The sequence below is a fragment of the Shewanella sp. SM73 genome, assembly GCF_025653795.1.
In the GTDB taxonomy this organism is placed as follows: Bacteria; Pseudomonadota; Gammaproteobacteria; order Enterobacterales; family Shewanellaceae; genus Shewanella; species Shewanella oncorhynchi.
Genome location: NZ_JAKKRY010000013.1, coordinates 1 through 193,491, shown reverse-complemented (window position 1 = coordinate 193,491; position 193,491 = coordinate 1). Strand labels below are relative to the sequence as shown.

Below are 193,491 nucleotides of genomic sequence, written 5' to 3'. Positions count from 1 at the left end.
TTACAACCCGAAGGCCTTCTTCACACACGCGGCATGGCTGCATCAGGGTTTCCCCCATTGTGCAATATTCCCCACTGCTGCCTCCCGTAGGAGTCTGGGCCGTGTCTCAGTCCCAGTGTGGCTGATCATCCTCTCAGAACAGCTAGGGATCGTCGCCTTGGTGAGCCATTACCTCACCAACTAGCTAATCCCACCTAGGTTCATCCAATCGCGGAAGGCCCGAAGGTCCCCTCCTTTCCCCCGTAGGGCRTATGCGGTATTAGCAGTCGTTTCCAACTGTTATCCCCCTCGACTGGGCAGATCCCTAGGCATTACTCACCCGTCCGCCGCTCGCCACCTCAGAAGTAAACTCCCTTGTGCTGCCGCTCGACTTGCATGTGTTAGGCCTGCCGCCAGCGTTCAATCTGAGCCATGATCAAACTCTTCAATTAAAGTTTTGTTGTTTGACTGACGTCAAACGGCTCAATGAATTCTACTGTTTTGATTCGCTTTGCTCACTAAGAAGCATTGCGTTTCAATTCATACATTACTGTATGTACATATTACTATGAACACTCAATCATGCTTCCCGTTAAGGAGAATGACTTGAAAACATTGATTTAAATTTTTGACTACTAACCCGAAGGCTAAGCAGTTTCGATTAACTCAACACCTGTGAGTGTCCACACAGATTTGCTTGATAAATTGTTAAAGAGCATGGTTAGCAGCTTATTCAGCGTTTAACCCTTGACCCCGCTGGGTCAGTGGATGCGCATTATAGGGATGTCAGATTTTACCGCAACCCCTTTGGCGCGAATAATTACGAAAAACGATTCAAGCGCACACTTTTTAAACTAAAAGTGTGTTTTAACGCCAATTTTATCGAATTTGTGCTGGATTAAGGTAAAAGATGAGGTTAACCCAGCGCTAGAAATGACAAGAGCCAACCTATTGGTTAGCTCTTTATGCCATGTTAGATCGCTTTTAACGCAAGCTTCCATTCAACAAGAGCAATAACCCACGCTACTGGCTACTGTGATAGTAGCTACTTGAGATGAACTTATAAGCAAATGTTTATCTGCTTATAAGTAGTAGCGTAGCGACTAGCCTAGGCTTTTTAAGTAAGACGGCACATCGGCAATACTGTCGAGTACCACAGTGGCATCACTGTCATCAGCAATAACCTTACCGCTGCGCACTAATATACGAGTAGTCACACCCGCCGCTTTCGCTGCCTGCATATCTTCGGCTTTGTCGCCAACCATGACTGAGTGCGCTAAGTCGATTTTTAAGAATTGCGCCGCATCATTAAGCATACCCGGCTTAGGTTTGCGGCAATCACAATCGACCTTATATTCCCCTATGCCTTTCTCGGCATGATGCGGGCAATAGTAAATACCATCGAGCTCGACCCCTTTGTCGGCAAAGTTCCAATCCATCCACTCCGTTAAGCTGTGGAATTGGTCTTCAGTATACATGCCACGGGCAATACCGGATTGATTAGTGACGACAACTAACTTGTAGCCCATTTCCTTCAAAGAGAGGCAAGATTCAAACACACCTTCGATATATTCGAAGTCATCCACTAGGTGGACATAACCATGGTCTTTGTTAATCACGCCATCACGGTCTAAAAATACTGCTCGACTCACTGTAATACTCCCAAATCGCCTAAGGCGTTATCGCGCTATTATTCCATTCATTATCAGAAATTGCACCGCGAAGTTATGCTTTTAGCGCTAAATTGCGCGTTAGTGATATTTCGTGGCTGTACAGGCAAATCTCTATGCACAGCTTGTGTCTATGCGAGATAGCAATTGTCCCACCAAATTAGAGTCCAAAAAAATCCAGCAGTGAAATGTGTAATTACACTGTTTTAATCAAAATACTCAATCGAAGAAGCTGAACAGCGTTTTTACAAATAATTGCCACCGTTGCCATCGAAGCCGCTCGCAAGGAATGCGCTTCAAATCGTAAGAGAAAACCACAAAAAACCCCGTCTTTTGGGCATTGTTAGTCTCTGAGATGCTGCACTCAATCAAGCATTTCCCTTTATTTGTGGTGTTTTTAACGGTAATCTTGGGCAAATAACGAGAAAATACCCGAAATAGACGGAAATAATGAGTCGAACTACGCCTATCGTTCACAAAACCCGCACCCAGTTAGTTGTGGAAGTGCTCAGAGAGAGAATTCTTTCAGGTGACATAGCCGCAGGAGAACCCCTCAGACAAAGTGCCTTGGCTGAAGCGTTAAATGTCAGCCGTATTCCGGTGAGAGAAGCATTATTGCAACTCGAAGCCGAAGGACTCGTTAAGTTTGAGCCCCATAAAGGTGCGACTGCGACCGTGTTATCCGTCGAACAAGTCACCGAACTTTTTGAATTACGTGCAATGATCGAAACCGATCTGCTTGCGAAAGCGATCCCACGACTTCAAGAGGCTGATTTAGAAAAAGCAGAACGTGTACTCGAGCAATTGGAGTCGGCCTTCAAACATGAAGATGCCGTCGCCAGTTGGAGCGAGTTGAATACGCAATTTCACACTTGCTTATATCAGGCGGCTAATCGCCCACACACCCTTGAGGTTGTTCACGGCCTCAATACTAATTGTGATAGATACATTCGTTTGCAGTTATTGCTCGCGGGGGGAATTCCTGCCGCAGAGCATGAGCACAGGGCTTTGCTCAACCACTGCAAACTGAGAGAAACAGAAAAAGCGACGGCGCTACTGCGTCATCATATTCTGCATGCCGCAATGACAATTCGAGATCTCGTCGCCAAACAGGTGGTCTAGATCACGGACGGCCATTAGAGTTGCCGATAAGCTTTGTTGTCGATTCAAGGCAGCGCTCAGGTTCTGCCTTTTTTATTTGAGAGAAACCACCATGCAGTACGCCACTATCACAGGTTGGGGCAAATGTGTTCCACCAGCCACGCTGACCAACGATGATCTTGCTACCTTTATCGAGACATCCGACGAATGGATCAAATCTCGCACAGGGATCAGCCAGCGCCATATCAGTCATGTAAATACCTCTGAACTTGCTTCAGTTGCAGCACAACGTGCGCTCGCAGCAGCAGGTATTGATGGCAGTGAAATCGACATGATCATTCTGGCCAGTGCCAGCCCAGACACTTTGATCCCAAATATTGCATCCACTGTACAAGCTAATATTGGCGCCAGTTGTGCCGCATTCGATATCAATGCTGCCTGCAGTGGCTTCTTATATGGCTTAGGTTTAGCCAGCTCACAAATCAAGAGTGGCCAGAGCAAGAAAGTATTAGTCATTGGTGCTGAACGTTTATCTTTCTATTTAGATTGGTCGCGCCGCGAAACCGCAGTGCTATTTGGTGATGGTGCGGGTGCCGTTGTGGTTGAAGCGACAGATGTTGCCGGTGGCGTGCTTGGTTATGAGCTGAATAACGATCCTGAAGGTCGTGATATTCTGAAAGCAGGCTTTGGCACGGCGATGGACAGATTCTCAGCCGACTCATTGGACTTTTTCATTGAATTCGATGGCCAAGAAATCTTCAAGCGTGCAATTAACGGAATGAATAAATTGAGCACTAAAGTGCTTGAAAAATGTGGTGTTGATAAGGATGAAGTGGATCTCGTGATCCCGCATCAAGCCAACGAACGTATTATTGATACCTTAGTTAGCCGAATGAAAATCCCGAAAGAAAAAGCCTTCGTGAACATCGCTAATTATGGCAATACCTCGGCGGCGACGATTCCAATTGCGATTTGTGATGCGTTAGAACAAGGCATTATCAAGCCGAATCAAACCATACTCTCTTGTGCCTTTGGCGCAGGCTTAACCTCTGCCGCACTCTTGCTGCAATGGGGAAATCGCGTCACACCTATCAATATCAGTGATGCCGAGTTACCGCCTTGTGATAAAACAGGCATAGAGTTAGTCAAACGCGCTGTAGATTATTTTTGTAAGCCGTAAACGGTTTCTGCAAAACGATTACATAGGTGTTTCACTAAAACATAAAAGCCATCTTAAGCGATGGCTTTTTTAGTTTATGACTACAGAACTTATTCATTCAGCTTGCTAATGATCATCTCATCCCAATAGATAGCTTGATTAAAATGTTCGGCGAGTTTTTGATTTAACTCATTAAAGCCTTTAATCACGCCTTCGCTGCCACTAATACAAGACCAAACAAATCGATGGCAATTGTTGTCGAATAAATCATATTCCCGATACTGATAAATCGCCTGTTCAGCGCGGGGCAACACAGAGTCGGCAATAAGAGGCTGATGTTGGTGATTACAGGCAAGATAGATTTGGCTGCCAGTCCGTCCCGCTAAAAAACGCTTTACCGATACAGCCCGCACCAGCCCTGAGCCATGTAACTCTACGAGGCAATCATCACCAAGCCAAATACCAGTATGCTCAATCACACCAAAAACATAACAACAGACGATACTGCCAGGAATTGGCGACACTTGTTTTAATCCCTTTTGCCATTGACTCGGCGGTGCCACCATAGCGCGATTGGCAACGGGGTACTTAGGGGCCTTACCGAGTAATCTGTCACGCTCAAGCTGTTGACGCTGCTGGCGCTCATCGGCCAGCAAAACCGCACCGATTACGGCACCACCCACCCAAAGTAAAGGTAACGGCATCATATTCTCCTACACACTCAACTTAGTAGAGTGAAGTACAAGTTGGTTGGATTGCCAAGTTAACGGCAGGTTGAATTCGAACAGAGGATTAAATGTAAACTGAGTTTAGCCTGTCAGTGATTAACCTAAGATGAAATCCAGATGAAACCAATCCATCTCAAATGAATTCACTCACCACAAATAGTGATTTCTGTTAGCACTGACTAAGTCGATTTTTGCAGTAAATCAGCCACGGTAAGCTTTGCCGCACCGCCCATAGCAGCCATTTGCGCAAGTAATAATTCCCCACAAGCTAAGGCATCGGTCAGCGCGCTATGGGCCGTATAAATGGGTAAACCGTAACGCTCGCGACAAGCGCCAAGGCGCAAACTCCCCTCTTTAATCACTGAGTGCTCCCGTAGTAAACGGTGCTTTTCAACCATTAAAGTATCGATTGCAGGTAAAACAAGGGCTTGATGATAAATCGTCAATAAATCCTGCTGTAAAAAACGACAATCTAAAGGGGCATGATGTGCCACCAGCACGCGTCCATAGGTTTGATTGATAAACCAGCCCATGGCTTCCTCAATGGTGACGGCTTGTACCAAATGATTATCAAGAATGCCGTGGATCGTCGCACTTTGGCCTACACTACCGCGAATTTGCACTAACTTTTGCTCGGCGCGTGCCAACGGGATCTCACCGCGCTCAATCGGCACCAATCCAATGCTGAGAATTTGATCTTGCTGTGGATTGAGCCCTGTCATCTCCAAATCCATCGCCGTTAACGGCGCTTCGGATAACGGCATTGCCAGTAGAGGCAACAGCGACTGATAATAGCCTTTAAATAAATGATGTTGGCAACGCAGCGCCCGCCAATTGAGCTGAGTTTTCAGCAACAATGTATTCATATCAAAAGCTTCGCATAAATTTCATCTTCATCCCCGCCTGCGCCTCATGTACGACTTTAAAAGCGTCACGTAACTGATGACGAACCAGCGAAGATAAATGCCCAGGCAGCAAATAATTACTCACCTCTACCCCTTGATTATGTTGATAACCTTGGTTCGATAACCGCATATGGGCGATAAACTCGTGGGCATCAGCCAAATTGAGCGCATCTTGTCGATTGAGAATATTCGCATCCATCAAGGCACGAATACGTTTTGCAGTATTCACTTCTTTAATGCCCGCAGACAAGGCATAAACACGGGCAATATCGTTGATCAAAGCATTGCCCTTATGCTTCAAATCTATGCCTTTAACTTCGCTACCATCCCGCTCGAGTACAAATTTGCGGAAAAATCCAAGCGGCGGCGACTCCACCAGCGAATTGCCTGTCATACCCGCGAGGAAAATATCGTTATCGCGGGTTTGAACCAAGACTTTATCCTGTAAGGCATCAAACAGGGTTTGTGGACCGTAAACCGATCGCATATCGAAGAAAATGCTGGCGTGCATTAACGCCTTAGGCTCAGGCGTTATGACCCATTTTTCAAATACCTGTTGCCACTGTTTAAGTGACATCCGCCATTGGGGATTTTGCGCCATAATATTGCCGGGACAAAATTCATAACCACATTGGTCAAGCCCTGCGCATACGGCATGGGTTAAGGCATCAAAGTAACCTTTAGCAAAATCATCCATCTCTTCTGCGACTAACAAGCCATTATCTTGATCTGAACACGCAGCCTGATCTTGTCGTCCCTGGGAGCCAAATGCCAACCAGCAAAAGGCCATCGGCGGTTCACCAAGCAATTGTTGATTGAGCAAGATTAATCGCCGCGTCAGTGCATCGGTGACAGAGGTTAACACTCGGCCAATTTCTTCAGCTCTGGCATCGGCACTAATAAGATTTTGCAGCAATAGGGGAATTTGCTTACTGACGCCAATTAAACTGGCAAGATCCTGCTGCCGTTCAATCTCACCAATCAACAGTAGCGGTTGTGAGCCCTGCCCACGCAAAATGTCAGTACTGGTCACCATACCGATAGCTTTATCTTGATCGATAATCGGTAAGTGATGAATGTTATGCTCACTCATCAGCAGCATGGCTTCAAAAATCAAGGCATTGGAGGAGATCGAGATAGGTGAAACCGTCATGGCTTGATGCACAGCAACGCTGCCATCAAGCCCTGCTGCTAACACGCGATTACGCAAATCCTTATCGGTTAAGATGCCAACCAATTTATGATTATCCGTCACCAATAAGGACGATACTCGGCGATTTCGCATCAAGAGTGCCGCCTGAGTCACGCTAGCTTGGGCATCAATAACGATGGGAGTGGAAGACATTAACGTGCTGATCCGACTTGTGGTCGTCAGATCCTTTGCCTTAAAGCGGGCCTCATGGCGTAAACGCTTTGCGAAGGCGCGGGTAAAAAACTTATCGAAGTGACGACTCTCAGTCCTAAGACTATCAAACAAGGCTTGGGGCAGATGATAAACTAGACCGTCTTCAAGAATAGCGACTTTATTAACGACTTTTTCCCCTGATAACAAAGTAGAAAAGCCAAAAAACTCACCCTCGCCCACTCTATCCACCAACACGCCGTCAGGATCGCGCACCTCAAAGGCGCCGCTACGCACCATATACAACTTAGGCGAATTCGCGTCGAAATTAACATAACCAGAGGCTTTGCTGTAATACCCAACAGTAACAGCCTTAGCGCAGCGCACGACTACATCCTCAGGCAGAGCATCAAAGGGCACAAGTCCCTGTAGAAATTGCACTACGGGTTGTAACTCACTGGCATTCATAGGCAACACCTTTTTTAGGCGAATTTTTACTGAGATGTCATCACTATAGCCTGCATTGTCGCTACGCTACATTCGACTAAAGTCAGCCGCAAGCATAATAAAGTGACGCCCCACAGAGTGATAAAGGCTGGCCAAAGAGCCATAAAAAAGAGCGCCGAAGCGCTCTCTTGTGTTGATACTCACCATTACGCAGTAAGGTTAGTGGCCGCTTGCTTCACCCGAACCTTTAGGGAAACGAATCGATTCAACCATCTCCTGAACATGCAGTGGTGTTGCCGCAGTGACTCGACTCACTATCGCTGCTACACCGAAGTTCACTAACATGCCTACCATACCAATACCTTCTGGTGAAATACCCAGGAACCAGTTAGCCGCGATGTTAGCCGTTGGATCAACAAACTTGAAGTAGATGATATAACCAGCAGTAAACAGTAGACCCGTTAACATACCGGCAATCGCACCTTCTTTATTCATTGTCTTAGAGAAAATACCCATAACAATGGCAGGGAACAGTGAGGAAGCCGCTAATCCGAAGGCGAATGCCACCACTGCCGCCACGAAACCAGGAGGGTTCACCCCAAAGTAACCCGCAATCACAATGCCAATACCTGCCGCCAAGCGAGCGTATAGCAGCTCTTTTTTATCGGAAAGGTTAGGCATTAAATTCTTTTTCAATAGGTCGTGTGAAACCGACGTTGAAATCACCAATAGCAAGCCTGCAGATGTTGATAACGCAGCTGCTAAACCACCCGCCGCCACAAGGGCGATAACCCAAGCTGGTAAATTAGCGATTTCTGGCGTAGCAAGTACGATAATATCGTTATCAATTTTCATTTCATTTTTGCTAGCGGGATCTTCAATCTTACCTGACGAATAGTAAATTTTACCGTCGCCATTTTTATCATCCCACTTAATCAAACCGGTTTTTTCCCAGTTCTTAATCCAATCTGGTGCAGACTCATAAGCCACACCTTTAGAATCGGGACCGTTAATAGTTTCAATCATGTTCACACGGGAGAACGCTGCTAACGCAGGCACTGTGGTGTACATAATCGCAATAAAAACAAGCGACCATCCTGCAGTGATACGTGCATCCTTCACTTTAGGTACAGTGAAGAAACGTACGATAACATGGGGTAAACCCGCAGTACCCACCATCAAGGCACCCGTAATACAGAACACATCTATCATGCTCTTAGAACCGTCGGTGTAAGGTGCAAAGCCAAGCTCAACCGAAACGTTATTGAGTTTTTCTAACAAATACACACCGCTATTATTGCCTGCGGCATCCAGTAACTCAGCACCAAAACCAATTTGCGGTACTAAGTGGCCCGTCATCATCACTGAAAGGAAAATAGCCGGAACCATAAAAGCGAAAATCAGTACGCAGTATTGGGCAACCTGAGTGTAGGTAATCCCTTTCATACCACCGAGTACCGCGTAGAAGAACACAACCGCCATACCGATATATACGCCCGTATCCACATCCACTTCAAGGAAACGCGAGAACACAACACCCACGCCACGCATTTGCCCTGCAATATACGTAAAGCAAATAAAGATAGCGCAGATAACCGCGACTGTGCGTGCCGCCTGTGAGTAATAACGCTCACCGACGAAATCTGGCACAGTAAACTTACCAAATTTACGTAAATACGGTGCCATACAAAGGGCAAGCAATACGTAACCGCCCGTCCAGCCCATCAAGTACACGCTACCATCGTAACCGACGAAAGACACAATACCCGCTAACGAAATAAATGACGCCGCTGACATCCAATCTGCCGCCGTTGCCATACCGTTCACCACAGGGTGAACACCGCCGCCAGCAACATAGAACTCTTTGGTTGAACCCGCACGGGTCCAGATTGCAATCCCAATGTAGAGCGCAAATGAGAGCCCTACGATAATATATGTGAGTGTTTGAACATCCATCTCAAAGCTCCTTAGTCTTCTTGTACGTTATATTTTTTATCTAAGGCGTTGGCTTTTGCCGCGTAGACAAAGATAAGCGCAACGAATACATACATAGATCCCTGTTGTGCAAACCAGAAACCTAATTTGAATCCCATGAAATGGACTTCATTGAGTACATCAACCAATAAAATGCCGCATCCAAAAGAAACTGCCGCCCAAATGGCTAATAAGCTCAGTACGAGACGAATATTCTCGCGCCAATAACCCTTTGCCTTGTCGTTGTTTTCAAAACCCATAGTGACTCCCCTGTGCTGTTTTAATTTTAAGTCATGTTTAATCTAGCAACAGCTGGTGTGAGCACAATCACGACTTTCGTCTAACCCGTGATTCAAAACACTGTCTGCAAATAGCGAATAGAAACAAATTCAAAGAGTTAACAATGATATTACATTTCGATACGGTTTTAACTTTTTTAACAGGTTAGACCAATGTCGAACATGAATGAGTGGGATGCGAATGGAGAAAGAGGATTTTCAACCCATAAATAGAAATAACTTATTGTCTGAACTAGGGAAATTAGAAATTTAAATGACCTTTAATACAGCTCTAGACTGGCTAAAAATCAGATGACTTGAGGTTTTTAGCCTAGCTTATCGAGAGTTTTAATCATGAGTTTCTCAATCAATTAGAGACGTTAAATCTTTCATCAAACCTAGGTCAGCCCAATTGCTTACCGTTTCATTTCATCATGTTATTTCGTCAAAATGTTAGGGTTTGACTCACAGTCACCTTGCAGGTTAACAACAAAAAATAACCCAGCCTATGCTGGGTTACTCAATCTACCTTGAGGAAACGTGACTAAGCGTTACTCGCAAAAAGCTACTTTCATCGCATGATACATCGCGTGCCGTCCGTCTATAAAATGCCGTTACTTCGCAGCTAAAAACTTCACTAACGCCGCCAATTCTTCTGCGGTATGTGCGGTTGAGGTCAGCATATAACGGCCATTAACCAGTAATGACGGTACCCCCTTGATCCCAGCAAGCTCAGCTTGAGAGTCATAATTCATTAGGGTGAATTTAGCATCGACGGAATTCATCGCGGCATCGACATCATCCACCCTAGCGCCTTGGGCAATGAAAAAGGCTTTTACTTGCTCAAGGGTGGTAAATTGCTCACCTTTCTCATGAATTTGCTTAAAAATGGCACCATGGGTTTGCTTAGTCATCTTTAATTTTTGCGCCATATAATAGGCAAACTGGCTCAATTCCCAAGCGGGACGACCTGCACCAACGGGGGTACGCTCAAAGGCCACATCTTTGCCAAGCAGCTTTACTGTCGACTCAATGAGCGGTTCTTGCTTATAACAATGTGTACAGTTATAAGAAAAAAACTCCCGCAGCACTGGCTTTTGCGTTTCGGTAATGCCCGCCACAGTGACATAATCCTTGCCTTCTTCGAAACTTGCAGCCTGCAGGGCAAAACTGGCACTCAGCATTAATCCGCACGCAAATACTGCTATAGGTCGAACTCGATTAAACACGCCCATTATATTGTCTCTTTTTATTTGTCATTTTTTTAAATAAGAATTACACATTTGCTCAAGCAAATTTGGAACCCAAAGATAACCTAAAAGTTCGACTTTTACCTTTTACAGTAATGAACCTTTCTCAACATGCCGCTAGCATATCCAGCGGCGAAACATACTGATATCGAAAGCCTAAATCTGTGACAATCGCGTCAGCTTGGATGACTTTACTCGGCATAGATTGTTGATTAAATTCTGGCGCGACTAAACCTAGAGATTCGGCAGCAGCTTGATAAAACTCAGCTTTAGTCGGATGTGAAGGTGCGCAAAGATTATAAATCGGCGCCACTGATAATCCAGAATGAGTTGCCGCGAGAATTGCGCTAACGGCGCGCACACAGTCGCTAAGATGGACTAAATTTACCGCGACATTCGCTCCACTCACATCGGTTTTTCCAGCAAGAAAACGCCCAGGATGACGTTTAGGACCGACGAGTCCAGCAAAACGAACGATACAGGTATGGGGCAATGCTTGAAATAAAGCTTCAGCATCTAACAGCACTTGGCTATCGCTTGATTCTGCCATCGCATCGGCTTCTGTCATCAATTTATCTTGGGTCGGATATACGCCCGTAGTGCTGATAAACACAATCCGCTGATATTGCCAGCCTTGAGTTAATGAGATGAGTTGTTGTAATTCTTCAAGATAAGCAGCATTACCACGCTTTAGCCGTGGAGGAATATTGACCACCAGATAATCAGTCTGAAATAAACCGCTTAACGCCTGAGCATCGGGGGCAGATGATGCTTCGTGGCCCAATTGCAGCGGATAGGCTTCAATCCCGACTTCAGTTAATACCGATAATTCTTCGGCACTGCGCTTACAGCCAGTGACTCGATAGCCTTCATGGACAAGTTGCTTTGCCAAAGCAAAACCAAACCAACCACAACCGACCAAAGCAACACTGGATTTTACTGCGCTGTTTTCTGCTTTTACATTCGCCATATTAGCCCTAAGGGAATCACATCAGCGGATAGAATACGGAACTTAGCGCATAAGATTCAAGCTTGTAGCGAACTAAAATAAAAACTAATCCCTTTATCGACTTGTAAGGTACGAATAGCACCCTCGGACAACTCTTCCGCCTTGATGGCTTTTTGTACTGTCACGCCTTCATTACTTAAAAAACGCAGCGATGGCTCACTACCATCCTCTTTGCAGGCCCACACTTGGGGTTGACTCACATCTTTAGTCGTCATCATGACTTTTGCGATACAGCCATCGGAGAGTTTCACTATGGTTCCTGGTGGATAAATACCGAGAATTTTAACCAAAATAGCGATTAAAGATTCGGCATGTTTAGTGGCCCGATTCTTAAACAAATAACCTAAAGCGACTTGAGGGGAGGATATTTGTTGACCACTGAGCTGTTGATCGTAGTCATTTGCCAAACTCACGATCTGCGTAATGATAGGAATTTTATGATCAGTTAACCCATCAGGGAAACCTGAACCGTCAATAAACTCATGGTGGTGTAGCACAATGTGGAGTACTTCTTTAGGGAATAATCCGGAACGATTGAGCATGTCATAGGCGAAATTAGGGTGCATTTGCAGATAATTTGACTCATGAGGTGTTAAGGCTCCGCGCTTACGGCGAATAACATCAGGTACCTTAAGTTTTCCAATATCATGTAACAAACTACCAAGAGCAATATCACGCAGTTCCCTTGGGCTTAAATCCAGTGCATGACCCATCATCATTGCTAATACTGCCACAGAGACCCCGTGCTGGGTCACACTGACATCGTTATCATCCATTCCGACCAAAGTGAGGAAAGGTTTTTCAACTTCCTGCAAATGGCTTAGCAAGTCTTCTACCAATGACGCCGACAATCGATAGGCACCTTCGGGATCACTGGCTATCTTGCCAAATACATTTCGGCAGTTATTTACATTCTCAAGGAAACGCTTTTGGCTTAAACGTATCGCCTTACGGGTATCGGCCTTAAGATCTCGCTCAGGTGGAACTTCAATTTCATCTTCAACATCCTCATCTTCCCTAACAGTCTCCGATCCGGGATTCAATTCAGATAACAAAAAAACATAGGGAACGCCTAAGCCACGGATCATTTCGATTTGAGCGGCACTGCTAATATCAACACGGTTAAATAAAAAAGGGTGGTTCGTCCATGACAAAGGCAACTTGACTCTCATGCCAAGTTGAATTTCTGACAGTAACAACTTTTTTTGAGGTACTTTTGCCACGCAATATGACTCCTTTCAAATGTAATGTGGATATAAACAGATGGCCTCATCTGCGTATCCAACAGGGCACATTTAAGCTAAGTACATATAACTATAGATGATTCAAAGCATTCAATGGAGAAATAAGGTAAAAATCCTTATCAAACTGAGGGATAGAACACATCGTCATGCGCCCCACCGCTCAGATCTAAATAAAGTTATTATATAACAATACGATAAAAACTAAGGCTGAAGTTCTTTAGCTTCTTCTTTTGGCCAATCACGGAGGTAATAACTGAGTCGCTTCGATTTAATAAGATAAATACTCGACCAAAATAACATTAAAGCATCTAAAGCAAGACTCCAATGAAACAGAAATTGGCCATGGATTAACCGCTGACCCAACAAGACGCCATCAATAATCAACAGCAACCACAACCCCCATTTTAAATGCATAAAAATAGGTCTTAACCATTGAGGCGAACGGCGACGCTCAGCAATCACCACAAGATAAATCAAAACCGCGCCAAGTCCCGCCCCGAGTGCTAGCAAAAAATCTGACTTTTCAGGGTAAAAAATCCGCACTAACTCAGAACGATCACCCATCTGAGTCAGCGAGGCGATAAAAATACACCAACCACGCGCGAGATAAGCCAAAAGCGCATATAAAAAGATGGGCGGTTTAATGTGGCCTTTATCATCAAGCCAAGTGATGTGACTAAAATTCAAATAGGTTTCCAATCAGCAAAATCTAAAACAGCATATCAAGGAGATGGTGCCAATCGCGGTTAATTCAATAGCCAAAGCAGATAATCTTTCCGCACCTTGATTATTTTCAGACAAAAAAATAGCGCCTTGGGCCAGGCGCTATTTAATATCGGCTATTCAGCGGTATTCACCCCTTGATACAAGGCTGCAGCCGCTACAGCCAGCATTGAATCAACATCAAGCCAACGCTCTCTCAACTGACGCCAATCAAGCGTTCGCGGCGAGAAGGGCTAACAGCTCGTCTTCATCCATCACTTTAACACCAAGCTCCTGCGCTTTAGCCAGTTTTGAACCTGCCGCCTCTCCTGCCACTAAACAATCGGTATTTTTGGAGACACTGCCTGCCACTTTCGCCCCCAACGCCTGCAACTGCGCTTTAGCATCATTGCGATTGAGCTGATTTAAGGTGCCAGTCAATACCCAAGTTTGGCCTTTAAGCGGCTGTGCATCTGCACTAGGTGCTTGAATGGCGGGCCAATGCACACCTGCAGCAACTAAAGCATCAATAACTTCAAGGTTATGGGGCTGGGCAAAAAAATGGGCCACATGCTGGGCAACGACAGCACCAACATCTTCCACTTCAGTTAACTGCTCCACAGTTGCCACCCGCAGCGCATCTAGACTGGCAAAGTGCGCCGCCAGGTTTGCTGCCGTCGCCTCGCCCACTTCGCGAATACCTAAGCCATATAAGAAACGCGCGAGAGTGGTCGTTTTGGCCGCTTCAATCGCGGCAGCTAAATTGGTTGCCGACTTCATCCCCATGCGGTCAAGCATAGTCATCATGGAAGCAGTGAGCTTAAACAGATCCGCAGGACTTTGAACTAACTCTTTATCAATCAATTGCTCAACGACTTTGTCGCCCATGCCATCGATATCTAAAGCCTTGCGGGATGCAAAATGCTTAATCGCTTCTTTACGCTGCGCTTCGCAGAATAAACCACCGCTACAGCGAGCCACAGCCTCACCTTCTAGGCGCTCAACTAAACTGCCACATACAGGACAATTGTGCGGGAATACAATGTCAGTCGCCGTTTCAGGGCGTCTTTCGGGCACTATGGCAACAATTTGTGGGATCACATCGCCAGCGCGGCGGATGATCACTGTGTCACCGACTTTAATGCCTAAGCGGGCAATTTCATCGGCATTGTGCAGCGTTGCATTCGATACCGTCACGCCACCAACAAACACTGGCTTTAAGCGCGCCACTGGCGTGACAGCACCTGTGCGCCCAACTTGAAAATCAACGCCTTCAAGTTGAGTCATTTCTTCCTGCGCAGGGAACTTATAGGCAATCGCCCAGCGGGGAGATTTAGCCACAAAACCTAAACGTTGCTGCTGGGCAATATCGTTAACTTTCATCACTACCCCATCAATTTCAAAGGCTAAATCGCCGCGACGAGTAAGAATGTCTTTGTAGTAATCATAGACTTGACTTAATTCAGCGCAGACTTTGATTTCGCTACTAACGGGTAAACCCCACGACTTAAGCTGTTGCAACTGTTCAAAATGGGTTTTAGCTAACGGATGGGAATCCGGCTCAACAACACCAAGCGCATAGGCATAAAAAGCCAATGAACGGGCAGCAGTAATTTTACTGTCAAGTTGACGTAGGCTACCGGCTGCTGCGTTACGCGGATTAACAAAGAGTTTTTCATCCTTGGCGCGCGCCCTATCATTCAAAGCTTCAAAAGCGGCTTTTGGCATAAAAGCCTCGCCGCGCACTTCAACGAGCTCGGGAAAATCATGACCGCGTAATTTAAGCGGGATCGATTTAATGGTTTTAACATTTTCAGTGATGTCTTCACCCACTGAACCATCGCCGCGCGTCGCCGCACGCTCGAGCACACCATGGCGATACAAGATACTCACGGCAAGGCCATCAAGTTTAGGCTCACAACAAAAACTCACCTCACCCACTTTATCGGTGACACGCTTATGGAAAGCACTGAAATCCGCCTCATCGAAGGCATTATCTAGGCTCAACATAGGCTTAAGGTGCGTGATTTGCTCAAACTTAGCCAGTGCCAATCCGCCCACCCTTTGAGTCGGTGAATCAGCGACAATCAAATGGGGATACAAGGCTTCTAACTTGAGTAAACGCTGCATCAACCTGTCGTACTCAGAATCGGTAATGCTCGGAGCATCGTCCACATAGTAACGAATGTTGTGCTCGTTCAGCGATTGGCTGAGCGCCTGCATCACCTGCGATGCGTTTTCTGGGGTGACGTCTTTAGACAGAAGTGTATCGATTTGAATGTCTTGCATATTCTTTATCCAGAATTCTTTAGATCACAAAAAGTAGATCACAAAAAATGAGGCCGCAATCGCGGCCTCATCAATGTATTAACCGCCAAGTTGCGGCGTCGGCTTAAGCGTTAGCGCGAATGCGGTGTAAATAATCTTGCTTAGTGAACTCACCCCAAGGTTGGCGTTGTCCGTCAAGCACGACCGCATCGATATCATCCGCGAGTTGACGCGCCGAGTTAAGCATAATCGAGAAATTCATTAGGGCGTCACCGTAGCAAGGCAAAGTCATGAAAAACACCACACCTTGGGTACTGAACTGCTCCATATTATCCGGATCAAACACGCCAGGCTTTAGCATATTCGCTATCGAGAACAATACTTTACCATTGCCAGCATTATCCACATGGCGATGGAAAATATTCATATCGCCATATTTAAAATTCAAGGTTAAGAAACAAGGTAGCAATTCGGCTCCGTTAAGCTGTAGACCCTCTTTAGCGACCACGTGTAATACCAGTACGTCGCGTGGTTCACCTAACTCATCTTCAGCGGCTTGTTCGACAACCTCTTCTTGATAGCTATCTTCTTTATATTCATTTTCGTCAAACAAGGCCGTTTGCTGCGGAGCTGCACTACGTAAGGCATGTTCCTGCTCAGCCGCTTTTTGCGCGACGATAGCCGCATGAGATTGACCCATTGGCGGAGTTTGCGTGCTCACTTGAGTGTTCAAAACGGGCTCTTGACGCGAGACTTTCGGGCCACGGTGTTGCTCTTTTGCCACGGGTGGCTGCAAGCTAAAATCAGGCTGAGCTGTTACAGGCTCGTGTTTAGGGCCAACTTTCAACTCTGGTTTAAATTCTGCTGATTTAAACTCTTGTGGTTTAAATTCAGGCTTAGGTTCTAGCTTTACTTCCTGCTTCAAATAAGGATTGGTCGCAGGAGTTTCGTTGTTAGGTGCAAGTTCACCGGCTTTGCGCACGCGTACGGCGCCAATACCATCGGCATCAAACCCTTCTGAATCGATCCGCTTCGGACTCGGCTCACCTTTCTCAGCCTGTTTCTTATAAAAGTTGCTCATTGGGCTATCTTTCAATGACTTAGGCTGTTGTCTTCTGATAGACCAAAATCCATGCACCAGCACAGCAACTATGGCTATGGCGCCTAAAACGAACAATACTAGTTGCAAATCTTCCATTGGTTACCCTGTCTTTCTTCTAGTTATCCAGCGTCAGCCATCGCCACCGCTTGCTCTATGTCTACCGCAACTATACGAGACACACCGGGCTCGTGCATAGTCACGCCAATAAGTTGATCCGCCATTTCCATGGTTATTTTGTTATGGCTGATATAAATAAACTGTACGCTCTGTGACATTTCTTTTAGCAATCGACAGAAGCGTTCTACGTTGGCATCGTCTAATGGCGCATCCACTTCATCTAACATACAGAAGGGAGCAGGATTCAGCCTAAAAATGGCGAATACCAATGATAAAGCGGTTAATGCTTTTTCACCACCCGAAAGAAGATGGATTGTGCTGTTCTTCTTCCCCGGTGGTTGGGCCATGATAGTCACGCCCGTTTCTAGCAAATCGTCGTCAGTTAACGCTAAATAAGCTCGGCCGCCACCAAACACTTTCGGAAATAAGCGTCCGAGATCTTCGTTGACTGAGTCAAATGTCGTCTTAAAGCGGCTTCGGGTTTCCTTATCTATTTTACGGATCGCTTCCTCTAAGGTTGCAAGCCCTTTATTTAAATCGTCATCTTGATGATCAAGATAAGATTTTCGCTCACTTTGCTGTTCAAATTCTTCGATCGCCGCAAGGTTAATGGCACCTAAACGAACAATTTTCTGCCGTATTTGATCTAAATCACTCTGCCACTTGTCTGGCATCCCCTCTGCGGGCAAGTTTCCAAGGATTTCAGACAGAATGATTTGCTGTTCCTGCAAGGCTTCCAGCTGACTATTCGCTTGGCCTTTTATTCCTTCACGACGTAACTTTAACGTGCTCAGGCTTTGAGTCAAGTCCTCAAGCTTACCAAGCTCTTGTTTTTGCTTTATTCCTATACTGTTTAATGTGTCTGTGAGCACACTTTGCTGCTGACGAACCTCTTTTAAGCCCTGTTGTTGCTCATGTTGTTGCTTTAGTAACTGCGTTAACTGCTCAGTCAGCTGCACACTATTTTGCACCCCACTCAATTGGGCAACTTTGGCAAGTTCTGTTAACACAGACTCGCGGGAGTGGATGAGTTCATTGACACGCACTTGCTGTAATTCAATTTGCTCCGTGCTCACGGCCATGCGCATCGTCACGGCTTGCAAACCCGTCGCAGTGGCTGATAATTGACGTTCTACCTCAGTAATACGCCCTTTTAATGCTTGATGGCGCACACTATCAGCCTGTGTGTCTTGGATGAGTTGCCGCTGAATATCTTCACTAGCCTGCAGCGTCTCATCGAGCTCCATTTCTTGTTCTGCTAATAATTCGTATTGCTCGCTTAAGCGTTCAATATCAATCAAACTCGTACTTAAAGCCGCGTCGAGTTTACTTTGCTGTTCGACGCGCGCCTTCACTTGCTCGATTAAACCACTAAGCTGCATCGACTTAGTCGCTTTGTCTAACTGCCATTGATGTAATTTTTGCGCGCCATCGGTCAGTTGCAGTCTTTGTTGCTGCAAAATAGCCGCAAGATCTGTCATCTTGTCTTGCCGAATCTGCAGGGATTGTTGCAAATCGAGGATATTTTGCGCTAACTGAGCTTGCTCTTTACTGAGTTGCACCAGTGACTGGGCGCCCTCTGTTTTCGTGATTAAAAAACCTTGTCCCAGTAGATAACCGTCGGCGGTGACAATCCGTTGATCGGATGTTAGCTGTGGCAGCAGTTCTTTCGCTGCATGGATATCCTTTGCCCACTTAAGCCCCGCTAACCAAGGGGCGAGATTCACCTTAGCCTGTAAAAATTCACTTTGGCTTGATTGTGACGCTAACGCTTGAAACCCCATTTCAGTTTCAGTGACGCCAACGGGCAAGGTCAACAAGCCATTTAGGGCGAGTTCCGCCGCTGTTTCCCAACCATTTTCAACGGTTAAACTCTGCCATAACTGCGGTTTATCACTCTGCTGTTCTTGCTTAGTCAACCACTGTTCAACCAGCTCATGGCGCGCTTTAGTCGCGGTTAATTGCTGCTGAATGTGCTCAGCGCTATGACGGGCTTCATCTAAAGCTTGCGTACTTGCACTTACACTTTGTTCTTGCTGATGATTAATTTCATTTTGCAGTGTGAGCGCATCATCCAAAGACTCAATATCTTGCTGCAATGGTGTAATACTCGATGCGAGATCACCGTCCATTAACGCCGAAAGTTGCGCCTGCTGCTCACGACTTTGCTGCTGTTTGTGTTGCAGTAATTGCTGCTGATGCGCTAACTGGCTGCGACGTAGTTCAAGCTGCAACTTATGCTGAGAAACATCCGCTGCCTGTTGGCGCGCCACTTCGGCCTGCTGCTGACTGCGTTCTATGCTCATTTCCCATTGGGATTGCAGCTCATCCATGAGCTCTTGTTGCTCATCATGCTGTGGCCCAAGTTTGGCAAGCTCAAGCTCCAACGCGCTAAGACTCGCTTTATAGCCGTTAAGCTTGTCGGTATTTTGTTGGATATGCTCTTTGACTTGCGCCAACTGGGTTTCGAGCTGGGCGTCGCGCTGCTTTTGATTCTGTAGCTGTTGCTCTAACTTAGCGATTTCAGTACCAGTCAGATAATAGGCTTCAACGGCTCGCTGCTCTTGCTCCGCCAATTGCGCGAGTTGCACTTGCAGTTCAGTGGTTTGTAATTCATCTGTTTGCGCGAGTGACTGCGCCGCCGCTTGCTGTACTTCAATAGCACTTATCTGCTCAGATAGGCTCGCCATCTGAGCTTGCAACTCTTGATAGCGCATCACAAGGAGTTCAGCATGGGTCTTACGCTCGGCCTGTTTAAGCTCACGATATTGTTTAGCGGCTTTAGCCTGCTGCGCGAGTTTATCTAACTGCTTACCGAGTTCACTGCGAATATCGCCCAAACGCTCGAGGTTTTCGCGGGTATGGCGAATACGGTTTTCAGTTTCGCGCCGACGCTCTTTATAGCGGGAAATCCCAGCGGCTTCCTCAATAAAGGTGCGCAAATCTTGGGGTTTAGATTCAATCAGGCGGGAAATAGTGCCTTGCTCGATAATGGCATAACTGCGCGGGCCAAGACCTGTGCCCATAAACAAGTCGGTAATGTCTTTACGACGACACTTTTGACCATTGAGAAAATACCAAGACTCACCGTCGCGGCTCACCTGACGCTTAACGGCAATTTCTTCATAACTGGCATACTGACCCGCGAGGCGACCTTCTTTGTTTTCAAAAATAAGTTCAACACCCGCCACAGACACAGGTTTTCGCGCACTTGAACCGTTAAATATCACATCGGCCATAGAATCACCGCGTAGGTGCTTCGCCGAGCTTTCACCGAGCACCCAACGCACGGCATCGATCACGTTCGATTTACCGCAGCCATTTGGGCCAATAATGGCGGTTAATGCCTGTAAAAAAGGAATTTTCGTAGGATCGACAAACGACTTAAAGCCGGCAAGTTTTATCTGTTTTAATCTCATGGTGCCAGTTAGCGCGTCTCTGAAGTCTGGCCCGAAAATGAGCCAAGCGGTGCAAATGCATTCTGCTGGCAACTTTAACAAAGCAGGCAGCATTTTGTAACGCTTTTTATTGAATTCATGCGGCTTTTAGCTTGTCATCTGTCCATGAGTTGATCACAATCGCATATAGCTGTCGCTTAACTTTTTGGAAAAACGATATGACACAGAAAAAAACCTTGCCCTTCCCAGCCAAAAGCGGCGTTAATTATTTTCTCGATGGCTTTGGTTTAATCACACGTAAAGGCCTGCGCACTTTCGTATTTATTCCGTTAATGATTAACCTACTGCTGTTTGCTGGCGTCATTTATGTAGCCATAGGCCAGTTAGATACGCTATTCACTTGGATGAATGCCCAGCTCCCTGACTACTTAAGCTGGTTAAACTTTTTGCTTTGGCCCCTCGCCGTCACCACTATGCTGGTGATGCTTGCTTTTGTATTTAGCTCCGTCATGAACTGGCTCGCTGCCCCCTTTAATGGTCTGTTGGCTGAAAAAGTCGAGCAGTTGTTAACTGGTAAGCAGCTGAATACCGGTTCTGGTATTGATTTAATCAAAGACTTACCGCGTATCCTTGGGCGTGAGTGGATCAAACTCAAATACTATCTGCCCCGCGCACTGGTATTTTTGTTATTGTTTTTAGTGCCTATGGTAGGCCAGACGCTGGCGCCGATTTTATGGTTTCTATTCAGCGCTTGGATGATGGCGATTCAGTACTGCGATTATCCCTTCGATAACCACAAGGTCAGTTTTAAAGATATGCGCTTTGCCTTGAATCAAACCCGTGGCACCAGTTTTAGCTTTGGCGCCACTGTGACGCTATTTTCGATGATCCCCATAGTCAACTTTATCGTCATGCCAGTGGCGATTTGTGGCGCGACGGCCATGTGGGTCGATAAGTATCGTGAAGCGTATCGCAACCATGCCATCGCACCCGAGTAGTAACACCAGCAGTGCTGAGTCATGGCTCAGCACTGCGCCCCAACTTTTTAGACCCAATAACCGCCTAATCTCATCATGTTTCTCCCCCGTTAAAACCAACGCAAACCTTGTAACAATTACTCGCTATTGTTAACTTCACGTTTTCTGGCAAAATGCGCGCCACGAATGTGTTATTTGAGTCTTTTTTGTTGAAATCAATCTTAGCCATCATCTTATCTAGTCTTGCTTTTCTACCTGTAACTTGTATTGCTGGCTATGCCAGCCAATTTCAGTTAGCCATTCCAACACTTAACAGTGCTGCCAATATCGACGGTGAGTTGGACGATGCCATTTGGCAACAAGCCGCAGTCACAGAGCTCTAATACGAAACCCAACCAGGGGAAAACATTGCCGCATTAGTGAAAACCGAGGCGCGAGTCTATGCGACTAAAACCAGTCTTTTTGTGGCATTTACTGCCAAAGATATTAATCCCAAACTCATTCGGGCAACCCTCAAGGACAGAGACAAGCTGTGGAGTGATGATTTAGTCGGAATTAAACTCGATACTTTTAATAATGCCCGTTTAGCATACCAATTTTTTATTAATCCCCTTGGCGTGCAATTAGACTCAATTGAAAACGAACTAACGGGTGAAGAAAGCGAAGCATGGGATGGTATTTGGAAATCTGCAGGCAAGATCACCGCCGATGGCTATCAGGTCGAAGTCGAATTACCACTGAGACTGTTCAACTTTGACGACAAGAAAAGCCTGCAAGAATGGGGCTTTGAGTTAATTCGTTATTATCCACGCAATGAAAAACATCGCCTATCGACCCATAAGATTGACCGCAATACGAGTTGTCAACTTTGTCAGTTAGGTGTGGCTTCTGGCTTGGCGGGGGCAGAACAAGGACAGGATGTACAAATCACCCCGACTTTTATCGCCAACCGTAACGAACATAAACAGGCGGATGGCTGGGAAGCTGATAACAATCTCGAACCAGGTGTAGACTTACGCTGGGGCATTAATTCCAGCACCTTACTCAATGCCACCATTAATCCCGATTTTTCCCAAGTGGAATCCGATGCAGGCCAGCTCGATGTGAACAGCACTTTCTCCTTGTTCTATGATGAGAAACGGCCGTTCTTTTTGGATAATAAAGACTATTTCGACACACAGGTTAATCTGCTGCACACCCGCAATATTGTTGCACCAGACTATGGTATCAAACTGACAAGTAAGAGCGATGATCACACCTTAGCTCTGCTAGCGAGTAACGATAGCCAAACCACGTTTTTGGTACCGGGAAATTTAAGCTCAGAGGTTGCCTCGCTTGATCAAGAAAGTTTGAACCTTGCGGGACGTTATCGTTTCGACATGAGCAAAACTTTCTCCATCGGCGGGTTACTTACCGCGAAAACGAGCAGTGACAACACTCACAATGGTACAGTAAATAACCCCCACAATGAGATCAACAGCCAACCCGATTACCACAACTATGTCATTAGTCTGGATGCGAAATATCAACCAACACCACAGGACAGTTTCACTGCACAAGTGGCCCAATCGGATACTCAATACCCCACGGGAGTCTATCGTCAATTTTGTACTGATACTGAAAATGACCCTAGTAATGGTTTGCCCTGTGGCCAATCTCAGCTTGATTGCGAACTCGGTCACTGCCAACTCAACGAACAAGTATTACGTAGCCAATCTGATAGCCGCTTTGGCGGCAATTTATATCAGTTAACCTTTAAGCACGAAGAGCGAAATTGGTTTGCATACAGTGAATACAACGCAGTTGATCCCGATTTTCGTGCCGATTTAGGCTTTGTCGAAAAAATCGATTACCGCACCTTTGAGGCTGGTGCGGGTTTGATTTGGTATCCTACGGGCACCTTTAACAAGGTGGAATTAGCTGGAGATTGGGATATCACTCATAACCAAGCAGGCGAACGACTTGAAGAAGAGTATGAAGCCTACATCGAAATCCTCGGCGCATTACAAAGCGAAATCACCTTTGGTGTAGAAACCCGTGAACGTGTGGGCCCTCGCCGCAATGCTTCACTGCTCACTATCGCCGGAAATAGTCAACTATATGATGAAACCCAAGTGTGGTTTTATGGCGCAGTAACCCCGTTATCGCCCCTGAGTATGGAGCTTGAAATGTACTACGGCGATGAAATTGATTTTATCAATGATAGGCTGGGCACTAAAACGCAAATGAACCCGAGTATCAATTGGAAAATTGCTAATGGACTTTCTATCGATATCTCCCATGTTTATCAGCAAATGGATGTGGAACAAGATGCGCTTTTTACCGCTAATCTGAGCGATGTACGCCTCAACTGGCAATTCAGTCTACACAGTTTTATTCGCCTTTCTAGCATTTACACCCGGATAAATCGCAATGTGGCGCAGTATTTATATTCAGCGCCGCAGAGTGAGGAAGCGCATTTAGGCAATGAGCTCCTCTACGGTTATAAACTCAATCCGCAGAGTGTGTTCTACCTCGGATACTCTGATAGTTTACAGGCTAATGATGAGTTAAGCCGCCTGACGCGGGACGAGAAAACCTACTTTATGAAGTTAAGTTACGCATGGCTGCTATAAACAATCATTGCCTTAAACAGAAAGCAACTTAGGCAAACAACTGACATAAAAAAGCCCACATCTTCCTCGATGTGGGCTTTTTATTATGACGGTGAGAATCTTAGACCTTCTGCAGAATAACACTACCAATAGAATATCCTGCGCCAAACGAACTCAATAAACCTAAATCGCCAGTCTTAAAGTCACCGGAAAACTTATGAAATGCAATCACAGAACCCGCGGAAGCCGTATTGGCGTATTCATCTAGTACCACGGGCGCTTGTTCCGCTGACACATCATCCCCAAGCAACTTTCTCACCACAAACTGATTCATGTTGATGTTCGCTTGATGTAACCACAAACGTTTGAAGGACTGTGGCGTTAACGCTTGTTCGGCCAGATGTTCATCCAAATGTTGGTAAATCATCGGCAACAGCTCTTTAAATACCTTGCGCCCTTGTTGGTGGAATAACTTATCGGCTTGATGGGCCGCACTCGGATCGCAGCGGTTCAAGAAACCGAAATTACTGCGAATATTGTTCGAGTAATCGGTAAAACAGCGGCTCGAGAGGATCTTAAACACATGGTCAGACGGGGCTAAGCTTTGTTCTTCCAGTACCAGAGCCGTCGCCACATCACCGAAGATAAAATGGCTGTCACGGTCGCGATAATTCACCTGTGCCGAGCAAATCTCAGGGTTGATCACTAACACTCTTGAGGCAGAACCCGTAGCAATGGCATTAGCCGCGGCGACAATTGCAAACGTCGCCGATGAACACGCTACCTGCATGTCGTAACCATAACCCCGCGTACCTAGTGCACGTTGAATTTCAATCGCCATAGCAGGATACGCACGCTGAGTATAAGCACAGGCAACAATCACTAAGTCAATTTGTTCAGCCTTGAGATTAGCATTCTTTAGTGCCATCAAGGCAGCTTCAAGGCCAATCTCAGCCTGCATAGATAATTCGTCACTGCTGCGCTCAGGAATCAACGGCATCATGACTTCGGGATCCAGAATGCCCTCTTTCACCATCACATATCTGTGCTTGATGCCGGAGGCTTTTTCAATAAACTCGCTCGATGAATAGGACAAAGCCGCAACATGGCCTTGCTCAATTAAGCCTGCATTTTCAAGATTGAAAATATCCACATAAGCATTGAAGCTCTCAACTAAGGCTTCATTGGAAATACTGTGGGGCGGCGTAAATAGGCCACTCCCCGAAATGACGACCTGTTTCATAAATGCTCCAAACGGGTACTGGTTGTAAGGTGAGCAGAGGATGCATCATCACTCGTAAGCACAGGTGCTAACTCATTTTGCCCCTGCGCTTGTTGCTCTAATCGTTGCTTTTTATGCATTTGCACTAAGTCTATCACGACTGTTGAAGATATTTTATCTTGGATCCCCTGCCGATTGGCATCCCAAAATATTTGCATAAAGCCAAGTAAGCCTGTGGTAAAGCCTGCGGCATAGCCACCATAACGGCCAAACGCGGCCCATAAACTGATGTTGGCACCATCGAGCTGGATCACCCGAATGCCCAGCATCTTCTTACCTAAGGTTTGACCATCAAATCGTGCAGTAAAGACGGTAAAGTAAAACGCTGCCCAACCAAAACCCAGCCCCATATCACTCAGAAAGCCTTTAACCCAAGCGACAACACTATGGCTTGTTGCTTCATCAACGGTTCTGAGGCGAGAATATTGCGAAGGGCTCACATTCACTGCATCAGCCACCGCACTTTGCGGCTGTACATCCGGCGAAATAGCTTGAATAGGCTGAAGTGGCTCAGGCGGAGAATCTGTTGTCGCCAACTCAACAGGAAGCGTAATAACAGGCCATAGGCTGCCATTAAGCACTTCCGCCTGTAACTTTTCACTGTCTATGGCAGGCAAACTACTGTTGGCTATGGTTGCTAGCACTATTTCACGTTGATCATTTTCTGTCATGCCCTTTGATCCTGAAGCGCTTTTTATCGCTTCATGTAGGGATTGAACTTGAGTTTTACCACAAGCATAATTATTGCACTGGCTCAACGACATCAATGCTGGTAGTGACGTAATGATTTGTTCACCTAATGCCAATTGTTGCTCTACTCCCTCACTGCTTTTAACGTCTGAGCCATTAAAATCAAACAGATTATTGGCGGTTGTCAGCAACATAAAAACCAACATCAGGGCATAAAGTCCCCACTTTAATAAACGACCAAACTTACGACTGCGCTTTTCAATCCAGATAATACTGACCACCAGCAAGACAAACATCCAATCCATCTGTTCAGCTAACACAGTGATCAGCAAACCATCAATCAGTATGGCTAACATCCGCTTCAACGGTGTCGCCAATGGGGTATATAACACGGCTGCTGCAATGGTAAATGCCTTTGGCGTTACCATCGTTTTTGGATCTTTACCCAGATCCATTTGTTGCTGCTTCATCTTTGCGCTTGTCCGATACGAGTGATAGGCTAGTTTTACGATTGAGACATCAAGAAGTTATCCCTGTTAATGCCACAATCTTTTTTATGTTAGCAAGAGGTTAACACAGTTAAACTGGCTGCCAATCAGGGTTTGCGAATAACAGCACACCCTTTAATAACCAAATCGAATAAAGAAGAACAAACAATCACTTCTAAAAGCGCCACAGCAGATTATGATTCAGTAGTGCCAACATAGGAGCAAGCAATCCATGAGCAAAATTTTCGAAGATAATTCATATACTATTGGTAATACACCACTAGTACGTTTAAACCGTGTTAGCCAAGGTAAAGTGCTGGCCAAAGTCGAAGCCCGTAACCCAAGTTTCAGTGTTAAATGCCGTATCGGTGCCAATATGATTTGGGATGCCGAGAAGAAAGGTCTATTAACAAAAAATCACGAGCTGATTGAGCCGACATCAGGCAACACAGGTATTGCATTAGCGTATGTTGCCGCGGCCCGTGGCTATAAACTGACCCTGACCATGCCAAATACCATGAGTTTAGAGCGTCGTAAGCTACTCAAAGCCCTAGGCGCAACTCTCGTGCTGACTGAAGGCGCGAAAGGCATGAAAGGTGCCATTGATAAAGCGGAAGAAATTCGCCAATCGGCTCCTGAAAAATACATTTTATTGCAGCAGTTTAATAACCCTGCTAACCCAGAAATCCATGAAAAAACCACAGGTCCAGAAATCTGGAATGATACCGATGGTGAAGTGGATGTGTTTGTTGCCGGTGTAGGTACTGGCGGTACAATTACTGGGGTAAGCCGTTACTTGAAAAAAGTGGCCGGTAAAACCATCACCTCAGTTGCGGTTGAGCCAGCAGATTCTCCTGTTATAGCTCAAACCTTAGCGGGTTTACCTGTGCAACCAGGGCCGCATAAAATCCAAGGTATTGGTGCTGGCTTTATCCCAGGTAACTTAGATTTAGAATTGATTGACCGTGTTGAAGCTGTTACTAACGATGAAGCCATCGACATGGCCCGCCGCTTAATGCAAGAAGAAGGCATTTTAGTGGGTATTTCATCGGGTGCCGCCGTTGTCGCCGCCAACCGCATCGCTGAGTTGCCAGAGTTTGCAGGCAAAACCATTGTGGTGATTTTGCCATCGGCTGCCGAGCGTTACCTATCTTCAGTCTTGTTCCAAGGCCAATTCGGCGACGAAGAAAACGTTCAATAAACGACGTTTTATCGTCCTTAAAATACCCAGCTTTGGCTGGGTATTTTTATTTATGGCATTCCATTATTTAGATCTCGATTACAGAGCATAAACAAGTTACTGCTCAAGTTTGGATACAGCTCATAGTTCTTTGTATCTCAACTGGCTTTCACGGCTAACTTGGTTATAAAGAACGGACCCGCTCGCCAATTCATTCCTTTTTATGTCTTTTTACCGAACACCAAGTAACATCAGCGCCTTCAATGCAAAGTTTGAAGCTCAAAAAATTGCCTTTGGCCCCATTAGTTTCCAAGTCGCCCACTGCCTACTCAAATTCGATGTGCTAGCCCAAATAGATAAAGCGGCCGAACATGGGATCACTGCGGCCGAGTTAAGCCAATCCACCCCACTGAGTGAATATGCCTTGGGGGTATTGTTGGATATGGGGCTCAGTATGGGTCTCGTTTGGCAACATGAAAATGGCTATGTGCTCGACAAAACTGGGCACTTTTTACTCCATGACGACATGGCAGCCATCAACCTTAACTTTGTGCAGGATGTTTGCTATCAAGGCCTTTTTAACCTTGATACCGCGCTACTCGAAGGCAAGGCCGCAGGACTTAAGGTGTTCGGTGACTGGAATACCATCTATCCCGCCTTAAAAGATCTACCACCCAAAGCGAAACAGAGCTGGTTTGCCTTCGATCATTACTATTCGGATCATGCCTTTCCACAGCTTCTACCATTAGTGTTTGCCCATAAGCCAATCCATTTAGTGGATATAGGCGGCAATACCGGAAAATGGGCACTGAGCTGCTGTGATTATGACGCAAACGTTGAAGTTACGATTATGGATTTTCCGGGTCAACTAGAGGTAGCCACACAAAATGCACTCGCACGAGGTTTTGCAGCACGCGTGCATACCTTTGCCACCGATCTGCTGGACGACTCACTACCCTTTGTCGAAGGCGCCGATACTTACTGGATGAGTCAATTTCTGGATTGCTTCTCAAAAATCCAAATCCTGAGCATTTTACAACGCACGGCAAAGGCAATGACATCAAGCAGCCAACTCTTTATCGTCGAAACCTTTTGGGATAGACAGCCATCGGCCGCCTCCGCCTATTGCGTAAATGCCACTAGCCTCTATTTCAGCGCCATGGCCAATGGCAATAGCCGCATGTATCACTCTAAGGATTTATTGGCCCTGCTTCACCAAGCGGGACTGTATGTGGATGAAGACACAGACAATCTTGGCCTAGGGCACACGCTACTACGTTGTAAACTCAAACCTTAAGTTTAATAGCAACATCAAAGTAAACAAAACTTATGCAATGAATAAAATTAATCAAATTTATTTATCATTGATACCCGCAGTACACTAAATACATCAAAACAGCGCCCCAAAAAAGCGATGTTAAGCATTGTCAGTATTGAGAGGTATTCAAAATGACTTCAAAACGCAAACGCTGGACATCCCACGCAGCTAAACTTCCCAGCCCTATGGCTGGGTTGGCACTGGCAATTGCCAGCTTAGGTTGGACATGGGAGAACATGACACCTTCACTTAATGGCGCAGGACAACTCACAGGGGCCATCATAGCCTCTGTGTTACTGTTATTGCTCATGGGTAAATTCATGCTTCATCCTAATATTTTAAAGGACGAGCTAAGCCACCCACTGATTGGTAGTGTGATCCCCACCTTCGCCATGGGCTTGATGGTGGTGTCTAAATCACTCGGCGATTATTTCCCCCATGCAGGCTTAACTCTGTGGCTAGTCGCCATTGGTATCCATGTGATCTTCCTAAGCGCGTTTATCTATTATCGCGCCATTGATTTTAAACTCGAGCACATGGTTCCAAGCTGGTTTGTACCACCGATTGGCATTATCGTCGCGGCGGTGTCTTTCCCTGTGTCTGACTACCAATGGTTAGCAAATGCCATTTTGGTTTTTGGGATGTTGGCTTACTTAATCATGCTGCCTTTGATGCTCTATCGCCTCATTTTCTGTCAGGCGATACCCGATGCCGCTAAACCAACCATTGCCATTCTCGCGGCGCCCGCCAGTTTATCACTTGCAGGTTATCTGACCGTTTGCGAGCAGGCGTCGATTCCCTTAGTCGCCTTACTACTGAGCATCGCCATTCTGATGACCAGCATCATCTACTTGGCCTTCTTTCACCTACTAAAACTGCCCTTTAGCCCAGGCTACGCAGCCTTTACCTTCCCTATGGTGATCGGTGCAACCGCCCTCTTTAAAACCGCTGCTTGGTTAACGCAGTTCAATAACATGGGTGAGTTAGCGATATGGATAAAATACTTAGCAGAATTCGAACTGGTAATCGCCACCTTAGTGGTTGCCTATGTCGCCCTACGTTATTTAGGACACTACTTTCCACTGCAATTTAACGTGGTAGAGCACAAATCAGTTCTAAATAGCAAATAAACAGAACAGCTTTTTGTAAAAATAATTAACCATACAAATGAATTGTTCACTCAAAAAACTAAACAATAAACCGAAAGCGAAGTGAATAGATATTCACTTCGCTTTTATATTTAAACAGTCAAAATTAAATAATCAGAAATAGCATTTGATTAGTTTTTATTCTTTACAACATTTCATTCCATAATTTTACTTCTAGCTTACTGACGCGGTGTAAAAATATCACCATACAAAATTAAACCGCATGAAAACCCTTATTGATAACACTCCTCAATCATCCAATCTAAAATATATGGAATGACAAACCATATCGTTATTAATTTTTACTTTTTCACATAAAATAGTTTCAAACTATTATTGAAAACAACAAAATTAAAACACAATAAAATAAAACATTAGCAACAATAAAAAAACACAAAAAACCAATAATAAAAACAAAAAGCCAAATAAAAAACAAAACCCTCAGATTAAAACCTTATCTGCCACCGATTACACACACACCCTACTTATATCTGCATTTTAAAAAGAGAGTAAATAACAAATTTTAAACAAAACTCCAGCATGGCCAATGTTGCACTTGTTATTTTCTTGTGGTTATATCCTGAACTCAATTAAATGAGAGCTTAATTCTTTACATAAGTAACCATTTAAGAAAAATAAAAAATAAACATACAACATGTGTTAAGGGAGAATAAAATGCGTGCAAATTCTACATTAGCCAAAGCCGTTCGCTTTGCATTAATCAGCGGAGCAGCTACTGCCGCGTTAACCACTTCGATAGTATATGCAGCTGAAGATGGTGCCAAAGTTGAACGTATTGAAGTAACAGGTTCACGTATTAAGCGTACCGATATGGAAACCGCAACCCCAGTTACAGTACTAAGTGCTGATGATATGGCAAAACAAGGTTTTACTAATGTACAAGATGCATTGCAGAGCCTGACTTCAACAACAGGAGCAATGACAACTCAATCAGTACATGGTTTTACACCAGCTGCGTCATCAATCAGTTTACGTAATGCGGGTGCAAGCAGAACGCTAACATTGATTAACGGTAAACGTCTCAACCAATATCCTAAACCAGCAGGTGGTACAGACAACTTTGTTGATACCGCAAACTTACCAATGGAAGCTGTTGCTCGTATTGAGATATTACAATCTGGTGGTTCAGCAATTTATGGTGCAGATGCTGTTGGTGGCGTAGTAAACATTATTTTAAAAAGAGATTTTGATGGCGTCGCATTAAAATATCGACATGGTGATACTACTGAAGGCGGTGGTGGAAGCGATCGAATTGCGCTATCTCTGGGTTCATCTTCCGAACGTGGTAACGTCTCAACCTTCATCGAATTTACTGATACTGAGCGTTTGAATGCAACTGATAGAGCTGTTTTTGGATTAGATACAGACAAAGTACCTTATAGTAAATATTCACAATACAGCTCATATGGGGCTGGCATTACAGGTAAAAAACCTGCTGGTGGAACGACACCAAAAGGCCAACGTGTCCTAACTGCGAGTGAATGCGAAGCGGGCGGTTTTCTTTGGACAGGTAGCGCATGTGGCTTTGATCGCTCAAAGTGGCGCGATCTATCACCAGAAAGCACTCGTTTTATCAGTTCAACGAACTTTAACTATGAACTTGCAGATAATTTGAACTTTGTAGGACGTCTTGATTTTGCAGAAGCAAAATCAACAACACGTATCGAACCTATGGGTATCGATAACTACACAGTCAATGTTGCAGGAGACAAAGTAACTTTAGGTGTTGATTTAGATGATTCACTGACAAAAACATTCGACAAGAATACAGGTCTTGGTGGAGATTTTAAAAATGCCGAAAATGGTGACTACAACTATATTCGTCGTTTGCACGAATTCGGCAACCGCGCAGGAGAAACAAGTACCCGTAACTATTTCTTCACCGCGGGCTTGGAAGGCGTGATCGCTGATGATTATAGTTGGGATACATCCGTAAATTACGGCCGTACTAATGTGGATGTATTCAATAGTGGCTTTGCGACTGTGGGTGGATTATTTAATTATCTAGCTCAAGGTACTGACGGTAAATCACTGCTTGCGCCTATCAGCACAAATGATGTCAGCGGTATAGCGTACACTCCGTTTGAAAAAGCTCAATCAACTCAAAAAAATATTCAGGCAAATATCACAGGTCCAGCATTTGAACTGCCAGCAGGTTCAGCAGACTTTGCTTTTGGGGCGGAATATACCACTCAAGACTACTCATCAGAATCTGACTCAGAATCTGTTAAAGGCAATATTCTAAGCCGTGGTGGTTCATCAGGTGCTGGTGAGCGTTCATACTGGGCAACCTATATGGAATTAAAGCTTCCAGTTCTTGAGGACTTAACACTTGATGCGGCCTTACGTTATGACCGATATGATGATTTCGGTGGAAATTTGTCGCCGCAATTAACCGTAGAGTATCGTCCACTTGATGAATTATTAGTTCGTGGCTCTATCAGTAAAGTGTTCCGTGCACCAGATATGCATCGCGTATATGGAGATGCAACTAAAGCATATAGCAATATCATTGATTTTAAACAGTGCCAAGCTCTAGGTGGAACTCCATCTCAGAAAAATCCAGATCCAACACTGAACAAAATCTGTAATGAACTCAATATTGATATCACTACTGGTGCTAACAAAGATCTTAGCGCTGAAACAGGCTATACAGCCAACATAGGTGCTGTATATGGTGGCGATAGCTTAAATGCTTCACTCGATATTTGGGAGTGGAAACTGGATGACATGGTAAGTGACATCTCTGCAAGCAAAGCTGCTCGTGAATATGAAACTTATGCAAACATGATCACCCGTGACGCATTAGGTACTATTACTCACATTAATACCGTCGCACAAAACCTTGCTTATCAGAAAGTTCGTGGTATTGACTTAACCACTGGTTACGGATGGGATGTCGCTGACTTTGGTGAGTTAAAACTAAACTTTAATGGTACTTATATTCTTCTTTCTGAAGGACAAACAGATCCTACAGCTGCAATTGATGATGACATCGATGATGGTGGTTTACCGCAATATAAAGCCAATATCATTTTAGGTTGGTATATAAACGATTTTGAAACAACTTTAGGCGCTTACCACACAGCAAGAATGCATGGTGTTGGATATAAATCGTTTAAAAAAGCTGCATTAGATAAAGGTTTGGCATTCGATGAAAGTGCAAACGAAATTGCATCACAAACGAAGTGGAACTTAACATCGGCTTATAACATCACAGACGCAATTAAAGTGACTGGCGGTGTAATGAACTTATTTAATGTTGGACCAAACTTTGATCCAACAGATACAGCCTGGCCACACTATAACCGCTCATCATATGATGCGCGTGGTCGTGAATGGTTTATCGAAGGCGAAGTTAAATTCTAATATGGTGTTTATGAGTTAGAACCTAATCAAAAAACGGCATCTTCGGATGCCGTTTTTATTTACTTCATTATTTACACATCATAGTAAACCGACATAAAAATGCCCAGCTACCTGCTGGGCACTTTCACTTCAGACTGATAATTAAAGACGTTTTAGGAATGTTTAGTCAGCTTAATCTCACTCTGGTGCTGAGGTTTTTCAGTATGTGAATGTGGTGTAGAAAAGTGTTCATGATGAGCTTTGTGTGATTCAGCCAAGGTGACTTTACCCTGCTCTATCCACCAATAACCTAAACCAACAATCACACCGCCACCGACAATATTGCCTAAGGTTACAGGTATTAAATTATTGAATATAAAGTTTGCCACGGTTAAATCGGCAAATTGTGCTTGAGTAACCCCTAAAGACACGAAGAACTCTGGGCTGGCGATTGATTGGATCATCATGCCCATAGGCACCATAAACAGGTTAGCGATACTGTGTTCAAAGCCACTACTGACGAACATAGCCACAGGTAAAATTAACAGTAACGATTTAGTCAGCACATCACGGCTGGCAAAGGTCATCCACACACCTAAACACACCAACATGTTACATAAAATGCCTAAACTAAAGGCTTGGACCCAAGTATGGTGCAGTTTGTGCTGTGCCACTTTAAGGGCATTTAATCCCCAGTTACCACCATCGAGATCATACATACCTGCGGCAGTGATCAAGCAAACCATCAACAGAGCGCCGACAAAATTGCCGGCATACACGCGGCACCAACATTTGAGTAATTCAGCGCCAGTGACCTGTTTTTGTGCCCAGGCGACGGTACTGAGCACAGAACTGGTGAACAGTTCTCCACCGCAAACAACCACTAAAATTAAACCTAAACTAAAGGCTATTCCGCCAACGAAACGAACTAAACCCCAAGACGCATCGCCTGCGCCAGTGGTTACGGTTAAATAAAAAACAAAGGCTAAAGCGATAAATGCGCCAGCAAACACGGCTAAGCCAAAGGACTGCCAAGGTGCTTTAACCACTTTGCTTGTCCCGTAAATTTCAGCCTGATTGTAACAACTAAAATGAGCTGAAACCTGTGGCGCTTCATGTGCGCTGTTTGTCACAGTTGGAACTGATGACGATGGATTTGGGCTTTTCATTGCATAACTCCAACTTCAGATAAACAAACTTGAACGCGTAGCATAGGTATCTCCAGCAGCGCCATTGCGCAGATAACACGAATCAAAACCGAGATAATGATTTGCTTAAATGATGATTCACTAAAGTCTCGCTTTGTATCATACAACGCGCTTATGCTGTGAAGCAGATATTGCTAAAGCGTGATGCTATTCACACCCAAAATGTGAAAACTTTGAAGCCAAAAACACAAAAGGTTAATTGGTCTTACCATGACAGCCCGATTTTCATCGCGAGAATGTGGCTTAATTAAGATGGTATACAATGCATATCCTGCACGTTTCCATCTCATATTTAGCGAACTAACGCTTAAATTAATGCGCTATAGATTCAAGCAAACCTCAGCAATGACACATTAAATGACCAATAGCTTGATGCATGTATCTCGGTATTCATTAAATTGAACCCACTATAACCCATACTTTAGCATTTACAGTTTAGTCCAACAGCAAGTAACAAGTTGCCTGCATCATAGCAAACTACTGTATTTAGCCACTCTTTAACCCTTCCTGAATGATTTAAGCATTGCATGCTTTATTTGATGGCGTTATGACATGCCGTCTCCTAAATCGACACTAAGTTAGCAAATAAAAATAAATTAATACAAATAGCTAACATCAAACTTATTTTTAATATCATAACCACTGCGCCTACTGTGACAGCTCCCATTATCGAGCAGTGACTCCCACCAATCAAAATCAGCCTATACGAGGATAGATTTATCCTCGCTAAAGGTGGACAGTAAATGGGAACAATATAGGCAGGCTGATTTAAGAGATATGGGGTTCAGATGTCACACCAACTTAAAAAGCGTGCCGTATTCCCTATTGTGGTAAAAAAATGCTACCTAGCTAGCAAATTTGGGATTAACAGAGCATAAACCAAGCCGTTTAAGATGCGATAGCGACAGACCTATGTTAATATGCTTATGGACAATTGGTCTTACCAATTATAAAGATTTATCAGTAGCCGATAATCAAAGTAAGCGAATATTTGTCATCTTATCGGGTATCAATAGACAGACTTTTGGAGTGACGAGCGCTTCAAAATCCAGTTCCCATCATAGGGCGTCATCATGAAGGGAGCTTTATTTCAGGAATTAGCTATTGGCTTATACTCAGCATTGCTTAACGCTGATCGCCAATAACCTTTTATCTCAACCAGAAGGTATTAGTACGATGACCGACAAAACTGAACTGTTTGCCAACGCATGGGAAGGCTTTACTCCTGGCGATTGGAAATCTGAAGTCAATGTACGTGACTTTATCCAACAAAACTACGCGCCTTTTGAAGGCGACGAGTCCTTCCTCGCCGGTGCCACCGAAGCGACCACAAAATTGTGGGATAAAGTCATGGAAGGCATCAAACAGGAAAACCGTACCCACGCGCCTGTTGATTTCGACACTAAGATGGTTTCAACCATCACTTCCCACGACGCTGGCTATATCAACAAAGAATTAGAAACTATCGTTGGCTTACAAACAGACGCGCCGCTAAAACGCGCTATGTTGCCTAACGGTGGTATTCGTATGGTGGAAAGCTCATGCGCCGCCTACGATCGTGTACTGGATGAAGATGTTAAATACGTTTATTCAGAACTGCGTAAAACCCATAACCAAGGTGTGTTCGATGTTTACACCCCCGAAATTATGGCCTGTCGTAAATCAGGTATTTTAACGGGCTTACCCGATGCTTATGGCCGTGGCCGTATCATTGGTGACTATCGCCGTGTGGCACTTTACGGTATCGATTACCTGATGAAAGATAAGTTTGCCCAATTTAGCTCACTGCAAGCGCAGTTCGAAGCGGGTGAAGAGTTATCTAACGTTATCCAATTACGTGAAGAAATTGCCGAGCAACACCGTGCATTAGGCCAAATGAAGAAAATGGCTGCCAAGTATGGCTTCGATATTTCTCGTCCAGCGACCAATGCACAAGAAGCGATCCAATGGACTTACTTCGGCTATTTAGCTGCAGTGAAGAGCCAAAATGGCGCTGCCATGTCATTAGGTCGTACCTCTTCATTCCTCGACATCTATATTGAACGTGATCTGAAAAATGGCACCTTAACTGAGCAACAAGCTCAGGAAATGGTTGACCATTTCGTGATGAAATTGCGTATGGTGCGTTTCCTACGTACCCCTGAATACGACGAATTGTTCTCAGGCGACCCAATTTGGGCGACGGAGTCAATCGGCGGTATGGGCTTAGATGGCCGTACGTTAGTGACGAAATCAAGCTTCCGTTTCTTGAACACCCTTTACACTATGGGTCCAAGTCCAGAGCCAAACATCACAGTATTATGGTCAGATAAACTGCCAATCGGTTTCAAAAAATATTGCGCCAAAGTGTCTATCGACACTAGCTCAATCCAATACGAAAACGATGACTTAATGCGTCCAGATTTCCAATCAGACGACTATGCAATCGCCTGTTGCGTGAGCCCTATGGTTGTGGGTAAACACATGCAGTTCTTCGGTGCTCGCGCTAACTTAGCGAAAACCATGCTGTATGCGATTAACGGCGGCGTAGACGAAAAACTGAAAATCCAAATTGCCCCTAAAGCAGACATGATCACAGACGAAGTGCTCAACTTTGATGATGTGATGAATCGCTTAGACGGTTTAATGGATTGGTTAGCGACTCAATATGTCACTGCACTGAACTCAATCCACTACATGCACGATAAGTACTCTTACGAAGCCGCGCTTATGGCGCTGCACGACAGAGACGTACGTCGCACTATGGCTTGTGGTATTGCGGGTTTATCTATCGCAGCCGACTCACTGTCTGCCATCAAATACGCCACCGTAAAACCGGTTCGTGATGAAAACGGCATAGCAGTTGATTTCGATATCAGCGGTGATTATCCAAAATTTGGTAACAACGACCCACGTGTAGATGATATCGCCTGTGACTTAGTTGAACGTTTTATGGCGAAAATTCGTGACCGTAAAATGTATCGCAATGCGATCCCAACGCAGTCAATTCTGACCATCACCTCAAACGTGGTTTATGGTAAGAAAACCGGTAACACACCAGATGGTCGTCGTTCAGGTGCGCCATTTGCACCGGGTGCAAACCCTATGCATGGCCGTGATGAAAAAGGCGCAATCGCTTCATTAACCTCAGTGGCAAAACTCCCATTTGCCCACGCTCAAGACGGTATCTCTTATACCTTCTCAATCGTGCCAAATGCGCTGGGTAAAGATGATGATGCTCGCCGTACCAACTTAGCGGCATTGATGGACGGATACTTCGACCACAATGACAAAAAAGAAGGTGGCCAACACTTGAACGTCAACGTGATGAACCGCGAGATGCTCGAAGATGCCGTTAAGCATCCAGACAAGTATCCACAGCTGACCATCCGTGTTTCTGGCTATGCAGTGCGCTTCAACTCACTGACGCCAGAACAACAACAAGATGTGATCACGCGTACGTTCACAAAAGGTCTGTAAGCTAAATTAGTCAAGGCTGTAGTACACTGTGCTACAGCCTCACTTATTTTAACAGGAGTCACAATGGCAGTTATCGGTCGGATCCACTCGGTGGAATCCTTTGGCACAGTAGATGGTCCCGGCATACGGTTTATCACCTTTATGCAGGGCTGTTTAATGCGCTGCCAATATTGCCACAACCGTGACACTTGGGATCTTGATGGTGGAAAAGAAGTTCTGGTCGATGAGTTAATGAGCCAAATCATCAGCTATCGGCCTTTTCTCGATGCCAGCAATGGTGGTGTTACGGCCAGTGGTGGTGAAGCCATTTTACAGGCCGAATTTGTCGCCGAATTATTCACGGCTTGTCAGCAAGAAGGTATTCATACCTGTTTAGATACCAATGGTTTTGTACGTAAGTACACGCCAGTGATTGATGAGTTACTCGACCATACTGACTTGGTCCTGCTCGACATCAAGCACATGGACGATGAAAAACATATTGAGTTAACCAAAGTAAGCAACCATAGAACATTACAGTTTGCGCAGTATTTGGCAGAGCGTAATCAAGCGACATGGATACGTTATGTCGTAGTGGGCGGATTTACCGACGATGAAGCATCGGCATTACAACTGGCCGAGTTTATCAAGCCCATGAAAAACATTGAAAAGGTAGAGTTACTACCCTATCACGAATTAGGTAAACATAAGTGGGAAGCCATGGGCGAAAGCTATCAACTCGATGGGATATCCCCCCCGAGTCGAGAAACCATGGAAAAGATCAAAGCGGTATTTGTCCAGCAAGGGATTAACGCGATTTATTAATCCACAGTAACAAAAGAGCCAAAAGGGATAACCGCGGCAACGGCCTAAAGTTCTTCCCAATAACTGGCATCTAAACGCTCAAAGGCTATTTTTAAAATCAGTGCCATATCGAGGTAACAGGCTTTAGCGCCTAACGTGTGGCAATTGATACCCATGGATGACAACTTCGCACTCAACTGGTTAATCCAGTCGAACAGAGTTAACGGTAATGGATGGCGAGCTCGCCAGCCTAACCACAGCAGCCCCTGTAACGGTAAGCTGATGAAAAATAAACCGAGAGTGACAGCTTGGGGCAGAAATGCCCAACCGTGAATATACAGCTGGCTCATGCTCACAAAAATCGCCAGCACTGGCATCACCAGTATGGCGAGCTGAGTTGCTCGGACGACCCGATACTCAGGAAAATAAAAACCCAGTTGTCTAACCATAGGCCAAGTCTTCATATACTGATGACCATCACCTAAGGTTTTGAGGATCTTAATGCTCAATCTGAGACACCAACTACAATGGAATACTGCTCTTACCATAGCACAATCTGGCGAATCGCCCCAAGACTGATATGGTAAAAACACCGCAGTTCCTCATTATTTTGAATCGTTATATTAAACACAATGGCAAAGGGTTTACACATGTCAAATAAACTGGTTTTAGTTCTCAATTGCGGTAGCTCTTCTCTCAAATTTGCCGTCATTGACGCGCAAACAGGTGACGACCAAATTTCTGGCTTAGCCGAATGTTTTGGTTTAGAAGACTCTCGCATTAAATGGAAAATCAACGGCGAAAAACATGAAGCAGCCTTAGGTGCATTTACGGCTCACCGTGAAGCAGTTGAATACATTGTTAATAAAATTCTTGCGGAACAACCTGAATTAGCAGCAAAAATTCAAGCCGTTGGCCATCGTATCGTTCACGGTGGTGAGAAATTCACTCGCTCAGTGATCATCGATGAGAGCGTGATCAAAGGTATCGAAGATTGTGCTTCATTAGCCCCACTGCACAATCCTGCTCACCTTATCGGCATCCGCGCGGCAATGGCCTCTTTCCCTAAATTGCCACAGGTTGCTGTATTTGATACCGCTTTCCACCAAAGCATGCCAGACAGAGCTTATGTCTACGCCCTGCCTTACAAGTTATACCGTGAACACGGTATCCGTCGTTATGGCATGCATGGCACGAGTCATTTATTCGTTAGCCGTGAAGCGGCAAAAATGCTCAACAAGCCAATTGAAGAAACGAATGTAATCTGTGCTCACTTAGGCAACGGCGCGTCAGTCACCGCCATCAAAGGCGGCAAAAGTGTCGACACTTCTATGGGGTTAACCCCATTAGAAGGCTTAGTGATGGGCACTCGTTGTGGCGATATTGACCCTTCAATCATCTACCACTTAGTTCATCAACTGGGTTACACCTTAGAAGAAGTGAATAACCTGATGAACAAGCAAAGTGGTCTGCTGGGTATTTCCGAGCTGACCAACGATTGCCGTGGCATCGAAGAAGGTTACGCCGAGGGCCATAAAGGCGCGACCTTAGCCTTAGAAATCTTCTGCTACCGCTTAGCCAAGTACATCGCCTCATACACTGTGCCACTGGGCCGTTTAGATGCAGTCGTCTTCACCGGCGGCATTGGCGAAAACTCAGATTTAATCCGTGAAAAAGTGCTCAACATGCTGGAAATCTTCAATTTCCATGTCGATAGTGAGCGCAACAAAGCGGCGCGTTTCGGTAAGAAAGGTATCATCACCCAAGATAAAGGCACGATTGCCATGGTGATCCCAACGAACGAAGAATGGGTTATCGCCGAAGATTCCATTAAACTTATCAACAAATAAAAAGACCTAAGCCGTTTGCTCACCCAGACGGCTTTATACCTTACGTAGCCGTACTCACAAGCAAATTTGCAGAAACTATTCTGCCAAAAACCATCGAAACTAGAGGTTTTTATGTCTCGTAATATTATGTTAATCCCCATAGGTACCGGAGTCGGCCTGACCTCCTTAAGCCTTGGGATGGTGCGCGCACTGGAGCGCCACGGGGTTAAGGTTCAGTTCTTTAAGCCTATTTCTCAGCTTCGTCCAAACGATAATGGCCCAGAACGCTCGACCACTATTCTGAGCAAATCGCCAACAGTAAATCCCTTAGAGCCCTTCGACATGGCCCATGCCGAAGCCTTAATTCGCGCCGATCAAATCGACGTCTTAATGGAGCAAATCATCGCCCGTGCGGCCGATTGCGCTAGCAACACAGAGACCTTAATTGTCGAAGGTTTAGTGCCAACGCGTAATCATCCCTTCGCCGATGATGTGAACTATGCCATCGCTAAAGCCATGGATGCCGACGTAATTTTTATTGCCACACCAGGCAGTGATACGGCTACAGGGCTAATGAATCGCCTCGAAATCGCCTATAACTCTTGGGGCGGGAAAAAGAATAAACGCTTAATTGGCGCTGTGATTAACAAGATTGGAGCACCCGTGGACGACGAAGGTCGCGCGCGCCCTGATCTATCTGAAGTCTTTGATCACCAAGGTGTTCAACGCTCAGATGCGGCCAGCATGTTCCAACTGCCGGGTAAAAGCCCACTGCGTATTTTAGGCAGCGTGCCCTACAATCTTGATCTTGTTGCACCTCGTGCATCGGATTTAGCGAAACATTTAAGTGCACGCATTCTGAATGCTGGCGAAATGCATACCCGCCGTCTGCGTAAAGTAACGTTTTGTGCCCGCAGTATCCCGAACATGGTCACTCATATTAAGACTGATTCCTTGCTTGTAACCTCAGGCGACCGCTCAGATGTGATCGTATCAGCCTGTCTTGCGGCCATGAACGGCGTGAAAATTGGTGCCCTGTTGTTGACCGGTAGCTATGAGCCGGAGCCAGAAATTCTTAAGCTGTGTGAGCAGGCCTTTGAAACCGGTTTACCTGTGTTCTTGATCGACAGTAACACTTGGCAAACCTCGCTCAACATTCAACGTTTCGACCATGAAGTACCCGTCGATGACGCGGTTCGTATCGATCTGGTGCAGGATTATGTGGCCAGCCACATCGACCAAACGTGGATTGAAAGCGTGACTAAAAACTCACCCCGTGAGCATCGCCTGTCACCACCAGCTTTCCGTTACAAACTCACGGAATTGGCGCGCGCCGCCCACAAGACTGTGGTGCTGCCAGAAGGTGATGAGCCGCGTACCATTAAAGCAGCGGCCATTTGTGCCGAGCGCGGTATCGCGCGCTGTGTACTTTTAGGCAAAAAAGATGAAATCCTGCGTATTGCCGCACAACAAGATGTAGTGCTTGGCGAAGGCGTGATCATTATCGATCCTGAAGAGGTGCGCGACCGTTACGTAGAACCTATGTTGGAACTGCGTCGCAGCAAAGGCTTAACTGAAGTCGTTGCCCGTGAACAGTTAGAAGACAACATGGTGCTCGGCACTATGATGTTGGCGCAAAACGAAGTCGACGGTATCGTTTCTGGTGCGGTTAACACCACAGCCAATACCATTCGCCCACCACTGCAATTGATCAAAACAGCACCGGGCTCAAGCTTAGTTTCATCCATCTTCTTTATGCTGATGCCGGATCAAGTGCTTGTTTACGGTGACTGTGCGATTAACCCAGATCCCAATGCTGAGCAGTTAGCTGATATCGCCATCCAATCGGCAGAATCAGCAAAAGCCTTTGGTATCGAGCCAAGAGTGGCGATGATCAGCTACTCAACCGGCAACTCAGGTACAGGTTCTGATGTGGATAAAGTGCGTGAAGCAACCCGTATTGCCAAAGAAAAACGCCCAGATCTGATTATTGATGGTCCATTGCAATACGATGCGGCGGTTATGCCAAACGTTGCACGCTCTAAGGCACCTAATAGCCCTGTCGCTGGTCAAGCTACCGTTTTCGTGTTCCCAGACCTTAATACAGGCAACACGACTTACAAGGCCGTACAGCGAAGCGCCGATCTGATCAGTATTGGTCCTATGCTGCAAGGTATGCGCAAACCTGTGAACGACTTGTCTCGCGGCGCGTTAGTCGATGACATCGTCTACACTATCGCCCTAACGGCAATTCAAGCCGCACAGAACGACGCAGCTAAAGGCTAACAGCATTAAATCTGCATAGCGTTACGTACAAAAAAGCACTGGTTATTACCGGTGCTTTTTTTATGCTCAAATTTAGCGTAAACCATACCGTTGATCGCAAGAATCGCTTAATGGATGAGTCGAAATTGCAAAAGATAAAGAGAAAAACGAGAAATATCGAATTATGCAGTGTGAATAAGCTCGGCAAATTGCGAAAAATATCCACAAGTAGAAGTGGAACATAATGGAAAGCAGAAAAGCGTCACTTTTTAACCAGCAAATAAAGCAAGACAATATCAGTGACTTACAAAGTATCACTGAAGTCTTCAACATAGTTTTCCACAGTTTCTGTGGATAACCTTTTTATATGGCTCCTAACTATATGCCACACACATGAGGTTTGAGTCAATGCTTTTCACAATAGACTGCGAATCACGACAAGACTTGTACATTACAGCTAAAATCGCGATACTCGGAACAAATTCCAATAACTAAAACTTATGCGAACTCTATTATTTTTCTCCCTCCTGTTCCTCTTCGGTTGTGGCGATCCCTCAACGCAAGAGCAGCGCCAGTTATCACCGGAAGAAGTGAGCTTAGGCTTTTTTCAAGCGATTTATGTTGATCGTAATGTTGAACAAGCCAAGCAATACGTCGACGATCCCATTAAACAAGTGCTCACCCATTACCACATTGCCGCAGCCGTACAGCGTAATATGCTAGGCCTATCTATGACCAATGTTGAAATGGAAATTGATGATATCGATATCGACTTCTTCCGCAAATTTACCAAAGACGTCATTGTTGTGGTCAAAATGAAAGGTCTTAAAGGTGGTCAACCATGGATTGATGACAGGACCATACGCCTACACAAAATTGGTAGCCAATGGATTATCGTCGAACTTCTGCCTGAAAAGCGCAAAGTTAACGGTTAACCCCCTTTCTTGCCTGCTTTCACCGCGCATACCTTGTCATACAATCATTCTGCTTACTTTCAACCAAAAAAATAGCAACCCTAAGGTTGCTATTTTTTGTGCTTGTTCTGTTATTTCCGACTCATAAGTACCGTCAGTTTAATCGTTATCGATTAAGCTTGGATCACTTCTTCTTCGCTTTCAACAGGTAAAGACGTTAGTACATCGTCTTTCACTTGATAATAAGCATTTTCGTATTCATGAACTTCCATAACAACTCCTGCTTGATTGGGTAAGGTCGCAGAGGCTTGCCATTCTATGCTGACATTTTGCCTATGAGGAAAGGGATACATTCCGTGGGCGGGAGTATAACAAAGCAAAAGTTATAATTACAGAAAACTTTCAGTTTTGTACCACAAAGCATGGCATTTAAGGCTGATTGTCATTTAAATAGCTCAAAATCAGTGATTAAACATGAAAGACTTTCACTTTCTACGAGGATATTGAGGCCATGCTGACGCCATTTCATCATTCGCTTTATACACAAAAGCGATTAACAGAAATCGCTTACATAAAATGAATCTAGGGAATGCCATTAGATGTTCAGGGCAGGCTTTATGGTGAAATTTCTACCCTCAAACACTTAGACCAACATCAAGTCAGTAAAGTGATTGAAACCTATGGGCGATCGCAGCTATCTGAGCGATTAAGCTACTGAAGAATAAGTGCTGTGTAATAAGCGACAGTGTAGAAAGCTAAACACTCAACCTAAGCCGACAAAAAAGGCCAGTTAATACTGGCCAGTTAAGTTAAATCAGGCCTAGGCTTGAGTCGATAAGCGGTAGCGAAGCACCTTAAGTGACTTCTCTTCCGACACATCCATAAAGGCTAGCGGATTGGCTAAGCGCTCTATGTATTCGAGTGCAGGTGCAGCTTCCGCTACCTGTTGACGCAGGAAAACGGTATCGAGTTCAGGTGCATTTAGACACAGTAATACTTCGCCATTCTCGGCAAGCAACTCAGGTAAACGCCTAATTAAACGCACATAATCCTTAGTCGCGACAAAACTGCCCTTCTGATTGCTCGGTGGATCGGCAACAACAATGTCGTAGGGACCGAGCTTTTTCAGTTTGCCCCAAGATTTAAAAATATCATGGCCTAAAAAACGGGCTCCCGCGCTAAAGCCATTCAGCAAATGGTTCTGCTTACCTATGCCTAATGCGCCTTTGCTCATGTCCATATTCACAACTTCATCGGCGCCCCCTTGTAATGCCGCGACCGAGAAACCACAGGTATAAGCGAACAAATTAAGCACCTTTTTATAACGGGCGTTTGCTCTAACCCACTCACGACCATTAGCCATATCGAGGAAGAGTCCGTGGTTTTGTCCGCGCATTAGGTGCACCTGAAACCGTGCACCATTTTCGCTAACGATATGCGGCTCAGGCACTTCACCTTGCAATAATTGGGTAAACGTCTCCCCCGCACTACGGTATTGGTAGACTAAATTCAATTGGCTATCTGGCCTAATAGCTTGCCAGCGCGCTGCAATCGCCTGTTTGCAGAGGGTTAAATCCGTATCCTCCAAGGGAGTAAAGCTGGTCAGCAATAGTACGGGTGCAAACCAATCTAAACATAGGTGCTCACAACCCACGTAATGCCCACCGCGGCCGTGGAATAACCGCACCGCATCATCACCTAACTCAATTGTCGCTAGCGCTTGTATAAAACTTTGCATCTTCTACTACTTACTCTCAGTTGCACTTGTATTGGCTTCATCGCCATTGGGAATTGAATTTTCCGTGTTACTGGCCAAGAACTTATCTTCGATATCGTCCGATAATAAAATGGCTAACCAATTACCACTCTTACTCGATTCGAGGGCAATTTTAACCACCATAGTCAATGGCACTGACAGCAACATGCCCACAGAACCTAATAACCAGCCCCAGAAAATTAATGATAAAAATACCACTAAGGTCGATAACCCCAGGCCGCGCCCCATAAATTTAGGCTCAATGATATTGCCCATCACCATGTTGGCACCCACGTACAAAAGTGCAGTCCCCCCCGCAGCCGCAGGGCCAAGCTGAATAAAGGCCAACAACACCGCTGGAATGGCGGCAATGATAGAACCAATATTGGGAATGTAATTAAACAGGAAAGCAATCACCGCCCATAACATGGCGTAATCCACGCCGATGAAGGTCAACCCCACACCAACAATGATCCCAGTAGCCAAACTCACTAAAGTCTTGATCACCATGTACTGATTCACAGATTGTAAAAAACGGTCAATCTGCTTTAAGCGCATATCAGGATCGTCCAATGCCAGATGCAATTTCTTTGGCAGCGACTGAGCTTCAAACAGCATAAAGACGATAGTGAGGATGATCAGAAATAAATTCGCCATCACATTGCCGACACCCGATAGCATATTCGTGGTCATAGACAAGGCCATACCTGGGTCAAAATAGGCTAATACCTGATCCTTCGAAATCTGAATATTTAATGCCTGTAATTTATGGATAATCCACGAAAACTGCTCCACCAGCTGATCGCGATATTGGGGCAATTGTTTAGAAAACTCATTGACAGAACTGCCGACGACTGAGGCTAACCATAGGCCCATCAACACAATAAAACCCATCAAGAGAATTACTGCCAGCCATTTAGGCACACGGAACTTTGTCATCAAACCGATTGCAGGATTACAAATCACCGCAAGAAAACTGGACAGCACAAACGGCACCACAATCGGGCTCGCCGCCTTAATCCCTGCCAAAATAATCACTACAAAGGCCATAACCGCAAAGCCACGATAAGCAGCAGAGGGCGCATTAGGTCGAGTCATTTATTAAAAATCCTTCTTGATCTTAGATAAAATTGTTAGGCTAACCCTTGAAACCACTTAACCTCAGAAACTTTAGCTTAAGATAGCCATTTGTCATTATGAAACCAGAAACCGCGATTATACGCATTAAAAACTTAAGACTTCGTACTTTTATTGGCATTAAAGAAGATGAAATCCAAAATCGCCAAGACGTGATCATTAATGTCGTGATCCATTATTGTGCCGAACGTGCCCGCAACAGTGACAATGTCGAGGATGCGCTCAATTACCGCACAATCACCAAAAAGATCATTGAACTGATTGAGAATAACCGTTTCTCATTACTCGAAAATCTCACCAGCCAAACGCTGGCCATCGCCAGTGAGCATCCTTGGGTTGAATTTGCCAGTGTCGAAATCGACAAGCCCCATGCACTACGCTTTGCCGATTCAGTCTCGATGGAGTTATGTTATCAAAAATAATCTGGCTAAAAATACTCCGACTAAGTGATCGTTGCACACCGCATTTTGGTATATATCCGCAGAGCTTAACCAATTAAGAGAGGTTCCATGAATATACTGATCACCGGCGCAAGCGGCTTTATTGGTCGCCAATTAGTCGAACGACTGGCGCCATATCATCAACTGACGTTATTAACTCGCTCAGTGCAACAAACACAAAAAGTGCTCGGTAGTCAGCACCATTACCTCGAGAGTCTCGATGCGCTAAGCGACTTAAATCACATTGATGCCATTGTAAATCTTGCGGGTGAACCCATAGTCGCTAAACGTTGGAGTAAAAACCAGAAGCAGCGCATTTGTGATAGTCGCTGGAATATTACGGCAAGATTAACTCAGTTAATACAACAGAGTAGCACTCCTCCTCAGATCATGGTGAGTGGTTCGGCAGTAGGTTATTACGGGCGGCACGATGATAAATTACTCGATGAGTCTAGTGGCGCCCATGTTGAGTTTAGCCATGACATCTGTCGAAAATGGGAACAAGAGGCGCTAAATGCAACCTCAGAGCACACACGCGTCTGTATTATCCGTATTGGTATCGTGCTAGGCAAAGGTGGTGCCTTAGAGAAAATGTTACCGCCATTTAAACTCGGACTCGGTGGCCCAATTGGCCATGGACGCCAAGGTATGAGCTGGATCCATGTGCAGGATCTCATTTCCCTTATTGATTTTTTACTCACTCAACAACACTGTAAAGGCATATTTAATGCCACTGCACCCAATCCAGTGAGTAACGCTGTGTTTACCAAAGCGCTCGGAAAAGCACTTAATCGCCCAGCGTTAATCACGACCCCACCGCTTGCATTACGCTTAGCGATGGGCGAAATGTCGGAGCTGCTGACGGAAGGGCAATTTGTTTACCCCAAACGTGCCCTCGAAGCGGGTTTTCAGTTTCAATTCAGTGATCTTGATAACGCCTTAACAAACGTGTTAGCCAAATAGGCTAGCACGCTAGAGCCTAAACTCAGCTTAAATATGCTGATAAAATCAGTCGCTAATGCAGGCGGATCTTAGTACTCAAATCCGCTCAACAGCCAGGTATATTGTAACGTCAATCTTGCCATTATTTTAGCAACACTAGAAAAACAAGAATGTAACATCATGATTTATATTATGATTTATATTATGATTTAGCGACAATCCGTCCATTTTCTGCTAAACTCGCCTTCATTCGGTCATAGGAGGCACGCATTAATCGCCTCAGCCTTGACCACAGATAGACTCAGCAACACCTCATAAATAGACAGTTATTTATGCTCAGGAACAGGCTATTTAATCTGCTGTTCTTGGTCTGTAGACCATAAAACGATACACACTCGCGCCTACTCGTCCTTTAAATTTTTTATCGGATTGACACTGATCTGTCCTCGACATCAAGCGCTTAACATCCAGCATTAGCAGGTACTTAATAACAAGATGGGTTACTTCTCATTGGACATTGTGCCCAATGAAACGCCCGCACTAAGACAGTTTGTAAGGAATTTTCATGCACATGACCTATATGATTGGCGAGCTAGAATCATTTTTAATTGCCATTTTCGTGCTGTTTATCGGCCACTCTATCAATCGCCATGTACGTGTTTTCAGGCAATATAATATCCCCGAACCCATAGTGGGTGGCCTTGTTGTCGCCGCGGGAGTCACATTTCTTCACTTTCAAAATATCAGTCTCGACTTCAGCCTATCACTGCAAAATACCTTAATGCTGATGTTTTTTAGCACAATCGGCCTCTCGGCAAACTACAAACTATTGCTCAGCGGTGGTAAAAAAGTCTTCATCTTTTTAGGTGTGGCCTCAGTGTATATTGTGATTCAAAATGCCGTCGGCGTCAGTTTAGCCAGTCTATTGGGGCTCGATCCCATCATGGGACTTATCGCAGGATCAATTACCCTGTCGGGCGGGCATGGTACCGGCGTCGCTTGGTCACAAACCTTTGCTGAGCGCTACGGTATCAACACCTTAGAGTTTGCTATGGCTGCGGCAACCTTTGGTTTGATCATGGGTGGGATCATCGGTGGCCCCGTCGCGCAGCGATTAATCGGTAAGCATAATCTTGTTTCTCGCTATGGGGTTGGCCGCAAGCATCACAGTGAACATCCACATTTAGTCACTTATGATCACTTAGAAGAAGACCAAGTCACCGCCAAAACCATATTAGAAACTCTGTTTGTGCTGTTGTTGTGTGTTGCAGGATCAAAATGGCTCACGCTGTGGATCAGCCAATCGGGTATTGCATGGCTAAAGATGCCCGACTTTGTATATGCTCTTTTTCTTGGCGTGCTCATCGCTAATCTCACAGAACTCACCCGCGGTTACAAACCCCATACCGAAAGCATCGATGTGATAGGGACTGTCGCGCTGTCTCTCTTCCTCTCAATGGCCTTAATGACTTTAAAGTTATGGGAAATTTTTGATTTAGCGATCCCGCTACTGGTGATATTACTGGTACAAACCGCAGTGTTGGCCATTTTTGCCTATTTCGTGACGTTCAAAGTCATGGGCAGTAATTACGATGCTGCGGTGATCACCGGTGGCCACTGCGGCTTTGGTATGGGGGCAACCCCAACAGCGGTAATGAATATGGGCGCGCTAGTCTCACGCACAGGACCATCACCCCAAGCCTTTATGGTAGTACCTATCGTCGGTGCCTTCTTCATCGACATAGTTAACTTAATTGTCTTACAGGGCTATCTGAGCTTTATGAAGTAGTTGTTTATAACTCAATCACTTAAAAAATAGGGCGCCGACTTTGGCGCCCTATTTCATGGTTCAAAATAGTTAAGACTAGAATTCACGCATTAAGCGTTCAGGCCGAGGCAGGTAATAATCATCATAATCAAGGGAGAAAACGACTGAACTTGAACGGCCAACAATCTCATCACGGGGCACGAAGCCAATAACCCGAGAGTCAGCGCTGTTATCACGATTATCACCCAGGGCTAAATAATGCGCATCTGGCACTGTGACAGGTCCAAAATTGGCAAGCCTTGAGGGTACAGGGTTAAGGCGAATACTGTGGACCATACCAAGTAAATTTTCCTGCATTTCTGTCACATCAGCGGGAGCATAAGCACTCAATGCTTGGGATGTGTAGCTGAGCAGTTCGCCGTTTAAATACAAGCGATTATCCTGCATCATCACAGTATCGCCTGGCACAGCTATTACCCGCTTAATCAGCTTTTTATCGGCCTTTTTCGAGTCAAATACCACGATATCGCCGCGAACAGGATCTGCCAGTTTAACTAATGCGATATGCGTAAATGGCACCCTAAGATCATAAGCCATCTTATTAACAAGAATGCGATCCCCCTCGACGATAGTCGGCAGCATAGAACCCGATGGCACAGTATTCCAATCTGCCACAGCGCTCCTGAACACTAACATTAAGCTGATAAACAGAAAAAAGGAGCGATTATCCTTAAGCAGTTTTGTTATTCCTTTGAACATAATATTCCCTCTATGGCATATATAAGCTAGTCGCTGTTCTCAGTTAGATAGACCCATTGCGTTGCACTAAGTTCTGTTGCTACCTGCTTAAGCACAGATCAATTTGTAAGCCGATGTAAAAAGCATATTCAATTCAAGTGCAGCAGAATCAACCCCATAACAAAAAAGCACTGAGCTTATGTCGCATCAGTGCTTTTAATGTTAGCTCAGCTTGTTGTCTTAATAAGCTTTATGTTTTAGCCCATCAACAGAGTTCACAAACCGCCCTAGCTTCCAGCCTTTAATAGCTCAGAGCAAGATTGGCTGAGCAATTGTCGACAACGCCAAACCCCTAGTAAGGCGACGATTAAGGCTCCAGAAACAGGGGCAATACCCCACCAAGGCCAGTGCATGTATACATTAAGTTCAAATACTTGCGTCTTAAGTAGATATAACGCAAATTCGGCCACAATTACGGCTAACACACCCGCAATACCGCCAAGTAAGGCGAACTCTAAACCCGTTGCACTGCGCAATAACCATCCTGAAGCACCAAAGGTACGTAACACCGCCAGTTCACGTTGCCGAGTTGCCATGCCAGCCTCAGTCTGTGCAATCAAGACTAAGGCACTGGCTAATAACACTAAGGCCAGCACTAAAGACAACGACAGCGACACTTGCTCAATTATCTGCCGCAACTGCCCCACCATAGCGCCAACATCTATGATAGATATCGTCGGAAATTGCTGAATAAGCGCAAGGATCACTGCATCCTTAGGCGTACCATCGGCACTCAGCGCTTGGCCGTTTGTTGCGGGGTCATTTGTTGACTGGTCATTTAAATAAAAACTCGCCATCGAAGTATAAGCAAAAGGCGCGAGCGCTTCTTGAGTGAAAATCATAAAGAAGTTCGGTTGCAGCGTTTCCCAGTGTACGGCACGAATACTGGCAACTTTAACTGTGAGCTCTTGATTATCAATCACGTAAGTCAGCTTATCGCCAATACCAATACCTAGACGCTCCGCCACGCCGGACTCCACCGATACTTCATCAGCGGCTTGATTAAAATGCCCCTCTAACAGTTCGTTGTTAGCAGGCAGTGTATTGCGCCACGTTAGGTTTAACTCGCGCGAAATGCCCACTCTTCCCTTTTCACCCGCTTCGGACTGTTCATTCGAAATCAGCGGTTCACCGTTAATTTGGGTTAACCGGCCACGGATCACCGGATAAATGTCCGTCGCCACTATTCCCTTAGCCGTCATGAAATCATTCAAGGGCTTTGCATCATCAGGCGCAATATTGACAAGGAAATAATTAGGCGCATTTTCGGGCAACTGTTTTTGCCATTCGTTAAGTAAATCTTGTCTTAGCGCTAAAATCGTCAATAACAGTACCAGTGCGGCGCTAAAACCAACCAATTGCACCGCATTTTGCCGCGCACGACGCCTTAGCCCCGCCAGCGCTAATTGCAAAGGATTGGTAGTCTTCATACCAACACTGTGTCCTGCTCGTATCATCACAAATCCAAGCAGACTTAATAGCATAGCCAGCAATAGCACAGCCGCGACCACAGTCAGAGTCAAAGTCCAACTTTGGGAATACAAATAGCCCAGTAGCGCCATAGCCCCTAGACTCAGTAGCAAATGCAGCCACATACCAAGCTGTAAGCCTTCTAACTGACGCTGCAACACCCGCAGTGGCGGAATAGCCAGTAAACGCATCAATGGATAAGCCGAAAACATAAAGGCGCTGATGAGCCCAGTGCTGATACCGAGTAATAATGGCCGTGTGAGTGGCGGTGAATAGGCCGCAATTTCGGGTGGCAAGAGATAACTGATCCCAAAATCGAGTAACCCTCCCCCAATAAGGCCTAGACCAATTCCCAGTAGCGTTACCAACAATAAATGAGTACCAAACAACAGGCGAATTTGCTTTGCCGAGGCGCCAAAGGTTTTCAGCATGGCCACCACATCGTAATGACGCTGACAATAACGCTGGGCGGCAATACCTATCGCCGCGCAGGCCAATGCAATGCCCATCAAACTTGCCAGCAGTAAGAAGCGCTCCGCTCGCTTAACGGCTCCCGCAATAGGTGAGTCACCGGATTGCACATCGACCCAGCGCTGGGTGCTATTCAAAAGTGGTTTAACACTTTGTTCAAAGGCCGTAAGCGAGGCTTCATCGCCAGCAAATTGATACAGATAAGTCACGCGGCTGCCTGGTTGAATAACACCTGTTTTGGCGACATCTTCCATGCGCATCAATACCACAGGCGATGAAGCAAAAGGATTAAAACCTGCGTCGGGTAAGCGGCTGATCTCATTGCTGAGCACAAATTCGCTGTTACCTAGTTCGATGGATTTGGGATAACCCAAAAGTCCGCCTAAGCGAGTCTCAAACCAAATTTGATCCGCTTGAGGTAACGCCTTGGTTTTACCGCTGGTGAGTTCAATATCGCCCTTAAGCGGGTAACCCGACTCTACGGCGCGTACTGTGACTAACTGAAACTTATCTCCCGAATAGACCATGGAATTAAATTGCATGTTAGTCACATGCTTAAGCCCAAGCGCTTCGGCTTTGGATAAAATCGCCGCATCAATTTTAACCGGCGAATCGATAATACGGTCAGCAGCAATAAACTGTGACGCTTGACCACTAATTGCCACTTGCAGACGTTCACTCACCCGCGCTAAGCCACTCACAGACAAAACCGCGAGTGTAATAGCGAGGATAATCAATAACAATTGTCCTTGCTGTAACTCGCGTTTAAACAGGCGCCATGCCAGACTTAACTCCATTATTAAGCCTCCTTAACATCAGCTAGCAGTTCTGTTTGAGTGATATCTTCCTGTAAATGGCCGTTATCCATCACCAGTTGACGCTCACACCGCTTGGCCAGCAGCAGATCATGGGTAACAAGGACTAAGGTTGTATGGCTTTCTTGATTAAGCTCAAACAACATATCGGCAATCTTATGGCCGTTGACGCTGTCTAAATTGCCAGTTGGTTCATCGGCAAACAAAACTGTAGGCTCACAGATAAAAGCGCGGGCAATCGCCACCCTTTGCTGTTCACCACCCGAAAGCTGTTTGGGTAAATGGGTCAAGCGATGGGATAAACCAACACGCACCAACATGGCCTGCGCTTTTTCCTTGGCATTACTCACGCCCGCAAGCTCGGCGGGTAACATGACGTTCTCGAGCGCAGTTAAGGTATCAACTAACATAAAGGATTGAAAAATAAAGCTGACCTTCTGTTTACGCAGTGCCGCTTTTTGCTCTTCATTCAGTGGTGATAATGCCACACCATCGAGCCAAATCTCCCCCGACGTAGGCGTATCAAGCGCCGCAAGCAATCCCAATAAGGTGGATTTGCCCGAACCTGATGGGCCGAGAATGGCCACACTCTCACCTTGCTTGACATCTAAGTTAATGCCCTTGAGGATAGTGAGCGTTCCTTCCTGAGTAATCACTGATTTTTCGAGGTTAACAACATTAATGGCACTGTTTTTTAAGATGACGTTAGACATAGGATCCTTCTTATATAAATCGTTCTGGTATCAATCGCTAAGATTAAAATCAATGGCGAAGACCCTAGGGGCATTCATCCTACTGAGTGTACTCATGGTCACGCCCGCTCACGCGGCAAAGATATTGATCCTCGGCGATAGCTTAGGCGCTAGCTACGGCATGGCAGAACAGTCAGGCTGGGTAGCACTACTGCAAAAAAATCTGCCCGAACATCAGTTTACCAATGGCTCAATGAGCGGCGAAACCACAGCGGGCGGCCTACGCCGATTACCCGCCTTGCTCGATTCTGTTGCTCCCGACCTTGTGGTCGTTGAACTGGGAGGTAATGATGGTTTACGTGGATTCCCCCCAACGCAACTCGAAAATAATCTAATCCAAATCATTACCCTAGCCAAAGATAGCGGCGCAAAAGTGCTGCTGACCGAGATCATGGTACCGCCTAACTATGGCCCTCGCTATACCCAAAAGTTCACCCAAGTGTATCAAGACATATCTAAAACCCAAGATATAGTGTTGATCCCCTTCTTTATGCAGGATATCGCGCCCCATCCAGAATTAATGCAAAGGGATGGCATTCATCCCAACGAAAAGGCGCAAGCTCAGATTGCGGCTTGGATGCAACCATGGATAGAAAATGCGTTAACCCAATAAAATAGCTGCTATTTTAAGCTAACGAACCGCTTACTTAGCTAAACTCATGTTCAACGGATAAAAACGTGTTCTAACGCAAGATTCACCCTATAGATAAACAGTAAAATTCGTGTTAGCAAATGGTTAACTCAAACAAGGAGTCAATATGTCCCTTAGCCATCAGCAAAAAGTGTACATACCCAAGGAAGCCCGTACAAATCAATACATCACAGCCGAAATCAAGGTGACGGATGAACTACTCAATCAATATCCCGATTATCAAAGCTGTTATCAAACGTTAAGCCGTTTGATATTTAATTTGGCAGAACAACACGATCTCCGTAATGTTCACGTGATCACTAACGATAAACTGCCAGTAGTGCGTTACCATACCGAAGCATATTGCTTCCAAACCACTGAACAAATTCTATTTTTTTATAACCCAGCCTACCACGAAGCCCAAAACTTATTCTCGCAAGAAAACTATCGCGCCCGTAAACTGCGCATTGTGTTTCTCGCCACAGGTGACGATATTCGCAGTAATTCCGCCAGTTTCCATATCAAGGTGCGTGAGTTACTCACTGAATTAATGCCCTTAATGCCAATAAGCGATCTTAAGGTTAAGGTCCGCGACCATCAGCATTTATCCTATGATCTGTTCGCAAAAGCTAAGGGCTATAAAGAAACCTATGGTTATAAACTGCGCGCCATCGGCCCAAGATATAAAGCCAGAAAATGTGAGTTACCAGAAAACGTTAGCTCTCTTACCTATGTGACGGTGAGCTTGCCGCTGAGTCGCAAACTCAAACAGGGTTTATTACCTGACTCAGCCACTGACTTTACGCCTTTATATCAGCATCTTGAAGACTGCTTCCTCAAAGCGGCAGCTAATAGACAACTGACACGCCTTGCTATGATAGCGAACGGCTTAACACCACTTGTGCGTAACAGTAAGTTTGAAAAGCTTGACAGCAAAGCCGAAGTACAAATGATAGGGTTCGATCCTAATGCGACTGAACAACAAGTTATCCGTCGTTGGGATGCCGATAACTTAGTCGAAGCCGCGCACTTTACCATAGTGGCAGGTACTAAGGACTGTGACGATTCGGGTTTCGGTCGCTTTATGAACAATGTTGAAACGGCTCTGAAGGCCTTCGCAGCCGACATAGGTGTCGATCCGGAGCGTGAAGATCTCATCGTACGTTTCCATCAACATATCAGCTATCAAATCTAACCCACTTCGGTATTAGCCGCGAAAACTCAGCAAATAAAAAACGCCTGCAAATGCAGGCGTTTTTACTTTTATTCACCAATAAACAGAATTACATAGGACGATTTTTTTCTATGAGGCGATTAAAAATAGCGTTCACAGACAAAGAGGCACCGTGGGCAATTTTATCGGCAAGTTTCTTTCTCACCTGATAACGTATCTTGTACACAGTACGCTCTGTGGCGAGTGACATTATCACATCATCGCTGGTCGAAATCGCATCAACTAAACCTAATTCAATAGCTTGCTGACCGTACCAATGCTCGCCAGTAGCGACTTTCACTAAATCCAACTCAGGGCGATACTTACCAACAAACGCTTTAAATAAGACGTGGGTTTCTTCGAGTTCTTCTTGAAACTTCTGTCTTCCCTCATCGGAGTTTTCACCAAATACTGTCAAGGTGCGCTTAAAATTACCGGCCGTGTGTTGCTCATAATCAATTTCATGCTTTTTCAGCAGGCGATTAAAGTTAGGCAGTTGAGCAACAACACCAATAGAACCGACAATGGCAAAAGGTGCAGCATAAATTTTATTCGCTACACAGGCCATCATATAGCCACCACTGGCGGCGACTTTATCAACACAGACAGTCAATGGAATATCAGCTTGGCGTAAGCGATCTAACTGGCTGGAGGCTAAACCATAACCATGCACCATACCACCGCCACTCTCTACATTGACAACCACTTCATCGCCTTTTTCTGCGATAGCGATAATTGCACTGATTTCTTCACGCAGTGATGCGACCTCAGCGGCATCGATACTGCCCTTAAAATCAATCACGAACACTTTGCCCGTGCAGGCTTCATCTGCGGCCTTGTCTTTTGCCTTTTCGTCAGCTTTTAATTGCTTTTCATAGGCTTTGAATTGTTTCTTTGACAGAAGTTCTTCTTTTAAGCCATGCTTAAGTTCTTCTAACTCTTCAGACAAGTTAGTGATCCTCAGCTCGCCCTTATCTGACTTGTGTTTTACAGTGGAAGCCAACACCACAATAATAACGGCAACGATTGCGACCACTATTGTGACGGCTTTCGCCAAAAACATTCCATACTCGTATAAAAATTCCAAAGTGTTCTCCGTTAGGGCGTTACATCATTCAGTCAATTGCGCGCTATTCTAACAGCCTAAAGGCCCATAAAAAAACCCAGCAAAGGCTGGGTTTTTCCGATTAAGGCAAGATTAGTTAGGACAAGTCGCAATGACCTCACTGTTTGTCACTAAAATCGTCGCATCGCCCTTACCTGCAGTAGCTGCATAGGTTGCCACTTGAGTCTGCATTTCAACCGTGGCAGCCGCGGCCATACCATCCGTTGATTCCTTTTCTTTAGGATCAACAATCGAACTGTGGTGACCTTTAGCGAAGCGTACAACGCCATGACCTTTGCTCGTGCTATCGGCACAAGGTAGCCCGATGGCAGCGATCAGCGGCTCAGTGCCCGATAATGGGAAGTTATCGACGCGATTAGGCAGCACTTGGTCTGCTAAGTTACCGTTACCATCACCCGCCACTTCAATTAAGTGCACAGGTAAGCCAGTCGCTTTTAACATAGCAGCATGGTTAACAGGATCTGCAGAATCTACCGCTGTTTGAACCGCAAAGGCAAACGTCGGAATAAATTGGGCATACACCCCCTGCACCAGTGCCGCATATTCAGGGCTACCAGGCTCATAACCTGCTGTATTAGCCGCATCGACCTGTGCTTGGAAAGTTGCAGATGCCGTAATATTACTAAACAGCACTGGGCCAAAGGTTGCAGAACCTGCGAATGATCCTGCTAATCCACCTGCTGGCGCAACTAAGGATACAGCATTGATAGCATAAGCATTTGGCAAGGCATCGCCGGTTGCTGGATTCTTCATACCTGTGCTGGCATAGGTCGCAAAATCAGTGCCCACAATGGCGCCTAAACTCAGACCTTGAGCACTGATTTTAGTCACATCAAATACTTGCGGCTGACCTGCTTGTGCTAAGCCCTGTGCTAAGCCCGTAAGAGCAAGACGCACCCCTAAATGGTCCATCGTCGCTTGACGGAAGTTATCTCGCACCGACAAAGTGCTAGAAATATTCACAAACACCAACGGGTTACCATTTTTAAAGGCATCCGGTTTACCGACAACTGCACCGAAGGCAGGATCTGTCGCAGAGACTTCATAAATCCCATCACCGTTAGCATCGAATGAACGCGCACCGTGAAGTGGCATATCAATAGCAACAGTTGCAACCCCCATTGCCGCATACGTGCCGGCATAGGCCAATGACATTTCTTTACCGCCACCTAAACCGTGAAGGGCAATTGTTGTTGGCCAACCAGATGTAGGAGGAATAAACTCACGACCTTGCTGTTGATAAAAAGCGGCCAATTTCGTTGCATTGGGCATAGAAATCAGTACAGATACTGTTTCATAACCTTTGATTGCTGGAATAGGATTGAATTTAGTCAGATGTTTGGTTTTATCAACTGCCGTACCATCGTCTAAAACCCATGTTTTACCCGCCATTAACGAGGGATTGGCTAAAGCATCAGCAGGGTTAGCAATACCATTAGCCACCGCTTGCATACCAAAATTATTCTGGCTGAGTGTGCCCGCTTGCAGTGCTAGTAGCACAGATACAGGGCTATCACCTTGTGCTTTCCAATGACCATTAATTAATGGTTTACCTTCAGCGGATAAACAACCAACTGAAGAACAATCACCGTAAATAGGCAGTTTAATTTTTGCCGTATACACATCAGCCAAGTTTGCGGCAACATAGGCAGCTCCAGCAGCTGGTGTTAAGCCCGCCACTTGAGCCACAGTCAATCCAGTCGGTGTTGGCATCTGGGCAAAGCTTGGTGCATAGGGAACTCCCTTCGCCATCAGCAATTTGGTGGTTTCATAGACGTTAGCAACAGACTGAGTTGTAAATAAGCCAGAGTAACTGATGGTTAAAGGATCGACCTTATGGGCCGCAGCAATCCCTTTCTCATAACTGTTCACTAAGGTTTGCAGCATCAATTGGTCTGGCGTTTCTAAAGGTAACGTATTGATATCCAGCTTCAACAAACCATAGGTCGTTGAAGGAGCGATACTACGACCTTCAGAATCTTGAATAAGATTCGTTGTCGCATAAATATAAGATTGCCCAGCTTTGAGTGGCTTAAGCGGAATTATTACCACTTTTTTGCCCGAAGCGGTTGATATAAAGTCAACGCCAAACTGCAACTCAGCGCCCACTTTACAGGCTGAAACTGACGGTTTAGCCTTACATTCGGGATCAGACGATAATGCGCCGCCTACTGTAGCTTCAAACATTCTGACAGCACCCGGTTGTGCAACCGATGCCGCCATTAAGGTCAGCGGTGTACCGTCATGTTTTTTCGCCAAATCGATATCAATAGAAATCGGTGATGTCGTCGACCACCCATCTAACGCCCCAAGCGCTATTTGTGGATCAACATAATTGCCCGAACTTTCACCCGGAATTGATAATGTGCCATCTTTGGTGCCACTGAACAGCAAATCATTCGGTAATGGAACTTTTGAATTAGCAGGGTCGAACACCATGTGCGATTCAGGGATGAGCACTTCTGTCTTATCCTTGAGTTCATTAAAACTGTCCTCACCACATCCTGTGAGGCCCAGTGCAGATGCAATCGCAACACCCAAAATGAGTCTTTTCATCTTTTTTCCCCAAATCTTGTTGTAATAGTTTTGTTTTCCCCAAGAAATTAGTCACAATAGCTTTTAGATCTGTGACCAATAGGGCTTATGTTAGCCCCTAACTCATTTCAAGTTAACGTAAAAATATTGAGTTAGCCACAAGTTTGTCACAAAGATTTTAGCTATTGATAACAAAGTTTCATTCATTTGTTTGAAACATGCGTTTATCACTTCGGCGACTCTAGAAGTGGCGGGCATTCTCGCCAAGAGGAAAAAGAGACTCATGTTGGAATATCAAGCAGCAAAAGATTTACTCAAGGGCAAGACGATTTTAGTCACAGGCGCTGGTGCTGGCATAGGCCGTACCGCCGCCATTGAGTTTGCAAAACACGGCGCCACTGTGATTTTACTTGGTAAAACAGTGAAAAAATTGGAAGCAGTTTACGACGTAATAGAACAAGCCGGTTATCCCAAACCTGCCATAGTGCCATTGGATCTTAAGGGCGCAACGGAACAAAATTATCGCGATATGGCCGATACCATAGCCGAGCAATTCGATCATTTAGACGGCTTATTACATAACGCTAGCTTACTCGGTGCCTTAGGTCCGTTTGAACACATAGATATTCCATCACTCGAAGACGTGCTCAAAGTGAACGTCACGGCCCAAGTCATGCTAACTAAAGCATTACTACCTGTGATGCGCCAAGCACCCAGTGCATCGATTATCTTTACGTCGAGCAGTGTGGGTCGTCAAGGCCGAGCCTATTGGGGACCTTATGCTTTCTCTAAGTTTGCCACCGAAGGCATGATGCAAGTTCTCGCCCATGAATGCGATGGCACCTCAGTTCGAGTTAACAGCATCAATCCAGGAGCTACCCGCACTGAGATGCGCGCTAAAGCCTACCCTGCAGAGAATCCACTGGATCTCAAAACCGCTGAAGAGATCATGCCGACCTATCTATATTTGATGGGTCAAGATTCTAGTGCCGTCAACGGACAGCAGTTTAACGCACAGTAATCGAATCGCTTATTGAGTTTCTGTCGGTATGATTCGGCAATATTAAAGGGCCTATTTATGGCTCTTTATTATTTTAGATATTCTCAAAATGAAACCCAGAACTTTGTCGATGACATTAAGTACGACAAAGATAGCGCACCGCCAATCTTAGCTTAACTGAATTTTTGCAAAATAAATCATCGTTTTAGCTTTGGCGACTCTGTTTGATTCATCAAGCGAATTTTGCGTATCCAGCTGTGAGTCAGCTAACTCATGGCTGGAGTAATAACTTACCCACAACTCATTTCCATCAATAACAACGCCCGCATAACTAGTATCGCCCTTCGATGGCAGTGTCAGTAGTTCTTGAACCACGCCAGTATCTGGATGAATTTCAACTAAAGCCGTGCGAACTTGCTCATCGTATAAACGCACTACAGCCAACAAACGGGATTGATACATTAACATCACTGGCCCACCAATGCGCTTATCGAGTTCTTGCCATTGCCAATCAGTGAATGGCATTTGACTGCGGCCGAGTAAACCGACAAATTCTGGGCCCCATACGGGATCGCGCCTCAATAGACAAAAGCCGTTTTCTTGATGAAAAACAATGGCAGTTTCGTTGACATAACCTTGATTATTAAACACCTTTAACCAAGTCTCAAACTGCACCCCATCATCACTTTTATACAAGCGAGTATCGCCATCGGGCCCAGCGCGATAACCCACGCCATAGAGTGCATTTTGATGCTCGGTTAAGCGCCATAACCAATAGCCTTTATCAGCGACTTTTAACGCATCCGACCACGCTAGCCCATTGGCTGAGCGCCAAAGATGTGATTGTAAGCCGGACTTATCGTGTAAAGTCCCGCCGCCGAGTAAGAGTAATTCCCCTTGATACTCAATCAGTTTGCCATCGCGTAAATCCGCCTCATCCGAACGGATCAGCGCCACGCTCTGCCAAGTGTCGCCTAAATCCGCTGAGCGTAGAATTCGTAGCGCACCATCGGGTGACACATGGGCAGTCCCTTCACGGAAAACGCAAAACAGTGCCCCCTGAAACGTGATTAAATCGGTAAACGCATTATGGGCAGCGTGTTCCCAAATCCGTTTCACTGAAATTAGCTTCATCCATTCACTCCTCAATCCAACTGAGACTTGTTATAACATAGCTGCAAATAACAGAAAGCAAAAAGGCCGCTTAGCGGCCTTTTTCATTGGGATAAAACAACTTAGCTGCGCTGACGCGATGGCTTAGGTTTTCCCGATCCGGTTACTTTATGCTTACGTACGGCGCGGCGAATTTTAGCACTCTTCACCTGAGCACGGGCTACGCTGTGTTTATCAGCGGCGAGCATAGTACGAGTTTCGGGCTCAAGACCTGCCAGCTTACGCAAGTAGTTAACTTGCTCTACGGGCAATTCAACCCAGCCACCACGAGGCAGTGATTTTGGCAGTTCGACCATACCATAACGAATACGGATCAAACGGCTCACTTGCACTTCTTGGGATTCCCACAAACGGCGCACTTCACGGTTGCGACCTTCGCGTAAACACACATGCCACCACTGGTTCATGCCTTCGCCGCCCGCTGGTTTGATGCTATCAAACTGCGCAGGGCCGTCTTCTAACATGACGCCAGTACGTAAACGTTGCACTGTCGCCTCAGGGATTTCACCAAAGGTACGCACTGCGTATTCGCGGTCGACTTCGTTCGATGGATGCATTAAACGGTTCGCCAACTCACCATCTGACGTAAACAACAATAAGCCTGAGGTGTTAATGTCTAAACGACCAACCGCTACCCAGCGTGAATCACGCACTTTAGGTAAGCGATCGAATACCGTTGGACGGCCTTCAGGATCTTTACGACTACAAATTTCGCCTTCAGGTTTATGATATGCCAGCACACGGCAAATCACATCTTCGGCAGACTTTAACGAAATGGCTCTGCCATCGATACGCACTTTAGCATCAGCTTCAATACGATCCCCAAGGCTAGCAATTTCACCATCAATACTAACTCGGCCTGCAGCAATCCATGCCTCCATCTCACGACGGGAGCCATGGCCTGCACGGGCCAAGACTTTCTGCAATTTTTCACTCATTTAGTATTTTGCTCTTCTGACTGTTCTGGCGTTGATTTCAAACCTGAAAAAACCGCCTGCAATGACTCAGTATCCGACAACGGCGGTAAATCCGCTAAGGTATCTAAGCCAAAATATGCTAAAAATTCTAAGGTAGTGGCATATAACGCGGGTCGCCCCGGTACTTCTTTATGGCCAACTACTTTAATCCAATGTCTATCTGACAAACTTTTTATGATGTGACTACTAATGGCCACACCGCGCACCTGCTCAATATCGCCGCGAGTCACAGGTTGACGATAAGCAATCACCGCCAAGGTTTCTAATGTCGCACGCGAATATTTAGGCGCCTTTTCTTGCCACAGAGGCTGCAAAAAAGGACTCAAGACTTCTAAGGTCTGGAAGCGATAACCTCCAGCGACTTTCACAAGTTGCACACCTCTGTCTTGATAATCCTGCTGCAGCTCATCCAATGCAGCTTTTATTTTGTCTCTAGAAACCGTGAAATCCACCAATACAGTGTCTTTCAACATTTTCGCCGACAAGGGTTTCCCCAATACAAACAAACTCGCTTCAATAAGCTGTTTTAATTGAGTCGGATTTATCTGCATCAATTAATAGGCCTTAACGTAAATAGTTGAAAACGGCTCTGTTTGGTACAATTCGACCAATAATTCTTTGACTAATTCCATCAAAGCTAAGAAGGTGACTACCACGCCGGCACGGCCTTCTTCTAGGGTAAATAAACGTTCAAATGCCGTAAAATCTTCCGAGTTCAGCATGGCTAAAATCTGGCTCATGCGCTCACGGGTCGATAACTGTTCACGCTTAACGTGATGATCTTCATAGGCATCGATACGTTTGAGTACATCACCAAAGGCGCGGGCAATTTCAAACAACGAAACTTCTGGCGGGATCATTAACGGCTTAATGTCGGGTGCTGCCACTGCTTTGGCTTGAAATACATCCCGCTCGAGCCGCGGTAAATCATCGAGTTTTTGCGACGCTTCTTTAATCACTTCATAGGCTTTAAGCTGCCGAATAAGCTGTGCCCGTGGATCTTCCTCAACCTCATCTTCGGCCACCATACGCGGCAGCAGCAAACGGGATTTAATCTCGGCAAGCGTTGCCGCCATCACTAAATAATCAGCGGCAAGTTCGATTCGAGCCTGAGTCAGCAACGTAATATATTCTAAATACTGCGCGGTGATTTGCTGAATGGGTAAATCGACAACGTCTAATTTTTGCTTACGGATCAAATATAAAAGTAAATCCAATGGCCCTTCAAAGGACTCGAGGAACACTTCCAATGCCTCAGGCGGAATAAACAAATCCAGCGGCATTTCGGTCATTGCCTGACCACGAATAACGGCTAAGGGTAAACTTTGTTGCGTGCCCTGCATCCGCTATCTTGCTCCGTTAACACTGCGCTATCCAACCTAGGCTAACGCCAAACGCGCGATTATACCTGTAAATCTACGGCGATAAAACTGCCAAATGTTGACTACCACTATCCGAATCACTTACCCGCATCCATTAGCGATAAATCTAATGCGGCAAATTTAGAGGAACGGCGTGATATCACCCGCGCCTTCACGTAAAATCTCGGCGCCATCTTCAGACATATCAATCACAGTCGTTGGCTTTTCGCCTAAATAACCACCGTGGATAATCACATCCACTTGATGCTCGAGCAAATCACGAATTTGTTCAGGATCAGACTCGGCAAATTCTGCATTCGGCATCACTAAACTGGTCGACATCAGCGGCGCATCTAAGGCTTCAAGTAACGCCAGTGCGATCACATTGTCGGGCACACGAATACCTATGGTCTTTTTCTTGTCATTTTGTAAGCGACGCGGTACTTCTTTAGTCGCTTTGAAAATGAACGTATAAGGCCCAGGCGTGCAGCTTTTTAGGATGCGATACGCCTGATTATCCACTTTAGCGTAGGTCGCAAGCTCGGATAAATCACGGCACATCAAGGAAAAGTTATGATCGTTCTCAATTTGACGAATTCTCGCCATCCGCGTCATCGCGTCTTTCTCACCAATCAGGCAGCCTAAGGCATAGCCCGAATCGGTGGGATAAACAATTACACCGCCGCTTTTCAATACGGCAACCGCCTGACTTATAAGCCGCGTTTGCGGATTTACTTCATGTACATAAAAAAACTGACTCATGGTCGTTCCATCCAAGATTCCGATTGCCAGACCCAATCAATACCTTGGGGCTGATACAGATTTTTACCTAATTCTATCCAATTGCTCGGAAAGTGAAAATCACTCCCTATCGATGCAAGCAACTGGTTTTGGACACTCAGCGCCACAAGATTGGCCCTGTCGTCTAATGTTTGCTGGCCAAGCACCACTTCCATGGCATCTCCACCCGCTTCTTTAAATTCACGCACTAAGCGCTTAAGCCACTTAGCCGATAACTTATAACCACTGGGATGCGCCAACACGGCTAATCCACCTGCGTTATGGATGATATCAATGGCACTGGCCATATCACCCCAATTATTAGGCACATAACCGGTTTTACCGCGGGCAAGGTAGCGTTTAAAGACGCTGGGCATATCCACAGCATGACCATTTTCAGCCATCCAGCGAGCGTAATGTCCACGGCTCAATGCCGCATCACCCGCCAACGCCTTAGCACCTTCGTAGGCACCTTCAATGCCAGCTTTAGCTAATCTATGACCAATTTCTTGAGCACGTAATTCACGTAATTCACGCTGGTTTTCTAAAAATGCTAATAACGCTGGATTATCAGCATCGAAGTTAAGCGCCACTATGTGGATATCGTAACTGTTCCAGCGAGTAGAGATTTCCACGCCAGAAATCAATTTCAATGGAGTAGCTTGTGCCTGATTAAAGGCACGGGCTTCAGGTAAACCAGCCACTGTGTCGTGATCGGTAATGGCAAATAACTGCACCCCCTTTTCAAGGGCTCTTGCCACCAATTCAGACGGCGTTAACTGACCATCGGACGCGGTCGTGTGGCTATGTAGATCAGCCAATATGCTTTGAGTATTCATGGCGCTATTGTACGCGAACTTGTTAACAAATGCGCTGCTATCTCGTATTTTGTGGCTGAGTAACATCAATTTTATGCATCATTGCAGCGAATAAATCGCAGGAAGTGAAAAATATTCAATTGACATTCAGCTCCAGCTAAGGTTTTCTATACACCAATTACTGAATTAGCGAGACCCTTTTGAATGACACACATTAACGCTTCATTAAACATCATTTGGTGGTGGCACTTCCCAACGTAGCGGGTGGTGTGAAGCTCTGTGCTCATTTGAAAGTGACCAGAATCAACAAGAAGCCCGCAGAAATGCGGGCTTTTTTGTTAGGTGCGAAAAATGTCGGCAGACTCGGGTAAAAAAATTAAGAAAGCGAGATAACTCATGATGTTAAAGACATTTTATAAGGTAGCTGGAATATGAACATGCCCAAACAGACATTCGCACGCTCAAGCACACTCAAGGCGGCATTAACCTACCACAGCGATCCACTACGCTTATATCAGCACATCACCCAAGATGCGCCCCATACTATGTTGCTCGAATCGGCCGAAATCGACAGTAAAGATCACTTAAAAAGCATGGTAATGACCCATGCCGCCATGATGATCCGCTGTGACGGTTATCAGCTGACCTTCACCGCACTGACCGACAATGGCGCGAGCTTACTTGCTCCCATCGCGCTCTTTTTCAGTACTGCTGTCAATGTGGCCGGAGATAACTTGACCTTAGTGGTGACGCTGCAAAAAGACACTCAGCTGCAGGATGAAGATGCGCGCTTAAAATCGACCTCGCCACTCGATGGTCTGCGGATGTTTATCCAGCAGATTGATTGTGGCGCCCATACTGACAGCCAGACTAAACCCGCCTTTGAGGATCTGTTTTTAGGTGGCGTGCTGGCATACGACTTGATTGATACCGTCGAACCGCTGCCAGCCGTACCGAACCGCGATAACGATTGCCCTGATTACTTATTTTACCTCGCTGAAACCTTAATCCTTATTGACCATAAACTGAAACAAGCTGACATCATTACCCATAATTTTAGTGGCGATTCCGACCAGTATGCCGCCATTACCGCAGCGCTAAGCGAGCGAGTTCAGCAGTTAAGCACACAATGTAAAACTCTGGGTAATTCACCTGCCGATATACCGACACTGGTCGCCATCGACGCAACTGAGCAAGTCAATATTTCCGATGAGGTGTTTAAACAAACCATTATCGATTTGAAAGAACACATTATTGCGGGCGATATTTTCCAAGTGGTGCCATCCCGTAGCTTTAGTTTGCCTTGCCCGAATACTTTAGGGGCTTATCGTGCCCTGCGTCTGACTAACCCAAGCCCTTACATGTTTTATTTCAGAAGCCAAGATTTCACGCTTTTTGGTGCCTCACCAGAAAGTGCGCTCAAATTTGATGCCAGCAGTAATCAGGTGGAAGTCTACCCGATTGCAGGCACCCGCAAACGCGGTAAAACCGCCACGGGCGAGATTGATTTTGACTTAGACAGCCGTATTGAACTTGAACTGCGCTTAGATAAAAAAGAACTGTCGGAACACTTAATGCTGGTCGATTTAGCGCGCAACGATATCGCACGCATCAGCCAAAGCGGCAGCCGCAAAGTCGCCGAATTATTAAAAGTTGACCGTTATTCCCACGTGATGCACCTCGTCAGCCGCGTAACGGGTCAACTGCGCCAAGATTTAGATGCACTGCATGCTTATCAGGCCTGTATGAATATGGGCACATTAGTGGGCGCACCAAAAGTACGTGCATCACAACTGGTACGCCAAGCAGAAAAAGCCCGTCGCGGCAGCTATGGCGGCGCTGTGGGTTACCTCAATGCCCTTGGAGACATGGACACTTGCATCGTGATCCGCTCCGCCTTTGTTAAAAATGGTACCGCCTTTATTCAAGCGGGCGCTGGCGTGGTATTTGATTCTGATCCACAAAGCGAGGCAGATGAAACCCGTCAAAAAGCCCAAGCCGTGATTTCGGCCATCAAAATGGGCGCTGGACTGCTAGTAACTGAATCACCAGTGAATGAATCGTCAACTCAATCCACTTCAGCACAATTCTCTTCAGTGCAATATAAATAGGAGCCAAACATGAAACTCTATCTACTCGATAATTTTGACTCCTTTACCTATAACCTAGTGGATCAATTTCGCAGCCTTGGCTGTGAAGTGGTGATTTACCGCAACGATGTTACCGCCGATTATATCGCTGAAAAACTGCTTAACGAACAAGAGCCTGCAGCCCTCGTGTTATCACCTGGTCCTGGTGCCCCCCATGAGGCAGGTTCTATGATGGCACTTATCGCCAAAGTTGCGGGTAAGGTGCCAATGCTGGGGATCTGCCTTGGGCATCAAGCCATGGTGGAATATTACGGCGGCACAGTGGCGCGCGCGCCTTTTGTGGTACACGGCAAGGCAAGCCCCACTTTCCATGACGGTACTGGCGTATTTGCCGGTTTGCCCTCTCCCCTGCCCGTTGCCCGCTATCACAGTCTCGTTGCCACTCAAGTACCGGATTGCTTGCAAGTGATTGCAACCACAGACGCTATGCCGATGGCAATTTTGCACCCGCAGCATAGAGCCGTTGGGTTTCAGTTCCACCCAGAATCGATTCTGACGACGTTGGGCAGCACACTGCTCATTCAAACCTTGGCATTTCTGACCCAAGACATGACAGCAGGAGTAAATGCATGAGTACAAAAAATATTCAGCTTTTACTCGACGTTTTATACCAAGGTAAGAGTTTAAGTCGCGAGCAAACCTTTGAGATTTTTAGCGCGTTAATTCGCGGTGAAATGAGTGAAGCCACTATGGCAGGCATGTTAGTCGCGCTCAAGATGCGCGGCGAAACCATTGATGAAATCAGCGGCGCCGCCGATGCGATGCGCGCCGCCGCCAAGACGTTTCCCTACTCGAATGGCGATAACCTTAGCAATGGCATCGTTGACATAGTTGGCACCGGTGGCGATGGCTTTAATACCATTAATATTTCCACCACTGCGGCCTTTGTTGCCGCGGCGGCGGGCGCCAAGGTCGCCAAACACGGCAATCGTAGCGTGTCGAGTAAATCGGGTTCATCGGATCTTTTGGCGCAGTTTGGTATCGACTTAACGATGTCACCAGACACCGCCAGTCGTTGCCTCGACGCATTGAACCTGTGCTTTTTATTTGCGCCCCACTACCACGGCGGAGTAAAGCATGCGGGGCCGGTCAGGCAAGCACTGAAAACGCGCACTTTATTCAATGTGTTAGGGCCACTTATCAATCCTGCCCGCCCCGAATTTATGTTACTTGGCGTGTATAGCCCTGAGTTAGTCTTACCGATAGCGAAAGTATTAAAGGCGCTTGGCACAAAACGCGCTATGGTAGTGCACGGCAGTGGTTTAGATGAAGTCGCGCTGCACGGCAACACCCAAGTGGCCGAATTAAAAGACGGCGACATCATAGAGTATCAACTCACGCCCGCCGATTTAGGTGTGCCTTTAGCACAAATCAGTGACTTAGAAGGCGGCGAACCCGCGCAGAATGCCTTGATCACCGAGGCAATTTTAAAAGGTTACGGCACAGATGCGCATGCCAATGCGGTCGCCATCAATGCCGGTTGTGCTTTATATGTGTGTGGAATTGCTGATTCAGTGAAAACGGGAACCTTACTTGCGCTCAGTACCATACAAAGCGGTAAAGCCTTTGAATTGTTAAGCCAATTAGCTAAAGTCAGCAGTGAAACAAAGGAATAAGTGGCAATGACTCAAGAACTGATAACAAATAGCCAAGATATGAGAACTCAGCCACAGGCAGAAACAAACCCTATGCCAAAAAGTAATGTGTTAACCCGTATAGTCGATACCAAAGCGGCCCATATTGCCGCCCTGAAGCTGCGTTTCCCCGAGGCAAGCTTGTCGCCAAAAATCTCTGACCGCAGTTTATTTGCCGCACTCAAGGCGCCCAAAGCAGGTTACATTTTAGAATGTAAAAAAGCCAGCCCGTCCAAAGGGCTTATCCGCGATGTGTTTGATGTAGAAGCCATTGCCGATATTTACGGAAAATATGCGGCGGGCATTTCGGTATTAACCGACGAGCAGTTTTTCCAAGGGGATATGGACTATATCCCTAAGGTACGCGCTCGGGTGAACCAACCTATTCTGTGCAAAGATTTTTTTGTCGATGAATACCAAATTAAACTCGCCGCCCACCAAGGCGCCGATGCCATTCTGTTGATGCTATCCGTACTCGATGATGCGCAATATCACCGCCTAGCGAAAGAAGCCGCTCAGTATCAACTCGATGTGCTGACCGAAGTCAGTAACGAAGAAGAGCTTAAACGCGCCATCGCATTAGATGCGCCGATCATTGGCATTAATAACCGTAACTTAAGGGATTTGAGTACCGATCTCGCCACCACAGAAGCCTTAGCGCCACACATTAGCAGCGACCGCGTGGTTGTCAGCGAATCTGGCATCTACAACAATGAGCAAGTACGCCGCCTGAGTCCACTGGTCGATGGTTTCCTCGTCGGTAGTTCGATAATGGCCGAGGCTGATATCGACTTAGCCTGCCGTAAATTGATCTTCGGTCACAATAAAGTCTGCGGCCTCACCCGCATGGAAGATATTCGCGCCGCGGCAACGTCAGGCGCCGTCTATGCCGGGCTGATTTTTGCTGAAAAATCCCCGCGCGCGTTAACCCTTAACGCCGCTGAACAATTGCTCAGGGAATATCGCGCATCCGCGGCTCCCGCCATTGAATTCGTCGGTGTGTTTGTTAACGCAGCGCCAAGCACCATTACGGATACCGCAGCCAGTTTGCAGTTATCTGCCGTGCAGCTGCATGGCACGGAAACTGAACTTGAAATCGCAGAGCTCACTAAGCGACTTGAGCAAGCGGGACTCACCACTCAAATTTGGAAAGCCGTCAGCGTCGATGCGCAAACGGGTGAGCTTGGTAACTTACCTCAGGGAGCATCGCGATATCTGTTTGATAGTAAAACGGCAAACCAATTTGGCGGCTCGGGCCAAGCCTTTAATTGGCAAAATATTGATGTGAAGTCCTTAGGCCAGCAAAAGGCCCATGCCATGTTGGCGGGTGGACTCAACGCCGAGAATGCGGCCAGTGCCAATGCCCAAGGATTTTACGGTTTAGATTTTAATTCTGGCCTAGAAACCGCCGCAGGAATTAAATCGGCGCAACTGATCCAAACGGCTTTTGCCCATTTACGTCTCTAGCCTATCGCGCTAAGCAAGAAGCCCTAGATGCTGTTGGTGCAGGACAAGCGTGATGCTCAACAAACAATATGAACCTATTAATGCCAGTGGCCAAATAGATAACAACTCAGTTAACACTATTATGCGGTTAACCCCAAGACGCTATTAGCACCATCAAGCCACTGACAAACTGATTGATAAGATAAGGAAAAAGGTATGTCAAAGTTAAAGCTTAACCCTTATTTCGGCGAATACGGCGGCATGTATGTGCCACAGATTTTAGTGCCAGCCCTTAAGCAATTAGAAACTGCCTTTGTGGAAGCGCAGGAAGATGACGACTTTAAAGCCGAATTTACCGATTTACTGAAAAACTACGCGGGTCGCCCAACAGCACTCACCTTAACCCGCAATTTAAGCCCAAATCCTATGGTGAAAATCTACCTTAAACGGGAAGATTTACTCCACGGCGGCGCCCATAAAACCAACCAAGTGTTAGGCCAAGCCCTGCTTGCTAAACGCATGGGGAAAAAAGAAATTATTGCTGAAACCGGCGCAGGACAACACGGCGTTGCCACCGCCCTTGCCTGCGCGCTGTTAGGCTTAAAATGTAAAGTCTATATGGGTGCCAAAGACGTTGCGCGCCAATCACCTAACGTATTTAGAATGCGTTTGATGGGCGCGGAAGTGATCCCTGTCACCTCAGGTTCTGCCACCCTAAAAGATGCCTGTAACGAGGCGATGCGCGACTGGTCTGGCAGCTACGAAAAAGCCCACTATCTTCTGGGCACCGCTGCGGGGCCACATCCGTTCCCAACCATAGTGCGTGAATTCCAACGTATTATTGGCGAAGAAACCAAGAAGCAAATGCTGGAACGTGAAGGTCGCCTGCCCGATGCCGTTATCGCTTGTGTTGGCGGCGGTTCCAACGCTATCGGCATGTTTGCTGACTTTATCGACGAACCAAGTGTCGAATTGATTGGCGTCGAACCTGCGGGTAAAGGCATAGACACGCCAATGCACGGCGCGCCGCTTAAACACGGTAAGACTGGTATTTTCTTCGGCATGAAAGCGCCTTTGATGCAAGACTGCGAAGGGCAAATCGAAGAATCTTACTCGATTTCAGCCGGATTGGACTTCCCCTCCGTTGGCCCGCAGCACGCGCATCTTAATGCCACAGGCCGCGCCCGTTATGAATCGGCTACCGACGATGAAGCCTTAGAAGCCTTCCAACAACTGGCGCGCTGTGAAGGTATTATTCCCGCATTGGAATCGGCGCATGCTATCGCCTATGCCGTCAAAATGGCGCGCGAGTGCACCAAAGAAACCATTTTAGTGGTCAATCTTTCCGGTCGTGGCGACAAAGATATTTTCACCGTTTCTGACATTTTGAATGGTAAAGAGGAATAATAAACATGAGTGACACGTCTACCAACACTGGCCGTTACCAAGCCACCTTTGCCAGACTCAACGCCGAAGGCCGTGGCGCTTTTGTCCCCTTCGTCACCCTTGGTGATCCTAGCCCTGAGTTATCGCTAAAAATTATCGATACCTTAGTGCAAAACGGCGCCGATGCCTTAGAACTGGGCTTTCCGTTTTCCGATCCCTTGGCCGATGGCCCTGTGATCCAAGGGGCTAACCTGCGTTCTTTAGCCGCTGGCACGACTCCAACGGCGTGTTTTGAATTACTGGCGCAAGTGCGTGCTAAATATCCTGAACTTCCAATCGGTTTGCTGCTGTATGCGAACTTGGTGTTTGCTAACGGCATAGATGCGTTTTACGCCAAAGCGCAGCAAGCGGGTGTGGATTCAGTACTTATCGCCGATGTGCCAGTGGAAGAATCAGCGCCCTTTAGCGAAGCCGCTAAAGCACATGGTATTGCGCCGATTTTTATCGCGCCGCCCAATGCTGACAGTGAAACCCTGGAGCAAGTGAGTAAAAGTGGTGAAGGTTACACCTATCTCTTATCCCGCGCGGGAGTCACAGGCACAGACACGAAAGCTGGCGTGCCGGTAGAGGAAATTTTATCTAAATTAAAAGCCTTTAACGCCCCGCCACCGCTCCTCGGTTTTGGTATTGCCGAGCCTTCACAGGTAAGCGCCGCCATCAAAGCGGGCGCTGCGGGGGCGATTTCTGGCTCTGCCGTAGTAAAAATCATCGAAACCCACCAGCACGATGAAGTTAAGCTACTTGCAACGCTTGGGGAATTTACTCGCGCCATGAAGGCTGCAACCTAAGCGAGTCTTGATTTAAATAATCCAATATAAATCAAGAATTCAATTACAAATAAAATAAGTGAGGTAGACTCGTCGCCTCGCTTATTTTGTTTATATTTACCAAGCTCTATGTTTACTCAGCCTTTATCTCCCTCAAACACTATCTATCAAGGCAATACTGACACTCACGCAGTACTACACTGACAGCGTATTTATTTAGTCACAGTTCCTCGATAGAATGCCCTATCGAAGAAAAACGGACTTTTTATGCAGTATCGGATCTATATTCTCGAATTAACGCCTTGGGGCTGTGGTTTTGAAGGTGAAGTTGCAGGTAAATGCGATAATGGTGCGCCAATTTGGTTTTACTACCAAGGTAGCGATCAGCAGGCCGAAATTCGCTTTCCGGTTAACCAATGGGTCACAGTTGAATTGCTTGGCCGATTAGCAAGTGCAAGTCTTCAAGCTGATATGATTAAACAAACGCCACACCAGCATCTGAAGTTTCCGCTGCATAACTGTCACTTTGAAGCTTCAGGACAAATCATCGACATCAGCCAAACACCCGAAGATACAATTTACCTGTTGCAATCAAACCTACCGCTCCCCTTTGATAATGAACTTGGGAAATCCCCTATCTCGCTAGGCCATTGGGTCAATGTAACAGGCGAGCTTTGGGTAACAAATTGGATGAATTGAGTCGATAAAAAAAGGTATAGTGCTAGCCTGTAACAAATCATTCGCCTGATACATATCCATTAGAGGATCCGATGACCATTTCTAAATCTTTACCCGATGACAAACCTCGTACTTTTTTGGGGACACCCAAATTACCGGCAAAGTATGCCACTGTGGTGATGCCATTTTTTCTCTCTATTCTCATGAGTTGTATCGTTTCTGGGATCAGCACTTTCAATGGCGTTGGCGCTTCACCGCAATTTCTCGAACTCTGGCTCGGCGCTTGGCTGATCTCATGGGTTGTCGCCTTTCCTACACTGCTGATGGTGTTGCCTTTGGTGCGTAAAATCACAGCTCATTTTGTCGATTTACGCTAGTTTTACGACTTAATCTTCCGATTTAACTATTTTATTTCAAAGCCGTTTTAGGACGGCTTTATCTTGAACTCCTTCTCTTATGCGTACAGCGACTAAAAATTACATCGATAATTGCTCGATCTGTTACCCTGCCCATATTCACTTAAACTAAAACAGTACGACCTACACCATACCAATCGTATTAAATCAAAGCGCTCATTGAGCCTCCTGTCCACGCTTTACAATGGATTTACACTGACCGTTTAGCGGCACCTATGTTTATTGTATAAGGATGACATGACTCCCACCTAAATCAATTTTTCTCTGTTCTCGAACCAACTCAAGCATTAATGTAAACCACTGTATTTATATCTTTTATAAAAATAGAGATCGTAAAATCCTAAATGATATATCCCCAAAACGCTGCCTAATTATCACCCCTTTATCACTTACTTATTTGTACTATTAACCGTATCCGCCCCCCTTATTTATCGGTTAAAAGTATTAACCTACAGCCCCACCCAAATGAGAATGTTTTGCATTTGAATATTTTCACATGCTAATTTACCTACCGTTGTCGGGACAGAGACAGCAGGAAATGGCCTAAGGACTGAGCTAAAAATAGCGAGTTGAACAACGCAAGATAAATAGCCAAACAGTCTATTTTGATAACCGCATTCACTTTGGTTTGCGTCCTTAGGTAACTGATTACTGGATCGGCAACGCGCAGCAGCATGTTGCCAAGGAGGCGTAAGTGAGTACACAGCAAAGGGAAATGGATCGCGAAATCTTTGATCTACTTGGCATAGGCATTGGCCCATTCAATCTTGGCCTCGCCGCCTTATCAGAACCTATTGACGGCTTTAACTGCTTATTTTTAGATGCTAAAACCAGTTTTGACTGGCATCCAGGCATGCTACTCAAATCCTCAAGATTGCAAACACCCTTTATGTCGGATCTGGTGACTATGGCCGATCCCACCAGCCGCTACAGCTACCTTAATTTTGCCAAGCAAACGGGCAGACTTTATCCCTTTTATATTCGTGAGAATTTCTTTTTACCCCGCCACGAATACAACTTGTATTGCCAATGGGTGAGCCAACAACTCAACAACCTTAAATTTGGTTTTAAGGTCACTCAAGTGGATTACAACGCAGGTGAAAGTATTTATCGAGTTACAGGTTTTGATAGGCGCAGTGGTAAAACCCATTCCTATCAATGCCGAAAGCTAGTGCTAGGCACTGGCACTGAACCTTATCTACCAAAGGATTGCCCAATCCAAGATGCACGGGTCATGCATACCGCCAGTTATATGCAGCAAAAAACCTACCTGCAGAGTCAGAGTGCCATCACAGTAATTGGTAGTGGCCAGAGTGCGGCGGAAGTGTTTTACGATCTACTGCAAGATATTGATACCTATGGTTATCAACTCAATTGGATGACACGATCAGCGCGTTTTTATCCCTTGGAATATACCAAGCTTACTTTAGAGATGACCTCGCCAGATTATGTCGATTACTTCCACGAGTTGACCCCTAATCAAAGATGCTCACTGATCGCCAGCCAGAAACAGCTCTACAAAGGGATAAATTCTGAGCTGATAAACGACATTTACGATTTGTTATATCAAAAACGCCTATTGGCCGATTTTCAATGCCGACTGATGACGAATGCGGCGCTGACTCATATCGAGCCACAAGCCAATATGCTCAAGTTGCATTTCCACCACAATGAAAAAAATCACACCTTTGAGCAAGAAACGGGCGCCGTTATTTTAGGCACAGGTTACCACTATCGTTTACCCGAGTTTATCAGTGGTATTAAGCAACAAGTCGAATTCGATGACGCCGGACAACTTAGCGTGCAGCGTGATTACAGCATAGATATTCGAGGGGATATTTTTGTCCAGAATGTCGGTTTGCATACCCATGGGATAAGCTCTCCAGATCTGGGTATGGGCTGTTATCGCAACGGCACCATCTTAAAAGCTGTGCTCGGTTATGCGCCCTACCACATTGAGGAACATATCGCGTTTCAAACCTTCGATCCGGCCAAACTTGCCAGTCATCAGCCCTGCGGCGCCAATGCAATTAACACGTTGGATCTTAATCCAAGACATTTTCCTAAGGCGCCACACAGAAAAACTCAAGTTGATGCGCCACAAACTATCCCTCCAACCAAGATTCCAAGTTCTGGCGCAAGTTCAGGCGCGGGAACCAATATGCCGGTCTTAATGGCGCCGAACCAGGAGGCATAATAATGGCAAGCCAATTTAGCAACCATTGTTTAACGCAACTATCCGCTATTTCGAGCATTAATGGTTTCCAGTTCAGAGCGTTAGACCTTACACAAGACATTCCAACACTACAGTCTTGGTTTAACCAAGATTACGCCAAGTTTTGGGGTATGCAGGGCTTGAACCTTGATGCCATAAAAAATCTGTTAGCAACAACAGAACACAAGTTTGCCTTGATAGGTGAATGGCAGGCCAAAGCACTATTTATGGTGGAGCTCTACGATCCCGTCCACGATGAGGTTGGTCAGCACTATCGTGTTGCGCCGGGTGATTGTGGTATGCATCTGATTATCGCGCCGCCAGATGGCAAACCCGTCAGCGGCTTATCCTTGAAAGTGATGGATGCGATAGCGCAGCTCGTGCTTGAAAAACTAGCCTTTAATCGCCTCGTGGTTGAACCCGATCAACTCAATAGCAAAATTCATCGCTTAAATAGCCTGATAGGCATTCGCTATGAAAAAGCGATTCAGTTAAACACTAAAGCTGCTTTCCTCGGATTTTGCACTGCGGTCCAGCGCCTTCAACCATCGAGCACGCCCTCTTTGACGAGCCTAGCCCAAACAACCTTAGCCCTGCCAAGCTCAGCTCAGTCAACGCCTGCTCTGCCAAACTTAGCAGAACAATACTTAGCAGAACAATACTTAGCAGAACAATACTTAGCAAGCCCAACCCTAGCAAAGCCAAGCTCGCACGCGGCATCTGCAATCTCTCCCATGACATTATCGACTCTTCAGGTGAATTAGATGAACGTACCCACAAAAGCCTTATTAATGAAACCATTGCCAACGAAAGATCATCATGTTCAAGCAGTACATGCTCAACAAAGCCCGGCGCTATCGACAACATCAACTTCTATGCCGGAGCATTTGACTCCCGTCTATTGGCAAGCGGCTAATCGTCATTTAGTGAAGAAAATCCTCTGCGAATTCACCCACGAGAAGCTCATTACGCCGACCCTATACGGGCAAAAAACGGGGCTCAACCACTATGAACTCAGGCTCAAAGACAGCACTTATTATTTTAGTGCACGACATTATCAGCTAGATCATCTCGCGATTGATGCCGATACCATCCGCGTTTCACTTGCAGGACAAGAGCAAATCCTCGATGCGATGTCGCTGATCATTTCCCTTAAAAATGACTTAGGGATCAGTGAAACCTTACTGCCCACGTATTTAGAGGAAATCACCAGCACCCTTTACAGTAAGGCATACAAGTTAGCGCATCAGGCGATCCCCGCAGCCACGCTAGCGCGAGCCGATTATCAAAGCATAGAAGCGGGTATGACAGAAGGTCATCCGGTGTTTATTGCCAATAATGGCCGGATTGGTTTTGATATGCAGGATTACCGTCAATTTGCCCCTGAAAGCGCGATGCCGATGCAGTTAGTCTGGCTTGGAGTCCGCAAAAACAAAACCACGTTTGCCGCCCTCGAAAACTTGAGTCACGACGCGTTACTAAAGGAAGAGCTTGGCCAGCAGTTCACTGACTTCCAACAACGTCTTAAAACCCAGCAGCATGATCCACAGGACTTCTACTTTATGCCTGTGCACCCTTGGCAGTGGCGTGAAAAAATCGCCCGCGTCTTTGCCGGCGACATAGCCCGTGGCGATCTGGTTTATCTTGGCGAAGGCAATGAGCAATATCAAGTGCAGCAATCGATACGCACTTTCTTCAATCTTGCATCACCGCAAAAGTGCTATGTCAAAACCGCGCTTTCTATCCTTAATATGGGCTTTATGCGTGGTCTATCGCCCCTTTACATGAGCTGCACACCGCAGATCAATGCGTGGGTTGCAAACTTGGTTGAAAACGATCCTTACTTTGCCCAACAAGGCTTTGTGATCCTGAAGGAAATTGCCGCCATAGGTTACCACCACCATTATTACGAGCAGGCTCTCACCCAAGATAGCGCCTACAAAAAAATGCTTTCTGCCCTGTGGCGCGAAAGCCCACTGCCACACATTGAACCTAAGCAAAATCTGATGACCATGGCTGCGCTACTGCATACGGATCATGAAGACAAGGCCCTTATTGCAGCCTTGATAGCCGCCTCAGGCTTACCAGCAAAGGATTGGGTCAGTCGCTACTTAAACCTGTATTTATCGCCGCTGTTACATGCCTTTTTCGCCTACGATCTGGTCTTTATGCCGCACGGTGAAAACCTGATCTTAGTGCTCGATGAATATGTGCCAGTCAAGATTTTGATGAAAGACATAGGCGAAGAAGTCGCGGTACTCAATGGCGCGAAGCCGCTACCTGATGATGTAAAACGCCTTGCGGTGAGCCTTGAAGAAGAGATGAAACTTAACTACATCTTACTGGATATTTTTGACTGTATTTTCCGCTATTTAGCACCGCTGCTCGATGAGCAAACCAGTGTCAGTGAAAGCCAATTCTGGGAGTTAGTGGCGGACAATGTACGTGATTACCAAGCCCAGCATCCACATTTGGCCGACAAGTTTGCCCAATACGATCTGTTTAAGGACAGCTTTGTACGCACGTGCCTCAATCGTATCCAATTGAATAATAACCAGCAAATGATAGACCTCGCCGACAGGGAGAAAAACCTGCGTTTCGCCGGCGGCATCGACAATCCCTTGGCGGCCTTTAGACAAAGCCATGCCTTTAAGCGCCCTATGCTTAGCAGCGCTGAGCAAAGGAAACGTTAACACACCACAAAGTGGATAACCCCGAAACTTTAGCATGGGCCAATGTTGGCCCAGCTTGTTTAACCCCCAACCTAAACGGAATTAAAGATCAACATTATGAAGACTTTTCCTCTCTCCAGCATCGCACTCGTCTGTCGGCAAGCCCTCGTTAACCCGAAGCTATTGCTGTGCTCAGCCATGTTAGCTACGGTTCCCCATGCCACAGCTGACACTGTCGATGCGGATAGTAAGACTAAAAAGCACCAGAAAGAAATTGAAGTCATCAATGTCATTGGCGCTAAGGACTTACACGACAACCGTTATAAAACCCAAGCGATGAACACGGCAACTGGGCTCGATTTATCCTATCTAGAAACGCCGCAATCGGTCACGTCTATCACCCGCCAAATGATGAACGATCAACAGCTTAATAGTGTCATTGATGCCATGACCAGCGTTGCGGGGATCAATGCCCGCCCAATGGATAACGACAGATACAGTATTAGTGCCCGCGGCATTGCCGTGACCAGCATTTTGTACGATGGTGTGCCAACTACCTACGATACCCGCTTCAACTATGGCGATAATCTGATCGACACCGCCATCTACGAGCGAGTAGAAGTGGTACGCGGCGCGACTGGCCTCATGACGGGAGCCGGTAATCCCTCGGCGGCCATTAACCTTATCCGTAAACGCCCGACTCAAGAGTTTATGGGCAACACATCCCTAAGTGTGGGCTCCTGGAATAATGTGCGCGGTATGGTCGATGTTTCCAGCGGCTTAAATGACTCGGGTTCTGTGCGCGGTCGCGTGGTCGCCGCCTATCAAGATAAGGATTCATTCCAAGACAGGTATGAGCAGCAGCGCACAACGCTATACGGCATAGTCGAAACCGATATTGGCGATAGCACCTTATTCACCCTTGGTGTCGATTACCAAGATGCTACACCGAGCGGCACTATGTCGGGTGGTTTACCGCTATTTTACAGCGATGGCAGTCGCACTAATTATGATCGTGCCACTTCAACGGCGCCCGATTGGGGCTCGGCGCATACCCAAGGCCTCAACACCTTTGCGAGTCTCGAACACAGATTAGATAACGGTTGGAACCTAAAAGGGACTTACACCTACGGCGATAACTCATTGGAGTTCGATGTACTATGGGCCACGGGCTATCCTGATCCTGTAACCAATATCGGCGCCACTGCAGGCTCTATCGCCTATGTCGACGGCAGTCGCACCCAACACAATGTGGATTTGCGCGCCGAAGGACAATACCAACTCTTTGGTCAGGAACATCAATTGATGTTTGGCTGGAATGGCCAACGCCAAGAGTTCGCCAATCCCTACTATTATCCCACTGCGGCAGTACCGCCTTTGGGGGATTTTCGCGATCCGAACTTCCAATATCCAAAACCTCAATGGAAGGAAACTTATACCACGGGTTCATTTGGCGAAACCAAACAGAGTGCAGCCTATGTAGCGACTCAGCTTAATCTCAGCGACGCGTTAGCTGTCCTCGTCGGATTACGCCTCAATGAGTGGGAAACCGACCAAGATAATTTTGGCAGCCGCTACGATTTCAGCATCAGCAACGAACTCACGACTTACTTCGGCCTCACCTACGCCCTGACCGAGCAATATTCGCTCTACGCCAGTTATACGGACATTTTTGCACCGCAAACTAAGCAAAGAATCGATAAAAGCTACCTAGATCCAGTCAAAGGGAAAAACTACGAAGGCGGGATTAAGGCGAGCCTGTTCGATGAGGCTTTAGATATGTCGCTGTCGGTGTTTGAGATCAGACAAGACAATGTCGGAGTCAGCACTGGCGATGTGATCCCAGGAACAACAACGCAAGTGTATGAAGGCGTAAACGGTACAAAAACACAGGGATTCGAATTTGAATCGACGGGTAAAATCACTGATGACTGGAATCTTTACTTAGGTTACACCCAGTTCACTAGCGAAGATCCTGAAGGCAAACGTATCAGTACCACTTCACCACGCCAGCAATTAAAACTCTTCACCACTTATACCTTTGGCGGTGATTGGCATAAATTGCAAATAGGTGCGGGGGTTAACTGGCAGAGCCGAGTCTACCAAACAGTTAATTCGCCACTTGGCAAAATCGAAGTAGAGCAAGGCTCTTACGCGCTAGCGAGTCTAATGGCGAGTTACGCCTTCACCGAGCAGCTTAAGCTCAGCGCCAACCTGCACAACGCCTTAGATAAAAGCTACTACAGCCAAGTCGGTCAATATAGTCAATTCCAATACGGTACGCCGCGAAGTGCTAGCTTAACCTTGGACTATCGCTTCTAAGTCAGATTTATATTGAGATCGTTCGAAAAACCTTGTGAGCCCAAATCTTGGGCTCACAAGGTAATCATTTACATGGACTTATCGATAACCGCGGCAATCAATCACAGCCATTAAGGAGTCACTATGGCAAGCCAACGGAGAGACACCAGACTGCAAACATTGTGCGATACAGCGCCAAGCCACAACGCGTTGAATCAAACTATTTTGTCACTCAATCAGCTGTTACATAAGCGGGCGCCCTTCTATGGCGAGCATCTTAGCGCAACGCAGTCCCCTTCAGGGCTCAGTTTTAATGAATGGAGCTGCGCCGATACTTATCAAAAACTCATTGCACGTTTTGCCATCGCACATCCTAGCGCAGAAACTCAGAGTGAAACTGAGGCTGTAACTAAAGATAAAACCGAGGCTACTAAAACAGCTGCAACCAGCCGAGCGCCCGCTTTCGCCATTAAAAGCGCTTTGGTCAGTAAAAGTGCTGTGGCCAGTAGAAAAGACACTCGCAAAGCGCTGCATTCACTTTGGGGTCAATGGTATTTTGGCCTTTTAGTTCCGCCTGTGATGGAGTGGATTTTTAACGCAAAAAAAGCCGATTTCGAGCCTATTCACTGGCAGCCACAGTCCGTTTTTATGCAGGTACACGCCAGTGGCCGAGTGGCAAAATTTGAATTTAACATCGCAAAACCCCAGCCAAATACCGCTTTGGCCTTTAAAAAACACCACGACATCGAGCCACTTTCCCAAATAAACACTAAGCCAAGTTTCAAGACAGACACTAAGGTACACTCGCCATTAACCCCATATAAGCCGCCAGTTGATAAAGAACTCGCCCTACAAGGCCTTATCTTAAACTTACTACAACCGAGTGTTGAGCGCCTACTCACTTTGAGCCCCGTGCCCGCTAAATTATATTAGAGTCACTTAGGCTATCTGATCCACTGGTATCTAGGAGAGTTGGGATTATCTCAGCAACAAAGTCAGCAACTTAAGCAAGCTCTATTTCGCAGAACGACCTTTTTTGATGGCACCCAAAATCCACTGTATAACAGCATCAATTTGATTGTTGAACCCAAAGAAGGCAGTACGAACATCCAATGCATTCGCCGTACTTGCTGCCTAAGGTATCAACTCGCCAACACCGGCCAATGCCACGATTGCCCACTACTAAGTCGCCCTAACGCTAAGACAAACGCCGCCAAACAAGCACAAGTCTAACTTGCCCATTAAACCCATTTAATGGGCAAGATCGCAATCCTAGGCCCATGGTGCTTTTGCCCTTATGTTGCACATGCTACACTCAAGCCCATGTCTCTTTAACATGATTATTTATGAAACAACTGCTTGATTTCCTGCCCCTCGTCATCTTTTTTGCCGTCTATAAATTTTTCGATATTTATATCGCCAGCGGCGCATTGATCGCAGCCACCGCGCTTCAATTGATCGTGACCTATGCGCTATATAAGAAACTTGAAAAGATGCACTTAATCACCTTTGCGATGGTGACAGTGTTTGGCACACTCACTTTAGTGTTTCACGATGATTCTTTTATCAAGTGGAAAGTGACCATCATCTATAGTTTATTTGCCATCGCCTTAGGTGTCAGTCAATTGCTCAATAAATCGATATTAAAGTCGATGTTAGGCAAAGAAATGCAAGTAGACGACAAAATTTGGGCTCGTGTAACTTGGTATTGGGTGATCTTTTTCGCCGCTTGTGGCCTAGTCAATATTTATGTCGCCTTTAGTTTGCCATTAGAAACTTGGGTCAATTTTAAAGTGTTTGGTTTAACCGCTTTAACCTTAATTAATACTGTCCTGACCGTATTTTATCTTTATAAACACCTTCCCGAAGATCAACGCAAGGAACTCAAATAATGTGGTATATGATTTCAGCTCAAGATTTTGAGAATAGTTTAGAAAAACGTTTAGCCGCACGCCCAGCCCATTTAGCTCGCCTGCAAGCCCTCGCCGATGAAGGTCGTTTACTGATCGCTGGCCCACACCCAGCCATCGACAGCGAAAACCCAGGTGATGCAGGCTTTAGTGGTTCACTGGTTGTCGCAGATTTTGAATCCTTAGTGGCAGCAAAACACTGGGCCGATGCCGATCCCTATATCGAAGCGGGCGTTTACCAAAGTGTTGTGGTTAAACCCTTTAAACGAGTTCTGCCTTAATGAAAATAGTGTCCTTTAACATCAATGGTCTGCGGGCGCGCTTGCATCAATTGCAAGCCTTAATCGATAGCCACCAGCCCGACATCATCGGCCTGCAAGAAACCAAAGTGCACGATGAGGCGTTTCCATTAGCCGAAGTCGAAGCCATGGGATATCAAGTGCATTACCACGGCGGTAAAGCTCACTATGGTGTTGCCATGCTGTCTAAAATCGCACCAGAAAAACTGCAAAAGGGTTTTCCTAGCGATGATGAAGATGCCCAGCGCCGCATGATTATCGGCACATTTACCCAAGCGAATGGTCGTCCATTGACTGTGTTCAACGGCTATTTCCCCCAGGGCGAAAGCATAGACCACCCAACAAAATATCCTGCTAAACGTAAGTTTTATCAGGATTTAATGCACTACTTGCAGACAAATCACAGCAACGATGAAGATATCGCCATCATAGGTGACATCAATATTTCGCCGACCGATTTAGACATAGGCATAGGTGAAGTCAATCGTAAGCGTTGGCTAAAAACCGGCAAATGTAGCTTCCAACCGGAAGAGCGTGAGTGGTTAAAAACCTTACAAGACTGGGGCTTAATCGACACTTTCCGTCAATTACATCCAGAGCGCATCGAACGTTATTCTTGGTTCGATTACCGCAGCAAAGGGTTTGATGACAACCGCGGCCTGCGAATTGATGTGATTTTAGCAACGCCTTCACTGGCAGCACGTTTAGTCGAATCCGATGTCGATTACGATCTGCGCGGCATAGATAAACCTTCAGATCACGCGCCCATTTGGAGCACGTTCAAAGAGGCTTAATCCGCTAACGTTCGACCATCTTAGTAGATATAAAACATCGGCTTAGGCCGATGTTTTTTTATGGGCGAAACATATTTTATCTTTGTCGTTCGATGAATGGTAAATGAGTCAAGTGTGATACTGAACGTAATTCACTTTTGGACAGATATGTCTTGAAGACGAGTGTTTTGGGACCAATAATTTTAGTTGTGAGGAGTTTAGCGTTTGCTGATATCCACTCACACATGCTTGCCATGGTATTTGCTCGTCGACTCGCAGCCAGTCCATCCGTGAATGCTCGACCGCCCCATCTGATGTGAAAGGATTCACAAATGCCGCGATGGCATGGACGCCAAAGAGCGGCCATGGGCCGGACGGTCGTCTCGCAAATCACCAAGGCTCACCTATTTAGCATTGGCAAAACCTGTTTGTTTTTAGAGAAATAGGTAGCATGCTTTGGGACAAAAGCGTATTAGGTCATCAGCTATAACAAGTGAATTTCGCACAGAAATTTCTATGGTGTAACGCCTTGCTCAGCTGCATTTTTGGAGTAGAAGCTTTTGTGTTATCAAACAAAAAGAAGGAACGGAAAAATTTCAGATACAGCAATTTGTTATGTTCGCATTCTGATAATACTATCAACATATTGATGGACCATTATTCAACTTTCACATAGAAGCAATTACATTTACAACTGAAAAGACCAATTTGAGGATCTTTAGGTGTAACTCCCTTACGTTTAGCTTGTGAGTTAGCAACTTCTACAGCGTGCTTAATCTCATTAATTTCTTTGCTAGATAGCCTTCTCGTATGCCCATGTACAGGACATCGTTCTCGTTCTCCATCACCCGATATTCGCTCTCCTGACATATCGATGCCCTCTTTCTAATTTCTACCGCTTTAAACATAACGCCGCCAGCAACTGCCGGAGTGAGTTGGAAGCTTTTTTACGTCTTTTTGCAAAAAAGAAGACAGTTTACGGAGGTCAGATTGACTGGCCTTGTTAAACATTTTAGAACTTGAGCGAATAACCACTGGAAACCCACTCATTGAAATTTTCCGCCAACAATACCATAGACTCTTTCGTTAAATCGCCGAAAGGTACCCTATAAACTGGCCAGTCTTCTGAACTTATATTATGTGTGGTATCGAAGACAATTGACTCTCCCCCACCATCTGAACCAATAGCAACCAACCCAGGCAAGTATTGCTCGTAGCAATAGGCTTCTGTTAATTCGGATATCTCTTTAGCGCTCCAGAGCACAACTGAGTCATCTGGTTCTTGCACGCCAATCGGAGTTTCTGCCCCATTAGTTTCAAGCAAGAACTTCTTATACTCACTCGGAAGATCTGTTCCTAACCATTTCTCAAGAGCCTGAATTTCTTCAGCACTTGCTGGATTTTCCGGATATTCGAATTTATCTCGATATTTGCTCATAATGCTTAACGCCCATTTAAGGGGCTGATAATCGTTTGCTAAAATTGTGTAGTGTAGCGAAGCGAAGCCGAGCAAACTGTTAGCAGTCCCGCTTTAAATGCTTGTATGGGTTAACGTTTGGCTAAGGGGAAGGCTTTAACCCATCACTGAGAGCGGAGCGAACGATTTGAACCACTATTTAGGCTATCACAGTTACTCAAGGTCTACACAAACCTGCTTGTGCCATGCAGAAAGATTCGGCCATTCTTCCTTAGTGCTGCCGTTGTGAGACCAATAAATTATCTCACCCGTCTTTGCTATGCAGAAATAGTCGCCATTATCCTCGATGAATGGCAAAAGGTCTCTTGGAAGACCAATGACATTCCAGGCTGTTTCAGCAATGTCAAAGATATCAAGATGACCAGAGCCAGGTAAAATTACCGCAGGCTCAAAGGTAGCGTTTGCAACATCGCTGCCAGACTTCAAAAATGATCGGTAGTCGTCATGAAAACTGATGCCCAGTTTGCTTTCAGCGCTGGTTATTTCGGTATCTGTCGGGTTTCGAAATGGATCGTTATTCATAATTATTGTTGCCTAACGTTAAGCGGCGTCCCAAGCCAATTTTAATTGACCGAGGCGAACAAGTGATACTCTGGTGAGCGTTTATCATCAACGAACAATTTAAAATTGCTTGATATCCCTCTTAGATATTGCCAATAAAGGTTAACATAATCATTCACATAGAAACAATTAATTTCCTAAAATTCTATTTTTGCAAAACACAGATTTCCACCGCCAACCATTTCAACCACAGTGAAATACCCTCCGCAAAAAGGACATTTTCAGACATAACTTTCTCCCCTGAAATCTATTACCGTCAATTTAGATAATGTCACGCTGATAGAACGGAATGGGGCAATATAACTAAATAGTTCTTTGGGTACTTCCAAATTAAAATGGCGGAAATCTAAGATTTCCGCCATTTTCAGATGATAGGCTAATACTCAATGTGAGACTCAGTATCGGACTTTATGCCTCTGTGACCAATGCGAACTATCCACCTTGAAGGTGAACATTAGCTCGTGCGGTACTGCTTTAAAATGCCATCTAACTCGACCGAGGCATGGTGCAGATCATTCGCTAAGGTCACACTGCGCTGGGCTGTTTGTTTGATAGTTTCCGACTGATGGCGGATTTCATTCAATTGTCCGGCAATATCCCGCGCGGCGACACTCTGCTCTTCCGCCGAGGCGGCAATTTGGCTGCTCATATCAAATACCGCATTGACCGATTGCGCCATACCTTGAACATCATCACCGACGGCGATAATCGCACTGCGACCTTCATCGGCCTGATCGACTATCTCCATGGTAATGCTAGATAAACGAGTCGTGCCAGATTGTAAGCCTTCAATCATGGCCTGAATTTCTACCGTGGCCTGTTGAGTTCGACCCGCTAAGGTACGCACTTCATCGGCTACCACAGCAAAGCCACGACCTTGCTCACCGGCACGGGCCGCTTCAATGGCCGCATTTAAGGCTAACAAATTGGTTTGCTGGGAAATACTGTTAATGGTTGTGACTACAGCATCGATACTCGCCGCATCCTTAGACAATTGTTCCACCGATGAAAACGCCGCACCAATCTTAGTTGAGAGTAAACCAATGCTTTCCACTGTATGGCTAATACGCCCACGACTGGCCAACATTTGGCTTGAATTTTCCTTGGTTTGCAACGAAGTATTACTCGCATTAACAGAGACTTCTTCAATCGCTGAGGTCATTTGTGCCATCGCCACGGCAACGGAATCGAGGAATTGATGTTGGAACCCAATCAGTTTATCACTGGTGGCCGCCTGTTGATTAAATTCATCGGATGCCAATGATAAGGTCTGTGCATTTTTGCCAATGGCTGACACCATTTCACTCATATTGTCGGCGCAGCGATCGATTTCGCGGGCAATCAAACTGAAATCGTCAGTACCAAAGAAGTTTAATCTAAAGCTCAAATCACCATCGGCTAAGCGTTTGATGGCTAAGTACATGTCCCATAATCCACCACCGAGTGAAGTTGAAATCCAGTAACTCAGTTGGAATAAAGGCAACAAGCCCACTAACGCTAACCAGAACATAAAGTTAGCATCGCTACGCGCATCGGCTTCCCACTCATGGACATTCTGCGTCAGTTGTAAGGCTTGACCTGACACACTGGCGCTGACCGTCACTTTATCCCCTTGACGCTGCGCGTCACTTTGCCTTGAAGTTACAGTTAACCCGTATTGACTGGCAAATTGAGATAAGGCGTCAGCTTGTAGCTTTTGCGCCGTTGCAACTTGCGCTAAGGTATCGACGCTAGCTTGAACCCGAGCGATAGAGGCCTGCTCAAGGTTACGGTGCGCATGTTGATAGTTGACAAGTGCCACGGCGGCCGTGATCAGCGCCACCATAGAACACACTACCCAAAACTTTCCGTTGAGACTGAACTTGATCAATATGGCATCAATGGTACGAAACTGGATTTGTTTCATCTTGATAATTCCTAAGAACAAAATGCTATTTGGCACTAAATCAGCAGTATAGCTCAGATTGCCACGACAACTATGTCAGTCATAAGATCTGAGCAGGTATTATGCTAATCCGCGCTAGCAACTTGGTTACGTGTGGCGGCAGACCACTTTTGTGTCAGAGTAACCAACTGCCCCGTTAACAGGCTCATGCTAAAACCTAATAAGCCACCAATGATCAACGACGGCACGACATTGGCCACATCACCCGCCATAGCAAAGGTAGTGCAACAGCCAATAAATGCGCCGGGAATAAAGCTAAGCTTTTGATAACTTGCCTGTAAACACATGGCCGAAGTGGCTATGCCGGTAAAAATATACCCAAATACGGGCGAAATAAAAAAGCTGCTACCCGAGATAATGAGCCAAGCCCAAAATACACCGGACAGGTTTGTGCACCACGCCATCATCACGCCCTGAAAGCCAGCCTTAGGTTGAGCAAAAAAAGTGCTACAACCTAAAAAGCCGATCCAAGTGACCAGATGAAAAGCATCTGCGACGCCACACCAAATAGCCGCCAATAGGCCGGCAGAAATAGCGACTTGCCAACGATTTTCCATGGATGACCCCTTTAGTAATTCTATTCACGGAAGTTTAATACCCTTGGGCGCTCTAAAATGTGTATTTTGAGGTAGCTTGGGTAAACATATTGGTTAAATTACCTCTATTTTGGTAACAAAAACCTGATCTATTGCTAATTTTCGGCATTAATGCCCGTAAAATCGCTAACAAGCAAATTTTTTGTGGTAAAAAAACGAAAAAAGCGCTTATTAGGCGCTTTTTTGTTCAAACGGCTTTCAGTTAACCCTCTTGTCGACACTTACACTCGCAATAGTTTATTCACGGGAAGATCGCGGATCCTCTGCCCCGTCGCCGCAAAAATCGCATTGGTTAAACTCGGGGCAACGGGCGGCACACCCGGCTCACCCACGCCTGCGGGCGGCGCATCGGATGCAATAATGATGATCTCCATATCGGGAGTTTGGGGAAGTCGCAGCAAAGGATAATCGTGGAAATTCGATTGCTGCACTTTGCCCTCTTTGTAAGTGATTTCCCCCATCAAGGCTAAGCTCAGACCAAATATAATCGCACCTTCTGTCTGGGCTTTTACCCTATCAGGGTTAACTATCGTGCCCGCATCTATGGCTGCGATGGCATTAAGCACTTTAAGCTGTTTATCCTCACTCACTTCCACCAGCATGGCCACGGCGACATAACTGACAAAACTGCGGTGTACAGCAAAACCCCAGCCCTGATTTTTGCCCGCCTTGGGCGCCTTAGTTTGGGCTTTTTCGACCGCGTCGATTACCCCAAAATAGCGACTGACGTCCACGGGATGACGATCAAGATCTTCGCCATAGTTGCCATATTTAAACTGCTGGTCGGTAAAGGTCTCACGCCTTGCTTCACCTAACAGGCTACGCCACATTGCAGGGCAAGAAACCTGAGAACGATGGGCCATTTCATCGACAAAACTGCCGACACTAAAACCGTGCTGAATATTACACACAGAGCGCATCCAACCAATACGGCTGTGCGCCTGCGCTTTTACCGCTTCGTATCTTAAATTCGGCAAAGCAAAGGGTACATCCACAAAGCCTAAATCCAACTCACCGCCAGAGGGATATTCCACACCTTCAGCAAAGGTCGAGCTAATGGATGGGAATCCCGTACGGGCTAAAAGCGCGGTCGGTTTGTCGCTGGCATCAAACAGTGCCTGATAGGACTGGGCGCTGATAGCATGGTAGTAACCGTTTTGAATTTCATCCTCGCGGCTCCAACTCACCTTAATTGGACGCTTGAATTGCTTCGATAACAGCGCGGCTTCAACGCTAAAATCAGGTTTGGATTTACGCCCAAAACCACCACCCAATAGGGTGACATTCACTTTAATCGCATCTTCATCCATACCCAGCGCTGCGGCCACATTTTGCTGGGTACTTTGCGGCGTTTGGGTCGATGCCCAGATTTCACAGCCCTTTTCAGTCACATGGGCAGTAGCAACGGGCGGCTCGATAGAAGAATGAATTAAATAAGGCACGGTATAAACCGCCTTTAACGTATTCGCCTCGGGCCAGTTTTTGATCTCATCACCAACTTGGCGCACGACATTACCGCTTTGCTGTACCCGCTCGACCAACTCTTTCAAATAAAGGCTTGAATCATGCTGACTATTGTCGGCCTGAGTCCAAGTGACTTTTAAAGCTTTGCGCCCTTCAAGGGCACTCCACGTGTTTGTGGCGATGACAGCAACGCCGCCCAAAGCCTGAAACGCGGGTGCGCCCTTAGCGGCGGGCAAACGATACACATCCACGACACCGGCCACTTTGCGCGCTGCGGTATAATCCAAGCTTACCACATCGCTCCCGAGCACCGGCGGGCGTATTATGCTGGCGTAGAGCATGCCCTCGAGTTTGATATCGTAACCATAAATCGCGCTGCCGCTTAACATGGCATCCATATCAACGATTTGGCGTGATGCGCCAATCTGCTTGAAATCTTTAACCTCTTTAAAGGTTAACGACTCAACGGCGGGTACGGGTTGCTCAGATGCGGCTAACGCTAACTCGCCGAACCTGGCCGAGCGGCCCGATTTTGCATGCAACACTTTATGGTCGGCGGTATGCACCTCGCTCACGGGGACTTTCCAGCGCGCAGCGGCGGCTTGCTCAAGCATGGTTCTTGCCATCGCCCCCATCTGGCGCATGCGGTCGTAATTTTCGCGAATACTGCGGCTACCGTCGGTGTTTTGGCTGGCATAACGTTTATCAGCTAAGCCTTGAATAGGGACAATTTTATCCCAATCCGCTTCTAACTCTTCGGCTAAGACTTGCAGAATGCCGGTTCTGATCCCCTGTCCCATCTCGGAGCGATGGCAAGTGAGGTACACTTTGTCGTCTTCACCAATGGCAATAAACAGATTCAACCGCGCTTCTTTATCCTGCGCCAGCGCCATGGGGCTCCATGTTAGTCCGCTCGCCCCTAATGCTAATCCGCCCCCTACTGCGCCAAACAGTTTTAGCACGTCGCGGCGGCTGATATTTTCTACGGCAGTAAAAGTACTCATATTAGCCCTCCTGTTTGGCATAGTTTTGCAGTGCGGCTTTGATCCTAGGATAGGTGCCGCAGCGGCAGATATTCCCCGACATGGCAGAGTTGATTTGTGCTTCAGAAGGTTTCGGATGCTGCGCCACTAACGCCGCAGCCGACATCAATTGGCCCGCCTGACAATAGCCGCACTGGGGTACGTTATGTTCGGCCCAAGCATTTTTAAGCTTTTGATTATCTAGCCCTTCAATTGTTGTCAGACGTTTTCCCTGTGCCTGCCCCAAACTGGTTAAACAGGCGCGCACAGGTTGGCCGTCTAAATGCACAGTGCAAGCACCGCATAACCCTGCACCACAACCATATTTAGTGCCCGTGAGCCCTAAAATATCCCGTAACGCCCACAGGATTGGCATCTTAGGATCGGCATCTAAGGTAAATGATTTACCGTTGATGAAAAGTGTTTGGGTGGAAGCGGCGGTACTGACTTCCTTGATAACTGCAGTGGTTGATAATACTTCTGCCATAACTCACTCCTTAAGTGCCAACCACGACGCAAGATCGGCTTGGGTATCAATATCAATTGCGGCGCGGGGTAGTGTTATAGCGACTAACGCTCCCTGCTGTGCTTGTTGTTTTAGAATCGATTTCGCCCCGCGATCACCACTCAAGTGAGTGAACTGCGGTAATGTAGAGGCATTAAAAATAGCAGGTACGCCTAAATCATCCAAATAATGGGCGGCAACGTCTTTACCGGTTTCATGCCATGTCAAAATCAGTTGTCGATAATCGTCTGCACTCAAGGCCACTTGGTCTGCCAATGTCAACAACATGGCATCAAAGCCCTGTTCCTTGGCATAACTTGCCGCCAAACTCACTGAGGATGCCAAACCCGTTTGCCACTGTGGATTAACTAAAATATCAAAGGGTTGGCGGGAATGAAGCTCGACTAATAATGGCTGCAATATGTGCTGATGAGCACCGAGTATGATTAACAAAGGCGTATGCTGGAGCGAATGAGCGTCTTTGCGATCCAAACCTAAATCTTGGCAACTAAGCTGCTGTAAACGCTCAACATGAGTGTTAATGATGGTTTGTTCGCGAATTTTCGTAGCGCTATGTGATGGTAGAAGTTGCGCTAACTTTACCCCGTCAAAGCGCTTACTCTCGCCGGCCGCAAGTACCACAATCAGCAGCCGCTTGGATGAAAGTGGCGTTTGCTCTGTCAACGTTAGCGCTGCCGACTTTGGCGCTGTAGACATTAGTACAGAAGACTTTTGTACTGGCGGCAATGTCATTAACGCATTATCTCATCGAGATGTTTTAAGGTTGCGCCATGGAGCACGCCGTGACACTGGGCCAAAATACTTAACGCCACGGCACTCGGTAACTCGCCGCCAAGGGCAAGCCCTGCGGGAGCAGAAAATACCCCAGTAAAAGATTCAGTACTGAGCCCTGCCATTCCAAGCACTTTATCCCGTCGATGGGCAGGACCAAGCAAGGCGATATAGGCTAGCGGATGCGCTTGAATGACCTTTAATGCCGCAGCATCTAAGCCCAAGTTATGGTTCATCACCACGGCGCAATCCAATTGAGTGATATGATTCGCGGTTAATTCCCCCGCGGTCAGTTTCACTATATGGGCATGGGGGAAATCCGCCGCTCTGGCATAGGCGGTACGACCATCGAAAACAGTCACTTGCCAACCTAAAGTGTGGGCCATGGCGGCAACGGGCTTAGCATCGATACCACCGCCAAAGATCCCAAGATGGAATCTTGGTCTCAAGGGAATAATCAGTGATTCTCCCGCGTCTTGGGTGAAAACGCCCGTGCGTACAAAATCGCTGGCGGGGAATGGCGTCAATTCCTCAGAATAAAACGCAGCGTGATACTGGCGCGCATCCGTCCCCGCTTTGACTAAAGGCAATTGGTAAAAACCCGACCGACCGTGGCGAAATGCCTGCACTAGCTCAACTAAGCCAAGATCATGATTCTCTTTTAGCAGAGGGATCAACATGATATCTACTATGCCACCACAACCGAGTCGATAGCTGGCATCGGACTCATCGCTTGCATCGTAGGTGACGCACATGACTTGCTTAGTCTGCATGGCATTTTGAGCATGACGGCGTAAATCGGCTTCTAAACAGCCGCCACTTAACATACCCACGCCTTGACCAAACTCATGGAACAACATCATGGCACCGGGTTTACGATAGGCCGAACCTTGAATTTGGGTGATCACCGCAAGCACCCAAGCGTCATCCGCTAGTGGTAGCCAATGCTCTAGTAAATCTTCGATTTGGTGATCCATCCGCAAGGACTCCGTTGGGTTAGGGAGATTTAAAAAATTTAATGCGCTTATCGCTATGGAAACTATCACAGTTAATAACGCAGCTATCGACGTCTATTTGTCATCAAAGCTTGACTCAAGTTTTATCAGCAAATAAAACCGCTTCGTCAAACGCTCGCATTAAACATATGGACAACCAAGTTAGCAAAGGCGTGTGCGTATTGAAAGTAGTAATAGATTTCAAAAAGTGTTGAAGCATAAAATATGTTCAGGGGAAGCTAAAGAGGAAGAATTGACGTCCATGTCTGAGTGGCGTTTGTTCACAAATCAATCACATTTATCTAAAACTGGTATTCCCCCGCCTTAGTGCGCAGTATCTGGGATTGGTTGTCTAGACTAATGGATGTCGATTCAATCTGTTCGATAATCTGTGATACTTCACGGGAATTATCGCGGATCACCATCATGCTCGAAGCGATTTCTTTAGAAACCAAGGATTGTTCTTCGGTTGAAGCGGCAACCTGAGTATTGATCCCATGAATCGCTTCCGTACTATGGCGAATATCCTCAAATACTGCCACGATACGTTGCAGTTCTACCCCCGCCTTTTGCATTAGCGTCGCCGCTTGAGTCACAGATGTACCCACTTGATTCGTACGGCTTTGAAGACTTGCGACAATATCATCGATTTCCTTGGTGGAATCTTGAGTGCGCTGGGCTAATGAGCGAACCTCATCAGCTACCACAGCGAAGCCTCGTCCTTGCTCACCGGCCCGTGCGGCTTCAATCGCGGCATTCAGTGCCAGCAAATTCGTTTGCTCAGCAATTGCCTTAATCACACTCAACACATTGCTGACTTGGGTACTTTCGTTCACTAGATGTGACATAGAGTCTTGAGTATTCCTAAACTCAGTTTCTAATACCGACATAGCTTTCAACGCTTCCGATACTGTCTGTTTACCTACAGTGACATGCGTTTCATTTTCGGCGGCGCGGCTTTCAGCGTTCGAGGTGCTCTCACTTACATGCACTAAGGTCGTGGTCATTTCTTCCATCGCACTGGCGCTGGCGTCCAGTTCTCTCGCCACTCGATTTGAGCTTTCACGCGAAATTTGAATTGATGCTTTAGTTTGCTTCGCTAAATCAGCCACCTCTTTTGCAATACCATCCGTTGTCGATAATGAACTGGCAAGGGAAGAGATAAACAAGTTGATTTGATTAACGATTTCACCAATTTCCCCCTTAGTCGTAACAGAGATCCGCCGCGCAAGATTTTTAGAGCGCTGAATATCGAGCAATTCAACACAGGTCTGCACTAAGGGAGTCACAATCCTGCTCTTAACGATAATAAATCCGCCAACGGCGGCTAAAATCACGATAAATAACACCAGTTGGGACCAGTTTAATGCTGCATGCAGGGAATCGAGTCGGTTATTCACATCACCATCGGTACGTTTATCCAATGCTGTAAAAAACTCATCAATCGGCTGCATGATCTTAGCTTTTTCTCTGTGGTATTGGTCGCTATGTAATAACTCCCTCGCCATGGTTAAGTTAGGCTCACCTTTGATCGTGTAAGTTTGGGTGTTGGGGTCCATAAAAATACCTTTGACGGCATTCATGGCTTTCACTTCGAGGGCGACTAACGCATCTGAGTTTTGCTGGGCTTGTTCAAGGTAACGGAATTCTTCATCAGAAAAACCGAGGGACTTCATTTGCGTGTTTATCGCAATGCTAGCACCGTCGGGTTTTGGCTTATCGCCATAGCTCAGCACCAAATCCCAGTAAATCTGGTGATATTTTTCAGGTCTAGACTTCTCACCATTACGGATAGCCAAAATATCCATATACATTTTTTCGTATTTTTCATCACCCGTAACAGCGTAAGTTCGAGCGAGACGCGTTAGGTCATCAGAACTTTGTCTTAACTCATCGGCGACTTGATAGGACTGATATCGGACGCTAGCCGCATCATTAAAGAGATCGATTTTAGACTTAACATTGAAGCTCAATACCGCAGAAATCACGGCACTCGCGACTATGGTCGAAAAGACCACGCTCATCATTGTTTTTGTTTTCATACTTACCCCAGTAGACGGAAGAACTGCTTTAAGTCTAGAAGGAAAAACAGAAAACATAAAAAAGGTTGGTTTATTAGCTGAAATAATCATTTGATTTGCGAGTGATTATCGCTCACAAATCAAGCAATGCTGAATGGCGTCTCAATTACAGTAAAAGTTGGTCCGCGACAAAGGGGTTATGCTCGCGCTCTTCGCCAAAGGTCGACATAGGACCATGCCCAGGAATGAATTCAACCTCGGCACCTAAGGGCCACAGTTTTTCGGTGATCGAGTGAATTAAATCCTGATGATTTGATTGGGGGAAATCGGTGCGACCGATAGAACTTCGAAACAAAATATCCCCCACCCACGCCAACTTAGATTGGGCAGAGAAAAGTGCAATGTGTCCCGGCGTATGCCCAGGGCAATGCAGCACAGATAAACTTTGCTCGCCCACTTTAACAATATCGCCATCCTGTAGATATTGATCCGGCTCAAAGGCATCGCAATGGGGAAAACCAAAATTTTGGCTTTGCTTAGGTAAGTTATCAATCCAGAATTTATCGGCAATATGCGGGCCAATAATCGGCACATTAGCGGCTTTCGCTAGGGCTTTTGCACCACCGACATGATCGATATGCCCATGGGTAAGGAGGATTTTTTCTAGAACGAGTCCAAGTTTCGCCACTTCGTTTTGGATCCTGTCAATATTCCCGCCGGGATCCACAACCGCAGCACGCTTGGTTTTTTCACACCAGATCAAGCTGCAATTTTGCTGAAAAGGTGTCACTGGAATAATCTGATACTTCATAGCTTCAATCTCGTGTTATCCATAAGCGATAGATTACGCTAAGAAACTCATCATGGCTCAAATTTGTATCCAAAAAATTGATCTTCACCAAAAGCTAATCAAATAATCCTAGCTTACGACATAAACTATTTTGTCTATACCCAAGTTAGCTGAAGATACGCGTTTCAGGTAGCCTAGGTTACTGCATCTTCAGCTTATTTGGGTATACAATCTGCCAATCACAATAACATGATCCTCTGCCATTAAGGTTGTTTGATGAAACCCGATATTATTCTCGCCGGAGTGCTGGCGAAGAAACACACTTTTACCTTGCCCCTCAACTATCAAAATCCAATTGCAGAGCAAATCCAAGTGTTTGCCAGAGAACTCTGTAGCCCAGAAAACAAAGATAAAAAACTACCTTATATCGTATTTTTTCAAGGCGGCCCTGGATTTGCGGCCATGCGTCCCGCCAGCAACAGCGGCTGGATCCGCCGCGCATTAAAAGAATATCGGGTGTTATTACTCGATCAACGTGGCACAGGCTTATCAACACCGATTAATTACCAAAGCCTGCAACACTTAGATCCCGCAGCTCAAGCGGATTACCTAAGCCATTTCAGGGCTGACAATATCATTCGTGATGCCGAAACGATTCGTGCCCAACTTTGCCCCGCCGATAAATGGGCGATTCTTGGCCAAAGTTTCGGGGGATTTTGCGTATTACATTATTTAAGCGCCGCCCCTCAAGGTGTCAGCGAAGCCTATATTACAGGTGGCATACCGTCATTAACCCGTAGCAGCGACGACGTCTATCTTGCGACTTATCAACGCGTACTGGCGAAGAATAAACAATTTTTCCAACGCTTCCACGATGCTCAACATCTCGTCACTCGCTTAGCAAAACATTTGCTTGAAAATGAAGTGTATTTGGCAACGGGTGAACGCCTCACGGTTGAAATGTTGCAACTGCTGGGTATTAATATTGGAATGGAGCAAGGGCCTGAATCGGTTTATTATTTGCTTGAACAAGCCTTGATCAACACGGCTTCAGGGGCAGTCGTTAACCCGTTATTTTTAAATCATTTCGGTCAAATGCTCGATTACAACACTAACCCGATTTTTGCCCTGTTGCATGAAGCCATCTACTGTCAACACTCGGCTTCACAATGGTCGGCACACAGGGTTAGACAGCAATTCCCCGCCTTTAACTATCAACAAGGTAAACCGTTTTTATTCACAGGTGAGATGATATACCCATGGATGTTTGACCAATTTAGTCACTTAGTGCCGCTTAAAGCCGCGGCAGAAATCCTTGCCCATAAATCAGATTGGCCAACACTTTACAATCTAGAGCAACTGGCACAAAACCGAGTCCCTGTTGCAGCGGCCATTTACAGTGAAGATATGTTTGTGGAGATGCAATACAGTTTAGAAACCACAAAACAAGTTGGCAGGCTAAAGTATTGGTTAACATCAGAATATGAGCACAACGGCATCCGCATGGATGGAGAACGCATACTGGATAAGCTCATCAGCTTAAACCGAGGCGACACCCTAAGATAAATATGAGCTTTAAGGGCTAATTAAGTTAATGCTGAGATTATATGCCTGCTCCTCATCAGTTGAGTGATTTTGGCAAGCTTTAACGACCCATTTCCGTATGAGTAAACCGTTTTGGTTTACTCTTTTTTTTGCAAAAAATGCACTCACCTTCGGCGAGTGCATTGCCCAATAAAATAGACGACAAAGCAAAGTGACAAAATCTTAAAACTATCGCTTCATTTTAGGATAAGTAAATTCATGACATTGATTACAATAAACTTTGCTTTCTTTATGTTCTTGATGACAGTAGGTACATGGTAAATCAGAACCGTAATGTAAACTGTCATGGGGATTGGGCTCAACCGAATGCCCCGCGTCTTCAGGTCGCTTAGTCAGTTTAGCCACATCCTGAGGAGAACCATGGCAGTTAGCGCACACTGCGGCATCAGGTATGGTCTTACGCTTTACATCACCATGACAGGCAGTACAGTCGACCTGACCATTCTCACTTGTCATCACATCCTTATGATAATCCTTAATATTCATCGCATTTGTTGTTATTGGCAGCATGAACATGCAACCAAGTAAAAGTGTATATAAGGGTTTTAACATCAGACTCTTCCTATAGCGGGGCATACTGCCCCGCATAACATATTAATAATTTGCGATAAATTCAGTTGAAGTTTGGATATCAGGCGTGAATGGGCGATCTTGAGCAACAAATGACACTTTTTCTCGGTAGGCCTTGTACATAGCTTCGGTCGCTTTACCTAAATGAAGATCTGGAGTGGCCAACTTACGTAAATCAATCGCTTGACTTGAATGCAACAACTCTAAACCGTAGATCACACGTGTGTTGTCGACAATCTGGATCAAATTGTCCGCAGCAAGCTTCAGGTTAGTGAAAGTATCTTCAATTCCCCCCGCAATTGAAATCCCATCAAATGACACTGGGGTCGCCAACTGTTTATTACGAACATGCATATCTACAAAAGCTTTTTGAATCGCGCCAAAAGCATGGCCATTATTACCTGGAGCACTTAAAAAGCGTGGCAGTTTAGTAAAGTGATCATCGGATAAATGGATAGTGCGCATGACACTGTTATGGGATACATGCGTCAACGCCACGCTCAAGTTTTGCACTGCCAGTGCAACAGGCAAAGGTTCAAAGTTCGTGGTTGGGAACACACCACCTTGCCCTTCGACAATATACTTAGCAACCTGTGGAAACTTCGCATACTCATTCGATGCGCCAACAATAACTGCAGGGTTATCATCCGAATGATTTATTTGAATATTTACCACATAATTCAATTCTGCTAACGCTTGTTCAGCACTGGCTAACGTGTATGCTGTCGTTCGGTAACTGAGAGGGTCCTGCAAAGGACGTTCATCATTAAGCTGCCATAAATAACTGCCATCTAACTGTTTTAGAATGTCACTTGTGCTGGCTTTAATATAAGGGAAAGGACGAATATCATTGGTTTGTGGTAAAAATGGCGCCACGTTACCATTTAATCCCTCAAGGCTTAAACCAAATAGCGTTGGCGAGATAGAGAGTAATTGCTTGGCCTCACGGTAACCTTGCATCGCATAAGCAACTGAAAACGAATTGTTAGACAGAATTGATAGCGCATCTTTACCCATAGGCACAAGTGGTGTAATTCCGGCATCCGCCATAGCATCTTTACTGCTAACACGTTGTCCTTTGTAGAATACTTCCCACTCACCCACCATAGCTAACCCGACATGGGATGAGAGCAAAATATCCGCTTCACCTACAGTACCGTGGGCGGGGATGACTGGCGTTAACCCTTTGTTAAGGTATGCCTCATAGAGTTCAGCCACAACAGGTTGCACCCCTGTTTGTCCCGCGAGCATAGTATTTAAGCGTACCGCCAAGGCTAATCGAGTTAACCGAATCGGTGCAGCGTCACCGACTCCTGCACTATGAGCTCGAAAAGTGCTGTAGTTAAAGTTACGTGATGCCTCAAGCACTTCATCACTTAACTTGCCATTGGCATCAAATAACTTGTGATCTTTGTTCAAACCAACGCCCACAGTAAGACCATAAACAGGCTTACCTAAACGAGCAGCTTCCATCAACAAACTATTAGCTTTAACGAGTTGGGTTTTCGCTTGAGATGCAATCTTGACTTTAGCGCCATCGGCGATTGCCCATGCTTGTTCTTGCGTTAAATGTTTACCATCGAGGACAACGTGCTCCATCGCTAAAGCACTCCCAGAGAGTAGGCTTAAAGTAAGCGATGCCATCAACACTGATTTATTCATTACCATTCTCCAATACATTGTAATTTTTAATAAAAATCTAATTATGCTTGCTTAAGCACCGCCGCCTTTGCCGCGGCACAATTTCGGCCCGCGTTGCGACCAGTAACAACGCCCTCTGCGACAGCACAAGCGCCTAAACGGCTAGCACCGTGAATTCCTCCGGTTGCTTCACCTGCGGCATACAGCCCTGGAATGGCTTGGTTGGTGACTAAATGCAGTACTTCTGATCGGGTATTCACTTTAACGCCGCCCATGCAATAGTGAACTTTTGGCCACATACGAACGGCATACCAAGGCCCTTTATCTAGCACAATGGCTTCTTGCAGAGGACGTGCGAATTCTTTATCAACACCATTTTTTACCGCTTCGTTCCAACGGGCGACTTGAGCTTTTAGTGCTTTGGCTGGCATACCATAAATAGCAGCAAGTTCGTCTAAGGTTTCTGCTTTACTAATCACCTTATATTTCAGTCCCCAATCTAAGGTTTGCGCCTTACTAGCCCCTTCTGCATTAGTGAAACCAATAGGATAAACAGGCTGACCATGTTCATCACGGCGAGTCATGATAGCGTCAGCTCTCGCTTTACGATCTGCAAGTTCATTGAAAAAACGTTCACCAGTGCGCACATCCACCACAATACCGTGGGGATAGGTCGCAATCGTGTTGAACTGGGATGCAGTACCAAAGCCTTTTTCATCGGGAGATGCCCATGGGCCGAGTTGAATTTGGTCTAAATGAATAGGGTTAGCACCTAAGAGCATCATTTGCTTTAGGGCTTCTGAAGTTGCACCAGCATGATTGGTGGAATCTAAGTCGTTATTTAACTCAGGTAGTTGCATCATGCGATATTCAATATCGCGACCAAAGCCCCCCGTTGCCATGACAACACCACGGCGCGCGCCTATGCGACGTATTTTACCGGTTCGCTCATTAGGGAAATAAAAACCTTCACGAACTTCGACCCCAATCACGCGACCATCGAGATCTTTCACAAAGCTTTCGAGCTTGGTCTGATTTCTCATCACCACGCCTTTATCTCTCGCGGCGTTAATCAGCGGTCTGATAATACCTGCCCCTGAACTTTCAACGGTTTGCAAGACTCGTTGTATTGAGTGTCCACCAAAATGCTGCACAAAAGGTTTCCACTTAACCCCATGTTCAATCAACCACTGACAGGATTCAGCCGTGCCATTACACACCAGTTTTAACATCTCAACATCGTTCATGCCCCGACCTGCTCGCATCATATCGGCGACCATTTCATCGACAGAATCATTAATTCCGGCCTGTTTTTGCAACTCAGAGCCCGCCACAGCCATGGCACCGCCATTGATTGTTGAGTTACCGCCAAAGACAGGCATCTTGTCCACAACCATCACACTGACACCGACTTCCCTTGCTTGTAATGCTGCAGACATACCAGCAAAGCCGCTGCCGACGACCAGCACATCTACAATCTCGTCGAATGCTTCAGGAACAGCATCGCAACTTGCTGTTGCAGGTAAGGCTATTGCAGCCCCAAAGCCCGCAGCCATCACAGCCCCACCTTTTAGCAACTGCCGACGGCCCGTATCAATATCTTGAGTTTTACTCATGCTTACTTCCTTCAATAATGGCTGGAACTTGTCAGCATGGAAGTGCATGCGCTGTGCCAAGCACCTAAAAAGAGGTAATTAAGTGGGGAACTTTGATTAGAGGCACGGAATCACGAAATATAAAGATCTACAATCACGATACTTAATGATTAACATGAAATATCAATGGAAAAACACTTTTATCACGAATCGACACTGAGATTATGCAGTAGCCTACAACTCGAAAAGTCCCTGCAAAGTTACTTCGAGTTTATTCGGGATGAACTGCCTATTGATGGGCTATTTATTAATATTTTTCGCAAACAATTTAATGACATACAATTTATTGCTCATGTCAATGCTAACCAATCATGTACCTTAGATAGGCAAATATCTATCCCTGAAGAACTGGCTAAGTGCTTAGATGATCCTCAACGCCCACGCGTGAGAATTGTTAATGATATTGAGCACGACCCAATCACAGCTTTAGTTGCGCCTAAGGTGATCAGTGGTATTCGTTCGCTGATCATTTTGAGAATGTCTATCGAAAATACCCACCTTGGGATAGTCGGATTTTATGCCAAAACGACAGGCGTTTTTCGCCCTCGTCATGCTGATTTAATTGCTCCGCATATGCATGCATTAGCCTTAATCACTGCACTAAATCTACGCGGACGTAATTTACTTAAAGAAAATGAAGCACTCTCAAAGCAGAATGTGAGTCTTCGCAGAACACTGGATGTCCAGAATGGCGTAGTGGGAGCCAATTCAGGCTTGAAACACGTCATGCAGCAAGTGCAATCTATTGCCAAGATTAATACGACCGTCCTAATGCTGGGTGAAACGGGGTGTGGAAAAGAAGTGATAGCTAATGCTATTCACGAACTTTCTGAACGTTCGGATAAGCCCTTTATCAAGGTCAACTGCGGCGCCATTCCAGATACTTTGATTGACTCCGAACTCTTTGGTTATGAAAAAGGGGCATTTACTGGGGCTGAGTCCCGTAAAATTGGCTACTTCGAACAAGCCAATGGCGGCACTATCTTCCTCGATGAAATTGGTGAGCTACCACTATCCGCACAGGTTCGATTACTCCGTGTGCTTCAAAATAGCAGTATTACCCGTGTGGGTGGGCATGATGCTGTACAGCTGGATATTCGTATAGTGGCTGCCACCCATAGAAATTTACAAGCTATGGTACACAGAGAAATGTTTCGGGAAGATCTTTGGTATCGCTTAGCTATTTTCCCTATTGAAATCCCTTCATTAAGACAAAGACGTACAGACATTCCTTTACTCGTACAGCATTTTATCGAGCAACTGAGTTCAAAGTTCAACCTGCCTCAATTACCAAGAGTTACACCGGAACAATTGAATATTCTGAATCAATACGCTTGGCCAGGAAATGTCCGAGAACTCATTAACGTGCTCGAACGGGCGATAATACAACAACCTTCAGGACCGTTAGATTTTGGCTTCCTTGCTCCACATCAGGGTGAGGAAATTACGAACCAAGCAAATCAAACCGTTATCATAGATCCAAACTATGCGAGCGATAAACTTGTGCCCCTTGATGTTATGACCAGAAAATATATTAGTCATGCACTGAGGATTACAGGTGGAAAACTCTATGGTCCAGGAGGTGCGGCTGAGTTATTGGACATCAATGCCAATACCCTGCGCAGCAAAATGAAGAAACTGGGGATTGTATAATCTTTCAAGGCTAACGAGTGCTCTATAACAAAAATAGAAAGCATCGGTTAACAAAGTGCATAAATAACAAAGGTCACATAAGTGACCTTTGAAAAATTAATGATAACCATAGGATCTAGAAGAAATAACGGATTCCCACCGCATAGTTGTTATCTTGTAGATCTTCATAGGCTTTATCATCCATACTGCTGAAATCTATTTTGGCCTCAACGTACATAATTGTGTCGCGGCTATAGCGATAATGCAGACCTAACACTGCAAATTGGCGTGTCCATTTTCCTTGGATCGCAGTATCTACATCGGTATCAAGATCTTGATATGTCAGTAATACTGTTGGAACGAAACCATTATCATACTGATAAGCAACAATAAACTCTGCTCCAGTTGAATCATATAAATCTCCCCCCACTAATTCGTTTTGCTCACTCTTATGGGCGTTAAAACCTACGTATAAACCGTCAGCATCACGACCTGGAGCATATTGATAGAAACTACCGTATTGGGCGCCAATCCCAATAATTTGGTTAGTGTTATCAACCTCTTGGCCTGCAAGATTTCCGGTAAAATCACCACGATTAAATCCCGCTAGCACTTTAAATTTATCAGTAAAGTTGTAAGTTACACTTGCACCGTAGCTAGGTTCGAAACTCAATTCGGAACCATCATTCAAGGGAGCACCACTGCCATCATACAAGGCAACATCGCTATTTTGTTTAGAGGCATACTGCACTGCGACATGTAGATTACCAAAAGTATTACGATATTGCAGCGCAGCATCGGCACGTCCTGCCCCTGTTAAACCACCGTCACCGAAGGTATAGGCCCCCACTGACCACCCCGTAAAAGCATTGAGCACATCGGTTGTGTAAGCAACATCATAGTAAGCCCCCCATTGCTTACCAAAACTGATCTTTCCCCATTTCTCATGGGACATCCCTACATAACCCAATCGATTGAATAAAAAATCTGAATTTTTAGATGCAGATAACTGACCGCCACCTTGGCCTTGCGTGTATATAAGGCCGTCATCACTGGTCACCATATTGATACCCCATTCCGTATGGGCAAAGGAGCTCCAGCCATTTTTCTCTTGACGGTCGAAACGAAAACCAACACGAGAAAAATTATCTATAACGGAAGTTTCATGACCATCATTTAACGCGGCAAAACCTAACCAACCTATCATGTTAACGCTGTTAGTTTGGTCATTATACAACTCAACGGCTTGAGCAGTTCCCATTAACAATAAGCTTGGGATCATCAAAGCGAGCAATGTCTTTTTCATTTAATCTACCTTTAAATTCAGCGAAACCACATATAATTACATGATTTATTTAATATATTATTTTCCCCAAACAATACTAAGCAGGTTATATGCCACCGGGAGGAAAAGCTGAAAATCAAGGTGTTTTTTAGATACGGATCAGGCAATCTCGAAATATCGTGATTATCGGTTGTTAAATACCGTTAGATAAATTAAATGTCGTTATTACATCAAGAGACAATAACGACATATATGCAACAAGTGTGTCATTACACTGCTGTTGTAGATTTACGGCTATTAGAAGCTGAACGACTGGTTGATCGAGTTACCGAACTTTTGGAACTGGTCTTTTGGGAAGCATATTTGTTGGAACCATCGTTTTTTGTTGTACCTATACCTTTCGCTGAACTTGATTTTTTAGAGTACGACTTACGATAACCAGATTTATTACTTGCCGTTTTACGATAACCTTGGCCTTGTAAACCATTAAGCGCGGTTGGCAGTTGTGCGCCTGCATTCTGGATAAGCGTGGATAAGGTGCCGAGCAGTGGCTGCATAAAGGCTTGATAAGAGGTTTCTTTATGGCAAATGCCGTTCAGGCTCGCTTCCCAAAGCGCTGTCATATCCGGCGTAGTCGCACTCGCGGGCAAGCTGTTAATCAATCCTTTCCCCACGTCTGTCGAGACAATAGATTTACCTAGGCGTTGTAAAAAACCGCGTTTGAACAGCAATTCGATAATACCTGCACGGGTAGCCTCTGTACCTAATCCATCGGTTTCTTTAAGAATTTTACGGATCTCAGGATCGGTCACATAACGGCTAATACCCGTCATAGCACCGAGTAAAGTGGCATCGGTAAAGGCCTTTGGTGGTTGAGTATTTTTCTCCAACAATTCGCCTCGAGTACAATGCAAAGCCTGTCCCAATTTCAAAGGCGGTAATTGGCCGATAAACTCGTCATTCTCCTCATCGTCCTTACCTGCGCTTTCTTCCGTCGACTTGTTGCCACTCGCCTTACTGCCATTAGGCTCTTGGCGGGCAAAGAGTTGCTTCCAGCCGAGGGATTTATCCTGACGCGCCTTGGTATTAAATAAGCCCCCCTCGATTGTCACTTGCACTGTGGTTTCACTGTAACAATAAGCCGGATAAAACTGGGCTAAGTACTGGCGAGCAACATGAAGATATAACTGCCTCTCACGCTGACTCAAGCTAGATAAGTTAGCCGTCTTCGCTGTGGGGACGATTGCGTGATGGGCGTCCACTTTTTTATCATCCCATGCTTTAGATTTAAGACGGGGATCGGGTGCATCAGCACCTTGCAATAACTCAGCAGCGCCGTCACTTATCGCCTTAAGAACCGAAGGCGCAAGGTTATGTTGCTCAACGGGTAAATAACGACTGTCGGAGCGTGGGTAAGTAATGAGTTTATGGCGTTCATACAAACTTTGGCAGGTATCGAGCACATCCTTAGCACTCATACCAAACCGTTTAGCCGCATCAATCTGTAACGCGGATAAGCTGTAGGGCAATGGTGGATTCTGTTTCTTGTCCTTAGCCACTAATTGAGTGACTAAGGCGGGTTTATCACTGATGCGACTCACCACATTTTGCGCTAACCCTCTCACTAACACTCGTCCTTCTTCATCCATATAAGGCTGACAAGCTTCGCTAGGTTGCCACTTGGCGCTGAAAGTTTCTTGCTTCTCGGTCGCCAAATGCGCTAGTACTTCATAAAAAGGCTTAGATTGAAAGTGGGCAATCTCTTCATCACGGCGCACCACTAGCCCAAGCAATGGCGTTTGTACTCGGCCGACGGATAACACGCCTTGATAACCGACCTTTTTACCTTGGATGGTGTACGCACGCGTCATATTCATGCCATAGAGCCAATCGGCACGACTGCGGGCTAAGGCTGATGTGGATAAAGGAATAAACTCGCGATTACTGCGTAGCTGCGTTAGAGCTCGTTTTACAGCTTGTGGGTTTAAGTCACTGATCAGTAAACGCTGAGTTTGATGTAGCTTGTCCCCCGTCACGCCAAGATAGGCAATCACTTCATCCACGAGTAACTGCCCTTCACGGTCGGGATCGCCCGCATTAACCAAGGTGTTGGCTTGTTTGACTAATCGTTTTAGCACTGTGAGTTGGCTGCGGGTCGCAGCCTTAGGTTTTAGTTGCCACTTGTCTGGCACTATTGGCAAATGCTCGAATTTCCAAGACTTAAATTCAGGATTATAGGCATCAGGTTCTGCTTGCTCGAGCAAGTGACCGACACACCAAGACACACAATCGCCATTGGCGGCTTCGATAAATCCATCGCATTTTTTATGGGGTTTAGGCAATACATCGGCAATGGCCCGCCCTAGGCTAGGTTTTTCTGCGATATAGAGAATCATACAAACACCAAGCACTGGATATAATTACAGTATAATTTAGCCCAAACGCCAGTTGAGTGCAAATTTCTGTAGTAAACCGAGCTTAAATGTAAAAGCTTAAGTGTAAATTCAATTGCGAATGATTCTCAATAATACATAAGATACACTAAATAACTAAGGAGTGACTATGAGACAGTTTGCAATAAATGCGCGACAGGCTATGGCAATAACTCCAGCATTAATATTAAGATTCAATCAGTTATTGATATTCCATAGCTTAATGTTACTCGCAATAAGCATGCTCACCAGTACCTGGCTGGGACAAATGAAAATCATCGATATGCCGTTAGCATGGGGATTCATTCTCGTCATTCCTATTGCTGTGAGTTTATCTCTATTACTCAGCCATCAAATCACGCGCCATAGCTTAAGCAGTTTATTCGGCGTGTGGATGCTACTTTGGGTAATGGGATAACTGACATTCATAATAAATCACTACCGTATTTCGAGTTAACTCGCCCCTCCGCTCTATTTACCCATGCTAAAACTCAATTTCAAAACACATTGGTTTCAAATATTTAACACTTTAACTATGAAGCTCCCTAAAAAATAGTTATGTTGAGTATCTTGGATATTTACAAAAAATGTCTTAATCAAAAGTGAATGTCCTAACTCAACATCTGTTGAATAACCGTAAAACTAAAAACTCTGCTAAAACAACACAATAAAGGAATCGGAGTCTATGAATGAGATTGTCAACGCGATCAATAGTGTAATTTGGAGCCCTGCACTTATTTTTCTTTGCCTAGGTGTCGGGCTCTATTTCTCCCTTCGCACTCGATTTTTACAGCTGCGCCATCTGCCAGAAATGATCCGCCTGATGTTTGATGGTAAGAGTACTGATGCGGGAGTGTCGTCTTTTCAAGCACTCGCGATGACATTAGCGGGTCGAGTCGGTACAGGTAACATTGCAGGGGTTGCCACAGCAATCACCTTTGGTGGTCCTGGCGCTTTATTTTGGATGTGGATGGTTGCCTTTCTCGGTGCCAGCTCCGCCTTCGTTGAATCGACCTTAGGTCAAGTCTATAAAGAAAAAATCAATGGCGAGTATCGTGGTGGGCCTGCTTTTTATATTGAAAAAGGCTTAGGCATGAAATGGTATGCATGGGTATTTGCAATAGCGACCATATTTGCCTGCGGGATCCTGCTGCCGGGCGTACAAGCTAACTCGATTGGTTCAAGTTTAAAAACCGCTTTCAACATAGATCCTAATGTGACGGCAGCCATACTAGCGATGCTTCTTGGTTTTATCATTTTTGGCGGTGTAAAACGTATCGCTCACTTTGCCAGTGCCGTCGTCCCCTTTATGGCACTGGGTTACATCATAGTGGCTTGTGTCATCATAGCGCTAAATATTGGCCAGCTACCGGGTATTTTATGGTTAATTATCAAAAGTGCCTTTGGCTTTGATGCGGGTTTTGGTGCCATTTTAGGCTTAGCCATCATGTGGGGGGTAAAGCGGGGTATTTACTCCAACGAAGCGGGTCAAGGTACAGCGCCACATGCCTCATCTGCAGCGGCGGTAAGCCATCCAGCCAAACAAGGGTTAGTTCAAGCTTTTTCTGTGTATATCGACACCTTATTCGTTTGCTCTGCAACAGGTTTCATGCTGCTCATTACAGGACTGTATAATGTTCAGGGCCCAGACGGTGCGGCGCTCTATACAGGCATTGCCGGAGTCGCTGCAGGACCAGGCTATGTACAAACGGCAATGGAAAGTATGATGCCAGGATTTGGCAATATCTTTGTGGCTATCGCACTGTTCTTCTTCGCCTTTACTACCATAGTGGCTTATTACTACATTGCTGAGACCAACATTGCCTATATTAACCGTAAAGTAAATCATCCTTGGTTCATGGTCGTTCTCAAAGTCGTGATCATTGGCTCAACCGTATACGGCACAGTTAAAACGGCTGATATGGCTTGGGGAATGGGTGACATTGGTGTCGGACTTATGGCATGGCTCAATATTATTGCCATTATTCTATTAAGGAAAACCGCATTCACTTGCCTTAAAGATTATGAATCACAACAAGCACTCGGCATAGAGCCACTTTTTGACCCGGTAAAACTGGGGATTAAAAATGCGGATTACTGGGTTGAACGCAAACACGCTGAAGAAAATGTAATGACTGAAACAGCGCAACGTATAAATACGTAGACGTTACCACTATGCTCCGTTAAGCAAATATAAGCCATTAAAAAGCCAGTGATTTCTCACTGGCTTTTTTGTATCGTTTAGAACAAAAAGGACACAAACTTTACGATACTGAATGACCCACAATCCTTATGGGTGACAGACGTTATGCAGCTCTAAGTTAGTGCCGATATCTTTATTTCGATCGGCTTTGGCATCGTCATTACGCAGTTGCGTCAAGTGATCTAAATACGCTTGGTCAACGTCGTTCGTGATGTAGTGACCATCAAATACAGACGTTTCGAAACGTTTAATCGCAGGATTTTCCATTCTTACCGCTTCAATTAAATCGGGTAAGTCTTGGAAAATAATGCCATCAGCACCAATTAACTTGGCGATTTCATCGGCATCACGACCGTGGGCAATAAGCTCATTCGACGTTGGCATGTCAATACCGTACACGTTCGGGAAACGAATTTCCGGTGCGGCAGAGGCAAAGTACACTTTCTTAGCACCTGCTTCACGGGCCATTTCGATGATTTGCTCAGAGGTCGTACCGCGAACGATAGAGTCGTCCACCAACAGGACATTTTTGCCTTTGAACTCAGTGTTAATGGCATTCAACTTACGACGCACTGACTTCTTACGCTCCTGTTGACCAGGCATGATGAAGGTACGGCCAATATAACGGTTTTTCACAAAACCTTGCCGGTACGGTAAATCCATGCAACGGGCAATTTCCAGCGCGATATCGCAAGAGGTTTCAGGAATAGGAATAACCACGTCGATATCGTGATCGTACCATTCCTTCTTAATCTTCTCGCCAAGCTTAGCGCCCATGTTGACGCGACTTGCATATACAGACACTTTGTCGATCGTCGAATCTGGACGGGCAAAATAGACGAATTCGAAGATACAAGGTGCATAGCTAGGCTCGGCGGCACATTGACGGGTATACAGCTGGCCGTCAATTGAAACATAAATCGCTTCACCCGGTGCAACATCACGCATCACTTCAAAGCCAACTGCATCGAGTGCCACACTTTCAGAAGCCACCATGTATTCAGTGCCAGTGGCAGTTTCGTGCTTACCTAATACCAAAGGACGAATACCAAATGGGTCACGGAACGCGACTAAGCCTTGACCAATAATCATGGCAACAACTGCGTAGGCGCCACGAGCTTGTTGGTGTACGTTAGCGACCGCATCGAACACTTCTTCCGACGTCAGGGTCAAACTCGTGGTTTTTTGCAGTTCGTCGGCGAGCAGGTTTAACAAGACTTCAGAATCCGAAGTGGTGTTCACGTGGCGACGTTTTTTGATCAGCCCTTCGGCTAATTCGACTGTGTTAGTTAAGTTACCGTTATGGGCTAATGAGATCCCAAATGGTGAGTTAACATAGAAAGGCTGCGCTTCAGATGCGCTTGAACTGCCCGCAGTTGGATAACGCACATGGCCAATACCAGCATTACCTTGTAGGCGTTGCATATGTTTGACTTCAAAAACGTCTTTAACCAAACCATTGGCTTTACGTAGTCTGAAAGCACCACGATCAATGGTCACAATACCTGCCGCATCCTGACCTCTGTGCTGCAACACTGTCAGTGCATCATAAATGGTCTGATTAACCGATGATTGGCCAACTATTCCGACGATACCACACATGGGTAAGCTTCCTCATTGTAAGATGTTCTATCACTTAGGATTATTTTATTTTCTTTCTTATAGTTTGGGTACAAAGCTGGAGGTATTTTCCAAATAGTCAAAAAACCATTGAATAACAACGCCAAATTCGGGCACTAGCACAGAATCTTTCCACCATTGGGAATTGGGAGAGCCTGTAAAAGCATCCATGAAAAACAACAAGGCGCTCACAATAAGCGCGCCTCGAATAGCACCGAAGCACAAGCCCAAAAGCCTGTCAGTGCCAGATAATCCGGTTTTGACAACAAGTTGTCCGAGAATATAGTTAACTAAGGCACCGAGTACCAAAGTGGTAATAAAGAGGATGGCAATAGAAACGCCATTACGCAGCATCTCATCGTTCATTTGTGTTAAGTGAACGGCAAGATCTTGGTAAAATTGGCTGGCAACAAAGAAAGCCGCAAACCATACCACTAAGGACATGGCTTCTTTGGCAAATCCACGGATCAGACTGATGAGAGTCGATAATCCGATGACGAATATGATAGCGTAATCAATCCAAACCATTGAGATGGCTTTCCGACATGGGCTTTAAGACGGCGCGATTCTACCAGAGACTGAAACGATTCTCACCCCTAGTGAGGTAAATAAATCATTTTCAGTCTCGTGTGTTGTATCACCATTAAGATTCTAAGGGATTAAAAGGAACAATCCATCCCTTGAGACGCGTGAGGTTTTCCACCTCAACTTGTACTTTCTTCAGCTTTGCCTCAGACACATCAGGTCCGACAAACACTTTAGTTAATACGCCATCTTTAGGGTTTTCAGGAATAGTGTACGCTTTAAAACCACTCTTACGCAGCTGTGCAACCAAAGCTTTAACATTCGTTGCGTTGTTAAAACTGCCAAGCTGCAAGGTAAAGCCACTTTTCAAGCTGTCACGGCTGACCACTTTAACGGCATCCTCTTTGGCAGCACTGGCTTTGGGCGTTTCTGCTTTCGGCTTTTCAGCCTTAGCCACAGTGGTCGCTTTAGCGTCCGCTTTTTTAGCCGGCTCAGTTTTTACAGTGGCTTTAGGCGGCTCTTTTTTAGCTTCAGGTTTTGTTTCAGGCTTAGGCTCTGCTTTTTTAACATCAGGCTTAACGTCTTTCTTAACATCTTGCTTTGCGACTTCGATTACTGGCGCAACGGCAGACTTTTCATTGTCAGCATTAACTGGCATTTCGGCTAAGGCGACCTCAGTCCCATTCAGCGCAGCAGCATCCTCGGCCGACAAGACTTCAAACATATCATCGTCGGCTTTTTGCTGCTCAATCACGGTCGGGCGCAAAGGAATTTCGGAAAACTGCTCTTCTTGGCGATCTTTTTTGCCATCCAAAATATCCGGCAAAAAAATTACCCCAAGCGCAACCAGCACTACAGTGCCGACTAAACGATTATGAAACTGGCTAGACAAAACTGACTTCCTGCATAAATTGAGACTTAAAACCTGCCACAGTGTAAAAGGAGCCAAACACAATTACCACATCATCTGGGTTAATTTGCGCTTTTAATGCAGACCAAGCCTCAGATATGTCCTCAAACTCAAATGCAGCAGCCTCAGTGGCTAATGTTTTGCGTAACATGGCCGAACTCGCGCCACGCTCTCCGTGCAGACTGACCAAATACCAAGTGTCGATCAGAGGGTTGATCACAGGCAACACACCTGCGATATCTTTATCCTTCAACATGCCGCAAAGGGCGAACACGCGCTTACCCACAACGATTGGCGCTAACTGTTGTACCAAAAACCGCGCAGCATGGGGATTATGGGCAACATCGAGTAACACTAACGGTTGCTCACTCACCCGCTCTAATCGACCCGTTAACCGAGCCGTGCTAATACCCTCAGCAATAATTGAAGGCGTGATATCCGGCCAGCCCTGTTCAATCACTGCCAATACAGTCGCCGCATTAGGTAATGGCAAAGTTGGTAACGCTAAATCGTGCAGTTTGAGCACTTGACCTTGAAAATCCCACAGATTGCCATGGGCTTGATAACTGAATTCATTACCGACACGATACAAGATGGCGCCAACCTCATTGGCGACATCATTGACAGTGTGTGGCAAGTTGGGTTCACCCACAATGGCAGGTTTACCACGGCGGAAAATGCCCGCCTTTTCACGGCCCACAAGCTCACGGGTATTACCGAGATAACTTTCATGGTCTAAATCGACCGACGTCAGTACGCTAATGTCGGCATCGATAATATTGGTAGCATCTAACCGTCCACCTAAACCGACTTCTAAGATAACCACATCAAGCTTAGCGGTTTTAAAGAGTATCAAGCCTGCGAGCGTAGCGTACTCAAAAAAGGTCAGAGAAATATCGCCGCGCGCGGCTTCAATTTGCTCAAATGCCGTAACAAAACCACTATCACTGACATCGCTACCATTGATACGCACTCGCTCGTTGTACTTCAGCATGTGTGGCGAACTGTATACGCCCACAGTCAAACCCGATAGGCGCAGAATATTTTCGAGCATGGCGCAGGTGGTGCCTTTGCCATTCGTCCCCGCCACTGTCACTATCTTGGTTGTACCTAAATCCAAAAGACCCAGGGTTTGCGCGACCTTAGAGACACGGGTTAACCCCATATCGATTTCGGTTGGATGTATAGATAGCAAATAATCCAACCACTGTTCCAATGCTGCATTTGACGCTGGTACTGTAAGCATGTCCGTATATCCTCGTATTCGATTATCTCTCAAATAAGATCTTTTCAATCCAATATGAATAATGGCCCAAGAGCGAGCTTAGGTAATTGATATTGTTCTGGATAAGTCACATCAACTAAATAGAGTCCATGGGGTTTAGCCGTTGCTGCGGCTTGGTTTCTGTCTTTTAACGCGAGCAAATCGCCCATCCAAGTCAGTGGCTGATTACCTAGACCGATTTCTAACAATGAACCGACAATATTGCGCACCATGTGATGCAAGAAAGCATTCGCGGCGATATCAACAATCACATACATACCTTGGCGCGTTACATTAACGCAATGCACATTACGAAACGGTGTTTTCGACTGACACTGAACAGCGCGAAAGCTAGTAAAATCCTGCTCACCCAAGAGTGCCTGTGCCGCTTGGTGCATTTTGTCAGCATCGATATTGCCGTGATAATGGCTTACACCATGGCGTAAAATCCCAGGCCGAAAAGTGTGATTATAAATCACATAGCGGTAGCGTCTGGCGGTGGCCGAAAAGCGCGCATGGAAACTGTCGTCGACTTCTTTGACCCAACGAACGGCAATATTGTCGGGCAAATTAGCATTCACCCCTAAGGTCCATGCGCCTTCATTACGAATAGCATTGGTTTCAAAATGGACCACTTGGCCTGTGGCATGCACGCCCGCATCGGTACGGCCAGCGCAGAAGACGCCGATAGGCTCATTGGCCACTATCGATAACGCCCGTTCTAATTGCCCTTGTACTGAATCGACTTCGGCCTGACGTTGCCAGCCAAAATAACCATTACCGTCATATTCAATACCTAATGCAATCCGCATCACTTATCCTCACAATTGATTTAGCGGCGCATTTTATCACAGCAGCCCATAAAAAAAACGGCGCTGAAGGCGCCGTTAGATTGAAACACTCTCAACCGGGATTAACTAATCTCTTTGAGCAAACGTCCTGCTTCATCCTGCTGGCGCTCGTTACCGTCAATTTGCACTTCTTTGAGCAGGGCTTTCGCACTGTCGCTGTCGTCAATTTCGATATAAGCACGCGCTAAATCCAGCTTAGCGTTGACTGAGTTTTCTTCATCATCAACATCGATCATCGCGGCATCACCGATTAAGGCACCGACATCACTCATCTCAACGTCAACTTCCGAATACAAATCGGTATCTGCGCCCTCTTCATCGGCATCATTCAGCAACTTGTCGATGTCGATAAAACCGTTTTCATTTTGAAAACTGGTTAAATCATGGTCAGGAACAAACTTTTTCTGCGCTTTTCGCGACTCCTGGGCATCGAGTGCAGCCAAGGCTTCATCGACGGTAAGATTATGATCATCGACCAGAGAGAAACTGTCTTCCGACGTCAACACATCTTCATCGTCATAATCTGTATTGGCTGTAAAAGCGGCGAGCACGTTATCGTCACTTAAGTCTAGCCCTTGCTCAAGGTCCAAATCATCCGCGTCTTCTTTGATATCAAGTTTAAAATCTTCACTATAATCAATATCGTTACGCGTAGCATTAATGGGCTTCTCTTGAGAAGCATAATCGAGCGCAGTGGCATCTTTATTAGGCTCAACATCATTAGCCGTTACATCTGCTTGCGTTGCAGCAGGCTTAGCCTTAGGTGCAAAATCTAGCTCTGAGTCCCAATCGAGCACATGGGGATCTTTGCTCTTATTGGCTTTTAAATCATTAAAGAAAGAAGATTCTTTTTCTTTAACACTGGCCGCGGCTGCAGCAGCGGCCAAAGTGACTGCGGCCGTCGCTAATACATCAGCGTCGTTATCGTCACTCAGTTCCTCGACTAATGTAAAAGTATCATCGGTGCCGTCGATAGAGTGAGCCGCACCTATGCCTTTAAGTAAATTATCTTCGTCAACTGAATTGTCGTCTGAATCGAGTTGCGCCGTTTCCATATCAAAGTCGAATTCATCTTCATCGGCATCCAATTGCTCCGGCACATCAAACTCAGCTAAGAGTGCATCTAAATCATCATCACCTGACGCTTCACCTTTTATGTCTTCCGGTAACGAAGCTTCTAATTCTGCGGCGATTTCTGCACTGATATCATCATCTTCTGCATCGACTTTGAGTTCAGGCTCAGCATCAAAACTCGCCAGTAGTGAATCAATATCATCGGATTCTTCTACGCCTAATTCATTAAGCTCATCGTCTAACTCAGCGGCAATTTCAGCACGAATATCGGGCTCGACTTCAGGTTCAACCGCTGGCGTCGGTTTATCAAAATCCGCTAACAGAGCATCAATATCGTCGGTATCTTCCACACCCAGCTCATCAAGCTCAGCGTCTAGCTCGGCGGCAATTTCAGCGCCGAGGTCGGGTTCAACTTCAGGTTCTGCAGGTTTATCGAAATCGGCTAACAGGGCGTCAATGTCGTCGGTATCTTCTACGCCCAGTTCATTAAGCTCAGTGTCTAGCTCTGCGGCAATTTCAGCACCGAGATCAGGTTCAACTTCAGGTTCTGCAGGTTTATCGAAATCGGCTAACAGGGCATCGATGTCATCGGTGTCTTCTACGCCCAGTTCATTAAGCTCCGCATCTAGTTCAGCAGCAATTTCAGCGCCAAGATCAGGCTCGACTTCAGGTTCAGCGGCTGGCGTTGGTTTATCGAAATCAGCCAATAAGGCATCGATATCATCAACGTCTTCTCCGCTAAGTTCATCATCTAGCTCATCACCGAGTTCTGCCGCGATGGCAGCACTGAGATCTTCATCATCAGATGCAACAACGTCTGGGGCAGGCGCTTGTGCAGTCTCAGTATCTTTTGCAGGAACACTAAACTCGGCAAGTAATGCATCAAGATCATCGTCATCCGCGATGGCTTCATCGGCAGGTTTAGTGTCTGCGACTTCAACATCATTCAACTTAGAAGTAACATCATTACTGTCATCTTCTTGAGCTAAATCGCTCGCAAAGTTACGCTCTAATTCACTTAAATCCTCTTCGGCTTCGGTGCTGTCTTCAGAAGTGCTGTCGTCAGAACCTAGGCCCGCTAATAGTGCATCAAGATCGGCTTCCTCAAGAATATTGCCAGATTTAGGTTTCTCCTCAACAATATCCTCTTCCTGATCGCCCATGGCTTCGGCCCACAGATCATCAAGAGATTGCCCTTCGTCTTCAACCTCAGGTTCGGCAGAGATCCCCGGATCGACAAACATTTCAGAAGCCATATCCATCTGATCGTGGGAGTCAGTCAAATCTTGCTCAGGTTGTAAATCGACACTGCCCATATCAAGAAGACTATCGATGGAGTCCGCATGGTCAGAATCTAAATGTACCGCCATATCGTCTAAATCGTCATCATCCATATCCATGATGGCGGTACCTGCAATCCCAGCGGCACCGGCGGCCATAACCGCTTCTTGTGTCTGCATTTCACGACGTTCTTTATTGCGTTTACGGCGCAGGAACCAGAACACAGCAAGCAGTAAGAACAAGGCAGGGATCACAGCCGCGGCAATCAATAACGCAGGACTGTTAAGGATATTGCGCCACAAGTCATCGGGCTCAATCGGTGCCTCTGCCTCTACTTCAGCTTCAACAGCTATCGTCTCTGGCACTTGCGCAGCTTCAACTTCGGCTTTCAAGGCTTGGTTTTGTAGTTTGCTGGCTTGAAGTGTTTCTTCCAGCACAGCAATCCGTTGATTTAATTCTTCAACTTTAACTTTTAGCGCTTCAACATCTGAAGTGCGCACTGAGAGTTGATCTTGCGTGCGGGCTAATTCATCGGTTAATGACAGATTTTTGCTTTCTGCCGCTTCTAACCGCGCCGTCACATCTGAACTCAGCATCTTGGGCTTTTCTGGAACAGGTGTTTCAACAACCGCTTTAGGTGGTGTCACTTTCGTTTCAACAATCACCGCAGGAGCCGTGACTGGCGCTTTTGCTGTCGTCACCTTAGCTGGCGGTTTAGACGCTGCTTTCGCCGGAGCCCGAGATTGTCTATCACTTTGCTCTGCTCTGGCTATCGCCATACGATTGGGGATCGACAGCATGACTTCTTTAGACGGAATGAGCAGGATCATACCGCGTTCTAAACTGTTATAACTGGCAGAGTTAAACGCATGAGGGTTAGCATCGTATAAGGCGGCCATCACCTGATAGACGCTAACACTGGCATCAGGACGGACTTTTTGCGCTATGCTCCAAAAAGTGTCTTTCGATGTCGTTGGACCATATTGATGGTTAACTTGACGGATCTGTCCGTCTGGCCCCATGATTTTTAAGGGTTTTAATCTTGGTGTATCTGCAGCAACGGCGGGATCAATAAAATAAGCGGTAGAAGAAACAGCTAAAACAGTGGCCATTAGACCCACAAGATACGAAGTGCGAAATTTCATCAATCCTTCCCTTTGAAGCGCTATAAAGTTATCTCACTGATAACAGGCTTTAGGCAATTGTATTTATTGAGATTACTATAAACCAGAAATCCCCGCCCTGCTACTGTTCACAATTGTAAAACAAAAAAAGCCTGCTGACAGCAGGCTTTTCAATGGGCATCAAATGCAATCTAATGCTTAGTAATAATCTCTCACTAAGATCTCGGCAATTTGCACACTGTTCAAGGCTGCGCCTTTACGAATATTGTCTGACACAACCCACAAGTTAATCCCGTGAGAATGAGAAATATCCTTACGAATGCGACCCACATAAACCGGATCGGTTCCTGCGGCATCTGTCACTGCTGTTGGATAATCATCATCGGATTCAAACAATACCACTCCTTCGGCATTACGCAGTAAAGCTTTAACGTCTTCGGCATCAACAGGCTGACGAGTTTCGATATTAATGGCTTCAGAGTGACCATAAAACACAGGCACACGTACGGCAGTCGCATTCACTAAAATCTCATCGTCACCGAAAATCTTCTGGGTTTCCCAGACCATTTTCATTTCTTCTTTGGTATAGCCGTTATCCATAAATTTATCGATTTGTGGCAATACGTTAAAAGCAATTTGTTTTGGATAGACTTCAGCGTCGGCAGGTAAACCTTGCAGTAATTTAGTGCACTGATGCGCTAATTCTTCAATGGCTTTTTTACCTGTGCCCGATACTGACTGGTACGTTGCCACATTAATGCGGCTGATACCATAGGCATCATAAATTGGCTTAAGTGCCACCAGCATTTGAATGGTTGAGCAATTTGGGTTAGCAATGATATTGCGATTGCGGAAATCAGCGATAGCATGCGGATTCACTTCAGGTACAACCAAAGGAATATCGATGTCGTATCTAAAGTGAGAGGTGTTATCAATCACAACACAGCCTGCTTCAGCAGCAATCGGTGCCCATTTGGCGGAAACATCACCACCTGCAGAGAAGAAACCAATTTGAGCTTGGGTCCAATCGAAGGTTTCTACGTCGAGAATGGTAATTTGTTTGCCATGAAAGCTGACCGTTTCACCGGCGCTGCGGCTACTGGCTAAAGGGTACAAATTGGCAACCGGGAAATTACGCTCTTCGAGGATCTCTATCATAGTTTGACCCACTGCGCCCGATGCACCTAAAACGACAACATTAAATTCCTGTGACATAGCTACTGACCGACTCCTGAAAAACCTAAATTAGACAACCAATCTACCTCAGATTGACCGTCATAAGCCAGCGCCAATGCACTAAATTCGCGTCTATGTTGGTGATTTTTTCTCATAGTGTCGAAGCCATTCTCATTTAAGAATGTATTTCTGAACATCTTGTCATCATCGCGCAAATCATAGACAAAACGCGCGAGCTGTAATAACGCTTTTTCATTCGGCGCGGTCGCAAGTTCGACCGCCTTAATGTTAAAGCTTGGCAAGAGATCCAGCAGACTTTTATCGGCAGCAATATTAAGTAACTGACACAGCTTTTGATAGAGCATAAAAGTGCCGCGCGCCTTACCTTCTAAGCTGTAACCTGCAATATGCGGCGTGGCAAATTCAGCCAGTGGTACGAGTTCAGGCATCGGTGTTGGCTCACCTTCCCACACATCGAGTACAAGTTTGAGATCATCACGCTGGCGTTTAGCTCTGACAAGTGCTTTGTTATCTATCACATCACCGCGGCAGCAATTCACTAACCATGTATTGGGTTTGAGCGCCTTTAAGCGCGCCTCATCGAACAAATGTTTGGTTTTATGCTCGCCCGTTCGCGTGATGGGCACATGTAAACTGATGATATCGGCCTGCGCCATGATGGTCTCTAAACTCACAAAACTACGCGGATCGCCCTCTGCAGCTTTAATGGGATCGTTAAGCAGTACTTTAATACCATAGGCTTGCAAACATTTTGCCGTTGCAGTGCCAGTGTTACCCGCGCCCACTATGCCGACGACCTTGCCCTTAAGCGGCGAATCAAACCGCTGTGCTAGCTCCAGCATAGCGATAAAAGCAAATTCCCCAACCGCAGTCGCATTGCAACCTGGCGCATTAGAGAAGGGGATATTACGCTCGGCAAGGTAGGCTAAATCCACATGATCTGTGCCTATAGTGGCACTGCCGACAAACTTCAGTTGATGATTGTCCGAGAGCAACTCGGCATTCACTTTGGTGACTGAGCGCACTAATAACACATCGGCATCGCGCACTTGCACTGCGGTTAACGTGCGGCCATTAACAGGAATAATTTCCCCGAGATCGCCAAATAGCGGTTCAACATAGGGCATATTTTCATCGACTAAAATCTTCATGGGCACCTGATCTAAAAAAAGTGGGAATGGAAGGCATCAAGATGCTCGGTATTCTAACAAGACTAATGGGATAAATCCTTGTCGATGCAACAGGTTTACAAAAAACGCCCATAAAAAAGGGAAGCCTAAGCTTCCCTTCTATCGCGTTTGATAAACAAACTTATTTGAATTTACGCATCACTAGCGTGGCGTTTGTACCGCCAAAACCAAAGCTGTTACTCATGACTGTATTCAGCTCAGCATCGCGATATTCACGCACGATAGGCATATCTTTCGCCGCTTCGTCCAGATTTTCGATATTGATGCTTGGAGCAATAAAGCTGTTTTCCATCATGATTAAGCTGTAAATCGCTTCATGTACGCCTGCGGCGCCTAATGCATGACCTGTCATAGACTTAGTCGATGCAATCGGTGGGCACTTGTCTTTGAAAACTTCACGTAGCGCTTCTAATTCACGCACGTCGCCCACTGGCGTTGAAGTGCCGTGAGTATTGATGTAATCGATTGGGGTATCGACATCCATCATCGCCATTTGCATACAACGCACAGCGCCTTCACCCGATGGCGCCACCATGTCATAACCGTCTGAAGACGCGCCATAACCAATCACTTCAGCGTAAATTTTTGCGCCGCGAGCCAGAGCATGCTCTAACTCTTCAACCACTAAAATACCGCCGCCGCCAGAAATCACAAAACCATCACGGTCTGCATCATAGGTACGAGAGGCTTTTTCGGGTGTGGCATTGTACTTGGTTGACAGTGCGCCCATAGCGTCGAAGCCCATGGTCAGTGTCCAATCCACTTCTTCAGCACCACCGGCAAACACCATGTCTTGCTTACCCATTTGGATAAGTTCAACGGCGTGACCAATACAGTGGGCGCTAGTTGCACAGGCTGAACTGATAGAATAATTCATGCCTTTAATTTTAAATGGCGTGGCTAAACAAGCGCTGGCCGTGCTCGACATGATGCGAGGCACAATATACGGACCTACGCGTTTAACGCCTTTTTCACGCAATGTATCGGCAGATTGTACTTGGTTGGACGATGATGCGCCGCCTGTACCCACAATCAAACCTACGCGTGGATCTGAATACTGTTCTTCAGTTAAATTGGCATCGGCAACCGCTTCTTGCATAGCAATGTAGGCATAAGCTGCCGCATCACCCATAAAACGCAATGCCTTACGATCGATATGCTCAGCAGGGTTTAACTTGATGTCACCCCATACATGGCTACGTAATTGCATCTCTTCAAACTGAGCTGAATGCGTAATACCACTGCGGCCCGCTTTCAGTGACTCGGTCACTTCTTGCTTGTTATTACCGATACTTGAAACAACACCCATTCCGGTGATCACGACTCTTTTCATTTTATTGCTATCCATTGTGTACATGTCAGTACCTACTTTTCGCTGAGCCAATAGTATCTGTTTTGACTCAATTAAGTGGTCAGCTTTCCATAAAGGCGAGTAAAATAATGCCAATTATGAGACCGAGAGTAAATTTCTTTGACTGCAGAGCCCAATAAACCTTGCCAAATTAAGCGCGATTACCCGCAATTAATCAACCTTTATCCCGCAACAGCTCACACTGATGCACACTATCTCAGCAAGTTGAGCATTTATCAGCAGCGGGTATTTGAGGCTCATTCACAGCAAAAACTCTTAGTATTAGGGCAAATTGGTTTAGGCAACGGGCTTGAACTCTTATCTTGGTGGCGCACTCAGACGAATCCTAACCAACGATTACTCCTTAACGTATTCGAACCCAATCCGATTAATGCGTACGAACTTAAATTACTTTGGGATCAATCCGCCAGTTTAACCAAAGTGCCTGAACTTGAGCCACTTGCCCAACGCTTACTTCATACAGAGCCGACGGCTATTATAGGTTGTCAGAGATTAATTTTTGATGACGGTCGTACCACAATCGACCTGCACTTTGGTGATATTCAATCCCAGCTCTGTTCACTCATCCATTCTCCGCTTCACCCCGTTCAGCACTGGCTGGTATTGCCCCATCTACAAAATGGGTTAAATCAGCAGATCCATTGGCAGATGGCAAAACTCAGTGACGATGGCGCCACTGTGGCAACTATTGGATTAAACGAATCAAGCGGATTAAGCGAAACTCCTGTGAGCCGTTTCCAAGCCTGCGGCTTTGAGGAGAGGGATTTTACCTGCGCTGCAATACAGACAAACCATCAGCCTGATGCCATTTTGTTACACGAGCGCCACGTCTTACGCCAGCAAGATGCTAAAGCCTATGCCTTTAATCCTATGGCTGCAATCTTACCCTCGGACGCGCCCAGCTCGATTGCCATCATAGGCGGCGGGTTAGCCTCGGCGCATTTGGCGCTGTCTTTGGCGGAACGAGGCCAAAGTACGCAGCTCTTTTGTAAAGATGCCAAGCTTGGCCAAGGCGCCTCGGGCAACCGCCAAGGGGCGATTTATCCGCTGCTGACACCGGAAAATGATGAATTAAGCCGCTTCTTCCAGCAAGCATTTTTATTTAGTCGACGTAGAGTACAGGCGCTGACATCTGTCCCCGCCCCAAATCAAGCGCCGATTTCCCATGATTTTTGCGGGGTATTGCAAACGGCCCACGATGAACGCAGCCAATTACGACTCGATAAAATTATTCAAAGCCAGAACTGGCCAAGTGAAATTGCCTATCGAGTCGATGCGCAGCAGGCCAATTCTCTTGCGAACATTAATATCGACAAATCAGGCTTTTTCTATCCGCTGGCTGGCTGGGTTTGTCCCTACGAATATGCCGAAGCCGCACTACAAAAAGCGCAGCAGCTTACTGAGGTCAAACTCCATTTGGAGACTGAGATCCTTGAAATTAAGCATCAAAGTGAAGGTTGGTATTTAACCACCGCTAAGCATCGCTTTGGCCCCTTTGCACAACTTGTGCTCGCCAATGGCGCAGCGCTCACGCAATTTGATGCCAGCAACAAATTACAAATTAGCCCTTTTCGCGGCCAAGTCAGCCATGTACCCGCTCAATTTCAATTGAGTCAGCTCGCGACTGTACTGTGCGCAAACGGTTATTTAACCCCGAGTCACCAAGGACTCCACTGCCTTGGCGCGAGTTACGTTAAAGAACCTAAGCATTTAGATTTTTGCCCGCAGGAGCAGCAAGAAAATCTCGCCAAAATGCACGAGAGTTATCCCAATCAGCCTTGGCTTGAAGATATCGACATGAGTGGCAACAATGCTCGCGTTGGCGTGCGTATGGTCACGCGGGATCATTTCCCTATGATGGGCTGCGCGCCCGATGTGCCACAAATTATTAAAGATTATGCGCAACATCAACTAACTAAAGAAAGTCGCCACTACTGGCAAACCATGCCAGCACCCGTGCATCAAGGGCTGTATATTCTTGGCGGGTTAGGCTCACGGGGATTAAGTTCTGGGCCACTGGCCGCCGAATGTCTCGCGGCGCAGCTTTGCGGCGAGCCAATACCACTCGATAAAGCAACTCTGTGTAAACTCAACCCTAATCGTATGTGGCTGCGAAAATTGCTCAAGGGCAAAGTGCTCTAGGCAATCAATCGCTAGAAAAATAACGTTTTTGAGCGCTATAAAAAAAGGGATTATGCCTTAGCTTTAATCCCTTTTTTATTATTTTCTGTAAACCACTTAAGCGGCAGTAACAACAATAGTGTTATCACTGCTGCTAGGTTCAAGACTGCTAGGCTCTACACAGCTAGCCTCTACACAGCTAGCCTCTACACAGCTAGCCTCAATATGTCGGGGCTTTCTCGATTCTCTCGCCACTTTTACCCGAGTACGATTGTTGTTATCACGACTCTGGCGGATCAGCGCATCGCCGCCTATGCTCGATGTCAGATCTGCAGCCTCACGGTGGGATTTAGCCAATCTGTCGTATAACAGCACATTGACCGAAGCCGCAAGATTCATACAACCGACCGTAGGCACATACACTACAGCATCAGCCTTATCGATAATCTCTTGCCCAATGGTGCCATCTTCAGGACCAAACACATAAAAGGCTTTTGCGGGATGGACAAACTCCGGCAGCGGCGTTGCGCCCACCACCAAATCGACACAGATAAGCTGAGTGCCCGCCGGAATCGCGGCTAACAATGAAGTGACGCCCGTGAGCGGAATGCGCTCGCCAGCATCTTTAGTATCGACATGGTATTGCACAGCACCCGAACGCGCGGCTAACTCGTAGCGCCTGCCAGTGTAAAATACGCCATCGACGCCATAACAACCCGATGCGCGCATAATGCCACCGACGTTAACGGGTGTTTTAGGATTCACTAAACCGATAAATACCGCGCTAGCATTGAGCGTTTGCTCACAGGCTAATTCAGCACTCGGCATTTCTACACTCGTTACTTCGGTATTAGTCACGTGCTCGTTGTCAGTCATCGGCTGGGAGCTAGGCAACATCCAATTCGCCTATAATCTTTGCCTGCAGCTGTGCCCATGCCTGTTCAACCAAGGCATAATCGGCATCATTTAATTCTTGGCGCGCGAGTGCTAGACAGTCGGTCATTTTTAGCATTAAAGCATCAAGATCCGTTTCACCCTGTGCTTCCAATTGGGACAACACTACGGCCACATGGCCCTGTAAGTAGCCACAGGCAAACAAAGCATCGTCATCACCATGACTAACAACGCTGGCGATCCACTGTTCTAATGCGTCTTCGTAATGCTCTAACATGGGTCTAACTCTCCATTAATACTGGATTGGCCGACACATCTGCTGCGACCAATAAATCTGGATTGGCCACCTGATACATGACGTAATCATGGTAGCCCGTCGTCACTTTATAATAGCCGCCAAGCTCGCTATCTAATTTAGGGTCGCCACTATCCACAATTAGTGGTCGTCCATCAAGTGCTTTTAGCTTAGTTTTTGTGGCAAGGATAATAATATTGTCTTTTCCGATGCGCCGAATGAGCTCGGGCGACAATTGTTGATTACCGCGCCCTAAGATATGGCCTTGACCGCCAATCAGAGTGATCACCAACTTAGCCGGCTTATCTTGGGTCAGTTCGAGTAATTTGTTCGCGGTTAAGTCACTGCCGACTAAACTTTTATTTTGAATAAGATCAACACCGAGCAGGGTATTATCGAGGCCTAACTCTTCCATCACAAAGGCAACCGTACTGCCAGAGCCCATGATGTACAGTTCATCTTCCATTTGATTGATCACATCGGCGGCGATATCGGCCAGCACGAGTTCATCGACTTCCTTACCGCCCATCTTCACCGCTTGCACATAACGCGGCTCGGCGGGCACTAAGAGCTCACCAAAGCGTTTAGCGCGCACTGTGCCTTGGCGAAAAGCCACTTCATCAATATCCATTACATCGGCGGACATCAAACTGACAAGTTCGCCATCGAGTAACATCTTGACCACCATGCCAGACGCATGGGGCGTAATGCCGTAAACGCCGGAATGAATTTTCACCCCAGCAGGCACACCGAGCACAGGGAGTTTGTCGTCGATAGTGGCTTGTTCAAATACGGAGTAAACATCGCGGGCCGTGCCATCGCCACCGGCAAAAAGGAGTAAATCCAGCGGTTCATCCAGCAGCGCACGCACAACGGCCTGCGTATCCAGTGCCTGAGTTTTATCCGGAGTTTGATACACCACTCGCGTGGTAAAACCGAGTGTTTTAGCGGCGTCTTCACCCATGATGCCTGAAGCAGTAATGACTTCAATGTCATCACTATAATCACGGATAACCTCGAGGGCCTGCATCATACGCAAGGCGGCTTTGGGTTCAGCGCCTAAGGCGAGCGCTTCTTCGGCAACGCCATCGCTGCCCTTAAGACCAACACTGCCACCTAAGCCAGCCAACGGATTGACAACTAACCCTAAACGAAACCGAATCACCTTTACCTCACTTAACACAATCTTTTGATTTTTATATTTTTTATCTTAATGGATATGACTAGGCCGTATGGGCTACAACACTCGGTTTATCCTTAGGGATAAAGAATACCGCCAGCATAGCGGCAAAGGCGCATACTGCGGCAAATACCCAAGACCAAACCGCCCCGCTACCATCGCCCCAAATAAAGCCACAAATCCAAGTACCGAGCGCGCCGCCAACCCCAAAACTTAAACTGGCGTATAGGGCTTGACCTTGGCTTCTGTGACTCGCATCGAAATGTTTATGCACAAATTGAATCGATGCGGCGTGGGTTAAACCAAAGGTAAAGGCATGTAATAATTGGCTAAAACCAAGCCACAACACGCTATCTACCCCAAAGGCAACCAATAACCAACGCAAGCAAGTCATGCCGATGCTGACAATCAATAAGGTATTCACACCATAGCGGCCGAGTAAACGCGGCGCGAACATAAACATCACGATCTCGGCCATAGCGCCAAGAGCGACAAATATGCCCGCCGAGGATTCGGAGTAACCCGCTTGCTTTAAATATAAAACGAAGAAGCCGTAGAAAGGTCCCGCGCTCATTTGCAGCAACATCGCCGAGACTAAGAACCAAATAATCGCCCGATTCCATTGCAATGGCGGCCGCACTTGGCTGGTGTCGCGCACTAAACGATTTGCTGGTAATGGCAACGCACTGGCTAACATGCCAATAAATAATGACAAACCAATATAAGGCAACACCTCAGTGCCCCACTGACCAATGGCAAAGCCCGCACCGACAACAAGACAAATATAACCGACACTACCCCAACTGCGAATTTGACCGTAGCGGCTGGCATTCTCGCCTAAGGTTTCTAAGGTGATCACTTCAAGCTGGGCGAGGATTGCATTCCAAAAGAAGGTATATAAGGCCAAACTCAGCGCCATATACACAAAACCACCATGGTAGAAGAAACTCAAATACGCCAGCGCGGCGGCTCCCGCGCCCATTTTGATCAGCTCGGCGCGCATCCCCGTTCGGTCAGCCACTTTAGCCCACACATTCGGCGCAACGATGCGCGTCGCCATCAGGATGGCGAGTAAAAAGCCAATTTCTTGAGGATTAAAACCGCGATTTTCGAAGAAGACCCCAAGATAAGGGACCATAGTGCCGAGAATAGAAAAGAAGAAAAAATAGCAGGCACAAAGCCAGCGCAATTGCCGGCTTGTGCTAGAAGAAGTTGACATTAACGCATTCCATTTATCTCATGCTACTCATTGTATCGTTATCGCATACCAGCTATTTCATGCGCCTATCTCATACCCCTATCTCATTCCGAGAACGGGCGTGTGACTGCGTACATCCTGATTTTGCGCTCTGTGTCTTAATAAGTGATCCATCAACACAATGGCAAGCATAGCTTCGGCAATCGGTACCGCGCGGATCCCAACACAAGGATCGTGACGACCTTTAGTGACCACTTCAGCCATTTCACCCTGTGCCGTCATACTTTGACCTGGCACGCTGATGCTGGAGGTGGGTTTTAACGCAATATGGGCAATTATCGGCTGACCCGACGAAATCCCACCGAGCACACCGCCCGCATGATTAGATTCAAAGCCTTGCGGCGACATTAAGTCACGCCCTTCGGAGCCCTTTTGCGTCACGACACCAAAACCATCACCAATCTCAACACCTTTGACGGCATTAATACCCATCAGAGCGTGGGCGATATCGGCATCGAGTCTATCAAATACTGGCTCACCTAAACCCACTGGCACACCTGTCGCGATAACGGAGATTTTCGCGCCAATCGAGTCACCGGATTTTTTCAGCTCACGCATGTATTCATCGAGCGCTTCCAGCTTGCTAGCATCGGGGAAGAAAAAGGCATTTTGCTCGATTTGGTCAAGATCAATGGTCTGCGCACAAATAGGACCCAGCTGCGACATATAGCCGTAGATCTCGATACCGTGAACTTGCTTTAAATACTTTTTAGCCACAGCACCCGCCGCAACCCGCATCGCAGTTTCACGGGCTGAAGAGCGGCCACCACCGCGGTAGTCACGCATACCGTACTTTTGCTGGTAGGTATAATCGGCGTGCCCAGGGCGAAATAAATCTTTGATATTAGAGTAATCTTGACTGCGTTGATCGGTATTTTCAATCAAGAGTCCAATCGAGGTGCCCGTGGTTTTACCTTCGAAGACGCCGGATAAAATCCGCACTTCATCGGGCTCACGGCGTGCCGTGGTATATCGGGATGTCCCAGGACGACGGCGGTCAAGATCGTGCTGCATATCGGCTTCGGTTAATTCAAGCCCAGGAGGGCAACCATCAATAATGCAACCCAGTGCAACACCGTGACTCTCACCAAACGTCGTCACTACAAAATTTTGACCAATACTGTTTCCAGACATCCGCTTTGTACACCTTAGGTTATTTGTTCATCGCTCCGTGTCCAGCGAGTACTGGACAATTTATTTTCCCGCTGCAAGCCTAACTGGCAGCGGGAAAAGTCTCAACCTAATTTGCTATCTTAGGCTATTGTGCGTCGCGATAAATGCCGAACACTGACTGATTTTCGACCAGTTGATCGCGGGTCAATACAAATACGCCATCGCCGCCATTTTCAAAGTTAATCCAAGTGAATGGCACTTCTGGGAACTGCTCAATCAAATGCACCATAGAATTACCGACTTCGACTACGAGTAAACCCGTTGGCGTGAGGTATTGCGCGGCATTGGCGAGTATACGCTTGGTTAAATCTAACCCGTCGCGACCTGAGGCTAAACCAATGGCTGGCTCATGGTGATATTCATCAGGCATGTCGCCAATGTCTTCAGCATCCACATAAGGTGGGTTTGAAACAATCAAATCATACTGAGGCCCTTCTGGGATGGCCGAAAACAGATCCGATTGCATCGGGAAAACTCTGTCCATCACACCTAAGGTTTCGATATTGATTTGCGCCACATCTAAGGCATCTTCGCTGATATCCAGCGCATCGACTTCGGCGTCTTCAAATTCATAGGCACAGGCAATCGCGATACAAGCGCTGCCAGTACATAAATCTAAAATACGTGTGACTGGCTTGTTATATAACCAAGGGCTAAAACGGTTAGCGATCATTTCGGCAATCGGTGAACGAGGCACTAACACGCGCTCATCGACGTAAAACTCAAGCCCAGCAAAACGCGCCTTGTTGGTCAAGTAAGGCACAGGTAAGCGCTCTCTCACTCGACGAATGATCAACTCGACAATTTTATGCTTTTCACTGCTGGTCAAGTTACTTAAAATCACTTGCTGACCGATTTCTTCGGGTAAGTGTAAGGCATGGAAAACTAAGGCGATGGCTTCATCCCACGCATTATCAGTACCATGACCATAATACACATTGGCATCGTTAAAACGGCTCACGGCCCAACGTAACATATCGCCAATAGTACGTAATTCTGTCACAGCTTCATCTACAAAGATCTTATCCAAAACGTGCTCCCGCTAGTTTGTTCGCAAACATTGTAACTGAACTCTATTCAGAAACCATAGGATTCAATAGAATACCCGCCATGAATAAAGACGACGACAAAGAAGGCTTGGCGATGTTCTCAAAGCTTATTGATGGAATTAAACCCATCACGCAAAATAAGCGACACTTTCGCATGCCCTTAAAAACCAAACAAGAAATAGAACTGAAAGAGCAGCAACTGCATGCTAACAGTTATTTCTCAGATACTTATCAACCACTACTGCCTGTACAAGGGCCGATGCGTTGGTTGGAAGAAGGTGTTGAAAGCTTAGAGCTCAAGCGCCTCAGACGCGGCGATTACCAGCCAGATTTACTGCTGGATTTGCACGGCTATCGCCAATCAGAAGCCAAACTTGAGTTAGCGGCACTGATCCAAGCCTGCGTTAAACAGCAAAGCCTGTGCTGCTGCATTATGCATGGTTATGGCAGTGGCATATTGAAACAACAAGTTCCCATGTGGTTAGTGCAGCATCCTATGGTGAAAGCTTTCCATCAAGCGCCTAAAGAATGGGGTGGCGATGCGGCGTTATTAGTGCTGATTGATATTGGCGAGCAGCCGCATAGACGTTAGCTAGCTATCGGCTTAGGCTTTAACATTTACTATTTAGCGAAAACAAACGGCCCATTTAATGTGGGCCGTTTGTTTTGTAAAAGAGATATAAACCTAGATTAGCTAATACTATGGGGGGCGTGCTGCCACACGATTGAGGCTTGCTCGGCATGTTTATCAATGAGCGTAATGCCTGACGTCGCGAATAATGGCGGCTCAACGCCAGCCACTAACTCACTGACTAAGTAGCCCAGTAACGGCATGTGAGCAATCACGAGTACTTTATCCGCTTTGTATAACTCAGCATAAGCCACAACCAAGGCGGCTACATTAGCGGGATCGCCAGAAGGCACAAGATCATCGGCGACTAGCCACTTACGTGGCTCAGGAAAATGCTGACTCAGTTCCTGCCACGTTTGCTGTGCTCGTAAGTAAGGACTAACTAAAACAAGATCGAAATCAGCCACACTGCGAGCTAGCCAGTTGCTCATCAACACAGTATGGTGCCTTCCAACATCGGTCAGTGTTCTGTCTCTATCAGACTGAGCATTAAATCCGGCGTCACCATGTCTCATCAAAAATAGCTGCATACTTCTCTCGCGACTCAAACTTGTTTTTGTTTTATCCCAATTGTAGCCCTAAAATCCGTTTCAACAAACCTCACAAGACTTAATCTTTAGTCGATAAACACAAGAGATATTTGCTAAAAACCATTAAGACTATCAATATATAACAAGCTATCGTTACCGGAGTGTCTCTTTGCAAGCCTCTCAGTCCATATATAAAAGTCCAAATGATCACCGCCAGTATCGTTATCTTGTATTAGATAATGCGCTCAGGGTGTTATTGGTTGAAGATCAAGATGCTAGCCAAGCTGCCGCATCTATGGCTGTTGGCGTGGGTCATTTTGATGATCCCGCAGATAGACCCGGCATGGCGCACTTTTTAGAGCATATGCTCTTTCTAGGTACTGAGAAATTCCCAGACTCAGGCGAGTATCACGCCTTTATCAACCAACATGGCGGCAGCAATAACGCTTGGACGGGCACAGAGCACACTAACTTCTTTTTCACCATCAATGAAGAAGTATTTGCCGACTCCTTAGACAGATTCAGCCAATTTTTTATCGCCCCAAAATTTGATTTAGATTTAGTCGATAGAGAACGCCAAGCTATTGAATCTGAATTTAGTTTAAAACTGAAAGATGATATCCGTCGAACCTATCAAGTACTCAAAGAGACAGTCAACCCACGGCATCCATTTTCGAAATTTTCCGTGGGTAACTTAGTCACCTTAGGCGGAGAACAGGCACAGGTACGTAGTGAATTACTCGATTTCTATCAAAGCCATTACAGCGCTAACTTAATGACCTTGTGCTTAGTCGCTCCGCTTTCCCTTGATGAATTACAAGATTTAGCCTGTCACTATTTTAGTGGGATCCGAAACTTGAACTTAGTGAAAAACTATCCTCAAGTACCACTATTTTCAGAAAAAGAACTGTTGAGGCAAATCGATATTGTACCGCTTAAGGAGCAAAAACGCTTAAGCATCAGTTTTAATTTCCCAGGAATTGATCACTACTACAAACGTAAGCCTTTGACTTATATCAGCCATATTTTAGGCAATGAGAGTCATGGCAGTCTGTTGTCGTATCTGAAAGAACAAGGATTAGTGAACAACTTGTCTGCGGGCGGCGGTGTAAATGGTTATAACTTCAAGGATTACAGTATCGGTTTACAGTTAACCGATAAAGGGCTAGGCAATCTCGATGAAATTATCAGCTGCTGTTTTGAGTATATTGAACTTATCAAAACCCAAGGCTTAGATGAATGGCGTTATTTGGAGCGTGCAAACCTGCTCAAAATGGCGTTTCGTTATCAAGAGCAAGTTAAATCACTCGATTTAGCCAGCCATCTCAGTATCAATATGCATCACTATGAAGTCGAAGACTTGGTCTTTGGCGATTATCGGATGGATGGGCTGGATATCCCTGAAACCATTGAGCTACTTGAGCTCATGGTGCCACAGAATATGCGCCTGCAGCTTATCGCCCAGTCGGTTAAAACGGATCGTAAAGCAAACTGGTATCACACGCCGTACAAAGTCCGCCCAATTGCGCCACAGTCCCTCGCTCGTTGGAAAGTGAACAATATTCGCCCTGAATTACAACTACCGGCTGCAAATCCTTTTATTGTCGCCGACTCGATTGCCCGTCCGGATAAGAGCGATGTTGACGTGCCTGTGATAGTTGCTGAATCAACTGGATACCGCATTTGGCATAAGAAAGATGATGAGTTTAATGTGCCAAAGGGTCACATGTATTTATCGCTGGATTCAGAGCAGGCAAGTAAAACGCCAAGGCATGCCGCCCTCACCCGCTTATATGTTGAAATGCTACTCGATTATCTCACCGAGCCAACCTATCAGGCCGAAGTTGCTGGATTAAGCTATAACATTTATCCGCATCAAGGCGGAATTACACTGCATTTATCGGGCTTTACCGGCAATCAAGAAACGTTATTAGCGCTATTAATCCATAAAGCCAGAGAGCGCAATTTTACCGAAGAGCGCTTTGCCCTCATAAAATCTCAGCTTCTGCGCAGTTGGCAGAATCAAACACAGGCTAAACCGATTTCACAATTATTTACTAGCCTGACTGTTACGCTGCAAAAAAGCAGTTATGAACCAGCACGTATGGCTCAAATGTTGGAAGATATTAGCCTAGAAGATTTACATAACCATGTACGCGCCTTCTACGAAAAGATCTATCTTGAAGGGTTAGTCTACGGGGATTGGTTAGTCTCTGAAGCACAAGCTCTCGGCAAACGTTTAGAGCACATTTTATCCTTAGTTTCGACGCCGAGCGCCGAGTCCACCAGAGAATTAGTGAATTTAACAGGCCAAGGCACGTTACTGAGAGAACTCGCAATAGATCATCAAGATAGCGCAATTATTGTGTATTACCAATCTGCCGTGGCAACACCCGAAAAAATGGCGCTATTTAGCTTACTGAATCACACTATGTCGTCCACCTTCTTCCATGAGCTGCGTACTGAAAAACAGTTGGGCTATATGGTAGGCACAGGTTACCTGCCGCTCAATCGTCATCCTGGACTTATTTTCTATATTCAGTCACCCACAACTGGGCCCCTGCATTTATTAGAAGCCATCGACGAGTTTATTGCCGACTTTAATTATGCAGTGATGCAAATCACCAACGAAGAATGGGAAAGCACAAAGGTAGGTCTGATTAATCAAATCATGGAGCACGACGCGAACCTCAAAACTCGCAGTCAACGTTATTGGGTCAGTGTCGGCAATAGAGATTATAAATTTAACCAAAGAGAACTCGTCGTAGACGAAATCACTAAGCTCACCCGCACTGATTTACTCAAATTCATGATGCGTAAAATGCGTACTAAGCACAGCGATCGCTTAGTGTTATTTAGCACAGGTGAACAACACAGAACCCAAGCCGCGCTGATGTCAGACAAAATGATCACGGATCTTAAAGTTTTTAAGCAAACGGCAGAAAAGTTTAATTTCTAAACAAAAAACACTTTTGCTCACACATTTGTGAGCAAAGTTAGGTAAACAAACAGAACCGCTACAAATCAGTCCAACTATAGTCGTATCTTTCAGTGTTGGACGTAATCCTGATGTAAAACATGGCTAGCCCATGTTCTACCACTTCATCACTGAACAATTTTACTGCATCTACATGCTGTTAAAAGGATTTTCTGCAGACTCCACTTTGACAAACCGCTCACTTTCTGGAAAAGTGATGTAACACAATTGTTTCATGGCATCCTCGGATAATAAGAACAAACACTATGCCTAAAGCACTCTTTAAAATCGTCTTGCTCGCTTTTTTTAGCTTGCATGCATTCGAAGACGTAAACGCATCTCCCTTTTCTGATAAATCTCCAATTATTCTCCAATCACAATCTTTTGGTGTCCCAGAAGGACTTTCCCAAAGCACTGTTACGTCTATCGTTCAAGACAATGATGGTTATATATGGATAGGAACATTTAATGGATTAAATCGATTTGATGGGAAAAACTTTAAGCATTTTTATGCTAATGATACCAGAACAGGCCTTCCCAGCTCTTTTATTAAAAGTTTACTTATTGATGATAAAGGCATTTTATATGTTGGAACAGATAGTGGCTTAGTCGTATATGATAAACTTCAAGAATCCTTTTCTCATTATGGCCTGTCGGTAAAAAACTCTCCAGTTTGGAGCCTCAACTCAAGTGATAAGAGTTTAATTGTTGGAACTAACAAAGCAATTATAGATATAAATAGCAAAGAAAAAACATACGAACTTTCAAATAAAGGCCTAAGTGAAATCAAAAAAACGATAAAAGTAGGCGACGATTATTACATAAGAGATTATGCAGGTACGTTATTTAAGCTCACCCAGAATGAATTAAAAGAGATAGCTAAAAAAACAATTGATTTCGAGCAAGAAGATCACTCAACACTACTCATATCATTAAGTGATGGACTATATAAGTATAAGGACAATAAAATAGTAAAAATTGATCCGCGAGTATTTTCTCAACTCACGAAACACAAAAACACTATTTATGGTATCACTAATAAAAATATAGTTAATATTTCTAAAAATAGCATTGTAGGACTTCTAGCCACAGATAGCACAGATAAAACATCTTCATTTTTTGCAACCGAAGATATGTTTATACTAGGAAGTATTGATCAAGGCATCACTATTGTAAAAAAAGTAAATAATTTAGTGCAGAAAACCAACTTAACCACCGATAGCACATGGCATCTTACAAAAAACACTAAAGGCTTTCTGGTTTCATCTGACTCTGAAAAAATAAATCTTTTTGATGAAAATTTAAACCTAATCAAAAGTTTCAGCACTCATACTCAAGGATACAAATACGCAGTTCTAAGTGATGATGGACTTTATTTTGGTACTAATGCAGGGTTATTTTTACAGAAAGATGATTCATCCAGGTTGATTAGCAAAAATATAATATCATCACTCTCTATTAATGAAAATAGTTTAACAATTGCTGCTGGCACACCTGATGGGAAAGTTTTAATCATCAAAAATGGTGAAATTACTAACAGCATTGATACAAAAAAGAATGAACCAATTTTTGACGTAGAGTTAACATCTGACAACCTAATATATATAGCCGGACAAGATGGACTGAAAAAATATGAAAATGGGTTATTAGAAAACTTAAACAATGAAATAACTTACAGCATCGAAAAAAGTGATAATGGTATTTACTTCGGAACATCAACATCACTGATGCTTTATAATGATACCAGTAAAAAAATTTCGAGAATACTTTCTAACAATAAAGAGATCTACGCCATTGTAGATAATGATGGTTTTATAACAGCCTCATCACTAAGTGAAGTCATTATTTTTGAAAAAAACAGTAAAGTATCTTATACCTTAAAAACATCAAATGGGAGTCAATATGAGTACAATGCTCCAAATGGTATTAATATAAACGGTAACACTCTACTTGCGGGGATCAATGGAATTAGTCTAGTATCACCTAAAGATGTTGTAAGCTATGTAAAGAAAAGCAAGGTAAATAAAACAGAAATATCAGATTTCTTAGTATTTAATATAGTTCAAAATCAAGAAAGTAACTATCTAATACAATCAATCGCAGCATCTAATAAAATATCATTGAAATACTCTGACTATCCATTTTCGTTCAACTTTATATCTCCCATGTCAGACGACTCATCAACTAACTACTACTATAGGATGTTTGGCCTTTCTGATATATGGATACCTGCAAATGGAACAAACTCAGCAACATATACAAACTTATCTCCAGGAAATTATACCTTTCAAGTTTATGCGGTTAACTCACTTTCCGGTGAAAAAGCAGCAACAAAAGAGCTTGCTGTCATTATAACACCTCCTTGGTGGTCATCATTTCAAGCAAAATCTATTTATGCTGCAATTGTATTATGTATCTCATATCTAGTAATAAAAACGGTGCTACGTCGTAGAGAAACACAAAGACAGATTGTACTCAGCGAAGAAAGATTAAAACTTTCCCTTTGGGGAAGCGGTGATGAAATGTGGGACTGGGATATAGAAACTGGCAACATTTTTCGCTCCAATATTTGGGGAGCACTTGAATTTCCCCGTGATGGACATCGTTCAGGTAAATCGGATGAAGAGAGTAATATACATCCTATGGATCAAGAACGTGTTCGTGAAGCACTCAATAAGCATTTTTATGGTGAAACAGATCATTTTGAAGCCGCATATAGGGTAAAAGGCAAAGACGACAATTGGGTATGGATCTTAGACCGTGCCAAAATTGTAGAGCGGGATGACAAAGATAATGCCCTGCGAATGACTGGAACGATTAAAAATATTAGTCAGTTTAAACAAAAGGAAGAACAACTAAAACTCTTTGAAAAAGCAATTGAAAACATTTCGGAAGGTATGTTTATCCTCGACAACGAATACCGTTTTGTCGAAGTCAACGAAGCTTGCTGTAAAATTTCATTACGTAACCGAAATGACTTTATTGGCAACTTACTCACATTTGATTTATATCCAGAAACCTTCTCCACCCAAATCAGAACCATGTTAAAACAGCAAGGTCGCTGGGCAAATGAAGTCGAAGCCGCCAGAGGAGATAACAGTCACTTCCATATGGAGCTCACTATCGATGCTATCTATGATGAGTTAGGCGAATTATCACACTATGTTGGTGTTTTTTCTGATATATCAAGACGTAAGCAGCAAGAAGAAGAGCTTAGAAAATTAACTAATAACGATCTCTTAACTGGACTGCCAAATCGCTCCAACTTACAAGTGACCTTAAGTAACCTAGTGAATCGAGAAATAGCTCATGCGCTTATGGTACTTGATCTTGATAATTTTAAACGTATTAATGACTCCTTAGGCCATCAAATTGGGGATGCATTATTAAAGCTCGTTGCTACCCGCATTAAGTCCTTACTTCCTAAAAATACCAGTATTTATCGTCTAGGCGGAGATGAATTCGCCATTGTATTAGACAAGGGTTCAGATATAAGCGCCAGCGCTGCGATTGCTAACCGTATTATTGAGGGATTAAAACCTGCATTTGACGTTAGCAATGAACAGCTAGTCCTAGGATTAAGTATTGGTATAGTGCTGTTCCCAGAAGATGAACAAAGCGAGCAAGCATTACTGAGAAAGGCTGACATTGCTATGTACCATGCTAAGTCTGCGGGAGGTAATTGCTACCAGTTTTATTCTGAGTCCTTGAACCAACATGCAATTAGGCAATTAGAAGTAGAAAATCTTATCCGTGAAGGCTTAAAAGATGATCTATTTGAAGTTTATTATCAACCTAAGGTTGATCTTAAAAGCGGTAAAATTGCAGGTATGGAGGCTTTAGTCAGATTAAATCATCCAGTACATGGCTTGATACCCCCAAATGATTTTATTCCGCTTGCTGAAGAAAACGGCTTAATTGTTGAAATTGGTGAAATAGTCTTACGCAAAGCCTGTTTCGCAGCACAGAAATGGCGTGAACAAGGCATATTCAGCGGCAGAGTCGCCGTCAATTTATCGTCACGTCAATTTGCACTGCCCGATATTCAACAGCGAATAGAGTCAATATTAAGACTCACTAAACTACCTGCATGTCATCTTGAATTAGAAATAACTGAAGGTACCGTCATTAAACAGCCGGAAACGGCTATTATTGTCATGCAGCAACTGGCTAAAATGGGCGTTAGTTTAGCACTCGATGATTTCGGCACTGGATACTCGTCCCTTTCATACTTAAAACGTTTCCCGATTCATACTTTAAAAATTGATAAAGCTTTTGTTGACGATATTGATAAGTCTGATCGCGATCTCAAAATGGTCGATTCTATTATCACTATCGCCCATAACATGGGGCTTTCTGTTGTAGGAGAAGGGGTAGAACAAGCTGCACAATTGAACATTTTACGGGCACTCAACTGTGAAGAAATTCAAGGCTATATTTTTAGTAAGGCCATAAAGGAGACCGAATTTACCTTACTACTCCAAGAAGACATGATAAAGCTAAACACAAAAAGCAACATTACATAATCAATTTACTCTCAACTTGATTGCGACTTACAACATTGGCACAACAAGTGCAATAGCACTATCAGTGTCAATAATAAATCAATATCAACTACCCTGAGAGAGAATTAGAATGATGAAAGGAATCCTTGCCGCCGTTACTTTATTATCTTCAATTAGTTTTGCAGTAAATACTTATGCACTTGAAGATAGCACTAAATTAGAACCAGCAGCTAAGTCAATTACTTCAGAAGAACCTGCAGTTAAACTTGCTCCAGTAGAAGTAACTGGGCATCCATATGTGAAGTTTAAACCTTTTGAAATCGCTGGGCATCCTTATGTGAAGTTCAAACCTTTTGAAATCGCTGGGCATCCTTACGTGAAGTTCAAACCTTTTGAAATCGCTGGGCATCCTTACGTGAAGTTCAAACCTTTTGAAATCGCTGGGCATCCTTACGTGAAGTTCAAACCTCTCGAAGTCGCAGGACATCCTTACGTTAAATTTATTAACTCTGAAGTTGCATAACATTAATCAGGTTAAGGAGAGTGACTATGTTAAATTCAATCAAAAAAGCACTCGGTTTATCCAAGCCAGCGCGTAAAAAAGTTAAGTTGCCTGAAGGCTTGAATCACCTTGAAGTGATTTCAGCAAAAGGTTGGTGGAACTAATTTAAGTTCTGTAGCCATGAGTCTAACTCATGTACAGTGATAGTTAATTAAGTTAGCGCAGCTTAGAAACAATAAAGGGAGCATTGACTCCCTTTAGTTTTAAGTGAATATAAAAGTACTAACTAATAGTCATGTAGTCATGTGTCATGTAGTCATGTAGYCATGTAGYCATGTAGYCATGTAGYCATGTAGYCATGTAGYCATGTAGYCATGTAGYCATGTAGYCATGTAGYCATGTAGCCATGTAAATTACATAACAGATTGATAAATTAGCTATTTAATATCTCTTCCTCACTACAACGGATTTTCCTCAAAGCTAAATGGCGGTGTGTCGTAAAGAGCGGATAAGCCAGAGGCCCGAGGACAAAACCCAGCAGCACCCAATGCTTAACAGTAAGACCTGCGGTAAATGCAGCTAAGCCGAAGTACCAAGCCGAGATTAATGCGATAAAGATAACCAGCAAAACCACAAACCACCTCTTTAAAAACAACTAAATAAATCATAAAGGTAGAGAAATTAATTCCTCATCAAAATGCGAATGCTACTCGCGTAGTCTTGGTGATTGATGCACATGTTAAATACGTCATTTTAACGGCAGGATAAAAAGTTTTCCGCACTATGCATAAACGAGCAACACTCATTCATCGCTACGCTCTCAGTACAGAACAGGTAACACCGAACTCTCGATAAAGGGCTCGGATTATACAAGATCCACATCCCCAATGTGAACATTTTTTAGGCAAAAGCATGCCTTGTGGCAATAAAAAAAGCGGCAACAAACTGCCGCTTTTTTGTTCAATTTTGATTAACTAAGACCTAGATTAACTATGACTTAGATTCACTGAAACTTAGAAAAAGTGCGCGTTTTCTTGAGCCATGGTTTTTAAGCGCTCACAAGGTTCGAATCTGTTACCGAATTGACTTTGATAACCTTCAAGAATCTTCACTAAGTTCGCGGCGCCTAAAGTGTCAATATAATGGAATGGGCCACCGAGGAATGGTGGGAAGCCAATACCAAAAATGGCGCCAATATCACCGTCTCTTGGCGATGCAATAATACCATCATCTAAACAACGCACCGCTTCATTGAGCATTTGTACGACACAACGCTCGGCAACCGCTTTTGCGTCTTTATTGGTGCCAGGCTTAATGCCTAACACGCCATAAACACTCTCATCGACAGCTTTAGCTTTCTTGTTCGATGCGCCGTATTGATAGAAACCTTTGCCATTTTTACGGCCTTTACGATCGTCACCTAAAAGCTTGTCGAATGCGGCTGGCGCTTTAAAACGTTCACCCAATTCTTTCTCAAGGATCGGTGAAATTTTTGCGCCCACGTCGATACCCACTTCGTCGAGTAAAGTAATCGGTCCCACAGGGAAGCCAAATTTCACTAAGGCTTTATCCAAATGCTCAACACTTTGGCCTTCGAGTAGTAATTGCGCGGCCTCGTTCATGTAGAGCGCAAGAATACGGTTCACGTAGAAACCCGCGCCATCCTGTACCACTATCGGTGTTTTACCTTGCTTACGGGCAAATGCGACAGTAGTCGCAATGGTTTCTGGCGACGTTTTAGCGTGGGCAATCACTTCCACCAGCGGCATTTTCTCTACTGGCGAGAAATAATGCAGACCAATCACATTTTCAGGACGCGTCGCCGCCTCGGCGATTTGGCTAATCGGCAAAGATGAGGTGTTTGACGCAAAAATCGTGTGCTCACCACACTCACGCTCAATGTCTTTCACCATTTGATGCTTAAGCGCTAAGTCTTCAAATACCGCTTCCACAACGATGTCGGCATCTTTAACGCCTTTATACTCAGTGGTTGTGGTCATCAGCGCCATTAAGTTGTCACGGGCAGCAGGCGTCATATGGCGGCGCTTTACCCCTTTATCCAACAACTTATAAGCGTAGGCTAATGCATTGCTTAAACCTTTTTCGCTGATGTCTTTGACGCGAACGGGGATTTTAGCCTTAGTAGTCGTCACAGAGGCAATGCCTCCGCCCATTAAACCGCCACCTAAGATCACCGCTTTCTTCACTTTGCGCGGTGTAGCACCCTCAGCGCCGGTTTCTTTCTTCATTTCAGTGGTGGCGAAGAAAATACTGCGCAGCGCTTCAGATTCTTTTGATACCACTAATTCAGCAAAGTGACTCGCTTCGACTTCTAGCCCTTTTTGCATCCCCTTCGCAATCCCTTGACGCACGCAGTCAATAATCTTGGCTGGTGCTGGATAATTACCTTGGGTTTTCTTTTCGACTTGTTTAGTCGCTTGATCAAAAATAATGTTACGGCCAAAGCTCGTGCCTTCAAGCACTTGATTAACGAGTGACTTTTTAACAGGTTTCGGTGCACGTTTACCTGCAAGCGCCATCTCAACTGCGGTTTGCAGCAAAATGGTCTGCGGTACAACATCATTCACTAAGCCCATTTTCAAGGCTTGTTTAGGACGGATTTGTTTACCGGTCAACATCATGTCTAAGGCGGTGGTAATACCGACTAAACGAGGCAAACGTTGAGTCCCACCGCCTCCAGGTAATAAGCCAAGTTGAACTTCCGGTACGCCGAGCATGGTTTTACCATCGTCGCTACATACCCTTTGATGGCAGGCTAAGGCTAACTCTAAACCACCACCTAAACAGGCGCCATGGATTGCCGCCACTACAGGAATTTTTAAGGCTTCTAACTCATTAAAAACCACATGCCCTTGCTGGGATAAGGCTTTGGCATCGCTCGCCGTTTTACAGGCATCGAGCATGGAAATATCCGCGCCCGCAACGAAAGAATCTTTTTTGCCAGAGATCAGCACGAGTCCACGAATATGAGGATCGCTTTTAATCTCAGCCAGGATCTCACTGATTTCAGGGCCAAACTGTGCTTTTAGGGTGTTCATGGTTTCGCCAGGAACATCCATAGTCAAAATGGCAATGCCGTCGTCGCGGCGGGTTAAATTAAAGGTCTTTTCCATGCCGATTACTCCACTTCCACTATCATAGCCACACCCAAACCACCGGCCGCACAAGCCGTCGTTAAGCCAGTTCCACCACCACGGCGCTTAAGCTCACGACACACTTGGGTGATTAAACGGGTTCCCGTTGCCGCAAAAGGATGACCATAAGCGAGCGAGCCACCGAGCACGTTAAACTTGCTCATGTCGATTTCGCCAATCGCGCGGTTGCGGCCGAGTTTTTCTTCGGCAAATTTTTTCGAAGCAAACATCTGCATGTTCGCTAATGTCTGTGCAGCAAAGGCTTCGTGCATTTCAATCAGGGTAAGATCTTCTAATTCCATTCCAGCACGTTTTAACGCCAGTGGCGTCGCGTAGGATGGCCCCATCAGCATATCTTGCCACACATCAATGGCACTAAAGGCGTAACTCTTAATGTAACCAATCGGTTGATAACCTAAGGCTTTGGCTCGACCTTCACTCATCAGGATAATCGCTGAGGCACCGTCCGTCAGTGGTGTACTATTGGCCGCCGTCACAGTACCGTGTTGTTTGTCGAATGCAGGGCGCAACTTAGCATATGACTCCAATACTGAGTTTTCGCGGATATTGTTATCGCGATCGATAAACTGCTTATACGGCGGTATATGCGCGACCATAACTTCGTCACGCAAATGGCCCGAAGCCCAAGTTTCGCTCGCTAAGGTATGTGAGCGGTGCGCTAAGGCATCTTGATCGGCACGGCTAATATTGTAGGTTTTTGCCATCTGCTCGGCGGTTTGTCCCATAGACAAGCCCGTTGAGTACTCTGCCACCGCAGGCGGCACAGGTAATAAATCCTTTAAACCTAAACGGCGGAAAATTTGTAACTTTTGCCCAAAGCTACGGGCTTTATTCAGATCGACTAACGCATGGGCTAATTTTTTCGATACACCGATAGGCAATACAGAGGAAGAGTCGGCGCCGCCCGCAATACCGATTTCGATATTACCCGTCATGATAGATTCAGCCACGTTTACGGCAGATTGAAAGCTAGTTGCACAGGCGCGAGTGACACTATAGGCATCGGTCGACACATTCATGCCAGTACCGAGTACGATTTCACGGGCAATGTTAGGTGCAGCCGGCATTTGCACGACTTGTCCATAGACTAATTGCTCAATCAGCTTAGGATCGAGTTCTGAGCGCGCCAATAATTCATTGACCACCATTTTGCCCATATCGAGCGCCGATACGCCGTGGAATGCCGTGGCTTGCTTTGCAAAGGGCGTTCTTAAACCCGCTACAATGGCGATACGTTCACCCTTGGCGTTCGTAACCTGTTGTCTATCACTCATTTGTCACCCTCTTTATGTGCGCAATCGCTGAGAGATTTCAGGCGGCGCTATCGATTTCCGTGTTTGACCCATTGTTTTACGGCGAAAAACGCCCAATAACAGGTCTGACCATTAAAGTGTGATCTGATTCTAACTTCTTGTCAGCAAGTTTTAAACACCTGTTTGTTTTTTTAACACTAGCCAAACCCTAAGGGAATTCTTTACCATAGCTGTTGTCTATAGCCCACACACGTATTTTCAACATAATAAAACGAGTAGCATCATGCCTTTGAGTCGCTTCCACGCATTACGCACTTACCTAAATAAGGTTGTTTTAGGGCAGCCAGTATTGACCGAAAATCTGCTCATTGCCTTAATTGCCAATGGCCACTTATTAGTTGAAGGACCTCCGGGACTGGCAAAGACCCGTGCAGTGAAAGCCTTATGTGACGGGGTTGAGGGCGATTTTCACCGCATTCAATTTACCCCAGATCTACTGCCCGCCGACTTAACCGGTACAGATATATATCGCTCGCAAACTGGCACCTTCGAATTTGAAGCCGGACCGATTTTCCACAATTTAATCTTGGCGGACGAAATTAACCGTGCCCCAGCCAAAGTTCAGTCAGCCTTATTAGAAGCCATGGCCGAAGGTCAAGTTACAGTTGGCAAGCACAGCTATAAACTTCCACCGCTGTTTTTAGTAATGGCCACCCAAAACCCATTAGAGAACGAAGGCACTTATCCGCTGCCCGAAGCACAGCTTGACCGTTTTCTGATGCACTTAAACCTTGATTACCCGAGCGGCGAGACTGAAATCGAAATTCTGCGTCAATCCCGCAAAGAAGCGCTTACCCACGAATTGCCAACCACTGAGCCGATTGCACAAGCAGATGTGTTTGCCGCCCGTGACGAAGCCATGGAAATCTATCTTGCCGAGCCGCTCGAAAAGTACATAGTCGAAATCGTGATGGCGACCCGTGAGCCTTTACGTTACAGCGAAGACTTAGCTAAGTGGCTTGAGTACGGCGTCAGCCCGCGCGCAACTATTTCATTAGAACGCTGTGCCCGCGCCCGCGCTTGGCTGCACGAGCGGGACTTTGTTTCACCGGAAGACATTCAAGCTGTTGCGCCAAATGTATTACGCCATAGACTCCTACTCAGCTACCAAGCACAGGCCGAAGGTGTCAGCCGCGATCACGTGATCAACCACATCTTAAGTCAAGTTGCAGTACCTTAACGGTGAAGATAAAGGTGAAATAAGATGAGTGACACAGCGCGACTCTCAGCCTCAGTCGATGGCTTGCCGCTTTTTGCCGATGGCTTGCATTTAACCGAGCAAGAGCTGCTGGCGTGCCAAAATATCGCCCGTGCTATGCCAGAGCGTTATAGCCGTGCCCGCGCTAACTTAGCGGGCCATCGCAGCAGCTTAATCAAAGGCCGCGGTATGGAGTTTGCCGAGGTGCGCCACTATCAACAGGGCGACGATGTGCGCACCATTGATTGGCGCGTTACCGCTCGTACAGGCACAACTCACACTAAGTTATTTGTCGAAGAACGTGAGCGCCCTATTTTATTGTTAATCGACTTGAGCCAAAGCCTCTATTTTGGTTCGAGTTTATTGCTGCAATCGGTGCAAGCAGGACACCTTGCGACCACCTTAGGTTGGAATGCGATTAACCATGGCGATCGGCTCGGCGCCTTGATCGCATGCGAGTCTGAGCATTTAGAGCTCAAACCCCGCAGCCGTCGTCAGGGCATATTGCAATTGATCTCAGGCCTGCGCCGTGTGCACGAAAATCAGCTCAATCATGTTGGCACTGGCCAGCGCGATCCTGACCATATCCTGCGTGCCTGTCAGCGATTACAACGTATCGCCAAACCCGGCTCCTTAGTTTGGATAGTGACAGATGGCAGCCATTTTAGTCCCCAATGTATCGCGCCTCTCACCGAGCTTAAGCGTCATTGCGATGTGGGTGCCTATCTTATTACCGATCCTCTGCGTCAAGGCACACTGCCGTTACCGCACAACTTTAATTTGCCGGTACGGGATGGGGATGAGGACTTAGTGCTTACCCGCCACAGTTATCAGGCTTGGCTCGACATTCAGTTGCGTCAGCAAAACGATTTTATCGCCATGATGCAGCAACTGCGCGTTCGCACCCAGCTCATAGATGCGGGTGCTCCCCTAGCCCATCAATTGGAATTATTGCGTTAACTATGGATCCAGCAACAGTGAATTCAGAAATAGCAAATCCACAGGCAACAGTATCTATGCCTTCTACGGCGCCAAATCCAGCACTTGCTCAACTGCAGGATATTATTCATCCCGAACCGATCGGCGCTTGGCCTTGGGCAATCGGTTATTGGCTGGTTTTAGCACTTGTGATTGCCCTCATCACACTCTTAGTTATCTGGCTAAGAAAACGCGCCCGTGACTTCGCACCGAAAAAAGCCGCTAAACAGTTACTCAATCAGCTCGATAGACAAGCGACTTCCTATGCCTCTGACGTCAACACCCTATTAAAGCGCACCGCCATGAGTTACCTCAGCAGAGAAGCAATAGCCTCCTTAAATGGCGAAGCTTGGGCGGCTTGGTTAGACAGCTATTTACCCGCGCCTAAACGCCAACGTATCGGCCACTTGTTGGCCAAACGTCACCAGCCAACGCCGTTGACCTTAGCTGAAGCCAATGAGTTACATGAACTCGCAAAAGCTTGGTTGGCATCGAAAGTAAAACTGAGTGCGCCTGAGCCGAATCTTGTTCAAGCTAAGGGCTACATTCAAGCTAGTGGCGACGCTCAAGCTAAAAGCCAAGCGCCAACCCAGCAAACTGACACTGAAAAAGCGGAGGCACAATGTTAACAATTGCATGGCCTTGGCTATTGATATTATTGCCTTTACCTTTGATTTTTTGGCGCCAACACACATTACAAGTGGATGGTGGCCGGCTGCAATTACCCGGAATAAGCCAAACAGGTAAACAAAGCTTAGCGGCCAACACACGCCAGAGTCGCAAACGCTACTGGCTGATGTGGTGCCTGTTAGTGCTCGCTATTGCTCGTCCTCAATGGCTTGGTGAACCTATCGAACTGCCAAGCCAAGGCCGCGATTTGATGATGGCGGTGGATTTATCCGGCAGTATGCAGATTGAAGACATGGTGGTGAATGGCAAAACCGTCGACCGTTTTACCTTGATCCAACACGTGGTCAGTGACTTTATCGAGCGCCGCAAAGGTGATCGTATCGGTTTAATTCTCTTCGCCGATCACGCCTATTTACAGGCGCCGCTGACCCAAGACAGACGTTCAGTGGCGCAATTTTTAAAAGAAGCACAAATTGGCTTAGTCGGTAAGCAAACCGCCATAGGTGAAGCTATCGCTCTAGCGGTAAAACGCTTCGATAAAATGGACGAGAGTAATAGAGTGTTGATTTTATTGACCGACGGCTCTAACAACGCTGGCAATATCGAACCTGAACAAGCAGCGCAAATTGCCGCTAATCGTAAAGTTACTATTTATACTGTTGGTGTGGGCGCAGATGTAATGGAGCGCCGCACACTCTTTGGCCGCGAGCGGGTTAATCCTTCGATGGATCTGGATGAAAACCAACTTAAGCATATCGCCGACGTCACCCACGGCCGTTATTTTCGCGCCCGTAACAGCCAAGAGCTAGACCAGATTTACCAAGAAATCGATAAACTCGAACCTGTGAGTCGCGACCAGTTAAGCTATCGTCCGCAGGCAGATCTGTTCTACTGGCCGCTGGCACTGGCATTACTGACGAGTCTGTGGATTGCCTTAGGTCAATTACCACTCTTTGCAGCGCGCCGCGTTAAACCCTCTGTCGCAACCACTTCACAGGGGAACATCAAATAATGAGCCTACATTTTATTCGTCCCGAATGGCTACTCGCCCTAGTGCCGCTAGCCTTAGCCTTGTTGAGTTTATGGCGGCAACACGAGAGCCACAGCGCTTGGAATCGTTATATTGCGCCGCACTTAGCCAAGATATTGGTCACCCAAGGCAATAAGAAATCCCGCCGTCCGTTGCATTTATTAGCCTTAACTTGGTTGATTGCGACCTTGGCACTCGCCGGACCTGCCGTTAATAAACAATCCTTACCTGTGTTTGCCGCCGAGCAAGGCCGCGTACTGGTGATGGACATGTCCGTATCTATGTTCGCCACCGATCTTGCGCCGAATCGGTTAACCCAAGCCAAATTTAGGGCAACGGATCTCCTGCGTAATCTTAAAGAAGGTGAAACAGGTTTAGTCGCCTTTGCCGGCGATGCCTTTACTATCAGCCCATTAACCCGTGATACCGGCACATTACTCAATTTACTGCCGACCTTAAGTCCTGAGATCATGCCCGTTCGTGGCTCAAACTTAGCGGCAGGCTTGACCCAAGCCAAAACGCTACTGGCTCAAGGTGGGCATATTCGCGGTGATATTATCCTGATGACAGATGGCATAACTGCTGCCCAGTTTGATGAGGCTAACTCGGCATTAAGTGGCACCCAATATCGCCTCGCTGTCGTCGCTTTTGGCACCAGCCAAGGCGCGCCAATCCGTCTACCCGATGGACAATTACAACGCGACAGCAGCAACGAAGTCGTTGTGGCCAGCACTGATTTCGCTCTGCTACAAAAACTGGCCGTGAATAACAAAGGCGTTCTGATCCAGAATCGCACCGACGGTAATGATCTCGCCCAATTACAGCAATGGTTAAGCGATGCTGGCGATGCGAAAGCCACAGATCTTGATGGTGAAACTTGGCAGGATCTCGGTCCTTACCTCGCCTTATTATTACTGCTACCCGCCCTTTTCAGCTTTAGACAAGGAATCGTGGCCAGTGTTGGATTTGTCACTCTTGCTGGCAGCTTACTGCTCGCGGCTGTGCCTCAGCCAGCCCATGCCAGTGTGTGGGACAATGTGTGGAAAACAACAGATCAACAAGCGATGCAGGCCTATCAATCCCAAGATTACGCAAACGCCGCTAAGCAGTTTGAGTCGCCCCAATGGCGTGGCAGCGCCCAATACAAAGCCGGTGATTTTGCGCAAGCACTAAAAACCTTCGAGCAAGATAGCTCAGCCCAAGGCCTCTACAATCAAGGCAATGCGTTGATGCAACTCGGTAAACCCGATAAGGCCAAGGAGCGCTATCAAGCCGCGCTTGAGAAACAAGCTGATTTCCCTGCGGCGAAGGCCAACCTTGAACTTGCTGAAAAGTTATTGCAGGAACAGCAACAACAGCAAGGTAAAAACGAGCAACAGGATAAGAACCAAGATCAACAAGGCGATCAGCAGTCCGGTGATCCCAAATCAGGTGTTCAACAGTCTGGCGACCAACAATCCGGTGACCAAAAATCGCAGGATAAACAGCAATCTGACCAAGATAGCGCTCAGAAAGATAAGCAAGATCAAGCGGGACAAAAGTCTCAGGATCAACAGGACGATGCCGACGCGGATCAAAGCCCTGAACAGCAAAAAACGGATGAGCAACAGTCTGAGCAAGATAAGCAAAATGGCAATGCTCAGGACAAGCAGAATGAAGCTCAGCAGGAAAATGAGCCGGTAGACAATTCACCTGTAGAAAATGAAGCTAAGATGCAAGCGCAGGCTAAAGCCGATGCTGAAGAGCAAAAGTCAGCAGAACAGGAAAAGCAAAGCGTTGCCGCCAAAGAAGCTCCAGAGCAAAATACGCGAGATAAACAAGAGGCTGCTATGAGTGAATCGGTAGAGGCACCGCCAACCAATAGCGAGCCACTGCCCGCAGAAATGCAGCGAGCACTGAGGGGCGTGAGTGAAGACCCGCAAGTGTTACTGCGCAACAAGATGCAGTTGGAATATCAAAAACGCCGTCAAAATGGCCAAATATCAAAGGATAACGAACAGTGGTGACGAGACAATTTTTTATCCTGCTACTCCTTGCCATCGGAGTCGCTCATCCCGCCTTTGCACTTAGCAAAATTGAGGCCTCGGTCGATCGCAACCCTGTGATGGAGGGCGAATACTTTGTGCTCAACATCAGTGTCGATGACGAAGTCGATACCGGAAAGCTAGACACGTCCGCCCTACTGAAAGATTTTATTGTCGGCCGTACTAGCGTGAGCCGCAGCACGCAAATCATGAACTTCGATGCGGTCAAAGAAACCCGCTGGCAAGTACTGCTCGCGCCAAAACAACAAGGCCAGTTAACCATTCCAGCCTTTAGTATTGACGGCGTCAGCTCATCGCCTATTCCTCTCAAAGTGGTCGAAACCGGTAGCCAGCCCGCGCAAATGAACAATCTGTTCATTGACGCCAAAGTCTCAACCGACGAAGCCTATGTTGGGCAGCTCATTACCTACAAGGTGAAACTCTATCTGGCGGTAGAATTACAAAGGGGCGTATTGAGTGCACCTGTAATCGAAGGCGCACAGATCAAACAAATCGGTGAAGATAGGGATGGTTCAGAGATAGTCGATGGCCGACGTTACCGCGTGATTGAACGCACCTATGGCATCATTCCCGATTTGCCCGGCCAAGTGAATATCAAAGGTGCAACCTTTGCTGGCGATGTGCTGGTAGAATCCCAACGCCGCGGCGGCATGTTTGGCTTTAATGAAAGCCGCCCAATGCAAGCAGGCGCGCCCTCACTGACAGTTCAAGTGAATCCCGCACCAACAAGCTTCCAAGGCCAATGGCTGGTTGCCGATTTAGTAGCGCTAAAAGAAAACTTCCCTGAGGATATTAAAAAGTTTACCGTCGGTAGCCCTATCACCCGCACTATTACGCTGTTGGCTTCCAATGCCGATGAAAATAGTCTGCCTGATATAGTGCAAACTCTGCCCGATGAGCTTAAGTCATACCCAGAAAAACCCCAGCGGCAGACCTTTGTGCGCGATGCACAAATTGTTTCGCAGTACAGTATTACTTCGGCAATCGTTCCCAGCAAAGCGGGCACCTTTACCTTGCCCGAAATCAAAGTGCCTTGGTGGAATCCGCGCCTTAAACGTCAAGAAACTGCAACGCTGCCCGCACGTACCATAATCGTTGAAGGTGGTGCTGTCAGTGATACGCCAGCTCAACCAACATGGGAAACCAACTCCGCGGCCGATAAGGGCTGGTCTTGGCTAACCACGGTTTTTGCTGCGCTATGGCTAGTCACTCTAGTCGCTTGGATTATCACCTTAGTCGCTTGGCGCCGCGCCTTAAAAAATCAAACGGCCGCCCCAATTGCAGTAAACTCTTCAATCAGTTCAGCACAATCAGTGACTGCCTCCGGCTTGAAAGGATTAGAGCAAGCCTGCGCCAGTGGCGATGTAAGCCGAATTATGTTGCAATTGCAGCGATATTTCAGTGAGTTACAGCAAACGCCTATGACATTAGATAAGATTGCTGAGCAGTCACCACAACTGGCAGCAGCGATACAGCAACTGCAAATCAAAGCCTACAGTGCGAAGGCCGATAAGAGCCACCATACTGACAGTGCTAATACGAGCAGTGCGAATTCTAACAATACAAATAGCCACTTAAGCGCCGAATGTACCGCCTTACTTAACGCGGTTAAGGCCTGTGAGCATAAACATTCAAACCCAAAATCAGCGCCATTAAGCCCACTGAATCCTAAATAAATGATGGGGTTAATGACAAAGAAGCGAGTGCTACCATGCTAAATATTCCGCCAAAAAGCCCAAAGATAAAAAATGTTTGCTAACTGGCGCAAGAAATCCGTCGAGCCCGCGGTCTCTTCTGACATGCTAAGCAAACAACGACGATACAACAGCCTAGTCAAGGCGCTACATGCAGACATTTTCCGCTACGCCTATTGGTTATGCGGCGATAAGCACGTGGCTGAAGACATTACCCAAGAAACCTTCTTGCGGGCGTGGCGCTCTTTGGATTCCCTCAAGGATGATAAAGCGGCGAAAGCTTGGCTGATCACGATTCTTAGGCGTGAAAATGCGCGGCGTTTCGAGCGTAAACAGTTCGATTATTCCGACGTTGAGCAAGATACCTTAGAGGACAATATCTCCAATAGCAGTGAAGAGCAGACCGAGCAATATCTGATCCGTCGACAAATTGGCAAGCTGGATATCGAATACCGTGAACCACTCTTACTCCAGCTCATTGGTGGCTTTAGCGGCGATGAAATCGCCGAGCTGATGGAGCTCAATCGCAACACCGTAATGACGCGTTTATTTCGGGCGAGGAGCCAATTGAAAGAATTACTTGAGAAGAATGATGTGAGAGGTCAATCCAATGGATGAGCTTAAATTTAGACGTCAAGCTTATGAAGATCCTCATAATCAAGATGCTGACTTTCTGGCGCAGATCAATGCCAAGCCAGAAAACCAAGCCCTAATCAATGAGCTTAAAAACCTTGATGCCAAACTGAGCAACGCATTGAAAGTAGATGTGGCTGAGGATCTCGCCGACAAACTCATTTTGCGTCAGCAGTTACAACAGCACCATAAACAGCGCCGGCAAACGTTTTTTTTAGTGGCCATGGCAGCCTCGGTTGCGTTTGTGGTAGGGATCAGCTTCAGCCTATTACGCTTAGGGCCTATTGATTTGGCTGAACATGCACTGGCCCATGTCTACCATGAAGATATTGCCTTGCATGTCGATCAAAATGTCAATTTTAGTCAAGTCAATGCCCAGCTTGCGTCGATAAAAGACTTTGGCAATGCCAAATTTACCCAACAACCGGGCAAAGTGTATTACACCTCTTATTGCGATTTTCAAGGGGTAAAAAGCCTGCACTTAGTACTTCAGGGCGAACAAAGTAAGGTGACACTCTTTATCGTGCCACTCGAGAAACGTATGGTGTTGGATAAAACCTTCGCCGACGGTAAATATCAAGGGATGGGCTTTGAAACGCCCGATGCATTTATTTTGCTCATAGGTGAGGCTCAAGCTGACCTTAGCTATATAAAAGACGAAATCAAGAATATATTTATTTAAGCTATTGTTATAATTTGCATTTAAAAATCAATCTCCGATATTTTCATGTTATCGGAGGTTAGATTTCAATCACACTTACATCTGCTAATGGGCGCACGTTCAAACATCTGGTAGCATGCTTGCCACTTTTAATAATAAAAAGATGGGAAAAGGCAAGATGACGATTGAAACCCCGATTTTAATCACATTTGTTGGTTACTTAGTATTGATGATGGGCATAGGTTTTTGGGCTTACCGTGCTACCGATACTGTTGATGATTATATTTTAGGTGGCCGCAAAATGGGCCCCGCAGTGACCGCACTCAGCGTGGGTGCATCTGACATGTCAGGTTGGCTGTTACTGGGGTTACCCGGCGCAGTTTACTTAAGCGGCTTAGGTGCAGCCTGGATTGGCGTAGGATTAATTATTGGTGCTTGGCTAAACTGGTTATTTGTTGCCAAGCGACTGCGCATTTATACCCAACTCGCCGATAACGCCCTCACTTTACCGGATTTTTTCGAGAAACGTTTCCACGATACCCAAGGCTATCTCAAGCTCGTTTCCGCAATCACTATTCTGGTGTTTTTTACTTTCTATGCCTCCTCAGGCATGGTCGGTGGCGCGATTTTGTTTGAGAAAGTCTTTGGGCTTGATTACACCGCAGCCCTAGTGATTGGCTCGGCCATCATAGTCGGTTACACCTTTATTGGCGGTTTCTTTGCCGTGTGTTGGACTGACTTTTTCCAAGGCAGTTTAATGCTCATCGCCCTATTGATTGTCCCTTTCGCCGTTTTCGCTCACCCCGAAAGCCATGCAGGTATTGAAACGATTGATCCCGCAATGTTGGCATTGGTCAATGACAAAACCACTGCCATCGGCATGTTATCTTTGCTCGCATGGGGCCTAGGTTATTTTGGTCAGCCACATATTTTGTCGCGTTTTATGGCGATAGGCAGTGCCGATGCCCTGCCCTTGTCACGCCGTATAGCCATGAGCTGGATGGTGTTATCTCTCATTGGCGCGTTAGCCACAGGTATCGCAGGCTCGCTCTATTTCGCCAAAGAGCCATTAGCCAATTCTGAAACGGTATTTATCCATTTAGCTCAAGCGGCGTTTAACCCATGGATTGGTGGGCTATTAATCGCCGCTATTTTATCGGCAATCATGAGTACTATCGACTCACAACTCTTAGTCTGCTCAAGTGTCATCACCGAAGATTTCTACCGTAAATGGTTGCGCCCAAAGGCCGATGATCGCGAGCTAATGATGGTAGGTCGTTTAGGCGTGCTCGCTATCGCTGTGATTGCAGGTGTGATAGCACTCAATCCTGAAAGTAGCGTACTTAGCCTAGTGAGTTATGCTTGGGCAGGCTTTGGTGCGGCCTTTGGTCCCGTAGTCTTGTTATCCCTGTTTTGGAAGCAATATAGCCGTAATGGCGCTATCGCCACTATTATTGTCGGTGCATTAACCGTGGTGATTTGGAAGCAACTCACTGGTGGCATTTTTGAAGTATATGAAATCCTTCCTGGGTTTATATTCGCGACTATTGCGGGTATTTTAGTCAGTAAATTCTCTGCTCCAAGTGAAAAAGTAACAATAGAGTTCGAACAATTTAAGTCTGCACTCTAATCTAGATATGCTTCCATATGTTAAAAAGCGCACAAGTGTGCGCTTTTTACATTTTGTATCCTTTTAAATACCCTACACACCATTACAAACCGTTAACTTCAATTGAAACCCATAGCAGCACCCAAAGCCCTTCATATCAAGCATCTGGCCAGACCATTCAAGCATACTAAAGTATCACTCTTGTTTTAAAGACTTTCAATTAACTGAAAATTAACATTTTTCACTTCTGGTCGGACTTGTTGAGGGTACATTGAATCCATAAGATGCCGGAGACTAATAAATGGATTTAAATACTTTCGGCGGACTAGGACCGAATAAAAATCCAATACTTATAAAAAATAGAGAGAATAATAATGAAAACATTCAACAAGACACTCATTGCCGTTTCTGTCGCATTAGCAAGCACACAAACCTTAGCTTCAGGTTTTCAACTAAACAGCCAATCAGCAACTGGTATGGGCCGTGCATTTGCGGGTGATGCGGTTATTGCCGATAACGCTTCTGTGTTATCACGTAACCCTGCTGCTATGGCATTATTCGATAAAGATGCGATCTCCTTCGGCTTAACTTATGCCGATATTACTGTTGATGTTAAAGATGTTAACTTTGCCGGTGGTGCCGTTGACTTAGGCAGCATCGATGACGCGGGTAGCTCTAAAATTATCCCTAATATTTTCTACATCCACCCCATCGACGATAAGTTCGCCGTAGGTTTTGCCGCTTTCTCTAACTTTGGTACCGGTACCGATGCCAGCTCACTTTCAAAGAGTTTGCCAGCAGGCTCACCAGCACCTTATGATCTGCTTGGCGAAACAGAAGTAACAACGGTTAACTTTAACACCAGCCTTTCATACCGTATTAATGACATGTTCAGTATCGGTGCTGGTATTGATGCCATTTACGGTGAAGGTCGTTTAACCCGTAACATGGGTACTACGCCTTTAGTTGACGTCGACGCTGATGGCTGGGCCTTCGGTGGTATCCTTGGTGCCACGATTGAATTAGATAAAGATAACCGTTTCGGTATCAGTTACCGCTTCAGCCCAACAGTGAATGTTAAAGGTGATATCAACACGATCAGCACTAAAGATCTATCTGCCGTTGGTTTAGGTCCAAAAACAGCACTAGCGACAAGCTTTGACAGCTTAGACGTACCCCTTGCGGATATTTTCCAAGTTGCTGGTTTCCATCAGCTCACACCTAAGTTTGCAGTGCACTACACTGCGCAGTACACCCAGTGGAGCAACTTTGAACAAATCACGGCTAAAGATGGCGTAGCCACTATTATTCCAGGTCAAGCGGGTGCAGGTACTCAACTGCAAGCTGGCGACGTTGCTCTGAAAGAATACCAATGGAAAGATTCATGGTTATTCAGCCTAGGTGGTACTTATACTATCAATGAGCAATTTACTGTACGTGCAGGTTATATGCATGACCAAGGCGTTGTGGACGAAATCAGCTCTATTTCATTCCCAGACTCTGACCGTAACTGGTACACAGCGGGTATGAGCTACCACATCAACCCACAAAACACTGTTGACTTTGGTATCGCTTATATTAAAGGTGAAGAAGTTCACCTGATCGAAAACAGCGCAATCGCAGGCCCTGTTAATGCTATTACTGAATCAAGTGGTATGTACTACTCAGTTCAATACAGCTACCAGTTCTAAGATAAATTCCTAACACCAAAAGCCGCATTTTTTGCGGCTTTTTTGTATCTTAAGCATTTATTGCCTAAAGTTAATTCATACTCCTGTAAACGCAGCTACGGCTATGGCTAAAGTCATTGGACTCGGTGGAATTTTCTTTAAAAGTGTCGATCCCGTTGCCTTGGCAACTTGGTACAAAACCCATCTTCAAGTCCCCATTGAAAACTGGGGCGGCGCCGCGTTTTATCACACAGATAAATCAACTCTTGGCTACCATGTTTGGACTCCTTTCGCCCATAGCACGGACTATTTCGCCCCCTCAGATAAAGGGTTTATGTTCAACTTTGTCGTTGACGATCTAGAGCAAGCCCTCGTACAAGTAGAGCAAGGTGGCGGTCAACCGATTGGTGGTATTGAAGATTCAGAATTTGGCCGCTTTGGCTGGTTTATTGACCCTGATGGCAATAAAGTCGAATTATGGCAGCCAAGCGCGATTCCTCCTGAAAAATAAATGCTTTAAACAGATATTTCAAAACTCATCTCTCAACATAATCCCCCCTGCCTTAAGCGGCATCTATTCCGAATAAACCCAGTGCATGACTGAGGTTTATTCGGTATCGTAGACTGAGTTCATCTAATCAAGAGATTCTTTTTATGGAAAAAAGTAACATCCTTCCTGCCCTACTGTTAGGTGGTTTCCTTTGCGCTGGACTTGTTTATGTAGGCCAGACAGCAAGCTCAGCACTATTGCAAATGAAAGCCATGGAACGCACTGTCACGGTAAAGGGCTTAGCGGAAAAAGAAGTTAAAGCCAATGTGGCAATTTGGCCAATCAATTTCACTGAGGTCGATAACAATCTGCCTAAACTCTACGAGACGGTTCAGCAAAAAACCGATCGTGTTGTGGCGTTTTTAAAGGAACAAGGCTTTAGCGACAGCGAAATTACTGTCTCTTTGCCTTCAATTGAAGATCGCCAAGCCCAAGGTTATGTCGATCCCAACGTCAGATACCGTTACTCGGCAAAAGTGAACCTATCGGTTTATACCCCACAAATTGATCTCATGCTGAACACCCGTAAGCAAATGATTAACTTAGTAAAAGAAGGTATAGCGATCGCCAGCCAAGATTATGATAATCGCACTGAGTTTCTGTTTACCGATCTCAACTCAGTCAAACCTATCATGGTGCAAGAAGCGACTCAAAATGCCCGCGAAGTGGCTGAAAAATTTGCTAAGGATTCGGATTCTCGCCTCGGAAAAATTAAAAGTGCGAGTCAAGGCCAGTTCACTATTTCAGACCGCGACAGCAGCACGCCTTACATTAAACAAATTCGCATCGTTTCCACACTAACCTATTATTTAAATGACTAAACTTTAGGTTTAATTTGAAACTCTGAAGCACGAGGAATAAGGCGCTATAGGCCTTATTCCTTATTCCTAAATTAGGTAAAAACACTACATTAAATTTTTCTAATAAATATTGATTGCCTATTGAAAACAACTCCATTAGAATTTTCTCATAAATTACATCTGGGGTGATATAAGTTATGACATCAATTTCTCGTGCTTTTTTCTTACTGCTGGCACTTTCCAGTACTCAAGCTCAGGCTGCCTCAGTCGAAACCATCGAAGTCTTAAATAAACCCTATCCGAATTGGGTCACCTTAGACGCCACTATTGAAGCAGTAAAAGCGGCGACGGTATCGGCGCAAACCTCTGGTCGAATTGTCAAACTCAACTACGATGTTAACGATGTCGTCCCCGAAGGAGCCGCCCTACTGGAAATTACCAGTAAAGAGCAAGGCGCTGAACTGGCAAGCTTTGAGGCTGATCTAGCCAAAGCGAAGGCTTTAAATGTCGAAGCTCAGGCACAATACAAACGTTATAAAGAGCTATTTCCCCAAGGCGCGATTTCTAAGGGCGCGATGGATGAAGCCACCGCCAATGCTAAAGCAACAGAACAAGCCGTCAGTGCAGCACAAGCCCGTGTCATCAAAGCCAACGAATCCTTAAAATACACTGTCGTTTCAGCGCCTTTTAGTGGCATAGTCACTGAGCGTTTTGTCGAACTTGGCGAAACCGTAAGCCCAGGACAAGCACTACTTTCAGGGTTTTCCGCGAGTCAAATGCGCGCCATTACCCAAGTGCCACAGCGTTACATTAACCAACTTAAAAATTCCCCCGAATTTCTCGTCCGTTTAAGTGATGGGCGCGAGTTCACCTCAACCGACCTCACGATTTTCAGTTTCGCCGATCCCGTCAGCCACAGTTATCAAGTGCGAATTAATCTGCCAGAAAATGAAGCCAATCTTCAACCTGGTACTTGGGCAAAAGCTTCCTTTAAAAATGGCGATCGGGAAAAAATCCAACTGCCCGCCTCTGCACTACTCACAATGAACGAACTGAGCAGTGTTTACCTTAAACAAGGCGAAGCCTTTGTGCTGACCCAAGTCCGTGTCACTGAGCCCTTAGATGGCGAGGTAGAAGTGCTTGCGGGCCTTAAGTCAGGTGACAAGGTGGCCGTTGATGCCTACCAAGTGTTGCTCAGCAAGAAGCAATAAATTCCCTAGCGACTTAAGCTTTGTCGAGGTTGTTTTATGAAACATGCTCCAGTACCACAAACCACACTTGGGATTTCCGGACGAATTGCCGCTGCCTTTCAAAATAGCGCCATCACGCCACTATTAGCACTTCTTGGGCTCTTACTTGGCTTATTCGCTATTTTGGTCACGCCAAAAGAAGAAGAGCCACAAATTGATGTCACCTTTGCCGATGTGTTTATCCCTTTTCCCGGCGCGACACCCACGGAAGTTGAAAACTTAGTCACTCTGCCAGCGGAACAAGTGATCTCCGAAATCAAAGGCATAGATACTCTGTACTCGTTCTCCCAACCCGATGGCGCGCTGATCATCGTCATCTTTAAGGTCGGCGTCGGGCGCAATGATGCCATCGTCAGCCTATACAACCAGATTTATTCCAATATGGATAAATTGCCAAGGGGCGCTGGCGTGGGCGATCCGCTAATTAAACCCCGCGGCATCGATGATGTGCCCATTGTCAGTTTGACCTTGTGGTCTAAGGACAGGCAAGTGTCGGCTGAGCAGCTAACCCATGTCGCCCTTGGATTAGAAACCGAAATTAAGCGTATTCCCGGCACTCGCGAAATAGATACCGTTGGCCAGCACGATATGGTGGCCAACATACGTATCGATCCCGCCAAGATGAACAGCTTTAATCTGACCTACGATAAGTTAAGACAAAGCCTGAATGACAATAATATGGTCTCTATGCCTGCATCCTTAGTGCAAGGCAATCAAGAGATTAAAGTTCAGGCTGGGCAGTTTTTACAATCCATCGACGATCTCAAGCAATTAGTCGTCAGTGTCTATCAAGATAAACAAGGCAAGAATATTCCGATTTATTTGGCGGATATTGCCGAAATCAGCTTAAAAAGTGATATCCCTAAACAGAGCGTTTGGCACGCAGATAAAACCGACATTTATCCCGCCGTTACAATCGCAATTGGTAAACAAGCAGGCCAAAATGCCGTCGATATCGCCGACAGTGTGATTGAGCGGATTGCTAAAGTCGACAATGTGTTGATCCCGGCAAATGTCGAAGTCACAGTGTCACGTAACTATGGCGAAACCGCGGCGGATAAATCTAATACCCTTATTTTAAAACTGATTTTTGCCACCAGCGCCGTAGTCGTGCTGGTCTTTTTAACCATGGGCGCACGCGAATCCTTAGTCGTGGGCGTGGCCATTATTATCACGCTAGCGATCACCCTTTTCGCCTCTTGGGCGTGGGGATTTACCTTAAACCGCGTGTCCTTGTTCGCCTTGATTTTCTCCATCGGCATCTTGGTCGACGATGCCATAGTCGTAGTAGAAAACATCCACCGGCATATGGCACTCGGCAAAAAGTCTTTTAGTGAGCTTATCCCTGTGGCGGTCGATGAAGTCGGTGGCCCAACGATTCTGGCGACATTTACTGTTATCGCAGCCTTGCTGCCGATGGCTTTTGTATCGGGCTTAATGGGGCCTTACATGAGCCCGATCCCCATCAACGCCAGTATGGGCATGTTAATTTCCCTCGTTGTGGCATTTGTGGTCACTCCTTGGCTCAGTCGTAAACTGCTGAAACATAATGACCAACACGATACTGCCCAAGCCTCGCACGAGGATGAAGCTGAAACTAAGATGGTGCGCCTCTTTACTCACTTAATTGGTCCTTTCCTGCTGGGTAAAAATGCCCGTAAGGCAAGAGTGGGACTGGCTGCCGGCGTATTTGTGTTAATCGGCATCGCCGTCGCGCTCCCTGTCGGTCAGCTCGTGGTGCTTAAAATGCTGCCCTTCGATAATAAGTCCGAGTTTCAAGTGATGGTGGATATGCCAGAAGGCACTCCCGTAGAGCAAACACAAAGAGTATTGCAGGATTTGAGTCGCTACCTAACAACCGTCCCTGAGGTCGAGCATCTGCAATTGTATGCGGGCACTAACGCGCCAATGAACTTTAACGGCTTAGTGCGCCACTATTTCCTGCGTCACAGCCAAGAGCTTGGCGACATCCAAGTGAACCTAGTGGATAAGAAACACCGCAAGCGCGACAGCCACAGCATAGCGATATCGGTGCGAGACGAACTGCAGCAAATTGGCGAGCAATATCAAGCCAATATCAAAGTGGTTGAAGTGCCACCAGGGCCGCCAGTGTGGTCGCCGCTAGTTGCAGAAGTGTATGGCCCAAGTCCCGCTATTCGCGAGCAAGCCGCATATGAGATGCAGGCGCTGTTCCATGAAACCAAAGATGTGGTCGATATCGATATTTTCTTGCCCGCCGCCCAGCAAAAATGGCAAGTGATGATCGACCGCAGTAAAGCCAGCCTGATGGCCGTGCCCTACAGCAATATTGTCGACTTGATTGCCACCTCAGTTGGCGGCAAAGATGTGAGCTATTTACATCAAGCCCAGCAAAAACAACCGATACCGATCCGCCTGCAATTAAACGAAGGCGCGAAAGTCGATTTAGAGCAAGTGCTGAATATGAAGTTACTGAGCCAAACGGGGCAATCTGTGCCTGTCTCTGAGCTGGTGACCATCAAACGCGGCAAAATCGATGCACCAATTATCCATAAGAATATGATCCCTATGATCATGGTCGTCGCCGATATGTCGGGACCACTGGACAGCCCGCTCTACGGCATGTTCGATATGGCGGGCAAAATCGATGGCGCCGATGGCTTAGGTTTTGATCAGCATTATATTCACCAACCCACAGGGTTAGACTCAGTCGCCGTGCTCTGGGATGGCGAATGGAAAATCACCTACGAAACCTTTAGAGACATGGGTATCGCCTATGCAGTCGGTATGATTGCGATTTATTTATTGGTGGTCGCGCAGTTTAGATCGTATCTGGTGCCGCTTATCATCATGGCGCCAATTCCACTGACTGTGATTGGCGTAATGCCTGGGCATGCCCTGCTCGGAGCGCAATTCACCGCGACGTCCATGATAGGCATGATAGCGCTGGCGGGGATTATTGTGCGTAACTCGATATTATTGGTCGATTTTATTAATCAAGAAACCGCATCCGGTGTGCCCTTTGAGCGGGCAGTGATCCACTCTGGCGCCGTGCGAGCTAAACCTATCATGCTGACTGCATTTGCAGCCATGATAGGGGCATTGTTTATTCTTGATGATCCGATTTTCAATGGCTTAGCGATCAGTCTGATCTTTGGTATTTTTATCTCGACCATACTGACCTTAGTTGTCATCCCTGTGCTGTACTACACGGCCATGAAAAACCGTATGAATACTGTTCAGATACAAACACAAACACAAAACTAACCACAACAAAGGCCATCACCAAGATGGCTTCAAGGAGTAAGGTATGTCATTAGAACGCAGTATTATGGCTTTTGCTGGATTGATGGTGTTACTGTCACTGGTGTTAACCGCCTATGTGCACCACAACTTTCTGTGGTTAACCGCATTTGTTGGCGCTAACCTATTCCAAAGTGCTTTTACCGGTTTTTGTCCTGCCGCCATGGTTTTACGCAAATTGGGTGTAAAATCAGAGGCTGAAATTGCTAAACAAAGCTAAGCCACATACAGTCACTACTTAAGAGTTAAGATAAGAGTTAAGAGTTAGGTGAGCAAGTACACGCTTGGCTAATACAAGCGTGCCGAAAAGCCGTCAAGGAGAGATAAAGTGACCCACAACCTCGAAACCCGTGGCCAAAGTCTAATGCGCTTAGCCCAATTAAGCTTGCAAGCACTAGTACTCATGCCACTGCTGCTAATGCCCATGATAGCCAGCGCCGCCGACCAAGACCCTGTAATCGCATTAGATAAAATTGCTGCAGGTGCTATGGTGCTCGATGTCAGAACGCCCGAAGAATTTGCCGAAGGTCATCTAGCCAATGCGGTAAATATTCCCTTTGAGCAAGTGGCAGAGGAGTTTGCTAAGCGCGGCATCGCCAAAGATGCCCCTGTTATCTTGTATTGCCGCAGTGGTCGACGTAGCAGTATCGCAACCGAAGACTTAGTCGCTGCTGGATACACTCAAACCTATAATGGTGGCGGTTACTCCACCTTAGTTGAAGCGCAAAAAACGCCCGCTAAGTAATTCACAGCCATCGAATAGGCTCTAGTGCGGGGAAGCAAGCGTTAATCACTTAAGCACTGTCACCTCGCTCTAGTCATTCAAGGTTTAACGGCTAAAAGCGCCCTAAGGCGCTTTTTTATTGTCTAAATAGAATATCGAAATTACGCAGAGGTAAATAAGTAAGCACCTACCCACAATCATTTTTGAAGAGACACATAATCCATCCTAAAAATGAGTGGCAGATTTAAAACACAAAAAGATGTCGTTAACCTGCAGTTTGCACAAAAATAAATCACCTTAAGATTGCAGCACTGGTGCATTGACACCGCTGCAACCTATTGTAAGCAGGGAAGTGAACCTCAACGCTCTACATTCTTGCAAAAGGATGAGAGAGAAGACGCATCAGCCCCCCGAAGAATTACCGGGCTCTTGAACTTCAAACGGGTCTTTAGCAAGATCTTGATGAGGTTTAATGGCCTTGGTACCAGGCAAAAGTTCAAAACTAGGAGTAAATCTAACCAAAGAACTCCGCAGCAAATCAAACGGCTTGCGGTCACCTTCAAGCTTAACTTTACCTTCCTTAATCAACTGCTCAAATGTTGCTTTCCCCCCCATAACGGTTTCTAGGTCAACACGGTTGACTCTAATAGTCAGATCCGGATTCTTAGCCAACTGTCCCTTGATGTTCGTCAGTGTTGAATTGCTTAGCTCAACGATAAACATCTCACCATTATCAGGCGTGATCAGATTAATGACAGCCTTGACTCCCTCCACTTTGGTGCTATCCATGCTGATACCCATAAAATTCAACCAAAGCTCAGTGGTCATACCGCGAATGGTATCCGGACCGCTAGATTTGGGTGGCACACCACTTGGCTGACCATGACGTAGTTCATAGGCTGCAGCCAGGAAGCTGTTACGCACGCTCGGGCTTTCCTTCTGATAGCCTATCTGCTCATAGACATCTGCCAACAAGTCTTTGGCAGAAACATTCTCAGGTTCGGCGTAGACTAATTTATTGAGGATCTCAACAGCTTCGAAATACTTACCCTGATCCTGCAGTTGCTTACCCTTAGTCATTATCTTCTTAGCGCCACCCATCATCTCGACATAAAGCGGTGCTGATTCTCTGGGTGAAAGCGGCATCAGAGTCGCGGGGTTTGCATCCCAGTAACCAAGGTACCTGTTCATCACAGCACGGCTGTTATGCTCGATAGAACCGTGGTAGCTATGGGCCGCCCACTGTACTTGCAGGCTCTTAGGTTGTTTATAGACGTTGTGGATTTCGTTTATCGTCACACCTTTGTTCGCATGGTGCAGTACGTTGTTGTTAAGGTGACCATAAGCATCACGCTGGGTGCGCATTATTTCCTGTATGCGTCCGTTACCCCAACGTGGCCAACTATGTGCAGCGAACATGTATTCGGCCTCAATACCGTAACGATACAGTGCCACATTGATGTGCTTGGACCAAGCCAGTGCATCACGCACTAATGCGCCACGCAGGGTGTAAATATTGTGTATGGTACCGGTGATGTTCTCTGCAGCCCAAAACGCTTTTAGCTGCGGGAACCAAGTATTCATTTCAGCAGGCGCTTCGGTGCCAGGAGTACTTTGGAACTCCATAATGACCCCATCGACGGTCAGCGTCTCGAAGTCTTTTTCTATATAGCCTGACGGTTGAATTAGACCTGTATTACCCGAAGCGGTATTTTTCCCAATTGATTGATCAACATGACCAAACGGGCTACGTGGAAGTAGCACGCCGTATTGAAAGAATGAACGGCGGATCATTGCATTGCCTGCGTAAACGTTCTCGGAAACAGCATGTTCCATAAAGCCACTCGGCGCGATGACTTGCACCTTGCCACTCTTGACATCAGCCTCGTCAATTACACCGCGTACACCACCGTAATGGTCCAGATGTGAGTGCGAATAGATCACCGCGACTACTGGCCGAGGACCGAGTTTTTCGTTGATTAACTTCAACGCTGCTGCGGCAGTTTCCTTCGCTGTCAGCGGATCAAACACGATCCAACCCGTGTCGCCCTTGATAAAACTGATGTTGGCAAGATCGAAACCACGGACCTGATAAATCTTGCCCGGAACCACCTCATAAAGGCCATAAGCCATGTTCAAGATGGCCTGGCGTTGCAACGAAGGGTGGATGCTATCAAAATCCTTGCCCTGCAGTAGGTATTCGTAACTACCCATATCCCAAGCCACGTTGCCAGCCTCGGCCATAATTTGCTTATAGGATGGCGCGACAATGAAGCCCTTCTTGGCTTCCTCGAAATCACGCTTATCTTCAAAAGGCAGGCTCTTGCGCAGGCCATTCTGCAGTTCGACCGTAAACGTCGACGGCATTTTACCTTTGGGATCGAAATGCTTACCTTCCATGGCACCAGGGTCTACCAGCACGCCACCGCCACCTGCTGCTAAAGTGTCACCGCAGATCAAGAGCGTTCCGACCAAAAACAGGCTAAACACATTTTTATGTCGCATATGATTTCCTTTCAAGTTTGAAAAGTAAAATAGCAAGCAGACATCTTGTAAAGTACTCATACGCGTTTATCTCATAAGACCTATACAGTCTTTAAGGCCAGTAAAAATGCGTATTTTTAACTACATATTAGTTATCAGCTTCCTAAAATATAACATTCGACAAAACGCGCATGTGCGGGTTCCAAACCTATTATGTCGAGCTGTAAAACATAAGTCATGTCAAAAATGTTAATCGAATGTAAGGATGGCACAGGTGCACAAATATTTTTATTTTTTCCTTTGAAACTTGATCAAAGTCATTAATTTAGTGCAAATAAACAGTATAAAAATCGGATATCATGAATATAAAAACCCCGTTTCTACACCTAATTCAAGAATAAATGCGTATGCAGGATTAGAGATTAGAACTGAAAAAACTACCTGCATTGGATCAAAAAAATTATTAACGTTCACCACGAGTATCATCCTGAAACGATGGAAACTGAAGTGGTCACACAATACTTAACCTTCCTTATCCATAAATAAAATATGGCTCTCAATACGCAAAAAGTTGTGCTCAACACATTAATCTATTTGTTACGGAATCATCTGTATCATAAGCTTGGAAATTTAATTTTTTTGCTATGCCACTAAGCAGCGATATTTATTCACCTTTTTATCACTTTCAGAAGTCTTATAACGGTTAAATGAACTTGTTAGCCATGACAAACAGATAATGGAGCAGTGCTATAACGGAAGATTGTGGATCTCAAAATACCTAAGATTACCTATGCAAAATATTGATATTCAAAAATACTTGGTAACACGGTACATAAGCCCAAATAGCTAAACGTGTTACCTACGTACTTTAAAGTACAACGTTGCAATCCAGTTATTTCAAACTGACCGAGATATTAGCCGTCGTCAATCAATTGGCAACTGCCACCCTATTGACAGCCTTTTGCAACAATTTCGCATAATCAATCACTTGAGAAAATATTATCATTATGATGAAAACTTAAAGTTTGTTTTTGTTATTTTTAATTACAAAAAAATATATATATAAATTTCAATACATTGATAACGGTAAAATCAATCAAAAGCCCTCATATGAAGTCGTAAATTCGTATTCACTTATTCACGTTTATCACATAAAAAAACAAATATTTTAATAAAATTTGGTTACAAATCGTTACAACTTGAATTTATATGCACTATAAATGCCTATTAAATCTAAACACTTACCAACCGCCATACTGTTAACAATTGATTTACAAATGACGTGGTCGCAGATAAATTCACTAACCGAGTAGCATCTGAGTCGTAGTTATTCTTATGAAACATAAAATAATAATGATTAACACTAAATTGACCATGGAAGAAGAACATGACAATCAACAGAACCACTAAAATAGCGTTAAGCCTTTCAAGCTTAGCTATTGCGATCTCAGCTGGTGTACAAGCAGCACCACAAGCCCCAGGTTTTGCCGCAGCATTACAAGCACAAACCTCCCCACTGCCAAAGCGTTACATTGTGAAGTTTAAAAACACTGATGCCGCGGCCATCATGTCAGCCAATAGTGTGCAATCAACGAGTGATCTGCAGTCACTCAATGACGCGACAACAGATACGCTACCAACCACAATGAATTATCAGCCACAAATGGCTGAAATCAGTGCCCAACATACCGCATTAAATAAAGTACAAGCGAAGGAAATGAAGCGTATCGGCCGCAGTAACAGTTACTCGGTGAAACTCGATGCCAAAGGGATCAATGCCTTAAAAACCCGTGCTGATGTGGAATATGTCGAAGAAGATATGCCACGCCGCTTTCTAAGTGAAAGTACGCCTTGGGGCCAAACTTTTGTGGGAGCAACCCAGCTAAGCGACAGCCAAACGGGCAACCGCACTATTTGTATTATCGACTCAGGCTACGACCGTAGTCACAGCGACTTAGGTGGCAACAATGTCACAGGGACCAATAACTCAGGCACGGGTAACTGGTTTGAGCCGGGCAATAATAACGCCCACGGTACCCACGTTGCGGGGACGATTGCGGCGATTGCCAACAATGATGGCGTGATCGGCGTTATGCCAAATCAAAATGCCAATATTCATGTGATCAAAGTGTTTAATGAATCTGGCTGGGGCTACTCTTCATCCTTAGTCGCTGCCGTAGACACTTGTGTCACCAACGGCGCCAATGTTGTCACTATGAGTTTAGGTGGTTCAGGTTCTAGCACCACTGAGCGTAACGCTCTGGCCGCCCACTATAATAATGGTGTTCTCCTGATTGCTGCTGCGGGTAACGATGGGAATAGCACTCACAGCTACCCAGCATCCTACGATGGCGTCATGTCTGTCGCCTCTGTGGATAGCCATAAAGACCACTCAGCATTCTCCCAATACACCAACCAAGTGGAAATATCTGGCCCTGGTGAAGCAGTTCTATCGACTGTTACCCGTGGCGAAGGCCGTTTAGCCGATATCACTATCGGCAATCAGTCTTACTTTGACTCAGGTGTCGTACCGCACAATCGCCTGATACCTTCTGGTAGCAGCTATGTCCCCGCACCATTTAACGGTACCAGCACTGCAACTTTGGCAGAATGTACCGTTAGCGGCACAAGCTTCAACTGCGGCAACATGACCAATAAGATTTGTTTAGTGGAACGTGTTGGTAATCAAGGCACTAGCTACCCTGAAATTAACGCAGCTAAAGCCTGTAAGAATGCAGGTGCCAGTGCGACGATTGTTTACAGTAACGCGGCATTACCCGGCTTACAAAACCCCTTCCTTGTCGATGCTAACAACGAAATCAATATGGTTTCTGTATCTGTTGATCGTGCAACAGGCTTAGCACTGCGCAATCAACTGGGCGCCACAGTCACTGTCAGCAACCAAGGCAATAAAGATTACGAGTACTACAATGGTACATCTATGGCGACACCGCATGTGTCAGGTGTTGCGACCTTAGTGTGGAGCTACCACCCAGAATGTAGTGCGGCGCAAGTCCGTAACGCATTGAAAATGACCGCCGAAGATCTCGGAACTGCAGGTCGTGACAACTACTATGGTTACGGTTTAGTTAATGCAGTTGCAGCAAAAGCCTTCCTAGACGCATCTTGTACTGGTCCAACGGGTCCTGTCGATCCAACTGAACCGGGCGATAGTGTTCTGGTGAACGGTGTGGCGAAAACAGGTTTAGCAGGCGCAACAGGTGAAGAATTACATTTTTCATTTGAAGTTCCAGCAGGTGCAACGAACCTAGGCTTTGTGATGAACGGTGGCACAGGTGATGCGGACTTGTATGTGCAATATGGCGCGGCGCCAACCACCACTAATTACGATTGCCGTCCGTATAAAAGTGGCAATAGTGAGTCTTGTCCAATCACCAACGTACAATCAGGCACTTACTATGCCATGGTGAAAGGCGATTCGGCTTTCACTGGTGTGTCGTTAACGGCGAACTACACAGCGTCTAATGGCGGCGGTACGCCAACGAGCTATAGCAATACTGATAACTATAATATTCCTGATAACAAAGCGGCGGGGATCACTAGCCCAATCACGGTTACTCGCACAGGTGATTCAAGTACTGTGACTGCAGTCGTGAACATAGTCCACCCTTACATTGGTGACTTAAAAGTGCAGCTGATCAGCCCTTCAGGAAAAACGGTTACCCTGCATAACAACACAGGTCTTGGTGCAGACAATATCAATAAGAGCTATACCGCAGATATGACAGGTGCTAATTCGAACGGCGTATGGAAGTTAAAAGCCGTAGACAGTGGCCGTGGTGATGTTGGTTATATCGATAGCTGGGAACTGAGCTTCAAATAAATCAAAATCGATACTCTTACTGATATTTAAAAGTGATAAACGGAAAGAGCCTGCAATTGCAGGCTCTTTTTTTACAAAACATGTTATTCAATATCTTTGAGGATTTCAGGCTCAATCAACACGCTGGTTTCATTATCCGATAACCAAATTTGGCCTTCACTAATCGAAACTTGCAATGCCATATTACGCCCAACAAAGGCCTCCATCGCCGTGACGGACTCTTCGACAATATTCCACACTTTTAAATTCTGATAACGCTCTAACGCTTGCTGATTCTGTTTCCACCAAATCGGTACACTGCGACCACCATAGGTAAAGAGCTGCACGACTTTGGCACGGCCGCTGGCCTTTCGCAGCCATTTTTCATCGGCCTGACCAAACTCAACCCACAACTCAATTTCACCGGATAGGGTTTTGTCCCATAGCTCTGGCTCGTCATCGACGCACAGACCTTTACTAAAACTTAAGGTTTCGCTGGCATTCACAATAAACGCGAGTAAACGCACCATCATGCGGCCATCGGTTTCGGAAGGATGCTGTGCAAGCGTCAATTGATGGTCTTGGTAATAATTCCGATCCATATCGGCTATCTGTAAATTGACTTTAAACACGGTCGCCTTGAGGGCCATAGTCATCCTAAATGCAGAGTGAAATCCTGAAACAGCGAAATCCTAAAATAAGGCTGCCGAGTCTACCTGAGACTCGGCATTAGCTCAAACGAACAATAGAATACGCCCATGAAATCGAACATAAAGTGCAATTGAACAGAAGGTTAAATCGAACCTAAGGCTGAATCGGTAAGAAATTAAATCGCTCCGGGTCGCAGATGTTTAGCCATGGGAAAATGGGCTTTCAACAAGCTGATTTTTTGCGTATCCGCTACCAGTAGCATGCGCGTACCCAGCTCATACTGTTGACTCAATTCACTGAAAGCGGGTAAAAAACCGCGATCTGCGTCGCGGCGAACAAGTTCAGCGAGTTCGACACTCAAATCGCCTTGGCTGTATATCCAATCGAGGCGCTGCAATAGCGGCATGGCGGCGAGCGGCAATAAGTCCACAGACGTTGCATCATCCAACAAAAGGATTTCGCCGCGGCTGACTAAGTTATTAAACGCATTATGGTAATGCTCAGTGGTACGACTATCGAAACGGTCACCATTGGTATCAAAAAAACGCTCCCAAAATAAGCGGCGTTTCGAGGTTGAATCGAGTTTATCTTGTACTTCGACGCGTCTATCGGCGACAAAATCGAATAACGGTTTGAGTGACTGCGGTAGACTAGATTCTAAACGCGAGCGAATCGTGCGTGCAAATACTGGTGCTGCGCCCGCAGTGCTGATCGCGACCACTAAACGACCTCGATCCACAATAGAAGGAGTGATAAAGCGGCAAAAGGCGGGATTATCAACAGCATTAACCCAGATACCACGCGCAGTAGCTAAGGTCGCTAACTCGGCATTAAGACTGTCGTTTGCCGTAGCTAAATACACCAAATCATAATTTTGAATGTCGGCATGGACGACTTCACGCTGGGATAACAAAATACGGCCAGCATCTGCATAACGTTGCACTTCTGGGTTCACCTCTGGCGCTACCACGTGGATATTGGCTTCGGTACGTGTCAGCAGTGCTAACTTACGGCTAGCCACATCGCCCGCGCCCACCAGTAGAACATTCAAATTAACCGTATCGACAAACAAGGGAAAATATTGCATTAGATGAGATCCTGAACGCTTAGTCCTGCACCACTGGCAGTTGACGCTGTACCCAGCCCTTATAGCCACCAATCATAGAGGCAACGTGGGTGTAACCCATAAGTTGCAGATTATGGGCAGCCAAGGCGGAACGCGCACCACCCGCGCAGTAGAGTAATATGGGTGTATTTTTATCGGGGAAACGCGCTTCGATATCACGCTCTAAAATACCCCGGCTTAAATGTTTCGCTTGGGGTAAATGATCTTGCAGCCACTCACGATCCTCACGCACATCAACAAGGTGCCAGCGGTCATCGGCCTGATAAGCTTCGATTGTCACTTCAGTGATATTAGGCAGAATAGCGTCAACAAGGGCGGAAAATGCATTGGGATGCTGCATCACTAACTCCTAGATAAGATATTGAATGACATAATGAATGTCAGCTTATCAGCAAAGTGTAATCTTCTCATCCTGCAGACGCAATCTTTCAGCCTCACCGCAAAGCTGAGAAGGTTGCCAGTGAAAGGCTAGTTGTGGCTTTCGCTGCGCTCTGAGCTACATTGCCAGCAAAGCTCAAAACTGCCTTCATTAGTCTCATGGCATTGCACACACTGCCATTGCGGACTTTCAACATCCAACGCATTCAATTGAACTTGTGCCGACGCGTATTGGGACTCACCTACCCATAACTCGACGTTTTGCATCCCAGTAGGGAGTTCACCAATGCCGCCTAATAACGCTTCACCTCTGAGTTCAACATGAATGCCACAGGCCTCCAATAAACCTTTCCATGTGTGGGCCTGCAATAAATTACCACCAGCAACTAACACTTTACGTTCTTCCATGCGACATCCTACGGCTACAACTCTCTAGAATATGGGTTGCCGACATCCTACTGCTAAATAGCCGAGGCTGTCGAGCGCTGATTTTTACATCAGTTGTTAAATAAATTAACATTCACTTTTTACAGCATAACTGACTATAACTTTGTGAGTTTGCTAGCAGAATGTCAGATACGCCTCAAAATTGATGCAAAAAAAAGCCACCTCATAGGTGGCTTTTTAACTCCAAATTAACCTTTAAGGCATCATAGGAGGTTGGTCTGCGCCTTCTTTCTCAATCTCAACTGGCATCATGTGTTCACGATTGATACCCAGTTTAACGGCCAAGAAGCTCGCCACATAGATAGAGGAATAAGTACCCACAAAAATCCCCAACAGCAATGCAGTCGCAAAGCCATGGATCATAGTGCCGCCCTTAAGGAACAAGGCCACAACAGTCACCAAAGTCGTGCCCGTTGTAATAATGGTACGGCTCATAGTTTGAGTGATTGAAATGTTAACTATTTCTTCAGGATCGCTCTTACGCAGCTTAAGGAAGTTCTCACGGATACGGTCAAATACCACAATAGTATCGTTAAGTGAGTAACCCACCACCGTCAACAAGCCCGCCAATACGGTCAAGTCAAATTCCAATTGGAATAACGAAAACACACCTAAGGTCACGATGACATCGTGCGCCAGTGCCGCTACAGAACCAAACGCTAAGCGCCATTCGAAACGAAACGACACATAGATCATGATACAAATCAGCGCAACTAATACCGCCAATGCACCTTGCTCTGCCAGTTCTTTGCCCACTTGTGGGCCAACAAACTCAACACGCTTCTGCTGCACTTGTGGGTCAACTTTCTGTGCGGCTTCCATGACAGACTTAACCTGCACATCGCTCTTAACGCCTTCTTTCACCTGTAAACGTACAAGTACGTCACGGCTAGAACCGAAGTTTTGCACGATCGCACCTTCGGAATCTGGCGTCGTCAGTTGCACACGCAGCGCATTCAAATCAACCGGCTGAGTAAACTCCATTTCAACAACAGTACCGCCAGTGAAATCAAGACCCCAGTTAACGCCATTAGTTGCGAGCGATATCAGCGAGCCCAGCACTAACACTGCCGACATAATGCTAATAGGCAGTGCATGGCGGAGGAAGTTTACTGTATGTTTTAAGGATAAAACTTCAATCATTGTCACTTCCCCTTAGATAGACAGAGTCTTCACGCGCTTACCACCCCAAATCGCGTTAACGATTGAGCGAGTACCCACGATGGCGGTAAACATAGAAGTCGCAATACCTATCATTAAGGTCACAGCGAAGCCTTTAATCGCACCAGTACCTACGGCAAACAAAATGAGCGCAGTGATGAAGGTGGTGATGTTCGCATCAGCGATAGTTGAGAAAGCATTACCATAACCTTCATGGATTGCCTGCTGTACGCTACGTCCCGCACGAAGCTCTTCACGAATACGCTCATAAATCAGCACGTTGCCGTCAACCGCCATACCGACCGTCAACACCATACCGGCAATACCGGGTAGGGTTAACACAGCGCCAGGGATCATAGACATAACGCCTACAACCATGACTAAGTTTGCGGTTAAAGCCAGGTTAGCAATAAGCCCAAAGCTACGGTAGTAAACCAACATAAAGAGTAAGACAACTGCCATACCCCATACCATGGCTTGTACACCGCTTTGAATGTTTTCAGCACCTAAGCTTGGACCAATGGTACGTTCTTCAACAATTGATACAGGAGCAATCAAGGCACCCGCACGCAGTAATAGCGCAAGGTTTTGTGCTTCACCATGACTTAAGCCAGTGATCACAAAGTTACGGCCTAAACGGGCTTGAATGGTCGCGACAGAAATCACTTCTTGGATTTTCTGCATCTTAACGCTGCCATCGGCATTGCGATCACCACTGTCTTTATATTCGATGAACAAAGTCGCCATAGGCTTGCCTATGTTGTCTTTGGTCACGTCAGAGAAAATGGTCCCGCCTTTAGCATCGAGGTTGATACTGACCTGAGGACGACTGTACTGGTCAAAGCTAGGTTGTGCACCAGTGATATGGTCACCCGTCAACATCACTTCTTTCTTCAATATCACAGTGCCACCTTCGCGGCGCTGATACACTTCAGAACCTGCAGGTACACGACCTGATTGGGCAGCATTCGGATCGGCTTTGTCATCCACCATGTGGAATTCAATTGATGCGGTTGCACCTAAGATTTCCTTAGCGCGAGCCGTATCTTGCACACCTGGCAGCTCAACGATAATGCGCTCAGCACCTTGGCGTTGTACCACAGGCTCAGCCACACCTAACTCGTTAACACGGTTACGAATGGTAGTAATGTTTTGTTGCAGTGCTTCTTCTTTAATCTGCTTTAGATAAGCTTCACTCATTACAGCTTGCAGCGCGAAATCTTCGCCACGGCTAGCGTCGGTGAACACCATATCTTTATTGCGAGTCTTAAGAAAACGCTCGGCAGTCGCTAGGTTTTCAGCATCACGGAACTTGATTTCAATTCCAGTGGCATTAACACGAATACCAGCATAACGAATGGTTTCTTCACGTAATTGTGAACGGAAATCAGCGACTTTAGCTTCTTCCATCTTACGAATCGCTTCGCCCATGTCCACTTCCATGAGGAAATGCACACCACCGCGAAGGTCAAGACCGAGTTTCATTGGGCTACCACCCATGGACTCGAGCCACTTAGGCGTCGCAGGCGCTAAGTTAAGTGCCACAGTAAACTTGTCACCTAAGCTGTCAGCAATCAGTTCTTTCGCCAGTAGCTGTTGATCCGCATTTTGCAAACGGACCAACAACTGACCTTTTTCAAGCTCAGAGCGCTTTACCGCAATGCTCTTACTGGCTAACAGCTCGTTCACACTGGCTTGGGTAGATGCTGTTACTTCAGCACCTCGAGTCGCCACCACTTGCACCGCATGATCTTCACCAAAAAGGTTAGGTACGGCATAGAAACAACCTATGGCGATGACGAGCATCACCATAATGTTTTTCCACATTGGGTATTTATTTAACACGCCTGAGCCCTCTTGGCTTACAACGACTGGATAGAGCCCTTAGGCAATACAGCTGCAATATAGTCTTTTTTGATCGTGATTTGTGTTGTGTCGTTCAAGCTCAGTAACACGTAATCGCTTTCGTCGCTGATTTTTGCAATCTTGCCTAAAATCCCACCACTGGTTAACACTTCATCGCCTTTGCCTAATGAAGACATCAGATTTTTGTGCTCTTTAACGCGTTTTGATTGCGGACGGAAAATCATGAAATAGAAAATCAGGCCGAAAATCGCCAGCATGAAAATCAGTTCCATCGTGCCGCCACCTTGTGGTGCGCCGGCAGCGCTTGCATATGCATTTGAAATAAACATAGTTTTTCTCTTCTTATTAGCAAAAAATCAATCGACTAACTCTGGTACTTCGCGACCTTGACTGGTATAGAAGTCCGCCACAAAGGCGTCTAATGTACCCGTCTCAATCGCACCGCGCAAACCTTCCATTAACATTTGATAGTATCTCAAGTTGTGAATGGTGTTTAAACGCGCACCCAGAATCTCATTACAACGATCTAAGTGGTAAAGATACGCCCGTGAATAATTTTTACAGGTATAACAATCACACTTAGTATCAAGTGGTGACGTGTCATCTCTATGACGCGCATTGCGTATTTTGATCACACCTTCACTCGTAAACAGATGACCGTTGCGGGCATTACGGGTTGGCATCACACAGTCAAACATGTCAACACCACGACGTACACCTTCAACTAAATCTTCTGGTTTACCGACCCCCATCAGATAGCGAGGTTTGTCTGCAGGAATTTGCGGGCAAATATGCTCAAGAATGCGATGCATATCTGCTTTAGGCTCTCCTACGGCCAAACCACCGACGGCATAACCGTCGAAACCAATATCGACTAAGCCTTTTAAGCTTTCGTCGCGTAAATCTTCATACACACCGCCCTGAATAATACCGAAGAGTGAGTTAGGGTTCTCTAAACGGTCAAATTCATCACGCGAACGTCTTGCCCAACGCAAAGACATCTGCATTGACTTGCGCGCTTCATCTTCAGTGGCAGGATACGGGGTACATTCGTCAAAAATCATCACCACATCACTGCCCAATGCATCTTGAATTTGCATTGATTTTTCAGGATCTAAGAAGATTTTTTCACCATTAATGGGCGAACGGAAATGCACACCTTCTTCGGTGATCTTACGGATATCGCCAAGACTAAACACTTGGAAACCGCCCGAGTCAGTTAAAATAGGACGCTGCCAGTTCATAAAGTCATGCAAGTCACCGTGCTTACGCATGATTTCTTCGCCTGGGCGCAACCATAAATGGAAAGTGTTACCGAGCAAAATATCCGCGCCAGTGGCACGGACTTCTTCCGGTGTCATGCCTTTCACTGTGCCGTAGGTTCCTACCGGCATAAAAGCGGGGGTTTCTACTGTGCCACGATCAAAAATTAACCGACCACGGCGCGCACGCCCGTCGGTAGTGTCTAATTCAAATTTCATAATTCACCTCGCCAGATAAACAGTCTGACTACATTTTTAATGGCTAATGCCATTTTGATTAACAATAGAGATGGGGACAGTGTTAAAAGGTTCAATCTTTTAACGAAAAAAATTGCCGCACCATCTCACTTTGGGCGGCTATTTTAAAACAAAATCTTGGTCTAGTGGGCTTTTTTCGTCACAAACATCGCATCGCCATAGCTAAAGAAGCGATATTTTTGCGTGATAGCATGTTGATACGCCACCATAACATGATCAAAACCGGCAAAAGCACTCACTAACATGATCAAAGTTGATTCAGGTAGATGAAAATTTGTCACCATAGCATCGACCACTTGGAATTCATAACCTGGGTAAATAAAGATATCGGTATCGCCGCTAAAAGCTTTGAGTTCGCCAAGGCTTGCGCGTGCCGCACTTTCTAAGGAGCGCACTGACGTCGTCCCCACGGCCACCACACGTTTACCCGCAGCTTTGGTTTGCGCGATTAAATCAACCACATCCTGCGGCACATTCGCCCACTCGGAATGCATCTTGTGTTCAAGAATGGTATCGACACGCACTGGCTGAAATGTTCCCGCGCCCACATGCAAGGTCACAAACGCGACATTCACGCCCTTGGCTTTTAATGCATCGAGCATGGCATCGTCAAAATGCAAACCCGCCGTTGGCGCTGCAACTGCACCAGGATTTTGGTTATACACGGTTTGATAGCGCTCTTTGTCGGCATCATCATCGGGTCTATCGATATAAGGAGGCAAAGGCATGTGCCCTACTGCTTCAAGCACTTCTAAGATGGTTAACTCGGATAACAACTCAAGTTCAAACAAGGTATCGTGACGGGCGACCATCTTCATTTGATAGCCACCGTCGAGATGGATTAACGAATCCACTTTAGGGGATTTAGAGCTGCGAACATGGGCGAGGATGCGCTTATCATCAAGCATACGCTCGACTAAAATTTCTAACTTACCGCCACTGGCCTTTTGACCAAACATGCGCGCGGGGATCACTCGGGTATTGTTGAACACCATTAAATCGCCGGGATTAATCATCCCCAGCAGATCGGTAAACTGCTTGTCGCCTAACGCACCAGAGTTGCCGTCTAAGGTTAACAGACGGGATGCATTACGCTGCGCCATAGGATAACGAGCGATCAGCTCATCGGGGAGATCGAAAGAAAAGTCTGCAACGCGCATATTGGCCTCTAGATAGCTTAGAACGGCGGCTAGTCTATGGTTAGAGGCCAATAAGATCAAGATTACTTATTGCCAGTGTCCACTTCTTGCTCGGGTTCCACTGGATTGATGCCATCTTGGGGCAGATTGTCATCGGCATCGAATTTTAGCCGCGAGCGACTAAAGTCATCCATGCTGAAACGGTGTTGTTCAAAGGGGATTTCTATTAGCACTTTTTTGCGCTTCTGCTGCTCGTCTTTACCAAGCATTTTGGTGAACCAGTTCCACATCATCCATGATCCTAAAAAAGGTTATTGATTTTATTTCACTTTCCCTTATCGATTACTATGTCAACGTTTAAGTCAGCCATAATTATTCACGGCGAATTAAATGTCATTATCAATAAAAAGTGAAAAAATACTGCATTTTTAGCTTCGGCGCTTTCCTAAGCGCGCTTGTGCATGATACCGTGAACCGACGTGGTTAACCAAGCACAAATAATGAACTTTCTTACACACTTACATCTCGCCGACATCAGTAAAACCCACCTTGCTGCCAACGTAGCAGGTAACTATATTCAAGCGCCAATTGCGCAAGCCCCAATGGAGTTACGCCAAGCTTTATGGCTAAACCAAGAGATTAATACCCTCTGCGCCAGCCATGAATTGACGATTGAATTAATGGAAGCTTTCCCTGCGCCCTTAAGAAGCATAGCAGCAGAACTCATGGCGGTGAGTTTCGATCACTATTTAGCTTACTATTGGGAAGAATATCACCACAAACCCTTGGATGAATTCAGCAGCAAGGCCTATGACGCGTTAGATGCTTTCGCCACGCAAGGCGTTGATCCATACCATCCAGAGGCATTATTTACACTCTTGCCCACAATGCGCAGCGCCGATTGGCTAGGCAGCTACACCACCGAAAAAGGATTACAACAAGCCTTAGCACAGGTGGCCAAACAGCATCCGCAAGCCGCACTGTTTAAAGATGCCCATAAAGTCGTCAATAAAATGCAGATAGAAATCGAAACCGCGTTCCGCACTTTTTATCCGCAGCTGATGGCTTATACCCGTATTTGGAGCCGTAAGACACCTGCAGAATATTTGCCCTCCCCCCTCTAAGAATAAGCAAGCATGAGATTATGCTGTATGCCTGCGTAAATTTTGCTAGTATGGCCGCGCAAAAATGAGGACAAGATGCAGATATTTGATTACCAGCCCCCAGCAGTTCCTTGGCTAGACATACGCTATAAAGATAGAGATCTGATTATCATCAATAAACCTTCGGGATTATTATCTAATCCGGGTCGAGCGGCTCACACCTTCGATTGCGCGTTAACCCGCTTACAAGCCCTTTATCCAGAAACGATTTTAGTGCATAGGCTCGACTGCGCGACCTCGGGCATTATGGTGTTCGCCCGTAATAAAAAAGCGGAGTCGCATTTAAAAACACAGTTTCAAGATAGACAGAGTAAGAAAGTCTATATTGCCGAAGTGATGGGACATGTGCTGCAAGATCAGGGGATTATTGACCTCGCGATAGTGCCAGACACTGAACATCCGCCCTATCAAAAAACGCTACAGGCGGGAGAGACTGGCGGCAAAAGCGCCCTCACTCACTACCGTGTATTAGAGCGCCGAGAAAACAGCACCTTAGTCGAGCTTTCGCCAGAAACAGGCCGCACCCACCAGTTGCGTGTGCATATGCTTGCCCTAGGGCATGCAATTTTAGGCGATGAATTTTACGGTGATGCCGAGGTTATCAAGGCCAAACCGCGTTTATGTTTACATGCACAAAGCTTAAGTTTGACCCATCCCTATTCGGGTAAATCGCTGTTTATTAGCAGCAAACATCCATTTACTGAATAACTTAAGCCACTCGCTACAATTCCATAAAAGCAAAAGGTCGCGACTTAGCCCTTAGCTATCGTGCGACCTTAGTTATTTACGGATTCGACTGTCGTCGTTTAAGCGACGCGTATACCTTGACCAAAATCGACATCAGCCGCTAATTTTTCCGCTTGGAAATAACAGCCCTGCTCATTACAAAATTGTAATTGCTGCGACGATGTAACGATAAAAAATTCACCAAAGAAATTGCCGCCAACATCCTCTAGCTTATGGCCCTCAGGAGTTTGCGTCATATAGACTTCATCTAAACTATGGCAGCCATCGCTAAACCAAGTTTCTAAAAAATATTTATCGTCTTCTTTATAGAGGGTAATTTTGTCACCCAATAAAGGACGCCCATCTAACCAACGACCTATAATTTCACGATTTTGCATATCTGTCTCCCGCCAATGAAGGCGACGGCGTTTTTCAATCCCAGACATCCTGATATCCTTATGCAATACCCAATCACCTAAAGTGAATGTCAGTTGTGGTAGTACATTAAGCATAGAACCCATTTAACTCTTTACTCCCCACAGCAGCAAATTACTTCAAATCGCCCGTCAAATGTAATTTTTTGGTTAATTTAAATTTGCTAAATATTTAAAATATAAAAGATAAATACCTTTGACTAATTAATCGGCAGTGTAGCTCAATCTAAAAATAAAAACGCGATCTTTATCACTATTTACTTATCGCTAAAGTAAAGGCAGCTAAAAGACTTATCTAGCGAGCTGAATAAAAACACCGCGCTGTATAGACGTCGATAAAATGAGAACGGCAGCCAAACAGACCAACTGGCAATGTAAGCAAAAGTCCAATAAATCCCCTCTATATTACTAACTGCCCTCATAACATCCTTGCTAACCGTTATGCGTCAAGTTGAAGAGTTTGTATGGCACTTAGTCACAAGCGCCAATATATTTTCCATTGCCAACGAGTTTCGACTTGATTTTCATTGACTCTTCAGAGATTGTCACTTCAAGCTTAGAAGTGAACGTTTTCCCATTGAAACGCATTTCACCCACTGTTTTAGATGCACCATCAGGGCTAGTGCATGATGTTTCAAACACCATCTTGTTAGCACTGATCCAATTGCTGTTGGTTTGGCATTCTTCGCCTTCATTTTCTTCAGGCTCTAAATCAAATGCAGAGGCGATGTCATTTATGCATTCAGTTTCCGTGTAATCAGGCCTTTTGGCCATGCTCCGCATCATTTTCTCCATTTCAGGAGGTGCGTCTATTTCTACTATTTCGGATTTCCAAGTGGTTTCCCATAAACCCGGTTTGAAGTCATAGTTTTCAGCGTGAAGATGAGTTGATGCCACTATGAGTCCAGTTAACATCACTTTAGTAATTAGGTGGGTCATTTATTATTCCTTTAATTAATGAAAAACAAGTAAGGTTTTAGTGCCTAGCGCCCAAATTTAGCACGCAAAGTCGTGCTGCGGGTTGAGGTCGCAGCCAGCAATTTTGCTGGCTTTAACATTTGTTTTTAGGGGCGACAACCATCTTAATCGTCCGACCCACTATAAACATCTAAACTTAAAACAATTCTACGTTGACCAAGTGCCAGCATGATTTCAGGTGACAAGCTCAAACCATCATTCCAGTTGCCCATAAACAAGCCGCAGAACATGTCAATTTTGTAGCTTTGGTAAAGTTTTTCCCATATCGCTAAGTCACTTGTTAGCTGGGATAAAATTGCTTCAATCTGCGCGTTTAGGTCTTCTGGCTCTCTCTTTTTAGCCTGAAAATGCCAGCTACCCGTTTTGGCAATCCGCACTTTTCCACTGGTTTTGCTGACATCTTCATCACCTTTCTTTTTACTTTTAGTTGCTGTACCACCAAGTAAATTTGATACGTCTTCAGGTATCAAATCATCCCCGAAGATCCGAAGAGTGGCTTGTGAATATTCAAATGCACCCATAAAAGGCCCTAATGCTGAGCTAAAAAGCGCCAATGCAGCGTAGCGTTGGCGTCCATAGAAAAATAAAAACGCACACACTTAACTATCTGTATTAACTAGAAGTTATCAGCTTTCTACCGCTTTTCATATACAAAAATCCATCAGAAAGACACGCATGCGCGTTTTCCAGACCAATTATCCTAAAACGGTAACCTGTAAGTGTTTAATTTTAAATATTTTTAGATTTAGATGTTTGAAATAACACGTACGTGTATTGACAGAAAGCACTCACAAACAAGCAATTTAGATACAATTGTATCTCTTCCAGTTTCTACGACTCTTGTTGAAGAGTTAAGCACAAGGGGGTGTAGCGTTATTTCTACAAATCTAGAACTCAATCCTTTGGTATGAATATGCTCCATATATTGCCCACTTTCGTTTTTTAGTTTGGTTTGATCATATTGATGAACTCGCAACAAAAATAACTCAAGAAATTGTTTTTTTAAAATTTTTACATAACCCCATAACGTCCGCATTTCATATATCAAATGGACTTATAGGAGCTTGTTACATCTTTTATTGCCAATTTTAATAGGGTTTCTGATATAACCCATAAGTGAATTACCGCACAAATAAGACCAAGTGATATTTCAATATCCCTACAAAACAAAAATAAAGCAGGAAGCGCTATGCATAACATTCATCGTCGTCACTTTCTTAAAGCAGCGGGTGCAGCTACCGCCGGACTCGTCACAGCCAATATTGCCCTCAACGCCTACGCCAGTAGTGTCGCCCCTAAACCACAAACGGGTAAATCCGTTATCGGACTCATAGCACCCAAGATGGACGTGGTTCGAGTTGGCTTTATCGGTGTTGGCGAGCGTGGCTTTAGCCATGTCGAGCAATTCTGTCATTTAGAAGGCGTTGAACTTAAAGCCATTTGTGATACTCACACAGCGGTGCTGGACAGAGCCGTGGATCATATCGTTAAACAGAATCGGCCAAAACCGGCAGTCTATACTGGTAATGACCTGAGCTATCGCGATCTCTTAAGCCGCGATGATATTGATATTGTGATTATTTCTACTCCATGGGAATGGCACGCACCTATGGCGATAGAGACGATGGAAAGCGGTAAACATGCCTTTGTCGAAGTACCGTTAGCACTCACAGTAGAGGAATGCTGGCAAATTGTAGATACCGCCGAACGCACTCAGAAAAACTGCATGATGATGGAAAACGTCAACTACGGCCGTGAAGAACTTATGGTTCTCAACATGGTACGCCAAGGTGTGTTTGGTGAGTTGCTCCACGGTGAAGCCGCTTATATCCACGAGCTACGTTGGCAGATGAAGGAAATAGACCATAAGACGGGCTCATGGCGGACTTATTGGCATACCAAGCGCAACGGTAACTTGTACCCGACCCACGGTTTAGGGCCAGTTTCCCAGTATATGAACATCAACCGCGGTGATAGATTTGATTATCTAACCTCGATGAGTTCACCCGCTCTTGGCCGTGCGCTCTATGCTAAACGTGAATTCCCCGCCGATCATGAGCGTAATCAGCTCAAGTACATCAATGGCGATATCAATACCAGCCTGATTAAAACCGTTAAGGGCCGGACCATCATGGTACAGCATGACACGACGAGCCCAAGACCTTACAGTCGCCACAATTTGATCCAAGGGACAAATGGCGTGTTTGCCGGCTTCCCGAATCGTATCGCCGTCGAAAATGGTGGCTTTGGTCAGAGTTACCACGAGTGGGATATGGACATGCAAAAGTGGTATGACAAATATGATCACCCTCTTTGGCAACGCATAGGCAAAGAAGCTGAAGTTAACGGCGGCCACGGCGGCATGGACTTTGTAATGTTATGGCGCATGATTTATTGCCTACGCAATGGCGAGGCCTTAGATCAGGATGTGTACGATGGTGCGTCTTGGTCGGTGGTGAATATCTTAAGTGAACATTCAGTCAATGACCGCAGTAATTCAGTCACCTTCCCAGATTTTACCCGCGGCGCGTGGCAAACGGCCAAACCCTTAGGGATTGTCGGCGCTTAAGCAGCGGCTTTCGCCAAACTCATTATGATGGGTTCACCATAAGGATAAGTGCCTCGACCTTATCCTTTTTCTTAAATGAAGCCTAGAGATGCCCGCACTATCAATAGCAAGCAATTAGGGGCAACAAACTCATGATAAGAAACCAACTATAAACGCTAATAGTAGCCAATTTCTTTGATTTTCAAAGAAAAATCACCACTCTGCTGGGCACCAATCACTAGCCCTAGACTACAGACTTGGCTTAAATCTATTGCCACTCGGGAAATCGGTTTACCCCGACATTGGGGCAAGAAGTCACTGAAGGGAATTTCTATCCGCTGCCAATTCATGACTCTAGCGCCACTCACACCAAACGTTTGATGGCTTGGCGCGGGCATAGGCGCTTGATAAACCGTGCTTTGGGGTGTGTCGACATCCTTTAAATTCACTTTATAATCTTTAGGTCGGTCGCCATCGAGTTCGACATAGATCCCAGTAAACCCACTGACATCTATAGGGTTAAACTCACAACGCACTGAAGCAAACCCACCGCCATTTGCCAGCGACACATGGCCACTAAACTCACCATAGCCTAAAGGTGACACCGTCATCTTACTGCGGGACAAACCGCCCATCACAGTGTCATTTATTCCATACCAAGGCTTTGCGGCATCTAGCACTTTAAAATCAAAAAAGATCATAACGACTCCCATAAAAAAAGCAGCCACCTAAGTGACTGCTTCCATAATACTTTTCAATACGAATAACAGCCCTCGTTAACGCAGTTTAGCTTTATTCTCAGCGGCTTCACAAGCAGCAGCGGTAAAGATAACGTCAGTTGAGCTGTTCAATGCGGTTTCGGCAGCATCTTGAACCACACCAATAATAAAGCCGACAGCGACTACTTGCATGGCGACATCATTAGAAATACCAAACAAGCTACAAGCCAGTGGGATCAACAGTAATGAACCACCCGCCACACCCGAGGCGCCGCAAGCCGAAATAGCGGCTACAACGCTCAATAACAATGCGGTGAGTAAATCGACTTGAATGCCTAAGGTATGCGCCGCAGCTAAGGTCAATACCGTAATAGTGATCGCCGCGCCGCCCATATTGATGGTGGCACCTAAGGGAATAGAGACTGAATAAGTGTCTTCATGCAGATTTAATTTTTCACACAGCGCCATATTCACCGGAATATTCGCCGCACTCGAGCGGGTAAAAAATGCCGTCACGCCACTTTCACGCAGACAACGAAATACCAACGGATAGGGATTACGTTTAATCTTCACGTAAACAATTAAAGGATTAACGATTAAGGCAATAATGGCCATCGCACCCAATAAAACTGCCAATAACTGCGCATAACCCGCAATTGCGGCAAAACCGGTTTCAGCAAACGTCGCAGCAACTAAACCAAAAATACCAATAGGTGCTAAACGAATAATGAAATGCACCATTTGCGAAATGCCGTGGCTCATGTCGGCAAATACTTGCTTAGTAGAATCGCTAGCATGATGTAAGGCTAAACCTAAACCCACACCCCAAGCAAGAATACCAATATAGTTGCCCGTCATTAACGCATTCACTGGATTATCAACCAGTTTAAATAATAAGGTATGGATCACTTCACCAATACCTTGTGGAGGACTTGTACCTTCCACACCAGCAACCAAAACTAAAGTCGTGGGGAAAATAGAGCTTAAAATCACAGCAGTTAACGCCGCGGCAAAGGTCCCCAATAAATACAGGATCACAATTGGGCGCATATTGGTTTGCGTATTTTTCTTTTGATTGGCAATCGATGATGCTACTAAGATAAATACCAGTATTGGAGCAATCGCTTTTAATGCTCCAACAAATAAACTGCCTAAGAAGGCGATATCTTTTGCGCTATCGGGTGAAAAACTCGCTAACACCACACCAGCGATAATCCCTAATAAGATTTGTAATACGAGACTGCCATTAGCCAACTTAGCTAATAATGATGATTCTTGTTTCATGGTTTAACCTGTCGTTATTATATTTCGGTTGAGATCCCCAACGCGCACCTTCGGAAATGAGGCCAATAAGGTTTTTATAGGATGTGACTAGACTTGTCTAGTTTTGCGGGGAAATAAGCTAACTAAATTACCCTTGTCCCGCAAAAAGCATACAAAAAACTAACAAGCGCCTTATTGGCGCTGCTTCATGGCTAAATCGGCACCACGCAACATGGCATCAATCAACTCGTGGGCATCGAACTTAGTCAGCGCTTCATTTGCCCCCACTTGGTGGGCCTGACTCACGCTTATTTCGCTGGATAAAGACGTGTGTAAAATGATGTATGCCTTGGCGGTCAGTGGATTATCACGCACCTCAAACGCCAGTTCATAACCATCTAGTCCCGGCATCTCAATATCACTCACCAGAATATCTATGGGGTGATGCTCTAGTGCCGCTTGTTCCATCATGACTAAGGCTTCTTTACCGTCGGCGGTCACTCGATAAGGGATGTTGATCATATCAAGGGCGTCGGATAACTGCTTACGTGCCACCTTAGAATCATCCACTAACAGGATATTCATGGGTTTGAGTTTCTCACGCTGCACATCGGTCAAGATTGCCCGATTTGCCTGTGGGTTATTCGGGAAAATTTTCGACAGCAATAACTCAACATCGAGCAATTGTACTAACTGGTCCTCAAAACGAGTCACGCCAGTCAAGTAAGCATTCTTGCCCAAATTGGCAGAAGGCGCCTCAATATCGCGCCAATTACATTCAATAATCTTATCGATACCACGCACTAAAAAGCCAATGATCATCCGCTGACAGTCAGTGATGATGATGTAGCATTTTTCCCGCTCTTCAGGGGCTATCGGCCGATAGCCAATCGCAGCCGCCATATCGATGATAGGGATCGTATGGCCACGAATAGTTGAAGCGCCAAGAATCGTCGGATGAGATTGGGGAATTTTGCTTAGCTGCGTGTACGGCACCAGCTCACGCACTTTCAACGTGCCTAAGGCAAACACTTGAGTCTGTGATAACCGAAACAGTAGTAATCCCTGTGACTGACTTGCCTTACTTTTCATAATTAGATAAATAACTCACTAAAAACAACCTTCGGATAGCTTAACCTTAACACAGTAAAATTTTGATGACTAAGGTCAAACGAATGAAACTATTATTACCTATTTATTAATAGGTTCGACGCCAATCGCCGACAAGTGCTTAGTCTTGTAATGCATACAAGACATCAAAGGCAAATTGATCCCAACCTTCGGCAGTAAAAGCGATATCGCGAATATTACGAACTTGGCTCACCGCATGTAATGGCGCTGCACCATTGACCATCAAGTAATAGGCCATGATAAGACTGGTGCGATCCTTGCCAGAGCGACAATGGATCACTACAGGCAGCTCATCGGCTTCACATTGCTGAATAAAGGCGAGTGCCTTGGGCAACTGAGCGACACAAATCGCCACATCCCCATCTTGGGGCGGCACATTGCGCGAAAAGGGAATACATTCGTAACGTAAATCAAGCTGCTTAAACGCACTCGGCTCGCAGCCCTCGCCCCCATTGACCGACAGAATGGCACCAATGCAGGCCTCTTTGAGCGCTTGTAAATCCCAAGGATCTTTATTAGGGCCACTGCGCCCTGCGACTTTACCTTCAACTAACCAGAATAAGTGTTGCATAAACCTTACCTACGACAAGTGAGATGACAAGGAACGCCAGAGATAAGCTAAGAATAGCTTGTTTCCAACGACTTAAGATTTTTTACCCCAAAATTCAGCATTGGCAGGCGGTAACTGTTTACGTTTTTTTTTACCCATACCTTCAGGCTTGGCGATAGGTTTAGCTTGTTCTAACAGTTCGGCTGGCATTTCATCATCGGCTTCAAAACCGACAATTTGCTCACGCACTAACTTAAGTTTGTTCTTTTTCTCTATCACGCCAAAGTGGTGATAATCCTCATGGGAAATCAAGGTCACGGCCAAGCCTGCTTCACCGGCGCGGCCACTACGGCCAATACGATGCATATAATCTGCAGGGCTTCGTGGTAAATCAAAGTTGATCACCACAGGCAGTTTATCGATATCGATACCTCGGGCGGCAATATCGGTCGCAATTAACACACTGATCTCACCATTTTTAAAGCCATCGAGCACCCGCGTACGCGCACCTTGGGCTTTATCGCCATGGAACACTTCGGCTGTGATCCCACGTTTAGACAGCTTTTGCGCTAAGTGATTACAAGTATTTTTAGCACTCACGAAGATCAACGCCTGTGACCACTGATGTTCTTTAATCAGATGCGCCAATAATGCGGTTTTCATCGGACGATTAACCGTAATCACCCGTTGATGAATCGTGCTTTCTTGCTCACTTTGCAATTGATATTCAAGTGGATTATTAAGCAGTTTTGCCGTTAACTCACGGACTTCTTCAGGGAATGTCGCAGAGAATAATAAGGTTTGTTTCTTGACGGGCAAAGCGTCGAGCACTTGAGCTAATTCTTCAGTAAAACCAAGGCTTAACATGCGGTCAGCTTCATCTAGCACTAAGGCGCTGACACGATTGAGTTTGATGGCATTACTGGACAACAGATCTAACAAACGACCCGGCGTTGCTACTAGGACGTCGGCACCAGAGCATAGACTCTGCATTTGCGCATTCACCGACACACCGCCAAACGCAGCGACAATTTTTAGCTTGCCATTAAGATGTGAGGCATAGGATAAAAAGCTGTCAGCGACTTGTTGTGCTAATTCACGGGTTGGGACTAAGACCAAACAACGAACATAAACGCCAGTCTTATCATCAGTTTTTGCTTCAACAAGTTGTTGCAACAGCGGCACGGCAAAGGCTGCCGTTTTACCCGAGCCCGTATTAGCACCGGCTAACACATCGCGCCCCGCAAGCACAGCGGGGATCGTCGCCGCCTGTACTGGTGTGGGCGAAACATACGCTAATTCGGTTAATCGATTTAGCAAGGGTGCAATAATGCCGAGTTGGGCAAAGCTTGCCGCAGAGGAAGAAGCCTGAGTCATAGAAAGTTTAACTGCTCACCAATATCTTAATAGGCGGCTATTCTAGCTTAAATATCGAGGCAATGCTTGGCAGTTTCCAGCGTTAATAACTGCTGTTTCATCGCAAGCCCATAGGCGTAACCCGTTAACTTGCCATTTTTGCCTATCACTCTATGGCAAGGCACGATAATCGCAATCGGATTCGCACCATTGGCAGCGCCCACGGCGCGCACCGCCTTAGGCCGACCAATTTGCTCGGCAATCTGCCCATAGCTGCAGCTCTGACCATAATCGACATTGAGCAAAGCTTGCCAAACTTCACGCTGAAATTCAGTGCCTTTAGGTGCGAGCTTTAAATTAAATTCAATCAGTTCACCTGCAAAATAACGCGCGAGCTGCACTTGAGTTTCACTAATATGCGCCTTAGCTTGATTGAGGACATCCTCACTCACCTTAGCAAGCGCAATCTCAGTGCGATCCGAGCCGACAACAGTTAAATGACTCAGCCCATAGGCATTGGCATTTAACTGCAATATTCCGGCAGGACTCATAAAAGTATCTACGGCACAGGGCTGATACGCAGCAATACTCGGCGCTTGGCTCAATTGACGAATCGCATGTTTCATAATTTATCTCTCTATTTATGTCTTCAACTTAGATCGTTTTAGTCGCTATTGATGCCAAAGCTGAAAGGTTAAATAACTGCCCCAAGGCGCGATGTCTTGACTCAGTTGCTGGCACAGCTGCGGGTAGTTGACTGCACCCGCAGCGGCTTCATCCAGCCTATGGGTCTTGCCATACAAGGCCAGCAAATGCTTTTTAACAATCAAATCGGTATGCAAAAACACATTGGGATCGCCCAAACCGCGGAGCTTAGCATACGCGATTGTCCAAGGACCTATGCCCTTAACTCTGAGCCAATCATCGACACTCGCCTCAGGATGATCGTAGATAAACGCCGCGAGCGCATTGAGGGCTAATTTACGAGCGCCGGGCATTTTTAGCTCTGTTAGACTCGCCTCACGAATGGCCTCGGGTGTAGGAAATAAACGATACTCGCAACCATTGAGACTAAAGCGCTCGCCATAGGCTTCAACCAATTGATTAAGTAGCTTAGTCGCCTGCACTACCGTCACTTGCTGACCTAAAATCGCACGGCAGGCCGCCTCAAATAAGGAGCCTGCACCGGGAATGCGTAATCCCGAAAACGGTGTTAATCCTAAACTTGGTAGCGCACTTAAGCTTTGTTCAATCAGCAGCATATCCGCATCGAGATCTAACATGCGCCGCACTTCAGTGACCAGCAATTGCAGCTCATCGACAGGAGAGTCTTCGGTCAACATTATCGCGAGTTTGAAGCGATTTAGCTTAGGCTCATGGATAATGTGCACTGTGCCGCGCATCTTACCTAGGGCAAAACAACGACCATATTCGAACCCATTATCGCCAGCTTTGGCCTCATCTACCACGGTCGCCTCATCACCAACGACATCGCTCGCTTGTGGATGACTCATCTGCGGTGTGAACCATTCCATCCCTGTTACCGCACGTAATCGATAAAACGCCAGCTGTGACGCCCAATCCAATGGTGGCCGATAATACTGATACAAGGTTAATCCATAGTGCGGCACAAATTCACCCATAGTATCAATCTCACCTAATCCTGCTAGTGGCTCAATCATGGACTCCTTTGCCGCTTTGGTTAATGCGCTCTTTCTTAACTGGGTCGGCGTCAATTGCAAGGTTTGCTTAAACGCCTCATTGAAACGGCGAATACTGTTGAAACCCGCCGCCATCGCGACTTGAGTGATGGGTAATTGGGTTTGGTGCAATAATTGTTTAGCAAACAGTAATTGCCGATATAAGGCATATTGTTTTGGCGAAGTGCCAAAGCCTTCGGTAAAGAGCTTATTGAGATAACGACTGCTGATCCCTAATCGGTCAGCCAATTGTGTTACTGTCGAGGCTGGCTCTCCCGATGATTTTCCCGCTAAGGCGCCCGCTTCGATTAAGCTAATGGCCCTCGCTAACGTTGTGCCAGTCCCCTTCCAAGGATTCGATCCCGGCGCACTGTCGGGCCGACAACGCAAACATGGGCGTAATCCCGCCTGCGCGGCTTTCACGGTCGAATCAAAATAACGCACATTTTGCTCTTTTGGCGCGACGGCGGGACATACAGTTCGGCAATAAATGCCCGTCGTTAAGACGCCCACAAAAAACTTACCATCAAACCGTGGATCACGGCTCATCCTCGCCTCACGGCAAATGGACGCAGAAAGTAGCCCCGCACTGGACTCCAGTGAATGCACCGAATCTATTTCATCACGCTTATTTGCACTCTCAGACGCTCTATCTGTACTCATTTTTCATCACGCCCGACAATATTCGCTCACAATTAATTTCTTGTTCATTACTTTACGTAAAACTAGCATGTAGCACTAGCGGAAAACGGAACTCAATCATTTCAATGCTTTTAGAGCATGAAATCCTATATGCTAGAGCCGACTATTTTTTATCTCACCATAGAGTTAATTCATGTTTAAACGATTTGAATCCTGGGTTGAAGCCCTACCCGATGATGAACCCACTAAACCACCCACAGGGGTTTATGCTTTTTGTCGCCACTATACTAAGGGCTACGAACTGCCGCTGATCTTAATGTCAGTGCTGACCGCCATGCTAGCCATGCTTGAAGTGTCACTGTTCGGATTCATGGGCCAATTAGTGGATTGGCTTGTGAAAAAAAATCCCGAAACGTTATTCCAAGACGAAGGCACGACCTTAATGCTGATGGGAGGAATGGTGATAATTGTGATGCCAATATTGGTATTACTGCATGCGCTTATCATGCATCAAACCTTGCTCGGCAATTATCCTATGTCGATCCGCTGGCTTGCACACCGTTATTTGCTAAAACAAAGTGTATCGTTTTATCAAGATGATTTTGCTGGCAGAATCGCCACGAAAGTGATGCAAACATCCTTAGCCGTGCGCGAAACTGTGATGAAATTGCTCGATGTGTTGGTATACATTTTAGTGTATTTCACCTCTATGCTGGTGATGATTGCCAGCGCTGATCTGCGCTTAGTCATACCTATGCTCGTCTGGCTTGCACTGTATGTTGGTCTGCAATGGTACTTTGTGCCTAGACTAAAAAGTGTCTCTACCGAGCAAGCCGATGCGCGCTCCACCATGACAGGCCGTATCGTCGACAGCTATACCAACATCACCACAGTGAAGCTATTCGCCCACACGCAAAAAGAAGCCGAATACGCCAAATCCAGTATGCGGATATTTTTAGACACGGTTTATCGCCAAATGCGCTTAGTGACGGGCATCAGCGTCAGCGTGCAAATCATCAACTATCTGTTGGCCTTTAGTATTGCAGCAGTATCGATAGCCCTATGGACCGATAGCGCAATCACGGTCGGCGCCATCGCCATTGCGGTCAGTTTAGCACTGCGCTTAAACGGCATGTCACAGTGGATAATGTGGGAAATCAGTTCGTTATTCGAAAATATCGGCACGGTTACCGATGGAATGAACACCTTATCGAAAACAACGATCATCCAAGATGAGCCAAACGCCAAGGCGCTGGTCGTCAATCATGGCAAGATTGATTTCAACCAAGTGTGTTTCCATTACGGTGAGCAGACTGGCGTGATTGAAGATCTGAATCTGAATATTAAAGCAGGTGAAAAAGTTGGCTTAGTAGGGCGTTCTGGCGCGGGTAAATCGACCCTAGTGAATCTACTAATGCGATTCTACGATGTTGAAAAAGGTCAGATTAATATCGATGATCAAGACATCAAGATGGTTATGCAAGATTCACTGCGTTCGCAAATTGGCATGGTAACTCAAGATACCTCCCTCTTGCACCGCACCATTCGCGAGAATATTCTTTACGGCAATCCCAGTGCCAGTGAAGAGCAACTTGATCGCGCGATTAAACAAGCTCAAGCCTATGACTTTATTCAGGAACTCAGTGATCCTAACGGTAATCATGGCTTAGATGCTCAAGTGGGTGAACGCGGCGTAAAACTCTCTGGTGGCCAAAGACAGCGTATCGCCATCGCGCGGGTTTTATTGAAAAATGCGCCCATTTTACTGCTTGATGAAGCCACATCTGCACTAGATTCCGAAGTCGAAGCTGCTATTCAAGAAAGTTTGTATGAATTAATGCAAGGCAAGACAGTGATCGCGATTGCCCATCGACTTTCGACTATTGCCGCGATGGACAGGTTAATTGTATTAGATCAAGGCCGAGTCGTTGAGCAAGGCACACACCATGAACTCATCGCCGCAGGCGGTATTTATGCTCAATTATGGGCGCACCAAACCGGTGGATTCTTAGGTGTAGACTAAGCCAAAGGTGAGATGACGAAAGGCGACACTCAGCAGTGAGTGTCGCCTTTTTTATCTCAAATAAGTTCCGCCTAATTCTGCCTCTTCCCACAAAGCTTCACTCTTACACTCGCGCTCATATTCACCGCAGTAATACACGATTCATCTATTACAATGGCGACCGTGAGAACGGCTCACTTCAAATTGCGCTCGTTTAGCGATTGGAAACAAGAGATAAACCGCGCTTAACGGCTCAACTTATCAGCATTGAAAGTAGCTGCATTCAAAGTAGCTGCATTCAAAGTGCCAACACACTGAACAATCCGAAAGGTGAGTTTTGAGCCATGGATTAGCGCAAAGTTAAGCAGGAAAACACTTCAACAATCTTTGTCACACGATTAAACAGAATGACTTCACCACAGGAAGTAAGCCTCTCGAAACATTATTTATCTTAATGTGGATGGTTTGAATTGTTGGGTAAATTCGGCAAATAACTCGGAACGTATGACTCGTAAATGAATCGGGGAGATCTCGATTTAATATTCAAAATTCAGACACAAAAAAACCACCTTGAGGTGGTTTATTGTCTTTAATCAAAGTTTCGATAAACCTTGATTAAAATTGGTATCCCCTAGGGGATTCGAACCCCTGTTACCGCCGTGAAAGGGCGGTGTCCTAGGCCTCTAGACGAAGGGGACCCGGACTTATGATTTAACTCGTAACCGAGCTTTGTAATACATTCACTTCAGTAGGCTAGGAAGCAAATGCCTTGTTCTTACCAAACAACTCGTTAGTTATTTGCTAGGAACCACTCTCTATAAAATATAGATGGTATCCCCTAGGGGATTCGAACCCCTGTTACCGCCGTGAAAGGGCGGTG

The 193,491-nt window shown here is 45.8% G+C and carries 152 protein-coding genes, 1 tRNA gene, 1 rRNA gene, 1 pseudogene and 1 other annotated feature; of the genes and pseudogenes, 68 read left to right on the top strand and 87 right to left on the bottom strand.

What is annotated here, in order from left to right; translation table 11 throughout:
* Together L5M51_RS17270 and gmhB are read right to left on the bottom strand one after the other, a co-directional pair.
* Window positions 1–431: ribosomal RNA gene (locus L5M51_RS17270) — 16S ribosomal RNA — on the bottom strand; the annotation flags it as partial.
* A 651-nt stretch (window positions 432–1,082) separates the two neighbouring features.
* On the bottom strand, window positions 1,083–1,631 hold the full coding sequence (gene gmhB / locus L5M51_RS17265) for a D-glycero-beta-D-manno-heptose 1,7-bisphosphate 7-phosphatase (RefSeq protein ID WP_263146381.1): 549 nt from the start codon (window positions 1,629–1,631) through the stop codon (window positions 1,083–1,085).
* 468 nt (window positions 1,632–2,099) lie between these two features.
* Here gmhB and L5M51_RS17260 point away from each other — a divergent pair, with 468 nt between their 5' ends.
* Together L5M51_RS17260 and L5M51_RS17255 are read left to right on the top strand one after the other, a co-directional pair.
* A complete protein-coding gene (locus tag L5M51_RS17260; protein ID WP_028760950.1) occupies window positions 2,100–2,771 on the top strand; it encodes a GntR family transcriptional regulator in 672 nt (223 codons plus the stop codon).
* A gap of 91 nt (window positions 2,772–2,862) precedes the next feature.
* Window positions 2,863–3,930 (top strand): ketoacyl-ACP synthase III, encoded by a 1,068-nt coding sequence (locus L5M51_RS17255; RefSeq protein WP_028760951.1) that lies wholly within the window; start codon window positions 2,863–2,865, stop codon window positions 3,928–3,930.
* An 89-nt stretch (window positions 3,931–4,019) separates the two neighbouring features.
* Here L5M51_RS17255 and L5M51_RS17250 read toward each other — a convergent pair whose 3' ends face one another.
* The 12 genes from L5M51_RS17250 to L5M51_RS17195 all read right to left on the bottom strand — a co-directional run bounded on the left by L5M51_RS17250 (window position 4,020) and on the right by L5M51_RS17195 (window position 20,694).
* Window positions 4,020–4,613, bottom strand: a complete 594-nt coding sequence (locus L5M51_RS17250; protein WP_131523560.1) for a lecithin retinol acyltransferase family protein — start codon at window positions 4,611–4,613, stop codon at window positions 4,020–4,022.
* Between the two features lie 203 nt (window positions 4,614–4,816).
* Entirely contained in the window at window positions 4,817–5,503 is a 687-nt protein-coding gene (locus L5M51_RS17245) for an exonuclease domain-containing protein (RefSeq protein ID WP_263146377.1), read from the bottom strand.
* 1 nt (window position 5,504) lies between these two features.
* Window positions 5,505–7,352, bottom strand: a complete 1,848-nt coding sequence (locus L5M51_RS17240) for a DUF294 nucleotidyltransferase-like domain-containing protein (protein WP_263146373.1) — start codon at window positions 7,350–7,352, stop codon at window positions 5,505–5,507.
* A gap of 198 nt (window positions 7,353–7,550) precedes the next feature.
* Complete coding sequence (locus tag L5M51_RS17235) at window positions 7,551–9,287, bottom strand: sodium:solute symporter family protein (RefSeq protein WP_131523557.1); 1,737 nt, start codon at window positions 9,285–9,287, stop codon at window positions 7,551–7,553.
* Between the two features lie 11 nt (window positions 9,288–9,298).
* A complete protein-coding gene (locus tag L5M51_RS17230) occupies window positions 9,299–9,565 on the bottom strand; it encodes a DUF4212 domain-containing protein (RefSeq protein WP_006082142.1) in 267 nt (88 codons plus the stop codon).
* A 632-nt stretch (window positions 9,566–10,197) separates the two neighbouring features.
* The gene (locus tag L5M51_RS17225) at window positions 10,198–10,818 is read right to left on the bottom strand and encodes a thiol:disulfide interchange protein DsbA/DsbL (RefSeq protein WP_263146370.1); all 621 of its coding nucleotides are present in this window, start codon (window positions 10,816–10,818) and stop codon (window positions 10,198–10,200) included.
* A gap of 121 nt (window positions 10,819–10,939) precedes the next feature.
* Entirely contained in the window at window positions 10,940–11,803 is an 864-nt protein-coding gene (locus L5M51_RS17220; protein WP_263146367.1) for an NAD(P)-binding domain-containing protein, read from the bottom strand.
* 56 nt (window positions 11,804–11,859) lie between these two features.
* Window positions 11,860–13,065 carry an HD-GYP domain-containing protein gene (locus tag L5M51_RS17215; RefSeq protein ID WP_263146366.1) on the bottom strand — a complete coding sequence of 402 codons (1,206 nt, stop codon included), beginning with the start codon at window positions 13,063–13,065 and terminating at the stop codon, window positions 11,860–11,862.
* 222 nt (window positions 13,066–13,287) lie between these two features.
* Window positions 13,288–13,773: a DUF2919 domain-containing protein gene (locus L5M51_RS17210; RefSeq protein ID WP_263173859.1), complete on the bottom strand. Its 486-nt coding sequence runs from the start codon at window positions 13,771–13,773 to the stop codon at window positions 13,288–13,290.
* Between the two features lie 246 nt (window positions 13,774–14,019).
* On the bottom strand, window positions 14,020–16,077 hold the full coding sequence (gene ligA, locus L5M51_RS17205; protein WP_219234395.1) for an NAD-dependent DNA ligase LigA: 2,058 nt from the start codon (window positions 16,075–16,077) through the stop codon (window positions 14,020–14,022).
* 103 nt (window positions 16,078–16,180) lie between these two features.
* Entirely contained in the window at window positions 16,181–17,254 is a 1,074-nt protein-coding gene (gene zipA / locus L5M51_RS17200) for a cell division protein ZipA (RefSeq protein ID WP_113940764.1), read from the bottom strand.
* A gap of 23 nt (window positions 17,255–17,277) precedes the next feature.
* Window positions 17,278–20,694 carry a chromosome segregation protein SMC gene (locus L5M51_RS17195; RefSeq protein WP_263146359.1) on the bottom strand — a complete coding sequence of 1,139 codons (3,417 nt, stop codon included), beginning with the start codon at window positions 20,692–20,694 and terminating at the stop codon, window positions 17,278–17,280.
* A gap of 197 nt (window positions 20,695–20,891) precedes the next feature.
* Between L5M51_RS17195 and cysZ the strand changes: the two genes are divergently transcribed.
* The 3 genes from cysZ (at window position 20,892) to L5M51_RS17180 (ending at window position 24,265) form a co-directional block, all read left to right on the top strand.
* Window positions 20,892–21,671 carry a sulfate transporter CysZ gene (gene cysZ / locus L5M51_RS17190; RefSeq protein ID WP_028760963.1) on the top strand — a complete coding sequence of 260 codons (780 nt, stop codon included), beginning with the start codon at window positions 20,892–20,894 and terminating at the stop codon, window positions 21,669–21,671.
* A 185-nt stretch (window positions 21,672–21,856) separates the two neighbouring features.
* Window positions 21,857–22,033, top strand: a complete 177-nt coding sequence (locus L5M51_RS17185) for a hypothetical protein (RefSeq protein ID WP_263173857.1) — start codon at window positions 21,857–21,859, stop codon at window positions 22,031–22,033.
* A 36-nt stretch (window positions 22,034–22,069) separates the two neighbouring features.
* Window positions 22,070–24,265 (top strand): carbohydrate binding family 9 domain-containing protein, encoded by a 2,196-nt coding sequence (locus L5M51_RS17180; protein WP_263173855.1) that lies wholly within the window; start codon window positions 22,070–22,072, stop codon window positions 24,263–24,265.
* Between the two features lie 100 nt (window positions 24,266–24,365).
* Here the strand turns inward: L5M51_RS17180 and L5M51_RS17175 are convergent, their stop codons facing one another.
* Window positions 24,366–25,487, bottom strand: a complete 1,122-nt coding sequence (locus tag L5M51_RS17175) for a beta-ketoacyl-ACP synthase III (protein WP_219253774.1) — start codon at window positions 25,485–25,487, stop codon at window positions 24,366–24,368.
* The gene (locus L5M51_RS17170) at window positions 25,484–26,686 is read right to left on the bottom strand and encodes an RDD family protein (protein ID WP_263173853.1); all 1,203 of its coding nucleotides are present in this window, start codon (window positions 26,684–26,686) and stop codon (window positions 25,484–25,486) included. Before L5M51_RS17170 ends, L5M51_RS17175 begins: the two co-directional genes overlap by 4 nt.
* Window positions 26,687–26,936: 250 nt before the next feature.
* Here L5M51_RS17170 and cysK point away from each other — a divergent pair, with 250 nt between their 5' ends.
* The 4 genes from cysK (at window position 26,937) to L5M51_RS17150 (ending at window position 33,740) form a co-directional block, all read left to right on the top strand.
* Entirely contained in the window at window positions 26,937–27,905 is a 969-nt protein-coding gene (gene cysK / locus L5M51_RS17165) for a cysteine synthase A (protein ID WP_113940761.1), read from the top strand.
* A 202-nt stretch (window positions 27,906–28,107) separates the two neighbouring features.
* Entirely contained in the window at window positions 28,108–29,181 is a 1,074-nt protein-coding gene (locus tag L5M51_RS17160) for a methyltransferase (protein WP_173497362.1), read from the top strand.
* A gap of 152 nt (window positions 29,182–29,333) precedes the next feature.
* The gene (locus tag L5M51_RS17155; RefSeq protein WP_263173852.1) at window positions 29,334–30,332 is read left to right on the top strand and encodes a TDT family transporter; all 999 of its coding nucleotides are present in this window, start codon (window positions 29,334–29,336) and stop codon (window positions 30,330–30,332) included.
* A 693-nt stretch (window positions 30,333–31,025) separates the two neighbouring features.
* Window positions 31,026–33,740 carry a TonB-dependent receptor plug domain-containing protein gene (locus L5M51_RS17150; protein ID WP_028760970.1) on the top strand — a complete coding sequence of 905 codons (2,715 nt, stop codon included), beginning with the start codon at window positions 31,026–31,028 and terminating at the stop codon, window positions 33,738–33,740.
* Between the two features lie 152 nt (window positions 33,741–33,892).
* Here the strand turns inward: L5M51_RS17150 and focA are convergent, their stop codons facing one another.
* On the bottom strand, window positions 33,893–34,888 hold the full coding sequence (gene focA / locus L5M51_RS17145) for a formate transporter FocA (protein WP_263146348.1): 996 nt from the start codon (window positions 34,886–34,888) through the stop codon (window positions 33,893–33,895).
* A 1,215-nt stretch (window positions 34,889–36,103) separates the two neighbouring features.
* Here focA and pflB point away from each other — a divergent pair.
* Both pflB and pflA read left to right on the top strand, forming a co-directional pair.
* Window positions 36,104–38,386, top strand: a complete 2,283-nt coding sequence (gene pflB, locus L5M51_RS17140) for a formate C-acetyltransferase (protein ID WP_028760972.1) — start codon at window positions 36,104–36,106, stop codon at window positions 38,384–38,386.
* 63 nt (window positions 38,387–38,449) lie between these two features.
* Window positions 38,450–39,190 carry a pyruvate formate lyase 1-activating protein gene (gene pflA / locus L5M51_RS17135; protein ID WP_105252135.1) on the top strand — a complete coding sequence of 247 codons (741 nt, stop codon included), beginning with the start codon at window positions 38,450–38,452 and terminating at the stop codon, window positions 39,188–39,190.
* Between the two features lie 44 nt (window positions 39,191–39,234).
* On the opposite strand, the gene yfbV is transcribed toward pflA, so the two are convergent.
* On the bottom strand, window positions 39,235–39,678 hold the full coding sequence (gene yfbV, locus L5M51_RS17130; RefSeq protein WP_081729091.1) for a terminus macrodomain insulation protein YfbV: 444 nt from the start codon (window positions 39,676–39,678) through the stop codon (window positions 39,235–39,237).
* Window positions 39,679–39,819: 141 nt separating this feature from the next.
* On the opposite strand from yfbV, the gene ackA reads away from it, so the two are divergent.
* The 4 genes from ackA to L5M51_RS17110 all read left to right on the top strand — a co-directional run bounded on the left by ackA (window position 39,820) and on the right by L5M51_RS17110 (window position 44,895).
* A complete protein-coding gene (gene ackA / locus L5M51_RS17125) occupies window positions 39,820–41,019 on the top strand; it encodes an acetate kinase (RefSeq protein ID WP_105252134.1) in 1,200 nt (399 codons plus the stop codon).
* A gap of 111 nt (window positions 41,020–41,130) precedes the next feature.
* Window positions 41,131–43,284 carry a phosphate acetyltransferase gene (gene pta, locus L5M51_RS17120; RefSeq protein WP_028760976.1) on the top strand — a complete coding sequence of 718 codons (2,154 nt, stop codon included), beginning with the start codon at window positions 41,131–41,133 and terminating at the stop codon, window positions 43,282–43,284.
* A 479-nt stretch (window positions 43,285–43,763) separates the two neighbouring features.
* A complete protein-coding gene (locus L5M51_RS17115; protein ID WP_263146344.1) occupies window positions 43,764–44,198 on the top strand; it encodes a hypothetical protein in 435 nt (144 codons plus the stop codon).
* A 568-nt stretch (window positions 44,199–44,766) separates the two neighbouring features.
* Window positions 44,767–44,895 carry a hypothetical protein gene (locus tag L5M51_RS17110; protein ID WP_263146341.1) on the top strand — a complete coding sequence of 43 codons (129 nt, stop codon included), beginning with the start codon at window positions 44,767–44,769 and terminating at the stop codon, window positions 44,893–44,895.
* A gap of 102 nt (window positions 44,896–44,997) precedes the next feature.
* On the opposite strand, the gene L5M51_RS17105 is transcribed toward L5M51_RS17110, so the two are convergent.
* Window positions 44,998–45,915: a class I SAM-dependent methyltransferase gene (locus tag L5M51_RS17105; RefSeq protein WP_263173851.1), complete on the bottom strand. Its 918-nt coding sequence runs from the start codon at window positions 45,913–45,915 to the stop codon at window positions 44,998–45,000.
* A 6-nt stretch (window positions 45,916–45,921) separates the two neighbouring features.
* Entirely contained in the window at window positions 45,922–47,031 is a 1,110-nt protein-coding gene (locus L5M51_RS17100; RefSeq protein WP_028760979.1) for an AI-2E family transporter, read from the bottom strand.
* A gap of 98 nt (window positions 47,032–47,129) precedes the next feature.
* Here L5M51_RS17100 and folX point away from each other — a divergent pair, with 98 nt between their 5' ends.
* From folX to gltS, 3 genes are all read left to right on the top strand, one after another.
* Window positions 47,130–47,492 (top strand): dihydroneopterin triphosphate 2'-epimerase, encoded by a 363-nt coding sequence (folX, locus tag L5M51_RS17095; protein ID WP_006082167.1) that lies wholly within the window; start codon window positions 47,130–47,132, stop codon window positions 47,490–47,492.
* Window positions 47,493–47,579: 87 nt separating this feature from the next.
* Window positions 47,580–48,473: a TIGR01777 family oxidoreductase gene (locus tag L5M51_RS17090; RefSeq protein ID WP_219251488.1), complete on the top strand. Its 894-nt coding sequence runs from the start codon at window positions 47,580–47,582 to the stop codon at window positions 48,471–48,473.
* A gap of 544 nt (window positions 48,474–49,017) precedes the next feature.
* On the top strand, window positions 49,018–50,241 hold the full coding sequence (gene gltS, locus L5M51_RS17085; protein ID WP_168824169.1) for a sodium/glutamate symporter: 1,224 nt from the start codon (window positions 49,018–49,020) through the stop codon (window positions 50,239–50,241).
* A 75-nt stretch (window positions 50,242–50,316) separates the two neighbouring features.
* Here gltS and lepB read toward each other — a convergent pair whose 3' ends face one another.
* From lepB to L5M51_RS17070, 3 genes are all read right to left on the bottom strand, one after another.
* Complete coding sequence (gene lepB / locus L5M51_RS17080; protein ID WP_113940751.1) at window positions 50,317–50,979, bottom strand: signal peptidase I; 663 nt, start codon at window positions 50,977–50,979, stop codon at window positions 50,317–50,319.
* A gap of 266 nt (window positions 50,980–51,245) precedes the next feature.
* Window positions 51,246–53,756, bottom strand: coding sequence for an ABC transporter permease (locus tag L5M51_RS17075; protein ID WP_263146335.1), 2,511 nt, complete (start codon window positions 53,754–53,756; stop codon window positions 51,246–51,248).
* Between the two features lie 2 nt (window positions 53,757–53,758).
* The gene (locus tag L5M51_RS17070; protein WP_028760984.1) at window positions 53,759–54,487 is read right to left on the bottom strand and encodes an ABC transporter ATP-binding protein; all 729 of its coding nucleotides are present in this window, start codon (window positions 54,485–54,487) and stop codon (window positions 53,759–53,761) included.
* A gap of 52 nt (window positions 54,488–54,539) precedes the next feature.
* Between L5M51_RS17070 and L5M51_RS17065 the strand changes: the two genes are divergently transcribed.
* A complete protein-coding gene (locus tag L5M51_RS17065) occupies window positions 54,540–55,139 on the top strand; it encodes an arylesterase (protein ID WP_168824178.1) in 600 nt (199 codons plus the stop codon).
* A 145-nt stretch (window positions 55,140–55,284) separates the two neighbouring features.
* The gene (locus tag L5M51_RS17060) at window positions 55,285–56,352 is read left to right on the top strand and encodes a DUF3083 family protein (protein WP_028760986.1); all 1,068 of its coding nucleotides are present in this window, start codon (window positions 55,285–55,287) and stop codon (window positions 56,350–56,352) included.
* A gap of 88 nt (window positions 56,353–56,440) precedes the next feature.
* Here L5M51_RS17060 and sohB read toward each other — a convergent pair whose 3' ends face one another.
* Both sohB and L5M51_RS17050 read right to left on the bottom strand, forming a co-directional pair.
* A complete protein-coding gene (gene sohB / locus L5M51_RS17055; RefSeq protein WP_105252126.1) occupies window positions 56,441–57,457 on the bottom strand; it encodes a protease SohB in 1,017 nt (338 codons plus the stop codon).
* 111 nt (window positions 57,458–57,568) lie between these two features.
* Window positions 57,569–60,052: a VolA/Pla-1 family phospholipase gene (locus L5M51_RS17050; protein WP_263173849.1), complete on the bottom strand. Its 2,484-nt coding sequence runs from the start codon at window positions 60,050–60,052 to the stop codon at window positions 57,569–57,571.
* A 262-nt stretch (window positions 60,053–60,314) separates the two neighbouring features.
* Between L5M51_RS17050 and L5M51_RS17045 the strand changes: the two genes are divergently transcribed.
* On the top strand, window positions 60,315–61,052 hold the full coding sequence (locus L5M51_RS17045) for a YciK family oxidoreductase (protein WP_105252124.1): 738 nt from the start codon (window positions 60,315–60,317) through the stop codon (window positions 61,050–61,052).
* 147 nt (window positions 61,053–61,199) lie between these two features.
* Here L5M51_RS17045 and L5M51_RS17040 read toward each other — a convergent pair whose 3' ends face one another.
* From L5M51_RS17040 to rnm, 6 genes are all read right to left on the bottom strand, one after another.
* A complete protein-coding gene (locus tag L5M51_RS17040; protein WP_028760990.1) occupies window positions 61,200–62,165 on the bottom strand; it encodes a hypothetical protein in 966 nt (321 codons plus the stop codon).
* A 101-nt stretch (window positions 62,166–62,266) separates the two neighbouring features.
* Window positions 62,267–63,142, bottom strand: coding sequence for a 23S rRNA pseudouridine(2605) synthase RluB (gene rluB, locus L5M51_RS17035; RefSeq protein WP_028760991.1), 876 nt, complete (start codon window positions 63,140–63,142; stop codon window positions 62,267–62,269).
* A complete protein-coding gene (gene scpB, locus L5M51_RS17030) occupies window positions 63,139–63,732 on the bottom strand; it encodes an SMC-Scp complex subunit ScpB (RefSeq protein ID WP_263139034.1) in 594 nt (197 codons plus the stop codon). Before scpB ends, rluB begins: the two co-directional genes overlap by 4 nt.
* A 3-nt stretch (window positions 63,733–63,735) precedes the next feature.
* A complete protein-coding gene (locus L5M51_RS17025) occupies window positions 63,736–64,524 on the bottom strand; it encodes a segregation and condensation protein A (protein ID WP_105252121.1) in 789 nt (262 codons plus the stop codon).
* Window positions 64,525–64,683: 159 nt separating this feature from the next.
* Window positions 64,684–65,304, bottom strand: a complete 621-nt coding sequence (locus L5M51_RS17020; RefSeq protein WP_028760994.1) for an L-threonylcarbamoyladenylate synthase — start codon at window positions 65,302–65,304, stop codon at window positions 64,684–64,686.
* On the bottom strand, window positions 65,301–66,161 hold the full coding sequence (rnm, locus tag L5M51_RS17015) for an RNase RNM (protein WP_105253095.1): 861 nt from the start codon (window positions 66,159–66,161) through the stop codon (window positions 65,301–65,303). Before rnm ends, L5M51_RS17020 begins: the two co-directional genes overlap by 4 nt.
* 210 nt (window positions 66,162–66,371) lie before the next feature.
* Window positions 66,372–66,479, top strand: a sequence feature (Trp leader region).
* Window positions 66,480–66,577: 98 nt separating this feature from the next.
* On the opposite strand from rnm, the gene L5M51_RS17010 reads away from it, so the two are divergent.
* The 16 genes and pseudogenes from L5M51_RS17010 to xthA all read left to right on the top strand — a co-directional run bounded on the left by L5M51_RS17010 (window position 66,578) and on the right by xthA (window position 84,868).
* On the top strand, window positions 66,578–68,251 hold the full coding sequence (locus L5M51_RS17010) for an anthranilate synthase component 1 (RefSeq protein ID WP_263146323.1): 1,674 nt from the start codon (window positions 66,578–66,580) through the stop codon (window positions 68,249–68,251).
* Between the two features lie 9 nt (window positions 68,252–68,260).
* The gene (locus L5M51_RS17005; RefSeq protein ID WP_263146320.1) at window positions 68,261–68,863 is read left to right on the top strand and encodes an aminodeoxychorismate/anthranilate synthase component II; all 603 of its coding nucleotides are present in this window, start codon (window positions 68,261–68,263) and stop codon (window positions 68,861–68,863) included.
* Window positions 68,860–69,906 carry an anthranilate phosphoribosyltransferase gene (gene trpD, locus L5M51_RS17000; protein WP_263146317.1) on the top strand — a complete coding sequence of 349 codons (1,047 nt, stop codon included), beginning with the start codon at window positions 68,860–68,862 and terminating at the stop codon, window positions 69,904–69,906. Before L5M51_RS17005 ends, trpD begins: the two co-directional genes overlap by 4 nt.
* Window positions 69,907–69,912: 6 nt before the next feature.
* Window positions 69,913–71,391 (top strand): bifunctional indole-3-glycerol-phosphate synthase TrpC/phosphoribosylanthranilate isomerase TrpF, encoded by a 1,479-nt coding sequence (trpCF, locus tag L5M51_RS16995; RefSeq protein WP_263173848.1) that lies wholly within the window; start codon window positions 69,913–69,915, stop codon window positions 71,389–71,391.
* A 195-nt stretch (window positions 71,392–71,586) separates the two neighbouring features.
* Window positions 71,587–72,777: a tryptophan synthase subunit beta gene (trpB, locus tag L5M51_RS16990; protein WP_263173846.1), complete on the top strand. Its 1,191-nt coding sequence runs from the start codon at window positions 71,587–71,589 to the stop codon at window positions 72,775–72,777.
* Window positions 72,778–72,782: 5 nt separating this feature from the next.
* On the top strand, window positions 72,783–73,604 hold the full coding sequence (gene trpA, locus L5M51_RS16985; protein ID WP_198780366.1) for a tryptophan synthase subunit alpha: 822 nt from the start codon (window positions 72,783–72,785) through the stop codon (window positions 73,602–73,604).
* Between the two features lie 246 nt (window positions 73,605–73,850).
* Window positions 73,851–74,282: a glycerate kinase gene (locus L5M51_RS16980; RefSeq protein ID WP_105252115.1), complete on the top strand. Its 432-nt coding sequence runs from the start codon at window positions 73,851–73,853 to the stop codon at window positions 74,280–74,282.
* A 71-nt stretch (window positions 74,283–74,353) separates the two neighbouring features.
* The gene (locus tag L5M51_RS16975) at window positions 74,354–74,638 is read left to right on the top strand and encodes a DUF2798 domain-containing protein (RefSeq protein WP_212600684.1); all 285 of its coding nucleotides are present in this window, start codon (window positions 74,354–74,356) and stop codon (window positions 74,636–74,638) included.
* Window positions 74,639–75,371: 733 nt separating this feature from the next.
* The gene (locus L5M51_RS16970; RefSeq protein ID WP_263173843.1) at window positions 75,372–76,874 is read left to right on the top strand and encodes a lysine N(6)-hydroxylase/L-ornithine N(5)-oxygenase family protein; all 1,503 of its coding nucleotides are present in this window, start codon (window positions 75,372–75,374) and stop codon (window positions 76,872–76,874) included.
* 2 nt (window positions 76,875–76,876) lie between these two features.
* Window positions 76,877–77,656, top strand: coding sequence for a GNAT family N-acetyltransferase (locus L5M51_RS16965; protein WP_263173841.1), 780 nt, complete (start codon window positions 76,877–76,879; stop codon window positions 77,654–77,656).
* Window positions 77,657–79,585 carry an IucA/IucC family protein gene (locus L5M51_RS16960; protein ID WP_263173840.1) on the top strand — a complete coding sequence of 643 codons (1,929 nt, stop codon included), beginning with the start codon at window positions 77,657–77,659 and terminating at the stop codon, window positions 79,583–79,585. It begins immediately after the preceding gene.
* A 96-nt stretch (window positions 79,586–79,681) separates the two neighbouring features.
* Window positions 79,682–81,886 carry a TonB-dependent siderophore receptor gene (locus L5M51_RS16955; RefSeq protein WP_263173839.1) on the top strand — a complete coding sequence of 735 codons (2,205 nt, stop codon included), beginning with the start codon at window positions 79,682–79,684 and terminating at the stop codon, window positions 81,884–81,886.
* Window positions 81,887–82,009: 123 nt separating this feature from the next.
* Window positions 82,010–83,098 (top strand): annotated as a pseudogene (gene fhuF, locus L5M51_RS16950) (siderophore-iron reductase FhuF).
* A 113-nt stretch (window positions 83,099–83,211) separates the two neighbouring features.
* Window positions 83,212–83,757, top strand: a complete 546-nt coding sequence (locus L5M51_RS16940) for a septation protein A (protein ID WP_028761007.1) — start codon at window positions 83,212–83,214, stop codon at window positions 83,755–83,757.
* On the top strand, window positions 83,757–84,056 hold the full coding sequence (locus L5M51_RS16935) for a YciI family protein (RefSeq protein ID WP_028761008.1): 300 nt from the start codon (window positions 83,757–83,759) through the stop codon (window positions 84,054–84,056). The genes L5M51_RS16940 and L5M51_RS16935 overlap by 1 nt, the downstream gene beginning before the upstream one ends.
* Window positions 84,056–84,868 carry an exodeoxyribonuclease III gene (gene xthA, locus L5M51_RS16930; protein ID WP_168824214.1) on the top strand — a complete coding sequence of 271 codons (813 nt, stop codon included), beginning with the start codon at window positions 84,056–84,058 and terminating at the stop codon, window positions 84,866–84,868. Before L5M51_RS16935 ends, xthA begins: the two co-directional genes overlap by 1 nt.
* Window positions 84,869–85,859: 991 nt before the next feature.
* On the opposite strand, the gene L5M51_RS16925 is transcribed toward xthA, so the two are convergent.
* The 10 genes from L5M51_RS16925 to L5M51_RS16880 all read right to left on the bottom strand — a co-directional run bounded on the left by L5M51_RS16925 (window position 85,860) and on the right by L5M51_RS16880 (window position 97,036).
* Window positions 85,860–86,285 carry an SMI1/KNR4 family protein gene (locus L5M51_RS16925; RefSeq protein ID WP_131523523.1) on the bottom strand — a complete coding sequence of 142 codons (426 nt, stop codon included), beginning with the start codon at window positions 86,283–86,285 and terminating at the stop codon, window positions 85,860–85,862.
* Window positions 86,286–86,477: 192 nt separating this feature from the next.
* Window positions 86,478–86,846, bottom strand: a complete 369-nt coding sequence (locus L5M51_RS16920) for an SMI1/KNR4 family protein (protein ID WP_263173836.1) — start codon at window positions 86,844–86,846, stop codon at window positions 86,478–86,480.
* Between the two features lie 493 nt (window positions 86,847–87,339).
* On the bottom strand, window positions 87,340–88,791 hold the full coding sequence (locus L5M51_RS16915; protein ID WP_263139063.1) for a methyl-accepting chemotaxis protein: 1,452 nt from the start codon (window positions 88,789–88,791) through the stop codon (window positions 87,340–87,342).
* A gap of 104 nt (window positions 88,792–88,895) precedes the next feature.
* On the bottom strand, window positions 88,896–89,387 hold the full coding sequence (locus L5M51_RS16910; protein ID WP_028761013.1) for a DUF1097 domain-containing protein: 492 nt from the start codon (window positions 89,385–89,387) through the stop codon (window positions 88,896–88,898).
* Between the two features lie 260 nt (window positions 89,388–89,647).
* Complete coding sequence (locus L5M51_RS16905; RefSeq protein WP_263173835.1) at window positions 89,648–91,894, bottom strand: xanthine dehydrogenase family protein molybdopterin-binding subunit; 2,247 nt, start codon at window positions 91,892–91,894, stop codon at window positions 89,648–89,650.
* Window position 91,895: 1 nt separating this feature from the next.
* Window positions 91,896–92,399 (bottom strand): (2Fe-2S)-binding protein, encoded by a 504-nt coding sequence (locus tag L5M51_RS16900; RefSeq protein ID WP_263173833.1) that lies wholly within the window; start codon window positions 92,397–92,399, stop codon window positions 91,896–91,898.
* 3 nt (window positions 92,400–92,402) lie between these two features.
* Window positions 92,403–93,170 (bottom strand): nucleotidyltransferase family protein, encoded by a 768-nt coding sequence (locus L5M51_RS16895; RefSeq protein ID WP_411569256.1) that lies wholly within the window; start codon window positions 93,168–93,170, stop codon window positions 92,403–92,405.
* Window positions 93,170–94,186 (bottom strand): XdhC family protein, encoded by a 1,017-nt coding sequence (locus tag L5M51_RS16890; RefSeq protein WP_263173831.1) that lies wholly within the window; start codon window positions 94,184–94,186, stop codon window positions 93,170–93,172. Before L5M51_RS16890 ends, L5M51_RS16895 begins: the two co-directional genes overlap by 1 nt.
* A gap of 320 nt (window positions 94,187–94,506) precedes the next feature.
* Window positions 94,507–96,246, bottom strand: a complete 1,740-nt coding sequence (locus L5M51_RS16885) for a methyl-accepting chemotaxis protein (RefSeq protein WP_263173829.1) — start codon at window positions 96,244–96,246, stop codon at window positions 94,507–94,509.
* Between the two features lie 145 nt (window positions 96,247–96,391).
* Window positions 96,392–97,036: an MBL fold metallo-hydrolase gene (locus tag L5M51_RS16880; protein ID WP_131523516.1), complete on the bottom strand. Its 645-nt coding sequence runs from the start codon at window positions 97,034–97,036 to the stop codon at window positions 96,392–96,394.
* A gap of 255 nt (window positions 97,037–97,291) precedes the next feature.
* Between L5M51_RS16880 and L5M51_RS16875 the strand changes: the two genes are divergently transcribed.
* A complete protein-coding gene (locus L5M51_RS16875; protein WP_263173827.1) occupies window positions 97,292–98,581 on the top strand; it encodes an alpha/beta hydrolase in 1,290 nt (429 codons plus the stop codon).
* A gap of 207 nt (window positions 98,582–98,788) precedes the next feature.
* Here the strand turns inward: L5M51_RS16875 and L5M51_RS16870 are convergent, their stop codons facing one another.
* Genes L5M51_RS16870 through L5M51_RS16860 form a run of 3 tightly spaced genes read right to left on the bottom strand, consistent with a single transcriptional unit; the run spans window position 98,789 to window position 102,447 of the window.
* Window positions 98,789–99,172 (bottom strand): cytochrome c3 family protein, encoded by a 384-nt coding sequence (locus L5M51_RS16870; RefSeq protein WP_173244080.1) that lies wholly within the window; start codon window positions 99,170–99,172, stop codon window positions 98,789–98,791.
* Window positions 99,173–99,214: 42 nt separating this feature from the next.
* Window positions 99,215–100,852, bottom strand: coding sequence for a histidine ammonia-lyase (hutH, locus tag L5M51_RS16865; protein WP_263173825.1), 1,638 nt, complete (start codon window positions 100,850–100,852; stop codon window positions 99,215–99,217).
* 41 nt (window positions 100,853–100,893) lie between these two features.
* Window positions 100,894–102,447: a flavocytochrome c gene (locus L5M51_RS16860; RefSeq protein WP_263146242.1), complete on the bottom strand. Its 1,554-nt coding sequence runs from the start codon at window positions 102,445–102,447 to the stop codon at window positions 100,894–100,896.
* Window positions 102,448–102,612: 165 nt separating this feature from the next.
* Here L5M51_RS16860 and L5M51_RS16855 point away from each other — a divergent pair, with 165 nt between their 5' ends.
* Entirely contained in the window at window positions 102,613–104,139 is a 1,527-nt protein-coding gene (locus tag L5M51_RS16855) for a sigma-54 interaction domain-containing protein (RefSeq protein ID WP_263173823.1), read from the top strand.
* A 115-nt stretch (window positions 104,140–104,254) separates the two neighbouring features.
* Here the strand turns inward: L5M51_RS16855 and L5M51_RS16850 are convergent, their stop codons facing one another.
* Window positions 104,255–105,424: a porin gene (locus tag L5M51_RS16850; protein WP_263146239.1), complete on the bottom strand. Its 1,170-nt coding sequence runs from the start codon at window positions 105,422–105,424 to the stop codon at window positions 104,255–104,257.
* 248 nt (window positions 105,425–105,672) lie between these two features.
* Window positions 105,673–107,799: a DNA topoisomerase III gene (locus tag L5M51_RS16845; RefSeq protein ID WP_263173821.1), complete on the bottom strand. Its 2,127-nt coding sequence runs from the start codon at window positions 107,797–107,799 to the stop codon at window positions 105,673–105,675.
* Between the two features lie 166 nt (window positions 107,800–107,965).
* Here L5M51_RS16845 and L5M51_RS16840 point away from each other — a divergent pair, with 166 nt between their 5' ends.
* Complete coding sequence (locus tag L5M51_RS16840) at window positions 107,966–108,253, top strand: hypothetical protein (protein WP_263173819.1); 288 nt, start codon at window positions 107,966–107,968, stop codon at window positions 108,251–108,253.
* Window positions 108,254–108,520: 267 nt separating this feature from the next.
* A complete protein-coding gene (locus L5M51_RS16835; protein WP_105252099.1) occupies window positions 108,521–109,999 on the top strand; it encodes an alanine/glycine:cation symporter family protein in 1,479 nt (492 codons plus the stop codon).
* A gap of 126 nt (window positions 110,000–110,125) precedes the next feature.
* Here the strand turns inward: L5M51_RS16835 and purF are convergent, their stop codons facing one another.
* The 9 genes from purF to fabB all read right to left on the bottom strand — a co-directional run bounded on the left by purF (window position 110,126) and on the right by fabB (window position 122,407).
* Complete coding sequence (purF, locus tag L5M51_RS16830; protein WP_028761029.1) at window positions 110,126–111,640, bottom strand: amidophosphoribosyltransferase; 1,515 nt, start codon at window positions 111,638–111,640, stop codon at window positions 110,126–110,128.
* 57 nt (window positions 111,641–111,697) lie between these two features.
* Window positions 111,698–112,186: a CvpA family protein gene (locus L5M51_RS16825; protein WP_028761030.1), complete on the bottom strand. Its 489-nt coding sequence runs from the start codon at window positions 112,184–112,186 to the stop codon at window positions 111,698–111,700.
* A 115-nt stretch (window positions 112,187–112,301) separates the two neighbouring features.
* The gene (locus tag L5M51_RS16820) at window positions 112,302–113,075 is read right to left on the bottom strand and encodes an SPOR domain-containing protein (protein WP_028761031.1); all 774 of its coding nucleotides are present in this window, start codon (window positions 113,073–113,075) and stop codon (window positions 112,302–112,304) included.
* Window positions 113,068–114,339 carry a bifunctional tetrahydrofolate synthase/dihydrofolate synthase gene (gene folC, locus L5M51_RS16815; protein WP_263146232.1) on the bottom strand — a complete coding sequence of 424 codons (1,272 nt, stop codon included), beginning with the start codon at window positions 114,337–114,339 and terminating at the stop codon, window positions 113,068–113,070. Before folC ends, L5M51_RS16820 begins: the two co-directional genes overlap by 8 nt.
* Window positions 114,340–114,383: 44 nt before the next feature.
* Entirely contained in the window at window positions 114,384–115,169 is a 786-nt protein-coding gene (truA, locus tag L5M51_RS16810; RefSeq protein WP_212600666.1) for a tRNA pseudouridine(38-40) synthase TruA, read from the bottom strand.
* Between the two features lie 101 nt (window positions 115,170–115,270).
* Window positions 115,271–118,708 (bottom strand): FimV/HubP family polar landmark protein, encoded by a 3,438-nt coding sequence (locus L5M51_RS16805; RefSeq protein ID WP_263173818.1) that lies wholly within the window; start codon window positions 118,706–118,708, stop codon window positions 115,271–115,273.
* A gap of 177 nt (window positions 118,709–118,885) precedes the next feature.
* On the bottom strand, window positions 118,886–119,902 hold the full coding sequence (locus tag L5M51_RS16800) for an aspartate-semialdehyde dehydrogenase (protein ID WP_131523510.1): 1,017 nt from the start codon (window positions 119,900–119,902) through the stop codon (window positions 118,886–118,888).
* Window positions 119,903–119,904: 2 nt separating this feature from the next.
* A complete protein-coding gene (locus L5M51_RS16795; protein ID WP_263146223.1) occupies window positions 119,905–121,035 on the bottom strand; it encodes a 4-phosphoerythronate dehydrogenase in 1,131 nt (376 codons plus the stop codon).
* Window positions 121,036–121,195: 160 nt separating this feature from the next.
* Complete coding sequence (gene fabB, locus L5M51_RS16790; RefSeq protein WP_041408164.1) at window positions 121,196–122,407, bottom strand: beta-ketoacyl-ACP synthase I; 1,212 nt, start codon at window positions 122,405–122,407, stop codon at window positions 121,196–121,198.
* A gap of 138 nt (window positions 122,408–122,545) precedes the next feature.
* On the opposite strand from fabB, the gene mnmC reads away from it, so the two are divergent.
* On the top strand, window positions 122,546–124,588 hold the full coding sequence (gene mnmC, locus L5M51_RS16785) for an FAD-dependent 5-carboxymethylaminomethyl-2-thiouridine(34) oxidoreductase MnmC (RefSeq protein ID WP_263173816.1): 2,043 nt from the start codon (window positions 122,546–122,548) through the stop codon (window positions 124,586–124,588).
* A gap of 96 nt (window positions 124,589–124,684) precedes the next feature.
* Here mnmC and L5M51_RS16780 read toward each other — a convergent pair whose 3' ends face one another.
* The 6 genes from L5M51_RS16780 to prmB all read right to left on the bottom strand — a co-directional run bounded on the left by L5M51_RS16780 (window position 124,685) and on the right by prmB (window position 130,397).
* Window positions 124,685–125,464, bottom strand: a complete 780-nt coding sequence (locus L5M51_RS16780; protein WP_263173813.1) for an RNA methyltransferase — start codon at window positions 125,462–125,464, stop codon at window positions 124,685–124,687.
* Window positions 125,454–125,738, bottom strand: coding sequence for a YfcL family protein (locus L5M51_RS16775; RefSeq protein WP_011788898.1), 285 nt, complete (start codon window positions 125,736–125,738; stop codon window positions 125,454–125,456). The genes L5M51_RS16780 and L5M51_RS16775 overlap by 11 nt, the downstream gene beginning before the upstream one ends.
* Window positions 125,739–125,742: 4 nt before the next feature.
* Complete coding sequence (locus L5M51_RS16770) at window positions 125,743–126,921, bottom strand: ATP-NAD kinase family protein (RefSeq protein WP_263146208.1); 1,179 nt, start codon at window positions 126,919–126,921, stop codon at window positions 125,743–125,745.
* Between the two features lie 58 nt (window positions 126,922–126,979).
* The gene (locus tag L5M51_RS16765; protein ID WP_263146205.1) at window positions 126,980–128,155 is read right to left on the bottom strand and encodes an MFS transporter; all 1,176 of its coding nucleotides are present in this window, start codon (window positions 128,153–128,155) and stop codon (window positions 126,980–126,982) included.
* A gap of 78 nt (window positions 128,156–128,233) precedes the next feature.
* A complete protein-coding gene (gene aroC, locus L5M51_RS16760; protein ID WP_028761043.1) occupies window positions 128,234–129,328 on the bottom strand; it encodes a chorismate synthase in 1,095 nt (364 codons plus the stop codon).
* A gap of 124 nt (window positions 129,329–129,452) precedes the next feature.
* Complete coding sequence (prmB, locus tag L5M51_RS16755) at window positions 129,453–130,397, bottom strand: 50S ribosomal protein L3 N(5)-glutamine methyltransferase (RefSeq protein ID WP_011788895.1); 945 nt, start codon at window positions 130,395–130,397, stop codon at window positions 129,453–129,455.
* 80 nt (window positions 130,398–130,477) lie between these two features.
* Between prmB and smrB the strand changes: the two genes are divergently transcribed.
* The gene (gene smrB, locus L5M51_RS16750) at window positions 130,478–131,008 is read left to right on the top strand and encodes an endonuclease SmrB (RefSeq protein WP_263146201.1); all 531 of its coding nucleotides are present in this window, start codon (window positions 130,478–130,480) and stop codon (window positions 131,006–131,008) included.
* A gap of 98 nt (window positions 131,009–131,106) precedes the next feature.
* Here smrB and sixA read toward each other — a convergent pair whose 3' ends face one another.
* Window positions 131,107–131,577: a phosphohistidine phosphatase SixA gene (gene sixA, locus L5M51_RS16745; RefSeq protein WP_028761045.1), complete on the bottom strand. Its 471-nt coding sequence runs from the start codon at window positions 131,575–131,577 to the stop codon at window positions 131,107–131,109.
* A gap of 169 nt (window positions 131,578–131,746) precedes the next feature.
* Here sixA and L5M51_RS16740 point away from each other — a divergent pair, with 169 nt between their 5' ends.
* From L5M51_RS16740 to L5M51_RS16730, 3 genes are all read left to right on the top strand, one after another.
* A complete protein-coding gene (locus L5M51_RS16740) occupies window positions 131,747–134,536 on the top strand; it encodes an insulinase family protein (protein ID WP_263146199.1) in 2,790 nt (929 codons plus the stop codon).
* A 284-nt stretch (window positions 134,537–134,820) separates the two neighbouring features.
* Window positions 134,821–139,080 (top strand): EAL domain-containing protein, encoded by a 4,260-nt coding sequence (locus tag L5M51_RS16735; RefSeq protein ID WP_263173812.1) that lies wholly within the window; start codon window positions 134,821–134,823, stop codon window positions 139,078–139,080.
* Window positions 139,081–139,189: 109 nt separating this feature from the next.
* Window positions 139,190–139,582, top strand: a complete 393-nt coding sequence (locus L5M51_RS16730) for a hypothetical protein (RefSeq protein WP_263146195.1) — start codon at window positions 139,190–139,192, stop codon at window positions 139,580–139,582.
* Window positions 139,583–139,994: 412 nt separating this feature from the next.
* Here L5M51_RS16730 and L5M51_RS16725 read toward each other — a convergent pair whose 3' ends face one another.
* The 3 genes from L5M51_RS16725 to fadI all read right to left on the bottom strand — a co-directional run bounded on the left by L5M51_RS16725 (window position 139,995) and on the right by fadI (window position 144,011).
* Window positions 139,995–140,195: a hypothetical protein gene (locus tag L5M51_RS16725; RefSeq protein WP_263139116.1), complete on the bottom strand. Its 201-nt coding sequence runs from the start codon at window positions 140,193–140,195 to the stop codon at window positions 139,995–139,997.
* A 379-nt stretch (window positions 140,196–140,574) separates the two neighbouring features.
* Window positions 140,575–142,695, bottom strand: coding sequence for a fatty acid oxidation complex subunit alpha FadJ (gene fadJ, locus L5M51_RS16720; protein ID WP_263173811.1), 2,121 nt, complete (start codon window positions 142,693–142,695; stop codon window positions 140,575–140,577).
* A gap of 5 nt (window positions 142,696–142,700) precedes the next feature.
* The gene (gene fadI, locus L5M51_RS16715) at window positions 142,701–144,011 is read right to left on the bottom strand and encodes an acetyl-CoA C-acyltransferase FadI (protein WP_014610833.1); all 1,311 of its coding nucleotides are present in this window, start codon (window positions 144,009–144,011) and stop codon (window positions 142,701–142,703) included.
* A gap of 262 nt (window positions 144,012–144,273) precedes the next feature.
* Here fadI and L5M51_RS16710 point away from each other — a divergent pair, with 262 nt between their 5' ends.
* The 16 genes from L5M51_RS16710 (at window position 144,274) to L5M51_RS16635 (ending at window position 162,825) form a co-directional block, all read left to right on the top strand.
* A complete protein-coding gene (locus tag L5M51_RS16710) occupies window positions 144,274–145,230 on the top strand; it encodes an AAA family ATPase (protein ID WP_028761051.1) in 957 nt (318 codons plus the stop codon).
* A 24-nt stretch (window positions 145,231–145,254) separates the two neighbouring features.
* Window positions 145,255–146,208, top strand: a complete 954-nt coding sequence (locus tag L5M51_RS16705) for a DUF58 domain-containing protein (protein ID WP_198572767.1) — start codon at window positions 145,255–145,257, stop codon at window positions 146,206–146,208.
* 2 nt (window positions 146,209–146,210) lie between these two features.
* Entirely contained in the window at window positions 146,211–146,855 is a 645-nt protein-coding gene (locus L5M51_RS16700; protein ID WP_263173810.1) for a DUF4381 domain-containing protein, read from the top strand.
* A complete protein-coding gene (locus L5M51_RS16695; RefSeq protein ID WP_198572765.1) occupies window positions 146,849–147,868 on the top strand; it encodes a vWA domain-containing protein in 1,020 nt (339 codons plus the stop codon). The genes L5M51_RS16700 and L5M51_RS16695 overlap by 7 nt, the downstream gene beginning before the upstream one ends.
* Window positions 147,868–149,892, top strand: coding sequence for a VWA domain-containing protein (locus L5M51_RS16690; RefSeq protein WP_263173809.1), 2,025 nt, complete (start codon window positions 147,868–147,870; stop codon window positions 149,890–149,892). The genes L5M51_RS16695 and L5M51_RS16690 overlap by 1 nt, the downstream gene beginning before the upstream one ends.
* Window positions 149,886–151,607 carry a BatD family protein gene (locus tag L5M51_RS16685; RefSeq protein ID WP_263173807.1) on the top strand — a complete coding sequence of 574 codons (1,722 nt, stop codon included), beginning with the start codon at window positions 149,886–149,888 and terminating at the stop codon, window positions 151,605–151,607. Before L5M51_RS16690 ends, L5M51_RS16685 begins: the two co-directional genes overlap by 7 nt.
* Before the next feature lie 72 nt (window positions 151,608–151,679).
* Window positions 151,680–152,243 (top strand): sigma-70 family RNA polymerase sigma factor, encoded by a 564-nt coding sequence (locus tag L5M51_RS16680; RefSeq protein ID WP_006085483.1) that lies wholly within the window; start codon window positions 151,680–151,682, stop codon window positions 152,241–152,243.
* On the top strand, window positions 152,236–152,940 hold the full coding sequence (locus tag L5M51_RS16675) for a DUF3379 domain-containing protein (RefSeq protein ID WP_263173806.1): 705 nt from the start codon (window positions 152,236–152,238) through the stop codon (window positions 152,938–152,940). Before L5M51_RS16680 ends, L5M51_RS16675 begins: the two co-directional genes overlap by 8 nt.
* Before the next feature lie 157 nt (window positions 152,941–153,097).
* Window positions 153,098–154,549: a sodium/proline symporter PutP gene (gene putP / locus L5M51_RS16670; RefSeq protein WP_028761059.1), complete on the top strand. Its 1,452-nt coding sequence runs from the start codon at window positions 153,098–153,100 to the stop codon at window positions 154,547–154,549.
* A gap of 353 nt (window positions 154,550–154,902) precedes the next feature.
* Window positions 154,903–156,219, top strand: a complete 1,317-nt coding sequence (locus tag L5M51_RS16665) for an OmpP1/FadL family transporter (RefSeq protein ID WP_263146179.1) — start codon at window positions 154,903–154,905, stop codon at window positions 156,217–156,219.
* A 103-nt stretch (window positions 156,220–156,322) separates the two neighbouring features.
* On the top strand, window positions 156,323–156,709 hold the full coding sequence (locus L5M51_RS16660) for a VOC family protein (protein WP_028761061.1): 387 nt from the start codon (window positions 156,323–156,325) through the stop codon (window positions 156,707–156,709).
* 143 nt (window positions 156,710–156,852) lie between these two features.
* On the top strand, window positions 156,853–157,569 hold the full coding sequence (locus tag L5M51_RS16655) for an SIMPL domain-containing protein (RefSeq protein WP_028761062.1): 717 nt from the start codon (window positions 156,853–156,855) through the stop codon (window positions 157,567–157,569).
* Window positions 157,570–157,745: 176 nt separating this feature from the next.
* Entirely contained in the window at window positions 157,746–158,759 is a 1,014-nt protein-coding gene (locus L5M51_RS16650) for an efflux RND transporter periplasmic adaptor subunit (RefSeq protein ID WP_212601835.1), read from the top strand.
* 36 nt (window positions 158,760–158,795) lie between these two features.
* On the top strand, window positions 158,796–162,044 hold the full coding sequence (locus L5M51_RS16645) for an efflux RND transporter permease subunit (protein ID WP_263173804.1): 3,249 nt from the start codon (window positions 158,796–158,798) through the stop codon (window positions 162,042–162,044).
* Window positions 162,045–162,087: 43 nt separating this feature from the next.
* Window positions 162,088–162,300, top strand: a complete 213-nt coding sequence (locus L5M51_RS16640; protein WP_105252075.1) for a DUF2892 domain-containing protein — start codon at window positions 162,088–162,090, stop codon at window positions 162,298–162,300.
* Between the two features lie 108 nt (window positions 162,301–162,408).
* Complete coding sequence (locus L5M51_RS16635) at window positions 162,409–162,825, top strand: rhodanese-like domain-containing protein (protein WP_263146172.1); 417 nt, start codon at window positions 162,409–162,411, stop codon at window positions 162,823–162,825.
* Between the two features lie 381 nt (window positions 162,826–163,206).
* Here the strand turns inward: L5M51_RS16635 and L5M51_RS16630 are convergent, their stop codons facing one another.
* A complete protein-coding gene (locus L5M51_RS16630; RefSeq protein ID WP_263173802.1) occupies window positions 163,207–165,369 on the bottom strand; it encodes an alkyl/aryl-sulfatase in 2,163 nt (720 codons plus the stop codon).
* Between the two features lie 360 nt (window positions 165,370–165,729).
* On the opposite strand from L5M51_RS16630, the gene L5M51_RS22850 reads away from it, so the two are divergent.
* Together L5M51_RS22850 and L5M51_RS16625 are read left to right on the top strand one after the other, a co-directional pair.
* Window positions 165,730–165,834 (top strand): hypothetical protein, encoded by a 105-nt coding sequence (locus L5M51_RS22850; protein ID WP_411569018.1) that lies wholly within the window; start codon window positions 165,730–165,732, stop codon window positions 165,832–165,834.
* A gap of 841 nt (window positions 165,835–166,675) precedes the next feature.
* Complete coding sequence (locus tag L5M51_RS16625) at window positions 166,676–169,132, top strand: S8 family serine peptidase (protein ID WP_173244000.1); 2,457 nt, start codon at window positions 166,676–166,678, stop codon at window positions 169,130–169,132.
* Between the two features lie 83 nt (window positions 169,133–169,215).
* Here L5M51_RS16625 and L5M51_RS16620 read toward each other — a convergent pair whose 3' ends face one another.
* The 10 genes from L5M51_RS16620 to L5M51_RS16575 all read right to left on the bottom strand — a co-directional run bounded on the left by L5M51_RS16620 (window position 169,216) and on the right by L5M51_RS16575 (window position 177,692).
* Window positions 169,216–169,761, bottom strand: coding sequence for a YaeQ family protein (locus L5M51_RS16620; RefSeq protein ID WP_263173801.1), 546 nt, complete (start codon window positions 169,759–169,761; stop codon window positions 169,216–169,218).
* 176 nt (window positions 169,762–169,937) lie between these two features.
* Window positions 169,938–170,849 carry a bifunctional precorrin-2 dehydrogenase/sirohydrochlorin ferrochelatase gene (locus L5M51_RS16615; RefSeq protein WP_168824282.1) on the bottom strand — a complete coding sequence of 304 codons (912 nt, stop codon included), beginning with the start codon at window positions 170,847–170,849 and terminating at the stop codon, window positions 169,938–169,940.
* Between the two features lie 19 nt (window positions 170,850–170,868).
* Complete coding sequence (locus tag L5M51_RS16610) at window positions 170,869–171,228, bottom strand: rhodanese-like domain-containing protein (RefSeq protein ID WP_131523169.1); 360 nt, start codon at window positions 171,226–171,228, stop codon at window positions 170,869–170,871.
* Window positions 171,229–171,356: 128 nt separating this feature from the next.
* Window positions 171,357–171,674 carry a DUF2007 domain-containing protein gene (locus L5M51_RS16605; RefSeq protein ID WP_028761071.1) on the bottom strand — a complete coding sequence of 106 codons (318 nt, stop codon included), beginning with the start codon at window positions 171,672–171,674 and terminating at the stop codon, window positions 171,357–171,359.
* A 234-nt stretch (window positions 171,675–171,908) separates the two neighbouring features.
* The gene (secF, locus tag L5M51_RS16600) at window positions 171,909–172,856 is read right to left on the bottom strand and encodes a protein translocase subunit SecF (RefSeq protein ID WP_173243997.1); all 948 of its coding nucleotides are present in this window, start codon (window positions 172,854–172,856) and stop codon (window positions 171,909–171,911) included.
* A 12-nt stretch (window positions 172,857–172,868) separates the two neighbouring features.
* On the bottom strand, window positions 172,869–174,719 hold the full coding sequence (gene secD / locus L5M51_RS16595; RefSeq protein ID WP_173496405.1) for a protein translocase subunit SecD: 1,851 nt from the start codon (window positions 174,717–174,719) through the stop codon (window positions 172,869–172,871).
* Between the two features lie 17 nt (window positions 174,720–174,736).
* Window positions 174,737–175,069 carry a preprotein translocase subunit YajC gene (gene yajC / locus L5M51_RS16590; protein WP_007649452.1) on the bottom strand — a complete coding sequence of 111 codons (333 nt, stop codon included), beginning with the start codon at window positions 175,067–175,069 and terminating at the stop codon, window positions 174,737–174,739.
* A 27-nt stretch (window positions 175,070–175,096) separates the two neighbouring features.
* Entirely contained in the window at window positions 175,097–176,221 is a 1,125-nt protein-coding gene (gene tgt / locus L5M51_RS16585; RefSeq protein WP_006082277.1) for a tRNA guanosine(34) transglycosylase Tgt, read from the bottom strand.
* A 161-nt stretch (window positions 176,222–176,382) separates the two neighbouring features.
* The gene (queA, locus tag L5M51_RS16580) at window positions 176,383–177,420 is read right to left on the bottom strand and encodes a tRNA preQ1(34) S-adenosylmethionine ribosyltransferase-isomerase QueA (protein ID WP_263173797.1); all 1,038 of its coding nucleotides are present in this window, start codon (window positions 177,418–177,420) and stop codon (window positions 176,383–176,385) included.
* Between the two features lie 62 nt (window positions 177,421–177,482).
* Window positions 177,483–177,692, bottom strand: a complete 210-nt coding sequence (locus L5M51_RS16575; protein WP_263173796.1) for a hypothetical protein — start codon at window positions 177,690–177,692, stop codon at window positions 177,483–177,485.
* A gap of 207 nt (window positions 177,693–177,899) precedes the next feature.
* Between L5M51_RS16575 and L5M51_RS16570 the strand changes: the two genes are divergently transcribed.
* Together L5M51_RS16570 and L5M51_RS16565 are read left to right on the top strand one after the other, a co-directional pair.
* Window positions 177,900–178,523 carry an acyl carrier protein phosphodiesterase gene (locus L5M51_RS16570; RefSeq protein WP_263173795.1) on the top strand — a complete coding sequence of 208 codons (624 nt, stop codon included), beginning with the start codon at window positions 177,900–177,902 and terminating at the stop codon, window positions 178,521–178,523.
* Window positions 178,524–178,598: 75 nt separating this feature from the next.
* A complete protein-coding gene (locus tag L5M51_RS16565) occupies window positions 178,599–179,270 on the top strand; it encodes an RluA family pseudouridine synthase (protein WP_131523166.1) in 672 nt (223 codons plus the stop codon).
* Between the two features lie 98 nt (window positions 179,271–179,368).
* Here the strand turns inward: L5M51_RS16565 and L5M51_RS16560 are convergent, their stop codons facing one another.
* The 3 genes from L5M51_RS16560 to L5M51_RS16550 all read right to left on the bottom strand — a co-directional run bounded on the left by L5M51_RS16560 (window position 179,369) and on the right by L5M51_RS16550 (window position 181,299).
* Entirely contained in the window at window positions 179,369–179,809 is a 441-nt protein-coding gene (locus L5M51_RS16560) for a hypothetical protein (protein ID WP_131523165.1), read from the bottom strand.
* 384 nt (window positions 179,810–180,193) lie between these two features.
* Complete coding sequence (locus L5M51_RS16555) at window positions 180,194–180,661, bottom strand: DUF3617 domain-containing protein (RefSeq protein ID WP_263146161.1); 468 nt, start codon at window positions 180,659–180,661, stop codon at window positions 180,194–180,196.
* A 143-nt stretch (window positions 180,662–180,804) separates the two neighbouring features.
* Window positions 180,805–181,299, bottom strand: coding sequence for a DUF4279 domain-containing protein (locus L5M51_RS16550; RefSeq protein ID WP_263173794.1), 495 nt, complete (start codon window positions 181,297–181,299; stop codon window positions 180,805–180,807).
* 590 nt (window positions 181,300–181,889) lie between these two features.
* Here L5M51_RS16550 and L5M51_RS16545 point away from each other — a divergent pair.
* Window positions 181,890–183,269, top strand: a complete 1,380-nt coding sequence (locus L5M51_RS16545) for a Gfo/Idh/MocA family oxidoreductase (protein ID WP_263173793.1) — start codon at window positions 181,890–181,892, stop codon at window positions 183,267–183,269.
* A 155-nt stretch (window positions 183,270–183,424) separates the two neighbouring features.
* Here the strand turns inward: L5M51_RS16545 and L5M51_RS16540 are convergent, their stop codons facing one another.
* The 7 genes from L5M51_RS16540 to L5M51_RS16510 form a co-directional block, all read right to left on the bottom strand.
* Window positions 183,425–183,949 (bottom strand): CIA30 family protein, encoded by a 525-nt coding sequence (locus tag L5M51_RS16540; RefSeq protein ID WP_263173792.1) that lies wholly within the window; start codon window positions 183,947–183,949, stop codon window positions 183,425–183,427.
* Between the two features lie 75 nt (window positions 183,950–184,024).
* On the bottom strand, window positions 184,025–185,251 hold the full coding sequence (gene sstT, locus L5M51_RS16535; protein ID WP_263173791.1) for a serine/threonine transporter SstT: 1,227 nt from the start codon (window positions 185,249–185,251) through the stop codon (window positions 184,025–184,027).
* A 171-nt stretch (window positions 185,252–185,422) separates the two neighbouring features.
* A complete protein-coding gene (locus L5M51_RS16530; RefSeq protein WP_028761082.1) occupies window positions 185,423–186,322 on the bottom strand; it encodes a chemotaxis protein CheV in 900 nt (299 codons plus the stop codon).
* A gap of 139 nt (window positions 186,323–186,461) precedes the next feature.
* Window positions 186,462–186,932 (bottom strand): dual specificity protein phosphatase family protein, encoded by a 471-nt coding sequence (locus L5M51_RS16525; RefSeq protein ID WP_263173790.1) that lies wholly within the window; start codon window positions 186,930–186,932, stop codon window positions 186,462–186,464.
* Window positions 186,933–187,004: 72 nt separating this feature from the next.
* Window positions 187,005–188,288, bottom strand: a complete 1,284-nt coding sequence (locus L5M51_RS16520; RefSeq protein WP_263173789.1) for a DEAD/DEAH box helicase — start codon at window positions 188,286–188,288, stop codon at window positions 187,005–187,007.
* A 47-nt stretch (window positions 188,289–188,335) separates the two neighbouring features.
* A complete protein-coding gene (locus tag L5M51_RS16515; protein WP_263173788.1) occupies window positions 188,336–188,893 on the bottom strand; it encodes a methylated-DNA--[protein]-cysteine S-methyltransferase in 558 nt (185 codons plus the stop codon).
* Window positions 188,894–188,938: 45 nt separating this feature from the next.
* Window positions 188,939–190,630, bottom strand: coding sequence for a DNA-3-methyladenine glycosylase 2 family protein (locus L5M51_RS16510; RefSeq protein ID WP_263173787.1), 1,692 nt, complete (start codon window positions 190,628–190,630; stop codon window positions 188,939–188,941).
* A gap of 172 nt (window positions 190,631–190,802) precedes the next feature.
* Between L5M51_RS16510 and L5M51_RS16505 the strand changes: the two genes are divergently transcribed.
* Window positions 190,803–192,632, top strand: coding sequence for an ABC transporter ATP-binding protein (locus L5M51_RS16505; protein ID WP_113941006.1), 1,830 nt, complete (start codon window positions 190,803–190,805; stop codon window positions 192,630–192,632).
* 601 nt (window positions 192,633–193,233) lie between these two features.
* On the opposite strand, the gene L5M51_RS16500 is transcribed toward L5M51_RS16505, so the two are convergent.
* A tRNA-Glu gene (locus tag L5M51_RS16500) sits at window positions 193,234–193,309 on the bottom strand.
* Window positions 193,310–193,491: the final 182 nt, after the last annotated feature.

Excerpts from the sequence above, each read along its gene's own strand:
- L5M51_RS17240 (WP_263146373.1), bottom strand. The coding sequence starts at position 7,352 with ATGAATGCCAGTGAGTTACAACCCGTAGTGCAATTTCTACAGGGACTT.
- L5M51_RS17175 (WP_219253774.1), bottom strand. The coding sequence starts at position 25,487 with ATGAAACAGGTCGTCATTTCGGGGAGTGGCCTATTTACGCCGCCCCAC.
- L5M51_RS16530 (WP_028761082.1), bottom strand. The coding sequence starts at position 186,322 with ATGAAAAGTAAGGCAAGTCAGTCACAGGGATTACTACTGTTTCGGTTA.
- L5M51_RS17160 (WP_173497362.1), top strand. The coding sequence starts at position 28,108 with ATGTCTTTTTACCGAACACCAAGTAACATCAGCGCCTTCAATGCAAAG.
- L5M51_RS16910 (WP_028761013.1), bottom strand. The coding sequence starts at position 89,387 with ATGGAAAATCGTTGGCAAGTCGCTATTTCTGCCGGCCTATTGGCGGCT.
- L5M51_RS16645 (WP_263173804.1), top strand. The coding sequence starts at position 158,796 with ATGAAACATGCTCCAGTACCACAAACCACACTTGGGATTTCCGGACGA.
- L5M51_RS16575 (WP_263173796.1), bottom strand. The coding sequence starts at position 177,692 with ATGATGTGGAACTGGTTCACCAAAATGCTTGGTAAAGACGAGCAGCAG.
- L5M51_RS17245 (WP_263146377.1), bottom strand. The coding sequence starts at position 5,503 with ATGAATACATTGTTGCTGAAAACTCAGCTCAATTGGCGGGCGCTGCGT.
- L5M51_RS16855 (WP_263173823.1), top strand. The coding sequence starts at position 102,613 with ATGGAAAAACACTTTTATCACGAATCGACACTGAGATTATGCAGTAGC.
- L5M51_RS16780 (WP_263173813.1), bottom strand. The coding sequence starts at position 125,464 with ATGTTGCCTAGCTCCCAGCCGATGACTGACAACGAGCACGTGACTAAT.
- xthA (WP_168824214.1), top strand. The coding sequence starts at position 84,056 with ATGAAAATAGTGTCCTTTAACATCAATGGTCTGCGGGCGCGCTTGCAT.
- L5M51_RS17020 (WP_028760994.1), bottom strand. The coding sequence starts at position 65,304 with ATGAGTCAGTTTTTTTATGTACATGAAGTAAATCCGCAAACGCGGCTT.
- L5M51_RS17150 (WP_028760970.1), top strand. The coding sequence starts at position 31,026 with ATGCGTGCAAATTCTACATTAGCCAAAGCCGTTCGCTTTGCATTAATC.
- trpA (WP_198780366.1), top strand. The coding sequence starts at position 72,783 with ATGAGTGACACGTCTACCAACACTGGCCGTTACCAAGCCACCTTTGCC.
- smrB (WP_263146201.1), top strand. The coding sequence starts at position 130,478 with ATGAATAAAGACGACGACAAAGAAGGCTTGGCGATGTTCTCAAAGCTT.
- L5M51_RS17090 (WP_219251488.1), top strand. The coding sequence starts at position 47,580 with ATGAATATACTGATCACCGGCGCAAGCGGCTTTATTGGTCGCCAATTA.
- L5M51_RS16875 (WP_263173827.1), top strand. The coding sequence starts at position 97,292 with ATGAAACCCGATATTATTCTCGCCGGAGTGCTGGCGAAGAAACACACT.
- truA (WP_212600666.1), bottom strand. The coding sequence starts at position 115,169 with ATGCGGATTGCATTAGGTATTGAATATGACGGTAATGGTTATTTTGGC.
- L5M51_RS17070 (WP_028760984.1), bottom strand. The coding sequence starts at position 54,487 with ATGTCTAACGTCATCTTAAAAAACAGTGCCATTAATGTTGTTAACCTC.
- L5M51_RS16650 (WP_212601835.1), top strand. The coding sequence starts at position 157,746 with ATGACATCAATTTCTCGTGCTTTTTTCTTACTGCTGGCACTTTCCAGT.
- L5M51_RS16700 (WP_263173810.1), top strand. The coding sequence starts at position 146,211 with ATGGATCCAGCAACAGTGAATTCAGAAATAGCAAATCCACAGGCAACA.
- L5M51_RS16620 (WP_263173801.1), bottom strand. The coding sequence starts at position 169,761 with ATGGCCCTCAAGGCGACCGTGTTTAAAGTCAATTTACAGATAGCCGAT.
- sixA (WP_028761045.1), bottom strand. The coding sequence starts at position 131,577 with ATGCAGCTATTTTTGATGAGACATGGTGACGCCGGATTTAATGCTCAG.
- cysK (WP_113940761.1), top strand. The coding sequence starts at position 26,937 with ATGAGCAAAATTTTCGAAGATAATTCATATACTATTGGTAATACACCA.
- sstT (WP_263173791.1), bottom strand. The coding sequence starts at position 185,251 with ATGAAACAAGAATCATCATTATTAGCTAAGTTGGCTAATGGCAGTCTC.
- L5M51_RS16605 (WP_028761071.1), bottom strand. The coding sequence starts at position 171,674 with ATGGAAGAACGTAAAGTGTTAGTTGCTGGTGGTAATTTATTGCAGGCC.
- L5M51_RS16730 (WP_263146195.1), top strand. The coding sequence starts at position 139,190 with ATGATGAAAGGAATCCTTGCCGCCGTTACTTTATTATCTTCAATTAGT.
- L5M51_RS17010 (WP_263146323.1), top strand. The coding sequence starts at position 66,578 with ATGCCCAAACAGACATTCGCACGCTCAAGCACACTCAAGGCGGCATTA.
- L5M51_RS17115 (WP_263146344.1), top strand. The coding sequence starts at position 43,764 with ATGCGAACTCTATTATTTTTCTCCCTCCTGTTCCTCTTCGGTTGTGGC.
- ackA (WP_105252134.1), top strand. The coding sequence starts at position 39,820 with ATGTCAAATAAACTGGTTTTAGTTCTCAATTGCGGTAGCTCTTCTCTC.
- trpCF (WP_263173848.1), top strand. The coding sequence starts at position 69,913 with ATGACTCAAGAACTGATAACAAATAGCCAAGATATGAGAACTCAGCCA.
- L5M51_RS16860 (WP_263146242.1), bottom strand. The coding sequence starts at position 102,447 with ATGAGTAAAACTCAAGATATTGATACGGGCCGTCGGCAGTTGCTAAAA.
- L5M51_RS16880 (WP_131523516.1), bottom strand. The coding sequence starts at position 97,036 with ATGAAGTATCAGATTATTCCAGTGACACCTTTTCAGCAAAATTGCAGC.
- L5M51_RS16900 (WP_263173833.1), bottom strand. The coding sequence starts at position 92,399 with ATGGCAGAAGTATTATCAACCACTGCAGTTATCAAGGAAGTCAGTACC.
- L5M51_RS16505 (WP_113941006.1), top strand. The coding sequence starts at position 190,803 with ATGTTTAAACGATTTGAATCCTGGGTTGAAGCCCTACCCGATGATGAA.
- L5M51_RS17255 (WP_028760951.1), top strand. The coding sequence starts at position 2,863 with ATGCAGTACGCCACTATCACAGGTTGGGGCAAATGTGTTCCACCAGCC.
- aroC (WP_028761043.1), bottom strand. The coding sequence starts at position 129,328 with ATGTCTGGAAACAGTATTGGTCAAAATTTTGTAGTGACGACGTTTGGT.
- L5M51_RS16965 (WP_263173841.1), top strand. The coding sequence starts at position 76,877 with ATGGCAAGCCAATTTAGCAACCATTGTTTAACGCAACTATCCGCTATT.
- L5M51_RS16545 (WP_263173793.1), top strand. The coding sequence starts at position 181,890 with ATGCATAACATTCATCGTCGTCACTTTCTTAAAGCAGCGGGTGCAGCT.
- L5M51_RS16850 (WP_263146239.1), bottom strand. The coding sequence starts at position 105,424 with ATGAAAAAGACATTGCTCGCTTTGATGATCCCAAGCTTATTGTTAATG.
- L5M51_RS16520 (WP_263173789.1), bottom strand. The coding sequence starts at position 188,288 with ATGACTCAGGCTTCTTCCTCTGCGGCAAGCTTTGCCCAACTCGGCATT.
- purF (WP_028761029.1), bottom strand. The coding sequence starts at position 111,640 with ATGTGTGGTATCGTCGGAATAGTTGGCCAATCATCGGTTAATCAGACC.
- L5M51_RS16940 (WP_028761007.1), top strand. The coding sequence starts at position 83,212 with ATGAAACAACTGCTTGATTTCCTGCCCCTCGTCATCTTTTTTGCCGTC.
- L5M51_RS16690 (WP_263173809.1), top strand. The coding sequence starts at position 147,868 with ATGAGCCTACATTTTATTCGTCCCGAATGGCTACTCGCCCTAGTGCCG.
- L5M51_RS16640 (WP_105252075.1), top strand. The coding sequence starts at position 162,088 with ATGTCATTAGAACGCAGTATTATGGCTTTTGCTGGATTGATGGTGTTA.
- focA (WP_263146348.1), bottom strand. The coding sequence starts at position 34,888 with ATGAAAAGCCCAAATCCATCGTCATCAGTTCCAACTGTGACAAACAGC.
- L5M51_RS16800 (WP_131523510.1), bottom strand. The coding sequence starts at position 119,902 with ATGTCACAGGAATTTAATGTTGTCGTTTTAGGTGCATCGGGCGCAGTG.
- L5M51_RS16925 (WP_131523523.1), bottom strand. The coding sequence starts at position 86,285 with ATGAGCAAATATCGAGATAAATTCGAATATCCGGAAAATCCAGCAAGT.
- L5M51_RS16675 (WP_263173806.1), top strand. The coding sequence starts at position 152,236 with ATGGATGAGCTTAAATTTAGACGTCAAGCTTATGAAGATCCTCATAAT.
- L5M51_RS17065 (WP_168824178.1), top strand. The coding sequence starts at position 54,540 with ATGGCGAAGACCCTAGGGGCATTCATCCTACTGAGTGTACTCATGGTC.
- L5M51_RS16905 (WP_263173835.1), bottom strand. The coding sequence starts at position 91,894 with ATGAGTACTTTTACTGCCGTAGAAAATATCAGCCGCCGCGACGTGCTA.
- L5M51_RS16795 (WP_263146223.1), bottom strand. The coding sequence starts at position 121,035 with ATGAAGATTTTAGTCGATGAAAATATGCCCTATGTTGAACCGCTATTT.
- L5M51_RS16525 (WP_263173790.1), bottom strand. The coding sequence starts at position 186,932 with ATGCAACACTTATTCTGGTTAGTTGAAGGTAAAGTCGCAGGGCGCAGT.
- L5M51_RS17220 (WP_263146367.1), bottom strand. The coding sequence starts at position 11,803 with ATGGCGAATGTAAAAGCAGAAAACAGCGCAGTAAAATCCAGTGTTGCT.
- L5M51_RS17045 (WP_105252124.1), top strand. The coding sequence starts at position 60,315 with ATGTTGGAATATCAAGCAGCAAAAGATTTACTCAAGGGCAAGACGATT.
- tgt (WP_006082277.1), bottom strand. The coding sequence starts at position 176,221 with ATGAAATTTGAATTAGACACTACCGACGGGCGTGCGCGCCGTGGTCGG.
- rluB (WP_028760991.1), bottom strand. The coding sequence starts at position 63,142 with ATGAGTGAAAAATTGCAGAAAGTCTTGGCCCGTGCAGGCCATGGCTCC.
- L5M51_RS16885 (WP_263173829.1), bottom strand. The coding sequence starts at position 96,246 with ATGAAAACAAAAACAATGATGAGCGTGGTCTTTTCGACCATAGTCGCG.
- L5M51_RS17040 (WP_028760990.1), bottom strand. The coding sequence starts at position 62,165 with ATGAAGCTAATTTCAGTGAAACGGATTTGGGAACACGCTGCCCATAAT.
- L5M51_RS16560 (WP_131523165.1), bottom strand. The coding sequence starts at position 179,809 with ATGGGTTCTATGCTTAATGTACTACCACAACTGACATTCACTTTAGGT.
- L5M51_RS16975 (WP_212600684.1), top strand. The coding sequence starts at position 74,354 with ATGACCATTTCTAAATCTTTACCCGATGACAAACCTCGTACTTTTTTG.
- L5M51_RS16735 (WP_263173812.1), top strand. The coding sequence starts at position 134,821 with ATGCCTAAAGCACTCTTTAAAATCGTCTTGCTCGCTTTTTTTAGCTTG.
- L5M51_RS16955 (WP_263173839.1), top strand. The coding sequence starts at position 79,682 with ATGAAGACTTTTCCTCTCTCCAGCATCGCACTCGTCTGTCGGCAAGCC.
- L5M51_RS17250 (WP_131523560.1), bottom strand. The coding sequence starts at position 4,613 with ATGCCGTTACCTTTACTTTGGGTGGGTGGTGCCGTAATCGGTGCGGTT.
- L5M51_RS17195 (WP_263146359.1), bottom strand. The coding sequence starts at position 20,694 with ATGAGATTAAAACAGATAAAACTTGCCGGCTTTAAGTCGTTTGTCGAT.
- pflB (WP_028760972.1), top strand. The coding sequence starts at position 36,104 with ATGACCGACAAAACTGAACTGTTTGCCAACGCATGGGAAGGCTTTACT.
- L5M51_RS16660 (WP_028761061.1), top strand. The coding sequence starts at position 156,323 with ATGGCTAAAGTCATTGGACTCGGTGGAATTTTCTTTAAAAGTGTCGAT.
- L5M51_RS16610 (WP_131523169.1), bottom strand. The coding sequence starts at position 171,228 with ATGCAGCATCCCAATGCATTTTCCGCCCTTGTTGACGCTATTCTGCCT.
- L5M51_RS16510 (WP_263173787.1), bottom strand. The coding sequence starts at position 190,630 with ATGAGTACAGATAGAGCGTCTGAGAGTGCAAATAAGCGTGATGAAATA.
- L5M51_RS16775 (WP_011788898.1), bottom strand. The coding sequence starts at position 125,738 with ATGTTAGAGCATTACGAAGACGCATTAGAACAGTGGATCGCCAGCGTT.
- folC (WP_263146232.1), bottom strand. The coding sequence starts at position 114,339 with ATGCTTACAGTACCAGCGTCAAATGCAGCATTGGAACAGTGGTTGGAT.
- L5M51_RS17060 (WP_028760986.1), top strand. The coding sequence starts at position 55,285 with ATGTCCCTTAGCCATCAGCAAAAAGTGTACATACCCAAGGAAGCCCGT.
- L5M51_RS16825 (WP_028761030.1), bottom strand. The coding sequence starts at position 112,186 with ATGGTTTGGATTGATTACGCTATCATATTCGTCATCGGATTATCGACT.
- L5M51_RS16765 (WP_263146205.1), bottom strand. The coding sequence starts at position 128,155 with ATGTCAACTTCTTCTAGCACAAGCCGGCAATTGCGCTGGCTTTGTGCC.
- L5M51_RS16870 (WP_173244080.1), bottom strand. The coding sequence starts at position 99,172 with ATGTTAAAACCCTTATATACACTTTTACTTGGTTGCATGTTCATGCTG.
- L5M51_RS17075 (WP_263146335.1), bottom strand. The coding sequence starts at position 53,756 with ATGGAGTTAAGTCTGGCATGGCGCCTGTTTAAACGCGAGTTACAGCAA.
- L5M51_RS17230 (WP_006082142.1), bottom strand. The coding sequence starts at position 9,565 with ATGGGTTTTGAAAACAACGACAAGGCAAAGGGTTATTGGCGCGAGAAT.
- L5M51_RS16710 (WP_028761051.1), top strand. The coding sequence starts at position 144,274 with ATGCCTTTGAGTCGCTTCCACGCATTACGCACTTACCTAAATAAGGTT.
- fadI (WP_014610833.1), bottom strand. The coding sequence starts at position 144,011 with ATGAGTGATAGACAACAGGTTACGAACGCCAAGGGTGAACGTATCGCC.
- L5M51_RS17100 (WP_028760979.1), bottom strand. The coding sequence starts at position 47,031 with ATGACTCGACCTAATGCGCCCTCTGCTGCTTATCGTGGCTTTGCGGTT.
- L5M51_RS16555 (WP_263146161.1), bottom strand. The coding sequence starts at position 180,661 with ATGACCCACCTAATTACTAAAGTGATGTTAACTGGACTCATAGTGGCA.
- folX (WP_006082167.1), top strand. The coding sequence starts at position 47,130 with ATGAAACCAGAAACCGCGATTATACGCATTAAAAACTTAAGACTTCGT.
- L5M51_RS16625 (WP_173244000.1), top strand. The coding sequence starts at position 166,676 with ATGACAATCAACAGAACCACTAAAATAGCGTTAAGCCTTTCAAGCTTA.
- L5M51_RS16570 (WP_263173795.1), top strand. The coding sequence starts at position 177,900 with ATGAACTTTCTTACACACTTACATCTCGCCGACATCAGTAAAACCCAC.
- cysZ (WP_028760963.1), top strand. The coding sequence starts at position 20,892 with ATGACACAGAAAAAAACCTTGCCCTTCCCAGCCAAAAGCGGCGTTAAT.
- L5M51_RS16655 (WP_028761062.1), top strand. The coding sequence starts at position 156,853 with ATGGAAAAAAGTAACATCCTTCCTGCCCTACTGTTAGGTGGTTTCCTT.
- L5M51_RS16515 (WP_263173788.1), bottom strand. The coding sequence starts at position 188,893 with ATGAAACATGCGATTCGTCAATTGAGCCAAGCGCCGAGTATTGCTGCG.
- L5M51_RS16960 (WP_263173840.1), top strand. The coding sequence starts at position 77,657 with ATGAACGTACCCACAAAAGCCTTATTAATGAAACCATTGCCAACGAAA.
- L5M51_RS17025 (WP_105252121.1), bottom strand. The coding sequence starts at position 64,524 with ATGCAGGGCACGCAACAAAGTTTACCCTTAGCCGTTATTCGTGGTCAG.
- L5M51_RS16565 (WP_131523166.1), top strand. The coding sequence starts at position 178,599 with ATGCAGATATTTGATTACCAGCCCCCAGCAGTTCCTTGGCTAGACATA.
- L5M51_RS16840 (WP_263173819.1), top strand. The coding sequence starts at position 107,966 with ATGAGACAGTTTGCAATAAATGCGCGACAGGCTATGGCAATAACTCCA.
- L5M51_RS17050 (WP_263173849.1), bottom strand. The coding sequence starts at position 60,052 with ATGAAAAGACTCATTTTGGGTGTTGCGATTGCATCTGCACTGGGCCTC.
- L5M51_RS17225 (WP_263146370.1), bottom strand. The coding sequence starts at position 10,818 with ATGGGCGTGTTTAATCGAGTTCGACCTATAGCAGTATTTGCGTGCGGA.
- queA (WP_263173797.1), bottom strand. The coding sequence starts at position 177,420 with ATGCGCGTTGCAGACTTTTCTTTCGATCTCCCCGATGAGCTGATCGCT.
- L5M51_RS17110 (WP_263146341.1), top strand. The coding sequence starts at position 44,767 with ATGCCATTAGATGTTCAGGGCAGGCTTTATGGTGAAATTTCTACCCTC.
- ligA (WP_219234395.1), bottom strand. The coding sequence starts at position 16,077 with ATGCAAGACATTCAAATCGATACACTTCTGTCTAAAGACGTCACCCCA.
- trpB (WP_263173846.1), top strand. The coding sequence starts at position 71,587 with ATGTCAAAGTTAAAGCTTAACCCTTATTTCGGCGAATACGGCGGCATG.
- L5M51_RS16895 (WP_411569256.1), bottom strand. The coding sequence starts at position 93,170 with ATGACATTGCCGCCAGTACAAAAGTCTTCTGTACTAATGTCTACAGCG.
- L5M51_RS16615 (WP_168824282.1), bottom strand. The coding sequence starts at position 170,849 with ATGCAATATTTTCCCTTGTTTGTCGATACGGTTAATTTGAATGTTCTA.
- L5M51_RS16890 (WP_263173831.1), bottom strand. The coding sequence starts at position 94,186 with ATGGATCACCAAATCGAAGATTTACTAGAGCATTGGCTACCACTAGCG.
- gltS (WP_168824169.1), top strand. The coding sequence starts at position 49,018 with ATGCACATGACCTATATGATTGGCGAGCTAGAATCATTTTTAATTGCC.
- zipA (WP_113940764.1), bottom strand. The coding sequence starts at position 17,254 with ATGGAAGATTTGCAACTAGTATTGTTCGTTTTAGGCGCCATAGCCATA.
- fadJ (WP_263173811.1), bottom strand. The coding sequence starts at position 142,695 with ATGGAAAAGACCTTTAATTTAACCCGCCGCGACGACGGCATTGCCATT.
- L5M51_RS16935 (WP_028761008.1), top strand. The coding sequence starts at position 83,757 with ATGTGGTATATGATTTCAGCTCAAGATTTTGAGAATAGTTTAGAAAAA.
- L5M51_RS17170 (WP_263173853.1), bottom strand. The coding sequence starts at position 26,686 with ATGAAGCAGCAACAAATGGATCTGGGTAAAGATCCAAAAACGATGGTA.
- L5M51_RS16680 (WP_006085483.1), top strand. The coding sequence starts at position 151,680 with ATGTTTGCTAACTGGCGCAAGAAATCCGTCGAGCCCGCGGTCTCTTCT.
- L5M51_RS16705 (WP_198572767.1), top strand. The coding sequence starts at position 145,255 with ATGAGTGACACAGCGCGACTCTCAGCCTCAGTCGATGGCTTGCCGCTT.
- fabB (WP_041408164.1), bottom strand. The coding sequence starts at position 122,407 with ATGAAAAGAGTCGTGATCACCGGAATGGGTGTTGTTTCAAGTATCGGT.
- L5M51_RS16540 (WP_263173792.1), bottom strand. The coding sequence starts at position 183,949 with ATGATCTTTTTTGATTTTAAAGTGCTAGATGCCGCAAAGCCTTGGTAT.
- L5M51_RS16835 (WP_105252099.1), top strand. The coding sequence starts at position 108,521 with ATGAATGAGATTGTCAACGCGATCAATAGTGTAATTTGGAGCCCTGCA.
- scpB (WP_263139034.1), bottom strand. The coding sequence starts at position 63,732 with ATGCAGATAAATCCGACTCAATTAAAACAGCTTATTGAAGCGAGTTTG.
- trpD (WP_263146317.1), top strand. The coding sequence starts at position 68,860 with ATGAGTACAAAAAATATTCAGCTTTTACTCGACGTTTTATACCAAGGT.
- L5M51_RS17155 (WP_263173852.1), top strand. The coding sequence starts at position 29,334 with ATGACTTCAAAACGCAAACGCTGGACATCCCACGCAGCTAAACTTCCC.
- yajC (WP_007649452.1), bottom strand. The coding sequence starts at position 175,069 with ATGTTTATTTCAAATGCATATGCAAGCGCTGCCGGCGCACCACAAGGT.
- hutH (WP_263173825.1), bottom strand. The coding sequence starts at position 100,852 with ATGAATAAATCAGTGTTGATGGCATCGCTTACTTTAAGCCTACTCTCT.
- L5M51_RS16845 (WP_263173821.1), bottom strand. The coding sequence starts at position 107,799 with ATGATTCTCTATATCGCAGAAAAACCTAGCCTAGGGCGGGCCATTGCC.
- pflA (WP_105252135.1), top strand. The coding sequence starts at position 38,450 with ATGGCAGTTATCGGTCGGATCCACTCGGTGGAATCCTTTGGCACAGTA.
- rnm (WP_105253095.1), bottom strand. The coding sequence starts at position 66,161 with ATGAATACTCAAAGCATATTGGCTGATCTACATAGCCACACGACCGCG.
- L5M51_RS17235 (WP_131523557.1), bottom strand. The coding sequence starts at position 9,287 with ATGGATGTTCAAACACTCACATATATTATCGTAGGGCTCTCATTTGCG.
- L5M51_RS17105 (WP_263173851.1), bottom strand. The coding sequence starts at position 45,915 with ATGCAAAGTTTTATACAAGCGCTAGCGACAATTGAGTTAGGTGATGAT.
- L5M51_RS16630 (WP_263173802.1), bottom strand. The coding sequence starts at position 165,369 with ATGAGTACTTTACAAGATGTCTGCTTGCTATTTTACTTTTCAAACTTG.
- L5M51_RS16915 (WP_263139063.1), bottom strand. The coding sequence starts at position 88,791 with ATGAAACAAATCCAGTTTCGTACCATTGATGCCATATTGATCAAGTTC.
- L5M51_RS16805 (WP_263173818.1), bottom strand. The coding sequence starts at position 118,708 with ATGAAATTTCGCACTTCGTATCTTGTGGGTCTAATGGCCACTGTTTTA.
- L5M51_RS16665 (WP_263146179.1), top strand. The coding sequence starts at position 154,903 with ATGAAAACATTCAACAAGACACTCATTGCCGTTTCTGTCGCATTAGCA.
- L5M51_RS17260 (WP_028760950.1), top strand. The coding sequence starts at position 2,100 with ATGAGTCGAACTACGCCTATCGTTCACAAAACCCGCACCCAGTTAGTT.
- L5M51_RS16920 (WP_263173836.1), bottom strand. The coding sequence starts at position 86,846 with ATGAATAACGATCCATTTCGAAACCCGACAGATACCGAAATAACCAGC.
- L5M51_RS16980 (WP_105252115.1), top strand. The coding sequence starts at position 73,851 with ATGCAGTATCGGATCTATATTCTCGAATTAACGCCTTGGGGCTGTGGT.
- L5M51_RS17005 (WP_263146320.1), top strand. The coding sequence starts at position 68,261 with ATGAAACTCTATCTACTCGATAATTTTGACTCCTTTACCTATAACCTA.
- lepB (WP_113940751.1), bottom strand. The coding sequence starts at position 50,979 with ATGTTCAAAGGAATAACAAAACTGCTTAAGGATAATCGCTCCTTTTTT.
- pta (WP_028760976.1), top strand. The coding sequence starts at position 41,131 with ATGTCTCGTAATATTATGTTAATCCCCATAGGTACCGGAGTCGGCCTG.
- putP (WP_028761059.1), top strand. The coding sequence starts at position 153,098 with ATGACGATTGAAACCCCGATTTTAATCACATTTGTTGGTTACTTAGTA.
- L5M51_RS16695 (WP_198572765.1), top strand. The coding sequence starts at position 146,849 with ATGTTAACAATTGCATGGCCTTGGCTATTGATATTATTGCCTTTACCT.
- secF (WP_173243997.1), bottom strand. The coding sequence starts at position 172,856 with ATGATTGAAGTTTTATCCTTAAAACATACAGTAAACTTCCTCCGCCAT.